Genomic DNA, 226957 nt, shown 5'->3' with positions numbered 1-226957 from the left:
GCTTTGTACCTGGCCTCGAAGGAGTCGTCGCGTTCGAGACGGAGATCGCCGAACCGGACAAGGAAGGCGGCGCCCTCCGCTACCGGGGCGTCGACATCGAGGACCTGGTCGGCCACGTCTCCTTCGGCAACGTCTGGGGCCTCCTCGTCGACGGCGCCTTCCGCCCCGGCCTCCCGCCCGCCGAGCCGTTCCCCATCCCCGTCCACTCCGGCGACATCCGCGTCGACGTCCAGTCCGCGCTCGCCATGCTCGCCCCCGTCTGGGGCCTCAAACCCCTCCTCGACATCGACGAGGAGCAGGCCCGCGCCGACCTCGCCCGCGCCGCCGTCATGGCCCTCTCCTACGTCGCCCAGTCCGCCCGCGGCCAGGGCCTGCCCATGGTTCCGCAGCGCGAGATCGACAAGGCCCAGTCCGTCGTCGAACGCTTCATGATCCGCTGGCGCGGCGAGCCCGACCCCAAGCACGTCGCGGCCGTCGACGCCTACTGGACCAGCGCCGCCGAACACGGCATGAACGCCTCCACCTTCACGGCCCGCGTGATCGCCTCCACCGGCGCGGACGTCGCCGCCGCCCTCTCCGGCGCCGTCGGCGCCATGTCCGGCCCCCTCCACGGCGGCGCCCCCTCCCGCGTCCTCGGCATGATCGAGGAGATCGAACGCACCGGCGACGCCGACGCCTACGTCAAGCAGGCCCTCGACAAGGGCGAACGCCTCATGGGCTTCGGCCACCGCGTCTACCGCGCCGAGGACCCCCGCGCCCGCGTCCTGCGCCGCACCGCCCGCGACCTCGGCGCCCCCCGCTTCGAGGTCGCCGAAGCCCTGGAGAGGGCGGCCCTGGCCGAACTCCACGCCCGCCGTCCCGACCGGGTCCTCGCCACGAACGTCGAGTTCTGGGCGGCCATCGTCCTGGACTTCGCCGAGGTCCCGGCGCACATGTTCACATCGATGTTCACCTGCGCCCGCACCGCCGGCTGGTCGGCGCACATCCTCGAACAGAAGCGCACCGGCCGACTCGTGCGCCCCTCCGCCCGCTACGTGGGCCCGAGCGCCCGCGGCCCCCAGGAGATCGAGGGCTACGCGGACATCGCCCAGTAGTCCTCCGCGGTATCACGCGGGGCTGAGCAGCCCCGCGTGATACCGCTCGGCGACGAGCGGATGCGCCCGCAGCTTCCCCTTCAGCTCGTTGAACCCGTACTCGGCGAACAGCGGATTCCCCGGATCGTCGGTCACACCGGGCGCGGTGGAGGCGTACGGAAAGACCAGCGGCTCCACCCGGGCGTCGAGCCGGGGGTTGTAGAAGAACGGCACGGAGAACCGCTCGGTCGCTCCGGGCGGGCTCACCACCCGGTGATGGGTGGCGAGCAGATAGCCGTTCGTCGCCACCTCCACCAACTCCCCGAGGTTCACGACGAACGCGCCCGGAATCGGCGGCACGTCATGGAACAGCCCGTCCGCCCGCTCCACCTGGAGCCCACCGACCTGGTCCTGCAACAGCAGGGTCAGGAACCCGTAGTCCTTGTGGGCGCCCACCCCTGATCGGCCCCGTCCCCGAACTCCCCGGATACCGCACCAGCTTCAGCTGCGGGTGGGCCCGCTCCCCGAAGATCGGGTCGTAGAAACCGGCGGGAGCCCCGATCGAGACCAGCAACTCCCGCAGCAGCCGCTGCGCCACGGCACTGAGCCGGTCGATCCACGCGAGCGCGACGGTCCGCAGCTCCGGCAGGGAGGCGGGCCACTGATTGGGTCCCTGGAGCCACCAGTACGCCGGCTCCCCGGGCTCGGGACGCCGGACGGCCCGCTCGGCGCCGATGTCCAACTGGTCCCGCCAGTCCCGACTGCCGCCCGTACGCTCGTCCCCGGTCCGCGTATAGCCCCGGAAATGCGGCGAGTTGACGTTGTCGAGGGCGAGCCGCTCGGCCTCGGGCAACGCGAAGAACGCCCGCATGGCCACGTCGAGCCGCCGGATCTCCTCCTCCCCGATCCCGTGCCCGACGAGCTGGAAGAACCCCACGTCATGCGCGGCACTGTGCAACTGCGCGTGCAACAGCGCCCGCGCCTCGGGCCCGCGGTCGGCGGCGGAGAGATCGATGATGGGCAGCTGGAGGTACGACGACGTGGTCGCTGAGTTCGTCATGGGATGCGTCCGAGCGTGAGAAGGATGAACTGCTGGGGCCGGGCTCTGAGAACCGAGCCCTTGAGCGGAAGCTCCGGATTCAGCCGGAAGCCCGACAGCCCATGCTCGTGACGCGCACGAAGTCCACGTGCCGACGTCGAACGAGTATCGGAAGCATGGTGAAAGCATACTGCGCCCTACGAAGCGCAGGCGAAACGCAGACGACCCGCAGACTCTGGGTCCCTCCGCCAGAAGGCGAAGAAGCCGGCCGGACGTACCGGCGAGTCTGCGGGTCGGGTGACTGCTTGAGATTGGGCCGGCTGCGCGCTCAGTACGCACTGGTCCGGCACCGCACTGTGTGTGGTGCTGGGCCGCTAGCCCGCAGCCACCTCACGCGTCCGGTTGCAATACATCTGCCGAACCACCTCCTCTCTCGTGTACCGCACACCTTAAGAAGCGTCCCGGAGACGCTCAAGTGATTTTCCGAGGGGATTGCCGAGGGATTACTCGACGCCCGCTTCAGCGCCTCCAGGCCCTCGCCGTGGCGCCTACTCCGACGACCTCTCCAGTGCCTCCAGGTCCAGGGCCGCCGCGATGTGTATGGCGACGTCCTCCGCGTAGACCGCGTCCGTGCGTTCGAACGGGGTGCGGCCCGCGCCGCGGAGGAAGGTGACGACGCCGAGGGTGCGGCCGCGGCTACGGAGGACCGCGCAGAGGGCGTGCACGGTCTCCGGGGGCCACTGGCGCCCCGTGGCCCACTCGCGGGCCGTCCCCGGTGCGGCCGTACCGGCGCTGGCGCGGACCGAGCCGGCGCGCTCCACGCACTGCAGGGCGGGGTGCCCGGGGCCGTAGCGGACGGGGATGCCGGCGTGACCGGCGAGATGGCTGGGGCCGGGCCGGCCGGAGGGTGTGGCGGCGGCGCGGACGAGCCGGGCGGGCCCCTCGCCGTCGGCCATCGACCCTCCGGCCACGCGGTCGATGAGGGCGTGGTCGGCGAAGCCGGCGAGGGCGAAGTCGAGGTGGACGGTGGCGGCCTCGCCGGGGTCCTCGCACTCGGAGGCGGCGCGTGCGGCCCGGTGGAGCTGGTTGACGCGGAAGCGGAGCTGCGAGGCCTCCTGCTCGGTCTGTTTGGACTCGGTGATGTCCTGGAAGAGCCAGCCGACGCCGAGCGGTACGGGCTCCTCGGCGAGGGGGGAGGCGAGGCGGAGGAATCCGCTCCGCCAGCACCGCCGCTTCTCGCCGTCGGGGGTGCGGACGCCGACCCAGATCTCCGCGGGCGCGGGCGGGGCGCCCTCGGCGAGGACATGGGTGAGGGCGCTCTCCAGTTCCTCGGCGCCCTGGGCGAGCAGTTCGCCGAGGGGGCGTCCGAGGACGGCCGTGCGGCCGATGCCGAGGGAGCGGGCGGCGTGGGCGTTGACGACGGCGGGGCGCAGGTCGGCGTCGACGAGGACGACGCCCCAGGAGGCGTCCTCGAAGAGGGCCTCGCTGAGCGCGATGGACCGTTCGAGGTCGATCTGGGCGTGGACCTCGCTGAAGGCGCAGTAGAGGCCGGCGGGCTTGCCGTCGGGTCCGCGTACGGCGGCGGACTGGGTGCGGACCAGGACGCGCCCGCCGTCCTTGGTGACCAGGGCGAACTCGTGCACCTGCCGGCCGCTGGCGTGCATGGCGGCCATCAGCCGCCCCTCGACCTCCTCGGCGTCGGCGGTGCGGACCGCCCACCCGGCGAAGCCGCGGCGGCCCACGGCCTCCTCGGTGCTCCAGCCCAGGATGCGTTCGGCCTCGCGGTTCCAGTGGGTGACGACGCCGTCGGCGTCGAAGGCGCAGAGGGCCGCGTCCATCCCGTCCAGGAGGGCGGCGAGGAGGTCGGAGCCACCGGAGTCCGCGGAATCCGTGGAGCCCTCGGTGCCTTCGGTGTCCTCGGTGTTCACCGTGTCCTCGATGTCCTCGGTGTCCTCGGTGTCCTCGGTGTCGTCGTTCGTCGGGCCGTCTCGCTCGGGCTTGTCGGGCCCGAGTTCGTCGGTGGCCCCGGTACGCCGGGAAGCACTCACCTGAACCCCCTGCAGGCTGCGTTGCGTCCGCATGTACGGCTGGTACGGCGCGTCGGTTCGCTCACTCGTCATCATTCAACTCGAACGTGACCCAGCCCACATCTGCTTCACGCAAGATGTGGACGAAATCGTTGTACGCCGGATTTCCTCCTCACCCTTCTCAGCGTTCCCACGAATCCAGGGGCGCAGTCAGCGGAGGTAGAAGATCCGATCTCCGTACTCGCGCATCACCCGGTCGTTCCAGTCGAGCCCGCCGTCGACGTTGCCGGAGCGCAGCAGGGGCGGTTCGACGCCCCGGTCCGCGAGGGAGGCGGCGGCGGTGGCCATGACCGACTGCAGGATCGCCGAGGTGACGACGGTGGAGGCCGGGGCGAAGGGGGCGGGGATGGTGTCGAGGGTGAGTTCGGCGTCGCCGACCGCGATCTTCGAGTCGAGGACGAGGTCGCAGTGGTCCTTGAGGAAGGTGCCGGAGGAGTGGCGGGACGTCGTGCGCGTGGCGTACGCGACCGAGGTGACGCCGATGACCTTCGCGCCCAGTTCACGGGCGTGCGAGGCCATCTCGACGGGCAGCGCGTTGCGGCCGGAGAGCGAGATCACCACGAGCAGGTCGCCGGCCCGCAGCGGGCTGCTGTCGAGCACGGCGGTCGCGAGCCCGTCGACCCGTTCCAGCGCGGATCCGAGGGTGGCGGGCACCACGTCCACGCCCACGGCGCCGGGGACCGCCAGCAGGTTCATCAGCGCGAGTCCGCCGGCCCGGTAGACGAGGTCCTGGGCGGCGAGCGAGGAGTGGCCGGCGCCGAACGCGAACAGGCGTCCGCCGGTGACGACCGTGTCCGCGATCAGCTCTCCCGCCGCGGTGATCGACCCTGCCTCCTCGTCCCGTACGCGTTCGAGCAGCCCGATCGCCGCGTCGAGGAACCGCCCACCCGCCGTGCCGCCGTCCAGCCCCATGTGCCGACCCCTCCGCCTTCCGCGAGTCCTTGGTGACGCCGATCACGTTAGTGGTCTGGACCAGTGGGGTGTCAATACGAGAAGCGTGGGCCGGAGGCGCGGGGCGCGGCCCCTGCTCTCCAGAGGCGCGGGGAACTGCGCGAGCAGCCCCACCCGCCCGCACCCACGCCCCGGCCTCGGCCGCCCACCCCGGGCAAGCCGGCCCCACGGTAGGCCGGCGCCGGAAAGTGGGGCATCAGGTCGCAAATCGGCCACCTGACCGGGCTCATACCGCCGTCGTTCCCCCGGCGCCACCCGGTTGTCAGTCGGATGCGTAAGAATTGGGTCCAGGGCCAGCGCAGCAAGCCGCAGCAAGCCGGTGTGGCCGTCGCAGCCTCCGGCTGAATCTCATCGAGGGGCACGTATGTCCGGACTGATCGACACGACGGAGATGTATCTCCGCACCATCCTCGAGCTGGAGGAGGAAGGTGTGGTCCCCATGCGCGCCCGGATCGCCGAGCGGCTCGACCAGAGCGGCCCCACGGTGAGCCAGACGGTCGCGCGCATGGAGCGCGACGGCCTGGTGTCCGTCGCCGCGGACCGTCACCTGGAGCTCACCGAGGAGGGTCGTCGGCTGGCGACGCGTGTGATGCGCAAGCACCGCCTCGCGGAGTGCCTGCTCGTCGACGTGATCGGTCTGGAGTGGGAGCAGGTGCACGCGGAGGCGTGTCGCTGGGAGCACGTGATGAGCGAGGCGGTCGAGCGCCGCGTCCTGGAGCTGCTGCGCCACCCCACGGAGTCGCCGTACGGCAACCCGATCCCGGGCCTGGAGGAGCTGGGTGAGAAGGACGGCGCGGACCCCTTCCTGGACGAGGGCATGGTGTCGCTGGCCGACCTCGACCCGGGGACCGAGGGCAAGACCGTCGTCGTACGCCGGATCGGCGAGCCCATCCAGACGGACGCCCAGCTGATGTACACGCTGCGCCGCGCGGGCGTGCAGCCCGGTTCCGTGGTGAGCGTGACGGAGGCGGCCGGCGGTGTCCTCGTGGGCAGCGGCGGTGAGGCGGCGGAGCTGGAGGCGGACGTCGCCTCCCACGTGTTCGTCGCCAAGCGCTGACCCTCCCGGGCCCGGGCCCGCACCGGCACCCCGCTCGCGCCCGGGCCGCCCGCCGTGCCCACGCCCGCCCCTCACACCTGCCACACCTCTGCCCTCACCCCGCCGATCCTCGTCGGGGGCGGTCCGCGTGCCCGCCGTCGCACGCTGGTCGACGCGTGTCGGCGGATGTCCGCATCCCCCGCCAACTCCCGGTGCGGGAGGGGAAGTTGTGGTGTGTTGGGGCCCGTGTCCGGGAACCCGTCCAATCCAAGATTCAGTGCGCCGAATCGCAGCGCTCGGGCCCTTCGCATGCGAGGCTTGCGCGTGAGGCATATGACCTGAGGGGCTCTTGGCCGCCCGAGACGAGGATCCCGGGTGGTGAGGGAGGGGGCGGGGCGGATGTGCCGTGGACGTGAGGAGGGCCCCGGCGCCGTGCGGCGCCGGGGCCTGTCCTCCCCTGTGCTGACCCGGAGCCCCGAGCTCCCAGGGTCATCCCCCTCGGACCGTTTTCCCCGAGCGGTCCGCCTCCCGTTGAAGATCTCCCCTCGGCGGCGGCGGGCAATCCTTGAGGGAGGTCACTCGAATGAGGGGTGTTGTCGCCAAGAGCGGCATCTTCGAATGTGTATTCGATAACGTGGGTGGCGTGTCGCTGTGTGACCCGCGCCATGACTGATGCGAGCGCCCCACACGTAACGTGTCAACCGATATGCACGCTGTAACACAAGTGCTCGCCGTCCGAGCGGCACGCACGGCGCACGACAGCAGCTGGAGCAACGGCGAGCGACGGCGAGGGCCAGGGCGGAAGCGACAGCGGATGCACTACGGAAGCAGCACGACAGCGGTACGACAGCAGTTGGGACGAGTGGACCGGCCGGCTCGAAGCGAGAGCGAGAGGCGGGAGCGAGCGGTCCGGGCGGGAGTCTGGGGGGTGCCAATGGTGCGGCGCATCGACGTGAGGGGAGCGGGCGGCGTGAGTCTCGCCGCCTGGGAGTTCGGCGACCCGCCCAAGACCGGCGAGAACGAACCCCGGCCCGGGGTGCTGTTACTGCACGGCCTCATGGGCCGCGCCTCGCACTGGGCCCCCACCGCCCGCTGGCTCTCCGAACGCCACCGTGCCGTGGCGCTCGACCAGCGCGGACACGGCCAGAGCGCGAAGCCCGAGCAGGCCGCGTACACCCGCGAGGCCTACGTCGAGGACGCCGAGGCCGCCGTCGAACAGCTGGGTCTCGCCCCGGTCGTCCTCATCGGCCACGCCATGGGCGCGCTGACCGCCTGGCAGCTGGCCGCGCGCCGCCCCGACCTGGTGAGCGGACTGATCATCTGCGACATGCGGGCCTCGGCGCTCGGCGCCGCCTCGCAGCGCGAGTGGGAGAACTGGTTCAAGGCCTGGCCGCTGCCGTTCGCCACCCTCGCCGACGTCCGCAAGTGGTTCGGCGAGGACGACCCCTGGGTGGAGCGCCCCAGCCCGTCCCGGGGCGAGTTCTACGCCGAGGTCATGCACGAGGGGCCCGACGGCTGGCGGCCCGTGTTCGAACCCGAGCAGATGCTGACGACCCGTGAGACCTGGGTCTACGACGCGCACTGGGAGGAGCTGACCCAGGTGCGCTGCCCGGCCCTCGTCGTCCGCGGCCTCGACGGGGAGCTGGGACGCGCCGAGGCCCAGGAGATGGTCCGGGTGCTGCCCCACGGCCAGTACGCGGAGGTCGCCGACGCGGGCCACCTGGTCCACTACGACCAGCCGGACGCGTGGCGCGCGGCGATAGAGCCGTTCCTGGACGGCTTCTCGGCCTGAGCACGAGGGCCCAGCCACGCTCCGGTCCCGTCACCCGCGACGGCGTCGGTCGGCAAGGCCGTGTCCCTCGGTGTCATCGGCCCCGTCCGAGGCGCTGTACCGGTCCTGGGGTCCAGAGCCAGCCGCGGGTGCGGGACCGGCCCACGATGTCCGCGCTGTGCGCGGCCGCCACCACCGTCATGACCGGCCACGCCAGAAAGGTCGTCCCGAGCTGTGCGTAAGCCCCGTCCGTGCCCAGCGTGACCACCACGAACTCGGCCGGGAAGAGCAGCGCTCCGAGCAGCCCTCCCACGAGGGCGAGTCCCCACACGCGAGTGACGGCGCGAGAGGCGAGCGCCAGGCCTCCGCCGAGGATCAGGCCCATCAGCACTCCGACGACCAGGCTTCCTCCGGAGAGCACAGCCGCATACCGCAGGGCACGGACGGCGAGCCGGGTGCCCCCTCCTCCGAGGAGTTCCACAGGGGCCACCACCACGGCGAGAGCGGCCCAGGGCAGGCTCGGAAGGCAGGCCATCAGCAGACCGACTCTCATGCCGCGTCGCAGGGTGCCCTGCCTGTCCATACGCCCCCCCAGTACCCAGTCATCGCACGTGCCGCATGGAGGGGATCACGTGAGTGGCCCGGTCGGCCACTGGGGGGGAAGGGGACGCGGGCGGCTCCCCGGAGTGTTACCGGCGGCCGTCCCGGCCGCACGCGTAGGCGAGCGGGGAGATCAGTTCTTCCGCGTCCGGCAGCCAGCGGTTGGCCGGGGTGGGGCGGCGGGCCCACTGCACGGCGCCCCGGGATCCGTAGCGCGTCGGCGGGGCGGCCACGAACTCGCCCTCGCCCAGCGCCTTGAGATCGAGCGCGAGCGGCGACCAGCCCAACTTCCGCACCAGGTCCGGGGCCTTGACCGACGCGCCCGGGAGCACGAAGAACTGCATACGGCGGTCCGGAGTCCAGGTCACCGGACCGAGCGTCAGCTCCATGCGTTCCATACGGGCGAGCGCCAGCAGGCCGGCGGTCTCGGGAACGTCGATCGTGTCGAACGTACGGCCGGTCGGCAGCAGGATCGACGCGTTCGGCTGCTTCGACCAGAGGCGGCGTGCGACGGTCGCACTGCCTGTCGCCTGGGTCGCCCAGTCCTCGCGCGCCGGGTGCGCGCCGGGGGTGGCGCACGCTGCGTTGCCGCAGGAGCAGATCTGCACCCCGTCGACGGCTTCCAGCCAAGTGCCGGGGAACACGTCCCAATGGCGCTCTTCGGCGTATCGAACGGCGGTGTCCAGCAGCGATTCGCCACGCTGCTTCGGGATTTGGGCAGCTTCAGGGCCCGCGATGGTCTCTTCCACGATGAACACAACTCTAGCGGTCATCAGGGGTTACGGATGTCACATGCGCGGGGGAGAGCATCGTCAACGGGCCCGGGGCGCATGGGTGCATGTCCGGGGGCGCGCGAGAGAGATCACGGAGTGAGCCGGGTAGCCACGTGTGGGGTACAGCATCCGTGTTTACCCCGGCAATCCTGGTATGTCTCGCATCTTCGGTATGTCGGCGGGGCATTGATCTTCGAGGCCGGATCCTTTCGATACGTGGGTACACGTATGCGACGGGGCGCGGTCACTGAAGGCACGTCAACTCGGTGCGTGGGCAAGGCACCACAGCCACAGGGGGTACGCCATGGCCGCAAGGCCGCTCGTCGCCAGGCAGCCGAACGAACGACTGCAGGCGCTCATCCAGGAAGCGGGTTGCTCCAACGCGGGGCTGGCCCGGCGGGTCAACATGTGCGGCGCGGAGCACGGACTCGACCTCCGCTACGACAAGACGTCCGTCGCGCGCTGGCTGCGCGGACAGCAGCCGCGGGGCCGGGCGCCCGCGATCATCGCCGAGGCCCTCGGCCGCAAGCTGGGCCGTACGGTCACCATCGACGAGATCGGCATGGCCAACGGCAAGAACCTGGCGTCCGGTGTCGGCCTGCAGTTCTCGCCGACGGTGCTGGGAGCCATCGAGCAGGTCTGTGAGCTGTGGCGCAGCGACGTGGGACGGCGGGACTTCCTCTCCGGTTCCTCCGTGGCCGCCTCCGCCCTCGTAGAGCCCAGCCGTGACTGGCTGATCTCGGCGCCGGACTCGCAGGTGGCCCGGTCGGCGGGGCCCAGGGTGGGGCTCGCCGACGTGGCGGCCGTGCGCGCGATGACCCAGGCGCTCGTGGACCTCGACCACCAGTACGGCAGCGGGCACATCCGGCCGGTCGTCGTGCACTACCTCAACAGCGTCGTCTCGGGACTGCTGGCCGGCTCCTACCGGGAGGCCGTGGGACGGGAGTTGTTCGCGGCGGTCGCCCGACTCACCGAACTCGCTGGGTACATGGCCGTCGACACAGGTCAACCCGGTCTCGCCCAGCGGTACTACATCCAGGCACTCCGTCTCGCCCAGGCCGCGGGCGACCGCGCGTACGGCGGCTATGTCCTCGCCGCGTCCATGAGTCACCTCGCCGCGCAGCTCGGAAACCCGCGGGAGATCTCGCAGTTGGCGCGCGCGGCGCAGGAAGGAGCGAGGGGGCGGGCGACTCCGCGCGCGGAGTCGATGTTCCACGCGGCGGAGGCGCGCGGGCACGCGTTGCTGGGGGACGCGCGCGGTGCGCAGGCGGCCGCGGGGCGGGCCGTCGACGCGTTGGAGGCGGCGGATCCGTCGTCCGGGGACGACCCGGTGTGGATCAAGCACTTCGACGAGGCCTATCTGGCCGACGAGTTGGCGCACTGTCACCGGGATCTGGGGCAGGCGGAGGCGGCCGCCCGGCGGGCCGAGGAGTCGTTGGCCAAGCATCCGGAATCGCGGGCGCGGCGGCGGGCCATCGGGTACGTGCTGCTCGCCACGGCACAGGTGCAGCAGCGGGAGGTCGAGCAGGCCTGCCACACAGGGTTGAAGGCGGTGGAGTTGCTGGGGTCGCTGCGATCGAATCGGGGCGCCGAGTATCTGGAGGACTTCCAGCAGCGGTTGGAGCCGTTCCGGGAGGAGGCGGTGGTCCGGGAGTTCGGTGCGCGCATGGACTTGCAGGCGGCGTAGGCGCTCCGCGCCGGACAGGGGGGCTTCCGTTGTTCGCGGCCGCGGGCCCGGTGGGGGCTGGTCGCGCGGTTCCCCGCGCCCCTTGGAAGGGCTTCGCCCCTCGTCAGGGCGGCGGAGCCGTCCTGCTCGGGCGCGGGTGGTGCGTGGGGTGTCGTTCGGACCCGGTAGCGTGAGTCGACGATTCCACAAGTCCCCCATTCGTAGGAGTCTCGGTGACGCAGAGTGGACAGGGCGAGGAGCCCTCGGCGCGGACCGCGCGCGAAGGCATCGTGCTGCCCTCGGACGGTGGGGCGCCGCTCCACCCGAGAGATCTGCCGCCGGCCCCGCTGCCGCCGGCCGCGGTTCAGCCGTGGGACCAGCAGCGGCAGTGGGGCTCCGAGGAGACCCCGGCGCCCTCCGCCCAGCCGCAGGCCGACCACTGGAACAGTGCGCCCCCCGCGCCGGAGTGGGGAGCGCACGGGGCGCAGGGCGCGTACGGCACGGCGGGCGGACACGCCGGACACGCCGGGTACGGCGCGCAGGGCGCGCAGGGGGCGTACGGGCCCCAGGGTGACGCGGCCGGTCAGACGTACGGGGCCCACAGCGGCCCGGCCGCCGCTCAGGGCTACGGCACCCAGAGTGGGATGCCCCTGCCTCCCGAGGGGGCGCCAGGGGCGGCCTACGGGGGCGCGGGGTACGGCGAGGTGGGGGCGGGCGCGCCGTTGCCGCCGGTCGCGGGAGAGGTGGCCGTGCCGTCCGCCGGGGCGTCGCCCCAGGCACCGCAGCAGCAGCCGCCGCAGCCGCAGCAGAGCGCGCCGCTGCCGCCCGTGGACGAGGGGGCGACCCAGTACATACCGTTCGTGCCGGGGGCCGGGGCCATGCCGGGGGACGAGGCGGCGACGCAGTTCATACCGCCGGTGGTCACGCAGGCGCCCGCCGCCGAGGCCGCCACGCAGTTCCTGCCGCCGGTCGGGCCGGGCGCGCTGCCGCCGGAGGCGTCCGGGGACGCCACGACGTATCTCGGGCAGGTACCGGACGACGGCGCCGGGCATCCGGACGAGGCGGCGACGCAGTACATACCGCCGGTGGCCGCGCAGCCGCAGCCGCGCCCCCGGTCGTACGGTGCGCCGGGAGCGCAGCAGGGTCAGCAGCAGCCGGACGTGTTCGACAGCCTCTTCCGGAACGAGCCGGGGGCCGGTGGTGCTCCCGGGTCCACTCAGCAGTTGCCGAAGATCGACCCCGGTCATGCCGCCCCGCAGCCGCCGCGGGGTCCGGGCGGCCACGGTGGACCCGGTGGTCACGGTGGCCACGGTGGTCATACCGGGCGGGCCTCCCAGAGACGCGAGAGCGGGGGCGGTGGGGGCGGTCGTACGAGATCGCGAGTGCCGTTGATCGCGCTCGTCGGTGTGGGGATCGCGGTGCTCGGGATCGGGGCGGGCGCGTTGATGGCCGGGTCGGGGGACGAGTCGCAGCCGAGCGACAACAAGCCGGTGTCGGCGTCCGGGACGCCCGAGCAGTCGGCGTCCGCGTCGGCGGATCCGGCGCGGGAGCAGGCGGTCGCGCTCGACAAGCTGCTGGCGGACAGCGGCGACAGCCGGAGCAGCGTGATCAAGGCGGTCGCGAACATCAAGACCTGCTCCAACCTGGGCCAGGCCGCCACGGACCTGCGGGACGCGGCGAAGCAGCGCACCGACCTGGTCACCCGGCTCGGCGAGCTCTCCGTCGACCGGCTGCCGGACCACGAGGCCCTGACCACCTCGCTGACCAACGCCTGGAAGGCGTCCGCCTCCGCGGACAACCACTACGCCGCGTGGGCGGACCAGACCGCCAAGAAGAAGGGCTGCAGGAAGGGGCAGGCCCGCACCACCGGCCAGACCCAGGCCGGCAACCAGGCCAGCGCCACGGCCAGCGCCGAGAAGACCAAGGCCGCCGAACTCTGGAACAAGATCGCCAATACCTACACCCTGACCGAACGCCAAGCGGTCCAGCTGTAGGAACCCGGCCCCGGGGCCTCTCGCCGGTCACACCCGGGGCCCTGCCCGTCACACCCCCGGAGCCCCTCGTCTGTCGTGCCTCGGGCCCGGGGCTCCGGCGGGGCCGTCAGTTTTCTGCTTCCACCAAGGTCTTCTCCACGTTCACGAAGTCCCTTCGGGCCGCGATCAGTTGGCCCTTGCGGACCATCTGGAAGGTGACCTCGGGGTTGATGAGGCGGGGGAAGCCGGCGGAGGCGATGAGGTCCTCGAAGCGCCAGCTGAGCGGTGGGGTCAGGCCGCCGGTGCTGACTTTCAGACCGTCGTCGAGGACACGACGGATCGCATACGCGGTCACCTCTCCGTCACCGATCTTCCGGAGGGCGGCCGTCAGCACGGTGTAGGCGATCCACGTGGTCTGCACCCCCGGGTCCGCGGGGTCGATCCGGTTGTCGCCGAACGCGTGCTCCCGGATCACCTCCTTCATCCGGTCCCACCGCTTGTCGCTCTCCACCGGGTACCAGCCGGTGACGTACGCCCCCTCGTACGGCCCCGACTTCCCCCCGGTCGCGTCGATCACCGTCTGGTCGACGCTGCCCAGGACCGTCCCCGTACGGACGTCCGGGAAGTCCGCGCGGTCGCGGCGGAAGGAGTCCATGAAGGTGAAGGTGCGGTCACCCAGGGCGGGGACCACGCACCCCTCCCGGCCCGGCTCGGTACTGGCCCGCCGCAGCGCCTCCCGGGCGTGCCCCCCGTACTCGGTCGCGTCCTCCGCGGCCAGCTGGTCCTCCGACCCGCCGTGGCCCCCGGACCGCAGCCCCGAGTCCAGCAGCAGCGGCAGCTGGTCGCCGGCTATCGAGTCGGGGCGGACGAGGGCGACCGGGCCGCAGTCCTCGGCGAGCTGCTCGCCGAGACCGGCCATCAGGGCGGCCTGTCCGCCGTTGACCGGGTACGACAGGGCGCTGGCGAACTCGGCGTCGGTGACGCCGTAGCCGCCGATGTACGGGATGCCCGCCGACTCCAGCGGAGCGAGGAAGGAACGGCCGTGCTGACTGTACGATCCGACGACCGCGACGACGTCCTCGTCGGCGGCACGGCGGGCGCACTTCGCGGCCGTCACCGTCTCGTTCCGGTCGTTGCAGGTCAGGATCCGCAGCTCGCGGCCGTTGATGCCGCCCTTGGCGTTGACCCAGCGGGCGTACGCTTTGGCCATCGCGGGCATGCCGGGCTTGTTGGTGGCGGCGGTCTTCTCCGGGGCCCAGGTCATGACGGTGACGGGGCCGTCCCCGGTACCCCCCGTGGTACCGGGGATGACCCCGCATCCGGCGACGAGTGAGGCACACGCCGCCAGCGTGGTGGCTCTGACCAGGCGTTTGGCGCGGCTTGGGGGAGGGCCTGGGGTCTGCGGTGTCCGTCGTGCCTGGAAGCCAGTCATGGCTCCGCACGATTCCGCCACACCACCAACCCGGGCGTGACGGATGGTCAACGCGGGGTGACCGGGAGGTGAATTGCGAGGAGCTACGATCGTATTTTCGAGTGGTTGCAGAGAGGAATGCGTGACCGATGACCGTCCAAGGCCCGGAGACCCCTTCCCGTCGTGGGCGTCGCTCGTTCACCATGGGCGGCATGCCACTGAATGACATGCCGTGGTGGCGCTGGCGCAGCAATGTGCGCTCCGCGCTGCACATGCTCTCCGACCCCGCGTTCCAGCAGAACGTCTGGCTGGCCGGTGCCGACGGGTATGGGGACGTCACCGACGCCGTGTACCGCCTGGTCGAGGACACCTGGCTGGACAACTGGTCCGCCGAGAAGTACGTCGGCACGATCTTCCGTGACGCCCAGGAGGCGGCCCTCGTCGACACCGCCGTGCTGCGCGTGCTGCGGATCATGCACCAGGTGGGTCCGGACGCGCCCGTCTCCGCGTACCTCGACCACGAGGCCTGGCCCGAGGCCGTCCGCGCCGCCCGCGAGGCCCACGTACGGCTCTCGATGAGCGACGGCGAGGACCCGGACACACCGCCGCGCACGCTCGAAGTGCTGCGGATCATGACCAGGGCGGCGTAGGGGAGCCGTCCGGCCGGTCGGGTCATCCGTCCGGCCTTCGGGCCCGCGGTCCGGCCCTCGGGACGGTTGCCGACAGGGGTACGCCATATGGGACCCTGTCGGGCATGAACGAGCAGTCCACCCGAGCCGCGGCGCCCGCCGACCAGTACGTCCTCACCATCGCCTGCCCCGACAAGCCGGGCATCGTGCACGCCGTGTCGAGCTACCTCTTCATGACCGGCGGGAACATCGAGGACAGTCAGCAGTTCGGCGACCACGACACGGGTCTGTTCTTCATGCGCGTGCACTTCTCGGCGGACGCCCCGGTGAACGTGGACAAGCTGCGGGCCAGCTTCGCCGCGATCGGTGACTCCTTCCAGATGGACTGGCAGATCAACCTGGCCGACGAGAAGATGCGGATCGTCCTGATGGTCAGCAGGTTCGGGCACTGCCTGAACGACCTGCTCTTCCGGGCGAGCACGGGCGCCCTGCCGGTGGAGGTGGCGGCCGTCGTCTCCAACCACACCGACTTCGCCGAGCTGGTGGGGTCGTACGACATCCCCTTCCACCACATCCCGGTGACCAAGGAGACCAAGGCGGACGCGGAGGCGCGGCTGCTGGAGATCGTGCGCGAGGAGAACGTCGAGCTGGTCGTGCTGGCCCGCTACATGCAGGTCCTCTCCGACGACCTCTGCAAGCAGCTCAGCGGACGCATCATCAACATCCACCACTCCTTCCTGCCGAGTTTCAAGGGCGCGAAGCCGTACCACCAGGCGCACACGCGCGGGGTGAAGCTGATCGGCGCGACGGCGCACTATGTCACCGCCGACCTCGACGAAGGGCCGATCATCGAGCAGGAGGTCGAGCGGGTGGGCCACGGCGTGACGCCCGAGGGGCTCGTCGCGGTCGGGCGTGACGTGGAGTGCCAGGCGCTCGCGCGGGCGGTCAAGTGGCACGCCGAGCGGCGCATCCTGATGAACGGGCGCCGTACGGTCGTCTTCGCCTAAAGGCCGGGCACATGGGTTCCATCGGGGAGTACCTCCGCCTGACGGCCGAGGAGTTGGAGCGGGTCCAGCAGGATTTCGACTGGGCGTGGAACCTCATGGAGGACGTCCGGGAGGGCGAGGAGCACTTCGAGCCCGGGCCCGCCGACGCGCTCTACTACGCCAGCGACATGGCCTGGCCCCTGCTCCGTGTGCTGCTGGGACGTGCCGGGTTCCCCGTGGACGTCAGCCACGGTGAGCAGCGGATTCGTTACGCGGACCCCGTGTACGGGGACTACGGCTATCTGACCGCCGAGCAGGTGGGCGTGGCGGCCCGTGGGCTGGCCGACCTGCCGATCGACCGGCTCCTGGCGTACGTCGAGCCGGGTGATGTCGTCGAGGCGGGGCTGTGCCCGCCCGTCTGGGACGAGGCCCAGGCCCTGAAGATGACGCGGTTCGTGTACGGACAGCTGGTGGAGTACTTCGGCGCGGCGGCCCGCGAGGGTCACGCGCTGCTGGTCTGGCAGCTCTGACACCACCGGTCTGAGCACCACCGGCTGTTCACCGGCCGCGGGTCTACATACGGCTCAGGGCCGCCGCCGCGAAGAGCACGTCCCTGATCGCCTCCCGGTCGCCGCCCTGTCCGGCGGCCGCCTCCTCCGGAGGTACGTGCCCGGCGGCGAGCCGGCAGAACTCGACGCCGTCCAGGGCCACGTGGGCCACTTCGTGGTCGGCGGAGCCGAGGGCCGCGGGGGAGTCGAGGGGGATCAGCCACTCACCGCCGCCGGAGCCCTCGATCTCCAGGCGGAGGCTGCGGCCAGGGGTGCCGGCCGGTACGAGGTGACGGCCGGGCGGGGGCGGGGACGCGAGCCCGGTCCTGCGGCGCTCGGCCAGCGACACCGGCAGCATGCGGGCCGCAAGGTCGATCATGCCGTGCAGATGACGGCCGGAGGGCGGCTCGTACGGGTAGTCCACGGCCTCCGCGATGTCCTCCGCGTGAATCCAGCACTCGAACGCCCGATCGATCATCGCGTCCTGGAGGGGAAGCTCGAAGCCGCCGTACGGGACGGTCAGGCGGCCTGGGCTGCCGGGGGTGCCGGAGCCGTCGGGGTCGTCGCTGTTCGTGAACGAGGTGGTGCGGACGATGTCGTGGCTCTGTTGCCGCCAGGCGCGCAGGGCGCGGGTGGGCGGGAAGTGGGACGCCTTCCAGTACGCCTCGGTGCGAGCGGCCGGGGAGAGAGCGACAGCGGGCTTGTCGGGGCCCGGTTCGAGCCCGTCGGGCGGGGTGAGCGGGGCGAGGGGGTCCTCCAGGCCGAGGGCCGTGGCGACGAGCCCGTCGACGGTGAGCAGATGGGCGATGACCCCGGCGACGGTCGTACGACGGTCCACCGGGCCTTCGCCCTCGAACCAGCGCAGCCGGACAGGGCGTGCCAGTCGGCGGCGCCGATGTCCTGGAGCAGGGCGTCCAGCCGGGCCGTCTCCGCGTCGAAAGGGGCGGCCCAGCGGGGACGGGGATACGGGGTGGGCGGCGGCCCAGGCAGGCGTCCAGTACCTGGGTGCGCAGGGCCGGGTCGAGGTCGAGGCTCTCCGGCGGGTGCAGCAGCCCCACGGCCTCCCGCAGCCGCCGGGCCTCGTCCGCGCACCCTCCGCACACCCCGAGATGCTCCTCCACCGCCAGCGCCTCCTCCGCGGAGCACACCGCGAGGGCCCAGGCCCCGAGCAACGCCTTCAGCACCCGGTGTTCCAGCACGAGGGAGGGCGGGAGCCGGGGAACCCGGAAGAGCCGGGCGGCAAGGGAGCACCGGGGAAGGGGAAGTCGGCGTGGGCGTCTCCGTGGTGGGGCTCGGCGTGGCGTCGGGCAGAGGCATTCCGGTGTCCTCCACGGAGGTGCGCGGCAGCGGTATGCGGGGCGGCCGCACCGGCTCACCACCGCCACCCTGAGGCCCACGCGGCTCGCCCGGCTCCCCGGGCCCGCCCGGTCCGCTCGTACCGCCAGGTCGGCTCGGCCGGCCCGGTTCGCCCGGCCGACTCGGTCCGGCCGCTCCCCCCGGCCTGCCGGAGCCGTCTGTCCTGTCCGGCCCGTCCGGCTCGCCTGAGCCGCGCGCCTCGTCCGACTCGCCCGGCTCCCCAGGTCCGCTCGGTTCGCTCGGTCCGCCCGTGCCGCTCGCCACGGTCGGCTCGTCAGCGCCGGCCCCGGGACCCTTGCCAAGCCCGTTTCCGGGCCCCTCCCCGAATCCGTCCTCGTCCCGCTCGTCGGGGCCGGTGCGCCCGGTGGTGTGGACGGGGACCGCTTCGTGGGCGGAGGGGTGTCGTGCGGTCGGGGCGGTGGGCGCGATCGGGCGGGCCGGGGTGGGGTTTCCCCGTTCTCCGGCTCGGGCGGTCCGTGTGGGCTCGGCGTGGTGGTCATGTGAGGGCCCGGGTTCGGGTGGGGTGCCGGAGGGCGGGTGTCGTGGGCGGTGGAGAGGAGCTGGAGGCCGAGGCGGAGGCGGCGTCGGGCCTCGTCCTCGGTGACGCCCAGGTCGGTGGCGGTCTGGCGGTAGTCACGGCGCTGGAAATAGGCCAGCTCCAGCGCGGCCCGCAGCGGGGCGGGCATGGCCTGCACGATGTAGTCCGCGCGGGCCGCCACCGACGCCTGGTGGACCTTGCGTTCCAGGTCCTCCGCCGTGCCCTCGCCGCCCCGGGCGAGCGCGGCGGTCTCGTCGGCCCGCAGCCGCTGCACCGCCAGACGGTGGGTCAGTGCCGCCACCCAGGACCGCAGCGGCCCCTGCTTGGGGTCGTACGCCTCGGGGTTCTCCCAGAGGCGCAGGAACACCTCGCGGGTGATGCCGTCGGCGCCCCGCTCGTCGCCGAGGACACGGTGGGCCAGCCCGTGCACGAGGGACGCGAACCGGTCGTACAGCTCACCGAGCGCCGCCGCCTCGCCCCGCGCCAGCCGCTGCTGCATCCTGCGGTCCCAGCGGGGCGGTGCGTCCGTCGTCGCCATACAGCCCCTCACCCTGCTCTCACCTGCGCCGTTCCTGCATGACCGCCTGGTCGGCCGCCGCTCGGCCGTCGGCGGATCCCCGAACCGACCTCCGGTCCGCGGCAGTCCGCTTCCGGCTCGATTCCAGCCTGTGCGCACCGCCGTCCCGAATGTAGTCGGCACCGCTGACCGCGCACGCCCCTTTATGGCAATGCGCGCCCCTCGCGAGGCCGGAGGTGGTATGCGCCTCACGGGTAAGCCGTTTCCACACCGCCCACGTGGGCGTTCGCCCGCCTTTCGTATGCCTGTACGACCATATGAGGTGCCTGATCTGCACGAATCCAACCGGGTCAGGCTCGTCCTGGCCCGGATCGGATCGGTTCCGAAGCCATTCGTGATCAAACTTCGATCACATGTGACCGTACTCGATGGAAAACGCACCGAAAAGGGCCTGGAATTGGCTCGCTTACCCCGCGCTTTCGCCGGGCCCCCGGTGTTTCATGGAACGACGGCGGGGCAGCCGCGCAGCAGGAAGCGGTGCAGTGGCTTCCGGTTCGGCGACTGAGAGGCATCGCGGTGGCGTTCGAAGTGACCGACGGCGAGCAGGACGGGCAGGGGGACTGGGCCGTGCTGCGTGTGTCCGGGGAGATGGACCTCGTCACCTCGCCCGTGCTCCGTCAGCGGGTGCACGAGGCGGTGGCCGACGGCCGCCGAAGTCTCGTCCTCGACCTTTCCGCCGTCGTCTTCTGCGACTCCAGCGGCGTGGGCGTACTGGTCGCCACCCGCCGTCTGATGCGCTCCTGCCGGGGACGGCTCCGGCTGATCCTCCCCGCCGACGGCCACGCGGGCGGCGGCCCGGCGGAGGGAGCGCACGTCAACCGCGTCCTCGCCGCCCTCGGGGTACGCCGTCTCTTCGACGTCCATCCGGACGTCCCCTCGGCGGTCGCGCCGGACGCGGACGACCGGGCCGACCCCCTGTCGGCCTGACGCCGCACCCCTCCCATGAGCAGTACGTACGTGTGATATGTCCCACTTGGGGTGTCCCGGCGGCCACACAGTTGTCCCGGAATTCCCGCAGTCTTGGTACAAGCGCCGCTTTCCCGCTCCGCCCGGGCCGCTGACGTCGTACGCTCCGTCCGAGAAGCACCCCACTTGACGTAAGGCGGGCCCGAGGAGACATGGTCAGCAGCGAGTACGAGCGCAGGATCGCCGCCCGGTTCGCCACCTTCGACCAGGACGGCAACGGCTGGATCGACCGCGAGGACTTCAGCGCGGCGAGCAAGGCGGTTCTCAACGAGTTCGGCACCACCGCCCGTTCGGACAAGGGCCAGGCCCTGTACGGCGGCGCCGAGGCCTTCTGGCAGGGCATGGCCGGCATAGCGGACCGGGACGGCGACCAGCGCATCACCCGGGACGAGTTCGTGAACGGCGCGGTCAAGCGGCTGCGTGACAACCCCGACCGTTTCGCCGAGATCGCCCGCCCCTTCCTGCACGCGGCCCTCGCCGTCGCGGACGCCGACGGGGACGGCAAGGCCACGGTCGAGGAGACCGCCCGGGTCCTCAAGGCCCTCGGCGCCCCCGCGGAGGTCGCCGCCGCGGCCGCGGCCACCCTCGACGCCGACGCCGACGGGAAGGTGGACGAGGTGGAGGTCGTCGACGCGTTCGCCCGCTTCTTCACCGTGCCGGAGTAACCGGAGCAGACGGGCGGCCGGGAGCGGCGAGCCTCGCCGGCCCGCCCGGTCATGAATAGCGTTCGCGCAGCTTGTACTTGAGCACCTTCCGCAGGGTCTCGTTGCGCGGAAGGGCGTCCACCGCCTCCAGTTGCTCCGGCAGTTTGTGGACGGACAGCCCTTCCGCGCGCAGCCAGTCGGTGACGTCCGGCAGCGTCAGCGCGTCGGCTCCCGGCGGCTGTTCGACGACCGCGCACACCCGTTCCCCGCGCTCCGGGTCCGGCAGCCCGATCACCGCCACGTCCTGGACGGCCGGATGCCGGTGCAGCAGGTCCTCGATCTCCTTCGCCGAGATGTTCTCGCCCTTGCGGATGATGACGTCCTTGAGGCGGCCGGTCAGCACCAGATGGCCGCTGTCGGTGAGATGCCCGAGGTCACCGGTGACGAAGAACCCGTCCGCGTCGAAGGCCGCCGCCGACTGCGCCGGGTCCACATACCCCTGGCAGACGGCCTCCCCGCGCAGCCGCACCTCCCCGTCCGGCGCGATCCGGATCTCCATCCCCTCCGGCGGCCGCCCCTCCGTCGTCGCCAGGTTCTCCGCCGAGTCGTCCGGCGCCCCCATCGTGATCATCGGCACCTCGGTCATGCCGTAGCCGTGGGTGAGCTGTACGCCCATCTCCCGTACGACGCAGTGGTAGACCTCCGGTGGCTTCGGGGCGCCGCCGCCCGCGAGCAGTCGCAGGGAGGGGATCAGCGGTTCGCCCGGCTGCTTGCGCTGCTCGGTCAGGAACATCGAGTAGAACGCCGTCGACCCGCCCGCCACCGTCACCCCGTGCTTGCGGTACGCCTCCAGCGCGGCCGGCAGCGCGAAGTGCTCGAACAGCACGGCCGGGAAGCCGTACAGCAGGAGCATCACCATGTAGTCGGGGCCGCCTATGTGCGCGTACGGGAAGGCGATCGAGCCCACGTCGTCCGCGCCGAGCCGCAGGGCGTGGGCGAGGCAGGAGCCGCCCGCGATCAGTGAACGGTCGGTGTGCAGGACGCCCTTGGGGTCGGAGGTGGTGCCCGAGGTCCAGTAGATCCAGCGGACGGAGGTGCCGTCGGCCGGTGGAGCGGGCAGTGTCGCGGGGTCGCCGTCCGGGAGGCGGTCGTACGCCTCGAAGATTCCGCGCGCCTCCAGCCGTCGGGCCATCTCCGCGTGGTCGAAGCCCCGCCACTCGCCCGGGACCGCGAAGAACTCCGCCCGGGACTCCCGGAGCGCGAAGCCGACCTCGCGGTCGCGGTAGAAGGGGATGACCGGTGACTGGACGGCGCCGACGCGGGCCAGGGCGAAGGAGAGCAGGACGGTCTCGATGCGGGTGGGCAGCTGCCAGGCGACGACCGTGCCGGGGCGTACGCCCCGGTCGTACAGCCCGGCCGCCACCCGCTCGGCGCCGGACCGCAGTTCGCCGAAGGTCAGGATGCGGTCGTCCTGGAGGAGGACGGGCCGGTCGGGGGTGAGGCCGGCGCGGCGGTCGAGGAGCTCCCAGAGGGTGCCGGACCCGCTGAGCACGGGGGCGGTCTCGGCCGCGCCGGTCGCATCGGTCGCATCGGTCGCATCGGTCACGGAGGGCCCCCTGCCGCATTCAACTGACGATGTGTCAGATCGTGGGCAGAGCGTAGGGCCGGGCGCCTTGTCGGTCCAGAGGTGCGCCACTAGCCTGCTGGAGAGGACCTAGCTGACGGTCCGTCAGAAATGGCTCGCTGGAGGGGACCCATGACCGAACTGCCCCGCATCATCAGCGTCGACGACCATGTGATCGAGCCCGCGCACCTCTTCGAGACCTGGCTGCCGGAGAAGTACCGCGACCGGGGCCCGAAGCCCCTCACTGCCGGGATCGGCGAGCTCGCGTACATCGGGGGCAAGTACCAGATCACGATGGACCCGGACGGACCGCCGACCGACTGGTGGATCTACGAGGACCTCAAGTTCCCGTACAAACGGAACATCGCGGCCGTCGGGTTCGACCGGGACGAGATGACGCTGGAGGGGATCACCCGCGCGGAGATGCGGCGCGGCTGCTGGGACCCGAAGGCGCGGCTGGCGGACATGGACCTCAACCACGTCGAGGGCTCGCTCTGCTTCCCGACCTTCCCCCGCTTCTGCGGCCAGACCTTCGCCGAGGCGCACGACAAGGAGGTCGCCCTGGCCTGCGTCCGCGCCTACAACGACTGGATGGTCGAGGAGTGGTGCGGCGACAGCGGCGGCCGGCTGATCCCGCTCTGCCTCATCCCCCTGTGGGACATCGACCTCGCGGTCGAGGAGATCGAGCGGAACGCCGCCCGGGGCGTCCGGGCCGTCACCTTCTCCGAGATCCCCACCTACCTCGGCCTGCCCTCCATCCACTCCGGCTACTGGGACCCCTTCTTCGCGGCCTGCCAGGAGACCGGCACGGTCGTCAACATGCACATCGGCTCCAGCTCCCAGATGCCGGCCGCCTCCCCCGACGCGCCCCCCGCCGTGCAGGCCTCGCTCTCCTTCAACAACGCGATGGCCTCGATGATGGACTTCCTCTTCAGCGGCGTCCTGGTGAAGTTCCCGACCCTCAAACTCGCCTACAGCGAGGGGCAGATGGGCTGGATCCCGTACGCCCTGGAACGCGCCGACGACGTCTGGGAGGAGCACCGCGCCTGGGGCGGGGTGCGCGACCTGATCCCCGAACCGCCGTCGACGTACTACTACCGGCAGATGTTCTGCTGCTTCTTCCGCGACAAGCACGGGGTCGCCTCGCTGGACGTCGTGGGCCGGGACAACGCGACCTTCGAGACCGACTACCCGCACGTCGACTCGACCTTCCCGCACACCAAGGAGGTCGCCCTCGACCATGTGAAGGGCCTCGACGACGAGACGGTCTACAAGCTGATGCGGGGGAACGCGATCCGCATGCTCGGTCTGGACTTCGACCGCGACCGCGACCGCAGCCTCGGCCTCGGCCTCGGCAAGTAGGGCTTCGGGCGATGGATCTCGCGTACAGCCCGGAGGAGGAGGCGTTCCGGGCGCGGCTGCGGGAGTGGCTGGCGAAAACGCTCCCCTCGCTGCCGCCGAAGCCGTCGCCCGACGACTGGCCGGGGCGGCGCGCCTACGACCTCGGCTGGCAGCGGACGCTGTACGACGCCGGGTACGCCGACGTCCACTGGGACGCCTCGCCGACCACCCGGCTGATCTTCCTGGAGGAGACCGAGAAGGCGGGGGCCCCGTACGTGGGCGCGGGGTTCGTCGGGCTGCTGCACGCCGGCCCCACCATCGCCGCCGAGGGCACCGCCGAACAGCGGGCGCGCTGGCTGCAGCCGATCCTGCGGGGCGAGGAGGTGTGGTGCCAGGGGTTCAGCGAACCGGACGCCGGGTCCGACCTCGCGGCGCTCCGGACGCGTGCGCGCAGGGAGGGGGACGAGTACGTCGTCAGCGGGTCCAAGATCTGGACCTCGCACGCCGAGGTCGCCGACTGGTGCGAGCTGCTGGTGCGGACGGACGGGCGGGCGCCGAAGCACCGGGGCATCTCCTGGCTGGCGATGCCGATGGACGCGCCCGGCGTGACCGTGCGGCCGCTGCGCACGCTCGCCGGGTCCACGGAGTTCGCCGAGGTGTTCCTCGACGAGGTGCGGGTGCCGGTCGCCAACCGGGTGGGAGACGAGAACGACGGGTGGCGGGTGACCATGGTGACGCTGTCGTTCGAGCGGGGCACGGCATTCGTGGGTGAAGTGGTGGCCTGCCGACGGGTGTTGGGGGAGGTCGCGAGACAGGCGCGGGCGAACGGGGTCTGGGACGACGCCGGGGTGCGGCGGCGGCTCGGGCGGTTGCACGCGGAGTTCCGGGCGCTGTGGCGGCTCACACAGTGGAACGTCAGCGGGGAGGCGGGTGCCGGGGTGGGGGCCTCGGTGTTCAAGCTGCGGTATTCGCGGGCTCGGCAGGAGCTGTACGAGGTGGCTGCGGAGGTGTTGGGGGCGGGTGCGCTCGATCTGGGGTGCGGGTGGGTTGTCGACCGCCTGAGTTCGCTGTCGTACACGATCGCGGCGGGGACGTCGGAGATTCAGCGGAACATCGTGGGGAGCGGATCTTGGGGTTGCCGAAGGGGTGGGGGACGGGGGCGCCTAGTGGGTCGGGGTGCTGAGGTGGGTTGGCGGGTGCCGGTTCGGTGGGGCCTCGCGCGGTTCCCCGCGCCCCTGAGAAGTGGTCGGTGGTGAAGAGGGGCTGTGGCTTGTGCGGTTTCGACTGACCGAGGATCAGAGGGTGTTGAAGAGCGGCTTCCGGGAGGTGCTGGCTCGGCGCTTCGGGGCGGAGGTTGCGGGCCGCCGTCGACGGGGGCGGCGGGCTGGATCGGGGGCTGTGGCGGAGTGGGGGAGGTGGGGTTGTTCTCCTTGCGGCTGGCCGAGGACGGGGGGGTCGGCCTCGGGGTGCCGGAGGCCGTGTTGGTGTTCGAGGAGGCGGGGCGCGCACTGTTGCCCGGGCCGCTCGTGGCCACCCATCTCGCGGCGGGCGCGGTGCCGGGCGCGGCGACGGGGGAGACCGTGGTGACCGCTGTCGGGGGTGGCGGTCTGGTGGAGTGGCTGGACGAGGCCGATGTGGTGACCGGGGACGCGGCCGGGGCCGTACCGCTGCGATCGGTGGATCCGCTGACGCCGTTGCACCGGGTGCCGGGGAGCCGTTCCGCCGTCCGTCCTGATGATCTGTTCGTACTGCTCACCGCCGCGGAGCAGTTGGGCACGGCCGTGCGGGCCTGCGAGGCCGCCGTGCAACACGCCCGGACCCGGGAGCAGTTCGGGCGACCGGTCGGCGCCTTCCAGGCGGTCAAGCACCTCTGCGCCGAACTGCTGGTCCGGGTGGAGGTCGCGCGGGTGGCGGTGTACGCGGCGGCCGTGACCCTGGACCCCGTCGACATCGCGGCGGCCAGGCTGCTGGCCGACGAGGCGGCGGTGCGCGGGGCCCGCGACTCCCATCAGGTCCACGGCGGTTCGGGGTTCACCTGGGAGGCCGACGTACACCTGTGTCTGAAGCGTGCGTGGGTGCGGGCGGAACGTGGCGGATCGACCACCGAGAGTGAGGAGATGTTGGCTGGAGAACTGCTGATCGACGCGAGTTGAGGGTGCTGACCAGGGCGGGAAGGGGAATGCGTGGCAGCCGCCCGGTCGAATGTCGCGGATCGTGGCATACCGGAATTACCGAGCGTTGATATCGTGTTGTGTCCTAGGCGTGACTTGTCACGGCCTGGAGTCGGAGTCCCGCTCCGGTACCTTCTGGTGGATGCGAGTGGTTCCGAGGTCGAGCCGAGTCGGTGTTGCCCCTGTGGCGGCCCCGGATCCAGCGGTGCCCGGCGCTCGTGAAGTGGGCCGGAGTCTCGACGCCCCGGTCTGTTCGACTCCCCGCGATGAGCGTCGCACAGTATGTCGTATGCGTACTCCTTCGCGCTGGAATATGCCCGAAGCGCTTGTTGGGGTGACTGTACGTCAACCATGCTGTCCTGTAAGGGGATCACGTTCCGTGATCCCGGTGTCGATGGTGTCGACGGCGGTGGCGTCGGCCAGGCAGCAGATGACCACGATCGTGGCCCCAGAGGGGCGTGCGGCGATGTGTCCGCCGGTTCGGATGGTGTGAGCGGTGCAGGTGCTTCAAGTGCAGCTGGAGATCCGGCCCGACCCCGCAGAGGTGGGTCGTGCACGGAGATGGGCCCGTGCACGGCTCTCCGGGTCCGGTATAGGGGACGACGAGCCGCTCGCCGAGACGCTGATCCTCCTCGTCTCCGAGCTGGTCACCAACGCGGTCGTGCACACCGGGCGTCCGGCGCTGCTGCGGCTGCTGCTGTCCGGCCTCCGTGACGGCGTGATCGGCAAGGTCCGCCTGGAGGTCGTCGACGGCAGCGCGTGTCCGCCGGCCCCGCGGTGCGCCGACGGGGACGAGACGGGCGGGCGCGGCCTCGCCCTCGTCGACGTCCTCGCGGACCGCTGGGGCTGGAGCCACGAGGGCGTCGGCAAACGGATCTGGTGCGAACTGGACCGGGTGGTGCCGGGGACTTCGGGGGCGGCGAGCGGTGTGGGCGCGTCGGGCTTCGGGGGCGGTGGCGGCGTGGTGACTCCCGCGGTCCATCCGGCGTGCGGTGCGGTCACGGGGGTGGCGGCGGTGGCCCGGGAGAGCCTGGCGGTGCGCGAGGGGTTGGCGTACGAGGAGTTGGCGTACGAGGTGGTGTAGCCCGGGGTGAGGGGCAGGGGCGAAGCCCCTGCTCAAGGGGCGCGGGGAACTGCGCGATCAGCCACATACCGCCTGCGGTCGCGCGGTGAGGCGCACTCCCGAGTCGGCAGGCGCACTCGGTCACCTACATGCGCGCCGCACGCGCCTGCGCGTGAGCGCACGGCGTTGTTCGGTCCCCGGCGGCAGCCGATCCGTGCGCCGGGACGTGCTTCCGTACGCACCGCCGCGACGCCGGTTCCACACGGCTGAGCCCCCGACGGTGTTGACGCGCCATGTCCGTTTGATCACGCTTGTGTTCAGCGATTCGCCGCGAGGGGACGACGAGGGTCACGGTGACGGAGGCCCTCGACGAGTGTGGGTCGTGATTCGGCACCGGCTCCCCGCAGGGCCCGGGGAAACAAGGGCGGGTACGCCGAAGCCGGATGGCGGCGCGCGGTGCCGTGCGGGACGTTCGAGACACCCGCTCCGGGCGGGCGGCGCGCCGCCAGTCGGCCTGCGCGTGCCCGCGGGAGGCGGGCCTACAGGATGGCGATCGGTGCCACCGGTGTGCCCGTCGCCCCGACGAACGGCTCCGGCATCGCCGAGAGCAGGAAGTCGTACCGCCCCAGTTGTCCACAGGCTGTGGACAACTCCTCCAGGTTCCAGTTCTGGCCCTGCGGCATGCCCATCTCGACCAGGTCGAGCGCGTGCACCGGCAGCCACAGGTCCTCGACCTCCGGAGGGAAGATCTCGAACGTCAGGGTGTCATTGGCGACGGCCGCGACATCACGCGCGTGGAACCACTCGGGGGTACGCAGCGACAGCCCCGGCGACGGGAACGCGTACGCGTGCTTGTCCCCGGCGAGGTAGGACCGGATCTGCCCGGTGCGGACCAGTACGATGTCGCCCGCGCGGACCCGGGTGCCCGCCAACTCCTCGGCGGCGTCCAGGTCTTCCGGGGTGACGGCGTGGCCGCCGGGCAGCCGGTCGTCGGCCAGCCCCAGGGCGCTCGGAACGTCCAGCAGGACGCCGCGCGAGACGATGTGCCGCGCCTTGTCGATACCGGCGAAGGCCGCGCCGCCGTGCGGGGTGATCGTGTCCGCGGGGCGGCCGTTGTAGATCCGGCCCGAGTGCGAAACATGGGTGAGCGCGTCCCAGTGGGTGGCCGACTGGAGCCCCATGGTCACCGCGTCGTCGCTGCACGCGACCGTGCCGGGGCCGAAGATCTCCTGGTTGATCTGCACCATCGCGTGCAGCGGATTGACCCGGCCCGGCATCATCCCCGTCTGCACGCCGTCCTGCTGCAGGGGCAGCGCGAGCGGCACGCGGCGACCGGAACGCACCGAGGCGGCGGCCTGCCGGACGACCTCGTCGGTGATCAGGTTGAGTGTGCCGATCTCGTCGTCCGCCCCCCAACGCCCCCAGTTGTTCACGCGCTTGGCGATGTCCGTGAACGCGGCGAACTCCGTGGGTGATGACATCGGGCCTCCCCGGGGGCTTGTGGTGGCGTATCCGGCGGGTCGTAGAATCGCCGTACGAGCAAATCTAACGACCCGTCAGATAACAGTGCATCAGATGTACGGCATCGGGTAGCGGTCCGGCGGACAGCGGTTCGCCGGGTGACGTGATGAGGGGAAGGGCTCGGGGTGGGACATTTCCTGGCAGGCAAGGTCGTCGCCGTCACCGGAGCGGGGCGGGGGATCGGCCGGGCGGTCGCCCTCGGCGCCGCCGCCGAGGGAGCGCGGGTCGTCGTCAACGACTACGGCGTCTCCGTCGACGGCTCCGAACCCACCAGCTCCGTCGCAGAGGCCGTCGTCAAGGAGATCGAGGCCGCCGGGGGCGGGGCGGTCGCCGTCGCCGACGACATCTCCACGATGGCCGGCGGGCAGCGGGTCGTGGACACGGCGGTCGAGACGTACGGACGGATCGACGGCGTCGTGTGCGTCGCCGGGATCCTGCGGGAGCGGATGCTGTTCAACATGGCCGAGGAGGAGTGGGATCCGGTGATCGCCACGCATCTCAAGGGCACCTTCACCGTGTTCCGGGCCGCGTCCGCCGTCATGCGCAAGCAGCGGGCCGGGACCCTGATCGGGTTCACCAGCGGCAACCACCAGGGGTCCGTCTCGCAGGCCAACTACAGCGCGGCCAAGGGCGGGATCATCTCGCTGGTGCGCAGCGCCGCGCTCGGCCTGCACCGGTACGGGGTGACCGCGAACGCGGTGGCGCCGGTCGCGCGTACGCGGATGTCGGCGGGGGTGCCGATGGAACTGACCGAGATCGGCGAGCCGGAGGAGGTGGCCGCGTTCGTGGTGTACCTGCTGTCCGAGCGGGCCCGGGAGGCCGGGATCACCGGGCAGGTGTACACGGTCGCCGGGCCGAAGATCGCGGTGTGGGCACAGCCGCGGGAGTTGCGTGCCGCGTACGCCGAAGGGGGCTGGACGCCGGAGCGGATCGCGGAGTTCCTGCCGGGGGCGGTGGGGGTGGATCCGATGCCGATGCTGGAGCGGGTGGAGGGATGGCTCGTGCGGCGGCGGCTGGGGAGCGGCCGAACGCGTGAGGGGGTGGGGGTCGGGGTGCGTCGGCGGGTGCGGGTGCGTGGGGGCTGGTCGCGCAGTTCCCCGCGCCCTGAAAGCAGGGGCTGCGCCCCGTGCTTTTCGGGTCCGTCGCCGGTCGCCTTTCAGGGCCACGGGGGCCGAGTCGTTCAGGGCCGCGGGGAACTGCGCGAGAAGCCCCCACGCACCCGCACCCGACAACGCACCCGACAACGCACCCGGACTCACCCACCACGCACCACCATCAGCTCGGCGGTCATCTTGGAGGCGGCATGGACTTCGGGTTCGATGATGAGGACGAGGCCTTCCGGGCGGACGCGCGGGCCTGGCTGGGGGCGCACGCCGGGGTGCACGCGGAGCGGCGCGCCTGGGAGCGGACGCTCGGCGCCGCCGGGTGGATCGGGCTCGGCTGGAGCGAGGGCGGGTACGGGAACCGGACGGCCACGCTCGTCCAACAGGTGGTGTGGGCCGAGGAGTACGCGCGGGCGGACGTACCCGCCCGCTCCGGGCACATCGGGGAGAAGCTGCTCGCGCCGACGCTGATCGCGTTCGGCAGCGAGGAACAGAGGCGGCGGTTCCTGCCGGCGATCGCGCGCGGCGACGAACTCTGGTGCCAGGGGTACAGCGAGCCCGGCGCCGGGTCCGACCTGGCCGGTGTGCGGACGAAGGCGGAGCGGGCGGGGGACGGGTCGTACCGGATCACCGGGCAGAAGATCTGGACCTCGCTCGCCCACGAGGCCGACTGGTGCTTCGTGCTGGCCCGGACCGAGGTGGGCTCCGAGCGGCACCACGGGCTGTCGCTGCTGCTCGTGCCGATGGACCAGCCGGGGCGGATCGAGGTGCGGCCCATCCGGCAGATGACTGGGACGAGCGAGTTCAACGAGGTGTTCTTCGACGGGGCGCACGCCCGCGCGGAGCATGTCGTCGGGGGCGACGGGAACGGCTGGCGGGTCGCCATGGGCCTGCTCGGCTTCGAACGCGGGGTCTCGACGCTCGCTCAACAGATCGGGTTCGAGCAGGAGTTGGGCAGCGTCGTGCGGGCCGCCGTGGACAGCGGGGCGGTGGACGACGCCGTCGTACGCGATCGACTCGTGCGGCAGTGGGCCGAGTTGAAGACCATGCGGTGGAACGCCCTGCGGACGCTCGGCGGGGCGGAGGGCGGAGCGGAGCCGGGCGCGCCGAGTGTGGCCAAGTTGCTGTGGGGGCGGTGGCACCGGCGACTCGGGGAGCTGGCGATGGAGGTGCGGGGCGCGGAGGCGGCCGTCGGCCCACGGGAGTGGTCGGCGGCGGAGCCGTACGCACTGGACCCGTCGCAGCAGTTGTTCCTGTTCAGCCGGGCCGACACCATCTACGGCGGTTCGGACGAGGTGCAGCGCACGATCATCGCCGAGCGGGTGCTCGGTCTGCCGAGGGAGCCGAGAGGCTGAGAACACCGAAGGGTGGAGGCCATGCGCGGAGTGGTGTTCGACGGGAAGCGGGCCGAGGTCGTCGACGATCTGGCCGTGCGGGAGCCGGGGCCCGGTGAGGTGCGGGTCGCGATCGCGGCCGCCGGCCTCTGCCACAGCGATCTGTCGGTGGTGGACGGGACCATCCCGTTCCCCGTTCCGGTGGTGCTCGGGCATGAGGGGCCGGGGTGGTCGTGGAGGTGGGGGCGGGGTCCGGCACGTCCGGCCCGGGGACCACGTCGCCCTGTCCACCCTCGCCAACTGCGGGGCCTGCGCCGACTGCGACCGGGGGCGTCCGACCATGTGCCGGCGGGCGATCGGGCGGCCCACACGGCCGTTCTCGCGGGGCGGCCGGGAGGTGTTCCAGTTCGCCGCCAACTCCGCCTTCGCGGAGCAGACGGTGGTCAAGGCCGTGCAGGCCGTACGGATACCGGAGGACATCCCCTTGACCTCCGCCGCGCTGATCGGGTGCGGGGTGCTGACCGGCGTGGGGGCCGTGCTCAACCGGGCCCGCGTCGACCGGGGGGAGAGTGTCGTCGTCATCGGGGCCGGCGGGATCGGGCTCAACGTGGTGCAGGGCGCGCGGCTCGCGGGCGCTACGCGGATCGTCGCCGTGGACGCGAATCCGGAGAAGGAGGGGGTGGCGCGGCGGTTCGGCGCCACGCACTTCCTGACGTCCGTGGACGGGGTGCGGGACATCCTCCCGACCGGCGCCGACCACGCGTTCGAGTGCGTCGGGCGGGTCGACCTCATCCGCCAGGCCGTCGACCTGCTGGACCGGCACGGGCAGGCGATCCTGCTCGGGGTGCCGGCCGCGACCGCCGAGGCGTCCTTCCTCGTCTCCTCCCTCTACCTGGACAAGGCGATCCTGGGCTGCCGCTACGGGTCGTCGCGGCCGCAGCGTGACATCGCCCTCTACGCCGACCTGTACCGGGAGGGGCGACTGCTCCTGGACGAGCTGGTCACGGCCACCTATCCGGTGGAGGACTTCGCGAAGGCGGCGGAGGACGCGGGGAGGGCGGGTGGCCCGGGCGGTGCTCACGTTCTGAGGGGCTTGGGGTTTGCGACAGGGGTGGTGGCTGCGACAGCGGCGGTGGCGGGCGCGTTCGACGCGCTGCTGGGTGAGCCACTGGCCCGGGCTGATGTCGACCTCCTCGCGGAAGCGGCGGGTGAACGTGCGCACGGACATGGACTCCCGCGCGGCGGTCGTGGTCGCGGTCTGAGGCTCGGGCAGCGGGCGCTGGATGTGCCGTTATGAGCAGCGTATGAGCCAGGGTCCTGGTTCGCGCGGCATGCACTCGAAGGAGTGGTGCCCGCCTCCGGCCTCAGGCCCTGAGCTCCCCGAAGCGGCCCCGGTGGAACAGCAGCGGTGGTGTCGCTTCGGTGTCGGCGCCCAGGGACTCCACGCGACCCACCACGATCAGGTGGTCGCCGCCGGGGTGCACGGCCTGGATCGTGCAGTCGATCCAGGCGGGGGCGCCGGTGAGGCGGGGAGAGCCCGTCGCGGGGGCCGGGGTGTGGTCGACGCCGGCGAACTTGTCCGCGCCGCTCACCGCGAAGCGCCGGCACAACTCGCCCTGGTCCGCGCCGAGTACGTTCACACAGAACACACCCGCGCGGGCGATCAGGGGCCAGGTCGTCGACGTACGGCCGACCATGAAGACGACGAGGGGCGGGTCGAGGGAGAGCGCGGAGAAGGACTGGCAGGCGAAGCCGGCGGGGCGGTCGGAGAGTTGCCCGGGGAGGTCGCCGCCCGCGTGCGCGCCGGTGCGCTCACTGGGACGCGTGCCGGTGCGCTCCCCTGGCCGCGTGCCGGTGCGTTCACCGGGGTGCGCCTCGGAGGCGTCTGCCGGTGGGGTCCCCGGGGCCGTGATCACCGTGACGCCCGTCGCGAAGTGGCCCAGGACGCGGCGGAACTCGGCCTGGTCGACCGGTGCCCGCTCGTGCTCGCCGACGCAGCGCAGGTCCGGGCGGGGCAGGGCATCGACGACCGGGGGCGCGTGCGCCGCCCCACGGCCCCTGTCCGCCGGGGCCGCTCTCAGATAGCGGACGGCGGCGGCCGCCATTCCCGCGTGTCCCATCACGTGAGCCATTAGAGCTGACGGACCGTCAGAAGTGAAGGCTCGTGCCGAGGCTCCTCGGCGACCCGTACCCGTGCTCGCCTCGGCCGTCAGCGGCCCTCGAAGCGCGGTGTCCGTCGTTCCACGAAGCTCGCCACGCCCTCCTGGGCGTCGGCCGTCGTCATGTTGATCTCCTGCGCGGCGGCCTCGGCGGCGAAGGCGGTGGCGCGGTCGGTGTCGAGGGAGGTGTTGACCAGGTGCTTGGTCGAAGCAAGGGCCCGGGTCGGGCCGGCGGCCAGGCGTTCCGCCCACTCGCGGGCCGTCTTCTCCAGGTCCTGGGCGGGGACGACCCGGTTGACGAGGCCGAGGCGCTCCGCCTCGGCGGCGGACAGGGCGTCGCCGAAGAACATCAGCTCCTTCGCCCGCTGCGGGCCGATGAGGCGGGGCAGCAGATACGCGCCGCCTCCGTCGGGGACCAGCCCGCGCCGGACGAACACCTCGATGAAACGGGCCTCTTCGGCCGCCAGGACCAGGTCGCAGGCGAGGGCGAGGTGCGCGCCGATACCGGCCGCGGTGCCGTTCACCGCCGCGATCACCGGCTTCTCGCAGTCGAGTACGGCCGCGATCAGGCGCTGGGCGCCGAGCCGGATGACGCGCGCGACGTCGCCGGGCACCCGCTCCCCGCCGTCCGTCGCCGAGCCCCGCAGATCCGCGCCCGCGCAGAAGCCGCGGCCCGTGGCCGTGATCACCACCGCGCGCACGGCGTGGTCGGCGGAGGCCTCCGAAAGGAGTCGGATGAGGTGTTCTCGCTGGTCGGAGGTGAGGGCGTTCATCGCCTCGGGGCGGTTGAGCGTGATCCACGAGACGGCGTTGTCAGTGGCGTGCCGTATCAATGAGTCACGGGATTTTTCGGGATGTTCAAGGGGGGAAGCGGACATGTGGGTGCTCCGATTCTTGCGGAGGGTGATGGTTGTCCTGGGTGTGTGGGGCGCCTTCCTCGCGCGTCGGCGCTCAGCGGCACACCGCCAGTGCGTCCAGGGCCACCGCCCCCTGCCCCCTCGGCAGCACCATCAGGGGGTTGATGTCCAGCTCCGCTATCCGGTCCCCGAGTTCGAGCGCCATGCGCTGCACGCGGAGCACGACCTCCACGAGGGCGTCCACATCGGACGGGGGAGCCCCGCGGACCCCGTCCAGCAGGGCCCGCCCGCGCAGTTCGGCGAGCATGGCGTGGGCCTGGTCCTCGCCGAAGGGCGGCACCCGTACGGCGGAGTCGCGGAGCACCTCCACGAGGACACCACCGAGGCCGACGGTGACCGTGGGCCCGAAGAGGTCGTCGTGGGTCACGCCCACGACCATCTCCACGCCCCGCTCCACCATCTGGCAGACCAGCACCCCGTCGAGGGAGACGTCCTCGTAGCGGGCGATGTCGGTGAGTTCGCGATAGGCGTCGCGGATCTGGCTCGCGGAGGTCAGGCCGATCTTCACCAGGCCGAGCTCCGTCTTGTGGGCGATGCTCGCGCCGGACGCCTTCATCACCACCGGGTAGCCGACGAGGCTCGCCGCGCGTACGGCCGCCGCCGCACTGGTCACCAACTGCTCGCGCGGCACCCGGATGCCGTACGCCCGCAGCAACTGCTTGGCCGCGTGCTCGCTCAGTTGCTGCCCCGGACGCATCAGCGCCTGCGCCTTGCGGAAGGAGGGCGAGGGGGAGCGGGGTGCCTCGTCGAAGGGCGAGCGGTAGGCGGCCGTGAAGCGGGAGTGGTCGAGGTGGGCGCGGACGGCCGTGATGCAGTTGGCGAAGGTGCGGAAGGTCGCCACCCGGGACGACCCGAGCAGCGTCTCGCGGTACGCGGCCTCGGTGCCCACCGGCGACCCCCACACCACGCAGACCAGCTTGTCCGTCCGCTCCGCCGCGTCCACCAGGTCCTGGGCGAGCTTGTCGCTCATGGGCGGGAAGGGGCCGGTGATGGGGCAGATCAGCACCCCCACCTCCGGGTCGTCGAGGATCGCGTCGAGGATGCGGGGGCCGCGCCAGTCGCCCACCGGGTGGCCGCCGTTGTCGACGGGGTTGGCCACGCTCAGATAGTCGGGGATCCACTGGTGCAGCTCGGCCTGCTTGGCCTCGGAGAGCGTGGGGAGGGGCAGTCCGGCCTCGGTGGCCAGGTCGGCGAAGTGCGCGCCCGTGCCGCCCGAGATCGAATAGACGACGACGCCTTCGGGTCGCGGTACGGCCGACCCCGGGACGCGCGGTCGCCGGGCCCTGGCCAAGAGGGTCGCCGTGTCCTGGAGTTCGTCGAGCCCGTCGACGCGGATCACTCCGAACTGGCGCATCGCCGCGTCGACGACCGTGTCCGCGCCGGTGAGCTTGCCGGTGTGGGAGGCGGCGGTGCGGGCGCCGGTCTCGGTGCGGCCGACCTTGACGGCGACGACGGGGACACCGCGCCGGGCGGCACGGTCGGCGGCGAGGAGGAAGGCGCGGCCGTCCTTGAGGCCCTCGACGTACGCGGCGATGGCGCCCACCTCGGGGCGTTCGGCGAAGTAGGAGATGAAGTCGGCGGTCTCCAGGTCGGCCTCGTTGCCGGTGGGGGCCCAGTGGGAGAGGCGGATGCCGAGTTCCTGGAGGGAGAAGACGGGGCGGCCCTGGTGGCCGGACTGGGTGATCAGCGCGATCGCCGGGCCGTCGAGGTCGTCGCGGAAGCGCTCGAAGGCGTTGAGGTTGGTGTTGGGGCCGAGCAGCCGCAGGCCGTCGGCCCGGGCCACGGCGGCGGCCAGCCGCTCCTGGGCGGCGGCACCCTCCGCGCCGGTCTCGGCGAAACCGGAGGCGAAGGCGACGGCGAACTTCACCTTGGCCTCGGCCAGTTCGCCGATCACGGGGAGGGGGTCGGAGACGAGGAGGACGGCGAGGTCGACCTGTTCGGGCAGCGCGGCGACGCAAGGGGCACAAGGGATGCCGAAGACCGACTCCCGGGTGGGGTGCACGGGGTGGAGCCGGGCGCCCACGCGTTCGGACCAGGCGAGCAGTTGGCGGGTGATCCCGGTGTTGGGCCGGCCTTCCGCGTCCGACGCGCCGACGACGGCCACGGACTCCGGGCGGAAGAAACGGTCCAGATCGGGTACGTCGGCGTACAACGGGCGTCCGCTGACATCGAGGTCGCCGGCCTCGGCGGGTCTGCCGTGCACGACCTGTGCGGGGTGCTCGCCGCACGCGATGGCCCGGGCCCGGCGGGAGTCGGTGGTGAGGGTGCCGTGGGTTGATCCAAGCATCGGTCCGCCCGCTCCTGTGTGACAGCCAATTCAGTGACGTGGCGACGACGTTCACGTATCTGACGACACGTCAGATTCAAGACTACTGAACTGACGCTGTGTCAGGAATGGGTGTGCGAGCAAAGTTACGCGGCAGTAAGGAGGTTGTACCCACGCGGGGCGGTGGTCAGACCTGTGACCGGGGTCGTCCGCGAACAGTAATCCGGTGATCGGGGTCGTCCGCGAACGACGACTCGGTGATCGGGGGAGCGAGCTCGCCCGGCGGTGGTGTGCGTCCGATGTGGAGGGGGCCGTCAGCGGGCGGTGCGGATTCGTACGGTGATCGCGTCGAGGGTGGCGACCCCGCCGGTCCTGGTGACCGCCTTGGCGATCTTCTCGGCGTCGAGGGCGAGTTCGCGGAGCATGCCGCTGATGGGGTTGGTGAAGCCGGTGAAGTACAGGCCCGGGGCGTTCGCGGGAGTGCGGGCGCCGTGTACGACGGGCTTCCCGCGCTCGTCGAGCACGTCGAGGTGCCCGACGAGTCCCTCCAGGGCCCGCCGGTAGCCGGTGGCGGCGATCACGGCGTCGGTCTCCACGCGGGTGCCGTCGCCGAGGACGACCTTGCCGTCCTCGAACCCCTCGACCGGGCCGACGATCTCGACCTTCCCTTTGCGTACGGCGTCGATGAGGCCGACGTCCTGCACGGGGACGGCACCCTCGTGCACGCGGGAGTAGAGGCCGGTGTCGGGCCGGGCCAGGCCGTGCGCCGACAGGTCCGGCACGCTGAGTCTCGCCATCGGCTTGGCGAGCCGGTCCACGAGGGCGACCGGCAGCCGCCGTACGAGGACACCCGTGTACTGGGCCGCCCACCCGGCGGTCGACCGGCGCACGATGTGCGGGGCCGTCCGCACCGCGAGCCGGACGCGCGCCGCCCCGCCCTCGGCCAGGTCGACGGCGATCTCGGCGCCGGTGTTGCCGATGCCGACGACGAGGACGTCCCGGCCGGCGTAGGGCTGCGGATTGCGGTACTCGGCGGCGTGCACCAGCTCACCCTGGTAGGAGTCCCGGCCGGGCCAGTCGGGGATGAGGGGCGTGTGGTTGTAGCCGGTGGCGACGACGACCGCGCCGCCGGTCAGCTCGCGGCCGCCGGTGGCGTGCAGCAGCCAGCCGGTGCCGTCCGCGCCGCGCTCGACACGGGAGACCTCGACGCCCGTGACGATCTCCAGCTGGTGCACCTCGGCGTACTTCTCCAGGTACCGCACGACGTCGTCCCGGGAGGTCCACCGGCCGAAGCGGCGCGGCATGGGCAGGCCGGGCAGCGCCGACAGGCGCCGGGTCGTGTGCAGATGCAGCCGGTCGTAGTGCCGCCGCCAGGACGCCCCGACCTTGTCCGACTTCTCCAGCACGACCGCCCGCACGCCCCGGGCCCGCAGCGCGTACGCGACGGCCAGTCCACCGGGTCCGCCGCCGATCACATAGACGGGGCGGTCGGCGAGGGCGGGGGTCGCGGACCCCGCGGGCGCGGTGGAGTCGGCGGATGCAGTGGAGTCGGCCATGTGCCTGAGCGTATTCACGCCTTCACTTGTTGGGTCTCGGTCAAGACCGGAATTGGTTGCGGATTGATCACGGGTGTAGGAGGGTGGGTGGGGTCTGTGGCGTAGTCCGGTCGGAATGTGGGGAGAGTGCCCTCCAGCGGGTCGCGGGTGTGAGGAGTGCGTCCCTCTCCGAGGGGTGCAGCAGATACGAGGAGCGGCCCCCTTGCGCGCCGGCCCCCCATCCGCTGAACTGACGTACCGTCAGATTCCCGCGTGGGTGCGGAAGGGCGATGTCCATGGAGACGATCTGGCTCAGCGGTGCCGAATGGGTGGCCGTGCTTCGTATCGGGCTCGGGCTGTGGTGGCTGGAGAGCTGGCGGCACAAGGACAAGAGGGCCTGGTTCCAGGAGGGGCCGGGATCGCCTGGGCGGCGGGGTCGCGGAGAAGCACCGGTGGGGAGCGGTGCGCGGGGGGTTCGACATGGTGGTCAGGCCTCGACAGAAAGTCATGGCGTACGTCGTCGTCTACGCCGAACTCGCCCTCGGTCTCGGGCTGATCCTCGGATTCCTCACGCCGATCGCGCTCGTCGGCGGGCTGGTGCTCAATCTCCTCTATCTCGTGCTGATGATCCACGACTGGGCCGAGCAGGGGCAGAACTCGATGATGGCGCTCATCTCGGTGGTGGCGCTGTTCGGGATGTCGTGGCAGACGTGGTCGGTGGACAGCGCGTTGGGGCTGTTCTGACGGGTCAGGGAGCCCGGTGGTGAGGGGAGCCTGGTGGTGAGGGGTGGCGAGGGCGTGCGGTTCGATCAGCCGGAGGCCGACGGCCTCAGTCGTACGTACTGGGACGCCGCCGCCGACGGGCGCTTGCTGCTGCGGCGGTGCGGAGCGGCGGGCTGTGGACGCGCCCACCACTACCCGCGCGAGTTCTGCCCCTACTGCTGGAGCGAGGACGTGCGGTGGGAGGAGGCCTCCGGGCGCGCCGTGCTCTACACCTGGTCCGTCGTCCACCGCAACGACCTGCCGCCCTTCGGGGAGCGGACTCCGTACGTCCCCGCCGTCGTCGACCTCGTCGAGGGGCCCCGGATGATGACCGAGGTCGTGGAGGCGCCCGGGGAGAAGGCAAGAGAGAAGGCCGAGGAGGAGGCCGGTGGGCTCCGGATGGGGATGGAGTTGGAGGTGGTGTTCCGGGAAGCGGGGGAGTTCGTGGTGCCCGTATTTCGCGCGCGTCGGTGAAGGGGTACGCGTTTCAATGGGCGGGTGAGCCGTACTGATGAGTGTGTGCCGGATCCCTGGCCGTGCGGGCACGGGCTGCGCCTGTGTGCCTGGGACGCCGAGTCCGACGCCGATGTCGAGGCGTGGCTGCGGGGGCGTACCGACCCCGACTTCCGGCGGTGGAACACCCCTCTGGTGTGGGACGCGAGCTTCGAGGGCGCCCGGGAGTCGCTGCGGCGGCGCGCCGAGTCCGACGCGGAGGGCACGACCGTGGCCTTCCGGATCATGGACGCGGAGAGCGGCGCGATCCTCGGGCAGGTCGGGCTGAGCGGGATCGACGCGCACATGCGCCGGGCCGTCGTCGGCTACTGGGTGCTGCCCGAGGCCCGTGGCCGCCGGGTCGCCACCCGGGCTCTCGACCTCGCCGCCCGCTGGACGTTCACCGAACTCGGCATCCACCGGCTCGAACTCGACCACGTCGTCGGCCATGCCGCGTCCTGTCGTATCGCCGAGCTGTGCGGGTTCTCGTACGAGGGGCTCATGCGCGGGGCGGCGTTCGCCGAGGGGAGCCAGGACGAGTTCCGGGACGCCCACCTGCACGCCCGACTGGCCACGGACCCGACCCCGGAGGGGATTCGATGAGTTCGGACGACGGAAGCGGAAACGGGAGCGAGAGCAAGAGCGGGAGCGGGAGCGGGAGCGGGAGCGAGAGCAAGAGCGGGAACGGGGACGGGGACGGGGACGGGGACGGGAGTGGCTTCGTGGACGAGTACGAGACTGTCGACGACCCCGACGGGTACTTCGGGGAAGCCGTCGCCGCGCACTACGACGGCCCCTCGGACGACCCCTCCGACGAGGTGTTCGGCGCGGACGCCGTCAACCCTGTCGTGGACCTGATCGCCGGCCTCGCGGGCGCGCCGGGAGGGGACGCGCGGGCCTTGGAGTTCGGGATCGGCACCGGGCGCATCGCGGTGCCGCTCGCCCGGCGGGGTGTGCCGGTGCACGGGATCGACCTGTCGCGGGCCATGGTGCGGCGGCTGCGGGCCAAGCCGGGCGGCGACGGCATCGGCGTCACCGTCGGGGACTTCGCCACGGCTCGGGTCGGCGGCCCCGGGTTCACCGTCGCGTACCTGGTCTTCAACACGATCGGCAATCTGACCACGCAGGACGCGCAGGTGGAGTGCTTCCGCAACGCCGCCGCCCATCTCGTGCGGGGCGGTCACTTCGTCATCGAGGTCGGGGTGCCCGACCTGCGCAGACTGCCGCCGGGGCAGAACGCGGTGCCGTTCCGGGTCGGTCCGCGGCGGCTGGGGTTCGACACGTACGACGTGGCGACGCAGGGGATGCGGTCGCACCACGTGACGGTCGTCGACGGGCGGACTCAGTACCGGTCGATCCCGTTCCGGTACGTCTGGCCGGCCGAGCTGGACCTCATGGCGCGGCTGGCCGGGATGCGGCTGCGGGACCGGTGGGCGGGGTGGAAGGGTGAGCCCTTCACGAACGACAGCACCAAGCACGTGTCGGTGTGGGAGAAGGCCTGAGGGCGAGCGTGCGGTCGCGCGTGCCCCTCGGCGATCTCAGGGCCACAGCAGCTCAGTGCTCCAACCACCGCTTGCCCGACGGTAGTTGAGCCGTACGTGGCGGCGCCGCGCGTCGCCCTGGAAGAACTCCACCTCGTCCGGTTCCACGACGTACGCCGTCCAGGAGGGCACGGGCACGTCAGGTTCCCGTTCGGCCCGTGCCCAGGCGGCCTCCGACGCGCGCTCCAACTCCTCGTACGAGGACAGGACCTCGCTCTGGTGCCCCACGAGGGCGGCGGCCAGCGCACCCGTCGACCGGGCGTGCAGGTCGGCGTGGGCGACCTCGGCGGGCTCGACCGTGACACGGCCCCGCACCCGTACCTGGCGGCCGAGGAGGGGCCAGTAGAAGCCGAGGGACGCGTACGGCCGGTGCGCGAGCTGCCGGCCCTTGCGGCTTCCGGCGTGGGAGGCGAAGTGCCAGCCGCGCGCGTCCACGTCGTGCAGCATCACCGTACGGACGTCCGGCCGGCCCTCCTCGTCGGCTGTGGCCAGCGACATCGTGTGCGGCTCCACCTCCCCGGCCGCCACGACCTCCCCGAACCAGGCGGCGAAGAGCGGCACCGGCTCGGCGGGGGCCGTGGCCGGGTCGAACAGGGGCAGGGCGCTGACCTGCGGATCCCAGACGCGCAGTCCGCGCAGCGCCTGGACGAACGCGGACGGCTGGGACGGGGCGGATGCGGCCTGGGCTTGAGGCTCGGGCTGCCGGGGTCGGGGCTCCGGCTGGGGCCGGGCAGAGGGCTCGATCATGGGTGGGACGGTCTCACACCGTGCCCAGGTCGGACGAGACCCACCGTTCGGGGCGCATGTGGATGACGACCTGTTCGCCGTGGTTGGCGGAGGAGAAGTCCACGTAGCCGTCGACCTTCTCGGGCGGGAGGTAGCGGGCGGAGATCTCCCGGAGGGCGTCGAGGGTGGCGGGGGTCGTGCCGGTGACGGGGCCCTCGACGGAGACGTAGCGGATGGTGGGCTCCAGCCGGTCGATCATCAGGGTGAAGCGTCCGGCGGCCTGGATCAGCCGGTTCTTGCGGGAGTCCCGGCCGGTCATGACCCAGATGTCGCCGCCGGGCTCGTACTGGTACCAGATCGGCACCGTGAGCGGGGCCCGTCCGTCCCCCGCGTCCACCGCCAACGCGGCCACATGGGCCTCGGCCAGAAACTCCTCGCGCTCCTTGCGGGACAGTGCCATGTCACTTCCTCCGGAATGCCTGGGGGCGTTCTCACACCTGCCGAGTCACTTACAGCAACCCGGCTCCGCCGCCTGTTCCCGGCCGCTCACCCCCGTCCCAGCACCACCGTCCCTGACGAACAGAACCAGCCACCCGTGCCCGAGGCGACGGCCAGGCCTGGCAGGGCGCCGGTGGGGGTGCGGATCTGGTGGGATCCCGCCTCGCCGCGTAGTTGGCGTACGGCCTCCACCAGGAGGAAGAGGCCGCGCATGCCGGGGTGTTGGGCGGAGAGGCCGCCGCCGTCGGTGTTGACGGGGAGGTCGCCGGTCAGCGTCAGGCGGTCCTTCTCCACGAACGCCCCGCCCTCTCCTTTGGCGCAGAACCCGAGGTCCTCCAGGGTCACGAGGGTCATGTACGTGAAGGCGTCGTAGATCTCGGCGAAGTCGATCTCGGCGGGGCGCACTCCGGCGCGTTCGAAGGCCAGGCGCCCGCTGACCGCCGCCGGGGAGACGGTGAAGTCGGGCCACTCGGACATCGTCGTGTGGGAGGTGTACTCGCCGGTGCCGAGGATCCAGACGGGTGTCGTCGGCCGGCAGTCCCGTACGTACTCCTCGGCCGCCAGCACGACCGCCGCGCCCCCGTCGGAGCGGATGCAGCAGTGCAGCTTGGTGAAGGGGTCGGCGATCGGGGCGGACGACAGCACGTCGTCGACCGTGATCGGGGTGCGGAACATCGCCTCGGGGTTCGCCGCCGCGTTCGCCCGGGCCTGTACGGCCACCGAGGCCAGCTGTTCCAGGGTCGTGCCGTACTCGTGCATGTGGCGGCGCGCGGCCATGGCGTACTTGGCGATCAGGGTGTGCCCGTAGGGGACCTCGTACTGGAGGGGGCCGCGCGTCCCGAAGGAGAGGGTGCCGGTCCGGCGCCCCGCCTTGATGTCCGCGCGGGCCGTGGAGCCGTAGACGAGGAGGACGACGTTCGCGTGCCCGGCGGCGATCGCGTCCGCCGCGTGCGCCGCCATCACCTCCCAGGTCGAGCCCCCGACGGACGTGGAGTCCACCCAGGTGGGCCGCAGGCCCAGGTACTCCGCCACCTCCACCGGGGCCAGCGTCCCGAGGCCGGCCGAGGCCAGGCCGTCGATCGCGGTGCGGTCCAGCCCCGCGTCGGCGAGGGCCCTGCGGGCCGCCTGCGCGTGGAGCGCGTACGGGGTCGCGTCGTCCACCCGGCCGCAGTCGGACAGCGCGACGCCGGCGATCGCGACGTTTCGTCGGCTCATGAATCTGACGGTACATCAGATCTGGGGTCAGTGAACCTGCGGAACCTGTGCGGTGACTTCGGGTGGTGACTGCGTCCGATGACTGCGTCCGATGACGCCGTGCGGTGACCCTGTGCTTCGGTGGGGATCCGGCCTAATATGACGGACCGTCAGATACGGAGAGCGTAGCTGGGGGAACGGAAAGGGGGCCGTCCATGGATGCCCGCTTCACCGCCGAGCAGGAGGAGATCCGGCGCACCGTGAGGGAGTTGCTGCTCAAGCGCTGTGGTCCGGAGGAGGTCCGGGCCGCCGTGCGGACGGAGGCGGGGCACGACGGCGCGCTGTGGGCCGCCCTCTCCGACCAGCTCGGGCTGCCAGGGCTCGCACTTCCCGAGCCGTACGGCGGTATCGGGTGCTCGATGACCGAACTCGCCCTGGTGGGTGAGGAGGTGGGGAGATCGCTGGCCCCCTCCCCCTTGCTGTCCACCTCGGTTCTCGTCGCCCCTCTGGTCCTGGCCCTCGGCAGCGAGCGGCAGCGTGCCGAGCTGCTCCCCCTGCTCGCCTCCGGCCGGCTCACCGCCGCCCTCGTGGTAGCGGGCGGCGCCCTCTCCACCGCACTGGCGCTGACCGGGGACAACAGGGGCGCGTGGTCCGGCGGCGGTCGGGCCGGCGGCGTCCAGGCGCGCCGGGACGGGGACGGGTGGCGGCTCTACGGGGAGGCCGGGCAGGTCCTCGACGGGCACAGCGCCGGACTGCTGGTCGTCGCCGCGCACGCCGGGGGGTACGCCCGCTCGCGGACGCTGCTGTTCGCGGTACGGGTGGGGAGAGGGGAGGGCGGGGACGGTGTGGGGGCGACGCCGGGGTCGTGCGCGTGCGGCAGACCTGCGTCGACGAGACGCGACCGGTGGCTAGGCTCCAACTACGCGATGTGCGGGGCGAGTTGCTGGGTGACGGCGATGAGGTTGACGTGCCGGGCGCCCTGGCTCGGATCGGGGACGCGGCGGCCGCCGTGCTCGCGGCGGAGGCCGTGGGCGCCGCCGACCGGGTGTTGGAGCGGACGGTCGCCCATGTGATGCAGCGGGAGCAGTTCGGGCGGCCGATCGGGTCGTTCCAGGCGGTGAAGCACCGGCTCGCGGAGGTGTACGTACGGGTGCGGGCGGCCCGGTCTGCGGCGTACTACGCGGCCTGGGCTGCCGCGGCCTCCTCGGAGTGGGGGTCGGGGCGGTGAAGGGGTGGCGAGCGGGTCGGTGGGCTGGCGCTCGCCCAGGCCCTGGAGGCCTTGCGGGTGGCCGCCGGGGAGGGATCCAGCTGCACGGCGGGATCGGGTTCACCTGGGAGCACGAGGCACAGCTGTACTTCAAGCGGGCGGCCGGGGACGAACTGCTCTTCGGGCCGGTGCACCGGCTGCGGGGTGGGCGGCCGACGTGGCGGGCGTTTTCGCGGGCGAGGGGCGGGGGCACGAGGAGCGGCACCGGGACGGCCGTGGCCGCAGCGGCTCCGACGGTGACGGCCGGGACCGTGAGGGCAGGGAACGTGGAGGCAGGGAACGTGACGGCCAGGGTGCCGGTGGACGGGCCCCGGCGGGCGGGAGCTCGACGGGCGGGGCGTACGCGAGGAGGTGCGGGGCTGATGGCTTCGAGAGGTGCGGCGGGGATGACCGCGGGGATCAAGGACATGGGCGTACGGCTGGTGCAGAAGGTGTCCTCGGCACCCGCGTTCGCCCGGCTCGCGCCGCACGTCATACCCGCCCTGGACCGGGCGGTGCACCGGGTCACCCGGGGGCGGGTGCTGCTCAGTGCTCAGTTGCTGCCCGGGGTCGTGCTGACCGCGACCGGTGCGCGCAGCGGGGTGCCGCGTCGTACGCCGCTGGCCTGTATGCCCGAGGACGGGGGCGGCAGTTGGGTCCTCGTGGGGTCGAACTTCGGTCGCCCCGGCCACCCCGCCTGGAGCGCCAACCTGCTGGCCCACCCCGACGCCGAGATCAACTGGAAGGGGCAGGACATACCCGTCACCGCGCATCTGCTGGCGGGTGAGGAACGGGCCGCGGTGTGGAAGGAGTTGCTGCGGTTCTGGCCGCCGTACTCGACGTATCAGGCCCGGGTGGACCGGGAGATACGGGTGTTCCGGATCGTGCGCCGCTGAGGGCGGCCGAGTGCTGAGGGCGGTCGAGCGCTGAGGGCGGTCGAGCGCTGAGGGGTCGGTCCCGTGAACGCGGCAGGCGGCACTCCTCGGGTGAGGGTGCCGTCTGCGTGACAGGAATCGCGTCCGGGGGCGTGCCCGGGGGCTCCTGGCTACTTGGTGGGCTTCTTGCCGGTGATGCCCAGGTGGACCAACAGGGCCAGGTTGGGCTTCAGTTCGGCCTGCTTCACGCCCCAGGTCTGGAAGCCCTTCTGGTGGCCGGAGACCGAGGCGAGCATGGCGACGAGGGAACCGGCGAGGGCCGCCGGGTTCACGTCCTTGTCGACGCGGCCCTTGGCCTGGAGCTCGGCGACCGTGCCCGAGAGGGAGTTGGTGACCGAGTTCAGGATCTTCATGCGGATCTTGTAGAAGCGTTTGTCGCCCTCGGCGGCGCCCAGGTCGACGACGCGGAGGATGGCGTCGTTCTTGCGCCAGAACTCCAGAAATCCGTCGACGAGTTCCTGGGCGGTCTGCCAGCCGGCCTTGCCGACCCAGGAGCGGCCTTCGAGGAGGCGGGTCAACGTGGCGCCCTCGGTGGCCATTTGCTCGGCGATCTCCAGGACGGCGCCCTCGACGTCCGGGAAGTACTGGTAGAAGGTCGCGGGTGAAGTGCCCGCCTTCCGGGCGACATCAATGACTTTGACGTCCCGGTAGGGCGACGAGCTGAGCATCTCGCTGAGGCAGTCGAGCAGCTTCTGCCGGGTCGCCTGCCCTCGTCGGCCGGCCACGCGGCCGTCGACGGTACGCACTTGTCCTGTCATGCCGTCAGCTTACCGAGGGGTGATCGGAGCGCGATTCGGCCGAGTGCAAATGGGGAGTGTGGGCCTCACCAAGGGGTTCGGGGTGGGGAGGGTGGCTTGGCCATTTTCTTCGCCCCGCCGCCCCTACCCGTCCCCCCACCTCGGCTTCGCTCGAGCGGGAGGTGCCCCCACCAAGGGGCTGCGCCCCTTCGACCCCAAGCGTCCGGCCGGTGGGGGCTGGTCGCGCAGTTCCCCGCGCCCCTGAAAAGCGGGGCTGCGCCCCTGCTTTTCCCCTGAAAGGGCCGCAGGCCCCTTTCCAGGGGCGCGGGGAACTGCGCGAGCAACCCCCACTCACCCGCGGCCGCCAGCGCATCCGTACCCCCGAGTTCTCAGGCGCCCCAGCCGGAGGCCACCGCACGCGAGCGGACGCGCCCGGCGCGCGCGCTGTCACGTGCGCCTTTAGCTTGGCCCTATGGCCGATGAGACCCCGTATCCCGAGGGCGTCCCCTGCTGGGTGGACGCCCAGTTGCCCGATGTGGAAGCGGGCAAGCGGTTCTACGGCGAACTCTTCGGGTGGACCTTCGCGGTGGCCCCCGGGGACGGCGCGCACGAGGTGTGGGCGCACGTCGAGGGCGCCCCCGTCGCCGCCCTCGCGCCCAAACCCGACGGCCGCCTCCCCACCGTGTGGACAGTCCACTTCGCGACCCAGGACGCGCTCGCGCTCACCGCCCGGATCGTCGCGGCCGGCGGTCAGGTGATCACCCCGCCCACCCCGGTCGGCGGCCTCGGTACCGCCGCGCTCGCCACGGACCCGGAGAGCGCGGTCTTCGGCCTCTGGCAGGCCGCCGCGCACCCCGGCTTCGGCCGGCGCCACGAGCCCGGCACGTTCGCGTGGGCCGAGCTCTACACCCGCGACACCAAGGCGGCCAACTCCTTCTACGCCCATCTGTTCCACGAGGCCCTCTTCGGCCCGGACGCCACCCCCGACTTCGGCCGGGCCACGCTCACGGACGTCTTCCCGGCGGAGATGCCGCCGCATTTCCTGGTCCATTTCGGCACGGAGGACTGCGAGGCCGCGCTCGGGACCGTCAGCAGGCTCGGGGGCCGGGTGCAGGTGCCGCCGTTCGACACCTCGTACGGAAATGTGGCGGTCGTCACGGACAATCAAGGGGCGTCGTTCGCGCTGCTCCAGCGGAAGGACGGCAACGGCCGGCGGGAGGCCCCGCAGGCGGCGGATCAGGCCGAACAGCGCCCGGACGAACTGCGGCAGCGGGGGGACGACCAGCGCGAGGACGAGACGCGGTCGGCGCGGGATCGCGCGGCGAACGGCCCGGAGGTCGAGGGCTGACCAGCGGGAAGACCACTGAGTTGCGCGTTGCGGAAAATGTTGCGGCCGGTTTGCGCCCCTGCGGCCGTGGGGGGAGTGAAGAAACCCGTGGGCGGGAAGACGTACGGGGTTGTGCGCCGGTGGTACGTCGCCCGCCGAGCAGTCCCACCATCCGGGCTCCCACTTCCCGAGGGGCGGACGACGTGGTTTTGTCCTGAGACACCCCGATCCGCACCCGGGTTAGCAACCTGCCCCCGGTAGCAGGAAGAATCGGGGTGCGTGCCGCCATGGCGGTGCGGTGGTGAGACGCTGCACGGGGTCGCGCGCACAACGTGGGTGACGCGGTCCGTACGGGGAGGTGGCAGGGCAAGTGGTGGATCAGCTGACGCAGCACGATCCGCGGCGGATCGGGCCGTTCGAAGTGCTGGGACGGCTGGGGGCCGGCGGCATGGGGCTGGTCTATCTGGCGCGCTCGGCGTCGGGTCGGCGCGTGGCGATCAAGACCGTGCGGACCGAGCTCGCGGAGGACCAGCTCTTCCGGGTCCGATTCACGCGTGAGGTCGAGGCGGCCCGCGCGGTGTCCGGTTTCTACACGGCCGCCGTGGTCGACGCCGACCCGCGTGCCGCCGTGCCGTGGCTGGCGACCGCGTACGTCCCCGCGCCCTCGCTCGAGGAGATAGTGAACGACTGCGGGCCCATGCCGGTCCAGGCCGTCCGCTGGTTCGCCGCGGGGGTGGCCGAAGCCCTCCAGTCCATCCACGGCGCCGGACTCGTCCACCGTGACCTGAAGCCCTCGAACGTGCTCGTCGTCGAGGACGGGCCGCGCGTGATCGACTTCGGTATCGCCTCCGGGGTGTCGAACACGCGTCTGACGATGACGAACGTCGCCGTCGGTACGCCGGCGTACATGTCGCCCGAGCAGGCGAAGGACTCGCGGAGCGTGACCGGCGCGAGCGACGTCTTCTCGCTCGGCTCGATGCTCGTCTTCGCCGCCACCGGGCACGCGCCGTTCCACGGCGCCAACCCCGTCGAGACCGTGTTCATGCTGCTGCGGGAGGGGCCGGACCTCTCCGGGCTCCCGGACGATCTGCGCCCCCTCATCGAGTCCTGTATGCAGATGGACCCGACCGCGCGCCCCAACCCCGCGGACCTCCAGGCGCAGCTCGCGCCCCACCTGTTCGGCTCCGGCTCGGACGACAGCGGCACGGCGTCGGCGTGGCTGCCCGAGAAGGCGGTCAGCCTGATCGAGACCCGCCGGGGCGGACGGCCCGCCGCCAAGCCCCAGCAGGCCTCCGGCGGCCGCAGCGGCGGCGGGCCCGCCCGCGCCCGCAGCGCCGCCCCGCCCTCGTACGACCCCGCGCCCGTCGGGCTCGGCGCCCCGACACCGGGCCGGTGCGGCTCGCGGCGGTCAGGTGCCCATCGGGCCCGGTCCGCGTGTCGCCGACGCCCGCGCCGCCGCCGTGAAGGCGCCCCCGCCCGAGGCCGGTCTCGCCGCGTCCTGGTCCCGGCCGCGCGCCGGAGTGAACGGCGCCGACCCGCGCCCGCCGTGGCCCCGCCCGCCCGGAACCGGCCGCCTCCGGCTGGCGCCCCTGGCGTTTCCGCATGTCGAACGACGTGTGGGGCACCCCGTCCGTCGCCGACGACCTCGTCTACGTCACCTCCTTCGAGGTGCACGCCCTGGACGTGGGCACCGGGCGCCGCCGCTTCAAGACCCGGGACGTCGCCTGGTCGATGGCGGTCGCGGACGGACGTATCCACGCCTCCGACGGCCCGACCCTCTTCGCGCTCGACGCCCGCGAGGGCGCCGACCTGTGGCGGCTGTCCACGGAAGCCTGGGTGTACTCGCTGAAGGCCGACCGGGGCACGGTGGTCACCGCCACCCGGGGCGGCGGCGTCCAGGGCTGGGAGGCGTCCAACGGCCAGAAGCTGTGGGAGCTCACCGGCGCGCAGACCGACTTCGAGACCCCGGAGGCCGGGCCGGTCGTCCAGGACGGCACGGTGTACGTCTGGAAGGACGCCCGGCTGCGCGCGCTGGAGGCCCGCACGGGCGAGGAGCGCTGGTCGTACCCGATCGGCGACGCGGCCTCCTGCGGCGGCGTCCCGGTGCGGCTGACCCCGGCCTCCGACGGCTACGTCTACATCGCCGCCGGCAGCCGCGTCCTCGCCGTCGACATCGCCGGCGGCCATGTCCGCTGGCACTTCGAGGCCCCGGCGGTGTTCCTGTCCGCCCCCACGTTCGCGCCGGGTCCCGCCGTCACGGGCGGCGGTGTCTACCTCGCCGACTACCTCGGCACGGTCTACGCCCTCGACGCGACCGACGGCCGTGACCGCTGGCGCATCGCGACGGAGTCCCGCTCCTCGCTGGAGCCCGTGCTGGTGGCCGCCGGGCACGTCCACGTCGGCAGCGGCAAGGGCCTCTACACCCTGGACGCGGTCACGGGAACGCCCAAGTGGCGCTTCCAGGCGGGGGGCGAGATCGTCGGCGCCCCGTCGGTGGCGGAGGGCCGCATCCACTTCGGCTCCACCGACCACCTCCTCTACACCCTGAAGGCCGACGACGGCCGGCTGCGGTGGAAGCTCGCCACGGGCGGGGAGATCACCGGATCGCCGGTCGTCAAGGACGGCGTCGTCTACGCCTGCAGCAAGGACCGGTGCGTGTACGCCCTGGACGCGGAGAAGGGGACGGGGACGGCGCGCACGAGCTGAGTGCCGTAGGCAGAGGGAGCCGGGGTCGCGCCCCGACTCCCTCGCTCACGCCCCTCGCGGCCGCCACTCCCTCAAGTGCGCCCAGGCGTAAGCCCGTACGGGGATCCGCCGCGCTTCCAGGCGTTCGCGGGGAGGGGCCGGGCTCCCGTGCGCTGCCCGCAACCGCTTGCTCCCGGCCTGTGGCCGAATCGCTGCTAGGGTGTCGTGCACCTGCCAGCAATGTGCTGGCTTTTCGCCATTTCAGCGCTCATTTCGCAACGTTTCAACGGGGGTTGAACACGTGAAGTCCCGCCACGTCCGTGCCGTCGCCGTCTTCGGAATCACCGTCCTCGCCCTCACCGGAGCCCGCGGCTCCGGCGGTGGAAGCTGCTCGGGCGGCTCGTCCTCCTCGTCCAGCTCCAGCGGTGGCTCCAGCAGCAGCGGCGGATCCGACAGCGGCTCCACGTCCACCTCGGGTGGCAGCACCACCGTGGGGACGGGCGGCTCGTCCAGCTCCCAGCGCGGCGCCGCGAGGGACCTGAAGATCGAGACCTGCACCTACGACAACGGCCTCGTCGCCCGCGTCCGCGCCACCAACAGCAGCTCCAGCACCGAGTACTCCTACGAGTTCGACCTCGAGTTCACGGACGCGAGCGGCGCCGTGCTGTACACCGCCGAGGACAACCGCATCTCCTCGGTGCCGGCGGGCGAGTCCGCCACCGTCGACGTGAAGGCGCCGGCCGGCACGGTCGACGACGGCGGCGCGAGCGGCGGCAGCTGCAAGCTCACCGACCTGGAGCGCTCCTCCTTCTGAGCCCTCGCCGGGGCTCACCGCACCTGGAACCCGTCCGGTCGGCGTCCGGCGAACAGCTCGGTCTGCCGGTCGGCCGGGAGATTGCCCAGCGAGATCAGGTGCGGGGCGTACGCCAGAGCGTGCGCCCGCGTCGCCTCCCGTGCCGCCCAGCAGGCGCGGACCGTGCCCTCGACGGCCGCCGGCGGATACCCGGCGACGATCTCCGCGCACCGCAGGGCCGCCGCGACCGCGCCGCCGGGCTCCGTCACCTCCGACACCAGCCCCACCTCGTGCGCGCGCCGGGCCGACATCCGCTCGGCGGTGCCCAGCAGGGCCATGCGCGCGGCCTCCCCGTACGGCATGCGCTGGGCCGTCAGGATCGACTCGAAGGCGCTGACCATGCCGTAGGTGGTGTGGGGGTCGAAGAAGGTGGCGGAGGGGTCGGCGACGAGGAACTCCGACTCGCCCAGCAGGTAGAAGGCACCGCCGCAGGCCATGCCGTTGACGGCGGCGATCAGGGGTTTCCAGCAGTCGTTGGACTTCGGGCCGATCCTGAGGAGGGGATCCTCGACCGCGTAGGGGGAGTCCGGCTGCGGGACGGCGCTCGCCGCGTCCCGGTCGAGGCCCGTGCAGAAGGCGCGCTCGCCCGCGCCGGTCACGACGACCGCCCGTACCGTGTCGTCGAACCTCAACTCCCGCCAGAAGAGGGCCAGTTGTTCCGCCATCGGCAGGTCGATCGCGTTCAGGCGGTCCGGGCGGTCCAGGGTCAGGAGGGCCACGCCCGTGGCCTTGTCCGTCGTCGTGCGCAGGGTCACGGCCGCTCCAGTACCCATTGGGGGAGGCCGGTGGAGGTGAACACCACCTGCACCCTGGCCCCGATCCGGATCCGTTCGGTCGGCACGGAGTCCAGGCGGGCGCCCGGCCCGCTCACCAGGTTGCCGACGAGACGGATGCGCGGGGCGTCGGCCAGTTCGACCAGGACGACGTGGTACGGGGCCTGCTCCGCGTAGTCGGGGAGCAGCGGCGGGTGCGGGCGGACGTACGACCAGATGCGGCCCCGGCCCGAGACCCGGCGCCACTCGGTCGCGAAGGAGCGGCAGTGCGGGCAGCAGGGGCGGGGCGGGAAGCGGAACTCGCCGCAGTCGGCGCAGGCCTGGACGCGTAGTTCGCCCCGCGCGGCGTACTCCCAGAAAGGGGCGCCGTCGTCGTCCACCACTGGTGTGAGCATCACAACTCCCGTCGGCCGATGGCTTGTTCAGTTACGGAGCAGAAGCGCCGAGGTCGGTACCCCCTCGCCCGCCGTCACCAGACAGGCCGCCGCGTCCGGGACCTGGGCGGTGCTCGTGCCGCGCAGCTGCCGTACGCCCTCGGTGATCAGGTTGAAGCCGTGCACATAGGCCTCGCTGAGACCGCCCCCGGAGGTGTTGACAGGGAGCCGGCCGCCCGTCTCCAGGGCGCCGCCCTCGGTGAACGCGCCGCCCTCGCCGCGCGCGCAGAAGCCGTACCCCTCCAGCGACAGGGGGATCAGGGCGGTGAACGCGTCGTAGATCTGGGCGACGTCGATGTCGTCCGGGGTGAGGTCCGCGTGCTTCCAGAGGTGCCGGGCGGCGGTCCAGGCGGGGCCGGTCAGCGGGTCGTCGTTCCAGTAGTTGACCATGCCGTGGTGCTGGGCGGGCAGGCCCTGGGCGGCGGAGTGGACGTAGACGGGGGTACGACGGCAGTCGCGGGCGCGCTCGGCGGAGACCACCACGCAGGCCAGCGCGCCGTCCGTCTCCAGGCAGTTGTCGAAGAGGCACAGGGGTTCGCTGATCCAGCGGGAGTTCATGTACATCTCGCGCGTCAGCGGGCGCTCGTACATGATCGCGGCAGGGTTCTGGTTGGCGCGGTTGCGGCAGGCGAGGGCGACGTTGAAGAGGTGGTCGCGCGTGGTGCCGTACTCGTGCATGTGGCGGCGGGCCAGCATGGCTATCTCGTCGGCGGGGCGCAGCAGGCCGTAGGGACGGGTCCACTGGGCCGGGGTGGGCAGTTGGACCGTGGTGTTCTTCCACGGGCGGGGGCCGGAGCCGCGTTTGCGGGAGCGCCAGGCGACGCCGACCGTGGCCTGGCCGGTGGCGATCGCGGCGGCGAGGTGCGCGACCGTGGCGCACGAACCGCCGCCGCCGTAGCCGACCTTGCTGAAGAAGGTGAGGTCGCCGAGGCCCAGCGCCTTCGCCACCTCGACCTCGTCCGTCTCCTCCATGGTGTACGAGGCGAGCGCGTCGACCTCGTCCGGGGCGATCCCCGCGTCGTCGAGCGCGGCGAGGATCGCCCGGCACGCCAACGCCCTCTCTGTTTCCGGGAGTTGTTTGGCGAAGGGGGTCTGGCCGATGCCGACGATCGCCGTCGCGTCCTTGAGCACGGCCATGGGCGCACACCTCCGCACAGGCTCTGGCGCTGGGGATTCGGGCTGCTGACAGTCCGTCAGGGTACAGCTAATCTGACGGGTAGTCAGCTACCGGTTCGCGGTACGGAGGCCTGCGGTGAGCGGTGACATGGAGGCACGGCGCGGTGAGGCGTGGCGCGGTGATCTGGAATGGGGGACCGTTCCGGGGCTGGTCCGCGCGGCGGCCCGGCGGTTCGCCGGGGTCGAGGCCGTCGTCGACGGGCGTACGCGGGTGTCGTACGCGGAGCTGGGCGCCCGGGTGGAGCGCGCGGCGGCCGCGTGCGTCGCGAACGGCGTGCGCGCCGGCGACCGGGTCGCCCTCTGGGCGCCGAACTCCCTGGACTGGATCGTCTCCGCGCTCGGCGCGGTCTCGGCGGGCGCGGTCCTCGTCCCACTGAACACCCGCTTCAAGGGCGGCGAGGCAGCGGACGTGCTGGCGCGCAGCCGGGCGAAACTGCTGTTCGTCACCGGCACGTTCCTCGGCACCTCGTACGTGGCCTCGCTCCGGCGCGCGGCGGGCGCGGGCGGGGGCGGCTGCGGGCGTCGGGCGCCGGGAGCGTGTGCGAGCGGCCGGGGCCCCTGCCCGGACTCCCGCACCTGGAACAGGTGGTGGTGCTCTCGGACGACGCCCCCGCCGACTTCCGCACCTGGAAGGACTTCCTCGCGAGCGGCGACGGGGTGGGCGCGGCGGAGGTACGGGCGCGGTCGGACGGCCTGACGGGGGAGTCCCCCTCCGACATCATCTTCACGTCCGGGACGACCGGCCGCCCCAAGGGCGCGGTGATCACCCACGCGCAGACCCTGCGGGCGTACGAGGTGTGGAGTGAGCTGGCCGGGCTCCGGCAGGGCGACCGCTATCTCATCGTGAACCCGTTCTTCCACACCTTCGGCTACAAGGCCGGGGTGATCGCCTGCCTCATGCGGGGCGCCACGATGATCCCCCAGCCGGTCTTCAACGTGGAGACGGCGATGGCCAACGTGGCGGCCGAGCGCGTCTCGGTCCTGCCCGGTCCGCCGACCCTCCACCAGTCCCTGCTGGACCACCCCGCCCGCGACGACTACGACCTGAGCGCCCTGCGTCTGGTGGTGACGGGCGCGGCGGTGGTGCCCCTCCGGCTCGTCGAACGGCTGCGGACCGAACTGCGCGTGGACACCGTGCTGACGGCGTACGGCCTGTCCGAGGCGTCCGGCATCGTCACGATGTGCCGGCACGGCGACGAGCCGTCGGTGATCGCGTCGACGTCCGGGCGGGCGGTCCCGGGGGCGGAGGTGCGCGTCGTCGATCCGCTGGGCTCCCCGCTGCCGCCCGGTTCCCCCGGAGAGGTCCTCGTGCGCGGCTTCAACGTCATGCGCGGCTACTTCGAGGATCCCGCCGAGACCGCACGCGCGGTCACCGCCGACGGCTGGCTGCGCACCGGTGACATCGGCGTCCTGGACGAGGACGGCAACCTCCGGATCACCGACCGGGTCAAGGACATGTTCATCGTCGGCGGCTTCAACGCGTATCCCGCCGAGATCGAGCAACTCCTCGGCCTCCACCCGGACGTCGCGGACGTGGCGGTCGTCGGCGTCCCCGACGCCCGCCTCGGCGAGGTCGGCAAGGCGTTCGTCGTCCGCCGCCCGGGCTCCCTGGTGACCGCCGACGACCTCATCGCCTGGTCCCGCCGGGAGATGGCCAACTACAAGGTGCCGAGAACGGTGGACTTCGTGGGGGAGCTGCCGCGGAACGCGAGCGGGAAGGTGGTGAAGGGGAGTTGCGGGGAAGGCGGGCTGACGGCGCTCCCAGAGCAGCCCTGACCTGCCCGGACACAACCTTCTGCAACACGCTTCAGAGCCGGCCCCGGACACACCTCGGCCGCGGTGGCTCCCCTCCGCGCCACCGCGGCCGATCCCCGTGGATACGGAAGTCCGGTGTACCTACTTGCCGCCGTCGAGGTCGAGGGCGGGCGGGCGGGCATCGCGTTGTCCAGCGTGCGGATGTCCCCGGCCTTGGCGGGACCGCCGGGCATCGCGTTGTCGAGCGTCGTGATGCCCTCGTTCTCCGCCGGCGGCGTGGGCATGGCGTTGTCCTGGGGCGTGGTGCCGGTCTTGCCCTTGGCCGGCGGCGTGGGCATCGCGTTGTCCTGGGGCGTGGCCTCCGGGGCCGTCTTCTTGTCGCTCATGTCGTGGTTCCTCCGCTGTGATGGCGAGTCAGCAAGGCCCGTCCGGTAGCTCCCCCGAGGGCTGCCGGACGGGCCGTTCGGAGCCGCACCTTAGCGGTTGAGCCCCAGGTCAGACCGCCTGCCCCCCGACGCGACGGTGTGACGGGTACGACAGTGCCGGACCGCGATAAACGAATGCTGAACGCCCACGTCGGCCCGCGCCGCTCACGCCGCCCGGGGGGTCGCGAGGAGCGTGCGGACCTCGTCCGCCTCGATCGCGCCGCCGGTCTGTTCGTACAGCTCCAGTGCGTCGTGCCAGCAGGCCTTGGCACGGTCGGCCTGACCCAGGGTGAAGAGCGCGCGGCCCAGGAGGGTCAGCACGTTGCCGCGCATGCGGTCACCGCCGATGACTCCCAGGGCGAGGGCCTGTTCGGCGTACCGGGCCGCCTGTGCGGGGCGCAGCGCGGCCAGATGGGCCTCGGCGATGCGGAAGTTGGTCACGCCCTCCCAGAGCCGCTGCCGGTGGTCGATGAAGATGCCGAGGGCGTCGGAGAACTGGTTGAGCGCCTCGGCGTGCCGCCCCGCCCGGGTCAGCGCGATCCCCAGGGTGAAGTGGCCGTTGGCCAGGCGCATCGTCCGGCCGATCTCCAGCTGGGCCGCGAGACCCTGCTCGGCGATCTCGACCGCCTTGGTGATGTTGCCCATGCCCAGGTGGGCGCGGGAGAGGTTGCACAGGCTGAGCGCGACACCGGGGCGGTTGCCCGCCGTGCGGTAGCCCTCGATGGCCTGCTCCAGAAACGTCTTCCCGTCCGCGTACCGGCCCTGGTGCAGGGAGATGATCCCCCGGTCGTTCGACACCCAGCTGATCGCCCGGTCGTCCCGGGCCGAGGCAGCCAGTCCCATGGCGAGCCCGGCCTGCTCCTCGGCCTGCTGGATGCGCCCCGACACCAGCAGCACGTTGGTCAGCATCATTCGCGCCCGCCCCTCCGCCCGCGCGTCCCCCGCCGTCCGCGCGGCGTCGCACATCGCGCGCGCCGTCGTCTCGTACTGGTGGGAGTTGGCGCCCGACTCGGTGAGGTCCTTGGCGGCCCACAGCAGGTCGACCGCGCGGCGCAGCCGGTCCGTGCCGGCGGACTGGCGTACGCAGGCCAGGAGGCAGGACGCCTCGGTGTACAGCCAGTCCAGCGCGGCGGACCCCTCGGTGAAGCGCAGGCCCGGGTAGACGGTGGGCTCCAGGTGGTCCACGAGGCGGTCGCCGGGGCGTTCGATCGCGTAGACCTGGGAGGCCGTGGCGAGATAGAAGTCCAGCAGCCGCGACATCGCCGACTCCCTCCCCCACTGCCCGAAAGGCGTGGGAGGTGCCCCCACTCCCGGCGGCTGTTCGTCCCGTTCCGCGCATGCACGCGCGTAGAGCCGCACGAGATCGTGGAAGCGGTAGCGGCCGGGCGCTGCGGATTCCAGGAGGGAGGTGTCGACGAGGACCTCCAGGAGGTCCTCGGTCTCCTCCGGCGGCAGGTCCAGTACGGCGGCCGCGGCCGCCAGCGAGATGTCCGGGCCGTCGGCGAGGCCGAGGAGCCGGAACGCGCGGGCCTGGGCGGGCTCCAGCTGGCCGTAGCCCAGCTCGAAGGTGGCCTTCACCGCGAGGTCCCCGGCCTGGAGTTCGTCCAGGCGGCGGCGCTCGTCGGCGAGTTTCGCGGCGAGCACGGAGACGGTCCAGGTCCTGCGCGCCGCCAGCCGGGACGCGGCGATGCGGATGGCGAGCGGGAGGAAGCCGCAGGCCGCGACGACGTCGAGGGCGGCCGTGCGCTCCGCCGCGACGCGCTCCTCGCCGACGATCTTCGTGAAGAGCCGCAGCGCCTCGTCGGGGGACATCACGTCCAGGTCGACGAGATGGGCGCCGGCCAGGTCCACCATGCGCACCCGCGCGGTCACGAGGGCCGCGCAGCCGGCCGTCCCCGGCAGCAGGGGCCGTACCTGCGCGGCGTCGCGCGCGTTGTCGAGCAGGACCAGCACCCGGCGGCCGTCGAGGACCGACCGGTACAGCGCGGCCCGCTCCGCCAGGGAGTCGGGGATCGCCGAGTCGGCCGTGCCGAGGGCGCGCAGGAAGGAGCCGAGGACCGTCTCCGGCTCGGCGGGGCGGGCGCCTGCGCCCTGGAGGTCGACGTACAACTGGCCGTCCGGAAAGGCCGATCTGGCCTGGTGGGCCACGTGCACCGCGAGGGTCGTCTTGCCGACGCCGCCGATGCCGGCCAGCGCGGACACGGCCATCACCTGGCCCTGGGCGCCGGAGGCCGCCGCCAGGACCGCGCTCAGGTCGTCGACGAGACCGGCCCGGCCGGTGAAGTCCGGGACCGTGGCCGGGAGTTGGGCGGGCGGACCGGGGTCGCGGCGGGCTCGGGGACCGGTGTCGCGGAGGGGGCCGCGAGGCCGGGGTCCGCTCGCAGGATGCGCTGCTGCAACTCCCGCAGGCCGGGGCGCGGGTCCACGCCGAGTTCGTCCGCGAGCAGACGGCGGGTGTCCGCGTACACGGCGAGGGCCTCCGCCTGGCGTCCGCTGCGGTACAGCGCCAGCATCAGCAGTTCGCGCAGTCGCTCCCGCAACGGGTGCGCGGCGGTGAGGGCGGTCAGCTCGGAGACCGCCTCCGCGTGGCAGCCCTGCTCCAGGTCCATGTCCAGTCGGGACTCGACCAGTTGGAGCCGCCATTCGTCGAGCCGGGCCCGCTGGGTCTCCGCGTACGGGCCCGGAACGTTCGCCAGGACCTCGCCGTCCCACAGCCCGAGCGCCTCGTTCAGCAGACGGCGGGCGTGGCACAGGTCCCCGGAGTTCTTGGCCTTCTCCGCGTCGGTCGCCAGTTCCTGGGCGACGGCGAGGTCCAGGGCGCCGGTGGGCAGCGCGCGGACCGCGTAGCCACCGGACTCGCTGACCAGGACGCCGGGGGAGAGCACCTTGCGCAGCCGGGAGGCGTACGTCCGTACGGCGGCCAGCGCCTGGGACGGCGGCTCGTCGCCCCACAGTGCGTCGATCAGCTCGCTCGCGGTGGCGGTACGGCCCTCGCGGAGCAACAGGGCGGCGAGCAGGGCGCGTTGCTGGGGCGAACCGGTGGCGAGGGGTTCGGCGCCGCGCCAGGCCCGCACGGGCCCGAGCACGCTGAAGCGCAGCTCGGCCGGGTCCTCGGTGGCCGGCTTCGCGGTCTCGGCGCCCTCAGCGGTCCTTTGCTCCGGCACTCGCGGCCCGCCGACCTCCGGCACTCTCGGTCCACCGACCTCCGGCACTCTCGGTCCACCGCCCATCGACAGCCCCCTCAGGCCTACCTGACAACCAGGCCAGTTTGCCTTGTTCATGGCGGATCCGTCAGCCGTGCGAGAGGTCGATCACAGGCAGCCGCGCGGGATGTCACCAGGTCTGCACAGTCTCTCCTCCTCTCGGACCCGAGCGTCCCGATTCCCGCACCCGGTCCCGCCGGAACCGCGTGACCGACGGTATTACTGACGGACCGTCAGATCGGCGCTACCGTGACGGACATGGACACCTTGGAGACGAGCGCCATGGATGCCGACAGCCCCACTCCCGCCCCCTTCCCGAAGATCATCTCCGTCGACGACCACACGGTGGAGCCCCCGAACGTCTGGCAGGACCGGCTCCCCAAGAAGTACCTGGACACGGGCCCCCGGGTGGTCCGCGCGCCGCTGAAGGAGATGACGTTCCTCGGCGGCCGGTTCAAGCCCGTGATGGGCGCCCCCGGCGACGACGGCCCCATCGGCGACTGGTGGGTCTACGAGGACCTGCACCGCCCGCTGACCCGCCTGGACACGGCGGTGGGCTACAGCCGGGACGAGATCAAACTGGAGGTCATCACCTACGAGCAGATGCGCCCCGGCTCGTACGACGTCTCACAGCGCCTCGCCGACATGGACGTCAACCACGTCCAGTCGGCCCTCTGCTTCCCGACCTTCCCGCGCTTCTGCGGCCAGACCTTCACCGAGGCCGCGGACCGCGAACTCGGGCTGCTCGGCGTCCGCGCGTACAACGACTGGATGGTGGAGGAGTGGTGCGGCCCGGAGGCGCGGGGCCGGCTCATCCCGCTCACCCTCATCCCGCTCTGGGACGCGGAACTGGCGGCGGCGGAGGTCCGCAGGAACGCGGCGCGCGGGGTCCGGGCGGTGGCCTTCTCCGAGATACCCCCGCACCTGGGCCTCCCCTCCGTCCACACCGACGACTGGGACCCCTTCCTCGCGGCCTGCGACGAGACCGGCACGGTCGTGGCGATGCACATAGGCTCGTCCAGCCGGATGCCGTCCACCTCGGCGGACGCGCCACCGGCCGTCGGCTCGACGATCACCTTCGCCAACTGCTGCTTCTCGATGGTCGACTGGCTGATGAGCGGCAAGTTCGAGCGCTTCCCCAACCTCAAGGTCATGTACGCCGAGGGGCAGATCGGCTGGATCCCGTACATCCTGGAGCGCGCGGACGTCGTCTGGGAGGAGAACCGGGGCTGGGGCGGCGTCGCGGACAAGGTCCACCGCCCACCGTCGGAACTGTTCGCCGACCACGTCTACGGCTGCTTCTTCGACGACGCGTTCGGGCTGCGCAACCTGGACGCGATCGGCGTCGGCAACGTCCTCTACGAGACCGACTACCCCCACTCCGACTCCACCTGGCCCGAGTCCCGCCAGGTGGGCGAGGCGCAGATGGGCCACCTGGCCCCGGACGTGGTGGACCGGATCGTGCGCCGGAACGCGATCGAGCTGCTGGGGCTGACGGATGACGGGTTGTGGGCGGGGCCCTGAGTGGTAAGCCGCTGTCCGAAGTCAGAGATGGGCGAGATGAACCGGCCGCGGGGATCCAATCGCGCTCGGTCTGCGGAGCGGGAGTGGCCAGGGCTGCGAGCAGGTAGCCGGCCGCGTCGGCCGCCACGGCCCTCGGGCTGCTCCTCGGGTTCGCGCCCCAGCTCGTCCTGTTCAACGCCGGTGGCCCGTGGTCAGCCGCGCACGTGCAGTCCAAAACCGGTGCGGCCTGCCGGCTCCAGTCCCTTCTTCAGGTGCAGCGAGGGGATCTCGTAGTCGCCGAAGTTCTGGGGCCGGAACTCGATCGGCTCGGTCGACTCCAGGGTGAGCAGGCGCTGCTTCCAGGCATGGGCGACGTCCGGGTAGTCCTCGGCGGTCATCCGGTCGGTGCCGTAGAGCACGAACGGGGGCAGCACCTCGATGCCCGGGTAGTAGAGGATGCCGTGGTGGATCGGGAACAGCAGGTCGTCGATGGGGCCATTGATCCCGCGAGGGGCGTAGTGCGACTCCGGGCCGCCGGCGGTCACCGACAGCAGGGCCTTCCTGCCCGCGAGGGTGCCTTCGCCGAAGCGCTCGCCGTACTGGGTGTCGCTGTGCTCACCGACGCCGTACGCGAAGTGGTAGGTGAACACCCGGTCCACCCAGCCCTTGAGGATCGCGGGCATGGTGTACCACCACATCGGGAACTGGAAGATGATCGTGTCGGCCCACAGCAGCTTCTCCTGCTCGGCGCGCACGTCCGGGGTGAGCGTCCCGGCGTCGAAGGCCCGGCCCGAGTCCAGGGCGACCTTCAGGGGGCTTGAGGCGTCGGGGCCGTAGTCCGCGGCGTCCACGACCGCCTTCCAGTTCATCGCGTACAGATCGCTCACCCGCACCTCATGCCCGGCGGTCTCCAGGGTGGACACTGCGAGGTCCTTCAGCGAGCTGTTGAGCGACTTCGGCTCCGGGTGTGCGTAGACGATCAGCGTCTTCATGGGAACTCCTGCTCCTTCGGATCGGACGCCTTCGATCCTGGGCGCCGCGGCTCCCAGCGTTCAGGGGCTCCTCTTCCGTCGGACGGGACTTCCTGGTACCGGCAGGGCCACCCTCACGGGCGCCGGCGCGGCCATACTTCGGTGCATGGACGACCTCGCCAGCTTCCTGCGGACCCGGCGTTCCCGGGTCGACCCGGCAGCCGTCGGCATCCCCACCGACAGCCGCCGCCGGGTCGAAGGGCTGCGCCGCGAAGAGGTCGCGCACCTGTCCGGAGTCAGCGTGGACTACTACGTACGCCTGGAGCAGGGCCGCGCGACCCAGCCGTCCGAGCAGGTCCTCGACGCGCTCGCCCGCGTCCTCGGCCTCGACGAGACCGAACGCGGGCACCTCGACCGGCTCGCGCGGCAGCGTCGCCGCCGCGCGAAGGCGCCGGTCGGGCGGGTCCGGCCGGAGCTGGTACGCGTCCTCGACCTGGTCGCCGACGCACCCGCGCTGATCATGAACCACCGCCTGGACGTGCTCGCCGGGAACCGCCTCGCCGTGCTCCTCTTCGGCCGGCCGATGCCGGGCCTGAACATCGCCCGGCACATCTTCCTCGAGGAGGCCGAACGCGGCCTCTACGCGGACTGGGAGGCATGCACCCTCGACGTGGTCGGGCACCTGCGCCTGGCCGCAGGCAAATACCCCGAGGACCCCCGACTGGCTCTGCTCATCGGCGAGCTGTCGCTGGGCAGCGAGCGCTTTCGCCGCCTCTGGGCCCGCGCGGACGTACGCGCCCGCACACACGGACGCAAGGCGTACCGGCACCCGCTGGTCGGACTGCTGGAACTGCACCAGGAGAACTTCGCACTACCGGACGAATCAAGCACGGAGCTGCTCGTATTCTCCGCGGCCCCCGGTACTCCCGCCGAGGACGGCCTGCGCCTGCTCGCGGGCCTGGGCACGGACAGCGGTGACACGCATCCCACAGTGAACGCTCAGATCCGCGAGTAACCCAACAAAGCCCACCCACCCACGGGAATGCCTCGGGGCTGACCGGGATCAGGCCCCCGTCGGGAGGGTTCTCGACTCCCGGCGGAAGGCCGAGACGCGGTCCATGCACACGGCCCTGGTCACGGCGCTGGCGCCGAACGGCGACCTCCAGAGGCCCTGGACCTCCTGGAGATGCCGAGTCGCAGTCGCCCCACTCGATCCGTGCGGACCTTGTCCGACCACCCTCCGGCCCTCTGGCGACGCCTCCCCACCCCTTGTCTGACTAGCCGTCAGATAAGACGATGAGGGCTCCGATCCGCGATCCATCAGACGGAGGAGCGGCCGTGCGATCACCGGACGAAGTCCGACTGGCCTACGGGATGCAACTCCCCGTCCAGTCGCAAAGCACCCTCTACGCCGAGCCCTGGGAGGCGGACGCCGGGCCGGAGGACCTGGCCGAGCTCGCACGGGTCGCCGACCAGGCCGGATTCGCGTACGTCGCCGTCTGCGACCACGTGGCCATCCCGCGTCGCCTCGCGCCCGCGATGAGCACGGTCTGGTACGACCCGGTCGCCACGCTCGCCTACCTGGCCGGCGTCACCGAACGGGTCCGGCTGCTCAGTCATGTCGCGGTCGTCGGGCTGCGCCACCCGCTGGTCACGGCGAAGCAGTACGCCACCCTCGACCACCTCTCCGGCGGCCGGCTGGTCCTCGGCGTGGGCGCGGGGCACGTACGGGAGGAGTTCGAGGCGCTGGGGGTGGACTTCGACCGGCGGGGAGCGGTGCTGGACGAGTGCGTGGACGCGCTGAGAGCCGCCCTCGGGCCGGACGAGTTCCCCTCCCACCACGGCAAGCTGTACGACTTCGAGGATCTGGGCCAGCGGCCCCGGCCCGCTCAGGCCCGGGTGCCCCTCTGGGTGGGCGGCTCGTCCCCCGCCGCCGTCCGCCGTGCCGCCGTCCGCGGCGACGGCTGGCTCCCGCAGGGCGACCCGCGCGACCGCCTCCCGGCCCAGATCGCCCGCCTGCGACGACTCCGCGAGGAGGCGGGGGCCACCGGGCCGTTCGTGGTCGGCGCGATCACGGAACCGCTGTACGTCGGCCAACCGAGCTGGGACGTGGGGCGCCGTACGCTCACCGGGAGCCCGGAGGCACTGGCCGAGTCGCTGCGGGCGTACCCGGCGATGGGCGTGGACCAGATACAGGTGCGGTTCCGGAGCCGTGACGTGGGTGAACTCGCGGATCAGATGGGAGCGTTCGGGGCCGAGGTGGGGCCGTTGCTCCCAAGGGGACCCGGCGAGGTCTGAGTGATGACTTCGTGAGCCGCCTGTGGACCACCTCCGAAGAGCTGACCGGCGTCACCTTCCCGGAGCCGACCACGGCAGTTCAAAACTGAAGCCGTGGCCGGACCGTCGAGTCGGCGATCCCGCGACGGAACGGGTGACCGCACTCGGTCGCACGGAGGCCCGGCCAACCGGTGCAGTGAGCCTATGGCCGGGCCGTAGGCCCACCGCAGCCTCCGGGTGCTCGGTTGATTCGCCAGGTGGCTCTCGAACTCGCTGATCACGTGGCTCCCGGATCGGGATTGCTGCTCAATGCAAGAGGGTGCTGAGGGTGGAGGACTGGGCGGAGATACGTCGGCTGCATCGAGCAGAGGACGCGCCCATCAAGGAGATCTCACGGCGGCTGGGGGTGGCCCGCGACACGGTGCGGGCCGCGTTGAACTCGGAGCGGCCGCCGAAGTACGAACGGGCCCGGCGTGGACGGGTGGCGGACGCCTTCGAGCCGTAGATCCGGGGCCTGTTGAACGAGTGACCGAGGATGCCGGCGCCGGTGATCGCCGAGCGGGTCAAGAGGCCGTACTCGATGTCGCCGATGGTGCAGAAGCCGGCCGAGATCCGGCCGGGACCATGGACAGACTTCGTGAGATCGTCCCCGACTTCGCGACCGACAACGCCCCGCTGTCCCGGAAAGAAGTCGAGACGGCTCGCGCTGTGCTGGGCCACGACCGCCTTACCCACCCGTGAGGGCTCTGCGGGCCGCTTGTTGAGGTCGTCAAGGTCTGATCGTGGAAACCGACGGCGCCGCCTGCCCCATGTCGCCGACGCGGCAGAGGGCAGGCGGCCGACCGTGTCGGGGGCTCACGGCAGCTTCGGAAGTTGCCCGGATCGGCAGCCGGCGCAGCTGCAAGGTGGCCAGTCGAGCGACTCCCGAACACGTTCGGGGTCGTGGGCCCTCAGGACCGTGAGCCGCCGCACGGAGTCGACGCGCTCACTGTCGGAGTCGACGCGGTAGACGCGGATGGTCAACCGGGAGGCCCCGTTCTCGGGGTACCGCCCGGCTTTCACCGCGCCGCCTCGCCCGTCACCGGCCGCCTCAACACGCCACCACCTGCTCGGCGCCGACGACATGACGGTCGAGATCGATGCCGAAGTCGGCGGCGAGGACCAGCGCGAGCCGCCGCCGCGACTGCCGCGCCTGCTCCCGCTCGTCGGCGACGAGGTAGGGACGGACGAGGGGGGGAGGCGGCGCCGTCGAGAGGGGTGTGCGTGTCCAGGCTGTATGGAGAACGCGGGGTCGAGAGCCGCGACGCGGATGGAACGGGAGCCTCGGGCACAGGCGTTGGGTGAACGGCGCGTCGGGCATCTCTCCGTCGCCTGCCGGTGCCGGGCACGAAGATGCCCAGCATCCAACGCAAGAACGCGTGGATAATGCTCATTGTCGTCAGCTCCTCTTCAGCTGGGGGCCATGCCCCGGGGCCGTGCCAGGCCGCCGGGGTTCTGACTGTGCTGAGCATACGCGTATTCGCGCATTCGCGGTCGCTCGATTACGCGAAGACGCATACGTTCGAAACATGGATCTTGACCGTGGCAAGCCAGTGTGGCCCCAGCTCGCGGATGAACTGCGCCGCCGGATCGACGTCGGTACGTACGCGCCCGGTAGCCGCTTCCCCGCTGTGGTGGACCTGGCCACGGAGTTCGACGTCGCCGCCTCGACAGTGCAGAAGGCGGTGGCATCCCTCCGAACGGAAGGCAGGCTCCGTACCGTGCTGGGGCAGGGGTCGTTCGTCGTTGATCAGGGGGCCTGACCGGCGTGTGATGAGGCTGCCGCTACCGCCGCGGTCGCATCAGGCGCAGGTCCTCGCCCCGCCCGTCCAGCACCGGCCCGTGCCCTCTGCGGTGGCACTCGGCCACCGCCCGGCGGATCAACGCACACCGGGACCCTACCGCCCCGCCCGGTCACCTCATGAGTCCCGTCCCGCACTCGTCCTTGCCTGCGCGCACCTGAAATCCCGTGCTTCTTGCGGGAGTTCAAGACAGACAGTTTCCGGCCGCCGCCGTGGCCCGTGCGGTGAACCTGTCAGACAGCTTGCCGGTTCGTTCTTGAAACTTCGAACAACTGACGTCGGAGGCACGTATGTAGGGGAGTCATGGCTTCGGCGGAAGGACACGCGAGGTGCGATCCCCCCGGCACGTCAGAACGTCCCAGCACGCAGGCACCCCCGTTTCGGCTGTTCCCGCACAACCCTCCCGGGTCACGGAACGCCCACCTCGCTCGACGGCACCCTCACCCCCCGGCCTGTCGGTCGCCCTGGCCTGCGAACCGGGCCGATGGCCGCACGAGGGCTGGCCGGGCCCCGACGACCGGTACGTGAGCAGCGCCCTGCTCGTCCCGCCGCCCTACGGTGAACTCCGTGAGACCGAGGCCGATGTCGTGGTCCTGCGCTGCGAGGACCCGTCGGTGTCCTTCCCGGTGCTGCTGGACGCCATGGGATCCATGAGCGCCCCGGTGATCGTCGTCAGTCCCCACCGGGACGCCCAGACGGTCGTGGAGGTGTTCCGGGGCGGCGCCGGCTACCTGGTCGACGGCGACTACTGCACCTGCATGCTCTCCTCCGCCGTCGTGGCCGCCACGGTCGGCCACACCTACTTCTCGCCCGTCGCCTGCGCCGCCATCCGGGACGCGGCACGGCAGCTGCCGCCGGAGCACGGGCGGGCGACGGAGCGGCTGCGTTCCCTGCTCTCGCCCCGCGAGCGCCAGATCATGGAGCTCCTCTCCACCGGCCTCGGTGCCCAGGAGATCGGGCTGCGGCTGACCCTGAGCGAGAAGACCGTCCGCAACAACCTCAGCAACATCTACGCCAAGCTGGATGCCCGGGGGAGGACGGAGGCGGTGCTGAGGTGGCTGGGAGCGGCACCCGGGGTTCGCGTATGAGAAGACCTGATTGAGTGTCCGAGGGAACGCCCGAGGGAACGCATGGGAACACTTCGGCGCCTTTCGTGGACCGCATGAAAAATCCCCCGCGCAGGGCACGGGGGATTACTCGACTTTCTCCGGGTGCTATTGAATGGTGACGTCGGAGAGCGGAACCTCGACGTCGGTCACATTCTCGCCACCCTGCTCGAATCCGGGTTCGGCGCGCGCACTGTTCCCACTGTTGAGGATTCCATCGGCCTGGGGCGTGCCGCACTTCACATTGCGCAACCAGAGCCGGCCGTCTGGTGTTCCGCTGGGCAGGAGTTGCGGGTAGAAGACATGATGGGTGGCCCCGCCCTCGCTGGGGGAGAAGAAGACCTTCTGGCCGTCCTGCTCCTCCTTGTACGTGGCCTTCATGAATCCGCTCACGTCGGTGCGCTTGTGGGACCACATGAAGAAGCCGATGTGGTCGGGCTGCACCGTGTCGCTCCGGCTGAAGGAGAACGAGGTCGCCGTGTCGTCACGCTTGATGTTGAACTCCTGCGTGGCGAACTTGTTGCCGACCGCGAGGATCGAGCCCGCCAGCGTCGTGCTGGCGTCGGCGGTGAAGCCGTCCTCGGTCTGAAAGATGCGGGTCACGGAGGTCGTTCCGCTGAAGGACGTGATCGCCGCGGTGGTGCTTCCGCAGTTGTCGCTCACGCTGGTGACCCGCTCGTTGGGGCCGAGGCTGTTCCTCTTGACCTGGACATCGACGAACTCGCAGCTCTCCAGTTTGTCCGAGTCCGTGCGGCAGTCCGCGGTCACTTCGTTGGGCGTGGCCGCACCCGCGCTGTACATCAGCGGGACGGCCATGCCGAGGGCGGCGATCGGGGCCAGCACGAGGGTGATGCGCTTCTTCTTGCTGCGGTGGCTGCTGCGCCGGGTGCTCGTCATGTGTGTCTCCTGCGAGGGTTATTGGGGGAAGGAGCTGGTGGGAGGGTGTTCTCGGGGAAGGAGAGTGCCATCCGGCGGGGAGAGGAAGGATCCCGTGGGGGTCTTCGCGGTGGGGGAGGCCGACGTTCGCCGGTCAGCAGTCCTCCAGCACGACGTTGCTTGTGCCGTCCGCGAGCCCAGGCTGGCCCGCGGCGCTCTGCAGGACGACCGGACCCTCGATGACTTCCGGCGCCACGAAGTTCTGCTCGGGCGTGGGGTTGGTCGCGAAGCCGCCGGGAGTGGCGTCGATACGCACGCGCCATTCGCCGGTCATGCGCTGCATCTTCGGCGTGAACGTCACGTGCATGACCTTGCCGACGGGAACTTCCCGCTGCTCCGACTTGCTGGCGGTGGTCGATGTGACGGTCATGTCCAGGGTGCCCTTGTGTTTCGACCAGGAAAGGTTCAGGACGCCGAACAGGCCGCCGAGAGCGCCCTGCTGGGTGGCGGAGTACTGGCCCTGGCCCTGGGCCAACGTCTTCGAGAACTCGGTCGTCACCTTCGACGGCTCGGTGGCGTTCGGCTCGCAGTTCGGGAAGTCGACGGTGACCTTTTCCGTGGGCCCGTCGAATGTCTCGAAGTTGGTCTCCACGAAATCACAGTTGCTGGACCCGAAATTGGGTCCGGCGATCGTATTGTCGCCGAAGTCCTCAATGCGCTGAGTCTTTCCGTTGAGTACCCGGGCCCGCTTGCACATATCTATGATCTGATCCGGCGTCTTCGCCTCGTCGGCGGCGTTGGCCGACGGCAGCAGGACGGTGGCGACAGCCGCGACCGTCACAACCGAGGACCCGATCGCGATGTACCGGACCTTCTTGTTCTTGAAGCGCCTCTTGGCTGCCATGACTGTCTCTCCTTGGGGGGTGCTTTACCTTCCGATGGAGGATTATTGGGGTTCCGTACAGTCGGTGGACAGAGTCAAATGTCCCTACTCTCCGGTCGCTTCTGATCGCATATGCAAGCTGTCGGCGCCTCTCTGACGCATCGTCAGATCTGGCGGTACCCTGACCTCGACCAACACACCGCGATGGGAGTCCCCATGGGCAAGCTCGACGGACGTGTCGTCCTCGTCACAGGTGCCGCGCGCGGCCAGGGCGAGCAGGAAGCGCGGCTCTTCCGGTCGGAGGGGGCCGAGGTGGTCGTCGCCGACGTCCTCGATGACCAGGGGGAGGCCCTCGCCAAGGAGATCGGCGCCCTCTACGTCCATCTGGACGTGAGCCGCGAGGGCGACTGGACGGCCGCCGTGGCAGCCGCCAAGGGGGCGTACGGACGCGTCGACGGTCTGGTCAACAACGCCGGCGTGCTGCGCTTCAACTCCCTCGTCGACACCCCGCTCGACGAGTTCATGCAGGTGGTGCGGGTCAACCAGGTCGGCGTCTTCCTCGGCGTCAAGACCCTGGCCCCGGAGATCGAGGCGGCCGGCGGCGGCACGATCGTCAACACCGCCTCGTACACGGGGATAACGGGGATGGCGTACGTCGGCGCGTACGCGGCGACCAAGCACGCCATCGTCGGACTCACCCGCGTCGCCGCGCTGGAGCTGGCCCGCAAGGGCATCCGGGTCAACGCCGTCTGTCCCGGTGCCGTCGACACCGCGATGACCGACCCGGGCGACGAGGTGTCCGCCGAGGCCGTCGACAAGCTCTACCGCAAGCGCATCCCGCTCGGCCGGATCGGCCGCCCCGAGGAGATCGCCCGCCTCGCCCTCTTCCTCTCCTGCGCGGACTCCTCCTACATCACCGGGCAGCCGTTCGTGATCGACGGGGGCTGGCTGGCCGGAGTGAGTCTCTGACCGCCCGCCCGAAGCACGCATCTGACGGTACATCAGCTATTGACGCTCCACGGGGCCGGTGGAACAGTCGGCCGTGTCAATATCTGACGGACAGTCAGAAGCAGCAGAGGATCTGACCGTGGGACGGTGAACCTCCTTGGAATTCGGGCTCTTTGTACAGGGATACGTGGGCAAGCGGGCCGAGACCGACCCCCTCGCGGAGCACAAGGCGCTGATGGAGGAGACCGAGTACGTCATCCAGGCGGACAAGTCCGGCTTCAAGTACGCCTGGGCCTCCGAGCACCACTTCCTGGAGGAGTACTCGCACCTCTCGGCCAACGACGTCTTCCTCGGCTACCTCGCACACGCGACGGACCGCATCCACCTCGGCTCCGGCATCTTCAACCCGCTCGCCCAGGTCAACCACCCCGTGAAGGTCGCCGAGAAGGTCACCATGCTCGACCATCTCACCGAGGGCCGCTTCGAGTTCGGCAGCGGGCGCGGGGCCGGCTCCCACGAGATCCTCGGGTTCATCCCCGGGGTGACCGACATGAACTACACCAAGGAGATCTGGGAAGAGACCATCGCCGAGTTCCCCAAGATGTGGCTCCAGGACGAGTACGTCGGCTTCCAGGGCAAGCACTGGTCGCTGCCGCCGCGCAAGATCCTGCCCAAGCCGTACGGGAAGTCCCACCCCGCGATGTGGTACGCCGCCGGGTCGCCGCCGTCGTACTCCATGGCCGCGCGCAAGGGGCTCGGCGTGCTCGGCTTCAGTGTGCAGAAGGTCTCCGACATGGAGTGGGTGCTGGAGAAGTACAAGACCGCCATCGTCGACGCCGAGCCCGTCGGGGACTTCGTCAACGACAACGTGATGGTGACGACCACCGCGATCTGCGCGCCCACGCACGACGAGGCGGTGCGCATCGCGGTCGACGGCGGGCTGCACTACCTGCCGTCGCTGGTCTTCCGGTACCACGACACGTTCCCCCGGCCGGACGGCTTCCCCGTGTGGCCCGAGACACTGCCCGAGTACAACGAGGAGCTCATCGAACTGCTCATCGAGGAAGAGCTGTTGATCTGCGGGGACCCGGACGAGGTGTTCCGGCAGTGCAAGCGGTGGGAGCAGGCCGGGGCGGACCAGCTGAGCTTCGGGTTGCCGGTGGGGGTGCCGAAGGAGGCGACGCTGCAGACGATCCGGTTGGTGGGGGAGCACGTGATTCCGAAGATCGACACGGATCCTGTGCATCGGACTTCGCGGTTCCGAGGAGCCGTCTGAGGTCCGAGTGGCGGCTGCGGGTCGTGGGGGCTGGCCGCGAAGTTCCCCGCGCCCCTTGAAGGCACAGGTGGCACCCATCCTTACCAGGCACCTCGGAAGGAGTGAGTCGTGCTCGACCATGTCATCAAAGGTGTGACCGTCGTCGACGGGACCGGTGCGCCCGCGTACGCCGCTGATGTCGGCCTGCGGGACGGCCGTATCGCCGTCATCGGGGAGGTGACGGAGGAGGCACGGTCCTCGGAGGACGCCGCCGGGCTCGTGCTCGCGCCCGGGTTCGTCGACCCCCACACCCACTACGACGCGCAGCTGTTCTGGGATCCGTACGCGACGCCGTCGCTCAACCACGGGGTGACCACCGTCGCGGGCGGGAACTGCGGGTTCACGCTCGCGCCGCTCAACCCCGCCCGGCCCGAGGACGCCGACTACACGCGGCGGATGATGTCCAAGGTCGAGGGGATGTCGCTGGTCGCGTTGGAGGAGGGCGCCCCCTGGACCTGGCACGGCTTCGGGGAGTACCTGGACGCGCTCGAAGGGCGGATCGCCGTCAACGCCGGTTTCATGGTGGGCCATTGCGCGCTGCGGCGGTACGTGATGGGGCCGGACGCCATCGGCGGGCAGCCGAGCCCCGAGCAACTGGACGCCATGCTGCGGCTGTTCCACGAGGCGATGGACGCGGGCGCCTGGGGCCTGTCGACCACGCAGTCCTCGACGCACAGCGACGGCGACGGGCAGCCGGTCGCGTCGCGGCACGCGAAACCCGCCGAACTCATCGCGTTGTCGCGGGCGGTGGGCGAGCACGAGGGCACCCAGATCGAGGCGATCGTCGCCGGATGCCTGGACCAGTTCAGCGACGACGAGATCGACCTCTTCGTCGAGATGAGCGCCGTGGCCGGGCGCCCCCTCAACTGGAACGTGCTGACCATCGACTCCGCCGTCCCCGAACGCGTGCCCAGGCAGCTGGAGGCGAGCGAACGGGCGCGCAAGGCGGGCGGCCGGGTCGTCGCCCTCACCATGCCGATCCTCACGCCGATGAACATGTCGCTGGGCACGTTCTGCGCGCTGAACCTGATCCCCGGCTGGGGCCCGATCCTGGGCCGGCCGGTGCCCGAGCGGATCGAGCGGCTGCGTGACCCGGAGGTACGGGCGGAGATGCTGCGGCGCGCGGACTCCAAGGAGGCCGGGGTCTTCCGGCGGCTCGCCAACTTCGGCCGGTACGTCATCGGCGACACCTACAGCGAGGCGAACGAGGGCCTCACCGGGCGGGTCGTGCGCGACATCGCCGCCGAGCGCGGGCAGGAACCGTTCGAGTGCCTGGTGGAGATCTGCGCCGCCGACGACCTCCGCACGGTCCTGTGGCCCATGCCGACCGACAACGACCCCGACTCCTGGACCCTGCGCGCCGAGACCTGGCGGCACGAGGACGTCCTCCTCGGCGGCTCCGACGCCGGCGCCCACCTGGACCGCATGTGCGGCGCGCCGTACACGACCCGGTTCATCGGCGACTGTCTGCGCGGCCGGAAGCTGGTCGGGCTGGAGCAGGCGGTGAAGATGCTCACGGACGACCCGGCGCGCCTCTTCGGCCTCCGGGAACGGGGTCAGGTGCGGGAGGGGTGGCATGCGGACCTCGTCCTCTTCGACCCGGAGCGCGTCGACGCCGGCAAGGCCACCCTGGTGCACGACCTGCCGGGTGACAGCCCGCGCCTCGACTCCAGGGCCATCGGCGTACGGGCGGTCTGGGTCAACGGTGTCGAGGCGATCCGCGACGACGTGGTGACCGGCGCCGTCCCCGGGAAGGTGCTGCGCAGCGGGCGGGACACCCGGACGGTGAGTACGCGGTGAGCGGGCCGGGGTCTTCGGCGGGGGCCGCGGAGGAGTCCGCGCGGCGCCGGTTGTTCATCGGCGGCTCCTGGGTGGAGCCGGACGGCGGGCACTACGAGGTGGTCGACCCGGCGACGGAGGAGGTCGTCGGGTGGGCGCCGGAGGCCTCGCGGGCCCAGACGCACGCGGCGGCGGCCGCCGCCCGGGAGGCCTTCGGCGCCTGGTCGAGGACGCCCGCCGCCGAGCGGGCCGCGATCCTCGCCCGTACGGCGGACCACATACGACGCCATCTCGTCCCGTACGCCGAACTCGCGCAGGCCGAGAGCGGCGCGACGACGGGGACGGCGCGGGCCATGCAGGTGGGGGTGGGCGCCGCCCGGTTCCAGCGGTACGCGCGCGTGGAGCCGGTGGAGGAGCCGATCGCGCCCCAGATCAACGAGGCCGGGCCGTTCGGGAGGGCGGCCGTGATGGGCGCCCTCGCCGTACGGCAGCCCGTGGGCGTGGTCACCTGTATCACCTCGTACAACAACCCCTGGGCCAACCCGGCCGGGAAGATCGCCCCCGCCCTCGCCATGGGCAACACGGTGGTCGTCAAGCCTGCCCCGCAGGACCCGCTCTCCGTCTACCGCATGGCGGAGGCCCTGGAGGCCGCCGGTGTTCCGCCGGGTGTGGTGAACGTGGTGAGCGGGTCGGGGCCGGAGGTCGGTGAGGCCGCCGTGGACTCACCGGACGTCGACATGGTCAGCTTCACCGGCTCGACGGCGGTCGGGCGGCGGATCGCGGAGGTGTGCGGGCGCGGGATGAAGCGCCAGCTGATGGAGCTGGGCGGGAAGGGCGCGGCGGTCGTCTTCGACGACGCGGACCTGGGCGCGGCCGTGGCCGGCATCGCCACCACCTTCACCTTCTACAGCGGGCAGATCTGCACGGCGCCGACCCGGGTGATCGCGCAGCGCGGCGTCTACGACCGGCTGGTGACCCAACTGGCGGCTTACGCGGCCCGGTTGCCGGTCGGTGACCCGCGCGAGCCGGGCACGGTGGTCGGGCCGGTGATCTCGGCGGCCCACCGCGACCGCGTCGAGGCGTATGTCGAACTGGGCCGCAAGGAGGGGGCGCGGGTGGTCACGGGAGGTGAACGTCCGCCGCACGAACGGGGTTTCTGGGTGGCGCCGACGCTGCTGGCCGACTGCGCCCCCGACATGCGGGTCGTCCGCGAGGAGATCTTCGGCCCGGTCGTGGTCGTCCTCCCCTTCGACGACGAGGACCAGGCCGTCGCGCTCGCCAACGACAGCGACTACGGCCTCATCGACTACGTCTGGTCCGGCGACGTCGCCCGGGCGTTCCGGGTGGCGCGGCGCCTCCGGGCGGGCGGCGTGGGCGTGAACACGGTCGGCCGCAACATGGAGGCACCGTTCGGAGGGTTCAAGCAGAGCGGGGTGGGGCGCGACGTGGGTTCGTACGCGCTGCACGCGTACAGCGAGACGCAGGCGATCGTGTGGCCGGGGTGAGTCGTCATCTCTGTCGCCTCGGCTTGCCGGTGACGCGATGATGTTCGAATGCGTGGGTTGGGTGGGGAGAGCGGGTCGAGCTGGTCGAGCGGGTCGAGTACGTCCGGTGGGGTCGGTGGGGTCGGTGGGCGTCCTCTGCTCTACCTGGACGTGGACGGGCCCCTGAACCCGTACGCCGCGAAGCCGGAGCGGCGGCCCGCAGGGTACTCGACCCACCGGATGAAGCCGCAGGGCTGGCTCGACCGGCATCCGGGCGAGCCGGCGGCGTACGTCAAGCCGTTGCGGGTCTGGCTGAACGAGGAGCACGGGCGGCGGCTGCTGGACCTGGGGCGCCTGTACGACCTGGTGTGGGCGACGACGTGGGGCGCCGAGGCGAACACGTACATCGGACCGGTGCTCGGGCTGCCGGAACTGCCGGTGGTGGAGTGGCCGGTGGTGGAGCGGCCGGGGGCGGCCCGGGATCGGCCGGCGCCCGGCGCGACGTCCTGGCCGACCGGCCTGTTCTGGAAGACACCGCGTCTCGTCGAGCACGCGGCGGGCCGCAGTTTCGCGTGGGTGGACGACGAACTGACCGCCGTGGACAGGGACTTCGTCACCGGACGCCACGGCCCAGCCGCCCTGCTGCACCACGTCGACCCCCGACTGGGCTTGCGGGAAGCGGATTTCACAGCCCTGGCCGAGTTCGCACGAGCCACCGGTCGACCGGAGGCGTGACGAGGCGTGACACGGACGAGACAGGCAGACCAGGACTGGTAAACGTGGCCGCGCTTCACCGGCCCGCTACTCGCGCCCAGCGTGCCCTCCTCGCTCTCAGTGTGCTCTGCCGAGAGCGCCGTGATTCCGGCCGCGGCCCGCACTTGAGCGGACCTCTCGAACTCCTTGGCGAGCATCTGTCGACGCAGTATCCGGGCCGTGTACGTGGAGGCGTTCCTCTTCGCCTTCACGAAAGCGGGCTAGTCATCGGGCAAGCTCTTCGCCATATCGACCGCCATGCCAAGGATCATCCTCCCGCCGCACTTCTCCCATCCTTCCACCAAAGTCACACCGTGATCGAGCTGCTGGCCGAACAGGCCGACGTTGATCGACTACCCTCCCCATTCCTGCCCATTAGGCCGGAGACGCGGGTGCAAGGGGGAGAACTACGTGATCGTCTGGGTGAACGGGGCCTTCGGGAGCGGTAAGAGCACCCTCGTGGAGGAGTTGCGGGGGCGGTGGCCCGACGCTCTCGTCTTCGATCCCGAGGTGATCGGGTACGTGCTGCGGGAGATCGTGGAGGTGCCGACCGGGGACTTCCAGGATCTGCGGCTGTGGCGGCGGCAGGTGGCCGGGTTTCTGGTCGGGCTGGTGGAGGAGTACGGGCAGGAGGACGGGCGGCGGCCGGTGCTGGTGCCGATGACCCTGGTGAAGCCCGACTACGTGGCCGAGGTGTTCGGTGCGATCGAGGCCGCCGGTGTCCCCCTCCACCACTTCTTCCTCCAGGTCCCCGAGGACGTACTGCGCGCCCGCATCGACGGCCGCAGCTTCACCCCGGACGATCCCGAGCAGGACGCGCGGGTCCGCCGGTGGTGCAAGGACCGCATCCCGGAGTGCGTGGCAGCGGCCGGTGTCCTCCCCTCCGGCACGGTGTTCCTGGACGGCGAGTCGAGCCCGGGTGAGCTGGCGGAGCTGGTGCTGAAGCGGGTGGGTGAGTGAGGCTGTGACGATGACCGCGACACCGACCGTCCCGTCGACCACGCACTCGTCCGGGCCGCGGCCGACGTCGCCCGCACGCGGTGCCGGGGCGACAACCACACCATGGCCGCCGCGGGACGCGCCCGGGACGGGCGGATCGTCACCGCCGTGAACGCCTATCACTTCACCGGGGGCCCCTGCGCCGAGCTGGTCCTGATCGGCACGGCGGCCGCCCAGGGCGCCTACGAACTGGACGTGATCGTCGCCGTCGGCGACCGTGACCGGGGCGTGGTTCCCCCGTGCGGCCGGTGTCGGCAGGTCCTCCTCGACTACTTCCCCACGCTCAGGGTCATCGTCGGCGAGGGCGACCGTCTCCGGTCCGTCCCCATCACCGACCTGCTGCCCGAGAGCTACGTCTGGGCCGACCACCAGCTCGACGCCGGGAACGAGTCGGATGAGTCCTAGGTTCTCGTGGGGGAAAGCCCACGGTCCGGGCGCTGTCGGCGGTGGTGGTGCAGCGAGTGCGGACCGGGCAGGGGTGGCACTGGCTCTTGGTGAACCGGGCCACGATCAGCGGGGCGGCGGTGGGCGGGGACGTCGGTTCGATGCTTGCCGCCATGCCGTCCGTTGATAATGGGGGCGCCAACGCCTGCGGTACTCGCCGTTTCCTGGCCGGAGCCGGCTCGCGCGTTGGCTGTCGGGGGCGTCGCGGCTGAGTGAGTGGGGTGGCAGAGTGATTCGGGTGCTCCTGGCCGATGACGAGGCATTGATTCGTGCCGGGATCCGGTTCGTGCTCGAGGTCGCCGATGACATCGAGATCGTGGCCGAGGCGGACAACGGTGCCGAGGCCGCCACAGATGACGACGGCGATTCCAGCGAGGGCGAGGAAGGCCGTCTTGGACTTCCTTCGTGATGCCTCGTGGAAAGGCCCGTCTTCGGCCTGGGCACGGGAGGGAAGCAAAGCATCTACGGGTCGGCTGGAGCGGATTGACAGGGTTTGGCTCATTGTGCCGGGGTTTTGTGGCGCAGGGGAAGCTCGGCGGTGAGGGCGTGGTCGCCGGTGATCGGGTCTGTTCCGGCGGTGAAGTCGCCGCCGGCCAGGTGGGCGCGTTCGCGCAGGCTGGCCAGTCCCAGGCCGCTGCTGGGCGGCGGGACGGCGGGCGGGCGTGCGGCGTTGTGTACATGGATGGTGAGTTTGTCGGCGTCCACGGTGACGGTCAGCCGTGTGGGCGCGCCCGGGGCGTGCTTGTGGACGTTGGTAAGGGCCTCGCGCACGATGCGGTTCACCGCTCGGCGGATGCCGATGTCGGCGTCGGTGAGGTCGTCGCCGCGCCAGGACAGGGTGAGGGGCAGGCCGGCGTGCCCGGCCTCGGCGACCAGGTTGCCGACGTCCTCGCGCGTGCCGACCACCTGTTCGGTGCCGTCGAGGCGTTCGGCGCCGTCGAGGCGCAGGATGCCCAGCACCGTGCGAAGCTCCTCGAGTGCGGTCCGGGAGGTGGTCCGTAGCAGGTCGGCCTGCTCGTTGACCTCGGGGGCCATGGTGCGGGTGCGTATCTCCAGGGCCCCGGCGTACAGGACGATCAGGCTGAGCCGGTGCCCGAGCAGATCGTGCATCTCGCCGGCGATGCGCGCCCTTTCCTGCATCCTGGCCTGTGACTCGCCGAGCAGGTTGGCGCGTTCCAGCAGTGCGTTGCGTTCGTGCAGGGCTTCCATGGCCCGGGCTCGCTCCCCCTGCCGCATGCCGATGGCGCCCGGCAGCATCACCAGGGGCACGGTGAAGACGACGACGAGGCCGGCATCCGCGAGGTCGAACTGCAGCCCCGCGAACTGGTCGAACAGGCTGGCCGCTGACTGCACGCCGGTGGCGAGCGCCAACGCGGCCACGGCGCGGCGGGTGTCCGGCACCTGGCGGCCCACCGCGTAGGCGAGCATCACGCTCACCGGCCAGAGAAAGACCGACAGGATCGTGCTCGGCCAGATCAACGCCACCATCGCGACGCCGGTCCCGGCCAGCAGCGAGGTGACCGGCCGGGTGAACCGGCAGAGCAGGGCGACCGCGGCTGCCAGCAGACCGATCGCCGTGGCGGGCTGCCCAGGCACGCTGATGACGCCGGTGACGATCGCCGCGGCGGGCAGGAACAACCACCACGCCAACAGCAACCTGCCCTGTCGTGCCAGGTACTGCCAGGTCGTCACGGCCTCGGCGGTGACGACCTCGGCGAGTTTCGCCCAACCGGCCACGGCTCCTCCACGACGACGACGGCGGTGGGCGGCGAGCCGGGCGGTCATCGGACCGGTGACCGCAGCCGCGTCCAGGCCGCACAGGCCGGGGTCACCAGCCACAGCAGAGCAGCGAGATCGGCAGCCCGTGTTCGGCGCCGAGCGTACCCGAGGACGGGGGCCGTGGTCACCGTATCCGGTCTCGGCCAGGAGTTGGCCTCGGTCGAGCGAAGGGTCAGTGCGCCATGCCACGCCGCGTCTCACCGGACGAACTTCGCCAGTTTGGTGGTGCTGTTGAGCAGGTGCTCCAGCGGTCCGCGGCTAAAGAAGCGCGACCAGAGTGTGGCGAACAGGATCGACCCGGCGATGAACCCGAGCAGCGGCACGAAGGTGCTGGTGGCACCTTCGGGCAGCATGGCATAGCCCGCTACGTGGGCGACGTAGAGCGTCAGGGACATCGTGCCCACGGCGATGAGCGGGCTCGCCAGTCGGCGCAGCCACGCCAGCCGGGCCATGGCCACGGTCGCGCAGAGGAGCACGGTGATCGCCACGCCGAGGCTGCCGACGATCTCGAAGGTCGTACCGCTGTGCGGCTCGGATCCCAGCAGCGACAGGGCCATACTGCCCACATCCGTCTTGTCCTGGAGGGCGTCAAGGGCCGCCGACCTCGGCTCCAGGGCTTCGATGGACTTCGTATCCAGGTCCGCGAAGATGTCCTTCAGAGGGGCCTCGTCTGCCTGAATTGACGGGGTCAGTCTGACTGCCAGCCAGGAGCTGCCGTATCCGAGCGCCATCAGCGCGGGGCCGAGCGCGGCCAGCCGGCGTTGCACCGCGCCGGCGGCCAGGTCGAGCCGGGCCAGCGCCATGCCCGCGATCACGAACGGCATCCAGGTGATCGCCGGATAGGTGCCGTAGAGGAGCAGGCTCAGCAGTCCTTCGCCGCCCAGCCGGGCGATCGGGTCGTACGTGATGAGGGTCTCCGCCACCGACTCGCTCAGCAGCCACTGCAGGCCGAACGCCGCCTGCGGCGCGACGACCGCGAGCACGGCCGCAGTGATCGCGAGGGTCCTGGCCCGCAGCCGGACCAGGGGCAGGGCCAGCAGGAAGTACACCCCGTAGAAGGCGAGAATCACCGCGATCCCGGTCTTGAGCATCGTCAGCGCGGTGCCCAGTGCCAGCAGGACCAGGGCACGGATCACGATCCGGAACCTCGCCTGCCGGCCGGCCAGGCCGGTCTTCGGCTCCCGGCGGCCCGCGATCAGCATCAGCGAGAACCCGGCCAGGGTGGCGAACAGGACCGACGACCGGCCCTGGGTCAGTTCCAGCAGCCAGCCGCCGAAGCCACCCACGACCTCGGCGGACGGCGCGACGTGTACCGCGAACATGCCGAACACCGCCAGCGCGCGGGCCAGGTCCACCCCGACCAACCGCCCCACCGACGGCCCCCGCTCGACCACGCCCGCGGGTTCAGCCGGTGCCATGTGCCGCGGAGGTGACATGTCGTGTGAGATCTCTGTCTGCGTCATGCGACCAAGGTCGCCGGTCCGGACACCCTGACGCCTCTGCCGAGCTTCCAGACCGCATCCGCCGAACGGCAGAGGACGCCGAGCCGATCGACCATCACCGCAAGCGACTCCGGTCCGCAGGGTCTCGAGCTCGCGGTCGGGCGCTGTCACGTTGGTTAGCCACGGGTGGGATGATCTTCTGGCTGATCGTGCTGGAGGGGGCTGTCCGTGGGGGCCGTGTCGCCGTCGTACAAGGGGCATCGGTACCCGGTCGAGGTGATCTCCTATTGTGTGTGGCTGTACTTCCGCTTTCTGCTCAGCTTCCGTGAGGTCGAGGAGCTGATGTTCGAGCGCGGGATCGTCGTCTGTACGAGACAGTGCGCCGCTGGTGCGCCAAGTTCGGGCAGCGGTACGCTGATTCGCTGCGCCGGCGGCATCCCCGGCCGGGTGACACATGGCACCTGGACGAGGTCTTCATCAAGATCAATGGAGAACAGAAGTACCTGTGGCGGGCCGTCGACCAGGACGGCGACGTCCTGGACATCCTCGTGCAGAACCGCCGGGACAAGGCCGCGGCCAGGCGCTTCTTCCGCCGTTTGATGAAGAAGACGCACGTGGTGCCGCGGGTGATCGTCACCGACAGGCTCCGCTCCTACGGCGCCGCCCACCGCGAGGTCATGCCATCCGTCGAGCACCGTCAGTCGAAGTACCTCAACAACCGGGCCGAGAACAGCCACCAGCCCACCAGACAGCGCGAACGGGCGATGAAGGGCTTCCGCTCAGTGGGCGGGGCCCAGCGGTTCCTGTCAGCGTTCAGCGGCATCTCACCCCACTTCCGGGCAGCCGACCCCCGATGACCGCTGCCGCCCACCGAACCGAGATGAGCATCCGCTTCGCCATCTGGGAGCAGATCACCGGCGTCGCTGGCCTCGCCACCGCTGCCTGAGCACAGCCCGGAACCGAGCTGCACCACGCCGCGACGCCATCAGACACGTACCCTCCCAATCAACGTGACAGCGCCCCGAGGATTGGTCGTCGTTCCGGCTACCGCTGAACCAGAGAATTCGAACCATGTCGGCCGCCGTGCGGCGCCGTGCCGGCTTCTTCGCGTACACCGCGGTAAGCGACAACAGGATGATCAGCAGCAGGTAGAGCAGCACGACCGCAAGCAAGGCCCACACCAGCAGTGGAACCCGGGCGATGAACGGCAGAAACGCCGTCACGGCAACCCCCGTCAAAGTGTCAGAGCAATCTCCGCACTGACGGGGCGGCTTACCGCAACGGCCAGCGCCCGATCCGACGATCTTGGATCGTCGGCCGGGTCCACCCTCCCCTGAATTGGCTTGGGGGGAAGTGCCGTTGCGTACTCTCCGGTGGTCGTGAGCCACCTGCCGAGCGGTCCCGGTCGAGAGCTGCCTCAAGAAGTGCCATACCGTCCGGCGCGGCGACCACGGTGGCGCGCGAGTGCTCGGCGAGCAGCGCGGGCGCCAACCGCCGGCCCCGGGTCTCCTTGGTCTTCTCCATCTTCTTCACCTTGGCCTTGAGCACCCGGCGGGCGCGGGCGGCCACGGTCTTGTCGAGGACCAGGGCCGTGGTCGGTGACGACCATGCCGGACAGACGGCGGTCGATGGTCGAGGGCGCCGTGAAGGTGCCCGTGCGCCAACCGGGCTGGACCCACAGCCACTCGACGAACCCGGGCAGCGACCCGGGCATGAGCTCCTACAGCTTGGCGAGCGCGTCGGGGGTGAACGCCGCGGCGTTCGTCGCCGCGGTGGTGCCCGCCGGTCCGGCCGACGCCGGCAGCACCAGCGAGGGGGTCACGACGTGCCGAACATCCGTACTCGTCTCGGTCTGCTCCATGACGTCCCGTCACGCACCTTTGTTCGTAGTGCTGTTTGTCGCATCTGGGTCACGCATATGTGAGCGGTCAGGTGCCGGTGCTCGACGCAGTACCCCCCGCACGTGTGCCAGGTCCGGGACGATTCGCGTGACGACGGTGAGCACCCTGGCCGAACTCCTTGCCAAGGACCCAGGCGACCGGCCCGCCAGTGCCGCCGATGTCCGTGACCGCCTCAGCCCCCCAGCCGCGTCCTCGCCTCCCGGACCACCGCCGGCCCTGCTGGCAGAGCCCAGCCACCGGCTTGTCGGCGCCGCCACCGGCGGCCTCCGGCCCCCACCCGCCCGGCCTGCCATGGCGAAGCCCTTCCACCAGCTTTGGACGTACACCACCAGCGACAAGGTCTATTCGTCGCCGGCGGTCGTGGACGGCACCGTCTACATCGGCAGCCTCGACAAGAAGGTGTACGCGCTGGACGCGGCCACCGGCACACCCCGCTGGACTCACACCACCGGCGGCGTGGTCCTTTCGTCGCCGGCGGTCGTGGACGGCACCGTCTACATCGGCAGCCTCGACAAGAAGGTGTACGCGCTGGACGCGGCCACCGGCACACCCCGCTGGACTCACACCACCGGCGGCGTGGTCCTTTCGTCGCCGGCGGTCGTGGACGGCATCGTCTGCATCGGCAGCCTCGACAAGAAGGTGTACGCGCTGGACGCGGCCACCGGTCCCGACTGTCTGGGAGGACCCGTTCGCCGCGACAGCCTCGTCTACAGCACGCCGAGCAGGGCGTTGTCCTCCCACTGGTCGACGACTTCGAGGTAGCCGGCCAGCACCTTGGAGTGCGGGGCCCACCCGCCCTGTCTGGCGATGACGATCTGGTCATGGCGCTTCAGTCGAGAAGACGTCGCGAGCCCGCGGCGGGGGCTGTGGCCGGTGAAGCGGACCTCGATCCCGGCGCGTTCGCCGGCGCGGGTGACGATGTCGCCGATCGATTCGGGCTGCAGCCCGCTGTCCATGGCGGTGTGCCAGCGGTTGTGCAGGCGGCGCCAGGCGTACCCGTCCGGGTCGGTGAGGTCGGCCGCCTCCTTCCACGCCTGCCAGGCCCGGACCGGGCAGATCGACGGCCGGGAGCCGTAGGGGACCGGGACGACACGGGGCCGGACCTTGGACACGCGCAGGTCGGCCCGGATGCCGCCGGGGGTCTCGGCGTAGTCGCGCACTCGGTTGAAGGCGAGTTCGTGTTCGCGGCCGGCGACGGCGAAGTGCATGAGGACGAGGGCGCGGTCGCGGATGCCCATGAGGTTGTCCGGGCAGGCGGCGCTGATCTTTACCAGGTGCTCGACGAGCAGCGGCGGGGCCTGGCCCCGGCCGCGGGTCTCCCCGTTCTCCTCCATCTCCTTGACCAGCTGCTTGAGCCGGTTGCGGGCGAGGCGGGCGACGCCGTCCTCCAGCCGCACGCCGTGCTCGGCGCGGGCGGAGACGACGGTGCCGGAGATGCGCCGGTCGATGGTGGACGGCGCGGTGCACGTCCCCCGGTCCACAGCCACTCCACGAACATCACCAGCGTGCCGGGGGTGACGGCGAGCACCGGCACCTCGCAGGCGGCGCAGAACTTGCTCCAGCTCGCCCAGTCCTGGGCGTAGGCGTCGCGGGTGGCTACCGGGCGTCCGTCGGCCACGGTGCGTACGGCCTGGCGGTCGATGTGTTCCAGCGCGGCCCGGGTGGCGGGGTCGTAGGCCTCCGGCCGGGCCGGCGCCGCAGGGATGATGACCGCTTCAAGCGTCTTCTGGCTTTCTGTCATGCTCCGCCCTGTTCATCAGATTTGTGCGCTTCTCCGGAGCCCGGATATGGGGTACATATGCGTGATTCAGATGCTACAAACGGCACTACAGATAAAGGTGCGTGAAGGGACATCATGGAGCCAGCCGACAGCGACAGCCCCGATTTCGGCAGCCTGCCGCACCGGCCGGCAACTCCGCGGGCACAGATGCCGTGGCCGCAGGCGACAGCCCACTTCCCGCCGCCCCGAGGCGGGTTCACCGGCCACATCGGGGAGGTGGCCGAGCGGATCGAGATCGTCTGTACGACGGCGACGCGCTCCCCACGGACGATCCCCCTCCACCATGATCAACCCGGCGATCATCCCACCCGCCCAGCCAACTTGACAGCGCCTCTGGAACGGATCGATTCTCCGATCACCCGACGGCGGCAGGTAGCAGGGCGAGCCCACGCCAAGCCAAGGCTTCAGTCCACCGGTCCGGGACGTCGTTCCCTGCGCAGGCGGTTGGCCTTGGCGGAGTCGGGGGACTGCAAGTCGGGGTCTTCAAGCAGTACGTGGGGGAGTTCGACGAACGCTTCGTGTACGTAGTTGTGGAAGGAGACCGGGGCGGGGGCGGTGTGGGGAAGAGGGAGTACTCCGAACTGGATGTAGTGGAGCATTTTGCGGTGTAGCTGTCCGGGAGCAAGAACGGTGAGGAGGGTGCCGAAGTCGCCGTTCTTGAAGTGGGAGGCGGTGACGAAGCATTCGTCGGCGCTGTTGTAGACGCCGTCGTCACCTTTGTAGCGGTGGTTGAGGTCTTCGCCGTGGATGCAGGCGGCGGGGATGCCGCGGGCGGTGAGGTAGTCGCTGCCTGCTTGGCTGAGGCTGATCTTGTCGGCAGTGCCCTGGAACATGTGACGGCTGCCGGGTACGTACAGCTCGACGTTGAGGCCGTCCGTGGTCAGCTGGTTGTAGAGCTCGTGTGCGCGGTTGAGGCGTGCTTCGAATTCTTCGTTCGGGCGTATGCCGTCCACGAGGGGGTGCTGGGCTGCGACTTCGATGAGTGCCGAGGGGCGGCCGCGGCGTGCCGCCATCAGCGCGTGGGCCTGTTGCAGCTTCTTCTCCCACGCTGCCCGCGCGTCGGTCGCGTGTCCGGGGATATCCGTCATGCGGCCATGCCTACCCGGGTCACGGGCCGAGTAGTTCTGTGCTCCCTCGTGATGTGACGACTTCCCAGGTCCGTTCGAAGTGGCGTACGCAGACGTTCAGGAGGGAGCGGTCTCCGCCATTGAGAGCGAGGGAGGCGGTCTCCGGCGCCCGGGCGGGCGGGAGCGTAAGGGTGAGCCACCCCCAGTGGTCGTCGCAGAGGACGAGGGTGGACCGCAGATGGGTAGTGAAGTAGCCGATCTCCACAGTGCCGAAGGAGCTTAGGGGTCGGCCACTGCCCGAGTTGGGTACTTCACGGACGATTTCCAGCAGTCGTTGGCGGACGACGGCGACTTCTTCGGAAATCTTCACGCCCCGAGGGCCATGGGCGGATTCCGACTCTTCGACGTCCGCGAGGAAGGTGCCCTCAGGATCGGGGAGCAGTATCTGAATGCGCCCGCCGTCTCTGACGGAGTCGATGAAGGACTGCTTATAGATCTCGAGGAGACGGACGGCGCTGGTCGACATGATGCGGGTGGTGCGGGCGCGTGCCAGGTTTTCCCGCATCTCGGATCCTGCGACGCCGTCAATGCTCACTTGTCCGATGCCCAGACGGGTACACGGATCAAGCAGGTCGGCGTGGAGTGCTCCGAACTGCTCGGGAATGGAGTCGGCCCGTACCCAGCCCACTGCCGAACTCTCCCGGGTTGCTCGGTTGAGTGCTGAGGTCACCGCTGTTGCAAGGTTACTGGGGTCACTCCAGGTGGCCCGGACCAGATCGGCCTCGACCCGCGCGATGAACGCGTCACGTTGGCGTCGTCGCTTGGCGGTCGGTTCCACCATCCCCGACCGCAACGAACTGATGTCTTTGTGAACGAAGGCGTACAGGGGCTTCTTCGCCTGGGCGGCGTAGAGGTATTCGCTCTCGGTGTAACTGAGATCGTTTTCAGGGTTGATTGACCCGTACATGCCCGCGATGACCAGAACGTAGAAGTCGCATTCGTCGATGAAGCGCCTGATGATCGGCCAGGCCTTGTCTGAGCTCGCGGGGAAGTGCTCCATACCCACCGGGATGAACTGGTTCAACAGAAGCGCGTCCGTCAGGATGCGGCGCTCCTCTTCAAGGTCCTTGCGTGTGGAGCTGATGAATACCTGGTAGCGCTTTTCCACCTGTCCCCCCGAGTCCCCCGGCCCGCCGCGCAGCGGTGACGTCCGCAGGCGCGGACGCGCTGTCCGTTGTACCCAGCGCGAGACACCCGCCAACGCACCATTACGGAAAATGCGCTTATCTGCGCAGAAGGAGCGTCATTGTCCGTGCCGACATCAGACAAGGACAGCAGGGGTCGGCCGCGTGAACCATCCGCCGGAGCGACACGGCCGTGGCTGATAGCGGGCTTCTGTGAGAGTGCCCTGGAGATCGCGGTGGGCGCGGTGTCGCCGAAGTCGGTGTGGGAGGGCGTGCAGCGGCGCGGCACGTCATCCACAGAGAGGCACCGCCTTCTTGTTCTTTATCTACCAAGATCTTCCGGGCTTGCCGATGGCCTTGAGGGTCTCGGGGCGTTTGACGGTCTTGCCGACGTCGTAGCGGGGTGCCGGTGTTTGTTCTTGGCGCCGGGTGGCCGTCCGGGGCCTGCGCCTCTGGGTTTGGGAACACGGGTCGGGCAGGCGAGGTGGGCGCGGATGTTCCTGAACCCCCGTCGGACCCGGGCCGGGGTGAGCCGGTAGAGGGTGGCGGGTTTCTCCCAGGGCCGGCGGAGGTCTTCGGCGAGTGGCCGGGCGAGCCGGAGCTGGGTGTGGGCGACGATCAGGAGCCAGGTCCAGCGGTCCGCAGCCTCGGGAGTACGGAGTTTCGGGGTGGTCCAGCCGAGGGTCTGTTTCGCGAAGCGGAAGGTGTGCTCCAGGTCGAAGCGGCGGAGAAATGCCTGCCAGAAGCGGTCCACGTCGTCCGGGGTCGCACCGGTCTTCGAGGACCATAACAAGTGCTGGTCACAGCCACTCGTTGATGGCTGCGACCAGCACTGTCGCCTCGTAGCGGACGGCGAGCTTGTCGTATCTCGTGGCGACCGCACGGTGGCGCTTGAGGCGGTTGATTCCGCACTCCACCGCGTGACGCTCTTTGTAGTCGTCCTTGTCGAACTTCGGCGGCCGGCCACCGCGGGAACCGCGCTTCTTGCGGTTGGCGATCTGGTCGCGCTTCTCCGGGATCGTGCGGCGGATACCGCGCTTGCGCAGTTAGGCGCGGTTCGCGCGGGAGCCGTACGCCTTGTCGGCACGAACCTTGTCCGGCCGGGTGCGCGGGCGCCCCGGCCCGAGCCGGGGCACCCGGATACGGCCCAGGACCACCTGGAACTGCGGTGAGTCACCGGGCTGCCCGGCCGTGACCACCAGAGACATCGGCTTCTGGGCCTGCTCGACCGCCAGGTGGAGCTTGGTCGTCAGCCCGCCCCGGGACCGTCCGAGTCCGTGGTCGTCGGGCTCGGCGAAGAGACCACCTGGCGGCTCGACCTGCAGATCCCCCTTTTGCGAGCACCCGCCGCGTGCTGGTGGGCGCGGGCGATGGTCGAGTCCACCGAGACATCCCAGGTGATCAGCCCCTCGGCGTCGGCCCGGGCCTGCAGCTGCTCGAAGATGCGGTGCCAGGTGCCGTCCCGTTGCCAGCGCCGGAACAGACCGTAGACCGTCTCCCGCGGGCCGTACCGCTCGGGCACGTCCCGCCAGGGAGCACCAGCGCGAGTGCGCCAGCGTATGCCGTCTATCAACTGCCGCTTGGTATGCACCGGCGGCCGTCCGGGCTTCTTGCCGACCGGGAGCAGCGGCTCCAGCTTTGCCCACTGCCCATTCGTCAGATCATGCCTCCCCATGAAGTGGATCTTGACATATCAAGATCCACTTCTGAAACGCACCCTAGTCGCTGAGGTCCTGCTCCGCCGGCTCGCCCCGGCCCACCGAGAGGGACCAGTGCACTCCCGGGGCGGCGGTGACGGAGACCGTGCCGGCGCGGTCCGAGTCCTCGGAATCGAACTCGTTGAGGATGTTCGTCACTTCGCCGTCGAGGCACTCCATGGGGAACGAGGCGTTCATGGGGCGGAGCACGACCTCGATCTTGCCCTTACCCTCGCAGCTCACGGCGACGGACAGGGCCGTGCCCTCACCCTTCCTTGCCGCCTCGAACTCCAGGTGCGCGCTGTCGCGCGTCTTGTTCTGACGCAGGACCACGCGATCGGCGATGGGGTCCAGGGCCTCCTCCGCCACCTCGCGGGCCGTGTCGCCCTCACCCTCCCCCTCGTTCGCGTCCGAGGCCGGGGTCGCCTTCGCCTGGGGCTGCTCGACCGACCCTCCGGGCCGTCGTTCCGGTGATCCGGTGTCACCGTCGGACCCGGACGAGCAAGCGGCGGTGGAGAGGAGAGCGGCCGCCGAGAGAAGTGTCAGGACGGCGGTGCGCGCGCGGACGTGCCTGCGTGCTGTTGATGACATGAACGACCCCCGTATGTCTGCCCGTTGGTCACGAGCGAGGTCGTGATCATGGCACCGGGGCGAGAGTGACAACAAGGAGACGGGGCGGGTTCAGAGCAGAATCTGAGGTTGCCCGCCCCTCCTTGCGGAAGCGCTCGCCTCAGTCGCGCGAGGAAGGGCGGTCGGGTGCGGGCGCCGACGTGGTGCGGATGTGCTCCGTATGGTCGTCGGTAGGCCACGCCCCCTACCTTGGGCCGCATGGCTGACGAGATCTTCCGTGACCGGCGGCTGGCCGAGCTCTACGACCCCCTCGACCCCGATCGCGGCGACCTGGACGCCTACCTGCGCATCGCGGAGGAGTTCGGCGCCCGGAAGGTGCTGGACATCGGCTGTGGGACGGGGGTGTTCGCGCTGCTGCTGGCGGACCGTGGGGTGGAGGTCGTCGGGATCGACCCGGCCGGCGCCTCTCTCGATGTCGCGCGGGCCAAACCGGGGGCGGACCGGGTCCGCTGGATCCACGGGGACGCGACGGCCCTTCCCCCGCTCCGGGTCGACCTCGTGACGATGACGGCCAACGTGGCGCAGGCGATCACGGACCCGGAGGGATGGCGGCGAACACTCGCGGGCGCGTACGAGGCCCTGCGACCAGGCGGCCACCTGGTCTTCGAGACCCGCGACCCGGCCAGGAGGGCCTGGGAGGCGTGGAATCGTGAGGACTCGTACGGGGTGACCGACGTGCCGGGCTTCGGCACGGTCGAGAGCTGGGTGGAGCTGACCGAGGTCACCGGCCAACTGGTCACCTTCCGCTGGCACTACACCTACAACGGCGGCAAGAAACGGCGCACCTCCGTCTCCACCCTCAGATTCCGCGAGCGCCACGAGATCGAGACGGAGCTGGCCGATCACGGATATGTGCTTGAGGACGTACGGGACGCTCCCGACCGTCCCGGCAGGGAGTTCGTGTTCGTGGCGCGCCGGCCGCCGACGGTGTGACGGCCGCCGACGGGCGTCGCACCGCGTCACCCGGAACCGACTCACCGAGCCTGCCTTCGCGAAGCGGCTGCGGCCCCGGGATTTCAGGTGTGCATCAGTGCCAGCGCCTGCTTGAGGTTGTGCTCGGCGATGCCCGCCATGAACGCCCGGTCGGGGAAGTCCCCGTCGAGCGTCCGCCGCCCAGCGCGGCCCGCGCCGCACCCGCCAACTGCTCCCGTGCCACCGACCTGCAGGCCACGCTCCGAACCGCCTCTCCGTCACGATCATCCGTTCGGCGATCAGTTGAACACGGGAGCCTGGCGGTACGCGGAGGATGTCAGGCGCGACGCCGGCGTTCCTTCAGCGAGCGCAGCAGGGCGCCGAAGGCGGTGGGGGCGGCGTCGAGTGTGGTTCGGGTGGGGTCGGCGGATTCGATGAGGCGGATGGTGGCGCTGGGTGGTGGAGGTCGGCGGGCGATTGCGCGTGGGGGTGTGGGACCGGGACTGGCGGGTGCCAGCCGGGTTCGAGGCGGAGGGCGCGGCCGTCCATGACGAGGGGGTGAAGCGGAGCGGGGTCGGGGGCTGGGCATCGTACGGGCATGCTCCGAGGCGCGGGGCGTGTCCGCGTTGCGGGGCCCAGGGGCCTGGCCGGGCGGGAAGCTGCTGTGGGTCGACTGCGGGGCGGTCATGGCCTGAGCTCACGCATGAGGCCTCACGCCGAGGGGCCTCGTGTCGCTCGGCGGGCTACACTCGGTTCTGGGCTTAGTCCAGCGCTTAGTCCACTTTGGTGGCCGGATCGTGAGGCAGTCATGGAAGCAGCCCGTCAGTACAACGTCCACGAAGCCAAGACGCACTTCTCGCGGATCCTGGAGCAGGTCGCGACCGGTGAGGAGATCGTGATCAGCAAGGCGGGGGAGCCGGTGGCCAAGCTGGTGCCGCTGCGCCCCAAGGTGAAGCGGACCGGCCGCGGCTCGCTCCGGGGACGGATCCACATCCCCGACGACTTCGACGAGCTGCCCGACGACATCGCCGACGCCTTCGGGATGCGCTGATGCGACTGCTGCTCGACACTCATGTCGTCCTCTGGTGGCTGGACGACTCCCCCGAGCTGTCCGGTGAGATCAAGGATCTCCTCGACACCGAACCGGCGGTGTACGTCAGCGCGGTGTCGCCCTGGGAGATCGCCATCAAGCAGACGCTCGGAAGGCTGGAGGGTCCCGAAGACCTGGCCGAGCGCGTACGCGACAGCCAGTTCGGCGGCCTGCCCGTGACCGCCGGGCACGGCGTGCGTGCGGGCAGGCTGCCGGCGCACCACCGGGACCCCTTCGACCGGATACTGGTCGCTCAGGCACAGATCGAAGGGATGACCCTCGTGACGCGGGACAAGTGGATCCCGCAGTACGACGTGCGGGTCATGCCCGTGTGAGTGCGGAGGAGTTACGCGCCGCTCCGCTCCGCCAGGTCCACCCGCACCGTCAGCAGTCGTGAGCCCAGTACCCGTACCGCCGTGCTGTTCATGCGCGGCAGCGTGCGCAGGCGGGCGATCGGGTCGTCGTCGGGGAGGAGGTGGGCCGTGCCCTCGTGCCAGCGGCCCCGGATGCGGACGCGGACCGAGGGGTCGGCCTTGATGTTGCGGATGTAGTGGGAGGCGTCGCCGTACTCGGAGACCAGCCAGAAGGAGTCGCCGACGCGGCGGCCGCCGATGGGCGTGCGGCGGGGGAGGCCGGACGTGCGGCCGGTGGTCTCCAGGACCGTCTGGAGCGGTACGCGGCGGAGCACCGGGTTGGCGACGTGCCGCTGGAAGGCCGTCACGACACGTTGCTTGAGGTCCATGGGGGCGGTGGGGTCCTCGTTCCGGGACATCGGCTCGGTTCTCCTCGGGCGGTGGGAGGTACGGAGTACAGGATCGGCCCACCGGGCCCCGGCGGCTCGGTCGCGTACAGGCCGTGACGAGAGCGGGCACCGGCCCCGTCGACGGCGTATGGTCCGCCGACCACATGGCGGTGGTGGCGGACCTGGCGGACGGGGTGGGGCCGCCGCGGGGGCCGACAGGCAGCCCGTGGCCGGGGCACGCTGAAGCCCCCGGCCACGTACACGCACCGCCGAGGCCGCCCGCCGCCTTCCCTACGGCTTCCGGCCCACCCCGCCGTGCTGCCCGATCGGCTTCGGCTCGCCCGCCGTCGTGTCGTCCGGGTGCCACAGGGGGACGGAGACGACGCCCGGCGGGAGCAGGTCGAGGCCGTCGAAGTAGCCGGTGATCTGGTCGATCGGGCGCAGGAAGTACGGGACGGCGCCCGTCTCGTTGTAGGCGTCCTGGGCGCGCTCGTAGTCGGGATCGGTGCCCCGGGAGCCCTCGTTGATGTTGAGGTAGCTGCCGGACGGGAGACCGGCGAGCAGGCGGCGGACGATGTCACGGGCCTCGTCGTACGAGCTGACGTGCCCCAGGATGCCGCTGAGGATCAGCACGGTCGGCCGGGAGAGATCCAGTGTCGCCGTCGCGGCCTCCAGGATGCGCTCCGGCTCGTACAGGCTGGCGTCGACGTACGCGGTGGCGCCCTCCGGGGAGGAGTACAGCAGCGCGCGGGCGTGCGCGAGGACCATCGGGTCGTTGTCGACGTAGACGATCCGCGCGTCCGGGGCGCTGCGCTGGGCGACCTGGTGGGTGTTGTCGGCCGTGGGCAGCCCGGTGCCGACGTCCAGGAACTGCCGGACGCCCTCCACCTCCACCAGGTGCCGGATGCTGCGCCGCAGGTACGCGCGGCTGCTGCGGGCGATGGTCACGATGCCGGGGAAGGCGCCGGCGTACGCGTCGCCTGCCGCCTCGTCCACCGGGTAGTTGTCCTTGCCGCCCAGCCAGTAGTTCCAGATGCGGGCGGAGGCGGGCACCGAGGTGTCGACCTTCTCCTTCGCCGCCGGAGCCGCCGCCGGGTCGGGCGTCGTCGCGTGATCGGTCATGGGCGCCGTCTCCTCCGCCGTGCAGGTGCGCCGTCGCACGGACGGACGCACGTTTGTGTCGAGCCAAACATAAGGCTCAACACAGTTGTTTCGTACGCGGGTTCCCCCTGTCGGTCCCGCATCTTGGGGGTGGCTGCTATCGCCGCCCCAGGAAGATCGGGTTGGTGAAGGCCGCCAGTGGGCCCGGGAACCCCGGCACGATCGGCGGCCGGCGGACCTCGGCGCGTACGTACGCCGCGTACGAGGCCGTCGTACGCCACTGGGCCGCGCCCGTGCCGGACTCCGGGATCGCGGGCGAGGTGAACAGGACGCCCTGGTCGGTGACGAAGCGGACGGTGCAGCCGGCGGAGCCCGTCGCCTCCAGACGGACGGTGACCGGGGTGTCGCCGTCCACCTTCAACCGCTCGCCGATGCCCGCGTGTTCGCCGCGCGGCCCGGACGCCGTGAACGACACGGACACGTCCTTGGACTCGGCGACGTACGAGCGGCCCGCCCGCAGCCCCTCCTGGATCGCCTCCCGGCTCAACTCCTCGGCCAGGACGACCGTCTGGGGGCGGCCGACGGGGTCGGGATCGCGGTGGGCGTCGCTGTTGCCCATCGCCGGGATCCAGTCCTGACGGCCCTCGCGCACCGCCGCGACGAGCATGCCGTCCCAGTCGGCGAGCGCCACCTCGTCCTCCGGCGAGTACGCCCCGTTCCACACCTCCACCGCGTCCGCCTCGCCGAAGCCGAACTTCCAGTTGCAGCCGATGCAGGTGGCGTGCGGGTGGGCGGGGACGACCAGACCCCCGGCGCGGCGGATCTGCCGCGCGTATTTGCCGAACCGGTTGTCCCGCGCCCGGTAGCGCCAGTCGACGAACGTGCCCGGGTCGACGCCGAGCGCCACCACGTGCCCGTTGCGCGTGGTGACCTCCTCGCCCAGCATGATCAGCAGGTCGTCACCCGCGTGCTCGGCCCAATGGGCGTGCGCGGACTGGGTGTTGTGCTCCGAGCTGTTGATGAAGTCCAGTCCCGCGGCCCGCGCGAGCGCCGCCAGCTCGGCGGGCGTACGGCGGCCGTCGGAGTACCAGGAGTGCAGATGGCAGTCGCCCCGGTACCAGGCCCGGCCCCGCCCCTTGGCCCGTGCCGGCGGGTAGACCGGCTTCACCGCCGCGGCCGGCCTGCCGTACGTCAGGGTGATCGTGATCTCGTACGGCAGCCCGTCCGGGGCCACCGTGTACGGGCCCAGCGCGATGTGCCAGGTCCCGGGGCGTACGGGGCCCGGGAGGTAGCCCGGGGTCGCCTCGTCGGTCCGGATGAAGAACTCGGTGCGGGCGCCGCCCGACCAGCCGCGGAAGCCCTTGCCGCCCAGTTCGGTGCCGCGCTCGTCGAAGACGCCGATGTCGAGGGCGTTGCCCATCGTGCCGGCCGGGACGGTCGTTCTCTCGTAGCTGTAGGAGACCCTGAACTCCCTGACACCGGAGGGTACTTCGACCGGCAGATACACGAAGTCGGGGGAGCCGGTGGGGAGGGTTCCCCTGATCGTCCTGGTCTCCTGCTCGCCGTCCGCGGCCTCGGCGCCGCTCGTCCCAAAGGTCACGCTTCCCAACGTAAGCGCGGCCGCCGCCGACGTCACGAACAGCGCGCGCCTTCCCAGTCCGTTCCCGTCACCGTGGTGGTCGTCGCACATGCTGCTGCTCCCCAGGTCGGTCGTGAGTGACATGGCGTGGGTGGTGCGTGGAGTGGTGCGGGGGTGGTGCGTGGTGCCCGCCACCTTCGTATGCGGTGGTGAACTGCGGGGCAAGGGAAAGGAATCGCCAGTTTTCGATACGCGGCAGAGCGAGACAGTGGGCGGGGGAGCGTGCGTGTGGACACCGATCTGTGTGCTGGGCGGAGCCGGTGTCACAGACCGGGTCGCGCACGGCCATGTCGCGGACCGGTTCGTGGAGATCGGCTCCCTGACCAAGGTGCTCACGGGCACCCTCCTGGCCCGGCTGGCGGCGGAGGGGGAGCTGGACCTCGACACCCCGCTGGAGGAGTGCCTCGACGAGGTGCCGAGGGGGACCGGCATCACCCTGCGCCATCTCGCCGAACACACCTCGGGCCTGCCCCGGCTGCCCGCCGGACTCACCGGCCTGCCCACGGGCCCGCCCGACGACCCCTACGCCGATTTCACGGAGGCGGCGCTGCGGGACTCGCTGCGCGACCTGGACCGGCCGACGGCGGGACGGCCGGGCCGGGAGGAGTACTCCAACCTCGGCTACGCCGTGCTCGGGCTCGCGCTCACCACCGTCACCGGCCGCTCGTACCAACAACTGGTGGACACGCACGTCCTGTCGCCGCTCGGGCTGGGCGCGGGAGCGATGACGGCGAGCCCGCCGGAAGGGCGACGGCTCGTGCCGCGCGATCTGTTCGGCCGGCCCCGCCCCCTGTGGACCCTGACCGGGGCGATCCTGCCGGCCGGCGGCCTGTGGGCCGGCTGCCGGACGCTGGCGGACCTCCTCGTGGCCCTGCTCGTGGAACGCCCGTTCGGCGACCCGGCACCCTCCTGGCGACGGGCCCCCTCGCTCCGCTGGCACGACGGCTCCACCCGCGGTTCGTCCGTCGTGGCCGCCGCGCACGACGACGGCCGATGGGCCCTCGTCCACCGCCTCGGCCCCATGCCCGGCACGAGCAAAGCCGCGAAGCGCGCCCTGCGCGGGGCCACGCCACCGCCGACGCCCCGCGGCACCGGCACCACCCGCAGGCAAGGGTGAGTGCTCCTCAGCTCCCAGCCCTCCCTGAGCGCCGATCGGCCGCCCCCGCCGAGACCGTCCGGCCGCTCCTGCGCACGCCCGCCGCCCCCGGCGCCGATGAACACTGGTGAGCACCGACGCGTGCCGACCGGCCGACTCCCCTAAGTGCCGACCGGTCGGTATGGACATCCCTGTCCATAGCCGCTAGAGATGACACATGCGCATCTCCGTGACGATCTTCCTCACCGACGAGACGATCACTCCGACCCGGCTCGCCCGTGAGCTGGAGCAACGCGGTTTCGCGGGGCTCTACCTCCCCGAGCACACGCACATCCCCGTCGAGCGGACGACCCCGTACCCGGCCGGCGGCGACCTGCCGCGCGAGTACGGCCGCACCCTCGACCCCTTCGTCGCGCTCGGCCAGGCCGCCGCCGTCACCGAGCGGCTCGGGCTCGGCACCGGGATCACGCTGGTCGCCCAGCACGACCCGATCGACCTCGCGAAGCAGATCGCGACCGTCGACCACCTCTCCGGCGGCCGTCTCACCCTCGGCCTCGGCTACGGCTGGAACGTCGAGGAGGCCGCCGACCACGGGGTCGAGTGGCGCACCCGCCGGGAGCTGGTGCGGGACCGGATGGCGCTGATGCGGGCGCTGTGGGCGGAGGAGCCGACGGCGTACGAGGGGGAGTTCGGGAGCGTGCGGGCGAGCTCCGCGTACCCGAAGCCGGTGCAGAAGGCGCGCGGGCCGGTGGTGGGGCCGCGCACGCTGATCGGCGGGGCCGCGGGGCCGAAGCTGTTCGCGCACATCGCCGAGTACGCGGACGGCTGGCTGCCCATCGGGGGCGGGGCTCGGGAGGCGCTGCCGGTGCTGCGGGCGGCGTGGGCGGACGCCGGGCGCGATCCCGCCGGGTTGCAGGTCGTGCCGTACGCGGTGCAGCCGAGCGCGGGGAAGCTGGCGTACTACGCGGAGCTGGGGATCGAGGAGGCCGTGGTGCAGCTGCCTCCGGCGGGGGAGGCGGAGGTCCTGGGGCTGCTGGACGAGTACGCGGGGTTCCTGGGCGGCGGCGCCTGAGAGCCGAAGCGGCCGCGTCCTCGCGGGAGGACGCGGCCGAGGTGACTGCTGACTACTTCGCCGGACCCACCCGGATCGTGACCGTGGAGCCGTCCTTGGCCTCCTTGACGATCTGGATCCTGGTGTTGGTGTCGGTGATCTTGACTCCGCCCGTGGGGTTCTCCTCGTCGTAGTAGGTGTGGGTGCGGTCGTCGAAGACCGATACGCCCTTCTTCGACGTGACCTTCAGCGTGACCTTCTTGTCCTGGTGCAGCGTGAAGGCGTCCGTGCGGCCCAGGGTGAAGGTCGAGTCGTGCGTCTGGTGGTCGTTACCGGCCACCTCGCCGTCGGACCACTTCAGGGGCTTCGGATGGGCGTCGACCGGCAGCAGCAGGCCGACACCGGGGTGCTGGCTGGTGTTGTTGTCCTGCTGCGAGGTGTCCCACTTCCAGATCAGCAGGCCGTTCTGGTAGGGGTAGCGCTCCACCCAGTCCTGGCGCGTGAAGTTGTACGCGAGCTTGAGGCCCTTGTCGTACGACACGTACTGGCGGTTCTCGGCGACGTAGTACTGCTCGTGCTCCGTGGTGTACGAGCCGCCGAAGCGGGAGAAGCCGGCTGCCGTCCAGGCGGGGTCGGCGGTCTCGGCGTTGTCCGAGAAGAGGGGCGAGCCGTCGGCCGTGAAGGTGATCAGGTCGGCCACGAAACCCTTCTGGGCCACGTACTGGTCGGTCTGGTAGCGGAAGCGCAGATCGATCTTCCGGCCCGCGTAGCCGTCCAGGGAGTACGACAGCTTCCTGAAGCCGTCCGTCGTGCCGTCCAGGGCCGGCCTGCCGCCACCGTCACGGCCGATCGGCAGGTCGTCGGCGGTGCCGTCGATCGCGGTCCAGGTGGCGCCGCCGTCCGTGGAGACCTCGGTGTAGAGGTAGTCGTATCCCTTCTCGATGTCCCACCAGCCGTCGAGCGTCAGCGCCGCGGAGGTCTTTCCGGTGAGGTCCACGGAACGGGTCAGCGTGTTCGACAGGCTGTTGGCGCTGCCGCTCCACCACTGCAGCGAACCCTCCGAGGGCTGCACGACCTCGACCTTCACCTGTTTCTTGGGCAGCTCGACCACGAGGGCCTGCTTGTCCTTCGTGTTGTACTCGGCGATGCCCAGCTTGTGCGTGGACTTCGTTCCGGCCTTGGCCGTGTCGTAGTTCAGCCAGCCGAGCTGCAGCTTGTCCCACGCGGTCATGTCGCCGGGCACGTCACCGATCTCGGTCTTGCTCTGCCCGAGCCAGGAGCCGCCCGACATCAGGGTCCAGAAACCGGTGGAGTTGCTGCCCTTGCCGCTGGTGTCGTAGTGGTCCGGCAGACCGAGGTCGTGGCCGAACTCGTGGGCGAAGACACCGAGGCCGCCGTTCTCCGGCATGATCGTGTAGTCGCCGACCCAGATGCCGGTGTCGCCGATCGGGGCGCCACCGCGTTTGTTGCCCTCGGGACCGGTCTTGTCCCAGTCGTCGCCGAACGCGTACCAGCGGTGGGCCCAGATGGCGTCCTCGCCCTGCGTTCCCCCGCCGGCCTCCTCGCCCTCACCGGCGTGCACGATCTGGAAGTGGTCGATGTAGCCGTCGGGCTCGTTGAAGTCGCCGTCGCCGTCGAAGTCGCCGCGGTCCCAGGTGTCGAAGCCCGCCAGGTCCGTCTTGATCTCGGCGTCCGTGCGTCCGGCCGCCTTCTGCTGCTCGACCCAGGCGGTGACGCCGTCCGCGACGACCTGCCAGGCGCAGGTGTCGGGCTGGCACTTGTTCGAGCCGTAACGGGCCTCGTTGTAGGGGACCTTGACCCAGTCCGAGACCTCGCCTTCGATCGAGTAGCGGCCCGAGGACTGCTTCTCGTAGTACTTCTTCATCGACTCGGTCTTCTTGCCCGTGCCGAAAAGCAGTTGCTCGTAGTGCTTCCGGTTGTAGTCGGCCCGCCAGGCCGTCCAGTTGTCCTCCTTGCGGTCCGGCTCGGCTATACGGTTGTGCAGGGGGCCGGGCGTGCCGCCGTAGCGGTCGTCCGTCCCGTCGCCGAACTCGACGAGGGTTGTGAAGATCCTGTCGGTCTTCTCGCGCCCCAGCTCGACGTACTTGGGGTCGCCGTTCTTGCTCTTCAGCTGCACGACCTGGGAGCCGTCGCGGTCCTTGACCGTGGCGTCGCCGGATATGACCTGCTTCAGTGCCTCCTCGCGGTGGGCGGCCTGTGTCCTGCTGAGTGGGTTTCCGAGGTCGTGCTGGTGCTGGTGCTGGTGCTCGTGCGCGGCGTGGGTGGGCGCGTGGGCTTCGGCGGCCTGCGTGCCGGTGACGGTGGAGAGCGTGAACGTCGCCGCGGCGGTGGCGAGGGCCACACCGGTCGCTGCGGCCCTGAACGTCCAGCGGTTGCTGGTCACTTGGTGGGGGGCCTTCCCTGTACGCGGTCGGCCGTGCGAGCGGGTGGACGGTCCTGTCCCGTGACGCCCGGGGCCTGTGACACGCGGGATGGTTCAAGTGAACGTATTTGACCGGAGGTTGCGAGAAAAAGAGAGTTCGCAATCGCCCCTGGCACGAGTAACTCCGTTATCGGACAGCTGTATTCGGCCTCACGCACAAACTGTTCACTGGTCCCGCAAATAAGACGCAAAATTACCCGCTGGTATTACTGGAAGTTCATGGGTGGCGGTCATGGGTGGCGGTAATTCATGGCGGGTATGCGGCGCCGACGCGGATTCGTCGGCGGCTGAATAGCGCGGGTGGCGGGCCGTCCGTAGGTCGCCCGCCCGCCACCGGCGATTACACCGTGTAACGAATCCCGGTCCATCCGGCCCGCCGTGCCTGTCTGGGCCGATCCGGTCGCTCGTATGCTCGACGGATGACGACTTCCGCGACCTCTGGAAACGGACCCACCGACTCCACCGGCTCCACCACTCCCACCGGGAACTCGATGCGGCGCGCGCTCAAACGCGCCCGCGACGGCGTGGCGCTCGACGTGAGCGAGGCGGCGGTGCTGCTCCAGGCGCGCGGCGCCGACCTGGAGGACCTCGCCGCGACGGCGGCGCGGGTGCGGGACGCGGGGCTGGCCGAGGCCGGGCGGCCCGGTGTCATCACGTACTCGAAGAGCGTCTTCGTCCCGCTCACCCGGCTCTGCCGGGACAAGTGCCACTACTGCACCTTCGTCACCGTCCCGGGCAAGCTCCGCCGGGCCGGACACGGCATGTTCATGTCGCCGGACGAGGTGCTGGACGTGGCCCGCAAGGGGGCCGCGCTCGGCTGCAAGGAAGCGCTGATCACGCTCGGCGACAAGCCGGAGGACCGCTGGCCGGAGGCGCGCGAGTGGCTCGACGCGCACGGCTACGACGACACGATCGCCTACGTCCGCGCCATCTCCATCCGCATCCTGGAGGAGACGGGGCTGCTCCCGCACCTCAACCCCGGCGTGATGAGCTGGACGGACTTCCAGCGCCTCAAGCCCGTCGCGCCCTCGATGGGCATGATGCTGGAGACGACCGCGACCCGGCTGTGGTCCGAGCCGGGCGGTCCGCACCACGGCTCCCCGGACAAGGAACCGGCCGTCCGGCTGCGGGTGCTGGAGGACGCGGGCCGCTCCTCGGTCCCCTTCACCTCCGGCGTCCTCATCGGCATCGGTGAGACGTACGAGGAGAGGGCTGAGTCCCTCTTCGCCCTCCGGAAGGTCTCCCGCGCCTACCACGGCATCCAGGAGCTGATCATCCAGAACTTCCGCGCCAAGCCGGACACCGCGATGCGCGGCATGCCGGACGCGGAGCTGGACGAGCTGGTCGCCGCGGTGGCCGTCGCCCGGCTCATCATGGGCCCGTCCGGCTGCATCCAGGCGCCGCCGAACCTGGTCGACAGCGAGTACGAGCGGCTGATCGGCGCCGGGATCGACGACTGGGGCGGGGTGTCGCCGCTCACCATCGACCATGTGAACCCCGAGCGCCCCTGGCCGCAGATCGAGGAACTCACCGAACGCTCCCGGGCGGCCGGCTTCGAGCTGCGCGAACGTCTCTGTGTCTACCCGGAGTTCGTGACGCGCGGCGAACCGTGGCTCGACCCGCGCCTGCTGCCGCACGTCCGGGCACTGGCCGACCCCGAGACCGGGCTCGCGCTGCCGGACGCCGTCGTCGAGGGCCACCCGTGGCAGGAGCCCGACGAGGTCTTCGTCGCCGCCGGACGCACGGATCTGCACACCGCCATCGACACCGAGGGCCGCACCGGCGACCGCCGCGAGGACTTCGACTCCGTCTACGGCGACTGGGGCGCCCTGCGCGAGGCGGCGGCGCCCGGGATGGTCCCCGAGCGCATCGACACGGACGTACGAGCGGCGCTGGCGACGGCGGCCGACGACCCGACGAAGCTGACGGACGCCGAGGCGCTCGCCCTGCTGCACGCGGACGGCCCCGCGCTCGACGCGCTCACCCGGATCGCGGACGACGTCCGCAGGTCGGCCGTCGGCGACGACGTCACGTACATCGTCACCCGCAACATCAACTTCACCAACGTCTGCTACACCGGCTGCCGCTTCTGCGCCTTCGCGCAGCGCCGCACGGACGCCGACGCGTACACGCTCTCCCTGGACCAGGTCGCCGACCGCGCCCAGCAGGCCTGGGACCTCGGCGCGGTCGAGGTGTGCATGCAGGGCGGCATCCACCCCGACCTGCCGGGCACGGCCTACTTCGACATCGCGAAGGCCGTGAAGTCCCGCGTCCCCGGCATGCACGTCCACGCCTTCTCCCCGATGGAGGTGGTGAACGGCGCGACCCGCACCGGGATGTCGATCCGCGAATGGCTGACGGCCGCGAAGGAGGCGGGCCTCGACTCCATCCCCGGCACGGCGGCGGAGATCCTGGACGACGAGGTCCGCTGGGTCCTCACCAAGGGCAAACTGCCGACGGCGACCTGGATCGAGGTGGTGACGACCGCCCACGAACTGGGCATCCGCTCCTCCTCGACGATGATGTACGGCCACGTCGACCAGCCCCGGCACTGGCTGGGCCACCTCCGCACCCTGGCACGGATCCAGCAACAGACGGGCGGTTTCACGGAGTTCGTGACCCTCCCCTTCATCCACACCAACGCGCCCGTGTACCTGGCGGGCATCTCCCGCCCCGGCCCGACGACCCGCGACAACCGCGCCGTCACCGCCATGGCGCGCCTCCTGCTCCACCCCCACATCCCCAACATCCAGACCAGCTGGGTGAAGCTGGGCACGGAGGGCGCGGCGGAGATGCTCCGGTCGGGCGCCAACGACCTGGGCGGCACCCTGATGGAGGAGACCATCTCCCGCATGGCGGGCTCCTCCTACGGCTCCTACAAGTCGGTCAAGGACCTGATCGCGGTCGCGGACACGGCGGGCCGCCCCGCCCGCCCGCGCACCACGCTGTACGGGGCCGTCCCGGAGGAGCGGCAACGGGCGGCCGAGGCCTCCGACGGTCATCTGCCGGAGTTGTTGCCGGTGTTGGACTGACGCGCGATCGGTTCTCGCCCCCTGCCGACGGGGAAGGTGAGCGCGACCGCCCACCCGGGTACCTTCGGGGAGACCGGGCACGGGGGTGGGTACCGATGAGGCCGACGCGGCCGACGATGCAGGAGCTGATCGCGCGCCGAAAGCGCGCCGGGTTCGTGGGGCGCCGTAGGGAACTCGACCTGTTCCGAGGGAACTTCGACATCCCGCCCGAGGACGAACGGCACACGTTCGTCTTCCACGTCCACGGCACGGCCGGGGTCGGCAAGTCCTCACTCGTCCGCGAGCTGGAGGCCGTGGCGACCCGGCACAAGGCGCTCACCGCCCGCACCGACGAGACGGTCAACAGCGTGCCGGAGGCGATGGCGGCCATCAGCGCGCAGCTCGCCCGGCAGGGCGCCGAGCTGAAGGCGCTGGACAGGCTCCTCGGCACCTACCGCCAGCGCCGGCACGAGGCGGAGACGGCGTCGGCCGCGCTGGACGCGGGGCCCGACGCCGGCGCACCCGCCGCGCCCTCGGCGGGCAGCCTGGCGGCCACCCAGGCCGGGCTCATCGGGCTGGGCATGGTCCCGGTCGTGGGCGCCTTCGCCGGCGCCGTCGACCCGGCCCAGGTCGCCCACCGGACGGACCGGCTGCGGGCCGCGCTGAGCGCACGGTTCCGCAACCACGACGACGTACAGCTCGTGCTGGAGCCCCTGAAGGCCCTCACCCCGGTCTTCGTCGCGGAACTGGACCGGGTTGCCGCCGACGTCCCCTGGATCGCCCTCTTCTTCGACACCTACGAACGGACCTCGCCCTTCCTCGACGCCTGGCTCCTGGACCTCGTCACGACGGACCGCCACGGCGCCCTCCCCGCGAACGTGATCCTCACCCTCGCGGGCCAGCACGGCCCCGATCCCGCCCGCTGGGGCGACTACGCGGGCCTCGTCACCGAGCTGGCCCTGCGCCCCTTCACGGAGTCCGAGTCCCGCCAACTGCTCGCGGCACGGCAGGTCGTGGACGAGAGCGTCGTACGGGAGGTGCTGCGGCTGTCCGGCGGGCTGCCGGTGCTCGTGTCGACGCTGGCCCAGAACCCGGGCGGCGGTCCGGGCACGGTCGACGACCCCTCCGCCACGGCCGTGGAGCGCTTCCTGAAATGGGAGCGGGACCCGGCACGGCGAGCGACGGCGCTCGCGTGCGCGCTGCCACGCCGGCTGGACGAGGACCTGCTCGGGGCAGTGGCGGACGGCGAGGAGACCCGGGAACTCTACGAATGGCTGTGCGGGCTGCCGTTCGTGAGTGAGCGCGCAGGTCGGGCGGAGTTCCACGGCGTCGTGCGGACCGCCATGCTCCGGCTCCAGCGCGCCCGGACGCCGAAGCGCTGGACCGAGCGGCACGTGCGACTGGCCGAGGCGTTCGGCGAGCGCCGGGCCATGGCCGGGGAGGGGCTGGATCCGGCCGGCCTGTGGCTCGACGAGTCCTGGCGCGAGCTGAGGATCGAAGAGCTGTACCACCTGCTGTGCGCCCGCCCGCAGACCGCCCTGGCGCAGGCGCTGCGGGACGTCGTCGACGCGTGCGACGCCGACGAGGGGGCGGCCCGGGGCTGCGCCCAGGCCCTGGCGGACGCCGGGGAACAGACGGAGACGGAAGCGGTGGGCGCGTGGGGACGCGACCTCCTCGCGGCCCTCGCCGAGGAGCCGGACGGGGTGCTGCCCGCCCTGGCGCTGCTCCTGACCCGGGCCGACCTCGACCCGCCGGTACGGGCCAGGGCACACGGCGTACGGGGGCGCGAACTGCGCTGGGCGGGGGAGTACGAGCGTGCCCTCGCCGAGTACGACCGGGCCGTCGCGCTGGACCCGGAGTCGGCGGACGCGTACCAGGGGCGGGGCATCACGCACCGCAGACGAGGCGAGTACGCGGCCGCCCTGGCCGATGTCGACCGTGCCGACGCGCTGCGCCCCGGAACCGCCCAGACCCTCGGCGTACGCGGGGACATCCTGCATGCCCTGGCCCGCTACGAGGAGGCGGTGGCCACCTTCGACAGCGTGCTCGAACTGGATCCCGCGCACGGACTGGCCCTGGCGAGCCGGGGGCAGAGCAGACACCGCCTCGGCGACGACGAAGGGGCACTCGCCGACTTCGACCGGGCGCTGGAGAACGATCCGGAGTATCTGTGGGCCCTGGTCCACCGGGCGGAGCTGCATCTGGACCGGGACCGGCACGACGAATGCTTCGCCGACCTCGACCGGGCCGTGCGGATCGCTCCGGACAGCGCGTGGATCGCCTCCGAGCGGGGGGACGCCTACCGGCTGGCGGGCAGGAACGAGGAGGCCGCCGAGGAACTCGGGCGGGCCTGCCGGCTCGATCCCGCCCATGCCTCCGCCCACGCGAGCCTCGGCTACGCGCTGGCACGCCTGGGCCGCCACGAGGAGGCCCGCACGGCCTTCGACCGCGCGATCGAACTGAACCCGAGGTACGCCTGGGCCATGGTCCAGCGGGCCTTCCTCCTGGGCGAACTGGGCGACCAGGACGGGATGTCCGCGGATCTGGACCGCGCGGTGGCGGCCGACGGGTCGGGCACCTGGGCGCTGGGGCAGCGGGCCAGGGCCCACCAGGACGCCGGCCGCTACCAGGAGGCGCTGAAGGACTACGACCTCGCACGGGAACGCGAACCCGACCGCTGGGCCTCGGAGAAGGCGGCGGCGCTGCGTGCCCTGAGCGCGGACGCCGACGCGGTCGCCGAGCTCGACCGGGCACTGGACGGCGATCCGGACGACGTGGCCGTGCTGGCGAACAGAGGCGTGGTGCGCCTGCGGCGAGGCCAGTACGTGGCGGCGCTACGGGACCTGGACCGGGCGATCGCGCTCCGCCCGGACACGCCGGGTCTGCACGCCGCCCGGGCGAGGACGTGCATCGCCTGCGGGCGCCTTCCGCAGGCGCTCGCCGACCTCGGACAGTGCGTGGAGCGCGGGGAGGAGACCGCGTGGGCGACCCGCAGGAGCGCCGAGGTGCTGCTGTGGTGCGGACGCCACGACGAGGCCCGGCAGCTGCTGGACGGCCTCGGGGACACCGCGGAGCGGTCGGAGGACGCGGAGACGGTGACGACGCGCTGGTACGTCGCCGGCGTGAGCGACCGATGGGAACGCGCGCGGCACGTCGGTGATCCGGCGGCGGCCTTGGGACACACCCTCCGGCTCATCAGGGCGCAGTCGTCCCTCCCGCTGGGCCGGTCGCGGGAGCTGCGCGTGGCCGAGGAACTGGCCTGTCTCCTTCAGCCGATCACCACGCGGGTGGAGGAGAGCACCGACGCCACCGTCTCGTTCGAGGAGGTGCTGGTCGCCTGCGCACTGGGCGACGCGCCGCGAGCCGAGTCGATGCTCTCCGAGGGGCTGGCACGCGATCACGACTGGGAGGACCTGGCCGACCTCACCCTCCGGCTGACCCTCCTGTCCCGCGCCCCCGACACCGACCCGGCACCCTTCGGCCCGCTGATCGCCAGGGCCACCGAGGCCCGGGACGCCTTCCGGGACGGCGTCCGGGGGTGACCGCCCCCGGACGCCGTGACGCGGCCCGGCTGTCGGTCAGCCGGCCGCGCGGTCGTTCGCCGGCAGGTACGTCACCAGCAGGACCACTCCGCTCAGCAGGAACACGCGCAGGGCCGCGTCGAGCCCGTTCCAGTCGCTGGACTGCCACATGACGAACCATTCGCCGCCGATGGCGATGAATCCGGCGCCGAAGAGCAGAAGGACCATGAGAAGACCGGCGGTGCTGTAGCGGCGGGCCGTGTGGAAGGTGCGGTGGCCGAGGGCGCGGGCCCAGAAGCAGGTGGCGGCGATGAGCAGCAGCGCCGCCACCGTCTCCCAGACGATGATCAGGACGTACGCCGCGTCCTGGACGCCCTTCGACTCGATGGCCCGCCACATCAGGTCCTCGTCCTTGAACGTGGTGTCCATGGCGAAGACATGGCGGACGAACTGCTGATTCGTGCCGAAGTCGGTGATGTTGCTGAACGCGACGAGCGCCATGTAGAGGGCGACCGTGCCGACTAGCAGGGTGGAGGCCAGGGGGAGAAGTGAGCCGCGGGGGGTCCGGGTTTCAGCCATGGTCCAACTATGTGCGTGATCATGGGGCAACCCCAGCCGTTTTTCGGTGCGTTGGACCTCCGCCGTAGCCGCTGCTGGCCGAAAGACGAGACCCCTCGTTGGCCGGGCGACCTCGCCTGGCGACTCCGCCCCACCTCGCCGCACTGTTCCTGAGTCTGCCGACAAGCGCGCCCCGCATGCCGCCGCGCACGACGGCTGGAGTCGATCAATGGGTGTGGCGTAAGAAACGTTTAACGCTCAACCGGACCCCTGAATGGACCGTTCCCGTTCCATTACAGTGCTGGACTGTCGAGCCGTACGGGCGTACGGATGTACGGACGTACTGACGTACGGGTCGGGCAGGGGCCGTGAGGAGGCCGGGGTGGGTGCGACAGCCGGTGCCGTCTGGGGGCGGGTCGAGCAGCAGGATTTCCGCAGCCGGGTGCGCGGGACGCTGCTGGGCGCGGCCGTCGGCGACGCGCTGGGCGCGCCGGTCGACCAGCTCACCCTGGCGCAGCTCGGTGAGGCGTACGGCCCCGAGGGGCTGACCGATCTGGCCTCCGCGTACGGCAGGCGCGGCGCGATCACCGACCTCACTCAGCTCACCCTCTTCACCGTCGACGGCCTGATCCGCGCGCAGGTCCGCCGGGACACCGGCGTCTGGCACCCGCCGACCGATCTGCACCGGGCGTATCTGCGCTGGGCGGCGACCCAGCGGGACTGGGGGCCCGACGAACGCCGCAAGGACGACGGCTGGCTCGCCCGCGAGGAGTGGCTCTACGCGCGCCGCGACCCCTCCCTGATCTGCCTCCTCGGCTTCGCCGACGGCACCATGGGCACCCTCGACGCCCCCAAGAACCCCGGCGCGTCCGGCGGTGAGGCCGCCGGCCGCTCCGCCCCCTTCGGCCTCCTCGTCGGCTGGGAACCCCAGCTCGTCTTCCAGCTGGCCGTCGAGTGCGCGGCCCAGACCCACGGCCATCCGGTCGCGTATCTCACCGCCGGCTCGTACGCCGTCATCGTGCACGCCCTCGCGCGCGGGGAGAGCCTCGACGCCGCCGTCCAGAAGACCCTGGTGCTGCTGGCCGCCCGCCCCGGCCACCAGCCGGTCGCCGAGGCCCTCCAGCAAGCCGTCGCCGCCGTCCGCCAAGGCCCGCCGTCGCCCGCGGTCGTCGAGCAGCTGGCCGGTGACGGTGCGGCCGCCGGGGTCCTGGCCGTCGCCGTGTACTGCAGCCTGGTCGGCGAGGACATCCGCCAGGGCCTGTGCCTCGCCGTCAACCACGGGGGCCCCTCGGGCGCCGCGGGTGCCCTGACGGGCGGCCTCCTCGGCGCCCTCCACGGCGAGACGGCCCTGCCACCGGCCTGGCTCGCCGAACTGGAGGGCCGCCCCACGATCCTCGTCCTCGCCGACGACTTCGCCCTGGAAATGACCCAGGGCCCGGCCCTCCACGCCCCCACCGGAGCAGTCCCAGGCTGGCTGACCCGCTACCCCCGAGCCTGACCCGGGGCGCGGGGAACTGCGCGCCCAGCCACGACGCACCCGCACCCGACACACAACAAGAGCCAAGCCCTCCGGAGGTCACACGCTCGGACGGCGCAAGCCCTCGCTTCAACGCCACCGGCTCACCCCAAAGGGGCGCGGGGAACTGCGCGCCCAGCCACGACGCACCCGCACCCGACACACAACAGAAGCCCCCAAACCGGCCCCGGCGCGAGCCCAACCCGCTGCGACCACGACGGCCTACCCGTCCGCCTCAACGTCCTCCAGGGCAGCCCCGCCAGACGCCTCTACGAACGCCACGGCTTCCTCCTGGAGACCGAGGACCCGGTGGACGTCTTCCTGATCCGCCCACCGACGAAACCGCCGCCGAAATAGGTTTCGCGACGCGGCCGAGCCGCCCTACCGTGACCCGATGACCACCCAGATGATCATCCTCAACGGCGGCTCCAGCTCCGGCAAATCCGGTCTCGCCCGGTGCCTGCAAGCCGAACTGCCCGACCAGTGGCTCACGTTCGGGGTCGACTCCCTCACCGACGCCATGCCCGCGAGGATGCGGACGGCGGACGGCGGCATCGGGATCTCCCCCGACGGGGCGGTCGCCATCGGCGCGGACTTCCGCGCCCTGGAACAGGCCTGGGCCCGGGGCATCGTGGCCATGGCCCGCGCGGGTGCCCACGTCATCGTCGACGACGTCTTCCTCGGCGGAGCCGCCTCCCAACAGCGCTGGCAGAAGGTCCTCGACGAGGGCGACAGCCCCCTGGACGTCCTCTGGGTCGGCGTCCGCTGCGACCCCGCCGTCGCCGCCGCCCGCGAGATCGCCCGCGGAGACCGGGTCCTCGGCATGGCCGCAGCCCAGGCGGACCTCGTCCACCAGGGCGTCCACTACGACCTGGAGGTCGACACCACCCACACCGAGTCCCTGACCTGCGCCCGCACGATCGCGGACCACCTCGCCCGCCACCGCACCCAGCTGGCCCGGCCGACACAGCCGCCCCAGTCGGCTCAGCCGTGAGGGCCGTTCCCCGGCCTCCCGGGGAACGGCCCTCCCACGCATCGGGCTCGCCCTCAGACCCCGCTGGGGCTGGACGCGTCCTTGCCCTGCGCGGGCACCGGCGCCACGGCCCCGGCCCCGGCTCCGCCCTTGCCGTCACCGTCGCCGTCCGAGTTGATCGTCTCGATGATCGCGAGCCGCTCGGGCGTGTCCTCCGGCTTGATGAAGCCGATGACGATGTACAGGACCAGCGAGACGGCCAGCGGGACGGACACCTGGTACTGCAGGGGCACACCGCCGTCGATGTTCCAGTGGATCGGGTAGTTCACCAGCCAGAAGGCGAACAGCCCGCACGCCCAGCTGGTGAGCGCCGCCGTCGGCCCGGAGCGACGGAACGGCCGCAGCAGCCCGAGCATCATCGGGATGGCCATCGGTCCCATCAGCCCCGCCACCCACTTGATGACGACGGTGATGATGTCCTTGAAGGCGGGCGAGTTGACCTGGGTCGCCGCCGCCATGGACAGACCGAGGAAGACGACCGTCGCGATCCGGGCGACCCGCAGCCCCTGCCCCTCGCTCCAGGTGCGGGCCCGGCGCCAGATCACCGGCGCGCAGTCCCGGGTGAAGACGGCGGCGATGGCGTTCGCGTCGGACGAGCACATGGCCATCGTGTGGGAGAAGAAACCGACGATGACGAGGCCCAACAGGCCGTGCGGCAGCAGCTGTTCGGTCATCAGGGCGTAGGAGTCGGAGCCGTCGCCCTTCTCCGAGGTCACCAGCAGCGGTGACATCCACATCGGGAAGAACAGCACCAGCGGCCAGATCAGCCACAGGGCCGCCGACAGCCGGGCGGAGCGCTCGGCCTCGTACGGGGTGGCCGTGGCCATGTAGCGCTGGGCCTGGTTGAGCATGCCGCCGTTGTACTCGAAGAGCTTGATGAACAGGAAGGCGAGCAGGAAGACCGTGCCGTAGGGGCCCACCAGCGGCTCGGCGTGGCCCTCCAGCTTCGGGTGGTCCCAGACACCGAAGAAGCCGCCGTAGTCGCCCAGTTTCGCGACCACCGCGATGAACATGGCGATTCCGGCGAGGAGTTGGATGGCGAACTGCCCCAACTCGGTCAGCGCGTCGGCCCAGAGGCCGCCGATCGTGCAGTAGACGGCGGTGATCGTGCCGGTGATCAGGATGCCCTGGTTCAGGGACACGCCGGTGAAGACCGAGAGCAGGGTCGCGATCGCGGCCCACTTGGCACCGACGTCCACGATCTTCAGCAGCATGCCGGACCAGGCCAACGCCTGCTGGGTGCCCAGGTTGTAACGGTTCTTCAGGTACTCCAGCGGGGAGGAGACATGCAGCCGTGAGCGGAGCCGGTTGATGCGCGGCGCGAACAGCTTGGAGCCGATGGCGATACCGAGGGCGATCGGGAACGACCAGGTCACGAAGGAGGTGACGCCGTAGGTGTAGGCGATGCCGGCGTAGCCGGTGAACATCACCGCGCTGTAGCCCGACATGTGGTGCGAGATGCCGGAGAGCCACCAGGGCATTTTGCCGCCGGCGGTGAAGAAGTCGCTGACGTTGTCCACGCGCTTGTGCGACCAGACGCCGATCGCGACCATCACACCGAAGTAACCGATGAGCACGGCCCAGTCGAGACTATTCATGGGCCCCCTTCCAGGGTCCGCCGCCAGGTTCAGACTTGGGTCAGGCATGTGAACTCTGGGTTCGGTGGCATGCCCACGGCAAGGAAGTGGAAGGTCAAGAGCAGGCAAAGAAGTTCCGGAAGATGACTTGAGTTTATGTATGTGAACTCCAGGTGGCCCAAAAGGATCACTCGCGGACCCGCCGAAACCCCGCCGAAGCCACACCGCCGGGGCCGGCCGACGCGACGCTCGGGGCGGCGAACGCGAGGTCGACCCGCCCCCGCGGGGCTCATCCCGCCGATGTACGCCCCCAAGGCACCCGACGTCGCGCCCCTCAGCGCATCAGTTCGCCCGCGTTGACGAGTAGGGACTGGCCGGTGATCGCTCGGGCGCGGTCGGAGGCCAGGAAGACCGCCGCGTCCGCCACGTCCCCGTCCGTGGCCAGCTCCGGCAGGGCCATCCGCTCGGTCAGCCGCCCCAGCACCTCTGCCTCGGACACGCCCTCACCGTGCGCCGTGAACCGAACGTACGCCTCCACGGGCGGCCCCCACATCCAGCCCGGCAGCACGGTGTTGACCCGGATCCGATGCGGCCCCAACTCCCGCGCCAGCGAGTACATCGCACTCGTCAGCGCGCCCTTGGACGCCGCGTACGCCGCCTGTCGCACCTGCGAGGGCGCGGCCACCGACGACTGCGTGCCGATGATGACGACCGAGCCCCCGCCCGCCGCCTTCAGGCCGGGCAGACAGGCCCGGGTCATCCGCAGGGTGCCCAGCAGGTTCACGTCGAGCACCGCCTGCCAGGTGGCGAAGTCGGCGTCCTCCAGGCCCCCGAAGTAGCTGTCCCAGGCCGCCACGTGCACCACCGCGTGCACACCCCCGAACCGCTCCCGCGCCAGCGCCGCGAGCGCCGCGCACTGCGCCTCGTCGGTGATGTCGGTCGCCCGGTACGCCGTGTGCGCCCCGTCCAGGTCCACATCCGCCGCGGCCTTGGCGAGATTCGCCTCCGTGCGCGCCCCCAGCACGGCGTTCCCGCCGTCCCGGACGACCGCCGCGGCGACCCGCTGGCCCAGTCCGGGACCGACTCCCGAGACGACGACGGTCCTTCCCGTGAGCAGTGACATCGGAGACCTCCCGGCTCTGGCGCATTATCTGACGGAGCGTCAGAGTATGGGCGACCGCAGGTGGACGGAAGGGAAAGCGCATGAGCGAGGACACCCGCAGCTCCACGTACGCCGAACTGGCCGCCGTAGGCCCCTACGGCGTCCGCCCCGGCCACGCCCTGATCACGATGGTCGAGCCGCACCCGGGCCACGAGTACGCGTACAACCGCTGGTACGAGGACGACCACTACTACGCGGGCGCGATGGCCATGCCCTGGATGTTCGCCGGCCGCCGCTGGGTGGCCACCCGCGACCTCCAGCTCCTGCGCGTCCCCGAGAAGTCGGCGATCGCCCAGCCGGTCACCGCCGGCTGCTACCTCTCCACGTACTGGATCACCGACGGCCGCTACGACGACCACATGCGCTGGACGGTCGCCATCAACAAACGGCTGAATCGCGACGCACGCGTCTACCAGGACCGTACGCACGTCTTCACCGCGTTCCAGGACCACGAGGTCACCGTCTACCGCGACGGGGCCGCCGGGCCGCGTGACATCCACGCCCTGGACCACCCGTACGCCGGCCTCGTACTCCAGGTGATCGACGCCGAAGGGCCCGAGGAGCGGGCGGAGTTGCTGGAGTGGCTGCGGTCCCGCCATCTCCCGAAGCGGCTCGCCGGATCGCCGGCCGCGATGGTCACGGTCTTCCGACCCACCCCGCTGCCCCTCGACCGGATGTCGTACGTCAAGCAGGTCGAGGGCGTCGACACCCGCCTCACCCTGCTCTGGTTCCTGGAGGCCGACCCACGGGACCGCTGGGAGGCGTCCTTCGGCGGGCTGGGGGACGCGGTCGCCGAAGGCGGGCTGGGAAGGCTGGAGTTGCTGGCCCCGTTCGTCCCCACGGTGCCGGGGACGGACAGGTACGTGGACCGGCTGCGGTAGAGGGCCGGGCGGCCCGCTGGAGGGCCGGGCGGCCAGGGGCGCGGGGACAGCGCGTGGGGACAAGGCCGAGCCCCCTCGGCCAGGACGGCGGGCCGGTCGAGAGGGCTCTGTCGGTGGTGCTTGTGGAGTTGTCGTTCAGGCGCTCGAACGAGGGCCGGAACCGTATCTCAGGCCTTGACCGAGGAGACGAAGGTGTTCCACGCGTCGGCGGGGAACGCCAGGGTGGGGCCGTCGGTGACCTTGGAGTCCCGGACCGCCATGGCGGACAGGACGGGGGACTTGATCTCGACGCACGCGCCGTTCCCCTGGGAGTAGGAGGACTTGACCCACCTGTCCGTGGCGCCTTGCTGAATTGCCATTTCTGCTCCGGTGCTGGTTCGTCGCTGAGTTGCTGTCGCCGCGCCGCGAGTTCCCTGCCGGAACCCGCGGTTCGGTTTGCGCCAAGACTGCTGAGCTCTTGGCGTGATCGACGCTACTCGTCAGCATCGGCAGACGAAGCGACTATTCACTCGTGCGGGTGGCATATTCCACTATGGTCTTCCATTGGGGCATGTGGAGGGTGTATCTTTCGGCGCTTCCTCGTTCAGGAGTTTCCAGGAGTTGCCCAGAGCGTCTGGAATCGCTCTGAGGATCGCTCCGGTGGTGGAGAGGCGCGCCGGTGTCCGGGAGTTCAGCGCGCGTATTCCTTCGCGACGTTCTCGATGAACTGCCGTGACTGCTCCACGTTCAGCGCCTGCGCCCGGAGGTGCTCGTACATCACGGTGTACTTCTGCACGTCGTGCGGCTTCTCCAGGTAGAGGTCGCTGGTCACCCCTTCGATGTACACCACGCTCGAGTCGGCCGCGTCGACGAACTCCAGGATGGCGTACTGGCCGTTGATGCCCGGATGGGCCCCGACCTCGAACGGCAGCACCTGCACCGTGACATGGGGCACCTGGGACAACTCGATGAGGTGCTCCAGCTGTTCACGCATCACCGACCGGGATCCCACCACCCGGCGCAGGGCCGCCTCGTCCAGCACCGTCCACAGCCGCAGCGGGTTGGTGTCGGTGGTGACACGGTCCTGGCGCCGTATGCGCACCTCGACGCGCTTCTCGATCTCGGTCGCCGACGTCTCGGGCAGCGCGCCCCTGATGATGGCCTCGGCGTACGGGCGGCTCTGCAGCAGCCCGGGGACGACCTGGGGGTCGTACACCCGCAGCGACTCCGCGTCGGTCTCCAGGCCGATGTAGACGCTGTACGGTACGTCCCCGAAGGCGTGCCACCAGCCCTGCTGGCGGGAGTCCTTGGCCATCTGCATCAGGGAGTCGACCACTCTCTGGTCCTCGACCTCGTAGACCCCGCAGAGGTCGCGTACGTCGCGCTGGCTGATGGAGCGGCGCCCGTTCTCCAGGCGGCTGATCTTCGACTGGGAGACCAGCAGTCGCTCGGCGACCTCTTCGGCGGTCATACCCTTGAGCTCGCGGAGCCGACGCAGCTCCTGGCCCAACCGGCGTCGCCTGACGGTGGGATTGACATTGGACGCCACGGGACGTGCACCTCCGGCTGCGTGCCTCTACTTTGCGTATCTGCTGCTGAGCAGATTGCCACCAAGGTGCTGAGTACCGCTGGAAAACAGCGGATATGCGCTGTGCACGGGCCGTTTGCGCCGCTGTTTTCCCGCCGTGGAGGGATCTCCGCCGGACGTTTGTCGGATCTCCCGAGGGCGGCACGCGAGTCGGGCGCGAGGACGCGACGCGAGACTGGGCGCGGACATGCGGTCGCGCGGGGCGTGTGCGGCCGCGCGAACGGCCGCACACGCCCCGCGCGAACCGGCGGCTCCCGAACGGGTTCTGGGTCCCTGTGAGCGGTCCGGTGCCGGCGATGCAAGTGATGCGGGTGGTGCTGGTGCTGCGTAGTACGTGGTGCATGCGTGCGTGGTGTCGTGCGAGCGTGGTGCGTGCGTGGGGCACGTGGTGCGGTGGGAAGTCGGGACCCGCGGCTCTGGGGTCCTGCTCCCACCCGCACCTCGGTACCTCAGCACGTGGTTCGGTTGGATCTCAGTGCGCCACCACGCGGGCCATCGAGCCTCGGCGCGGCTGCATCGGAAGACCGCGCGCGGGCTCCGGTGCGGGCGGCCTGGCGCCGGGGGCGGCCTGACGGCCGGTCGGTGCCGGGCTGCGACGTGGCTGTGCGGCCACGCCGTTCTGCACGTCCATGACGGCGTGGGCCACCAGGCCACCCATGGGGTCGTGCCGGATCAGGTCCCGCAGCCGGGAGCGGGACGAGCGTCCCTCGTTCCCCGGATACAGGTGCTTGCCGAGGCCGACCGCGTGCGCCAGGGCGGCGAGCGCCGCGGTCCGCGGGTCCGGCGGTACGCCGGTGCGGATCGCGGAGTCCAGCCGGGCACGGATCTCCCGGCTGATCTCGGTCTGACTCGCCTGGTAGCGAGTCGTCGGCAGCACTCCGCACATCTGGCCCGCCACGGCATGCACCATGCCGCACCGCTCCAGATGCGAGAGGTAGATCTGACGGAGCCCGAGACGGGGCCCGCCTATCCAATGGACCGCCCGTACGGGAGCGCCACGCCTTCGCAGCAACTCCAACGCGCAGTCCAGCGTCGGATCTCCAGTCGGCCGTGGGGACACCACGGCGATACGATCCCCGTCTGGGGCTATCCGTCCGGCCAGCGCCAGCTCCACTAGCTGCGCTCCGGCCAGACCAAGGTCGAGCGACTGCGGCTGTGCGGTGGTACCCGTGGCCGGGTCCAACGCCAGCAGCAGAAGCTCCTCCGGAAGTGTTCTGCGGCTCCTGCCCATCCATGCCTCCCCGCGTGGATGAAAGACAGGGTGACCCCTCTCACATTGGTCTGTCGAGGGTGCGTGACCGAAATGTAGTGGAACCGGTAGGTATGTCGTTCTCGTCTACCGCAGGGGTTAAGCCCGCACACAGGACACTGGTACATGGTTCGGACAGCGGCGCGGCGCGGTCGTGCGGCGGTGACTAGTGTCCGGGCGGCGGGTTTTTTCACGGATCCGCGGATTCACGGGTTCACGGTTCACGGTTCGGTTGGGCGCGCGCTCCTAGTACGGGCGGCGCGCGGGAGGAGGCATCGGTGGCGGGCACGTCCCCCGACAGGTCGAAGCGGTACGAGTCGTCGACGGAGTCGACGCCGGGGAACGAGCCAGCGGTTCCGGGCCCCGGAGGCTCGGCCCCGGACCGGTCCTCCGGCTCCGCCGCCCCCTCCCCGGACCCACGCCTCGCGATGTCCCGGCCCTCCACGCCGAAGCCGGACCAGGCGACAGCGGTCTTCTCCCGCCGAGCGCTCCTGGAGACGGCGGAGGGGCGCCGGGTGCCGCCGGGGCCGAGGCCGCCGGGGCGGATCGGGACGAGCCGAAGCCCGGCCGCCCCGACGCGACGGACACCGAGGACCGCCCCGGCGAGGCCCGGACACCTGCGGAGGCCCCGGACGTCGACCCGGGCGCCGATTCGGACGCCGCCTCGGGCGACGCGGACATCCCGGCGCAGGGCGGCCCCACGGAACCGGCCACGCCCGTCTCAGGCTCCGCCTCGAAGGACGAGGCGGACGAGGCGGACGAGGACGAGGGTGGTGACGCTCACCCGCGCGAGCGAGGCGCCGCCGCGCCCACCCGTGCCGCCACACCGGCAGAGCCCGACGCGGCGGCCGCTGCCGACGCGGGGGACCCCGAGGGCACCGCGAAGGCTGCCGATGCCGCTCGGGAGACCGATGCGGCGGAGGCTGCGAGCGCCGAGGCCGGTGCCGTGGCTGGCGGCGACGGACGACATGTCGGCGCCGACGACGACGTACGGGAGGCCACTGGCGACGAGGAGGACGCGACCGCAGGCGACGCGGCGGAGACCGCCGACGGCGTTCGTGGACCGTCCGACGGTCAGCCGGAAGCCGCCGACGCCGTTGCCGATGACGAGCCGGAAGCCGCCGACGACGTGCATGAGCTCTCCGGTGACGAGTCCGGAGCCGCTCTCGGTGGACGCCGGCCTGCCGGTGACCGGGCGGAAGCCGCCGACGACGCGGTAGCCCCACAGGGGCCACCCGCGGGTGACGACGAAAGTCGCACGGGTGGTGCGGGTGGGGGAGTGGGCGGCGATGGCGGAGCCGAGGCGTGGCCGGCGGTGGATCAGCCGACCGCCATCTTCCGGGCCCCGAGGCCACCCGCCGTGGACCACCCCACCACCATGCTCAAGCTGGGCGACGCCGTCCCCAAGGACGCCGGGCCCGGCAAGACCGCCAAGGACGCCGACGCCGACAAGGGCCCCGACAGCGACAAGGGCGCCCGCGCCGACGGCGGCGTCGACGAGCCCGCGACGCCCCCGCCGAGCGCACCAGCAAGTTCGTCGCGCTGAAGTCGCCGGACGAGACCACCACGCCGAGGCCGGCCACGCCACCCCCGCCCCCGCGGAGGCGACGCGGGCCCTCCCCAGGTGGGCCCGGAGCGCACGACGCAGCAGCCGCTGCCCCCGAAGCCCCGCTGGACCTCCTGGCGGAGCTGACCAACACGCCCCCGCCGCGCCAGACCCCGGTGCGGACGATCATCCGTAGGGTCAAGATCTGGACCCCGCTGGTGATCCTGCTGGTGATTGTCTTTGCGGTCGTACAGGCTTTTCGCCCGCTCCCCACCCCCACCCTCGCCCTCACCACGGACGCGTCGTACGCCTTCGAGGGAGACAAGGTCTCCCTGCCGTGGCCCGGCGAGGGCCAGGGCTGGATGGACGTCGAGGGCATCGGCAAGATGGACAGCTTCGGAGAGCAGAAGCCCGTCGCCATCGGCTCCGTCGCCAAGGCGATGACCGCGTACGTCATCCTCAAGGAACACCCGATGAAGCCGGGTTCCCAGGGCAAGACCATCCCCGTCGACGCCAAGGCGGAGACCGAGGGCGGTTACGACAAGGACGGCGAGTCCACCCTCAACACCGTCAAGGAGGGCGACCAGCTCTCCCAGTACGACGCGATCGCGGCCATCATGATTCCGTCCGCGAACAACATCGCCCGGCTCCTCGCCCGTTGGGACAGCCAGGGTTCCGAGGAGGAGTTCGTCAAGAAGATGAACGCCGCCGCCAAGGACCTCGGCATGAAGAACACGACGTACACCGACCCGTCCGGCCTGAAGGAGACGACCGTCTCCACCGCCGAGGACCAGGTCAAGCTCGGCAACGAGCTGGTGAGGATGAAGGCCCTGACGGACATCACCAGGCTCCCCGAGTGGACGGACCCCTCCGGTCTGAAGTACCGGAACTACAACACCCTCGTCCCCTACAACAACGCCATCGGCATCAAGACCGGCTCCACCACGGCCGCCGGCGGCAACCTGCTCTTCGCGGGCACGCAGGAGGTCGGCGGTGAGTCGGCGATCGTCGTCGGCGCGATCCTCGGCCAGCACACCGCGCCGATCATCGACACCGTCAACGCGGTCAGCAAGACGGCCATGATCGCCGCCCAGGACGCGCTGACCTCCGACACGATCCTGAAGAAGGGCGACGTCGTCGGGTACGTGGACGACGGGCTCGGCGGACACACCCCGGTCGTGGCCACGAAGAACGTCTCGGCGGTCGGCTGGGCGGGCAAGACCGTCAAGCTGGAACTCGACGCGAGCGGGACCATCCCGCACGCGGCGAAGTCGGGCACCGAGGTCGGCACCCTGATCGTCGGCGACGGCGCCGGAGAGGGCGTGGAGGTCCCCGTGGCCCTCCAGAAGCCCCTGACCGAGCCCGACTTCCTCACAAAGCTGACCCGCGTGAGCTGACGCTGACGACCCCGAAGCGAGCGCCTTGTTCGGGTGCGGGCCGGTGGGGCTTCTCGCACAGTTCCCCGCGCCCCTGAAAGACCAGGCCCTGCGGGCATGAAAGACCAGGCCCTGCGGGCATGAAAGACCAGGCCCTGCGGGCATGAAAAGCACGGGGCGCAGCCCCGGCTTTTCAGGGGCGCGGGGAACTGCGCGAGCAACCACGAACCACCCGCACCCGGCACAGGCGCCGGGACCGAAGGCGCCCGGAGCGAGACACCGGGCAACGGGGCACCGAAGCGGGGCTCACCGCTCCCCGTCCCCACCCCGCCTTCTCGTCCGCTTCCTTCTCGCACTCCAGCGTCGTGGCCCGGGACGGCCCCCCGTACTGGGAGCTGATGCGTACGTCGCCCGCCTCGTGGACCGTGAGGCGGGTGAACTCGGTGAGGTCGCCGTCGGACCCGCGGTCGGCGGTGAGGCAGCCGTTGTCGGCCCACAGCCACGGCGAGTAGGCGACACGGACGGTGACCTCGCCCGCCCGCGGCATGTGCACCACGAGGTTGGCCCCGTCGGCGCTGACCACGGTGGCCGGCCTGTCGACGAGCGGCGTCGCGTTCTTCACCCGGTAGATCTTCCAGTTGGCGTCCTGCCAGACCGGCTCCAGATAGTCCGGCCCGCTGCTCACCAGCGCGTGTTCGAGCTCGGCGGGCCCGTCCGGCTCACCGTTGACGAGGACGACGAAACCGACGGCCCACTCGGCGAGCCAGGCCTTGTAGGCAGTCGAGGTGAAGGCTCCGTCCGGTACCTCGGTCCCGCCGTGGCCGTCGTAGAAGAGACGTCCGCGCTTGACGTCGGCCTGCCGGTTCCAGCCGCGCGCCATGTTGATGTACGGCGCGAGGATGGCGGCCTCGCGGTGGTCGCGGGCCGGTACCACCTCGACGCGGGTCTTCCACGCGCCCAGCCGCTTCAGCTCCTTCACCACACCGTCGGTCTTCACGGCCCACTCGGGCACCTTGGTGTTGGTGACGATGTCGGCGGTCGTCTTGCCGGTCAGCCAGGTCACGGAGAGCACCAGGGCCACCGCGCCGGCCACGACGCGCCGCCGGGGCGTGAACCAGGACAGGGGGAGGCGGCCGTCCTCGGCCGTACGGGCCTCACCCCGGTAGAGGCAGATCGCGAGAGCCACCGCCGGGCCCGCCAGTTCCAGCAGGCGTTCGACGTTGGTGCCGATGGGGGTGGGGATCAGGTAGCAGAGGACCACGCCGAGCGCGTAGATCGCGGCGCTCAGGCGGAGCACCCGCCAGGCGCTCGGCGCGACCAGCACCACCGCCGCGCACAGCACGACCGGCGGCCATATCCGGCTGAAGGCCATGGGCTGCTCGCCCTCGAAGGGGAACAGCAGCGTGGTCACGGCGACGACGGCCACCGGCGGCACGAGCAACGCCGCCGCCCTGCCCCACTCACGGCACAGCAGGTACGCGGCGCCGACCACGAGGAGGAACAGCCCGGAGACCGGGCTCCCCAGCGTGGACAGCGTCGCGCACACCGCCGCCAGGGCGATGTGCCGCCCGGTACGCCCGCTCACCACCGCCAGCAGGGCGCCCATCGCGAAGGCCGTGCCCAGGATGAACGTGGAGCGCCCCGACACCACCTGGCACCACAGCGAGAACGTCGCCGCCAGCGCGACCGGGACCGGCGCCCGTACGCCCGTCCGGGTGACGACCTCGCCGGCCAGCCAGGACGCGGAGAGCCCCGACAGCAGCGTGACCGGGACGACGCCGAGCGCCGCCATCAGATACGGCGAGAGCACGCTGTAGTTGGCCGCGTGCAGCCCCCCGTACCAGAACAGGTTGACCGCGGAGTCCGGGTACGTCTTCGCGAACTCCGCCCACGCCACCTGGGCCGCCAGATCGCCGCCGCCGGTCGCGAAGACCGCCCACCACACGAAGTACAGCGGCAGGGCGCACAGAGCGGCCGTGAGGGGCACGCGATGGCGTTGCCGCCACGGCTCGCGTGACGGTGACGGCCCGTCGGCACGCGAGACGGGTCGTCGTGGGGTCAGCTCGGCAAAGGCCACTGCGGCTCGTCCGTTCCGTTTCGACTCGTGCGGTCGGGTGTCGTCCATGTGTCGCTGTATCCGTGTGTCGCTGTACGCGTGGTGTGTTGCCGTACGTGTGGGTTGCTGCATCCGTGTGCTGCTGCGTCCCTGCGTCGGGGTAGACGCTAATCACCCGCTGACAGTTGGCCGACAGGACCCGGGCGATCCGGTACGGCCGTAGGGGTTTCCCTCGGCCGTACCGGTACCACACGGCTACTGCACGGCTCAGAATGCGACCGGGAACGCCACGTCGCACACCGGGTCCTCGGGGCCCGCCGCGTCCCAGTCCGCGAAGTAGATCTCGCGGCACGGGCCGGTGACCCGCAGCCCCCGCGCGGCGATCCACCGCTCGACCGCCTCGAACGCCGCGAGGATCTGCGGATGGGCCACCTGGGCCTTGCTGATCCGGGTGTACGCGAGCCGCGCCGCCGGCTCCACGCGCACGCCGGTCTCCCAGGCCCGCCCGTGTTCGGCGGCCCAGGCCCGTGCGGCACCCTCGTCGGCCACCGGCACACACGACTCCGCGGGCCCGTCGCTCTCCATCGACACCTCGGAGTGATACACGACGAACGGCGCCCCGGTGACTCCGCCGCAGGCCGCCGCGCCCTCCTCCAGCCGTCCGAGCGACGCCCCGATCCACGCGGGCAGTTCGTCCGCGAGGGTGTGCCGTGACTGCGTCAGCAGCACCTGAGGGGCGATGTCAACCGTTTCGACCGCGAACGTCCCGTACGTCTCTTCCATGCCTGACTCCGTTCCCGACAACCGTCCACGGAGGTAGGCGACAAGGGTCCGCTGGGACGCGAACCGCTCCTCGGCCCCGGCCCAGTACGCGGCCAGCCGGTCGGCCGCCCGCGTCCCGTCCCGCTCGACGAGCCCCACGATCTCGGCGATCCGCGCGAGCGGCATGTCGAGCTGCCGTAGCAGGGCCACGAGCCGGGCACGTTCGGCCTGGTCGGCCCGGTAGTACCGGTAGCCGTTCACCTCGTCGACGTACGCCGGCGGGAGCAGCCCCAGCCGGTCGTACAGCCGCAGTGCCTTCGCCGACAGCCGTGCGCGGGCGGCGAAGGCACCGATGGTGAGCAGGTCGTCCATGTCCAAGCGGGTCACAGGGGGCATCCTCCGCCACCGGGCGCCCTCCGCCCGGCGAGAGCGACGGTGCCCCTTGCCCCAGGGACAAGGTCAACGCCGGCCCCGTGCGCGTCGGAGGTCGACGGCGGCCCCGTGGCCGTCAGCCGATGGCCTTCTCCACGGCGGCGACCAGTTCCGCCGACTCGGGCTCGGTCTGCGGCGAGAAGCGTGCGACGACCGAGCCGTCGCGGCCGATCAGGAACTTCTCGAAGTTCCAGCGGATGTCGCCGGAGTGACCCTCGGCGTCCGCGTGGTCCACGAGCCGCTCGTACAGGGCGTGCCGGCCCTCTCCGTTGACCTCGACCTTCTCGGTCATCGGGAACGTGACGCCGTACGTCGCCGAACAGAACTCCGCGATCTCCGCGGCCGAGCCGGGCTCCTGCCCGAGGAACTGGTTGCACGGCACGCCGAGCACGGTGAAGCCCTGCGCGGCGTAGCGGGCCTGGAGCGCTTCGAGGCCCGTGTACTGGGGGGTGAGACCGCACTTGGAGGCCACGTTCACGACGAGGACGGCCTGACCGGCGTACTGCGCGAGGTCCGCGGGGCCGCCCTTGAGGGCGTCGATCTCCACGTCCAGGACGGAGGGGGTGGCGTTGTCAGTAGTCATAAACGGATGCTATCTCCGGTACCGCGCGCCCCTTCCGATCGGGTTCACGCCCCCGGCCCGCCCGGAGAAGCACCTCTCCCTCCGCCGTCCGCGCGTACAGCACCGAACGGCCCGCCCGCCCGCGCCGTACGAGCCCGGCGTCCAGCAGCACCCTCAGATGACGGCCGACGGAGCCGAGACCCTGACCGGTGAGGGCGCAGAGCTGGGTGGTGCTCATGGGGGAGTCGAGGAGGACGAGGACCCGGGCGCGGCGCTCGCCGAGCAGGGCGCCGAGGGTGCCGAGGGCGGCGGGCACGGCAGCGGTCCCGCCGTCGTCGGCGAGGACGCCCGAGCACGGGTAGACGACGGCGTACCGCTCGTGCTCCTCCCATGCCACCCACCCCGTGCGCTGGGGCGTGACCGGCACGAAGACCAGCCGCGCCCCGGAGATCTCGCGCGGCGGGTACTCGTGCAGATTGACCTGGAGACGGTTCTCGCCGAGCCACCGCATCCCCGGTCGCAGCGCGTCCAGCACGGCCGCCCAGCCGCCCTGCCCCAACCGCGCGGTCCGGGCGAGCACATCGGCCTCCAGCACGCGCCGCCGCCGCTCCCAGTACGGCCGTACGGTCTCCTCCCACACGTGAGTGAGGAGGTCGGCCGCGCGGCCGGGCAGGTCGTCCCGGTGCAGGGCGGCGGGCAGGGGGCCGCGCAGGGAGAGGGTGAGGTGGGCGCGGGCGGCGGCCGGGTCGGCGCCCCGGACCCGGGCGACCTCGGTGGCGAAGGTCTCGCCCTCGCGCGGAGCGGGCGTGAGGAAGTCGGCGATCCACTCCTGGCCGAGCCCGGCGCGGACGAGCAGGGCGGTGAGCGGGTCCCCGGCCAACGAGGCTCGGTACGCCGGGAGATGGGCCCGCAGCCAGGCCCGCTCCCCGGGGTGCGTGCCCGTCCCGGCGTGCAGCATCTTCAGGCTCGCGAACGTCTCCGCGAGCGGCGAGACGACGAACCGGCTGCCGGCGAGGGTGTCGGCGTTGACCTGCCACCAGCCCATGCGGACACCTCCGTTCTGTCCTGCCCCGTCATGTCCTGCCCTGTTTCATTCCGTTGCGTTCCCGGCTCCGGCTCCGGCTCCGGCGGAGCTTTCGCGTGTGCGCGAAACATTACGGCGGACCGTGGGCCGGGCCGAGGGTCCTGTCCATGCGCAGCTACCAAGCCCTGTTCCGCACAAGGGAGTTCACCCCTCTCTTCGTCTCCTCCGCCCTCCAGGTCGCCGCTTCCACGATCGGCGGTCTGGCCCTCGGCACCTCCGTCTACGCGGCGACCGGATCCCCCCTCCTGTCCGCCCTCAGCATGTTCGGCCCGTCCCTCGTCCAGGTGATCGGCGCGACGACCCTGCTCTCGGCGGCGGACCGTCTGCCGCCGAGAGCGACGCTGGCGGGGCTGGCCGTACTCTTCGCGGCGAGCACAGCGGCACTGGCCCTCCCCGCCCTGCCCCTGTGGACGGTCTTCGCGGTGATCGCGGCGCAGGGCCTGGTCGCCTCCCTGGGCGGCGGGGTCCGCTGGGGCCTGCTGAACGAGATCCTCCCGAAGGACGGTTATCTGCTCGGTCGTTCGGTGTTCAACATGCTGCACGGGCTCACCCAGATCGCCGGGTACGCGACCGGCGCCGCCCTGGTGGTGTGGCTGTCCCCGGAGGTCACGCTGCTGGTGGCGGCGGCCCTGTACGCGGCGGCGGCTCTCTGTACGGCCCTGGGCCTGACACACCACACCCCGCGCGCCGCCGGCCGCCCGTCCGTGACCGATACCTGGCGCACGAACGCCCTCCTGTGGTCGTCGGCCCCACGCCGCCGCCTCTACCTCGGCCTGTGGATCCCCAACGGCCTGGTCGTCGGCTGCGAGTCCCTGTTCGTGGCGTACGCCCCCGACCGAGCGGGCCTCCTCTTCGCCTGCGCGGCGCTGGGCATGCTGATCGGCGACGTGACGGTCGGCCGCCTGCTCCCGCCCCGGGTGCGCGACCGTTTGGTCATCCCCCTCCTCCTGCTCCTGGCGACCCCGTACCTCCTCTTCGCCCTCCACCCCCGACCCCGGTCGCGGCGGCCTGCGCCACCGTCGCCTCCGTCGGCTTCGGCGCGAGCCTGGTCCAGCAACACCACCTCCTGACCCTGACCCCACCCGAACTCACCGGCCACGCCCTGGGCTTGCACTCCTCCGGCATGCTCACCCTGCAGGGCCTGAGCGCGGCCCTGGCAGGCGCAGTGGCCCAACTGACGTCACCGGGCACGGCGATGACAGCGATGGCGTCGGCGTCGGTGGCGGTGACACTGGGGTTGTGGGCAGCGGGACGGAACGAGCAAGCGGGGCTGGAGTCAAGGGCACACGCGTCCTGATCCCGCGCCCCGGGCGCTCCCCGCAGTCCCAGGCGATCCCGCGACCCCGGCAGCCGCCCCTCACGGCCAGGTGCGCTCAAGGCGGTCGCACCGCACCGCGTACGCCGCCGGACCACCTTTCTCGACGGCCCGGTGGATCGCGTCACGGCGGGCGGTGAGCCGCTCGACCATCTCGGCGCTGCGAAGCTGTTGGTTGTCCAGGTAGAAGAGCACCGCCTCCCGGTCCAGGACAGGCCGGATCTCAAGGTCCCGGGTCTTGATCCGCCCGTCCTTCGACAGCGGAACCCAGGACCGGTCGAGACCGTGAGTGATCCACTCCTCGTCGGGGACGTCCTGCCCGTCGTCAGGGAAGACGTCTCCGATCCGGTGAACCGTCCACCCGCAGGCCCTCAGCCCCTCGGCCACACGGCGCCCGAGGTTCCGGTCCAGGAAGAACTCAGGCGACAAGGTGCACCACTGCCCGGCAGAGCGCGTCCACCTGCTCAGGCGTCATGTCGTAGTCGTACGCGATGTCTTCGACGCTCTCTCCGGCCTCCCACAGATCGGTGATGGCCTGGACCGCGACACGGTTGGCCGCCACCACGGGGCGGCCGTGGCCGAACCTGGGGTCGATCACGACGGGGACGGAGGCCGGGTACTGCCGCAGCCGCAGGCTGGAGGGGAAGTCGTCGCCCGGCTCCCAGGTGAGGTAGCGGAGATAGTCGGAGACGACTTCGTGGATGGGGACCTGGCCGTCGCGGGCTCTGCGGAGATCGCCCCAACCGTGCTCGACGAAGATGTCCACGCCGTCCGTCGCGATCCGCTGGGACACGAGTCCGTACGGGGTGTCGAAGGCGTCCCGGACAGCGGCGGCCGCCTCCCTGATCTCGCTCATACGGAGCCCCAGGGAGCGCAGGGAACGCAGGACGTGCGCCTCGGCCACCGCGATGAACGGCACACAGGGCTGCCCCTTCCGCACCGGCTCCACCTGGTGGACCAGCGGAGCCCCGGCGGCTCGGCCCTTCAGCCACGAAGTGAGAGTCGACTGCGGAATCTCAAGGTAGGAGGCTGTTTCCGTGGGCGTCAGAAGTCCGTCCTGGAACCTGTCGACCATGTCCCACCTCCTCCTGATGCCGGGTCTCGCATCGTCGCACACCAAGATTCCCACCCGAGGGTGGACCGCACACCCGGCCACTGGTCAACCGACCGCGGGAAGACGGTCCTCGGACCTGCAGTCGCGGCACCGCGTCTGTCCCGCCGAGCGGAAGCCTCGGTCGCAGCCGTCGCAGTTCCGCATTTCCAGGATCACTGGGTGTTCTGGGCTCTGGGGGGTTTTGGTCGCCGGTGCGGTCAGGGGTGTCTCCTTGAGGCGGTAGGCGAGGATGCCGACCGGGCGGACGAGGAGGTCTGCCGGGAGTCGTGCGGTGAGGTGGTCGGTGATCTGGATGGGCAGCAGGCCTGTCGTGAGCCAGCGGGTGACGGCCGGGGCGAGGCGGGCGGCTTCCCGTTCGGACAGAATGAGGCGGGGGTCGACCCGGCGGAGGCCGGCGAGCAGAGCGATGGCTCGGGGGTCGGCGTCGGTGAGTGAGGCCGGTGCCTCTGGCTTGGACTCGGTCTCGGTCTGTGTTGCCGGCTCCGCTGCCTGGTCCGTCTTCTCCTCCGCCTGTACGGGCGTCTCCACTGTGTCCCGCACGGCCCCGGCCGCGGGTGCGGGCGTGGCCGCGGCGGGCTGCTTGCGGGGGCGATGAGGCTTGGGGGGAGTGGGAGGCCCGCTCGGGTCCGGGTCCGGGTCTGGTTCGCCGCCGGGTACGTCGTAGAAGTACGTCCGGGTGCGGACCTGCCCGGTGGGCGTTCGCTCGCGGCGGCGTTCCAGGTATCCGGCCTCTTCCAGTTCCCTGAGTGCTCGCGAGATGAGGATCTCGCCCTCGTCGAAGTGGGCGCACAGGGCGGTGATGCTCACGGGGGTGCCGGTGGGGAGCGAGGAGATGTAGGTCGCGACGCCGATCGTGACCGCGCTGCCGCGCCGCTGTGCGAGGGCGTTGGAGATCACCGTGAAGTCGGCCGTCAGCCGGGTGCGTACGTGGATCACACCGGAGGTGGGTACTCCGGCGTCGGCGCGCAGGCGCGCGTTAGACTGCGAATCAGCCATCGGGAAGGCGGTACTTCCTGGTTGGTCAGGCCCTCGTTCGGGATTGCAGTCCCGGCCGGGGGCCGATGTCTTTGTGTGGTTGTCGCGGCGAACGTAACCGTCCGCATCCCGCGCCTGCAAGCCGGTCACCCGGACGGGTGACGTGGCCCTCGCGGCCAGGGAGGGTGGGTGGGCGGGTAGTTCTTTCCCCGGTTCTTTGGGAGGTCAGTGGCCCGCCGGACCCCCGCGAACAAGGCCCCGGCGCCCCGGCACGAGGCCTACCACCGGGGCCCGGCACGGACCGGTCCGGCTGTGACATCGCCGTGGTCAGCGAAGGTGGGTGGCGAAGAAGGACACGGTGCGGTGCATGGACGTGGGCCACTGCGGGCCGAACGTGTGTCCCTCGCCGGGGTACTTGATCAGGCGTACGTCCTTGCCGGCCGCCTCGAACTCCGTCGTGGTCCGCTCCGACCAGGCGAGCGGGCAGGTGTCGTCGGCCGTGCCGTGGTGGATGAGGAGCGGCTCGGTGACGCGGTCGACGTACGTGAGGGGCGAGACCTCTCGCCAGAAGACGGGGTTCGACGCCGGGGTGCCGTGCGCGGCCTCGATCTCCGCGACGATCGGGTCGCCGCCGGGGCGCTGGAAATGGTCGATGTTCTCGGCGGGCCGGGAGCTCACCGGGGCGAAGACCACGGCCGCGTCGAACAGACCCGGGGCGACCACCAGCGTGTTGTAGACGACTCCGCCTCCCATCGACCGCCCCAGCAGACCGATCCGGTCACCGTCGATCTCCGGACGTCCGGAGTCGCGCAGTGCCAGGGCCGCGCCGATCACGTCCTCGGTGTAGCCGAGGCGGAGGTTCACGTCGTTGTCGGGGTCGTCGTCGGAGCCCGCGTGGTTGCGGTAGTCGGTGTGCAGGACGACGTAGCCCTCGCGGGCCAGCAGATCCTGTTCCCGGGCCAGCCCGCGCCCGGTGGTGTATACGGCGGGGTCGATGTACCCGTGCGCCAGCACCAGCGCCGGGAAGGGGCCCTCGCCCTCGGGGATGTTCATGATCCCCGAGATGGTCAGACCGTCGGCCTCGTACGTCACCGCGTGACTGGTGTACGCGGCGGTACGGGCCAGTACGGCGCCCAGACGCAGGTCGGAGCCGGTGTGCGGGCGGGCGATCAGACCAGGGATCGAGACCGGGTTCACGGGGGCGGGGTGGGGATGCCTCCGCTGCCTCCGACGACTCTGATGGCTGCGACGCCTCTGACGTCTGCGATGGCTGCGACGGTGCCGTGGGAGGCGGGCCGCCCTCGCGGTCCCCACCCGCGCAGCCGGGCAGAGCCACCAGTACCGACACCAGCCCGGCGACGACACAGCCCCGGCCTCGCAACCGCATGGGGCCAGTATCCCGCGCCGAGGGCGGGAAGGGCGGGCCACCGGAAGGCACGGCGCTGCCGTACACGCCGGGTTCCTACGGGTTCCTACGGGTCGATGCCCTCCCGCCCGTTCTCAGGACTGGTACGGCTGCTGCTGCGGCTGGCCGTACGACTGGCCGCCGTGTGCGCCGGCGCTCTGCTCCTGGAGCCGCTCTGCCTGCTCGGCGCTGACCTTCTGCTCGGCGCCGCAGAACGTGCACTGCGTCTGGTACTTCGTCGAGATCGGGATGAGCGGCACGAAGAACAGCGTGAACTTCGTGACCCGCTTCCTGAGCGTGTGCGCGGCGGGGTTGCCGCACTGTCCGCACACCAGCGTCAGTATCGCGAGCTGGTACAGGTATCCCTTGGTGCCGAAGATGATGAACATCTGATCCTTCCCGGGGGTGCCCAACGACGCACCGCGCGTGCTGCACGCACTGTACGCACTGCCTTCCAGTGTGCCCGTCCCCCACTTTTGGAAAGGGGGTGGCTGGATTATGACTGCGGGGTGCAGGCCGGGTCGCCCCAGCCGCCAGAGGTCCACCTCCGGCCGCGTCGCATGCAACCAGAGAGGCATGCCGAGGCCCGCCGAGGTCCCTCTCGCGGTCGATGCGGCCGGCACCCCCGCTCGGCGAGGCTGGCCCCATGACCAGAGAGAAGAGGGACGGCGGGATGGAAGCGACCGGCGGCACGGGAGCGGCCGGAGACACGGAAGCGACCGGCGGCACGGCGGCGGCGATGAGGGAGCCCGACTGGAACACCGTGGGCATCCTGGGGGCGGCCCGAGGTGCCCAGGCGGGCGCCAGGGACCCTCTCGGCACCGAGCACCTGCTCGCCGGCATCACCACGTCCAAGGGAGCCGCGCGCGAGGCACTCGCGAGCGAGGGGGCGACGAAGACGGCCCTGCTGGCGGTGTTACGGCAGCGAATGGATCGGGATGCCGTGCGGACGGACCGGAACGCCGGGTGGCTGACCTCCGACGACGCGGAGGCGACCGTCGGCGCGCGGGAGGTGCTGGGCGAGAGCAGCAACCGGAGCGATCGGCTCACGGGCGCCGCGGCCAGGGCCCTGACGGCGGCGATGGCCCACGCCGAGCGGGAGGGCGCGGCGAAGTTCGGCGCGTCGCATCTGCTGCGGGCCCTGCTGGCCGAGGAGAATCGCGCGGTGGAGCTGCTGGGCGCCTGCGGTATCACTTCACAGGCCGTACGGGCCCGCCTCGACGGCACGGCCGTCGAGGCGACGGACACCCTGACCCCCCTCCTGCACGCCACCCGCGACCGGCTCCTCGGCCGTGACCACTACCGCCGTCTGCCCTTCTGGAAGCGGTGGCTGGTCAAGCGCTCCGGGATCAACTGGGCGTCGTGCCCCGCCCGTTGGGTCGGCCTGGAGACCTACGAGCAAGCACACCGGCTGGGCGCCGACACGGTCGGCACGGAACACGTCCTCCTGGCGATCCTGGCCACACACGAGGTCGCCCTCCGCCACCCGCACCTCGCGGGCGAGCACGCCCCCACGCCCGACCTTCGCTACACGGGCGGCGACCGCCTGACCCGGCTGGGCCTGGACTACACGACGGTCCACAGGGCTCTCACCGACAACAGCGTCCCCTGCTCCCGGACCCCCACCCCCTCGGCCACTACCTGACGCCGACCACGCCCCCACCGCGACCGCACCGGCCCCGACCACCTCCAGGGACGGCTCCGCACCGGCCCCGGACCCGGGCACCGGCCCCTGACCGAGTCCCTCCTGCTCGAAGGAACCCGAGCCCACCAACTGATCACCGCCTTGACCGGCCCTCCCCTCACCTGACCGGCCTGGTGCTTCGTTCCCGCCCCAGTGGCCGACTGGATCCCCGTCTGATCGGTTCGCCCGGCGGTCGTTGCGGTGAACTCGCGCCCGTCACCTCCAGATGGACCTCAGCCGCCACGCCCGCACCTGGTCGAGGGTGGCGGCGCCGCCCTCGGCGAAGAACTCGACGCCCGTGCTGGACGGGTCGGGGAGGATCTGGTCGGTGATCACGGCCTCGCCGCTGCCGCCGAAGACCTCGACGGAGGACCGGTCGACCAGGACGCGCAGCTTGACCTTGCCGTTCTTGGGCTTCAGGGGCGCGGTCCGCACGCCCGTGGAGAACAGGTCGTGGAAGTCGACGGCGCCGGATCGGGAGCGGTCGACGTACAGCTCCTGGGTCGTGGCGTCGTACCCGATGACGGTTTCCTCGCCGCTCGCGCCCGTGCGGACCTTCAGACCGAAGCGGTCGGCGTCCTTGAGGGAGAAGGTCGCCTCGATGTCGAGTGCCTGGCCGTCGGCCGTGCGACCGAGCAGGGGCCTGGAGGTGTTCTTGACGGTGACACCGGACGCCGCCACCAGGCGCCTGTCCCGCAGGGACTCCAGGGTGCCCACCGGCTTGCTGGTCAGTCGGATCCTGCCGTCGATCGTGCGCAGGGCCATCTCCCGGGGGATGCTCTGTGCGCCGCGCCAGGGGGTGGTGGGGACGGAGCCGGCGTAGTCCCAGTTGTCCATCCAGCCGATCATGTAGCGCTTGCCGCCCGGCGCGTCCTCCCAGGACACGGCCGCGTAGTAGTCCTGGCCGTGGTCGGTCCAGTCGGCCCGCTGCAGAATCGACTTGGCCGGCTGGTCCGCGGCGGTGAACCGGTCGGCCAGGATGTGGCCCCAGCCGCCGGTGTTCATGTCGACGACCTGGATGCGTGCCTGCTTGCCGGCATAGGGACGCAGGTCGAAGGAGGCCCAGTCGAGGGTCTCGCTGTCGGCGCCGGAGGCGCTGCGGACGACCTCGCCGTCGACGATCAGGTTGACGGACGTCTCGGCGGAGACGCGCGGCGCCACGGAGTCGGAGAGCACGATGTGGTCGACGTTGAGGTGGCCCCAGCCGCCGGTGTTGTCGTCGACGATCCTGATCCGCGCCTTCTTGCCTGCGAGGTCGCCGACGTCCCAGGAGGCCCAGTTGAGTGCTTCGGCGTCCTTTCCGGTGGCGCTGCGGACGACCTGGCCGTCCACGAGGAGCTCGACGGCGGTGGGGTTGGCCGAGCCGGCCGGGTGGTTGCCGCCGCCGATGAGGAAGTTGACGTACATCTTGTCGAGGGTGAACTCGGGCGAGGTGAGGGTGCCGGTGGTGGAGTCCCCGTTCAGGAACGTGTTGACCAGCCCGCCGCCCAGGAAGCCGGAGACCTGGTGCTGCCCGGGGAGGGTGCCGACGGCCGGTGCGGTGCCGAAGGCGTCCCCGGTCGCCGTCCAGTCGCCGTAGGTGCCGCCCTCGAAGTCGGCGAGGACCGTGCCGTCGGGCGGTGTCTGCTCCAGGACCGTTCCGTCCTTGTGCGGATGCCGGCCTCCACCGATCTTGAAGTTCAGGTAGGGGCTGTCGACGGTGAAGGAGGGCGAGGTGAGGGTGCCGGTGGCGCCGTCTCCGCCGTGGAAACTGTTGGCGAGGCCCGTGCCGTCGAAGCCGGTGACCGGCTGCTGCCCGTTCACCGCCCCGGCTGCCGGCGCCTGGCCGAACGCGTTGCCGGTGGTGGTCCACGCACCGAAGTCGGTGCCCTCGAAGTCCTGCACCACCGTGCCCGTGGGCGGGGTGTAGGTGCCCTTGTCCTCGGCGGTGAACTTCTCGCCGTCGAAGTCGCCGATGAAGTACTGCGAGCCCGAACCGCCCGCGATGCCGCCGGGGTTGAGGTTCACGACCAGGACCCACTTGATGTTGTTCGGGTCGCCGTCCACCGCGAGGGGGAACAGGTCGGGGCACTCCCACACGCCGCCCGCCGCGCCGGTCGGCCCGAACTCGCTGAGCAGGCTCCAGTCCTTGAGGTTCTTCGACGAGTAGAACTGCACCTTGTGCTCTTCGGACAGCGAGACCGTCATGAGCCAGCTCTTGGTCGGCGCGTACCACTGGACCTTCGGGTCGCGGAAGTTCCTGGAACCGATGTCGATGACGGGATTGCCCTGGTACTTGGTCCAGGTGCGGCCGCGGTCGGTGCTGTAGGCGAGGGACTGGGCCTGCTTGCCGCCGTTCTTGTAGGCGCTGGTGTAGATCGCGACCATGGGCGGGTTCTTCTTGGTGCCGAAGCCGGTGGTGTTGTCCCGGTCGACGACCGCGCTGCCGGAGAAGACCATCTCCTCGTCGTCGTGCGACAGGGCGAGCGGCAGCTCCTTCCAGTGCACGAGGTCCCGGCTCACCGCGTGCCCCCAGGACATGTCGCCCCAGGAGTTGCCGTTCGGGTTGTACTGGTAGAAGAGGTGGTACTCGCCCTTGTAGTAGACCAACCCGTTGGGGTCGTTCATCCAGTTCTTCTCCGGGGTGAAGTGGAACTGGGGTCTGTGGGGCTCGGTGTACGGCGGCGGGTCGGCGGCGACGGCCTGGGGAGCGAGTGGGGCCGCCGACAGGGCGCAGACGGTCGCCAACGCCGCCATCAGGCGCATGCGGGCGTGCCGGGATACGCGTGCAGAGCTCATGGTGACTCCTTGTCCCGCGGCCGTCCGCGCGCCGGTGTGCACGGCCCTGGCGCGGGCGGATCGAAAGTGACAACTGGCCGGCGGCGACGTCCACGCAGCCGACAAGATGTCATCGTTGACTTATGTCAGCGATGACATCGAGGTGCCCGATTATGAGGCGCGATCCGGTCGGCGCGTCAACGGTTCGGACGCGATTGCTCCGAGATCGGCCTACGGTCCGTGAAGGGACGGTGGCTGTCGGGTGGCCGTGTCGACGGGCCGGTCGTGGCGCGGTTCAGGAGGAATCCGCGCAGGTCGGAGCGGTCAATCGGGGGCCGGATGCAGAATCCAGGCCGGTGGCGCCCTGCGTGTGGAGGGCCTGGACGAGCACTTCGGGGATGCCACTGAGGCCGAACCCGCCGACGGCGAGTGACGCGCCGTCGGGGAGGTCGGCGACCGCCTCCGCGGCGCTCGAACAGACCTTGTCCATGAGAGAGGGCCTTTCTACTCCTGCTGGATGCGTACGGCTTCCGAGATGGATTTGACGCCGCCGTGCGCGGTGAGTCCGCCGTCGACCGGGATCTCGGCGCCGGTGATGAACGAGGACTCGTCGGACAGGAGGAAGACCACGAGCGGGGCGATCTCGTCCACCGTGCCGGTGCGGCCGAGAGGGGTTTCACGGATGTTCGCCTCGCGGAAGGCGGGCGCGGCGGAGGCGGTCATCTCGGTCTCGATGAAGCCGGGGTGGATCGTGTTGACCCGGATGCCGCGCGGGCCGAGCTCCGTGGCCGCGGTCTTCGACAGGCCGCGCAGCGCCCATTTGCTGGTCGCGTAGGCGACCGGGTAGTGGCCGGTGAGCGCGGCCGTGGAGCCGACGTTGACGATGGACGAGCCGGGCGGCATCAGCGGCGTCAGGTGCTGGATGGCGAGGAGCGGGCCGGTGACGTTGACGGCGTGGACCCGGGCGAAGTCGTCGGGGGTCACATCGCCGAGGCGGGCGCGCCAGGTGATGCCCGCGTTGTTGACCAGGCCGTGCACCTGGCCGTACGACTCCCGCAGTTCGGCGGCCAGCTCCGCCCAGTGCTCCTGGTCGGTGACGTCGAGGCGGCGGCAGCCGGGGGCCTCGGTCACGTCGGTGGCGATGACGCGGGCGCCCTCGCGGGTCAGGGCCTCGGCCTCGGCGGCGCCCTGGCCGCGGGCGGCGCCGGTGACGACGACGACCTTGCCGAGGAGTCTCCTGGGGTGCGAGTCGTTCACGGCCGCTCCCGGGTGCGGCGGCGGGCGGTCGGCAGCGGCACCGGACTCCCGCCCGCGACCACGGTGTTGGAGACGCTGCCGATGCCCTCCACGGTGAGGGTGACGGTGTCTCCCGGCTTCAGCGGGGGCGGGGACTGCTCGCCCCGGACGCCCCACAGCTCGGCGAGGCAGCCGCCGTTGCCGCAGGTGCCGGAGCCGAGCACGTCGCCGGGGCGGACGACGGTGCCCCGCGAGGCGTAGGCGACCATCTCCTCGAAGGTCCAGCTCATGTTGGACAGCAGGTCCTTGCCGACGACCTCGCCGTTCACCGAGGCGGTCAGCGCCAGGCGCAGAAAGCCGTCGGCGTCGCGGTAGGGCTCCAGCTCGTCGGCGGTGACCAGGTACGGGCCGAGGGTGGCGGCCGTGTCCTTGCCCTTGCACGGGCCGAGGCTGACCCGCATCTCGCGGGACTGCAGATCGCGGGCCGACCAGTCGTTGAAGACCGTGTAGCCGATGATGTGGTCCCGTGCCCGGTCGGGAGTCAGGTCACGCCCCTCCCTGCCGATGACCGCGGCGACCTCCAGCTCGAAGTCGAGGGCTTCGCTGCCCGGCGGCACCGGGACGTCGTCGTGGGCGCCGATGACGGCGTACGGGTTGGTGAAGTAGAACGTCGGGGCGTCGTACCAGGCTTCGGGCACCCCGCCGACGCCGTCCCCGTCGATGGATCGCCGTACCCCTTCGACGTGTTCCTCGAAGGTGACGAAGTCCCGCACGGTGGGCGGCTGAAGCGGCGGCAGCAGTCGTACCTCGGACACGTGGGGGCCCGGCGGGACGTCGAGCGTGGCGGCGCCGGCGCGCAGGAGCGCGTCGAGTCCGTCGCCGCGGCTGATCAGCTCCGTGAGCGAGCGTGCCCCGGGAACGGGGTGGAGGGTGCCGTCCTCCTCGACGACGGCGACGCGGCGCTGGTGTCGGTGTTCATAGGTGGCGAAACGCATGCACGGCTCCAGGCTCCGGCGGTCTTCGACAGCGGTGTGAACCGGGGACGCGGCAAGGGGGTCAGGGCGGTGACAGGGCCACCGCGTCCCCGGGGGTTCGAGGGGGGATCAGACCGGCGGGGCGACGAACACGCCGCGGTCGACGTCGTTGAACGACTCCTTGGCGATCAGCTCGTTCATCGGGTTCGCCGTGCCCCACTGGTCGGTGACCTCGGGCTGCGAGAAGTCGTAGACGTGGGGGTGCCAGGTGTCCTCGTCCAGCAGCTCCAGTTCCGTCGTGTACTCGACGGTGTTGCCGTGCGGGTCGAGGAAGTACGTGAACGTGTTGTCGCCCGCCAGGTGCCGGCCCGGCCCCCAGACCTTCTTGAAGCCGGCGCGGATCACGCGGCCGGAGCCGCGCATGTACTCGTCCAGGCCGCGCATCTCGAAGGAGACGTGGTGCAGGGAGGTGTGCGGGCCCTTGGCGATGGCCATGGAGTGGTGCTGGTTGGAGATCCGCATGAAGTGCATGACGTCACCGACGTGCGGCGAGCTGAGCGTGTCGGAGTGGCGGAAGCCGAGGTGGGTCTCGTACCACTCACGGGTCCTGTCCAGGTCCGGCGAGTTCAGCACGACATGCGACAGCTTGACCGGGATCGACTCCTTCTCCTCGATCTTGCGGTGCTGCCGTACGTCCACCTCGGCGGACACCTCGATGGTGCGGCCGTCGACGTCGAAGAAGCGGAAGCCGTAGCCGCCTCCGGGTGTGTCGATCTCGCCCGGCTGGGAGATCAACTGCACTCCTCCCGCGAGGAGTTGCTCGGCGAGGGTGTCCACGTCCGCCGCGCTCGCGGCGCCGTAGGAGACGAGGTCGAGGCGCTTCTCCTCGGCCTTGCGCAGCCGCACCACGTACTGTTCGGGGCTGCCCTCGGCGGCGAGGAAGGAGATACCGGAGTCCTCGGCGACCTTGGTCAGGCCCCAGACGCCGGCGTAGAAGTCGAGCTGCTTGTCGTAGTCGGGCACGGCGAGGTCGACGTGGCGGAGGTGGGTGAGCAGGCGGTTGTTCATGGGGGGAGCTCCTCACACGAGGTTGAGCAGAGCGGCGGCGTTGCCGCCGCGCACGGCGTGGAAGTCGTCGTCGGGCAGGCGTGCGGCGCGCAGTGCGCCGACGGGGTCCTCGGTGCCCATGTCGAAGGGGAAGTCGGAGCCGAGCAGCACCCGGTCCGAACCGGCGGCCCGGATCAACTCCCGCAGCACGTACGGGTCATGGACGAGGGAGTCGAAGTACAGGCGCTTGAGGTAGCTGCTGGGCAGGTGGGCGCAGCCCGCGCCCGCGTCGGAGCGGGCCGACCAGGCGTGGTCGGAGCGACCGATGTGGGTGGGCAGATAGCCGCCTCCGTGCGCGGCGACGACCTTCAGCTCCGGGTGCCGGTCCAGCACCCCGGAGAAGACCAGGTGCGAGAGGGCGACGGCGTTCTCGGTGGGCTGGCCGACCGTGTTGGACAGGTACCACTGGTCCAGGCGCTCGTCGAGCGTGCAGCCGAAGGGGTGCAGGAAGAGGATCGCGCCCGTCTCCTCGGCGCGGGTCCAGAAGGGTTCGTACGCGGGGTCGGACAGCTCCCGGCCCGGCGCGTGCGAGGAGATCTCGACGCCCGACAGGCCCATCCCCATGGCGAGTTCGAGCGCGCGCACCGCCGATTCCGGGTGTTGCAGGGGGACGAGGCCCAGACCGTGCAGCCGGCCGGGCGCCTGCGCGCAGTGGGCGGCCGTCGCCTCGGCGGCGAGGCGGTACACCTTCTCCGCCGTCTCCTCGTCCGCCCAGTAGTGGTAGTGCGAGGGCGACGGGCTGACCAGCTGGACGTCCACACCCTGCGCGTCCATCGCGGCCAGTCGTACGGCGACGTCCGTCAGCCTCGGGATGCGCTCGGCGACCATGGGGCCGCTGACGGTCAGGGCCGCGGGCCCGTTGCGGCGGGCGTCGAGGGCCCTGGCCTCCGCCAGGCCCGGCAGGCCGGCCACCAGGGCCTCGACCTCGGGGATCAGGACGTGCGCGTGGACGTCGACGGTCGGAGGAGTGCGCGCGTCCTTGCTCGACGAGGGCGGGGGGCCGCGCCGGGCTCCCGGCGGTGGCTGGGGAGGGTGGGCCGTCACGGCAGTTCCTTGAGGGCGGTCATGGTGCGGCCGATCAGTCCGGGCACATCCGCGTCGTGCACCTGGTCCAGCTGCCACTGGCAGAGCTGGACGGACGCCTCGACGACGGTCCGGACGCGCGGGACGCGTCGGTCGTAGTACGCCTGGAAGAGGGCGTCGTCCCATGCGCGCCCGCTCGTGAGCAGTTCCGTCAGGACGGAGGCGTCCTCCAAGGACATCGCCGCGCCCTGGGCGAAGGTGGGCGGGCAGCAGTGAGCGGCGTCACCGACAAGGACGACCCGGCCGCGGTGCCAGGAGCCCTCGACCAGATGCCGGTCGAACCACGTGTAGTTGACCTTCGCCGGGTCCGTGATGTGCTTGGTGATCTCGGGCCAGGCACCGCCGTACTGCTCGGCCAGTCGGCGCATCTCGTCCGCGTAGGTGGCCGGGTCGATGGAGTTGCGGTCCCGGTTGGCCTCCACGACGTAGGCGTAGAGGGTGTTCTCGCCGGTGGGGGTGTAGCCCGCGATGTAGGCGGGGCCACCGAAGGTGAGGTCCGAGCGGGTGACGCTCTCGGGGCGCGGGGCGGGGGCGCGCCAGATGGCCATGCCGACGGGCTCGGGACGGTCGCTGATGCCGATCGCGGCGCGGGTCGCGGAGTTCACGCCGTCGGCGGCGATCACCAGGTCGTAGCGGCCCTCGGTGCCGTCGCTGAACCGGACGGAGACACCGTCGGCGTCCTGCTCCAGGGTCTCGGCGGTGGTGCCCAGGCGTACGGTGGCACCTGTCGCGCGGACGGCGTCGATGAGAATCTGCTGAAGTTGCGGCCGCCGCATGCCTAGGGTGGCGGGCAGGTCGTCACCGCCGCACTTGATGTCCTCCTTGACGAAGAGCAGGGTGCCGTCAGGGGCGGTCACCCCCAGCGAGCCGTAGGCGAACCCCGATGCTTCCACCTGCTCCCACACGCCCAGCTCGCGCAGGACACGCAGGGCGTTGCCCTGGAGGGTGATGCCGGAGCCGGTGGTGGCGTTCCAGTCGGGTCTGGCCTCGATCAGGTCGACGTCGACGTCGATGCCGGCCCGGCGCAGCAGGATGGTGATGGCGTTGCCGGAGGCGCCACCGCCTATGACGAGGACCGTGCGGGGTGTGGTCATGGGGAACTCCCTTGTTCCGGCGCTTACTTGACGGCAATCGGATTGACGGGGGAGCCGACGGCTCCGGTGATGGGCAGGGGCGCGGCGGTGAGCCAGAACTCGTACACGCCGTCGCGGGCGCAGTCGTCCGCGAGAGCGTCGGGGTCCCACATCTCGCCGATCAGCAGGCCCACGTTGGGGATGACGACCTGGTGCAGGGGCTGGAAGGCGCCGTCGAACTCGTTCGGCCGGACCTCGAAGCCCCATGTGTCGGTGGCGATCGCGGCGATCTCGCTCGTGTGCAGCCAGCCGGCGGTGGTGAAGGACAGACCGGGAGAGTCTCCGCCCGCGTAGTCGCCCCAGCCCTCCCGGCGGGCGCGCGTCAGCCGCCCGGTCCGGACGACGACGATGTCCCCGCGGCCGACGGCCACGCCGTGCGCCTCGGCCGTCGCGGTCAGGTGTTCCTCGGTGATCGCGAAACCGTCCGGCAGTTCTCCGCGTTCGTCGCCGATCACCCGGCCGACGTCGAGGAGGACCGCGCGCCCGGCGACGTACGGGGCCATGTGCTCGATGCCGGTGACCAGATCGCCGTCGGAGGTGACGACCTTCTCGGCCGCCCGCCCGTTCCACGCCTTGCCGTGGTCGAAGATGTGCCCGAGCCCGTCCCACTGGGTCGAGCACTGCAACGGCATCGCGATCACGTCGTCCGCGCCGCCGATGCCGTGCGGGAAGCCCTGGTTGCCGAGGGCCGCGTCCGTGCCCGTGTCCAGCATGGTGTGGACGGGGTTGGTGCGGCGGCGCCAGCCCTTCTGCGGCCCGTTCATGTCGAACCGCTGCGACAGCGAGAAACTCACGCCCCGGCGGACCAGTGCCGCACCCTCGCGGCGCTTGGCCTCGTCGAGGAAGTTCAGCGTGCCGAGGACGTCGTCCTCGCCCCAACGCCCCCAGTTGGAACACCGCTTGGCGGCCTCGGCGATCGCGCCCTCGGCGTCCGTGGGGTCGAGCGGGGCCGTCACGACGCGGTCCCCTCGGCGACGCAGCGGGTGCGCTGCGCGCCCAGACCCGTGATGGAGCCCTCCATGACGTCGCCGCCCTGCAGCAGCCGTCCCCAGTGCATGCCGTTGCCGGCCGGGCTGCCGGTGAGCACCAGGTCGCCGGGCAGAAGCCGGGAGGTCCGGGAGATGTACGACACCAGCCGGGCGATGCCGAAGAGCATGTCCTTGGTGGACTCGTCCTGCATGGTCTCGCCGTTGAGCTTCAGCGTGACGCGCAGGTCACCCGGGTCGGCGATCGACCCGGCGGGTACGATCCACGGGCCGAGCGGGGTGAAACCGGGGGCGTTCTTGCAGCGCAGCCAGTCGGTGCCGATGGCCTTCATGTCCCGGCGGAAGACGGTCGCCCGGTCGGTGAGGTCGTTGGCGATGGTGTAGCCGGCCACGTACTCCAGGGCCTCCTCGACAGACACCCGGTAGGCGGGCCTGGCCATGACGGCCACCAACTCCAGCTCCCAGTCCGGCTGTTCGGCCCAGTCCGGGAGTACGACGTCGTCGAAGGGGCCGGTGATCGCGCTCGGCAGGCCGATGAACACGTACGGCAGGTCCTCGGCCGCCCGCCGGTCCATGACCGCGGCGATCTCGGCGCGCGCCTCCTCCACGGTGCGGGGGTCGTCGGGGGAGCGGTGGGCGACCTCCAGGTCGATCACGTGCTGCCGGTAGTTGGCGCCGGACTGGAAGACCTGGCGGGGTTCGACCGGGGCGTGCGCCCGCAGATGCTCCAACGGTTGCCAGTCGGCCGTCTCGTGGGCTGTTTCGTCGGCCGTCGCGTCGGCCGCGAGTTCGTGCAGGCGAGGGAACATCTCGTCCCAGCGCTCGAAGATCCCCCGGGTCGTCAGGGCCGGTTCTCCGAGGGCCGCGCGAAGATCCAGCACGCGCCCACCGGGGACCACGAGACCAGGGAAAGGTGCCTGGTCAGGGGCGGAGAGGACGCCAAGGGCGAAGGGTCCGGAGAAGGACGCGGAAGCGGCTGCGGGTTTCACGGGAATGTCCTCCAGATTGCGGTAGGACCAATGTGACCCCCACCGCGTAATCTGGGAAATAGATTCTTTAGATGTTGATCATCCGCGGTGTAAATGGCGCCGCCGCAAGCAGCCCGCGCTCTGGAGGCGTCGTGTCCCTCTCCGGCCTCGATCTCAATCTCGTCCTGTCCTTGCGGGCCCTGCTGGAGGAGCGCAACGTCACCCGTGCCGGGCAGCGCGTCGGGCTCAGTCAGCCGGCGATGAGCGCGGCCCTGGCCCGCCTGCGCCGCCACTTCGACGACGACCTGCTCGCGCGCGTCGGCAAGCAGTACGAACTGACCGCCCTCGGCCGCGCTCTGCTGGACCGCACCTCTACCGCCTGCGACCTGCTGGAACGGGTCTTCAGCAGCAGGGCCGACTTCGCCCCGGGCAGCGAGGAGCACGAGTTCACCCTGCTCACCTCCGACTACGCCCTCGCCGTCTTCGGCGCCGAGCTCGCCCGGACCGTGCACGCCGAGGCCCCGGGGGTGCGGCTGCGCTTCCAGCGGACGCCCATCGACGTCACGGAGGACACCGCACCGCTGCTCAGCACGGCCGACGGGCTGCTGATGCCGCGCGGCATCATCGGCGGTTTCCCCGCCGTCGACCTGTTCACCGACCGCTGGGCCTTCCTGGTGGCCGAGACGAACGACGAGGTCGGCGACCAGCTGACCATGGACGACCTGGCCCGGCTGCCCTGGGTCATCTACCAGCGCGCCTACGACGCCCCGGCCGCCCGGCAGCTCAGCATGCTCGGCGTCGACCCCCGCGTGGAGATCTCCGTCGACAGCTTCCAGGCGCTGCCCTTCCTGGTCGCCGGCACCCGCCGGATCGCCCTGGTCCAGCAGCGCCTGGCCGAACTGCTGCGCGGCGTGGCCGCCGTACGCCTCATGGAACCGCCCTACGGGGCGGTCCCTCTCCAGGAGGCACTGTGGTGGCACCCGGTGCACACCCACGACGCGGCCCACATCTGGCTGCGCGAGACCGCGGCCCGCGTGGGAGCGGAGCTGGCCGCTTCCGAGCCCGGCCGTATCGCCACGGTCGCACCGAGACAGCGGGCCCGTGCCTGGCATCCAAAGCCCGGATGATCCACATCTTCGATATCGATCGGACGAGGGCTAGGCAGGACCTGCCCGCTGGCCCATAGTCGTCTCAACCCGGCGCCGGAGCCGCACCATCACCCGCCGACCGGGACCGCGCGGGCGCCCGGCGCGCCTGCCCGCCGCGACGCCCGCCGGCCATCGGCACCCCGCTCCGAACCTGCCGCGGGTGTACCGGACGGCCCGACCATGACGGCCGCACCGCCCCGTCCCCCTCCCGACCCGCCACGTGGAGTTCCCGCATGCCTGCACCCGTGCCTTCGCTCCCTTCTCCGCCGTCCGAAGCCGTCGCAGAGGACCGACCCGAGCAGACCGTCTCCGGCCCCGGCCACCGGCTTCGCCTCACGCTGCTGATGGCCGGCGCCTGTCTGCCCATCCTGGGCGCCGTGCTCATCGCCCCCGTCCTGCCACAGATGCAGGACCACTTCGCCCACGTGCCGGGCGTCGACGCGCTCGTCCCCATGGCCCTGACCATCCCCGCCCTCTCCCTGGCGCTGCTGGCCCCCTTCGCCGGCGTCGTCGTCGACCGGCTCGGCCGCAAACGCCTCCTCGTCACCGCCACCGTGCTGTACGCGATCCTCGGCACCGCACCCCTGTGGCTGGACTCCCTCGGCGCCATCGTCGCCAGCCGCGCCCTCGTCGGCGTCGCCGAAGCCGCCATCATGACCTGCTGCACCACGCTGATCGGCGACTACTACTCCGGCCGGCAACGCGACCGCTATCTCGCGATGCAGACCATGTGCGCCTCGATCTCCGCGACAGCCTTCTTCGTCCTGGGCGGCGCGGCCGGATCGGCCGGCTGGCGCGCACCGTTCTGGGCCTACGCCGTGAGCCTGCTGCTCGCCCCCGCCATGGCCGCCTTCCTGCCCCGGCCCCGACCGGCCGACCACGCGGACGAGCCCTCCCCACCGCCTCGGAACCGATGGCCAAGCGGCCCTTCCCTGGCGCCCGCTGGCGGGCACCTGCGCGCTGACCGTCTTCGGCGCCGTCCTCTTCTACGCCGTCCAGGTCGAGATGGCGTTCCTCCTGGACGACATGGGCGTGACCAACCCCGCTGTGATCGGACTGGCCACAGCCGCCTCCAGTGCCGCGGTCGTGATCGGCGCCGTCGTCTTCGCCAAGGCCGACCGCAGCCCGCAGGCCTGGCTGCCCACCGCCTTCGGCCTGAGCGCCCTCGGCTTCGCGGTGATCTGGCTCGCCCCCAACCCCGTCGTGCTGACCATCGGCGCGGTGATCAACTGCCTCGGCAGCGGCATCATGCTGCCGAGCCTGCTCACCCTCGCCATGTCCAAGCTCCATTACGCCGACCGCGGCCGCGGCACCGGCCTGTGGACGGGCTCCTTCTTCCTCGGCCAGTTCATATCCCCGCTCGTGGTCCTCGCGCTCACCCCCGCCGTCGGCACCCTGGCGAACGCCGTGGGCGTACTCGCCCTCGCCGGAGCCGTCGCCACCGCCACACTCGGCCTCGCCGCCCGACGCCGCCGGACGGCCACCCCGGCACCGATCCGGTCGACGTAGGTCGGCGCGGTACCCGATCATGCGGTCATGCCCCTGAGAGAGACCCTTGCCCAAGTCGATGCGGACCTGGCCGCCGGCCGGGTCCCCGTCGCACGCCAGCGTCTGCGCGGTCTCGTCTCGTCCTTCCCGTACGACCTGACGCTCCGCCGGCGTCTGGCCGAGGTGTACCGGCTCTACGGCGACGCCGCCGAGGCCGGACGCTGGACGTACCTTGAGGAAGACCGCGACGCCGACGAGACCGCTGCCTTCGAGGCCCGGTACCGGTCTCCCGGTCGGCGGATGAAGGCCCTCGCCTGGCGCGGCCCGGAGGCGATGGCGGCCACCGCCTTTGCGGAGGGTCAGCTGGTCGCGGTGCGGACCGCCTGCGCCGAGAAGCTGGGGCACCCCGTCGACTGGGACGACCCCGCCTCCTACCGGGACGGCGTGGAGGAGGAGTACGAGGCGCCCTCCGAGCCGTGGTCGGTCAGCGGTGTCCTGGCGGGCGTCGGCTGCCTGGTGGGGGCCCTGGCGTTCCTCGCGATCTGGGTGAACGGAGTCGTCGCTCTCTTCGACTGACTCACGTCACCGGGCCGGTGAGGGGCGCCGGGCAAGGTTCGGCGGACCGTCCGGAACTGCCGTGAACGGGTTGATCACCGCGGTGCGGCACGAGGGTGCTGATGCGCCTCGCAGCGTGGTCGCGACTCCGGACCACATGCTCGGTCAGTCCTGGATCAGGGCCAGTTGCTTGTTGATCTCTTTCGGGTTGGTGTCGCCGGCGACCATCTGCAGGAAGGGGGTGTGGTTGAACACGAGGTCGCGAAGTGGCCGTAGCAGGGCCGGGGTGTGGTGGAAGACCTTGCCGAGCATCCAGGCCTGCTGGACCTGGCGGGCGGTGTGCACCTTGCGCGGGTTCTCGTACGCCTGCAGTGCGGCGCGGACGGCGGTCAGGTCGGTGAGGTCGACTCCGCGCAATACCTTGCCGAGGAAGTAGCCGTCCTCGATCGACATGCCCGCGCCATAGGCGGCGTAGGGCGAGGTCGGGTGGGCGGCGTCTCCGACCAGGGTGGCCCGCCCCTTGCTCCACTGCTTCAGCCCCGGGCGGTCGCGCAGTATCCAGCGCTGCACATGCGCGGGGTCGGTCGCCTCGATCAGCCCGGGAAGCGGGATGGGGAATTCGGTGGCGAGCATTGCGGCGACGGCTCTGAGGTCGGCCGGCGCGGGGGCGTCCGGGTCGGTGGCGGCGAGCATCCACCACTGGTGGCCGCCGCGACCCTGGTGCCTGATCGAAGTCCAACTGCCTTGGACCGCTCTGACGGCGCGGCCGCCCTGACGAGCAAGGAGCGCGAGGTCGCCGCCTGTGTGGCCCGGGGCATGACCACCCGCGAGATCTCCACGGCCCTGGGCCGCTCCTCCCGGACGGTCGAGGGCCATCTGAAGAGCATCCTGGCCAAGCTCGGCTTCTCCTGCCCCACCCGGATCGCGGCCTGGTGGACGGCGAACGAACCGACCGGTCGCGTGGGGACGTGAGGAGCGGCCATGACCGAGGTGGCGCCCGATACGGGCAACCTGCCCGCCGCCCTGGCCAGCTTCGTCGGACGGCGTCGCGAGATCGCGAACATCCGCCGCCTGCTGAGCGCCGGACGGGTGGTGACGCTCACCGGCGTCGGAGGCGTGGGCAAGACACGACTGGCGCTGGCGGTCGCCGAGGCGTCCAGGAAGGCGTTCCCGGGCGGAGTGTGGCTGGTCGACCTGGCCGCCGTACGGGACCCGGCGGCGGTAACCGCCACCGCTGCCGGAGTGCTCCGGGTCCCCGACCGCGGCCCCGGCCCGGCCCTCGCCCGGCTCACCGACCACCTGGCACGGCGCCGAGCGCTGATCGTGCTGGACAACTGCGAGCACCTGATCGAGGCGTCCGCCGAGCTGGCCAAGGCGTTGGCGACGGCCTGTCCGGACCTCCGCCTGCTGGCGACCAGCCGCGAGACGCTCGACATCGCCGGCGAGCACGTCTTCACGGTCCCCCCGCTGTCGGTTGCGGACGATGCCGTGCACCTGCTGACGGACCGTGCGACCGCGCTGCGGCCGGACTTCTGCCTCACCGCCGCGAGCCGGACCGAGGCCGTCCGGCTGTGCTCCGTCCTCGACGGGCTGCCGCTGGCCGTCGAACTGGCCGCCTCCCGGCTGCGGACGCTGTCCGTGGAGCAACTCCTCGGCCGCCTGGAGGACCGGTTCGCGCTGCTCACCGGCGGCTGCCGGACCACGCTTCCGCGCCAGCGCACGCTCCGCGGGATGATCGAGTGGAGCTACGAACTGTGCGCCCCCTCGGAACGCCTGCTGTGGGAACGCCTGTCGATCTTCTCCGGTTCCTTCACCCTGGACGCCGCCGAAGAGGTGTGCGCGGGCGACGGACTGCCGGCCCACGAGGTGGTGATGCTGCTGGACCGGCTGGTGGCCCAGTCGGTCGTACTGATGACGAAGGACGACGGACCGAGCCGCTACCGCTTGCTGGAGACGATCCGTGAGTACGGGCGCATGCGACTCGCCGCATCCGGTGAGCATCCGCGGCTGTCGCGCCGACACCGGGACTTCTATCTGGACCGCGCCGAGCGATCGGCCGACCGGTGGCTCGGCCCCGACCAGCAGGACATCCTGGCCTGGCAGCGCGCCGAACACGCGAATCTGGTGGCGGCACTGGAATGCCCGAGCACCGATGCCACTGACGTCTCCGATGCCTCCGATGCCGCTGACGCCTCCGACGGTCAGGCCGGCCTGCGTCTGGCCGTGGCGCTGCGTTTCCACTGGTGCGCGGACGGCTTCCTGGCTGAGGGGCGCCGGCAGCTCGACCGGCTGCTCGCCGCCGACTCCCGCCCCACCCCGGTCCGGGCCAGGGCGCTGTGGTGTTCCGCATGGGTGGCACTGTTGCAGGGCGACTTCACGGGAGCTGAGGAACGGCTCGACCTCGCCCAGGACCTGTGCGGACGGCTTGCCGCCCCGTCCGTCGAGGCTGATGGCCAGGGCCTGCGCGGCACGCTGGCCTCTTTCCGGCGGGAGGCGGGGGCCCTGGATCTGTTCGACGCGGCCCTGGCCACGCACCGGTTGACGGGGGACGGACCGGAACAGCTCTTCTGGCTGTTCCAGAAGGCCATCGTCCAGGTCCGGCTGGGCCATCCCGATGCCTTGGACACCAGCGCGCGAGCGGTGGAGATCGCGGAGCGGCACGGGGAGCAGCTCTACCGTTCATACGCCCTGTCCGCACTGGGCTTCGCGCTCTGGGCCCACGGCGACGAGGAGGGGGCTCTGGCGCGTACGCGGAGCGCGTTGGAGATCCTTCAGGGTTTCAACGACTACGCCGGAACCGTCATGGCGCTGGGGGTGCCTGTCCAGAGCGCGGTGATCCGCGGTGAGCACGAGCGCGCGGCGGTGCTGCTGGGTGCGGTACGGGCGCTGTATCGAGCGACCGGCATGTGCACCAGTACCCTCGGTCCGCGCCACAAACAGTGCGAGGAAACCGTCGCGGGCGCCCTGGGAACCGCGAAGTACGAGAAGGCCCTCGCGCGAGGCGGCGACTACGACAGTCCCGCGCGTGTCATCGCCTTCGCCCTGGGCACCACGGCCACGACGGCGGCCATGATGGTCATGTTGAGCGGGCCGAACTTCGACGGGTCGGAGCCCTCCAGCATCACCGTGCCGAAACCGAAGGCCGTCTTGCTGATCGCTCCACCGAGGTCGCAGCAGGACAGCAGGCCGAGGAGCAGACCGAGCACGACGAGGTTGTCGAACTGCAGTTGGGCCAGTTTCACGTGCAGCCACTCCGTCAGGTGGCGCAGCCCTGTGCCTACGGCCGCGTACATGAGGAAAGCGGTGACCAAGGAGGCCAGAAGGGGGACGAGTACGGTCGCCGTGGTCTCACGCAGTGCCGCGTGGGAGGGAATCCGCCGGAGGGCGAGGGTGGCCGCGCCCGCGATGAATCCGGCGGCCAGACCTCCCAGGGCGCCCGCCTCGCCACCCACGACGGCCACGCCGCCGACAAGACCGGGCAGCAGGCCGGGCCGGTCGGCGAGGCCGTAGGCGATGTAGGCGGCTATGAGCACCGGGTAGAAGTAGAGGGCGGTGAGGCCGGTCTTGAGCATGAGACTCGCCCAGGTCGCTCCCTGGGTCCAGTCGCCCGTGGCGAGGCTCTGGGAGGTTGTTTCGGCGGTGTGCGGGCCGTTCAGGGCGAGGGCCATGACGACGAGCCCGGCGGCGATGGCCACGAGAGGGCCGAGGTGGGCGGTGCCTGGAGGGGAGCGCGCCGTCGGGGGCGGCGGGCTGGTCGGCCGATGGCCCGGACGTCGGCGCCGAGAGTGCGTCGTCGCCAGTGAGCGTGGCTGTCGGCCGGAACCGTCACGGTCACCGGCCCGACCACGGAAACCGGAAGCCCGTGGGCTCCGGTCCGGCATACCGGCGCGTGATCCGTCTTCAAGGACCGGGCGCCCCCCGAGGGAGCCGTGTTGCGCGGCTCGGGCTGTGCGGTTCATGTGAGGAGCATCGGCACGGGGGAGGGTCCCGCTCTCAATGCGTAGTTCTACCGAGTACTACCTACTGGCCGGATCCCGGTCTCGCCGGACCGATGGCTCGGCGCAGAGGGCGGAGTGCCAACGGAGGCCCAGGTCCTCCGCCGAGTTCTCCTTCACCGCCTTCACCGCCTTCACCGCCTGAATCACGAGACCGGTCGCCGCTGACACGTGCGGCGGCAGGGTTCCACGCCGGGTGCCCTGCTTATTCGGCGCTGGTGCCGACTGCGACGGCACCAGCGCCTGCGCGCGGAACAGCGGGCGTGCGCCGACGCAGGCATGGGCAGAGGAGTGCCGGACCACCTGGCCGTACCGCCGCGACCTGCACGTCCATCGCACAGCGCCTTCTCGTTCCGGACGTTCAGGATGTTCCGGGTGTTCCGGCATCAAGCCCGGCGCCATACCGACGGCCCGCCACTCTCACGGGCGTTGGCCGTCACAGGCACTTGTGGAGCCGCTCCGGCTGGCGAGCTCGTCAGAGTTTCGGCGACTGCCGCGCAGCTTTCTCGTGTTCGCAGTGCTTCCGGTGCCCGTGTGCGTCCGTCACGAGACGGTCGGCCTGCGGAAGCGCGCGCGGACGTCCGGGATATCCGGACATCCGGGATCTTCGAGTCAGGGCCGGCTGTCCACGACGAAGCGGCGGCTGAGTGTGATCTCGCGCGAGAGCAGGCCGGGGTCGGCGGTCACCGTCAGCTCGTACTCCCCGGCCCGCAACGTCCCCACCTCAAGCACTCTGTGGTGTCCGACCCACAGGGTGGGGACGATCTCGCCGTTCAGCCTTGCCTCGATACTGCGCAGGGCCTCACTGAGCAGAGCCTCGTCGTTGTTGTTGTCGATCACGTCCACCGTGAGTGTGGTCTTGGGGGACTCGGCGGTGTTCAGCACGCCGCTGTCGGGGATGCCGCGTACCCGAAGCTCCGGCTCGTTCACCGCGTTCGCCACCGCGATGCCGCCGATCACCAGGGCGGAGGCGACAGCGGCGACCAGGAGTGTGATGCGCACCCTCCGCACGAACCGGGCCCGCAGGGGGTCCGACGTCTTCAGAGCCAGCCGCATGGGCACGTCCTTCGAGGAGCTGCAGTTGTGGGCCGTCGCTCACGGACTCCGACTTGCGGGTCCCGCGACCCTGATGGTGCCACCTCAGCCGTCACGGAATCCAGTTCACCGTCACATCCGATGAATGAGTCCGCTGTTCTCGGCGAGCGCTCGGCGTAGGGGAAATGCTCGGGATCCCGGATCCCGAAAGGACTTTGTCCCGACACGCGTCGTACCAGGAAGATCGTTCTTGCGTCCCTCGGCGAATCGGAGAGCCCAGCGAGTCCCATGTCCTGCGAATCCCATGTCCTGTGAATCCGATGAACCTGACGAACCGGGCGATCCCGGACGGCGGTTGCGGGCCGCTTCGCCAGGCCGCCGCCGTTGCCGGATATCCGCCTTGCTTGCGCCGCGAGCGACCGCTCTGCTCTGCCCTGCGTCCGACCGGTGTACGCACCACAGGCCGCCGAAGGGTGATTCCGGCCGGACGGCGCGTCCGTGACGGTGAGTCCGATCCGGAAGGCGTTCGCCGCGGAACCCTGGAGGTCACGCCCTGGGCGCCTACCGCGTGCAGGGTGTCCGGCGCCGCACCTTCCACCCGGGATTCAGCACCGGGGGACGGGTCATCATCCCCGTGCCCTGGATGGCGGCCGTCGACTTCAGTGCGCCGGACTGGGCGACTCCGACGTCATCACCCCCGGAAGGGGACGATGCCACGGCCGGCCGCAACCTCGACCTCGGCCGTGGTCTCACCGTCGACGGCACACGCAGCGGTGCGAAGGTCGGCTTCCGCGGCGCCGGACCGACCCATGCCGACGGCACCGCCGGATCGCCGCGCGATCCAGGCCAGGGACCCGACCTGAGCACCCAGTGGGCACTGTGCATCGTGGGGACCCTGCTGAGCACGCGACGAGGCTCGTCAGTTCACGACGTTGCGCCGGGCACCTCGACCGTCCGCCGGTCCGGCAGCGGCACGGGTGTGCATGAGGAGAGCCTCGGTGCCGTGCAGGAAGACCTCGATGCTCAAGTCGAGTTGGCGCCTGTCGTAGGTATCGACTCCACGCTCGGCGATCCGGGCAAGGTTCTCGAACACATGCCGGTCGATGCTGACAGGATTCCGCGAACCGGCGGTGCGAACCAGCAGTGGCGGGTGAACTCCGACGGCACGATCGTCGGCGTGCACTCCGGGCTGTGCCTGGACGTCAGCGGCGGCGCCACGGCCAACGGCACGGCAGTGCAGCTCTGGAACTGCACCGGCGGGAACAACCAGAAGTGGACCGGCCTGTCCGGGGCGGCGAACATGTGTGCTCTTCCGTCGACATACCGGTGGACCTCGACCGGTCCGCTGGCGGAGCCGGCGAACGGGTCGGCCTCGTTGAAGGACTTCACCGCCGTGAAGTACAACGGCCAGAACCTGGTCTACGCGACCACCGCGAGCGAATCCGGGTGGCGCGCGACGGGGTTCCGTCCCTTCACCAACTGGTCGGACATGGCGACGGCCCCCCAGACCGCAGTGAGCGGGGCCCCCATTGCGCCCACGCTGTTCTACTTGGCGACCAAGAACATCTGGGTGATGGCCGCGAACGGGTGGGACACCGGCTGGAAATTCACCTACCGCACGTCCACCGACCCGACCAACCCCGCCAGCTGGTCCGCGCCGCAGCAGCTGTTCACCGGCGACCTCCCCGTAGGCGGCCCGATCGACCCGACCCTGATCGCCGACGACCAGAACATGTACCTGTTCTTCGCCAATGACAAGGGCAGCATCTTCAAGTCGACCATGCCGCTCGGGAACTTCCCGAGCAGCTTCGGCTCGTCGTACACGACGGTCATGAGCGACACCGAGGACCGCCTGTTCGAGGCCCCGGAGGTCTACAAGGTCCAGGGCCAGAACCAGTACCTCATGATCGTTGAAGCGAAGGGCGCGAACGGGCGCTACTTCCGCTCGTTCACCGCCACCAGCCTGAACGGTACGTGGACCGAGCAGGCCGGCACCGAGAGCAACCCCTTCGCGGGCAAGGCGCAATCCCCTGGGTCACAAGGTCACCAGCTTCCTGGACCCCCGGCACGGCCAGGCCCTGCGCGTGTACGACGCGAACCTGAAGAAGACCGAGTCGACCTACGACGCCCTGGGCCGGCTGACCGCGGTCTGGCTGCCCAACCGCAACAAGGCGGCCGGCTGCAGCGCCAACACCACCTTCGCCTACCGGATCAGCAGCACCGAACCGTCCTGGGTGTCCACCTCGACCCTGAAGAAGGACGGCGAGACGTACAACACCAGCTACGAGCTGTACGACTCGATGATGCGCCCACTGCAGACCCAGACCCCGACCCCACTCGGCGGCCGGGTACTCACCGACACCCGCTACGACACCCGCGGCCTGCCCTACGAGACGTACGAGGACATCTTCGACAGCACGGCGACTCCGAACGGCACCTACACGCGGGAGGAGTACGGCGAGGCACCCACCCAGACCGAGACGGTGTACGACGGCGCGGAGCGGATCACGACCAGCACCCTCTACTCGTACGGGGTGAAGAAGTGGTCGACCACCACGACCCACACCGGTGACTCCACCGCCACCACCGCCGTCCAGGGCGGCTCGGCCACCCGTACCATCACCGACGCCCGCGGCCGGACCGTCGAGACCCGGCAGTACGCGGGCACCAGCCCGGCCGACCCGCAGTTCGGCGGCGGCACGGTACGGCCTCGTACACCTCCACCAAGCTCCAGCTCACCCTGGACGACAAGCAGTCCCAGGTCACCGGCCCCGACGGTGCCAAGTGGACGTACGTCTACGACTTGTTCGGCCGCAAGACAAGCGCCGACGACCCGGACAAGGGCCTGACCGAGCTGGGGTACGACAGCCTCGACCGGCTCACGAAGACCACCGACTCCTTCGGCCGTACCGTCCTCTCGGGCTATGACACGATCGGCCGCGTCACCGGCACCTGGACCGGCTCGAAGACCGACGCGAACCAACTGACCGCCCTCACCTACGACTCCCTGCTCAAGGGCCTGCCGGACGCGAGCACCCGCTACGTCGGCGGCAAGACCGGCAAGGCGTACACGAGGACCGTCACCGCCTACGACAGCCTGTCCCGGCCCACCGCCACGGAGCTGTCCCTGCCGGCCTCCGACCCGCTCGTCGAGGCGGGCGCACCGGCCACCCTCGCGTTCGAGAACCGCTACAACATCGACGGCACGCTGCAGAGCTCCAAGGAGCCGGCCGTCGGTGGCCTGCCCTCGGAGATCGTCGACTACGGCTACACCGGCCTCGGACAGGTCACGTCCATCGGCGGCAGCACGGGCTACCTCCTCGACGTCGACTACTCGGCCCTCGGCCAGGCCCAGCAGCTCGTTCTCGGCACCGCGAACACCGAGGAGCACAAGAAGGCGTACGTCACCAACACCTGGGAGGAGGGCACCGGACGCCTCCTGGGCAGCCACGTCACGGACCAGACCCACCCCTACAAGCTCCAGGCACTCGGCTACACCTACGACCAGGCCGGCAACATCACCTCCATCGCCGACACCAGCACCCTCGGCGGCACCGCGTCGGCCGAGACCCAGTGCTTCGCCTACGACGGCCACCGCCGCCTGACCGAAGCATGGACACCCGCCTCACAGAAGTGCTCCGAACCGCGCAGCGCGACCGCTCTGGGCGGTCGGTCCGCCTACTGGACCAGCTACAGCTACAACGATGCCGGTCAGCGCACCACGGAGACCAAGCACACCAGCACCTCGAACACCACCACGACCTACTGCTACGAGAAGACGGACCAGCCCCACACCCTGACCGGAACCAGCACCGAGGCCGACTGCGCCGATCCCGACCGCTCCTACGAGTTCGACAGCACCGGCAACACCACCAGCCGGCCCGACGGTGCCGCCCCCCAGGACCTCGACTGGTCCGACGAGGGCAGGCTTGCCACCCTCACCGAGGGCGGCAAGACCACCGACTACCTCTACGGCCCCGACGGCACCCTCCTGATCCGCGCCACCGAGAGCGGAGAGCGCGTCCTGTACCTGGGATCCACCGAACTGCACCTGCGGGCCAACGGCAGCACCTGGGCCCAACGCCACTACAGCGCAGGCAGCCTGACCGTCGCCGTCCGCTCCAACGAGAGCGGCAGCAACGAGCTGAGCTACCTCGTCACCGACCACCACGGCACCGCGACCCTCGCCATCGACGCCACGAACCAGGAGTATTCCCGGCGCTACACGACCCCGTTCGGCGCGCCGAGAGGCACCACCACCGGAGCTGCCTGGCCCGACGACAAGGGCTTCCTCGGCAAGACCACCGACACCGGCACAGGGCTCACGCACGTGGATGCTCGTCAGTACGATCCGGACATCGGCCAGTTCATCAGCATCGACCCCTTGCTCAGTCTCGACCAGATCCACTCCCTGAACGGGTACAGCTACGCCAACCAGAACCCGGCCACGGAAAGCGACCCGACAGGACTCGAGAGCTGCTACGGCGTCGCGTACTGCTCCGGCAGCAACGGGACCTACGGCACGTACAAGCCCAAGAAGAAGACCACCACCAGCAGTGGCGACGGCCCGACCCGAGCCTGCCGCTGCGGAACACGCCCCCCGCTCGTGAAGGGCATGAAGCCCACGGGCCTGGGAGGTATCCCAGGCCGCCGCAACATCACGCTGCCGTCGGCACCGGCGCCCAAGGGCTGGCTGAAGACCACCCCGCCCCCGCCCAACCCGGGTCCCAAGCCTAAGAAGGAAGGGTTTCTGGCCGCCCTCAAGACGGGCTGGAATTCTGTCACCGGGAATACATCAAAAATATGGGACGCATATTTCGCTGGTGATACCACCGGGATCTGTATCAGTGGCTCTGCTGGGATCGGTGCGGGAGTAACAGCCTCAGTTTGCCTGGTGAACACAACGCGCCCGGATGGGAAGACGGACTACGGTGTAAGATTCCGCAAGGGTAGTGAAACGCCATCGGTCGGAGCGAATGTCGGTATCGGGCTGATGGGCAGTAACGCCACAGATTTTGAGCAGCTTCGAGGTGATGGGTGGGGCGGAACCGTAACGGGTGCGTTCGGTGTTGCCGTATCGGGCAGCCATGAGCGAGCCATTGGGGCGGAGAACAGTCGAGGTGAAGCTGTGGGGTCGACAACGATAGGTCTGGGGGCGGGTCTCGGTGTAGAAGGCGGGTTCACCACCTCCCACAATACGCGCGTCGGTAAACTGTTCACAGTGGACTGGCGATAGAAAGCTCTAATATCATCGGCGGGGGTGTGATCTGCGCCCCCGCCGATATCGCAGCGAAAAGAGCGAGAAGTGGAAGTTAGTGCGGTGGTTTTCATGCAAGCCGGACGTGCCTCGTCGGAGGCCGACCTCGCCTCCGTGATCATCTGTTCAGTCCTTCTCGTGGTCGGCCTGTTGCTGGCATTTAATTTTCGCGGGGCTGCTGAGCGGTTCTACGACTTGACGTCATCAGTTACCTTTGGATTCGTCGGAAGTGCAACACCTGGACTGCTCCGATTTGTTGGAGCAGTTATCGCCGCCCTTGGGGCGATCGGAATCATTGTTGAGATGGTAGTCGGGTGGTCATGAGCAAGTGTTGACGCACATGGGGATGTTCGCTGCGGCGCGAGGCACGGCACGGCGTCCCCGACTCCTGCGAAGGTGAAATCCTGGTTGCATTGTGTGATCCCGTCCAGTCGAACGTCTTCCACAGGCAGAGCCCGGACACGCATACCTGGGCAGTCGGAGTCTTTTCGCCTTAGGCTCGTGAAATGAACGCGCGTGGGGCCTTGTGGCGTCATCGGTAGAGTCAGGCCCCCTCGTGATCGGGACTGAACGGTTACAAGGTGGGAATTCCTGAGGTTCTGGCAGAAGCCCCCTGTCGTACCGTTAATGCAGACTGCGGCGCGACAGCTATCTGTACTCTTACTCACCTCGCGCGGATGGATAGGCGATGCCAGGAAGTGTGGTAATTGTAGCTGCCTCTGAGAGGGGCGTCGGCTTTCTTTATTTGGCATGGGAAGGGGTCCTCGGATTTCTCGGATTCTCCCTCGCCTTCAACATGTGCGACTCTGCTTATCGAGTTTACGAAGCCTTCACGAGTCGCGGGCCGTTCAGTCCTGGTCCCGGGTTCAGCCCGGCCGTCATCAGGATCGTCGGGGCCCTCATCGGTTTCGTCTCAACGTGGGCATGCGTGAGTGGTCTGGTGACATGACGCGAGTTGGCAGGGAAGTCGAACCTGCTCTGGATGAAGCGTGATCGATCGGCGTCGCGGAGGAGCTCCGGGTAGGGGGTGCTGTCGCGGCTGCTCAGCGGGTGCCGCGGATCATGACGGTGAGGACCGGCGACGCCGGTGATGGCTGGCTCTGGCCGATGTCCTCGCCCATTACGACTTGTAGAGCGCGTGGACCTTTCCGTCCCCGGCGGCCGGGTTGACCATGAGCGTGACGTACGGCTCGTCGCGGGTGGCGAAGAGGGCATCGTGGATGCGGCAAGCGGTGCTGGTGCCGCTGCTCGGCTCCAAGCGGCTCGAATCCCCCGCCGTCGCCGACGTGCGGCGCTTTCTCGTCCGTCTGGAGAAGGAGACCACTGCGGCAACAGCCAAGGAATCGCACCGCGTTCTGCGTTCCGCCCTGTCCTCCGCCTGTCGCGAGGAGCTGATCACACGCAACGTCGCCAAGCTCGTCGAGCCGCCCCGTACGGACAACCGGGAGCTGAAGCCCTGGAGCCTGGACGAGACGCTCGCCTTCCTCGCCGCGTCCCGCAAAGACCCGCTCTACGCGGCCTTCGTGATTGCCATCGCCATGGGCCTGCGCCGGGGAGAGATCATCGGTCTCCGCTGGTCCGACCTCGACCTTGAAAACCGCGTGCTCTACGTCCGCCAGCAGACCCAGCGGCGCCGTGGTGTCTCTCGGCGACGCCTGAATTCTGGTTCTGGATCACTTTCCGTGCCGGAGCCCACGGAGGGTCACCACGACCGCGATCATGAACGGCCTCACGCTGCGAGGAGGACTCGCTTGCGGAGCAGGTCGAAGTTGGCGCGGCCGAACATCTGCCGCTTGAGCATCTTGATCTTGTTGTTGTGGCCTTCGACGGCGCCAGAGCTGTAGGGCAGGCTGAGCCCGGCGACGACGGCGTCGAGGTCCTGGCCGAGACCGGTGACGAAAGCGTGCAGGGCGGGCAGGTCATCGGCCTGGACGCGCTCGATCCATTCGTCCAGTTGCTGTCCTTGGCGGTTGCTCATCAACTCGGCGAAGGAACGCATGTGTTCGGCGGTGCGGTCGAGTTCGAGGCAGCGGGCGAGGATCGTCTTGGGTCGCCGGGCCTGGTCGTCGTCGAGGCGGTCGGGGCGGCGGGTGATCCAGCTGGTCACGTCTCGCACGGAAGGGTGCTTGCGAGGTGGATCGTCGTGCGGGAACGCTTCACGGAGCTGCTGCACGTACCTCTTCACGACGCTCTCGCCGCCGGGGTAGCCGCGCTCACGCAGTTCCTCGAACAGGCGGCGGGCGACGGTGCAGCCCTCGGCCCACCGGTGATGTAGATAGGGCTTGTAGGGATCGAGGATGCTGCTGCGGCCGGTCCACTGTCCCACCAGCAGTTCGTCTGCGGTGGCCGCGCGGGCCAGGCGGCGCACGGTGTTGCGGGTGAGGCCGAGTCGGCGGCCGATCGTCCGCATGCCGAGCCCGTCGTCGAGCAGGGCGTGGACGGCTGCGTGCTGTTCGCGCACCCGGTCCGACAGGCGGCCGGAGTGTCGCGGTTCGCCTGAGGGACGCGGCGCGAGCTCCGGGGTCTTCACGGGCGCGGCGGTGCGGATCAGGCTGGTCTCCTCTGGCTCGCGCAGCAGGGCGCGGTGCTGGATGACCGTCTTCTCGACGGCCTCGACGAGGTTTTTCCAGATGTGCCACCGGACCGCGTCTGGGGCGCCGAGCCGTCCGGCCTCGGCGTATGCGGTCGAGCGGTCACGGCAGATCACCTCGACGCCGGGGTGGTCGGCGAGCCAAGCGGACACCGTGGCCGTGGTGCGGTCGGGCAGCAGATCAACCGGACGACGTGTGTCGATGTCCACCAGGATCGTGCCGTAGTTGTGTCCCTTGCGCAGGGCGAACTCATCCACTCCCAGCACCCGCGGCGTGTGCACTTCGGGCTCCGGCAGGCGGCGTAAACCGGCGCCTGCACCGCACCTTGCAGGCCCGTCCGGCCGAACGTTGGGAGGCCGACCGGGCCGGGATGCTCACCCTGCCGCCCGTCGACCCGCCCGCCTGGTGGCGGATGCAGACCCGCATCGGGCGTGACCACTATGTTCGCGTCGATACCAACGACTACTCCGTGCACCCCGAGGCGATCGGACGCACCGTTACCGTGCTGACCGACAACGACGAGGTCATCGCGCTGGCACCCGGCGGCGTGATCGTCGCCCGTCACCCCCGCTGCTGGGCCCGCCACCAGACCCTCACCGATCCCGATCACGCCTCCGCGGGCCAGACGATGCGCGGGCGGGCCACCAGCAGGCCGCCCAGGCCGATGCAGGACCGCTCGCCGAGGTCGAGCAACGCGAACTGGGCTTCTACGACCGGCTGTTCACCGTCATTGAAGGCGGCGGCGATGAACCGGCGCGGTGGACTCGTGCTTCGCCGGACAGCGGGGGAGTTGACCGGCGGGCGCAGCAAGCCCCGGGAGGGCTGGAGCGGCTCCGGGCGCCAGTGGGCCGGTGTGGACCTGGGCATGCTGCCGGATTCCTCATGCGGGCATGTCCAGTCGGGGAGACGGCAGGTAGTGGCCTGTGGTCGGATGGAGCTGCCCGATGATCAAAGTCATTGTTGCGGCCCCCGTGGCAAGCATGCTGGTGATCGCGTGCATTGCCCGTCGATCCTTCTTCAGCAAGTCGTCGTACTCGCGCTTCGACACTTCAACGCGCTCGCGCGTCGGGCTGTCGACCTGGATCGCGTAGTACCGACCACCCTTGGCTTCCCCTGCCTGCTGTGACGTCCCGGCGAGCATGCTGCTGGCGGTGAGTGCGACCCCCGTGGAGAAGATCACTACGAGGACGCACCGCACGGCGATGGGCAGGCAGCGCAGGGCACGCCACGGCAGCTCGTTCCGTAGCCGCACGCCGCCGGCTTCCAGGGCTATTCCGCGTACGAGTGTGGCGAGAAAGAGCGGAAAAAGCAGGGCGAACTCGATCGCCAGCAGCAGTCCACCACCCTTGAGTACCGACTCCCCGGGCAGAAGCGTGACAGCGGAGGCCAGCAGTGATAAGGCACCCAAAGCCAGGGCCAGACCGGCATGGACCTTAAAACTCGCTTTCATCATGTAGGCACCCTTTTGCGCGTCTTGAGGGCGGAACCGGGGGGGCGACCGTGCGACCGTGCGCATACCCGCCAGGCGTTCGGGATGATCGCACGCGTGATCGCGAGCTGTCGTTGCCTCGATGCGGCAGCCTTCCACGTTCGGACAGTGCCGACCCCGGACAGCCCGCTCCGCAGGGGGAGAGATCGACTTTGTGGACTTGTCGGCCACTCGAGTCGGCGTCTGTTCGGCCCTGTGGATGTGGGATCACAAGACTTTGTTGACGGTATGCCAAGTGTGACTCTTCGAGGGGAGAGCCTGGGTGAGAGCGGACGTGTCTTCGCCAAGGAGAATGGCGAGATGCTTCACCCCGCCGACGTCACACGGCGGTGCGTCGAGCGGTACGAGGAGATCGGTCTCACGCCGGTCCGCCTCCACGACCTGCGCCACGGCGCCGCGACGCTGGTTCACACGGCGGGGGCTGGTGCTCGGCCACTCCTCGATCACGATCGCGGCCGACACGCACACGAGCCCGTTGCCATGGCGGAGTATCGGAGCCTGGCGGCCCTTCCGCTCACGCAAACGGCCCCGGACGAGGAGTCCGAGGCCGAGTAGAACCCCTCCCTGGGGGAGAAACCCCAGGTCAGAGCGATAACGCGTTGTGCCCCCGGCAGGATTCGAACCTGCGACACCCGCTTTAGGAGTTTTCCCTGGGCGGGGCTGTGACCTGCGGAACCGTCCGCTCCTAGGTTCCTGGCCTGGGAAAACTCCTCTCTGCAGTTCTCGCGTGTTCCCGAGGCTTCCCGGCCTCATGTGTGCCGAATCCGTTCCGGGCCGGCTGGAGGAGACGACCTTCGGGGCGGGCCGAGGAAGCGGCGTGGCCTGGGGGAGCGCAGATCGCAAGGTCCGTGGCGGCTTGCGCTATGCAATTGGAGGTATATACCGTTGATTGCATGGCGGAGCGGTGGGAGATTGAGATCGAACCCGAGGTTCGGGATTGGCTGGAGCTGCTTCCGTTCCGCCTGTACCGGCGGGTCGAGGACAAGACGGACCGTCTGCTGGACGAGCCGACGACCCTCGGTGAGCCGTATTCGCGTCACCTGGGCGGCAAGCTGCGCGAGCTCCGCTTCGAGCTGGACGGCGAGGCCGTGCGCATCCCGTACTGGCTCGCTCCCGGACAGAGAATCGTTCTGCTGACGGTCTTCCGTAAGACGAGGATGCGTGAGGCGGCGGAAGTCGAGCGTGCGCACCAGGCCCAGAAGGTCTGCGAGGCCGAGCATGGCCATGCCCAGCACACATACGATCGGCGCAAGGAGGGCTGATGAATCACAGCACGTGGAGGACGCGCCGGGCCCGGCAGCTTGCGGGTGAGGCGGTGGAGTACGACCAGGAGTACGTCGACGCACGGCTGGCCGGCGATCTCGGGCAGGCGGTCTACGACCGTCGGGTCGAGCTCGGCCTGTCCCAGACCGAACTGGCCGAACGGGCCGGGATGACGCAGCCCCAGGTCTCCCGGATGGAGGGCGGCGACACTGTGCCGACCCTCCCGCTGCTGCGGCGCCTGGCCAAGGCCCTGGACGGCACGCTGAACCTGGCCATCGACGAGGGCGACTCCCGCGTCACCTTCACCCCGCACGCCGCCTGAGCCTCTGGCACCGAGCCGTCGGCCACGGACACCGAAGGGCGCCTACCGAAATCCGTAGGTGCCCTTCCCGCTGTGCCCCGGCAGGATTCGAACCTGCGACACCCGCTTTAGGAGCGAGGTTGGGGGAGTGCGGGCGTGAACTGCGGGTTCCTGGCTTGGGTCAGTAGGACCGTACGGCCTGCTCCGCGCCCCAGGTTCCCCGTGAGTCCCCGTCCGTTCTGGCACGGCAGTGGCACGGGCCTACGCGCTCCGGCTGTCCATCTTCTTACCCCGGTGGAAGTGGAGGGCTCCAGCGATCCAGCTTATGAGCAACATGACAAAAGCGACCTCAAGCATCGGGGTCCAGTGGTCCCCGTCCGTGATCAACTCTGCGAGATAAATCCCTGCATCAATGCTTGCGATCACGAAGAAAAGGGCTGCGACGGTGCCAAGTATTCCGCGCGCCTTGCCGCTTCTTGCTCCCACCTGGGTACTTTTCATGCCGATCATGATGAGTGAGGCCAGGCTGCATGGCTAGTACTCGCCCACGCGGTCGGTGGAGCGATTTTGGCCGGGAGCTGCTTTGGCGCGAGTGATCATGGCCCCGTAAGCTTCCGGCGCGTCGGGCAGTCTGTGGACCTGCCCGGTAAAGCACGACGTTGGGGCCATGATCTTCGAGGCTCGCGCCAAAGTGGCTGGCTAAAGTCTGCCTAAAGCCGTGGAGCCGACCGCCCCAGCCACGACGCGTTCTGACCTCATGCCCGCTCCCGCCCGGAGGAGCGAAGCGACGACGGGTGCATGATCACGACGGGGCAGGTTCGGGCCTGGCGTACGGCGTGCCTCACACGGACCGGCGAGCCGACCGTGGTCAAGGCGTATCAGATCTTGCGCGCGATCCTGAACACGGCCGTTGACGATGAGCTGATCCGTCGCAACCCGTGCCGGGTCAAGGGCGCCGACCGCTACGACGTGCCTGAACGGCCCGTTCTCGCTGTGTCCGAGGTCTACGCCGTGGCCGACGCGATCGCCCCCCGCTACCGGCTGCTCGTCCTCCTGGCTGCCTTCACCGGACTGCGCTTCGGCGAGTTGGCGTCGCTCCGCCGGCGGGACGTTGACACCGAGAACGCCGCGCTCATGGTTCGCCGCTCACAGGCGGAGATGCAGACGGGAGCGCTCTTCGACAAGGCGCCCAAGTCCGATGCCGGGGTCCGGCCGGTGGCCTTTCCGACCGAACTCCTGGCGGATGTGAATCAGCATCTCGCCGGGTTCGCCGGGCCTGGCAGGGACGGTCATGTCTTCCTCGGCCCCCAGGGCGGTCGGCTGCGGCGGAGCAACTTCCGGGACGACTGGATCAAGGCCAGGAAGGCGGCGGGGATCATGGCAGACGTGCACTTCCACGATCTTCGGCACACGGGCAACACGCTCGCCGCGTCCGGCGCGAGCCTGCGGGAGCTGATGACCCGGATGGGCCACAGCACGCTCCGTGCAGCGCTGATCTATCAACACGTGGTCAGTGGGCGTGACCGAGAGATCGCCGATCGGCTCGGCTCGATGATCCGCAAAGCGCAGGGTGATGTGGATTCCTAGTGGACTTTGTGGCACGGGCGTGGCACGGCCGTGATCATGGCAAAGGGCCAGTTCGAGATGATCAAGCCTCTGAACTGGCCCTTAGTTGTGTGCCCCCGGCAGGATTCGAACCTGCGACACCCGCTTTAGGAGAGCGGTGCTCTATCCCCTGAGCTACGAAGGCGGGGGCTTGTGGAGAACCTTGGAGAAGATCCAGGGAGTGGATCTTCAACGAGTAGCACAAGCCCACTGGTCAGACATGGTGCGACCTGCTCCGCAGCCTCACTTGAGCAGACAGCGCGGCGTACCAACGACCGACCAGGGACAGCGTAGCGGATGCCCGCCAGGGAGGGGCGTCGGCATAAGGAGCAGACGGGCAGGGTGGCCAGCAAGAGCGCCTCTGACGCGTAAATAGGTGCAGTTCAGGGTGGGTGTCTGGTGGCCATGGTGGTCGCCGGGTGTCTGGTGTGCCGGTCAGACTGTGTTCTCCCTCGGGTTGAGGGTGACGGTGTAGCCGAGCTGGTTGAGCTGGTTGACCGCGCGGCGGGTGGTGCGTTCGGGGTCGCGTTGGGTGAAGTAGGTCCCGCCGAATTCCTGGTAGGGGACGTTGTCGGTGAGCATGTGCCAGATCGCGGTGGTGATCGAGTTGCTCGACGGCGACCAGGTCCCTGAGCGGGCCGCGGCGGGCGGTCGGCTGTTTGTAGCGGGCCTGCAGAACAGGTGTCTTTGGTTCTCACCGCGCCGAACGCCGCCAGTCCGAGGGCGCCCTTGAGGCAGGGGTTGCCGGGCCGGACCTTGGTGTTCTTGGTGCGGCCGGCGGACTCGTGGTGGCCGGGGCAGACCCCGGTCCAGGACGCGAGGTGTTTGGCGGTGGCGAAGCGGTTCATGTCGCCGCCGATCTCGGCGACGATCACTTCAGCGGTGGCGTGATGCGTTGACCGACGGTCGCGGAGCGTAGGAGAGGTTGCTCTCGACTTTCCGGTGAACGCTTGGCGCTCTGTGCCGGGCGCGGGCCCAGTCGCGAGGTCACGGAGTGGAGCCGTGCGCCTCGCCGAGGCCGAGGAGTGCGGTGAAGCGGGCTTCGGCCCGGTCGATCTCACCGAGCTGACTGAGGATCGAGCCGGGGGTGGAGTCACCGACCACCTTCTGCATCAGTGGGGTGCGGTCCAGGATCGCGTCCCGGATCGGTTGCAGAGCGCGCGGCGCGTGATGGAAGACCTGCCCGAGGACATAGGCCTGCTGGGACTGCCGGACGGTGTGCGGCTTGCGGCGGGCTTCGAAGGCGTCGAGTGCCTGGCGGACAGCGGCGTAGTCGCTCAGGTCCACCCCGGCCAGGTGGCGGCCGATGAAGTAGCCGTCCTCGGTGGCCATACCGGCGCCGTACCCCGCATACGGGGACGTGGGATGGGCGGCGCCGCCGACGAGAGTGGCGCGGCCCTTGGACCACTGCTTCAGTGGCTTGCGGTCGCGGATCATCCAGTGCTGAACGTGCGCGGAGTCGGTCGCGGCGATCAGCTGGGGGAGCGGACGGGCGAAGGCCTGGCCGAGGCTGGTCGCGGTCGAGTGCAGGTCCCCGGTGAATTCCCGGCTTGCGTCGAACGCGTCGAGCATCCACCACTCAAGCCATGCCATCCTGAATTTCGCAGGTCACGGGGGCTGGTGTGACTGTGTGGTGGCCGGCTCGTGCTGGCCGGAGGCGAGATCGTTAACAGGTGATCGTCCGTCTCAGGCTCGTTCTGCGGGAATCGGTTTTCGGGCGGTGGTCTCTTCGTACGCTCCGAGAGGGAAGGCCGGAGCGGAGAGGGGCTGTTCATGGCGGATGTGCTGACGTGGACGATCGAGCGGCGGGTGATGTTGGCTGAGCGGGCCGAGTTGCTGCGCAAGGAGCTGGCGGAGATCGACGTCGAGGTGGCCCGGCTGGAGGCTGCCGAGGTGGTGTACGGGCAGTGGGCCGAGGCAACGGATGGCGGGCGGAGTCCATCAGGCATCGTGGAGCCGGAGCCGGAGCCGGAGCCGGAGCCGGAGCCGGAGCCGGAGCCGGAGCCGGAGCCGGAGCCGGAGCCGCTGGTCTTGACGCCGGGTGCGGCCGGGATGCGGCTGGTCCCGGACCGCGTTGACGGGATGGGTCTGGAGGTCCTGACCTCGGACTATCGGCGGATTATGGAGATCGTCACCGATGCGGGCGGTCCGGTGATGGCGAAGGACGTGGCCCGCGCGCTGGGCCGGGAACTCACTCCCGGCAAGGTCGAGCCGGTCCGCGGCCAGCTGCGCAAACTCGCCGACCGGGGCTGGCTGTCGAGGACCGGTGCGGGCCGCTACCTGCCACGCTGACCGGCCGGAACGCGAGTGGACCGGCTGATTCCTGCCGTAACAAGAGGGCCCCCGGCGGAAGTTGGGGTGTGTGTGAAGACAACCAGCCCCGCTGAGGGCGCTCAGCATGCTGTCTACCAGGTCCGGCTCCCGGTGTCGAAGCGGACCCTGGACCTCATCGGGGATCTGATACGCCGTGAACGCAACCGGTTGGGCACCCGCTGGCGCAAGGTCCCCGCGGGCACTCAGGCGTTGATCGTGCTCGCCGTTCTCCGCCATGACCAGCGCCTCGCCGACATGGCCGGCGGCAGCGTTGTCTCCGCTTCCACCGTGCGCCGCTGGGTGCGGGAGGTCCTGCGTCTGCTGGCCACCCGCGCCCCACGTCTGGACCGAGCCCTGAAGAAGATCGCGCAGCGGGGCGGCGTGGTCGTCCTGCTGGGCGGCACCCTGATCCGCACCCGGCGCCGCACCGGAGCGGACAACCGCAGGAACTACAGCGGGAAACACAAGGCCCATGGCCTGCTGTTTCTCGCGCTGACCGACGAGAAGGGCAATCTGATCTGGATCTCCTCGGCCCGGCCCGGCCGGTCCAGTGAGATCACCATCGCCCGCCACGACAAGATCACCGCGCACCTTCGCGAAGCCGGCCTCGGCGCCCTGGCCGACCTCGGCTTCGTCGGACTCGATGACCAGCCCGACGACGACCCGGTGATCATCACCGGCCGCAAGGCCACCCGCAACCACCAGCTCACCGACGCGGAGAAGGAGGCGAACCGCCTGCTCAGCCGCGAACGCGCGGCCGTCGAGCACGGCTTCGCCAACCTCAAGACCTGGCGCATCCTCACCAAGGTCCGCATGAACACCCACCACGCTACGACGCTCCTGCGAGCCCTCCTCGTCCTGGCGAACACCGAAGTGCAGAGGTGACCGACGATCTCCCCAGGACGATCACGATGCTGACCGGCACGAGTCCGTCACCCCCGACCCACACCAGCCCCGTGACCTGCGAAATCAGGAAGAAAATCTCTCAGTGACTCCTACCTCGTGGGCTCGTTCGGCGCAGTGCCTGGGGTCTCCAAGGGGCAGGCGGGCCGCCGGATGCTGTCGGCGGAGCAACGGAGCAGCAGGGCGAGACGCAGGGGTGGGATTCGTTGGACCGCGAGGAACGGACGCGGAGGGGCGGAGACTCCCAGATCTGCTTGGGGCCAACCGAATCCCGCGGGCAGTGGTGATGGCCAAGCAACTGCTCCGCGGCAGGGTGTAGCCCGCCGGACCCACTGCCAACCACTTGCCTGCCGGGAAAGCAATTGATAACTTTCCCGACAGGCAAGTGGTTGGTTGGAAGGCTGGCCGCGCTGATCAGACGGGGAGTTGAGCGTGCCATGGTGGATCCGCACAGTGCCGCGGAGGACTTGCGCCGGATTGAACGGGTGCAGGACCGGATCGCCGAGCAGGGCAGGATCGAGCAGGGCGGCCCGCGCAGCATCCGGGCAGTGTGGGCCTCGGCCGCGACGCTCTGGGTGTTCCTGGCGATACAGGGTCTGCCGATGCCCAAGTGGCTGGAGTGGACAGTGCTTGCCGTGTTTATGACCGGCATGATCTCGCTCGGAATCCGCAGTGGTCGGCGGACACCGTTTACGCCGCACCGGTCGGACATCTCGGCGGGGTGGCTGGCTGGCTGGGTGAGCTCGCTGGTCGTGGTGACGATCGCTTCCGCGGTGGTGCTGAACGTCTGGGAGCCGCCGTTTAGTTCACTGATCTGGGCAACGGTGACGGCGGGGGCGTTCGTGCTGCTCGGCTACGCGATGCAGGGCCGCTGGCTGCGGCCGGGCCGCGGTCGCAGCGGGGCCGCGCAGTGACCACTCCGTTCGGCTTCGACGAGCTGATCCACCCCTCCACCCGGCTGGCTGTGGTCTCCCTGCTGGCCGCCACCGAGTGGGCTGAGTTCGCCTTTGTCCGCGACCAGCTGGAGCTGAGCGACTCCGCGCTTTCCAAGCAGCTCCACACCCTGGAGAGGGCTGGCTATGTCAGGCTGAAAAAGGAGGGCACGGGGCGTCACAAGCGCACCCGCATCCTCCTCACCAAGCACGGCCGCGCCGCCTTTGAGGGGCACGTCGCAGCACTCCGCCGGATCGTCGGCGGCGCCGCCGCGGCAACTGGGGAGGCTGGGGCGGCTGAGGAAGCGATCAACCCAGGGCAGAGTCCCCGGTGAAGAAGGTGAGGCCGGCCAGAGTAGCCAGGGCGCCCCTGCGCGGGCACTGACGGCGATCACAGAGGGCCGTCATTCCGGGTTATGAGAGCAGGGTCATCTTCCTGATGAAATCGAACTCTGCCTAGCCGAATAGATGCCTCTTGATTTTCTTGATGCGATTCACGACGCCCTCAGTGCCGCCCGAGTTCCAGCGCAACGTGAGCCCGGCGGTCACGGCATCGAGATCGCCGGTCAGACTGCGGGCGAAGCCGGTCAGACCAGGTAGGTTCACTGCGAGAGCCTCGTTGATCCAGGCGGGCGGGAGGATGCCGGTCTGCTGGGTGAGCATCTCACCGAAGTCACGGACCAGGCGGTGGGCAGCAGCCAGCTCGGGGCAGGCGTCCAGGACCGCCTTGAGCTGCTGGTGTTCATCGTCGGTCAGTGAGCCGGAGTAGCGGGTGAGCCAGCCGGTGGCCTTGCGGGTGCTCGGGGGCAGGGGCGGGGTGGGACGTGTCCCACCCCGGCAAGCCGCGGCTGGACCGGGCGCTGAAGAAGATCGCCCACAGCGGCGGGGTGGTAGTGCTGCAAAGCCCGGTCGGTCCAGCGAGATCACCACGGCCCGCCACAACAAGATCACCGGCCATCTACGCGAGGCCGGACTCGGGGCCCTGGCCGACCTCGGCTTCGTCGGCCTGGACGACGACCCCGACGACCCGATGATCATCACTGGCCGCAAGGCCACCGCAAACCACCGCCTCACCGACGCGGAGAAGGAAGCGAACCGCCTGCTCAATCGCGAACGCGCCGCTGTCGAGCACAGCTTCGCGAACCTGAAGTCCTGGCGCTTCCTGGCCAAGATCCGCATGAACGCCCGGCACGCCACCACCCTCCTGCGCGCCCTGCTCGTCCTCGCAAACACCGAAGTCCACAGGTGACAGACGATCTCCCGAAGAAGATCAGGCCCCAGACCGGCGCGAGTACATCACCGCAACCTCACACCAGCCCCGTGACCTGCGGAATCAGGATGAAAACTTCTCACTGGTGGCCGTCACGTCCCTTGTCTCGGATGGCGGTCCAGCTGCCCTGCACCGTGCGGGTGTGGGAGAGGACGCACATCCCGGGCTCGGTCTCGACGTTCTCGTCGAAGGTGTAGCCGCCGAAGATGTGCAGGTTGTGCTCGCGCTTGGGGCTGTCGCCCCACAGCGTGCGGCGGACCAGGGAATCGATGCCGTCCGCGCCGATCGCGAGGTCCGCCTCGTGGACTAGTCCGTCCGCGAGGTGCAGTCGAACACCGCTCTCATCCTGCTCGACGCGCTCCATCGTGTGGTTGACCTGCAGGACTCCCTTGGGCAGCGCGTCGAGCAGCCGCTCGTACAGCTCGGGGCGTAGCAGGCCGATGAAGCCGCCGCCGTAGTCGCGGACAACCTGCTACGGAAGGGCCGCGCGGACCCGGCGGCGGCCGCGGGCGTTGCGGAACTCGGCAGTACAGGGCGCACCCAGGTCGTCGGTGTTCACGCTCCAGCTCATGTTGGACAGCAGGTCCTTGCCGACGACCTCGCCGTTGATCTCGGCGGTCAGCGCCAGGCGCAGGAATCCGTCGCTGTCGCGGTAGGGCTCCAGCTCGTCCGTGGTGACGAGGTGGGGGCCGAGGGTGGTGGCGGTGTCCTTGCCCTTGCAGGGGCAGAGGCCGACCTGCATCTCGCGGGACTGGAGGTCGCGTGCGGACCAGTCGTTGTAGATGGTGTAGCCGATGATGTGGTCGCGGGCCTGCTCGGGGGTGAGGTCGCGGCCCTCGCGGCCGATGACGGCGGCGACTTCGAGTTCGAAGTCCAGTGCCTGGCTGCCGGGCGGCACAGGGACGTCGTCGTGAGCGCCGATGACCGCGTAGGGGTTGGTGAAGTAGAAGGTGGGCGCGTCGTACCAGGCGTCCGGGGCGCCCGGGACTCCGTCGATGCTTCGCCGTACACCCTCGACGTGCTCTTCGAACGTGACGAAGTCGCGTACGGACGGCGGTTGGAGCGGCGGCAGCAGCCGCACCTGGGGGATGTGCGGGCCGCGCGGCACGTCCAGGCTTGCGTTGCCCGCCTCGCGCAGTGCCTCGGGACCGGCCTGGATCAGGTCCAGAAGCGTCCCCGTGCCGGGGCAGGGGTAGAGGGTGCCGTCGTCCTCGACGGTGGCGAGACGGCTGCGGCCGTGCTGTTCGTACGTGGCGAAACGCATGGCATTCCTAGGGAGCTGGGAGGGTTGACACAGGCCGGGGGCGCGGCGGCATGGCAGGGCGGGGGAGTGCGCCGAGCCCCCGGGGTCAAGAGGTCAGACCGGCGGAGCGACGAAGACGCCGCGGTCGACGTCGTTGAGCATCTCCTTGGCGACCATCTCGTTCATCGGGTTGGACGTGCCCCACTGGTCGGCGTTCTCGGGCTTCGTCAGGTCGTAGATGTGCGGGTGCCAGGTGTCCTCGTCCAGCATTTCGAGCTCGGTGGTGTACTCCACGGTGTTGCCGTGCGGGTCGAGGAAGTACGTGAAGGTGTTGTCGCCCGCCATGTGCCGCCCGGGGCCCCAGATCTTGCGGGCGCCGGAGCGCATCACGCGGCCGGAGCCGCGCATGTACTCGTCGATGCCGCGCAGCTCGAAGGAGAGATGCTGCAGTGAGGTGTGCGGACCGCTGGCGATGGCCATGGAGTGGTGCTGGTCGCTGATCCGCATGAAGTGCATGACCTCGCCCATGTGCGGCAAGGCCATCGTGTCGGACAGCCGGAAGTCGAGGTGCTGCTCGTACCAGGCGCGGGTGGCGTTGATGTCGGGGGAGTTCAGGACGACGTGCGAGAGACGGACCGGGATGGACTCCTTCTCCTCGATACGACGGTGCCGGCGCGCCTCGACGTCGGCCGAGACCTCGATGGTGCGGCCGTCGATGTCAAAGAAGCGGAAGCCGTAGCCGCCGCCGGGGGTGTCGACCTTGCCCGGCTGGGAAATCAACCGCACTCCACCCGCCAGGAGTTGCTCGGCGAGTGTGTCCACGTCGGCGGGGTTCGCCGCGCCGTAGGAGATGAGGTCGAGGCGCTTCTCCTCGGCCTTGCGGAGCCGGACGATGTACTGCTCGGGGGAGCCCTCGGCGGCCAGGAAGGAGATGCCGGAGTCCTCGGCGACCTTGGTCAGGCCCCAGACGCCGGCGTAGAAGTCGAGCTGCTTGTCGTAGTCCGGCACGGCCAGGTCGACGTGCCGCAGGTGGGTGAGCAGACGTGCGCTCATGGTGGGGGTTCTCCTCTGTGCGGTTGAGATGGTTCAGACAAGGCGGAGCAGCGCTGCCGCGTTGCCGCCGCGTACGGCGTGGAAGTGGGGGGCGGGCAGGTCCGTGACGTCGCGCAGCGCTCCGAGCGGGTCGTCGGTGCCCATGTCGAAGGGGAAGTCGGAGCCGAGCAGCACCCGGTCGGGGCCGGCCACCCGGATCAGCTCGCGCAGGACGTCCGGGTCGTGGACGAGGGAGTCGAAGTACAGCTGCTTGAGGTAGCTGCCGGGCGGGTGCGTGCAGCCGCGGGTGTCGGTGCGGGCGAGCCAGGCGTGGTCGGAGCGGCCGATGTGGGTGGGCAGATAGCCGCCGCCGTGGGCGGCGACGATGCGGTCGGTGGCCGTTCTCATATCCGGGCCCTCACTCCGACGCCAGGTCAAACACCCGGATCAGGTGGGAACCCGTACACCACTTCCCAGGACGCAACCCGCAGCAGCAGGACCTCCCGGCTTGACGCGCCTTCGCGATGGCGGGTGACGTGCATCACAGGCAACTGAAAACCCGCGCCCTCGCACCCGCCGTCTAGAGGGTGTGAGAGCGGTGAGGAAGACGAGGAAGACACCCGATGACCGGGCGGCGTTCGAGGAGCTGTATCGGCGCACCGCACCGTGGCCGGCGGTGCGTCTGAGGCGTCGCTGCGCCGACGAGCAGATCGTCGCCGGGGTCATGCAGGAGGCGTATCCGGCGGTGTGGCGCGTGGCGGGCGCGTTCGTCGGGACCGCGACCGGGGGAACCGCCGTCGGTCGGCTGTGGACGATTGAGGCGCGCCGCGTCGTCGACGCCTTCCGGCGCCGGGCCCGCCACGCGGAACCGCCGCCCGCGGCCGCTCTGCGGCGCCTCGCGCCGGAGCTGAGACACGTCCTGCAGACCGTGGTGCTCGACGGACCCGGCGCCCACAGGGCCAGGGTCCGGCCCCAGCCAGGTGTTGCTGGTGTTGCTGCTCGCCCCGGTCCTGCCCGTGCGTGGCGTCGTGGCGTCGTGGCCGCGCGGCCCGGACCCGGTGTACGAGCTGACGGCCTCGGTGCCCATCGCGGGACTTCCTCTGGTGCTGAGGCGGACCGCCGCCGTGCTCGTCCTCATCGTGCCCGCCCCGTCCCCCATCCGCCCACGAACAGGACACCTCGGCGACGCCGGCGCTCGGCGGTGTCGTCGGCGTGAGCCCCACCGCCGTCGTGCTGACCGCCGTATGGGATGCCGTGATCGTGGCACCGGCCCTGGCCCCCAGCCGTACGGCCTTCGCCCTGCAGGCGGACGGTCTGCCCGTGTGTGTGGGGCTGATCGTCGGGCTCAGCGTCAGTGTCCTCGTCGCCCGCAAGGGCCTACTCCGTGCTGGGACCACCAGTGACCATGGGAAAGGAAGCATTGATGCCTGCTGTGAACCCGGCCGATATCGCACCGACGGCCTACGCCTGGGAGATCCGGGCCGCGGGGCTGAAGGTGCGGGTCGGCCGCAAGCGGATGGCCGTCGACGGGCTCGACCTGTCGCTGGGCACCGGCGTGCACGGCCTGCTCGGCCCCAACGGGGCCGGCAAGACCACCCTCATCCGGGCGCTGGCCACCGTGCTGCGCCCCGCCGGGGGCACCCTGGAACTGCTCGGCGACTCCGTCGGCGGCCTGAGCGAGCACCGCGCGCTGCGCCGCCGGATCGGCTACCTGCCGCAGGAGTTCGGCTACTACAAGCGCTTCACGGTGCGCGAGTTCGTCGAGTACATGGCCTGGCTGAAGGAGCTGCCCAAGGCGGACATTCCCGCGGCCGTGCAGCGCGCCGTGGAACGGGTGGGCCTGGCCGACCGTGCCGACGAGAGGATGAAGGCTCTGTCGGGAGGCATGGTGCGGAGGGCCGGGATCGCCCAGGCCATCGTCAACGATCCGGCCGTCCTGCTGCTTGACGAACCGACGGTCGGTCTGGACCCCGCGCAGCGGCTGCGCTTCCGTGAGCTGTTGCAGGAGCTGGGCACGGACACCTGCGTGGTCGTCTCGACCCACCTGGTGGAGGACGTCGCCGCCGCCTGCACCGACGTGGTGCTGCTCGCCGAAGGGCGACTGGTCTTCCAGGGGTTCCCGGACGAGCTGGCCGCGGCGGGCGGCCCCGAGCACGTGGGCGACAGCCCGCTGGAGCGCGGTTACTCGGCTCTGCTGCAGAGCCCCGGCAAGCACGGAGGATCCTGGTGAACACGCGCATCCTGCGTATCGAGCTGAAGCGCTCCGTCGCCCCGTGGGCCGGAGTCGCCGTCCTGACGATGACACTGGCCCTCTTGTACCTGGTGTTCGACGAGGATGTCCCGACCATCACTGGATGGACGGATCAGTGGACCTCCATGGCCCTGGAGACCCGCCGCTTGCTCAACTTCGTGTGGCCGTTGGCTGCGGGACTCGGGGCACTGCAGGGCTTGCGTGACCACCGCTCCAGGGCATCGGAACTGTTCGCCAGCACACCGCGCCCCACCTCGCACCGCGCGGCCGTGCTGTCGGCCGCGATGGCGATATCACTGGCCGCAGCTTTCGCGGCCGTCGTTCTCGTCGGAGGGGTGCAGGTCCTCGCCAACACCAGCTATACGCACCTCGGCTGGCTGCCGATCTCACTGGTGGGGGCGCTGACCGCTGTCTCCGGGGCCGTCCTGGGCATGGGGGTGGGGCGCGCCCTGCCCTTCCTGCTCACCCCTCCGGCGGTGGCCGTGGGCATGCTGGTATTCACGGTGCTCGCGGACATGTCCTTGACGAAGGTGGACGCGGCGACGGGAATTCCGGGATCGGAGCCGAACCTGTTCTCGCTGCTGTCGCCGGCGGCACAGGAAGCGCGCGACGTACTCCTCACACTCTCCGTACCCGTGCACGTCGGACAGACGGTCTGGCTGTGCGGCATGGCCGCGACCGGCTTCGCACTGCTCACCGCCGCAAGCCTCCGTAACCGGCTCGTCGCGCTGGCGCCGATCCTGGCGGGCGCGGTCATCGCCCTCCTCGTTCTCCCCTCCGACCCCCGTCAGGTGTACGTCGTCGACAAGGCCGCAGCGCGGCTGGTGTGCGACGGCCCGGTATGCGTGACCAACACCCACCAGGCACGGCTGGACGACTTCGCGAGCCCTGCCAAGGACGCACTCCGCATGATGGGCAACGCCCTGGGGGACCAGGCACCGGTCTCGATCCGGGAGAACACCGAAGTTTGGCCGGACAGCTCTGGACCGCACTGGTCCCGCCGGACCGCTCATTTCGACTTCGAGGACGATGGACTCGCAGCCACCGAGGGGAAGGAACTCACCAGGGCTCTCATTGCCAACAGCCTGGTACCGAGGTGTTCCGCATACGCGGGCTCAGTCAGTAGCAGTGACCTCTCGGCGCAGAGCGTCGCTGCGAGCTGGGTTCTCAGCGAACCCGAGCCTCAGAGCAGCGACATGGCCTACCTTTCGAGGGATCAGCAGGAGGAGATCCGTGAGGTGTACAGGGAACTCACCGGACTCCCACGCGCCGAACAGCGTTCACGGGTCACCACGATGTACCTCGGCGCGGTCGCGTGCAAGGGCGATCCGTTCGCCGCGCTGGGCGGCGGTGCGTCACGATGAGATGGCTGACTCTGTACGCACGCTCACGTCAGGTGCCCGCGTCGTTCGCAGCCGTCGTGATCAGCACAGCGCTCGGCTGGGCATTCACCGGGGACGGGAGTGACGGATCCGGCGATCCGCGGCTGCCTCTGCTCATTCTCGGTGCGGGGGTGATGGCAGCCTCCATCGGGTTGAGCGGGCAGGACCTTGCGCTGGACCGCACGGCCGCGATCCGGTGGCTGCCCCGCAGAGGGGCGCATGTCCTGCTCGCCGGCGTGGTTGTCGGTGCGGTGCTGATGACAGCACAGGCGACCAGCGGGTGGACTGTCTCTGTCGAACTCGTGGTCCGGGACTGCGGGGGCTTGATGGGGCTGGCCGCGCTGGGCGCCGTTGTCCTCGGTGGCCCGTACGCGTGGTCCCTGCCCTTCGGCTGGCTCACGCTCGCGCTGTTCGCCCCGCCCGCCACCGGTGTGCCGATGCAAGTGGCTACCTGGATGCTCCTTCCACCGGACACGGCTGCCGGAACCTGGACGGCACTGGCCCTCTCGCTCCTCGGCACGGCTGCTTACGCCGTCGCCGGACCGAAGCGGTAGAGGAAGCCGCCGTCACGGCGCAGCCGGGCAGCGCCCTGACCCGGCACTCCTTCGCCCGGAACGTCCGGTGCGAGAAAAAGTGCGGGCGCGGTGTCAACCGGGTCCGCGTTCCGGGGCGTATGGCTCATGCAACGTGACCACCATCGGGGAGCCCATGACCGTCGAGGAGTTCTACATGCACTCCCGGCAGTCCCTGGTGGGGCGGCTGTACCTGATGACCGGTGACCTCCACGAGGCACAGGACGTCGTGCAGGAGGCATTCGTGCGCGCCTGGGTCAGGCGGGGGCGACTCGACCGGGACGCCGGGCCCGAGGCGTGGATCCGGACCGTCGCCTGGCGGCTCGCTGTCAGTAGGTGGCGCAGGCGGGGCAGGTCCCTGGATGCCTGGCGGCGCCACGCGGGCGGGGAGACGGGCAGTGCCGCAGGCCCCGATCCCGGCACGGTCTCTTTGGTGGCCGCACTACGGCAGTTATCCGAACGGCAGCGCCGGATCGCCGTCCTGTACTACGTCTGCGACCTCACCGTCGCGCAGGTCGCCGCCGAGGCCGGCATCGCGACCGGCACGGTCAAGGCCTATCTCTCTCGGGCACGCGCCGCCCTTGCTTTCCCTCTGTCCGATGCCGAGTTCAAGGAGGATCACGGTGTCTGAGCCCAGCGAGCCCCACGACCCGGTCCAGGACCTCGCCTTGGCTCCGGCCCTCAAACGGGGCGCCGACGTCCGCGGCCGACTGGTGCCCGTGCCGGTTGCCCGCATCAAGGCCCTCGGCATCCGTCGTCGACGCCGGGTCCTGGCCACCGCTGCCGCCTGCGTGGTGTGCGTGCTGGGCGGGGGCGGCGCCCTCGCCACCGCCCAGCTCGATCCGGACCCACGCCCCGGCGCTCCGGTGGTCGAGCCCACACCGGTATCCAGCTGTCTCACGGCCTCTCCGCCCGATTCACCCATGCCGGGTTCGTTCGATTCGCCGGCTTCCTCTGTGGTGGAACCCGCCGCCGGCTCCGGTCCCATGGCCGGCGCGGATTCCACACGACCAGCGTCGAGCAACACGACATCCACCTCGGTCACCATCAGACAGATCTCAGGGTCGGCGACGGACGTGCCGTCCGCGGACAACTGTGACGGCGCCGCCACCGCCCCGGACGTTTCCTCTTCGCCGACGGGCGCCCCGGAAGAGTCCACGGCAGCGGTCGTACCGTCTCCGGGCTTGTAAGGACACCCCCCCTGTGCCCAAGACTCCGCAGGACGCGCCGCCTTCGCCTTGGCCCGAGCACCCCATACCGGCGCCGGTCACGTCACCCCCGCGTGACCGGCGCCCCCCGACCGGCCGACGCGACCCCTGCCTCCTGGCAGCCGCCCCTTCGCCGCGTACACGGCCCTGTCCGCCGCCCGGCACCGACATCTCCGGACCCCCGCTGCACCACTGCCGACGCCGCCTACGGCTGCGTCGTCCTCGACGAATGCCTTCTTGCCGACGGCGGCCGGTCCGAGGGGGGGAAGGCCACGTCTTCGAAGACGTGGCAGGAGGCGGGGACTCCCACCTTCTCGAGCTGGATCTGACGAGCACCGCGAAGGCGGGCAGGAAGCTCACCGTCCCGCTCTCCCTTCAGGGCCCGGCAGCGAAGAACTTCAAGTCCCTGATCGTGGAGGTCTCCTACGACGGTGGCAAGAAGTGGGCCGAGACCGAGGTCAGCACGGAGAACGGTAGGCGCACCATCTCGCTGCACCACCCGAAGGAGGCCAAGTCGGTCTCCTTCAAGGCGAAGCTCACGGACAGGAGCGGCAACACGTACGACGTCACCATCGAGAAGGCGTACCTGCTCAAGTGACGCCTGCTCCGCGGAACACCTCCGCAGAGCGGAATGCCTGCTCCGCTCAGCCAGCCGGTGAGCCGGTCGGCCGGCCACGCGCCCGGGGACCCCCAACTCGACCACCCCCTCAGCGACCAGGAAGCCGGCCGGCTTGGCCAGGCTCCCGGTCGAGAACGGCAGGCCGTGCTCGGTCGGCCTGGACTTGGCGATCTTCTTGGTGAACGTCACCTCGGCGATCTTCGCCACCGGCATACCCTGCGCGGATAGCGGCACCATCTGGGCCCGCCGCCAAGTCGCCACCGAACCGGTGCCTCGGCGGACGATCCGCAGCAGTCGCTGCCCCTCGTCGTCATCGACTTCTCGGACTCGTACCCGTTCTGCCACTTGCACTGCTTGGCGCAGACGCGCCACCCGGACGGCGTGTCAGATCACATGAGGGCGAACGTCGCCGGGCCTCCCCGGGGTCCGGGCGCGAGCTGTCTGACACGACGCTGCCGACCTCAGGCCTGCGCGTGGCCGTATCGCGCCCTGGCTGAGGTCAGGTCGGGTTCGCCGAACCGGGTGCGCAGAAGATCGAATGCGTGGACCTTGTCCGCGCCGAACTTCTCCACGTGCGCGGCATAGGAGTCGGCGGTGAGGAACGTAGGGGGTGTCGTCTTGCTGTGGAACTTATCCGCGTACATGACCAGTTGCTCTTCGATGGTCTCGGCCAGATAGTCGGCCTCGGGTAGGGCGAGCTTCTGTTCGCGGATGTCGTGCCGGGTAAGACCGACTCCCGTGTGGCAGGAGCAGAAGCGGTGCAGGCGCTCCGGGAAGCCCTCCTCCTGGAGGATCTCGTGGCCGAGGACGCCATGGCGGATGTAGTGGCGGTGATCGAGCCGACCGGCCTGGTCGTACAGCCGGTAGACGCCGATGTCGTGGAGCAGGGCGCCGACACGGACGAGGTCGGCAGCGATCGGCCGCCCACACAGCCGGCCGGGCGCCACGCAGAGGGTCCCCCGGCGGTGACCCGATGGCGGAGGGCTGACGGATGAGGAACGCGTTCGGCGTGAGCGGGTCCCGTTGGCAGCCGCTGATCTGATCGAGACCGGGGCCAGTGACCGGGAGGTCGCCCGGCAGTTCGGAGTGACCCGGATGTCGGCGAACCGCTGGCGACGGGCGTTGGCTGCGGGTGGCCGGCAGGCCCTGGTTTCCACAGGGGGATGGCGTCCCGCGGAGTGCGACACCGTTGCTTTGGGACTGCGCGCGCCCTGCCAAGGGGGCGGGACCGGACCCCTGGTGGTCCCTTTGGTGTCGAAGCCGAGGGACGAGCGATCTCGCTGAAGTCCACGATCTTGGACGGGCGTGTGCTGCGCTCGCGCACCGTCCCCGGCCTTGAGCAGGAGATCTACGCGCTGCTGGTCTCCTGACAGGCGCTGATCAGGGTGGCTGATGACCTCACGACCGCCTGTCGGGGCCCTTCGGCACAGCGGATCGGCTTCACCGTCCTGCTCCAGGCCGCCGCCGACCAGATCGTTGCCGCCCGAGGTGCTGCCCCGAACGTCCCCGGCTGTTGTTAGGCTGCGCCCCCGGTTGTTGTTAAATGCGCAACCAACGCGCACACATGGCTAGGAGAGGGCGACCGAGGGATGGTCCTCGATGACGCGTCCGCGGAGTTCCACGAATTCTTCGAACGCCACTATGCCGAGCTCGCCCGTCTGGCACACCTCCTGACCGGCGAGACCGACGCGGCGGACGACCTCGCGGCGGATGCCCTGGTCGCCCTGTGGCAGCGCTGGGACCGGTTGCGGCAGGCCGACCACCCGCTCGCCTACGCCCGCGGTGTGGTGGCCAACCTGGCGCGCGGACGGATCCGCAGCGCGGTGCGGGAGCGACGCCGGATCGCGCTGTTCTGGTCCCGCGGCCCCGAGAAGGTGGAGGGGCCGGACACGGCGGCCGTCCTGGACGTCCGCGCGGCGCTCGCCCGGCTGCCGTTCCGCAAGCGCGCCTGCGTGGTGCTGCGGCACGCCTGCGACCTGTCGGAGAAGGACACGGCGGCGGCGCTGGGCATATCGGTCGGAACGGTGAAGAGCCAGACCTCGAAGGGAATGGCCGAGCTGGAAAGGATACTGGGCGCACGAGCGGCCGGGGATCTGGTGCCAGGAAGGAGGAACCGGTGAACGAGGAGATCGACCGTCGGCTGCGCGAGGCCGCCGAGGCCCACCGGCCCGACCGCGCGCGGATGCTGGCCCGTGTGGAACGCGGCATGGCCGGCCCCGCCGTCCGTCACCGCGCACGGCCGTTCGCGAGGTCCGGGACCAGGGTCGCCCTCGCCGGGCTCGCCGCCACCGGCATCCTGGCGACCGGCGGCCTCGCCGTCGCCGCCATCGTCGCCACCTCGTCGCCCTCGCCCTCGCCCTCGCCCTCGCCCACCGTGACCACGCCCGCCACCCCGTCCCCGACCGTCAGCTCCCCGCGCCCGACATCGGCCCGCCCCACCCCTGTCGCGCCGCCCCGGCCACCACCCCGGGCAGCGCGCGCCCGACTCCGTCGGCCACCAGCCCGTCCCCGGCCGCCGGCGAGAGCCAGGACGGGCCGCTGTGGTCGGCCGGCTCGGTGGATCCGCAGAGCACCGTCTACTGGACGCAGAGCAACCTCGCCCTCAAGACGACCCGGCCGCTCACCTCGCTCACGGTCGAGATCCGGATCGTGCAGACCGGCGGGGCGAAGAACACCGGCACCTGGCAGACCCTGCCGAGCGGTGACTTCACCGTCACCGTCCAGGAGGCCGACGGCACGCTGGTCTACCGCTGGGTCCTCAAGCCGGGCCTGACCGTGCCGGCCGGGAGCCATGAGTTCGCCGCGCAGTTCAACAACGGCACCGGCGACCGCAGTGCCGCGGGCGACGGCTACCGCGTCGACGCGCAGGGTGCGGGCGGCTCCGCGTCGGTCCGGGGAGGGTTCGTCCCCACCCGGTGACGGGAGGTGAGCATGACCGGCGCGCCGCCCTGGGGGCTGTCGAGGAAGGCAGAGGTCAGGGCCGTGACGCCGGCGGTGCAGTCGGGGGAGAACGCGTACCCGAACTGCTGGTACGTGGTCCAAGGGGCCGGACGGCGTCGCTCCCCTCGGCGTAGGCGGCGTCCATGGCGGTCGGCAGGTCCCAACGCGGCCTCCGGACGCGTTCTCGACGAGCCCGCGGGACAGCACGACAACGGCACCCCGCTCCAGGTGTGGGACGCCAGCGGTGCCGCCAACCAGCAGTGGCGGGCGGGCCGGAACAGCGACGGCTCCTACACCCTGACCAACATCGCCAGCGGCCGGGTACTGGACGAGCCGGCAGGCCGGACGGCCAACGGCACGAGGATGATGGTCTGGGACGCCAACGGCGGCGCCCACCAGCACTGGAAGGCCCGCCAGAACAGCGACGGCTCCTACACGCTCACCAACGTCGCCAGCGGCCGGGCGCTGGAGACCCCCGGAGGGCGGACCGCCAACGGCACTCCCGTTCAGATCTGGGACACCAACGGCGGCAAGGCCAACCAACGCTGGAACTTCCAGCCGACCACGACGCCCAAGAGCGACACGACCGCGACGCCGAAGAGCGACTCGTGTGCTCTTCCGTCGACGTACCGGTGGACCTCGACGGGCGCGCTGGCGCAGCCGGCGAACGGGTGGGCCTCGCTGAAGGACTTCACCACCACGACGTACAACGGCAAGCACCTGGTCTACGGGTCGAACTTCTCGGGGTCGGCCTACGGCTCGGTGGCGTTCAGCCCCTTCACGAACTGGTCGGACATGGCGTCCGCCCGCCAGACCGGCATGAGCCAGAAGACGGTGGCGCCCACGCTGTTCTACTTCGCGCCCAAGAAGATCTGGGTGCTGGCGCACCAGTGGGGTCCCTCGCCCTTCAGCTACCGCACCTCCAGCGACCCCACCGACCCGGGCGGCTGGTCCGCGCCGCAGCCGCTGTTCACCGGCAGCATCCCCCGCACCGACTCCCCGACCGGGCCGATCGACCAGACCCTGATCGCCGACGACAAGAACATCCACCTGTTCTTCGCCGGTGACAACGGCAAGATCTACAAGTCGACCATGCCGATCGGGAACTTCCCCGGCAGCTTCGGCTCCTCGTACACGACGGTCATGAGCGACACGGTGAAGAACCTGTTCGAGGCGCCGCAGGTCTACAAGGTCCAGGGCCAGAACCAGTACCTCATGATCGTCGAGGCCCGCGGTGCGAGCGAGCAGCGCTACTTCCGCTCCTTCACCGCCACCAGCCTGAACGGTCCGTGGACGCCGCAGGCCGCCACCGAGTCCAACCCCTTCGCCGGCAAGGCCAACGGCGGAGCCACCTGGACCAACGACATCAGCCACGGTGACCTGGTCCGCACCAACCCCGACCAGACCATGACCATCGACCCCTGCAACCTGCAGTTCCTCTACCAGGGCCTGTCCCCCAACACGCCGCCGAACACCTCCTACGACAACCTGCCGTACCGGCCGGGCGTCCTCACCCTGAAGCGCTGAAGTGTCCTGTACTACGTCATGATGCTGGTCGACCTGCTCTGCTTCTGGACCCTGCGCAACGAAGCGGCCCTGCTGATCCTCGTCTTCGCGCAGAACCTGCTCGCCGGCGTGTACGCCCCGCTCTGGTACTTCCCGGACTGGTTCATCACGCTCAGCTCGTTCCTGCCGTTCCAGGCGACGCTCAGCGTGCCGCTCTCCATCTACGTCGGCCGGATCGAAGTCGGTGACGCCTTCGGGCAGATGGCGGTCCAGGCCGGCTGGGTCGTCCTGCTCGCGCTGCTCACCCCCCGGCTCTGGGACCTGGCCGGCCGGCGCGTCGTGTCCCAGGGAGGATGACCGATGACCATGGAGACCACACCCGGCAACGCACTCCATGCGGCGCCTTCCCATGGAGGGCCCCAGGACGGGCCCCATGACGGGCCCCACGCGGCTCCCCGGGAGATTCCCCACGGGCCCGCGCACGCCTGGCGCGTCGTCTGGCGGATCACCAAGCTCAACTTCAAGGCCCGGCTGGAGTACCGGGGCGAATTCCTGATGGGGGTCGCCGTCGGGGCGATCTGGCAGGTCTCCATCGTCGTCTTCGCCTCCGTCCTGCTCACCCGGTTCCCCGGCCTCGGCGGCTGGTCCAGCTCCGACGTGCTGCTCATCGCCAGCATGCGCATGCTGGCCCACGGCCTGTACGTGCTCTTCCTCGGCCGGATCCAGTACATGAACATGCTCGTCCAGGAGGGGGTCGTCGACCCCTGTCTGATCCGGCCGATGCCGGTCTACCGACAGGTCCAGCTGACGTTCTTCCCGGTCAACGCCATCGGCGACCTGGTCGTCGCGGTCGGCCTGTTCGTCGCCGCGCTCCACCGCAGTTCCCTGGACTGGACGGCGGGCCGGATCACGTACGTGGTGGCCGGTGTCCTCGGCGGCATGCTGGTGGAGGCCGCGCTTTTCACGGCCCTGGCCGCCGCCGCGTTCCACTTCCCGGCCACCTCGTACTGGAGCCAGTGGCTGGAGGAGTTGATGGGCACGTTCGGCAGCTACCCGCTGAGCATCCTCCCGAAGGCCGCGTCCGCCGCGTTCACCTTCGTCGTACCGCTCGCGTTCATCGCCTACTTCCCGGCCGGAGTCCTGACCGGCCACGGGGACGCGATGGGCGTACCGGAGGCGCTCGCGGTCGCCTCACCCTTCATCGGCCTCACCGCGTTCGTCCTGTCCCGGCTGCTGTGGAACTGGAGCCTCAGCAAGTACACGGGCGTCAACGGGTAGACAGGCAAGGGGCATTGAGGGAGAGAAGGGAGCATGGGGAGGGAGAGGGGAGTGGCACCGGAGGGACGGGCGGGTGGTGGTGCCGGGTCACTTCAGCCGCGTCGCCAATCCGTCCAGCACCCGGTCCAGTCCGTACTGGAACCCCTCCTCCCGGGCCGCCCGGGGGTCCGTGCCGCGCTGTTCGGCGTAGCCCTCGCGCAGCAGCGGGTAGTCCTGGGCTGCCCTCTCGGCTGCGGGCCACAGCTGTTCGGCCATGCTCTGCTCGTCCTGGCCGCTGCGGGCGAGGACGTTGAGCCAGGCGGCCTCGGCGGTCGCCGTGCCGGTGACGTACGCGACGACCGTGGTGAGCGCCCGGTCGGCCTCGTCGGCCGGGAACCCGGCGGTGGTCAGCAGCCTCAGCATGGCCTCCGAGACCCGCATCCAGTTCGGGCCGAGATAGGACATGCCCAGTTCGCCGAGCACGGAGGCGAGCCACGGGTGGCGCAGGATCGTGGTGCGCAGACTGTGGGCACAACTGGTCGTGTCCGTACGCCAGTTCGCCGGCTCGGGGGTGGCGGGGACCTCGATCTCGCCGTAGATCTCGTCGACGGCCAGCTCCAGCAGCTCGTCCTTGTTGGCGACGTGGCGGTAGAGGGAGGTCGCGCCGGCTCCCAGGCGGGCGCCGAGCTTGCGCATGCTCAGCGCGTCGATGCCCTCCTCGTCGAGCAGCCGCAGCGCCTCGGCCACGATCTGCTCCCGGCTCAACGCGGGCTGCTCCCGCCCGGTCCGGGGCCGGGTCCAGACCGACTGGAACCCCTCCCGCTTCTTGACCGGCTTCTCGGGTGCCATGGGGCGCGTTCTCCTCTGCCTGTGCCTGATCCGCGTCTGCGTGTCTGCGTGCCTGCGTACGGTTGACGCGACCAGCGTACGGTGTGCGCAGGGCTGGTGGGGTGCGAGGTGTGCCGTCCGCCCGGCCGACGTCAGACGCCCGGTACCCGCCGGAACATCCCCGCCACCGCCAGTTCCCCCTCGATCCGGCCCGCCGCGTCCCGCAGCTCGGGCAGTACGTCCGCCACGCACTCCTCGACCGACCGCCGGCTGCTGTGCATCGCGACGTTCACCGCGGCGACGATCCGCCCGCCCCGCTCCCGCACGGGTACGGCGATGGAGCGCAGACCCTCCTCCAACTCCCCGTCGACGAGGGCGTATCCGGCGTCCCGTACCTGTTCCAGGGTCGTCAGCAGTTCCCGGTGGTCGGTGACCGTGTGCGGGGTCAGCGGGGCGGGACGTTCCGGCAGGGGGGCCTCGGGCAGCAGGTCGGCGAGCATCACCCGGCCCAGGGACGTCGCGTACGCGGGCAGCCGCGTCCCGAGGGTGATGTTGACGCTCATGATGCGGCTGGTGGCGACCCGCGCCGTGTACTGCACCTCCTGCCCGCCCTCGGTGAGGACCGCGAGGGACGCCGAGTCGTGGACGCGCGCGGAGAGTCCGGCCAGGTGCGGCGCGGCGATCCCGGAGAGGGGCAGCATCGACAGGGGCGGGAAGCCCAGGCCCAGCACCCGGGGCGTCAGACGGAAGACCCGCTCGTACGACTCGACGTACCCGAGGTGTTCGAGGGTGATCAGCGCCCGTCGGGCCGTCGCCCGGGCGAGCCCGGTGGCCTGCGCGACCTCGGTGAGGGTGAGCGCGGCCCGGCCCTCGCCGAACGAGGTGATCACGGTCAGCCCCCGGGCGAGCGACTCGACGAACTCCCGGCCCAGTTCCTGCTTGGAGGCGCCCGTCCAGTCGGCGAGCCCGGTGGACCCCGGCCCACCGCCCCCACCGCTGAGGCGGCTGCCCGTGGCTTCGCCGACTCCCGCAGCTCTCGTTCCATCCGCGTCACCGTCGCCCGCAGCCGGGGCAGCAGCGTCTCGCGCAGCGAGTCCGCGGTGTGCCGGCTCGTGTGGCTGACGACGCTCGCCACGCACGCGACCCGTCCCGTACGGGGATCACGTACGGGTACGGACACGGCCACCAGCCCCGGTTCGATCAACTGGTCGTCCAGCGCCCATCCCTGGGCGCCCGCCCGTGCCGTGCGGTCCTCGAAGTCGTCGTAGGCGCCGCCGCGCGGAGGCACCGCCGGAAAGCCCCGGCCCTCCGGGTCGGCCGTGCGGCGGGCGCGCCACCGGGACCAGTCGGCCGGGTCCCACTCGGTGGCGAACAGCGGGCCGGGCGCGGTGCGTTCGGCGGGGAGGAGGTCGCCGATGCGGAAGCTGAGGGACATCGCGCGGCGGCGGGTGGCCTGGTGGATGAAGCGGACGCCGTCCTGGTCGCGGACCGCCAGGGACACCGACTCGTCGAGCTCGTCGGCGAGGGCGTCCGCGTGGGCGTCCAGGAGGCGGGGGAGGCGGATGGCGGCCAGATAGGCGTTGCCCAGCTCCATCAGGCGGGGAGCGAGGACCGCGTCGCGGCCGTCCAGCCGTACGTAGCCCATGCGGGTCAGGGTCGCCGTGATGCGGTCCACGGTGGAACGCGCGAGGCCGGTCCCCTTCTCCAGCGCGCTCGGGCTCAGCGTGCCGTCCGCTTCGGTGAGCCGGCGCAGCACGGTGATTCCCGCATCAGGGGGCGACGGCTTCGGCGGGCGCGGGAGGGTGGCGGCCGCGTCGGGGGCGTTCGGGAGCATGGGTTCACGGTAATGCGGGTGGGCTGCGCCGCTGTGCCGGGCGCCTTGTGGCTCGGGGTGCGGGTTCGTTGGCGGCCGTGGGCCCGGTGGGGCTTCTCGCGCAGTTCTCCGCGCCCCTGCTTTCAGGGGCGCGGAGAACTGCGCGAGAGGGCCCCACCGAACCCGCACCCGACAACGCACCCAACCACCCCAACCCCCACGAACCCTCCCCTTGATCGCACCCCGGCCCCAAGCCCCCTCACCGCCGGCTCACCACCACCCGATGGTTCCCCCGACATCCACCCCCGCCACAGCGATCTCCACCCCCGCCCGCGCGTCCTTGAACGTCTCGCCAGGCACGAGTGGCGCGTCCGACAGTTCCGCGTGGACGTTGGGGCTGCGCGTGCACCCCCCGCTGTCGCGCCGCGCGTCGTGGACCTTGATCGGCCCGTTCCCGGTGTCGACGGCCGCGTCGACCCGGTACACCAGCACCCCCGGCCGGCACACCACCGCATCGTTGCCCGCCCGAGTCCGCAACTCCGCCACGTACGCCGTACGGGAACTCAGCGGCACGACGACCAGCTTCGCCCCACCCCCGGCGGCGAGCGGCGTCAGCACGTACTCCGCGGAACCGACGGCCGCCACACACGCCACCTGCGTCTCGTCGAGCCACCCCAGCTTCCACTTGTGCCAGCCCAGCAGATCGTTCTCGACGCCCCAGTCCTCGCTCATGATGTCCCAGTGCCCGACCGCGCCCCCGCCCTCATGGGTGTAGAGGTCGGGAAGGCCGAAGACATGCCCGTTCTCGTGCGGCAGCACCCGGTACCCGGTCTCCCCGTACGACCCCGAGCCGTCGTCCTGGCGGCTGTAGACGAAGGACGCGTTGGCGACCGGCACCCCGTCCGCGACCGGCGCCTCCCGGTTGCCCGCGAACGTCACCGACAGGACCGTGTCCAGGGCGGAGGGGCCCGCGTTCGGGGTGACGAGGACGTTGACGAGGTCGTACGAGCGGAAGTCCACCAGTGGATCGGCGGCCCGCACCATGTCCTGGACCAGCCGGCGGTAGCCCGGCTCGAACGGGGCGCCGCGCTCTATGTCGTAGGAGCGGAAGGATCTCGGCATCCGCAGCCACTCGGTGAGCGGGGCCTCGGGACGGTAGTCGATACGGCCGTACGAACTCGTCCTGAACCACTTCTGCGTCTGGGGCGCGAACTCCGCGAAGCGGTCCATCGCGCTGCCCTCACCGGGGGCGTCCGAGAAGTCGATCATCAGATTGAGGGCACGGACCGTGCCGGTGGAGCGGGAGTAGCCGGGCGGGGTCGGGATGCCCTCGGACATCTGGGTGCCGAGCGGGCCGCGGATCAGGCAGGGGCCGAGCGCCGAACCGCGGACCACGGCGGTGGCCCCCGCGGCCGTCGTCGTGCTGTCCTTGGCTATCAGGCGCCCGGTGCCGGCGGAGGTGCTGACCGCGAGCGTGAGGGCGGTGACGGACGCGAGCGCGACGGCCCGGCGCGGACGTATCCGGCGCGGAGGTATCCCGTTTCTGCGGAACAGCTGCTGCATGCCCGCGCCCTTCGCTCCACGGCAGCCGTCCGGTGACGAGGCTGCGCCCTTTGATCACCCTGGTTCGACGGGTGCGCGGTCGCGCGCTGGAAGGGCCGAACGTGGGTCCCGCCCGAGGTGTGACCCAGGTCACGCAAAAAGCCTTCAGGGAGGGGAAATAACCGGGGATCGTTTCCCCGTTTACTCCTTCGTCGAGCGAAACGGGGACTCCATCCCCGGATCGTGACCGGCGCCCCCCACACCACTGGATCAGGCAGAGGAGTACGTCGTGGAGAGCAGCACCGCCACCGCCGTGCGTCGCAAGGTGCCTCGCCCTCGGGCGGACGCCCTGCGCAACCGGGAGCGGATCGTCACCGCCGCCCGGGAGATGTTCGTCGAGTTCGGCCCCGAGGTGCCGCTCGACGAGGTCGCCCGCCGGGCCGGTGTCGGCAACGCCACGCTGTACCGCAACTTCCCGGACCGCGACGCACTGGTCCGTGAGGTCGTCTGCTCGGTCATGGACCGTACGACCCTCGCGGCCGAGGCCGCGCTCACCGAGACCGGTGACGCGTTCGAGGCGCTCTCGCGCTTCGTGCACACCTCGGCCGACGAACGGGTCAGCGCCCTCTGCCCGATGGTCCAGAGCACGTTCGACAAGCACCACCCCGACCTGGAGGCGGCACGCGAGCGCCTGGAGGAGCAGGTCGAAAAGATCATGCGGCGCGCCCGGGAGGCCGGGCAGCTGCGCTCCGACGTGGGTGTCGGCGACCTGATGATCGCCGTCAGCCAGCTCAGCAGGCCACCGGCCGGCACCCAGTGCGCGGGCGTCGACCGCTTCCTCCACCGCCATCTGCAACTGTTCCTGGACGGGCTGCGCGCCCCGGCCCCCTCCGAACTGCCCGGCACCCCGGTGACCGTGGAGGACCTACGGAGGCCCTGCCGGTCCTGAGCCCCCTTACCGAACCGCCCGCCTGACCAGCTGAGTTCAACGCCCGTCGCCGTCGCCGTCGCCGACGACGGTCCGTTCACCGATCCTTTTTTCCGTCACGAAGTCCCGAAGTGGGTACCCCCATGTCCGAAACAGTCGGCACATCCAAGTCGTCCAAGGCATCACAGACAAAGCCATCACAGACGAAGACATCGCCGACAGAGGCATCACGGGCGAACGACGCGCACGCCAACCGCTGGAAAGCGCTCGTCTTCATCGCCCTCGCCCAGCTGATGGTCGTGCTCGACGCGACCATCGTGAACATCGCCCTCCCCTCCGCCCAGCAGGACCTCGGGATATCCGACGGCAACCGGCAGTGGGTCATCACCGCGTACGCCCTGGCCTTCGGCGGTCTGCTCCTCTTCGGCGGCCGTATCTCCGACCTCTGGGGCCGCAAGCGCACCTTCGTCACCGGACTGATCGGCTTCGCCGGCGCCTCCGCGTTGGGCGGCGCGGCCACCGGTGAGGCGATGATGCTGGGCGCCCGCGCGCTCCAGGGCGCCTTCGGCGCGCTGCTCGCGCCCGCCGCGCTCTCCCTCCTCGCGGTGATGTTCACCGACGCCAAGGAGCGCGCCAAGGCGTTCGGCATCTACGGCGCGATCGCCGGTGGCGGCGGCGCCGTGGGCCTGATCCTCGGCGGCTTCCTCACCGAGTACCTGGACTGGCGCTGGACGTTCTTCGTCAACATCCCGTTCGCGGTGATCGCCGCGGTCGGCGCGTACTTCGTCATCCGTGAGCCCGCGGGCGGCCGCAACCGCTCCCCGCTCGACATCCCCGGCGTCGTCCTGTCCACCCTGGGCCTGGTCTCCCTGGTCTACGGCTTCACGCGGGCCGAGTCCGACGGGTGGGGCGACTCGATGACGATCACCCTGTTCGTCGCCTCGGCGGTGCTCCTCGCGGCCTTCGTGTTCGTCGAGTCCAAGGTCAAGGCCCCGCTGCTGCCCCTGCGCGTGATCACCGAGCGCAACCGTGGCGGTGTCTACCTCTCCCTCGGCCTCGCGATCATCGCGATGTTCGGCCTGTTCCTCTTCCTGACCTACTACCTGCAGATCGTGAAGGGGTACTCCCCGGTCAAGACCGGCTTCGCCTTCCTGCCCATGATCGCGGGCATGATCATCGGCTCGACGCAGATCGGCACCCGTCTGATGACCCGGGTCCCGCCGCGCCTGCTGATGGCCCCGGGCTTCCTGGTCGCCGGTCTCGGCATGCTCCTGCTGACCCAGATGGAGGTCGGTTCCTCGTACACCACCCTGCTGCTGCCGGCCCAGCTGCTGCTCGGCCTCGGTATGGGTACGGCGTTCATGCCGGCGATGTCCCTGGCGACCTACGGGGTCGAGGCGCGTGACGCGGGCGTGGCCTCCGCCATGGTCAACACCTCCCAGCAGGTCGGTGGCGCCATCGGTACGGCCCTGTTGAACACCATCGCGGCCTCCGCCACCACGTCCTACGTCGCGGACCACATCGGCTCGGCCACCTCGAAGCCGGCGGCCCAGCTGGTCCAGCTCCAGGGCATGGTCCACGGGTACACCAACGCCATCTGGTTCGCCGTGGGCATCCTCGTGACCTCCGCCGCCATCGCCTTCACCTTCGTCACGACGGGCAAGCCCGACATGACGGCGACCACGGCCGAGGGCGTGGACGCGACGGACGAGGTCAAGGTCCCGGTGATCGCCCACTGACCACGGCACCGGCCCCCGACCCGGCCCCCGACGGACACCGATGACGGAACGGGTGGAGCAGGAGCGCCAAAGCCCCTGCTCCACCCCCGCGTCCCGTCAGGCGACGCGTCCCGTCAGGGCGCGGGGAACTGCGCGACCAGCCCCCTCACCCGCACATCTCCACGACGGAATCCGCGACAAGATCCACACGGGAAGACCCCCTACCGCAGCCAAGGCAGATCCGCCCCCGCCTCCGACGGCTGAAGCCCCTCCGCGACGATCTCCATGATCTCGCCGAGGGCGTTCCGCTGTTCCGGCGACAACCGGTCGAACATCGCCTGCCGCACGGCCGCCACATGTCCGGGCGCGCTCTTGCGGAGCGTCTCGTACCCGCCGTCCGTGAGAACCGCGAACTGCCCCCGCTTGTCCACGGGGCAGTCCTCGCGCCGCACCCACCCGTTCTTCTCCAGCCGGGCCACGGCATGCGACAGGCGCGAACGCGTGATCTTCATATGCATCGCCAGTTCCGTCATCCGCAGCCGCCGCTGCGGCGCGTCGGACAGCACCACGAGCATGTGGTAGTAGAGGTGCGGCATGCCCGCGTCACGCTGCAACTGGCGGTCGAGATGGTCTTCGAGCAGGGTTTTGGCGTGCACATAAGCGAGCCAGGTGCGCTGCTCCTCGTCGGTGAGCCAGCGGGGTTCTTCGTCGGCGGATGCGGTCTTCATGCCCCCACTGTACGAGGGCCCTCCTTGAAATTTGAACTATGAGGATGTAACGTGAAACAAGAACTATTGAGACTTCAACTACTGGGGAGTCGGGAGAGGTCTCAAGCGCCTGGAATGCCGGGCGTGCCCAAGGAGACAGAAGCGGCTGCCGGGCCCACCGAGGCGTGTGTGTCGTGTGCGTCGCGCATGTATTGAGGGAGTCACCCCTATGTCCGCCGCCACCGTCGAGCGCATGCCCGCCCTGTACCTGAGTCACGGGGCCCCGCCGCTCGCCGACGACCCGATCTGGCCCGGCGAACTCGCCGCCTGGGCCGCGAAACTGCCCCGCCCCAAGGCCGTCCTCATGGTCTCCGCCCACTGGGAGGAGGCCCCCCTCGCCCTCGGCGCGGTCCACACCGTCCCCCTGGTCTACGACTTCTGGGGCTTCCCCGAGCACTACTACCAGGTCCAGTACGGCGCTCCGGGCGCCCCGGAGCTCGCGGCCTCGGTCCGCAAGCTGCTCCAGGCCCCCGGTACCCCCGTCCAGGACATCCCGGACCGGGGCCTCGACCACGGCGCGTACGTCCCCCTCGTCGAGATGTACCCCGACGCCGACATACCGGTCCTGCAGATCTCCATGCCGACCCTGGACCCGCTGAAGCTGATGGACGTCGGCCGCAAGCTCGCGCCCCTGCGCGACGAGGGCGTGCTGATCATCGGCTCCGGCTTCTTCACCCACAACCTCGCCGCCCTGCGGCAGGCCGGGGTGCCGACCTGGTCCACCGAGTTCGACGACTGGGGCCGCCGGGCCCTGGAGTCCCGTGACTGGGACGCCCTCCTGGACTTCCTCCACAAGTCCCCGGCCGGACGGCTGGCCCACCCCCGCACGGAGCACTTCGCCCCCCTCTTCGTCACCATGGGCGCGGCCGAGGCGGCCGGCGAACTCGACGCCCAGAAGTCGGTGATCGAGGGCTTCTGGATGGGCCTGGCGAAGCGCTCGGTCCAGTTCGGCTGACACTGTGGGCGTGGGCGTGGGCGTGGGCGTGGGCGTGGGCGCGGGCGCGGGCGCGGGCGCGGGCGCGGGCGCGGGCGCGGGTACGGGTACGCGGGTACGGGACGCGCGTACGGCGGATACGGGGAACGGGCACGACGCGGGCCGGGGGCGATTACCTGACAGGTCATCGACCCGGGCCCGTACGCCTGCCAGGCTCGACGACGTACACAGCCCGACCGCCCCGACCGACGGGGGCCGCCCTCGACGGGGTCGCCCCTGTCGGCGGACGGACCGACCGGAGGGACGCGCATGCCCGCCTACGCCATTGCCCACCTCAAGGACGCCGCCCCGCACCCGGAGATCGCCGAGTACATCGAGCGCATCCCCGCCACATTCGAGCCGTACGGCGGACGCTTCCTCGTGCACGTCACCCCGCACGAGGTGAAGGAGGGGAGCTGGCCCGGAGCCGTCGTGGTGATCGGCTTCCCCGGCATCGCCGAGGCGCGCGCCTGGTGGGACTCGCCCGCGTACCAGGAGATCGCCCCGCTGCGCTCACGCCACATCCAGGGCGACATCATCCTGGTCGAAGGGGTGCCCGACGGCTATGACCCCCGCACCACCGCGAAGACCATGAGGGACTCCCTGGCCGCCGCCGAGCAGTGAGCCGAGGAAGTCACAGCTCCTTCTCGTACCACGCCACGTCCCAGTACCGGCCGAACTTCCGCCCGACCTCGCGATAGGTGCCGACGTACCGGAACCCGAAGCGCTCGTGCAGCCGGGTCGACGGCGGATTCGGCTGGGCGATGCCCGCGTAGGCGCGATGGACGTCCTCGTCGACGAGCGCCTCGAACAGCGCCTTGTACAGCAGCGTGCCCACGCCCCGGCCGCCCGCGTCCGGGGCGAGGTACACCGACACCTCCACCGAGGTGCCGTACGCCGGCCTCGTGCGAAACGCGCTGCTCGTGGCGTATCCCAGAATCCGCTGTGAACCCGTCTCGACGGCAACCATCAGGCGATGCCGTCCGTCTTCAAGGTGGGAGAGCAGCCAAGGGCGGCGCTCTTCCGGAGTGAAGACAGCGGTATCGAATGTGATGGGCGTCTCACGGACGTAGTGGTTGTAGATGTCGGTGAGAACGGCGAGGTCGGTCTCGACTCCTGGTCTGACCTGCACCTCTACGGGCTCCGCTGACATCACGCCCCCTCCTGTGGCGGCACAGGGTACTGCAAGATCAGAAAAATAGTGGGACGGGTTGGGAATTCTGTCCTGATTCCAGTCGTTGTTTCCTTCGGAAGCAGGGCACTCGGGAGAGTGTCCGAGCGGCCGCATCAAGACACACGTAGGAACAGACACGACCCTGCCAGCCCACCATCGCAAGGGAGCACGCATGGCAACCCGTGCCGTCGCCGCTCGTCGTTCGTCCGCCTCCGGCCGGACCGACGCGGCTCGCAGCGTTCGCGCCTCTGGCGGCGAGATCGCCGACCGCGACCTGGTCGGCATGTACCTCGACGAGATCGCGCGTACACCGCTGCTCGACGCCGCCAAGGAAGTCGAGCTGTCCCAGGTCATCGAGGCGGGCGTGTTCGCCCAGCAGATCCTCGACGGCGAGGAGGAGGCCAAGGCGGACGCGACCCGCGAAGAGCTCGAAGCCCTCGTCGCCGACAGCGAGCGGGCCAAGGACATCTTCATACGGTCGAACCTGCGCCTCGTCGTGGCCGTCGCCCGGCGCTATCCGCGCAGTGGTCTGCCCCTGCTCGACCTCATCCAGGAGGGCAACGCGGGCCTGGTCCGCGCGGTGGAGAAGTTCGACTACCGCAAGGGCTTCAAGTTCTCGACGTACGCCACCTGGTGGATCCGTCAGGCCATCACCCGGTCGATCGCGGACCAGTCGCGCACCATCCGGCTGCCCGTGCACCTGGTCGAGGAGCTGGGCCGGATCCGCCGTGTGCAGCGCGAGTTCAACCGTGAGCACGGGCGCGACCCCGAGCCCGCCGAGATCGCCGCCGAGCTGGGCTCCAACGCGGACCGTGTCACCGACGTCCTCGACTGGGCCCGCGACCCGGTCTCGCTGAACATGTCGGTGGACGACGACGGCGACACCCAGTTCGGCGACCTGCTGGAGGACACCTCCGCGGTCTCGCCCGAGCAGTCCGTGCTCACGCTGCTGCGCAGCGAGGAGCTGGACAGTCTCATCGGGCGCCTCGACCAGCGCACCGCGTCCATCATCAAGATGCGGTACGGCATCGAGGACGGCCGCGAGCGCACCCTCACCGAGGTCGGCAAGGAGCACGGTCTCACCCGCGAGCGGATCCGCCAGATCGAGAAGCACGCCCTGCTCGAACTGAAGAAGCTCGCCCGCGACACCGGCTTCGACGCCGCCGCCTGATCCGGCCGCACACCGACCAGGGCCCCGTCACGGCCCGCCCCCCTGGGGCCGCCACGGGGCCCGGCCCGGCCTCTCCGCCCACACCTCGGCAGTGCGTCGGCCATGACTGGCGGATGATCGACATGACGGGCCGAATGTCCGCCCGCTGTCCACGCCTGACCGCACGCCGGCCACGTTTGGCTGTACCTTGCCGCCGATTGGCCGTACTACGCCGCTACTTGGCCGTACTACGTCGCTTCAACTCCCCGTTCCCGGGGCACAAGACTTCCGGGCCCGGACTTCACCGGCCCGGAGCCTCAGGCCCGGGACCCGGAGTTCGACCACCGCGACCACAGTCATCCGAAGCCGAGTCCCGACGCTCTCCCCCCAGCGCCGGGACTCTCCCAGAGCCGGGCTTCGGCGCCTCCCCCCCCCTGGCGCCGAAGCCCGGCTCGATTTCCGCCCGCCGAGGCCGCCGCCACCACTGTTCCCGTCGCCGTCGCCGCTTTTCCTGCCTTGTACGCCGACGGGCCACCCCGGACCTGAACCCCGGGGTGACCCGAGCGGCAGATTCTGCCACAGAGCCCCACTCCGCCGGAGCCCGGTGAGGGCCGTCTCCGCACGTCAGAGGCATTGTCACCCGCGCCTCACCCTTCGACGTCCCCCGCCGCCCGCGTCAGCCGCGCCCCCAACTCCCTTACGTAAGAGACCAGTTCCGGCGGCTGATGCACCGTGAACTCGCAGTCGAGCATCGCGAGCCGGAACGCCAGCCACTCCACGGAGTCACCCACGGAGGCCCGCAACCGGCAGCTGTGCTCGTCGACGGGCTCGGGCGTACCGACCCAGCGGGGCACCCGGGCCGCGACGACCTCGGCCGGCGCGGCGAAGGTGACGTCGCACTCGTACGTCTCCTGCCGCTGGTAGATCGACTGCTTCAGATACTCCTCCGCGCTCCCCGCCGGCAGCTCGCGCGGCGCGAACCGGGCGCCCGTGGCGAAGGGTTCCTCGACCCGGTCCACCCGGAAGGTCCGCCAGTCGGCGCGGTCGAGGTCGTACGCGACGAGATACCAGCGGCGCCCGGTCGACACGAGCCGGTACGGCTCGCAGTGGCGACGCGAGTCCGTCCCGTCGCCGGAGCGGTAGGCGAACCGCAACCGCTCGTGCCCCGCCACCGCCGAGGCCATCACGGTCAGCGTCTCGGGCGTCACGGTCGCCCCGTCACCACTGGTCAGGGGAGTGGTGGCGGCCTGCAAGGTGGAGACCCGGTGGCGCAGCCGCGACGGCAGCACCTGTTCCAGCTTGGCGAGCGCCCGTACGGAGGCCTCGTCCACCCCCTCCACGGCGTGCCCGGCCCCGGCCCGCAGCCCCACCGCGATCGCGACCGCCTCCTCGTCGTCCAGCACGAGCGGGGGCATGGCCTTCCCCGCGGCCAGCCGGTAGCCGCCGTCGGCCCCCATCGTCGCCTGCACGGGATACCCCAGTTCCCGCAGTCGGTCGATGTCCCGCCGGACGGTGCGCCGCGAGACCCCGAGCCGCTCCGAGAGCTCACCACCGGGCCACTCGCGTGGCGTCTGCAGGAGGGAGAGGAGCTGGAGGAGCCGCGCAGGAGTGTCGGTAGTCATGCCCCCGAGCATGCCGGATCACTAGGACACAATCTGACCTACTCGGCCTTTACTTTCAAGCCATGACCTCGACAACGAGCGCCCTGAAGGGGCGCGAGGCTGATACATCTGCGACTCCGTCGCGTGGGTGCGATCAGCCACGAACGACCCGCACGGAACCCCCGGCAGAAGCTCCGACGGCGCTCGACGCACCCCCTGACGCATCCTCCGGCGGAGCCGACCGTCGCCGATGGATCGCCCTCGCCATCGTCATGACGGCCGCCTTCATGGACCTCGTCGACGTCACCATCGTCAACATCGCCGTCCCCTCCATCCAACGGAGCGAAGCCGCCAGCTTCAGCCAGATCCAGTGGATCACCGCCGGGTACGCCCTCGCGTTCGCCGCCGGCCTCGTCACCGGCGGTCGGCTCGGCGACATCCACGGCCGCCGCCGGATCTTCCTCCTCAGCATCGGCGGCTTCACGCTCGCCTCCGCGCTGTGCGGGCTCGCCGCGACCCCGGAGATGCTGGTGGCGGCCCGGATCGCGCAGGGCGCGACCGCCGCGCTGATGGTGCCGCAGGTCCTGTCGATCGTGCACGCGACCTTCCCGGCGCACGAACGCGGCAAGGTCTTCGGGTTGTTCGGCGCGATCGTGGGCCTCGGCGCGGTCTCCGGCCCCCTGCTCGGCGCCCTGCTCATCGATTGGAACCCGCTCGGCCTCGAATGGCGGGCGATCTTCCTGATCAACCTCCCGGTCGGTGTCGCGGGGCTGATCCTGGGCCGCCGTTTCATCGCCGAGTCGAAGGCCCCGCACGCCCTGAAGCTGGACCTCGTCGGCGTCGCGCTCGTCACCGGCGGGCTGCTGATGCTCCTCTACCCGCTCACCCGGGGCCACGAGACGGGCTGGCCGCTGTGGGGCCACGTCTCGATGGCGGGCTCGCTCGGCGTGTTCGCGGCGCTGGTGGCGTACGAGCGGCGCAAGGCGGCGCGCGACGGCTCTCCGCTGATCGAACTGTCCCTGTTCCGGGTGAAGAGCTTCGCGGCCGGTATCGCCGTCCAGACCGTGTTCGGGATCGCCCTCGGCGTCTTCTTCCTCGTCTGGACCCTCTACCTCCAGACCGGCCTCGGCTGGAGCGTCCTGAAGGCCGGCCTCATCGGCATCCCGTTCTCCCTCGCGGTGTCGGTCGCGGCCGGGATGTCCGTCCAGAAACTCGTCCCGCGCTTCGGCCGCAAGGTCCTCCAGGCGGGCGCGCTGCTGATGGCGGCCGGTGTGATCCTCTACCTGGCGGAGTCCGAACGGTACGGCCTCGCCATCACCCCCTGGCAGATGGCACTCCCGCTGATCGTGATGGGCGCGGGCATGGGGCTCATCGTCGCCCCGCTGACCGACGCGATCCTCTCCGGGGTGCCGCGTGAGCACGCCGGTTCCGCGTCCGGGCTGATCAGCACGGTCCAGCAGATGGGCAACGCCCTCGGGCTGGGTCTGGTCGCCGTGGTCTTCTTCGGCGTCATGGACGACCGTCTCGCGCCGGCCGACATCGGCCCCGCCTTCGTCGACGCCTTCGAGTACGCGCTCGGCTGGGTGGCGGCGGTCCTGGTCGCGATCTTCCTGCTGATGTTCGCCCTGCCGGGACGCTCCGCCGCGAGCACCGGGGAGTTCGCCGACGCCGGGGATCCGGCCGCCTCGGCCGAATAGACACGTGCCCGCGAGGAGCACGCGAGGGGCCCCGCACCCGATGTGGTGCGGGGCCCCTCGCCGTCCGTGTCACGCCCGATCATGTCCGAGTCGTCCGAGTGTTGCCCGAACCTGTTTACTTTCTGGAAATCCAGGCGTAGCCTCCGAGCGAAACCACAGAGTCGGGCATCAGTCGGAGGCGAACGGGCATGTATGCACCGGAGCGGCAGCAGGAGATCCTCCGGCTCGCCCGTGACGGCGGCCGGGTGGACGTGGTGTCGCTGGCGGAGGAGTTCCAGGTCACGGCCGAGACGATCCGCCGCGACCTGAAGGCCCTCGACCGCGCCGGCCTCGTCCAGCGGGTGCACGGTGGCGCGATCCCCGCCGGCCGCCTGGACTTCGAGCCCGACCTCGCCGAACGCGAGAGCACCGCGGCCGACCAGAAGGACCGCATCGCCCAGGCCGCCCTCGTCGAACTCCCGAACGACGGCACCGTCGTCCTCGACGCCGGTACGACGATCGCGCGCCTCGCCGCCGCCATCCCCCTGGAGGCCACGCTCACCGCGGTCACGCACAGCCTGCCGATCGCCGCCCGCCTCGCCGACCACCCCGGCATCCAGCTCCACCTCGTCGGCGGCCGCGTCCGCCACCGCACACGTGCCGCCGTCGACGCCTGGGCGCTCCGCGCCTACGGCGAGATCCGCGCCGACGTCCTCTTCGTGGCCGCCAACGGCTTCTCCGCCGACCACGGCCTGACCACCCCCGACCTCGCCGAGGCCGCCGTGAAACGGGCGGCCGTGAGCGCCGCCCGCCGCGTGGTGCTGCTCGCCGACTCCTCCAAGCACGGCCAGGAACACTTCGCCCGCTTCGGTGACCTGAGCGACGTGGACCTGCTGATCACCGACTCCGGCCTGAGCCCCGAGGACGCCCTCACCATCGAACGCAAGGGCACCGAAGTGCTGCGCGTCCCGGGCACCGAACCCACCGGCGGCCCGGGCGGCTCGGGCAACTCCGCCGGCTCGGGCGGCCCCGACGGCTCCGGCGCCAACGGCCGGAAGGACCACCGCTCATGATCCTCACCGTCACCCCCAACCCCTCCCTCGACCGCACCTACGAGGTCCCCTCCCTCGACCGCGGCGAGGTCATCCGGGCCACCGGCGAACGCATGGACCCGGGCGGCAAGGGCGTCAACGTCTCCCGAGCCGTCGCCGCCGCCGGGCGCCGGACCGTGGCCGTACTGCCCCTCGGCGGCGCGCCCGGCGCACTCGTCGCGGACCTGCTCGACGCACAGGGCATCGAGGTCGCCCGCGTGGCGGTCGCCGGGGCGACCCGCTCCAACATCGCCCTCGCCGAGGCCGACGGCGTCCTGACGAAGATCAACGCCCCCGGGCCGGAACTCTCCGCCGCCGAACAGGAACTCCTCCTGGAGACCGTCCGCGCCCAGTCCGCCGACGCCTCCTGGATCGCCTGCTGCGGCAGCCTCCCGCGCGGCCTCGCCCCCTCCTGGTACGCCGAACTCGTCGCCCGCGCCCACGCCGCCGGCGCCCGCATCGCTCTGGACACCTCCGGCCCGGCCCTCCTCGCCGCGCTCCGCGAACGCCCCGACGTCGTCAAGCCCAACGCCGAGGAACTCGCCGAAGCCGTGGGCCGCCCTCTCACCACCGTCGGCGACGCCGTCAAGGCCGCCGAGGAACTCCGCGGGATGGGCGCCGCCGCGGTACTGGCCAGCCTCGGCGCCGACGGCCAACTCCTCGTCGACGCCGACGGCTCCTGGTACGGCACCGCCCGCGTCGACACCGTCCGCAGCAACGTCGGCGCCGGCGACTCCTCCCTCGCCGGCTTCCTCATCGCCGGCGGCCAGGGCCCGACGGCCCTCGCCTCGGCCGTGGCCCACGGCGCCGCGGCCGTGCAACTCCCGGGCAGTGTCATGCCCACCCCCGCCGACCTGGACCCGGCGGCGGTGACGGTGACCCGGGAGGTGCCCACGGACCGGGTGCTGAGGGAGCCGGCGTCATGAGGGGCGCCGGGAGTGGGTGTCCGCGAACGAACCTTCGTTTTGGGGGAGTTGGCCCGGGTGAGGTGCGGTCGGGCCGGGTGGGCGGCGGTCCGCGAACGAACCTTCGTTTTCGGCGGCCCTCGGCGTGCGCCCGAGCGGGCGGCCTGAGACGGCGTCGGCGCCAGGCTTGCGGCGTCGGCGGCGGCACGCGAACGAACCTTCGTTTTGCCTTACCCGCCGCCCCGCTCCTCCCCTCCCTCCGTCGGCCCTCGTGGCCCCGCCCCCACACTTCCGTTCCCACCCCGCCCACCCCAGCCCCGGGCGATACGCGTGCGAAGGAGCCCGCGATGAGCGAGATGATCACCGCGGACCTGGTCGACCTCGACCTGTCCGCCGATACGAAGGAAGCGGCGGCGCGTGCCCTCGCCGAGCGCATGGTGACGCAGGGCCGGGTCACCGACCTGGACGGCTTCCTGGCCGACGTGGCGGCCCGTGAGGCGCAGATGCCGACCGGCCTCGACGGCGGCATCGGCATCCCGCACTGCCGCAGCGAGCACGTCACCGAGCCGACCCTCGCCTTCGGCCGCAGCGCGGCCGGCGTCGACTTCGGCGCACCCGACGGCCCTGCCGACCTGATCTTCCTGATCGCCGCCCCGGCGGGCGCGGACGACGCGCACCTGACGATCCTCTCCTCCCTCGCCCGCCAGCTCATGAACACCGAGTTCACGGACGTGCTGCGCGCCGTGGACGACGCCGCCCGCGCCGCCGCCCTGATCCGGGGCGACGCCCCGGCCGAGAGCGCCGCAGGCGCCGAGGGCAGCAAGAGCACCGCGGGCACCGAAGACTCCGCGGCGGTGTCGGGCGGAACGGCCTCCCCGATGCCGCCGCGGTCAGCACGACCCCGGCCCCGGCGACCCCCGAAGCGGCTACCCCGGCCACCCCGGCCGCGACAGTCCCGGCGGCGCCCGAAGCGGCGGCCCCCGCCGAGGAGGTCCGCCCCTTCCGAATCGTCGCCGTCACCTCCTGCCCCACCGGCATCGCCCACACCTACATGGCCGCCGAGTCGCTGGAGAACGCGGGCCGCGACGCCGGTGACGTCGAGATCGTCGTAGAGCCCCAGGGCTCGGCCGGCTTCACCCGTCTCGACCCGGCCGTCATCGCCGCCGCCGACGGCGTGATCTTCGCCCACGACGTCCCCGTACGGGAGAAGGACCGGTTCGCCGGGAAGCCCACCGTCGACGTCGGGGTGAAGGCGGGCATCAACCGCCCCGCCGAACTGATCTCCGAGGTCCGCGGCAAGGCCGAACGCGGCGAGGTCACCGCCGCCCGCCCCGGCGGCACCCCCGTCGACCGCGCGGGCGAATCCGGCGACGGCTACGGCACCAAGCTGCGCAAGTGGCTGATGTCCGGCGTCAGCTACATGGTCCCGTTCGTCGCCGCGGGCGGTCTGCTCATCGCCCTCGGCTTCGCGATCGGCGGCTGGGAGATCAACAGCGCCAAGCCGGTCACCGAGCACTTCGACTGGCTGCAGGTCACCAGCTGGGCGGCCCTGCTGTTCCAGATCGGCGCCGTCGCCTTCGGCTTCCTGATCCCCGTCCTCGCCGGATACATCGCCTACGGCATGGCGGACCGGCCCGGACTCGTCCCCGGCTTCGTCGGCGGCATGATCGCCGCCAACATCAACGCCGGTTTCCTCGGCGGCCTGGTCGCCGGTCTGATCGCCGGCGGGGTCGTCCTCGCCATCCAGCGGATCAAGATCCCGCCGGTGCTGCGCGGCATCATGCCGGTGGTCGTCATCCCGCTCGTCTCCTCGATGATCGTCGGCTTCCTGATGCTGGTGGTGATCGGCAAGCCCATCGCCGAGGCCCAGAAGGGCATGACGGACTGGCTCAGCGGCCTCTCCGGCAGCAACGCGATCCTGCTCGGCGTCCTCCTCGGCCTGATGATGTGCTTCGACCTCGGCGGCCCGGTCAACAAGGTCGCCTACGCCTTCGCCACCGCCGGTATCGCCGTGCAGGACCCCAGCGACTCCGCGATGAAGATCATGGCGGCGGTCATGGCGGCCGGTATGGTCCCGCCGCTGGGCATGGCCCTCGCCACCACCGTCCGCAAGAAGCTGTTCACCACCGCCGAGCGCGAGAACGGCAAGGCGGCCTGGGTGCTGGGCGCCTCGTTCATCTCCGAGGGCGCGATCCCGTTCGCCGCCGCCGACCCGCTGCGCGTGATCCCCGCCTCCATGGCGGGCGGCGCGGTCACCGGCGCGCTGGCCATGGCCTTCGGCTCGACCCTGCGCGCCCCGCACGGCGGCATCTGGGTCACCCCGCTGATCGGCAAGCCGTTCCTCTACCTGCTCGCCATCGCGATCGGCACGGCCCTCACGGCCGGCCTGGTCATCGTCCTGAAGGGCATGCGCAAGACCCAGCCGGGCGCGGCCCCGCAGTCCGCCCCCGCCGCCACCGCGGAGACGAAGGAACCGGTCGCGGCCTGAACCCGGGACCGTACGACGGCCGCGGCCCCCTCCCACGCGAGGGGGCCGCGGCCGTTCGTGTTTCTGCCCCGTGCGCCCCTTTGAGATCCTTTACAACCTGTGTGACGTGTAAGCCGTACCTGCGAGATACGTCACGGTCCGGGCTCAAAGTCCCATCCGGTGGTGTCTACTGGACGGCATGCCTGAGCACGTGTCGATACTTCAGCTGATGGGCGGGACCGCCCTCGCCCTCGCCGCGGTCATCTGGGTCGCCGTGCTCGTCCGCGTACTGCGCCGCGACCGCGACATCCACCGAGGCCGCTTCGCCGAACTGGCCCGCCGACGCGGACAGCGCCTGCGCGGACTGCCCCACCAGCTCCGCAAGGGCCCCCACGTGGAACACGTGGAGCTGACCCCGGCGGAACAGGACGCGTTCGCGTTCCTGGCCCGTCAGTTCAGCGACGACCGCCTGGCCTGAGCACACCGCTCCCGCGAGGCCGACCCGGTCGGCTAGCCGAGCGTCCCCGCGCGGCGCTCCATCGCGTCCCGGGCCGCGTCCTCCGAGACGTACACCTCGCACATGTGACGGCCGTCCGGAGTGGCCGTGTGCTCGACCTCCCAGAGGGAGATCTCCTGCCCGTCGGTGAGCAGGAAGGCGTGCTCGTAGAGCGAGAAACTGAGACCAGGCCGACCTCGGCGCGCGGGACGGTGCGGGCGGCCGAACGCCTGGGTGATCTCGTGCGCGAACGCGGTCCGCAGCAGCAGAGTGGCCAGCTCGTCCCCGGGAGGATCCGGGTTCTCCGCGCGCCGCAGCAGCCGGCGGGCGTGATCCGCCGAATCATCCGGCACGTACGCGTGGCGCGGCTCGGGGAACGCCGCCAGCTCCACCGTGACGGGCAGCTCGAAGTCGGGGGCGTCCGGCGGCAGCGGCAGCCGCGCGGTGGCGGCCCGCAGCTCCTCGTCGTCCGTGTACACCTCGTGCTGGGTGTCACTGCCCGGCACCGTGTTGTGCACCAGCTCCCACAGGGTGACGGCCGAACCGTCGGCGAGCAGCCAGGTGTGCCGGTACGTCGCCCGATGCAGCCCCGAACTGTAGTGCGCGGAGTGCAGCGAGCTGTCGTGCGCGAGGGCGCAGTCGAGCTGCCGTATGGTCTCGTCGGGCAGCTCGAAGGAGTTCAGGGCGCGGCCGAGGAGTCGCGCGAGGTGCTCCTCAGGAGACTCGGGCGACTCGGGTGGCTCGTACGCTGCCGTCTCGTACGGAACGCTCAAGGCTTCTCCCGGCGTTGCTGCATGTCACCTTGTGGGTGCATACCGTAGCCCCTCGGTCGGACATCATGTCCGGGAACCGAGAAAACGTACGCCCGTAAAACGCCGGAGCCGCGCGGTTGGTTCCCGCGCGGCCCGACGAACTACCGGAAAGACGTGGTCAGATGGCGGCCCCCGCCGTCCACTCGCTCCACGGCATGTTCCAGCCGTTGAGGCCGTTGTCCGGCGCGACCGTCTTGTCGGGGGAGTTCTTCACCGTCACCACGTCCCCGATGAGCGAGCTGTCGAAGAACCACTTGCCGAGCGTGTCACTGCTCGCGCCCCGGGCGTCCGCGAGACCGATGCAGCCGTGGCTGGTGCCCTGCCGCCCGAACGGCGGGTTGCCCTGGTTGTACCAGTAGTTGCCGTGGACGAAGGTGCCCGACGTCGTCAGCCGCATCGCGTTCGGCACGTCCGAGATGTCGTACTCACCGCCGAAGCCCACCGTCGACCCGTTCATCCGCGTCTGCCGGAACTTCTCCGAGATCACCATCTGACCGTTGTACGTCGGGGTCGCCGCGGCGCCGGCCGAGATCGGCACGGTCTTGATCGTCTTTCCGTCCCGCACCACCGTCATGGTCTGGGTGTTCACGTCGACCGTGGACACCTGCGACCGGCCGACCGTGAACGTGACGGTCTTGTCCTGCACCCCGTAGAGCCCGTTCGCGCCCTCCACGCCGTCCAGGTCGATCTTCATCGTGACCTTGGAACCGGCCTTCCAGTACTCCTCGGGCCGGAAGTCGAGCCGCTGCGCCCCGAACCAGTGCCCCACCACCTCCTGCCCGCTGCTCGACTTCACCGTGATGTGCGACTGCACGGCCTTGCGGTCCGTGATCGCCTTGTCGAAGGTGAACGACACCGGCATCCCCACCCCGACCGTGGTGCCGTTGTCCGGCGTGTACGTCCCGATGAAGCTGTTGGCCGTCGACACGGTCGTGAAGATCGAGTTGGCCGCCGACGTCTTCCCGTCGGCGTTCTTCGCCGCCGCCGAGATCCGGTACTTCGTGCCGCGCTCCAACTGCTCCTTCGGCTTCCAGGACCGCCCGTCCGCCGATATCTCGCCCGGCACGGCCGCGCCGCCCTCCGCGACGGTCATCTTCACGTCGGTCAGCTTGCCGCCGCTGACCTTCACGCCGGTCGCATTGATGGACGCGCCCGTCGAACCGTCCTTCGCGGAGATCGTGATCCGCGCCGACGTGTCCTCGGCCGAAGTCCCCTTGCCACCACTCTTGTTGTCCGCCTGGGCGTCCCCGCCACAACCGGTGAGGGTCAGCGCACCGACCACCAGCACGGCACAGGTCCCCAGTGCCCGCCGTACAGCAATCTTCGGCCTTGTCACGATCTGCTCCAGCTTCTTCGCTTCTAGGCGATCCACGTCATCCGCTCCGGTACGTGGACATAGAGCGAGCGGCGGCCGAGCGGGTTCCCCCCGTTGCCTTCTCGGGGCACCACGTGACAGAACCGGGACAATCGCCTACGGCCAGACGGCAACCACCGGCCTCCGCAATCCCCGGGGCCCTCCCCCCCCCACCCCGCTTCTCGACTCCTCCCGCCCTCGCCCCTCAACCCCTCCCGTACAACTCCCCGTACGACGGCCACACTCCGCCCGGGCCCGTCACCGACTCGGCCGCACGTGCCGCTCGTACGATCGCTCGGGTCACCAAGTCGGCTCCTGTCGACAGGAGTTCGTTCAGGGCGAGGGGGCCGGCCTCGGGTGGCAACGGGCGCACGCCTGTCGCCAGGGTGAACACGGTGTCCCCGTCGTTGAGCAGGTGCACGGGGCGTACGGCGCGGGCGATGCCGTCGTGTGCCGTGCCGGCCAGCTTCTGGGCCTGGGCGCGGCTCAGGTCGGCGTCGGTGGCGACCACGGCCAGCGTGGTGTTCATCGGGGGAGGGGGACTCTTCGCGGCGGCCTCGACCAGGCGGCGACGCGCTCTCCCGTGCGCCTCCGGCGCCGGATACCTCGCACGCCCTTGGAACAGCTCCCCGTACAGCACCCCCGTCTCCGGGTCCGTCACCGATCCCGCCGCGTTGGCCACCACCAGCGCGGCCACCGTGATCCCCGAGTCCAGCACGGTGCTCGCCGTGCCGATGCCGCCCTTGAGCAGCCCGACCGTCGCCCCCGTCCCGGCCCCACACATCCCTCCGCCACCGGGGCGCCGGGCCCGCTCGCGTCCGCCGCCTCGACCGCGGCCCGGCCGAGGGCGGCATCAGGTCTCGCCTTGAAGTCGCCGCCCCGGCCCAGGTCGAAGACACAGGCGGCCGGCACGACCGGCACCACGTGCGCCGGTTCACGGCCCACCCGCACGCCCCGTCCGCGCTCCTCCAACCAGGCCATCACCCCCGACGCGGAGTCCAGCCCGTACGCGCTGCCGCCGGTCAGCACCACCGCCTCGACCTTCTGCACCAGGTTGCGCGGATCGAGCGCGTCCGTCTCCTTCGTGCCGGGCCCGCCGCCGCGCACATCCACGGCCGCGACCACGCCGCCCTCCGGAGCCAGCACGACCGTGGTACCGGTCAGCCAGCCCCCGCCGACCCGGGTCGCGTGCCCGACCCGCAGGCCGAACACATCGGTCAACGCGTCAACTGCCATGAGCGTCTCGGTTGTCGTGGGCCCGCGCGGGCCTTGGCTCGTGGCCCCGGGCGGTGAGCGTCACCCCGACCGCGACCGTCACCGCCGACACGGCACCCGCCGCCGGCACCGCCCAGTGCCCCAGGAAGGTGCACATCACCACGGCCAGCGCGGCGAGCGGCAGCACCGTCTGCTGTGCCGTGCCCACCTTGAAGTGGCGGGCGTGCAGCGCCCACACCGAGATCAGGTACAGCGCCGTCGGCAGCGTCACCGCCGCGGACGCGGCCAGGGTGGAGATGTGTGCCTTGTGCACCGTCTCCTCCACCGCGACCTCCAGACCCGCGCCGATCGCGGCGGCCGACGCGAAGATCAGGTAGTGGCCGTACCCCCACAGGAAGCTCTCCCTGCTGGAGCGCAGATGACCGTGGATGGGAACGGTGAAGTAGATCCACCACGCCGAGAAGACGATCAGCAGCCCGCCCACCGCGATCGGCAGCAGTTCCCCCAGCGCGTCGTTCTCGTCGGCCGCCGACTTCACCGCGACCGTGGCCGCCAGGATCGTCTCGCCCAGCACGATGATGGTGAACAGGCCGTACCGCTCCGCGATGTGGTGCGGATGCCAGGACGTCTGGAAGCCTCTCTCCGCGTACACCGGGACGGACAGCTCGGCGATCGCCATCACCAGGAACAGCCACGGTCTGGTCGGCTCCGGCAGGAACAGCAGCCCCAGCCAGCCGATCTGGCACAGCGCCACTCCACCCGCGTACCGCAGGGCCGTGGCCCGTTCCGCGTCCGTCGCGGTCCGCGCGGCTCTCAGCCACTGCGCGGTCATCGCCAGCCGCATGATCACGTAGCCGAGCACGACCAGGGACCAGTCGTGGTCCTCGAAGGCCCGGCCCACCCCGGCGGCGAGGACCAGGACACCCGAGATCTGGACGAGGGTCACCAGTCGGTAGGGCACGTCGTCGTTGTCGTACGCCGACGCGAACCAGGTGAAGTTCATCCAGGCCCACCAGATGGCGAAGAAGACCATCGCGTAGTTCAGGATGCCCTCGGCGGCGTGTGCCTCCGCGACGGAGTGGACCAGTTGCACGCCCGCCTGGGCGACGGCCACGACGAAGCACAGGTCGAAGAAGAGCTCCAGCGGCGAGGCGACCCGGTGCTCCTCGCGACTCCGGGCGACCAGCCTGCGCACCGGCGCGCTTCCGGGGCCGGAGGAGGGGACGGGAGCCGAGGGAGGCGGGGATGTGGAACTGGGCGTCATGGGGCCAAGCACACCAGAAAACCCGCTGGAATTCTCGCTCAGGTGTTCACCCGTTCCGGGGCGGACCGAGGGTGTGGGCGGACGGGCCCGAGGCGGGTGCGAAGAGGCCGGGGAGGGGCCGTGCGAGGGGCCGACGGCGGTCCGGGCGCGGGGCCGTACCCTGGACGCATGAGTACCGCTCCCGCCCCCGGCCCCGAACCGCGTGACCCCAAGGCCGCGCTGGTCTTCGACGACCCGCTCAGTCGGCCGTCGTCCGACGACTCGGACCACGGCTGGGGCGAGCGGTCCGGCGAGGGTGGCGACAGCGCGGCCGACCTGAAGCGCTTCCTCGACGAGAAGCCGCCCCACCACATCTGACTCCGCCCGCCGCAGGTCTCCGCCTCCGCTAAGTGCGGTCGTGGCCCGAACCGCGCTGGGCCACCAGGGCGTCGCGGATCTCCTTCAGGACCTCCAGCTCGGTCACCTCGATGACCTCGTGCGTGCCCTCCTTCGCCTTCCGGCGGGCTTCCTGGCGGGCCAGGTACTTGGCCATGGGGAGCACCATCAGGAAGTAGACGACGGCCGCGGTGATGAGGAACGTGAGCGTCGCGTTCAGCACCGTGCCCCAGAGGATCGCGACGCCTTCGGTGACCGTTCCGTCCGCCGAGCCCTCGCAAGGGTCCTTCATGCAGTAGCGGTACTGGTCCAGGTTCTTCGTGCCGAACGCCCCCACCAGCGGGCTGATGACCCCCTTCACCACGGAGTTGACGATGTTGGTGAAGGCCGCGCCGATGACCACGGCGACGGCCAGGTCGACGACGTTCCCCCGCATCAGGAAGGCCTTGAAGCCCTCCCAGACGCTCGGCTCCTTCTTCACGCTCACCACGAGGCCTCTCTGCGCTGGTTGTGGAACAAACGACTCCGCAACCTACGTCAGGGCAGGGCCCGGATGTCCAACAGGGTCCCTCCATCGTGCGACTTGACGGCTGAGGTCCGGCGGCGGGGAACGCGGTCACCACAGGGTCACCGCCAGACGGGACGTGGCGCCGGCGCCGGCCAGCTCGGCCGCCGTGCGCCGGGGCACGGTCAGGACGACCAGGGCTCCGCTCTCGGCCGCGTCGGCGGTGGGTACCTCGGAGACACGGGCGCCCCGGGCCACGACCTTCGCGGCACCGCCCGTCGTGGACTCCTCGGCCGCGATCACGTCGACCCGGTCGCCCGGCCGCAGCAGCCGTACCGTCGCGGCGTCGGCGATGCGCACCGGAGCGGTCACCGTCCCCATGCGGGCGGGCCGTTCGGGGACCGGGTCGGCCACAGGGTGGCCCCTGACCCGTTCCCCCTCCCTCGGGCCCGCCCCTGTCACCAACAGGGCGGCGGCGGTCACCGCAAGGCCGGCGGCCATGGCTCGCCGCCGGCAGCGGGCGAGACGACGGAGGCGGTGCGCTCCGCCGCGCACCCGCAGCGGGGCGAACTGCGGGACCTCGCAGGTGGGAGGGGCGTCGGTGCCGGGTGGGCCGGCGGCCCAGGACGGAACGCGTACGGACGAGGACGACGAGGACGACGAGGAGCGCGAGGAGGACGACGGCAAGGGCGAGTGCGAGGAGGGATGCGGCGAGGAAGAGGGCGAGAAGCCGCTCGGGGACACCGGCACGGACGGAGACGGAGTACGGGACATGAGGCCACCACCTGCTGTGTGAGATCGGCTTGCGGTCCCACGATGAGGCTTCGCGGCGAGACCCGCCGAGGCCTGTGGACCACCCACCGGTTGTGGAAAACCTCGCCACTCGAACGAGGAGTTCCGCCCCGGCACCGCTCCGGCATCGCCCCGGCCCTCGCCCCGTCACGGCAGCGTGAACCCCGGATCCATCCCGCCCAGCGCCTTCGTGCACAGGCAGTCGCGGCCGTCGTTCGGCGGCAGGGCGGCGACCGCCTCGAAGAGGACGCCCCGGAGGCGGTCGATGTTGGCGGCGAAGACCTGGAGAACCTCCTCGTGGGAGACGCCTTCGCCGGTCTCGGCTCCGGCGTCGAGGTCGGTCACGAGGGTCAGGGAGGTGTAGCAGAGCTCCAGTTCGCGGGCCAGGATGGCCTCGGGGTGGCCGGTCATGCCGACCACGGACCAGCCCTGGGCCTGGTGCCACAGCGACTCGGCGCGGGTGGAGAAGCGGGGGCCCTCGACCACGACGAGGGTGCCGCCGTCCACCGGTTCCCAGTCCCGTCGGCGCGCCGCTTCGAGAGCGGCCTTGCGGCCGACGGGGCAGTAGGGGTCGGCGAGCGAGACGTGCACGACGTTCGGGACGGCGCCACCGGGCAGGGGGAGGCCGTCGAAGTAGGTCTGGGAGCGGGACTTCGTACGGTCCACGAGCTGGTCCGGGACGAGGAGCGTGCCCGGTCCGTACTCGGATCGCAGACCGCCCACCGCGCACGGGCCGAGCACCTGGCGCGCGCCGACGGAGCGCAGGGCCCAGAGGTTGGCGCGGTAGTTGATGCGGTGCGGCGGCAGATGGTGGGCGCGGCCGTGGCGCGGGAGGAAGGCGACGCGGCGTCCGGCGATCTCGCCGAGGAAGAGGTTGTCGCTGGGCGGTCCGTAGGGGGTGTCGACCTGTATCTCGGTCACGTCGTCGAGGAAGGAGTAGAACCCCGATCCGCCGATGACACCGATCTCGGCCAGACCGGCGAGATCGGCCTGCCCCGTGTCCGCCGCTGCCGTGTCATGCGCCGTGTCCGCCGCTGCTGTGCCGTCCGCCGTGCCCGTACCGCCCGCCGGCCCGACCCCGCTGTCCACGTGCTCCGTGTTCGCCATGCCCGCACCTTAACCGGGCCCGGAAACGCCCAGGACCCCGCCGGTCGTCGTACGACGGCAGGGTCCGGGCGGAAGCGGTGGCGCTACGCGGCCGACGTGCTGCTGGTGGAGGAAGAGCCCGAGGACGACGACTTCGCGTCGGAGGACGACGAGGACGAGGTCGAGGACTTCGTGTCCGAGGAGGACGACGAGGACTTCGCCGTCGCCGGGCTGCTGCTCGACGACGAGCCACGGCTGTCGTTCCGGTAGAAACCGGAGCCCTTGAAGACGATGCCGACCGCCGAGAACACCTTCTTGAGGCGGCCGTTGCAGCTGGGGCACTCGGTCAGGGCGTCGTCGGTGAACTTCTGCACCGCTTCGAGGCCCTCACCGCATTCGGTGCACTGGTACTGGTACGTCGGCACTGGTCTTCCTCCTGGCACTCTCACTCGATGAGTGCTAACGACGGTCCATAGTGACCTATTCCCCTGGGGTCAGTCCACTGTCACCGGCACTCGGTGACCGACGACACGCGCGACGGTACGGCCGCGAGGGCTGCCCGCCAGCCGCGTACGCAGGGACAACAGGGTGACCAGGGCCAGTGCCGTACCGGCCGCCGGCACCAGGAATCCGGCGCCCGTCCACAGCCGGTCCTCCAGCTGACCGGCGGCCGTGACGGCCGCCGCCTGGCCGAGCGCGACCGCGCCGGTCAGCCAGGTGAAGGCCTCCGTACGGGCGCCCGAGGGGACCAGGGAGTCGACCAGCGTGTAGCCGGTGATCAGGGCGGGGGCGATGCACATGCCGACGAACAGGCCGAGCGCGGCGAGGACGAGCACGGAGTCGGCGGTCCACAGCGCGGAGGCGACGAGCGCCAGAGCGGTGTAGCCGACGACCAGGCGCCGCTGCGGGGCCGTCTTCCAGGCGATGGCGCCGCAGACGATGCCGGAGAGCATGTTGCCGGCGGCGAACACGCCGTACAGGACGCCGTTCAGGCCGGGCTCGCCGATCGACTCGGAGAAGGCGGCGAGGGAGACCTGCATGCCGCCGAAGACGGAGCCGATGCCCAGGAAGGTGACGATCAGGACGCGCACGCCGGGGACGGACAGGGCGGAAACGCGCTCCACGCGCGCGTGGGACGCGGGTACGACCCGCGGCTGGGTGCCGCGTTGCGCGGCGAACAGCAGACCGCCGATCAGGGTCAGCGCGGCTTCGGTGAGCAGGCCGGCGGCCGGGTGCACGGCGGTGCACAGCGCGGTCGCGAGCAGCGGGCCGAGGACGAAGGTCAGCTCGTCGGTGACGGACTCGAAGGCGGCGGCGGTGCCCATCAGGGGCGAGTCCCGGAGCTTGACGCCCCAGCGGGCCCGCACCATGGGGCCGATCTGCGGCACCGAGGCCCCGGTGGGCACGGCGGCGGCGAAGAGCGCCCACAGGGGGGCGTCCATCAGGGCCAGCGCCGTCAGGGACAGGCCTGCCGCCCCGTGGACGAGGACGCCGGGGATCAGGACGGCCCGCTGGCCGTGCCGGTCGGCGAGACGGCCGCTCCAGGGCGCGAACAGGGCCATGGAGACGCCGGTGACGGCGGCCACGGCACCGGCCGCGCCGTAGGAGCCGGTGGTGTGCTGGACGAGCAGCACGATGGAGAGCGTCAGCATCGCGAACGGCTGGCGGGCCGCGAAGCCGGGCAGGAGGAACGTCCACGCGCCACGGGTGCGCAGCAGCTGTCCGTAGCCCGGCCGGGACGCCGTGGGGGTGTTCGAGGTGTTCGAGGTGACCGTGGACGCCACGGCCGTGCCTTTCCGCCGCCTGGTAGCGCGCCCGTGCGGGGGGCGCCGAGAGCTGTCCTCTTGCGCCACTGCGGTAGATGCCGGGCCCGCGGAAGGGGGGCGTGACGGCCGCCATACGGTCGCGCCAGCTCTGCGTCAGACAGAGTTGGTCCGATCAAGTGCGCCTTCATCGTACAGGGGGATGGAGGGAATCACCTGTGAAAGTGAGCACTACGGGCGGCCGCGCCCCTGCTTCCGGAGGGTGTGAACAGTGCGAAATCTGCCCTTAATGACGGGGGCCCCTGGTGCCGTCGCCACCGCCGTCGCCCGTCCCCAGCCAGTCGGCCAGCTTGCCGCCCTGGCCGACGGCCCTGAGCCGGCGCTCCGCCTGGTCCCGGACGGGGTCGGTGGCGACGACGAGGAGCTCGTCGCCGCGTCGCAGGACCGTGGTCGGCAGGGGCACGAAGGACGTGCCGTCGCGGACGACGAGGGTGACGGCGGCACCCGCGGGGAGCCGCAGCTCGTTGACCTCGACGCCGTGCATGCGGGACTTCTCGGGGATGGCGACGGACAGCAGGTGGCCGCGCAGCCGCTCCAGGGGCGCCGATTCGATGCCTAGGTCGGCCGCCTCGTCGCCGGAGCCGCCGAGGCGCAGCTTGCGGGCAAGCCAGGGCAGCGTCGGTCCCTGGACGAGGGTGTAGACGACGACGAGCACGAAGACGATGTTGAAGATCCGGCGGCTGCCCTCGACGCCGCTCACCATGGGGATCGTCGCCAGGATGATGGGCACCGCGCCGCGCAGTCCGGCCCAGGAGAGCAGGGCCTGCTCGCGCCAGGGCACCCGGAACGGCAGCAGTGCGGCGACGACGCTCAGGGGCCGCGCCACCATGGTCAGCACCAGGCCGATGACGAGGGCGGGCCAGATGTCGTCGCCCATCTCGTGCGGGGTGACCAGCAGTCCGAGCAGGACGAACATGCCGATCTGGGCGATCCAGCCGACCCCCTCGGCGAAGCCCCGGGTGGCGGGCCAGTGGGGCAGCTTGGCGTTGCCGAGGACCATGGAGGCCAGATAGACGGCGAGGAAGCCGCTGCCGTGGGCCAGGGCGCCGGCCGCGTAGGCGGTGACGGCGATGGCCATGACGGCGATCGGGTAGAGGCCGGAGGCGGGCAGCGCCACGTGCCTCAGGCCCCAGGAGCCCAGCCAGCCCACGGCGAGGCCGATGGCGGCGCCGATCACCAGTTCCAGCGCTATCTCACCGATCAGGACGTACCAGTGCTCGACCGGTCCGGCCATGGAGAGCGAGGCGACGAGGATGACGACCGGGGCGTCGTTGAAGCCGGACTCGGCCTCCAGGGTGCCCGTCAGACGCGCGGGGAGCGGGATCCTGCGCAGCACGGAGAAGACGGCCGCCGCGTCCGTGGAGGACACGACCGCGCCGATGATGAGCGACTGCCGCCACTCCAGTCCGATCAGATAGTGCGCGCCCGCGGCGGTGACGCCGACGCTCACCGCGACGCCGACCAGCGCCAGTGAGCTGGCGGCCGGCAGGGCCGGTCCGATCTCCTTCCACTTCGTGCCGAGGCCGCCCTCCGCCAGGATCACGACGAGGGCCGCGTAGCCGATGACCCGGGTCAGGGCGGCGTCGTCGAAGTGGATGCCGCCGATGCCGTCCTGGCCCATGGCGATGCCTATGCCCAGGTACACGAGCAGGCTGGGGAGCCCGCTGCGCGACGAGATCCGGACCGCGGCGACCGCGACGAGAAGGACGAGCGAGCAGACGAGCAGGAGCTGGTTGAGATCGTGGACAGTCAGCGGGCCGTACCTTTCTTGCCGAACCGCACGTGGTTCCGAGTGTGGGACGTCGAGCACTGGATGCGGGCACGCGCGCGTGCGGGCAGGCGAAGCCGATCACGGAAACCGTGCGATTGCGGTTACATCAGTGCGAGTACTTCGTTACCTTACCTAACTCTTGACGATTTCTTGACGCTCGCGAGGGCAAGATCGAACGGCCGTTCGCGCCAGTTCCCGACTCCGCGTCAAGTCGCGTCGGGCCCTGCGCCTATGGTTGCTCCAGCGTTCAGTACAAAGCACAGCCCGACCTGCCGCTCGTGTTAGGACAGCAAGGACAGCGATGCCCACCGACACCACCCCCTCCGGCCAGCAGCCGGGCAAGTCCGGCAGGAAGAAGGGGCGAAAAGTCCGTCTTCTCCTGATCGTCCTGGTCCTGGCCATCATCGGTGGCGTCGGCTACGGGGCGTTCTGGTCCGTCTCCACCGTGCGCGCCTCCTTCCCGCAGACCAAGGGGTCGATAACCCTGGACGGTCTGGCGGGACCGGTCGACGTCAAGCGCGACGGCTACGGGATCCCGCAGATCTACGCCTCCTCCGACGAGGACCTGTTCATGGCACAGGGCTACGTCCAGGCGCAGGACCGGTTCTACGAGATGGACGTGCGCCGCCACATGACGGCCGGCCGCCTCTCGGAGATGTTCGGCGAGAGCCAGGTCGACAACGACGAGTTCCTGCGCACCCTCGGCTGGCACCGGATCGCCGAGGAGGAGTACAAGAAGACGCTCTCGGCCGAGACGAAGAAGTACCTCGACGCGTACGCCAAGGGGGTCAACGCCTACCTCGCCGGCAAGGACGGCGACGAGATCTCCGTCGAGTACGCGGCCCTCGGCTTCTCCAACGACTACCAGCCCGAGGAGTGGACCCCGGTCGACTCGATCGCCTGGCTGAAGGCGATGGCGTGGGACCTGCGCGGCAACATGCAGGACGAGATCGACCGCGCCCTGATGACCAGCCGCCTCGGCCCCAAGCAGATCGCCGACCTGTACCCGCAGTACCCGTACAGGCGCAACGGGACGATCGTGCGCGAGGGCCAGTACGACGAGCTGACCAAGACCTGGTCCGACGGGTCCGGCTCGTCGCAGAACACGGACGGCTCCACGCAGGGCACCGGGGGCACGGGAACGGGCACCGGGACGGGCACAGGCACCGCCGGCACCTCCACGGACTCCGGAGCCCTCCAGACCCAGCTGGACGGCCTCTACGACGTCCTGGAGGACCTGCCCGAGGCCGTCGGTGTGAACGGCAACGGCATCGGCTCCAACTCCTGGGTCGTCTCCGGCGACCACACCATCACCGGCAAGCCGCTGCTCGCCAACGACCCGCACCTGACGGCGTCGCTGCCGTCGGTCTGGTACCAGATGGGCCTGCACTGCAAGGCCGTCTCCGCGAAGTGCCAGTACGACGTCTCCGGCTACACCTTCTCCGGCATGCCCGGCGTGATAATCGGCCACAACGCCGACGTCTCCTGGGGCATGACCAACTCGGGCGTCGACGTCACCGACCTCTACCTGGAGAAGCTCACCGGCGACGGCTACCAGTACGGCTCCAAGGTCCTGCCGTTCGACACCCGCGAGGAGACCATCGAGGTCGCCGGCGGCTCGTCCAAGAAGATCGTCGTCCGCACCACCAACAACGGCCCCCTGCTCTCCGACCGCAACGACGAACTCGTCCAGGTCGGCAAGAAGGCCACGGTCGACCAGGACGCCCCCGACCGCGGCGACGGCTACGGCATCGCCCTGCGCTGGACCGCGCTCGACCCGGGCACCTCCATGGACGCCGTCTTCGCCATGAACAAGGCCAAGGACTGGGACGACTTCCGCGAGGCCGCCGCCCTGTTCGACGTCCCCTCGCAGAACCTGATCTACGCCGACACCGAGGGCCACATCGGCTACCAGCTGCCCGGCAAGATCCCCACGCGCGGCAAGGGCGACGGCTCGCTGCCCGCGCCGGGCTGGGACCCCGCGTACCGCTGGAACGGCTACATCGACCAGGACGAACTGCCCTACGAGTACGACCCGGAGCGCGGCTACATCGTCACCGCCAACCAGGCCGTCGTCGACAAGAAGTACCCGTACACCCTCACCACGGACTGGGGCTACGGCACGCGCGCGCAGCGGATCACCAGCCTGATCGAGTCCAAGATCAAGGGTGGCGGCAAGATCTCCACCGACGACATGCGGCAGATGCAGATGGACAACAGCAGCGAGATCGCCAAGCTGCTGGTGCCGCTGCTGCTCAAGATCGACGTCGGCGACAAGCACATCCGCGAGGCGCAGAAGCTCCTGGAGGGCTGGGACTACACCCAGGACGCCGACTCGGCGGCCGCCGCGTACTTCAACTCGGTCTGGCGCAACATCCTCAAGCTCGCCTTCGGTGACAAGCTGCCCAAGGAACTGCGCGTCGAGGGTCAGTGCCTGTCGGTCGAACCGGTCGACAGCACCGGGCCCGCCGACGAGGACCAGCGGGTGCGCGAGTGCGGCAGGCGCGACGCGGACCAGGCGCAGCCGGACGGCGGCGACCGCTGGTTCGAGGTGGTCCGCCGGCTCGTCGACGACCAGGACAACGCCTGGTGGTCCACGCCGAAGACGCGCAACCTGGACGCCGCCGATACCCGTGACGAGCTGTTCCAGCGGGCCATGCGGGACGCCCGTTGGGAGCTGACCGCCAAGCTCGGCAAGGACATCGACAGCTGGAGCTGGGGCCGGCTGCACCGGCTGTTCCTGAAGAACCAGACCCTCGGCACCGCGGGCCCCGGTTTCCTCCAGCACATGCTCAACCGCGGCCCCTGGAAGCTCGGCGGCGGCGAGGCCACGGTCAACGCCACCGGCTGGAACGCGGCGGGCGGCTACGAGGTCGTCTGGGTGCCCTCGATGCGGATGGTGGTGAACCTCGGGGACCTCGACAAGTCCAAGTGGATCAACCTCACCGGCGCCTCCGGGCACGCGTACAACGCGCACTACACCGACCAGACCGACAAATGGGTCAAGGGCGAGCTGCTCACCTGGTCGTTCTCGGACAAGGCGGTCGAGGCGAACACGAGCGACACGCTGCTGCTGAAGCCGTAGCGCTCCGCTTGGGGGCCGTTCTTCGGCTGCGGCGCCGTTGTGGCTGGTCGCGCAGTTCCCCGCGCCCCTTCTGGCCTTCGGCCATCGGGGCGCGGGGAACACTTATGTGAAGCGGCGTACGCCCGACGGCGTCACCACCGCGTGCACCGGGCGGTCGTGCTCCTCCTCGGGCACCCGGTCGACCACCTCCGTGTCGTACAGCAGGACCACCAGCGCCGGGTCGGCGCCCGCGCGGTCCAGACGGGCCAGGACGCGGTCGTAGGAGCCGCCGCCCCGGCCCAGGCGCATGCCGCGCCCGTCGACCGCCAGGCCCGGGAGCAGGACGGCGTCGGCGTCGGTCACGGCGTCCGGGCCGAGCCGCTCGCCGGCGGGTTCGCGGAGCTCCATGCGGCCGCCGTGCCGCACGCGCGCGAGCGAGGCCTCTCCCTCGTAGACGCCCCAGTCCAGGTCGTTGTCGGGCAGCAGTACCGGAAGCAGGACGCGCACGCCCCGCGCGCGGAGCGCGTCGAGGAGCGCGAGGGTGCCCGGTTCACTCCCTACGGACACATACGCCGCGACCGTGCGCGCGTGCGCCAGTTCAGGCAGATCGAGGGCCCGGTCGGCAAGGGCGCCCGTCGTTTTCCGGACGTCATCCGCCGTCAACCCAGTCCTCACCAGGAGGAGCTCTCGGCGCAACATTCGCTTGGAAAGCTCCGGTTCAGGTCCCATCCGGCTCACAGGTGACTCCAGTACTATTCGTAATCTGCTCATATGAGAACGAATTCATCGGAGCCACAGATTCCGCACAAAGGCACCGGATAGGGTTCCGCCCATGAGTGAGGCGAACCCCAGGATCAGCAAGGCTGTCATTCCCGCGGCGGGTCTGGGAACCCGGTTCCTGCCGGCCACCAAAGCGACTCCCAAGGAGATGCTGCCGGTGGTGGACAAGCCGGCGATCCAGTACGTGGTGGAGGAGGCCGCGGCGGCGGGGCTCGACGACGTGCTGATGATCACCGGCCGCAACAAGCGCCCCCTCGAGGACCACTTCGACCGCAATCACGAGCTGGAGTCCGCGCTCCAGAAGAAGAACGACGCCCACCGGCTCGCAAAGGTCCAGGAGTCCAGCGACCTCGCGACCATCCACTACGTCCGCCAGGGCGACCCCAAGGGCCTCGGCCACGCCGTGCTGTGCGCCGCCCCGCACGTCGGCGACGAACCCTTCGCGGTCCTCCTCGGCGACGACCTGATCGACCCCCGCGACCCGCTCCTGCAGCGCATGGTCGAGGTCCAGGAACAGAACGGCGGCAGCGTGATCGCCCTCATGGAGGTCGCGCCGGAGCAGATCCACCTCTACGGCTGCGCGGCCGTAGAGGCCACCGAGGACGGCGACGTCGTCAAGGTCACGGGCATGATCGAGAAGCCCGACCCGGCCGACGCCCCCTCGAACTACGCGATCATCGGCCGCTACGTCCTCGCCCCGCAGATCTTCGACGTCCTGCGCCGGACCGAACCGGGCCGCGGCGGCGAGATCCAGCTCACCGACGCCCTCCAGCAGCTCGCCGCGGACGAGAAGGTCGGCGGCCCCGTGCACGGCGTCGTCTTCAACGGCCGCCGCTATGACACCGGAGACCGTGGCGACTACCTGCGTGCCATTGTCAGACTCGCGTGCGAACGTGAAGACCTGGGCCCGGACTTCCGGACCTGGCTTCGCAGTTACGTAGCCGAGGAGATGTAGCCACATTGAGCACCGCCGCGACCCGCACCACCGGCCGGGACCACCTCTGGTCGGTGACCGAGCACCTGGAGGACATCCTCGCCACCGTCCGCCCCCTGGACCCCATCGAACTGCAACTCCTCGACGCCCAGGGCTGCGTCCTGGTCGAGGACGTCACGGTGCCGGTGTCACTGCCGCCGTTCGACAACAGCTCCATGGACGGGTACGCGGTGCGGGTCGCGGACGTCGCGGGCGCGAGCGAGGAGTTCCCCGCCGTGCTCACGGTGATCGGCGACGTCGCGGCGGGCCAGGCCGAACAGCCCCGGGTGGGCCCGGGGGAGGCCGCCCGCATCATGACCGGTGCTCCTCTGCCGCCCGGCGCCGAGGCGGTCGTCCCCGTCGAGTGGACCGACGGCGGCCTCGGCGAGGGCCCCGTCTCCGGGATGCGCGCCCGCAGCGCGAACCCCGAGGGTGCCACCGGCCAGGTCGCCGTGCACCGCGCAGCCGAGGCACGCGCGCACGTGCGCGCGGAGGGCAGCGACGTCAAGGCCGGCGAACCCGCCCTGGCGGCCGGCACCGTCCTCGGCCCGCCCCAGCTCGGCCTGCTCGCCGCCATCGGCCGCGCCTCCGTACGCGTACACCCGCGCCCGCGCGTGGTGGTGCTCTCCACCGGCAGTGAACTGATCCCGCCCGGCGACACCCTGGCCACCGGCCAGATCTACGACTCCAACAGCTTCGCCCTCACCGCCGCCGCCCGGGACGCGGGCGCCATCGCCTACCGCGTCGGCGCCGTCGCCGACGACGCCGAGACCCTCCGCTCCACCATCGAGGACCAACTCGTCCGCGCCGACCTGGTGGTCACCACCGGCGGGGTCAGCGTCGGTGCGTACGACGTCGTCAAGGAAGCCCTGGAGTCCGTCGGCGACGAGGACGAGGAGGGTGCCGGCATCGACTTCCGCAAGCTCGCCATGCAGCCCGGCAAGCCCCAGGGCTTCGGCACCATCGGCCCCGACCACACCCCGCTGCTCGCCCTCCCCGGCAACCCGGTGTCGTCGTACGTCTCCTTCGAACTCTTCGTCCGGCCCGCCATCCGCACCCTGATGGGCCTCGACGACGTCCACCGGCCGACGACCACGGCGACCCTGCGCGCCCCCAAGGCCCTGACCTCGCCCGCGGGCCGCCGCCAGTACCTGCGCGGGACGTACACCGACGGCGAGGTCACCCCCGTGGGAGGCGCGGGATCGCACCTCGTCGCCGCCCTCGCGCACGCCGACGCGCTGATCGTGATCCCCGAGGACACCGAGTCCGTCGAGCCCGGTACGGAGGTCGAGGTCGTCCTGCTCGGCTGAACCGTCGAGGGTGGCGTACCGTGTCGCGCACAACAGGCCGCGCGCCGCACCGCGACGGGCCCCGACCGGGAGCGCCACACCACCATGAGTACGCCGCAGGACCGACTGACCCACATCGACGAGGCGGGCGCCGCCCGCATGGTCGACGTCTCCGGGAAGGACGTGACCGCGCGCACCGCCCGCGCCAGCGGCCGGGTCCTGGTCTCGCCGGCGGTGGTGGAACTGCTGCGCGGCGAGGGGGTGCCCAAGGGCGACGCCCTCGCCACCGCGCGCATCGCCGGGATCATGGGCGCCAAACGCACCCCCGACCTGATCCCGCTCTGCCACCCCCTGGCGGTCTCGGGCGTCAAGGTCGACCTGGCGGTCGCGGACGACGCCGTCGAGATCCTCGCCACCGTGAAGACCACCGACCGCACGGGCGTCGAGATGGAGGCCCTCACCGCGGTCTCCGTCGCCGCCCTCACCGTGATCGACATGGTGAAGGCGGTCGACAAGGGCGCGGTCATCACGGACGTCCGCGTCGAGGAGAAGACGGGCGGCAAGTCGGGCGACTGGAGCCGGACATGACGGCCCCCACCGGTCACTCCGGCAGCACGTCGTACCGCGCCCTGGTCGTGACCGCCTCCAACCGCGCCGCCGCCGGTGTCTACGAGGACCGGGGCGGGCCTCTGATCGCCGAGGGGCTCCGGGAGTTCGGCTTCGCCGTCGACGGCCCCCAGGTCGTCCCCGACGGTGCCCCCGTCGAGGCCGCGCTGCGGGCGGGCGTCGACGCCGGCTACGACGTGATCGTGACGACCGGCGGGACCGGCGTCTCGCCCACCGACCGCACCCCGGAGGCCACCCGCGCGGTCCTCGACCACGAGGTCCCCGGCATCCCCGAGGCGATCCGGGCGTACGGCCGGGACAAGGTGCCGACGGCCGCGCTCTCCCGGGGTCTCGCCGGAGTCGCGCGCGGCACGCTGATCGTCAATCTGCCGGGCTCGACCGGCGGCGTACGGGACGGCCTGGCGGTTCTGGAGCCCCTGCTGACCCACGCCGTCGACCAGCTCCGCGGCGGCGACCACAAGAGGCCGGCCACCGGCGGCTCACCGGCCGAGGAGGGCCCCTCCAGACCTCGTGGGGGTGCGAGCTGAACAGCCCATCCTGGCCCGTGGCGCTGGTGGACGGCGAGGTCGTCCTCCGGCCCATAAGGATGCGCGACCAGCGGGTCTGGCGCGAGGTCAACCGCCGCAACCGGGACTGGCTGCGGCCCTGGGAGGCCACCATCCCGCCCCCCACGCCCAGCGGGCCCATCGCGCATCGGCCGACGTACCGTCAGATGGTCCGCCATCTGCGGTCGGAGGCGAACGCGGGCCGGATGCTGCCGTTCGTGATCGAGTACCAGGGGCGGCTGGTGGGGCAGTTGACGGTCGCCGGGATCACCTGGGGCTCCATGTGCTCCGGCCATGTCGGCTACTGGGTCGACGAGTCGGTCGCCGGGCGGGGTGTGATGCCGACGGCGGTCGCGCTCGTCGTCGACCACTGCTTCCGGACCGTCGGTCTGCACCGCATCGAGGTCTGTATTCGTCCCGAGAATCGGCCCAGCCGACGGGTCGTGGAGAAACTCGGATTCCGTGAGGAAGGCCTTCGTCCACGATATCTTCACATCGACGGTGCCTGGCGTGATCATCTCGTCTTCGCGCTGACCGCCGAAGAGGTGCCCGAGGGTCTGCTCGGCCGCTGGCAGCGGGAACGCGCACGGAACGCGCGGAACGCGGGTTCCGACGTCGGGAAGCCCGGCCAGCCGCAATAAATGAAATGCGTGTTCGAAAAATGACAGGGGTGGCGACCGGGCGACGATCAGGTTGAACGACTCGGTACGTTCTCGGCACGTTAATTTCGTGCTCTCGATGGCCCACTGATCGGATCGGTCACAAAAAAAGCTCGAAATATCAGCCAGATCGTGCGACACACCGGCTCAATTGGCGGATGGCCTCACGCAAACCCCTCTACCGTGTGAGGCGTGAGCAGCAGCGGCCTCATCTACGCAGTCATCGTCGGGGCCTGGGCCGCCTACTTGGTGCCGATGTGGCTCCGTAGGCAGGACGAGCTGAACGAAGCCCGTCCGACGGAACGCTTCAGCACCGCCATCCGGCTGCTTTCCGGCCGGGCGGGGATGGAGCGCCGATACGCCAGGGACCGGGCGCGCTCCACCGAAGAGGGGGAGCCCAGCGCCGAACCGGACGGCGTCACCGACTCGGTGGACGTCCGGGCCTTCGCCATGCCCCCGCTCCGGGAGCACACGAAGGCACAACTGCCGGTGGAGCGGGGTGAGTCACCGCAGGCCGGCCAGCAGCCGCAGCAACCGGGGAAACCGGCGACGCAGGCGCCCGAGCAGGTGCAGGCGAAGCCGGTGCCCCAGCAGGGCGGTGCGCCGGCGGCCAAGCAAGGGGCGGCCGCCAAGCAAGGGGCGGTCAAGCAGGGGCCGGGCAAGCAGGGGCCGGGCAAGCAGGGGGCGGCCCAAGTGCCCGCTCCCGCGCGGTCGAAGCGGACGGCGGGCGCACGCCGGGGCGACACGGCGGAGGCCAAGGCGCGGGCCCAGCGCTTGAAGGTGCTCGCGCGCCGACGGCGTACGACCGTGATGCTCTTCCTCGCCTTCACGCTCGGCGCGGTCGTCGCGGCGGTCGGCGGACTGGCCTTCCTGTGGGCGCCGGGGGTGCCCGCGGTGCTGCTGAGCACCTATATCGCGCATCTGCGGCACCAGGAGCGGAAGCGGTTCGCGTACACCATGGACCGACAGCAGGCCGAGGCGGCGGCGCAGCGACTGCGGGAGCGGCAGCCCCAGCGGCGGCGCCCCGCGCCGGACCCGGTCGACACCGACGAGCCGGAGGACGGACCCGAGAGCGAGGGGACCCGGACCGACCTGAGCGCGCTCGCGGCCGACCGGCGGGCCCTCGTCGAGCAGACCGACCACGCCGAGTGGGTGGACCAGCAGCGCGAGCGCCAGCGGCGCCCCGGTCAGGGCGACAGCTGGGACCCGGTCCCGGTGCCGCTCCCGACCTACGTCACCGCGCCGGTCGCGCCCCGGGCCACCTCCGGGGTCGACCTCGGCGCCCCGGACGCGTGGAGCTCCGCGCGCTCCAGCGCGGCCGACCCGCACGGCTCGTCGGGCGCCCCCGCGAACTCCCCGAGCGCCTCCGGGCGCGCGCCGGAGGGGGACGACAGCGGCGAGGGGAACGCGGAGGCCGCCGGCCCGGGTGAGGCGGCCGACGCACCCGACGGCGGCCGCTCCGACGCCCGCCGGGCCGCGTCCGCACGCCGCTCCCGGGAGCGGGGGCGCACACCGCTCTTCGACCAGTACGAGGACGGCGACCGGCCGCGCGCGGCCAACGAGTGATCTTCGCGCCCTCGGATCCCATGCTCCGCTGACCAGCCACGAGGCCGGTCGGAAGCCGGCCGGGGGCGGCCCGGGAACGGATTTCCAAGCACCGCGATCGGGATGCTAGAGTTTCACTCGTTGCAAGGGCCTGTGGCGCAGTCCGGTAGCGCACCTCGTTCGCATCGAGGGGGTCTGGGGTTCAAATCCCCACAGGTCCACCATGGACGAACTATTGGAACATACGGCCAACCGTATGCCACCCAGTAGCACGTCCAAGGTTCCCATGGCGGCGCCCTTCCCCTGATGGGGGAGGGCGCTTTCGCCGTTCTGGGGCACTGCTTCGACACAGTCCACCGAGATGGCCGCCTCGTCGTTTCGAGGCCGTTGTCGGGCGAACTGGGCGCCGTCGGAGCCCTCAGCGCTCGGGCTGGCCGCGTCAGCCGGCCGCCTGGTTCGCTCCTGCTGCACGGCGTGCAGCCGCGCGAACGGCTGCTTCAGCTCGTGTTCCAGAGACAGCCGCCCCGAGACTCCGTCTTCGTCTTCCTCGACGTACAGCCCCTCGAAGATGGCTTGGTTGAGCATCCGACGCTGTTCGTCGTTGCACCGCAGGTACAGCGCCTGCGGGTCCGCGAGGAGCTGCAAGCTCACCTCAATGAGCCGAGCTGCTTCGCCGAGGTCGTCATCGGTAACGCTGAGCCGTTGCTTCAGCCGCTGCCGCTGCCGCTCGATGTCGTGCAGGCGACTGCGGATCTTGGCTTGTGGCAGGGTTCCGTCGGCCGCCAGGTCGAGCAGGTTGTTCTCGCGTGTGTCCAGCTCGCGCAGTTCCGGTGAGAGCTGCTGGTGCAGAAGCTTGGTCGACGCCTTCTCCTCACCGATGGCCTCCGCCAGGTGTGCCCGTACGTCGGCGACGAACTGCGGGCTGAAGCGCACGCTGGCGTAGTGATCCTCGACAGCTTCCTCCAGGCGGCCGACGTTGACGTACGGCAGCTCGCAGGTGTGGCTGTAGCGCCCGGTGCAGAAGAAGTAGGTGTAGACGTTGCCGTGACGGTTCTTGGCGTGCGAGAGGATCATGCGGCTCTTGGTGCCGCTGAGGTGCTTGCAACGCCCGCAGAACAACGAGCCCTTGAGGTAGTGGTGGTGCACCCGACGCCGTTCGTCGGCCACGCTGCGCGACTCAAGGATGTCCTGTACCCGCTCGAACAGCTCGTCGTCGATGAGGTGCTCGTGCCGTCCCTTGTACTCCTGGCCTTTGAACCGTACGAACCCGATGTAGTACCGGTCCCGCAGCATGTCGGAGAGCTTGCTGATCGAGATCTGCGTCTGCGTGTACCGGCCGTTGGTCCTCATTCTGAGGCCCCGGTCGTACAGCTCGTCGGAGAGATCGGCCAGGGTGTAGTCGCCAGTGGCGTACAGCTCGAAGGCTAGCCTGATGAGCGGGCCCCGCTCTGGATCGACGATCACGGTTCGGATCTCGCGGCCGTCACCACGCTCGATGACGTTCAGGTAGCCGACCGGCGCTCGCCCCAGCGTGCCGCCGTTCTTGGCCTTCTGCTCCATCTTGTAAGCGATGTCGGCGCCGCTCTGGCTGGAGGCGTACTCGTTGATGACCGCCAGCATGCCGTGCAGCATGCGCCCGGTAGGAGTGTCGTCGATGTTCTTCTCGACGGCCGAGACCAGCTTGACGCCCAGCTTCTCCAGCGTGGCCACCATGATTGCGTCGTCCAGCCGGTTCCGTGCAAAGCGACTGAGCATGTAGACGATGACGTAGCGGACATTCGGGTGCTCCCGGATGTAGGCGATCATCTGCTGAAACTCAAGGCGCTGGTCAATACTCTTGGCGCTGCGCCCCGGATCGATGAATTCACTCGCCTTCCGAGAGTTCAGTTCCTGACCGCGCTCTTCCACCTTCTCCCGCTGCGCGGGGATAGAGATCCCTTCGGGGTTGTAGTCGGTGTTCACCTGATCCTTGGTAGACACCCGCAGGTACGCGACGTAGTCATTCCCGGTGACACGGTCGGCTGGATTCTTTACTCTTGCCATGTATTACCTCCTTCTGTTTCGGTGACCCATTCCGATTCACTGGTCACCATTTTCTTCATTTGCCTTACCACTTCCATTTTACCTCCGTTATTACTAATTACGTACAGTGACTTTACGGTTACTGGCTTGGGTGGGGCCGTTTAGGCGCCACCCTTGGCGACGAACCTAGAAAAGCCTTCCTTCGTGACCACCCGGAACATGCCCGCAGCGAACGACTCCCGAGTGGTGGACTCCGTTTTCAAAGCCGCCTCAATAGTTCCTTTGCGTCGCTCATCCGGCACCACGAAGGCCACGACAGGGAAGACCTCGTGCTCACTCTGGTGAGTGCCAGTGGCCGCATACTGCTGGTAAGTCGTGGCCTTGCGGACAATGACCGGCGTGTGCTCAGTGCCGAGGTCCGCCTCAAGGAACCAGTGGTCCTCAAACTCGCCGCCGGCCGTAATGGCGAACAAGTCCGGCTTGAGCCACTGCTTGGCACCATGCGGAGCCAAGAACGTCCTCCAGCAGTCCGGCTCACTCTCAAGGTCGACCAGCTCAATAGCACCGTTGCCCGCCAGTTCGTGAAGCTCCACCGCGAGCTCAGCCGTAGCTAGCGTATGGAACGTGAAGGCTGCCGAGGGTTCCAGATAACGACGCCGCTTTCCTTCGTCGTTGCCTTGCCGAGTGAGCCGCTCGCCAGCACTGGTCAATTGCCAGATAAGGGAATTCGAACCAGCCCGTACACCGCCGATACGCCGAAACAACCTGGCAACCAATCCATGTGACTCCAACCGCGAGAGTACGCGCATGGTGGCGACCGAGGCAGCCGCTTCGGTAGCGTGCCGCTTGGGCAGCGATCCTTCCTCTGAAGTGCCCTGCGGTGTGTGTTGACCGCCACTTGGAAAGTGCAGTCGCCGAATTAGAGCCGTGGTCAGCAGCCGATGATCGCGCAGCGATCCCAGGATGTCGAGGTCACGCTCCGAGAGCGTTGACCGTACACAAGTTATGTCCTTTTTCTTTTCCATTATCTTCCTCCCTTCCAAAAATCTTGCTGAGATCTTGGGCTTTGTTGACATGCATGTGGACGAGGTAGCGAGGGGCCAGCCGGGATGGTGAAGATGAGCAGCCAAGGCGCGTGAGTCCCTTCCCGCCTCGCGCCCCAACAGCCGCCCGAACTGGGCAAACTCCGCAGCTACCTCCGTTGCGAACCCAGTAGCGAAGACAGCACCGGTGACACGGCCTGGCCAACACTTCTCGCGCGTTGGTCGAGCGCTCATTGACTACCTCGCCGCCGCCTTCGCCCAATCGCGGTCGGCGCCTCTGGTGTCGGTGGTGGTGCAGCGGAGGATTTCTCCGAGCTAGCCGTTTCCGAGTTCTCAGGTTTTGGCTTTGCTGGGCTGGCGTAATTGGCTCGGCTTACTGCCCGCACTGCCTCAACATTCGCCGTAACCGGCGGTGGCGGCAGAGTCTTGACCAATGCCCAGCCAGAAGGAGCTCCGTCTGCAACGAGATTGGCGTAGGCGTGGAATCTCGGCAAGGCCATGAAGTCCTCGGCTTCCAGACCTGGCGCCAGCTTTGCCATATCCCGAGCGTCGTCATACTCGCTGGCAAAGACAATCTTGCTGCGAGCATTGACGTCGACAGCGGTTCTTAAGGCGGGCGGGAATTGGTCGCGGAACTGCGCGGCCAAGAACCAGCCCACCCACAACGACCGCGAAACAGCCAAAGCGTCAGCCAGTGACATGGGCAGGTGCAGAAAACGAGGGGCCTCGTCGACATAGACTGTGCCCGGTCGTTCACTGGCGTACGGCTCATTGGCTCGTTCCTGGGTGGCTTGCCAAATCTCAGCAATGACCAGGCTGCCGAGCAGAGAAGCTGTCCCCGGTCCGATTAGACCCTCGTTGAGTGGCACCAGCAAGACCTTGTTATCCCTAAAGATATTGCGTAGCCGGAAGCGTCCCTCTCGCTGATCCAACATCTTGACCATGGCTGGTCGCAGCAGGAATTGTCGTAGTTTGTTCATGGGAGCCGCAACAATGTTTGCTTGAGCCGCTGGCGACTGGCTCTCGTACCAGGCCCAGAACTGAGCCAAACCGACGTCGTTCTGTACCCGACCGACAAGCTGACGTCGGAAACTAGCGTCAGCCAGCAGGCGCGGCAAATCCACCAATGTAGCTGGATGCTTCGGGTTGCTACCCCGTGCCAAAGTGCGCAGGGAGGCCGAGAAAATGTCAGCCGTTCTCGGTCCCCAGCCATCCGCAAAGACGTTCTCGAAGACCGAAAAAATGCCGTCAACCACCACGTCGGGGTCGCGGCCGGTGACGTCCAGCGGGTTGAAGCCAACCGGTGCTTCGTCGGCAGCATTGAGCTCGACCACGTCGTTTACACGGTGCTCTGGCATTCGCGCCAGGATGTCGTCAATGAGCTGCTGCTTTGGGTCAAGAACAACCACCGGACGACCCGCCTCGATATCCGCCAAGATTAGGTGGAGAAAGGCCGTGGTCTTTCCTGAACCGCTCGGCCCGTAAGCGATGCCGTGGAAAGTCTGATCCGCGGGAGCAATGCCGAGGAGGCGGTCATCTCCTGGCGCCGCGCTCCGGGCGAAGACCCGAGGCCCGCGGTGGACGTGAGTCGCCGCACGCAGCACTCGCGGGTGCAGCGGGTTGCCGGGTAGATCTCCCTCACCGACGGGCCAGCCGAGCAGGCCGACCAGCTCGGAGACACCAAGCGTCAAGGGCCACAGCCAGGGCAAGCGCACGTCGTTGAGACGGTCAGCCGACTCGCGGACGAGGTCGACCATCACGCCTGCACCTTGGGCCACCGTGATAGCGCTGAGCAGGCTCAGGATTCGGTTTCGGCGCCGGCGCGAGTCTGGTCCGGCTACACCGAGTCGGACGGTGGCCGCGAACCCGGCTTGCGTCTGGCGTTCCTTGAGCCGAGCCCGGGTGTCGGTACTGGCCGGGAGTTCGCCCATGACCAGCTTCTGCACCATGGAAGCTCCGGGGTCCGGAACATCCCTGGCCATGGTCCTCGGCCTGCGCCGCGGACCCAAGATGATCTGCACCGCCAGGGCCTCGTCGGCCTGGAGCGGTGCCGTCAAGGCGGACAGCAACGCCCGCGAGGTAGCCTCGGCGACGTCGCTTCGTAGCGGCATCCCTGCCGGGCGAAGCCGTAGGCGTCCGGCCACGTCGACCCGAGGCCGAGCCGGAGGGCGTCCGTTGTCGGACTGCACGAGCTGAGAGCCTGGTAGGAAGTCGACGAACGTTCGCCGTAGTTGGGGCAGGTCTGCCGAGCGACAGCCCAGCAGGTAGCGGACAGAGCCGCGTTCACTTCGGGCCTCCAACACCAGCCGGGATGCTGTGCGCTCGGCGGCCAGACGGCCCAGCAACACCAGCACAGATGCCTCGCTGAGCGGCCTGGGTAGATGAAGCTCCGCGAACCTCAGCGCGCTACCCCTGGGGTTGGCCATGCTGAACCTTTCCCTCGGCCTCCTTGTCGCTCTGGTGGGCTTCGGTGGCTTGCTTCTCGACCTCGGCCTGAGCCAGTGCGATGAGAGCCCGACCGAGTTTGCGTAGGTCAACCTCTGTGCGCTGGATGCCCCGCACCACGAACCGGCGCTCGGGCTTGGGACTTCGTTTGCTTCGTTTTGCCATATATCTCCCTTCTGTTACTTCTCTTGGCGCCTGTGGTGCCGTAGCTTCGGCACCGGGTAGCCGGGAACGACGATGTCCGAGTCGATCTCGTTGCCCCAGACGAACCAGTCCCGGTTGCTCGGCGGACGACGCCGTGCGAACAGCTCCAGGTACGGGCCGGCTGAGATGCGCTCGATCACGGCATACTGCTCGTCGGGCTTGCGCGAGTGCTCCTGTACCGGCGCATTGATCCATGTCGGTTGGCTCCGGAACCTGACCGGTGCGTTGCCCCTGGTGGCGAACAGCAGCGTCTCCGTGCTGTTGCGAAGGTACGTACCAAGCCCCAGCCGGAACTTGACCCAGTGGAGCGGGGACCTCACCGTGAAGCCCCACGCCTCGGCGACGTCGAAGCCGTCGCGCAGTGTGGCGTTTGTGGTCCAGAGCCACAAATGGGCGTTTTGTTCCGCCAGTTCGTAGACTGGCATCTCCTTGATGCGCTCCAGGCTCATGAGCCGGTAGTGCATCCCGGCACCCTTGGCGCCCTGCTGGTGTGTCTCCCAAGGGGGATCCGCCAGGATGGTCCGGAACCGGCGAGGTACGTCCGGCGACCGACCCTCCTCCTTTACTTGATGGTTTGTCACGTTCTTGCTTTCCCTCCTTTCTTTGGTGTCCCGATGCACTTTTTGCATCTGGGCACACTCTTAGCTATACAGAAATAGCCTTAGTTGAAAAGATGTTGGTTCGGGCGAAAGATCGCACGAAGGCACAGGCGAAGAAACGCCTGTGCCTCTCTGATGAACCCGCGTTTCTGGTACGCCGAGCTGCAACGAGATTTCTCGTTGTGGAATGGTCAACGAGGGACCACGACTCGCCCGGATAGCGAGCCATGGTCCTACCAACGCCGGCCGCGCCAGTGGAGCACCGCTCCACCGATCCCGCTCAGCAGGACCAGCGAGACCATGATCGGAATTAGGGGTACGAGGAGCTCCCACAGGAGCCTCGCCCCGAAAGCCAGAGCAAGGAGTAGGGCCAGAGAGCGAAGTGCCCTCTGGACAATTTCCTCAAGACCGTTGTTCACGGCCGGTAGTCCTCGTGGGACTTCGGTGCGGCGAACTCGTCCATGGCCCGAAGGGTGGCCGCGAGTTCACGCTTGGCCTTTGCCTCGTGCTCCTTGATGGCGTCGTTGACGGTGATGAAGCCGTCCAGCAGTCGCCAACGGGACTCGTTGAGCCAACTCCGCACGGCGCGGAGTTCACTGGTGTGCATCACTTGTCGTTACCTTCCTTGTGGTTGCGTATGGCCTCGGTGATGTGCTTAATCCCCTCCGCCGTCTTGATGGCGTCGCGGTTCTTCTGCCACTGCCGGATGCGGCCAATGACGTAGGCGACCGCGATGACCGCCACGATTTCCAGACCGCTCACGTGCTCCTCCGGAACGCCGCTCGGCGCATCCGCCGTTCGGCTTCGCGTACTTGGGCGTTGATCTCTTGCTTGGCTTCCGCCTCGATGAGCTGGATGTAGGTCTGGCGGTCGAGCTCTCGGATGTAGAGCCAGACACGATCCAGACCGACACCCAGCAGCACCAGGCACAGCCCGATGAAGGTGGACATCTGTCAGGCCAGGTCGTTACCGAAGCGGTGAACCTGCTTCGCGATGGCACCGGCCGCCGTGTTGGCGATGAGAGCCAGGGCCTCGGCGGCGTCGGGGCAGGCCTTCTCAAGGTCCATTTGCGTGCGCTTGAGGAGAGCGACCTCTCCCATCGCGTGCTCGGCCACGGTTGAGATGGCCCGTGTGCGCATCTGCTCGACGTGGAGCTCTCCGGCCACCTGCCGGAGCTCGTTCCGTACTTGTCGGGAGACCGGCATGCCCGCCGGCCTGCGCATGAGTTCACCCAAGGTAGGGCTCCTTCCAAAAATTTCGGTTTGATGTTGGTTTCGGAGAGCGGCCACACCCACATGAGCGTGGCCGCCCCTCTTTCACGTGTCCTTGCGGAGCCTCCTCTCGACTGCCTTCAGCCACTGCCGCAGCAATTCCTGCAGCGCCACTAACAGCGCTGCCGTAAGCTGGCTCATAAGGGCTCGCCACCACGGACGGTTCCGTACGGCCAACCACGCTGCGACGACAACAGACGCGGTGAGGAACTCCACCTGTCGCCTTTCGAGAGTCGCATGCTCCTTTGGAGACGGGCGACAAATCACTCCGACTGTTTGGGAGTGCGCCCTTCTTGGTTTGCTGGCGTAGGGCGCACTTCCCCCCGAGCTCCTTCCACTGCTGGGGCGTCAACTGGAGGCCAGTTTCTGGCCCTTGAGACATCGCTCTGTGGCGATGAGATGACATTGGCAGAGGCCACTAGAGGCGGTCAAAGAAAAGGGCCGTTTTGACCACTGGATGACTACTCAAACGGCTACTCATACGGAAACCCGCTGGTCAGCGGGCCAGCGGGTGAGTAGTCAAAACTCGGATTTGGGTGACTCAGAGTCCAGTGAACCCTTGTCTCTCGCATCAGGAGACTTCGATCCTGTCTCGGGCTGATGCTTGTCATCGGACTGAGAACTCCCGATGTAATTGGGATCATCAAGTGGAATGCCTGCGTAGTGAAGAGCAGAGGCAGGAGGACCAGGGTCTTCTCGAGACGCCGGTAACGCCTCATGTGGGTATGGACGGCGCTGCCTAGTAGAGCGACGTGGCTCCTCGCTGGCTTCTAAAGACGCGTCCTCTGGTTCCGCCTCTGGCGAGACTTCACCTTGGCCAGCTGAACTCCCGATGTAATTGGGATCATCAAGTGGAATGCCTGCGTAGTGAAGAGCAGAGGCAGGAGGACCAGGGTCTTCTCGAGACGCCTCTTCCGGGACACCCTCACCAGAAAGCGAACGTCTTCCGCTCTCAGTTAGATCGTAATGGTGAGGATTTTCCTGGTTGATCATTTATGCCCTAATTATAACAAATGGTGCATAAATGATCAACGGCGACATTGACAAAATCGCCCCCTACAGACCAGCAAAGCGCTACTCTCGGTCTATTCATGAGGAGGGGCATGACTAGCGAAGAGTACAGCGAGAGAACTGAAGCCGGGAGGTCGCCGCTTAATACGAAACTGCAGGGACTCAGTCAGAATGCTGGCGTATGGCAGCCGGATCTATACGAGCGTCCTGGGCCTGCACTATGTGAGCTTTGGAAAATTAATAAGAATGATACTGTTACCGCAGTCCGGGGGAAGGTCACAGAACAGCTAAAAGAATTGACCTCTGGACTCGCAGAAACGGATCGAGTAAAGGAGAGCGCCCGCTGGTCATTCAATCTACTGGATCCGAATAAGTGGCGGTATACCAATCTCGAGGACAGGCAGCGAGGTCTTTCCGAGGAGCGTGAGCGTCACTTCCCCGGTCGACGGGGAAATTCCGTCTCCACAGTTAAGCGAGACTTCAACGCCGCGCTGGCCGCAATCGAGTCAATCCTGCGCAAGCAACTGCAGGCCATCGGCATTGACCCAGATAGCATTCAGTCCGGGGATGAGGAGAAAGGTCCTCCAAGTTCGACTTCATCTGCGTCGGTAGACGATCGCCCTGACAGCGGCTCGTCCGAGTTCGCATTGGCCCGCGATCGCACGCAACCCCCTGGAGGCTCCAACGATCGTAAGCGGCCGCAACCAGTCAACCCCCGCACTGTGTTTCTCTCAATTCTTAGCGCCATGGCACTGACCGTCGCCGCGACAGTCGGCGGGTACAAGTGGATCAGTAGCGATGGCGATAAGCCTCCCA

The 226957-nt window shown here is 70.4% G+C and carries 183 protein-coding genes, 2 tRNA genes and 41 pseudogenes (2 of these 226 cut by a window edge); 113 read left to right on the top strand and 113 right to left on the bottom strand.

All coding sequences use genetic code 11. From position 1 onward, the window contains the following. On the top strand, positions 1-1094 hold the 3' portion of the coding sequence (locus tag E4N62_RS37205; RefSeq protein ID WP_230221635.1) for a citrate synthase 2. Its footprint begins 19 nt before the window's first position; the window shows 1094 of its 1113 coding nt (coding positions 20-1113); its start codon lies beyond the left edge, outside the window; it ends in the stop codon at positions 1092-1094. Between the two features lie 12 nt (positions 1095-1106). Here the strand turns inward: E4N62_RS37205 and E4N62_RS37200 are convergent. The 3 genes and pseudogenes from E4N62_RS37200 to E4N62_RS37190 form a co-directional block, all read right to left on the bottom strand. Next, positions 1107-2133 (bottom strand): annotated as a pseudogene (locus E4N62_RS37200) (isopenicillin N synthase family dioxygenase). 527 nt (positions 2134-2660) lie between these two features. Further along, on the bottom strand, positions 2661-4160 hold the full coding sequence (locus tag E4N62_RS37195) for a PAS domain-containing protein (RefSeq protein ID WP_230221633.1): 1500 nt from the start codon (positions 4158-4160) through the stop codon (positions 2661-2663). 189 nt (positions 4161-4349) lie between these two features. Then, on the bottom strand, positions 4350-5111 hold the full coding sequence (locus tag E4N62_RS37190; RefSeq protein WP_184892667.1) for an SIS domain-containing protein: 762 nt from the start codon (positions 5109-5111) through the stop codon (positions 4350-4352). Positions 5112-5514: 403 nt separating this feature from the next. On the opposite strand from E4N62_RS37190, the gene E4N62_RS37185 reads away from it, so the two are divergent. Further along, positions 5515-6207, top strand: a complete 693-nt coding sequence (locus E4N62_RS37185; protein WP_033525889.1) for a metal-dependent transcriptional regulator — start codon at positions 5515-5517, stop codon at positions 6205-6207. A gap of 913 nt (positions 6208-7120) precedes the next feature. Then, a complete protein-coding gene (locus tag E4N62_RS37180) occupies positions 7121-7978 on the top strand; it encodes an alpha/beta fold hydrolase (protein ID WP_184892669.1) in 858 nt (285 codons plus the stop codon). A gap of 73 nt (positions 7979-8051) precedes the next feature. Here E4N62_RS37180 and E4N62_RS37175 read toward each other — a convergent pair whose 3' ends face one another. Further along, complete coding sequence (locus E4N62_RS37175; protein ID WP_230221631.1) at positions 8052-8510, bottom strand: hypothetical protein; 459 nt, start codon at positions 8508-8510, stop codon at positions 8052-8054. A 136-nt stretch (positions 8511-8646) separates the two neighbouring features. Beyond that, positions 8647-9330 carry a bifunctional DNA primase/polymerase gene (locus tag E4N62_RS37170; RefSeq protein ID WP_268270206.1) on the bottom strand — a complete coding sequence of 228 codons (684 nt, stop codon included), beginning with the start codon at positions 9328-9330 and terminating at the stop codon, positions 8647-8649. Positions 9331-9634: 304 nt separating this feature from the next. On the opposite strand from E4N62_RS37170, the gene E4N62_RS37165 reads away from it, so the two are divergent. After that, the gene (locus E4N62_RS37165) at positions 9635-11017 is read left to right on the top strand and encodes a transcriptional regulator (protein WP_230221626.1); all 1383 of its coding nucleotides are present in this window, start codon (positions 9635-9637) and stop codon (positions 11015-11017) included. Positions 11018-11229: 212 nt separating this feature from the next. Then, complete coding sequence (locus E4N62_RS37160) at positions 11230-12990, top strand: hypothetical protein (RefSeq protein WP_230221624.1); 1761 nt, start codon at positions 11230-11232, stop codon at positions 12988-12990. 106 nt (positions 12991-13096) lie between these two features. On the opposite strand, the gene E4N62_RS37155 is transcribed toward E4N62_RS37160, so the two are convergent. Further along, positions 13097-14401, bottom strand: coding sequence for an ABC transporter substrate-binding protein (locus tag E4N62_RS37155; protein WP_230221622.1), 1305 nt, complete (start codon positions 14399-14401; stop codon positions 13097-13099). Positions 14402-14529: 128 nt separating this feature from the next. Between E4N62_RS37155 and E4N62_RS37150 the strand changes: the two genes are divergently transcribed. From E4N62_RS37150 to E4N62_RS37140, 3 genes are all read left to right on the top strand, one after another. Then, positions 14530-15030 carry a hypothetical protein gene (locus E4N62_RS37150; RefSeq protein WP_215456258.1) on the top strand — a complete coding sequence of 167 codons (501 nt, stop codon included), beginning with the start codon at positions 14530-14532 and terminating at the stop codon, positions 15028-15030. A 104-nt stretch (positions 15031-15134) separates the two neighbouring features. Next, the gene (gene purU, locus E4N62_RS37145) at positions 15135-16016 is read left to right on the top strand and encodes a formyltetrahydrofolate deformylase (RefSeq protein ID WP_230221620.1); all 882 of its coding nucleotides are present in this window, start codon (positions 15135-15137) and stop codon (positions 16014-16016) included. Between the two features lie 11 nt (positions 16017-16027). Beyond that, positions 16028-16525 (top strand): DUF1877 family protein, encoded by a 498-nt coding sequence (locus E4N62_RS37140; protein WP_230221617.1) that lies wholly within the window; start codon positions 16028-16030, stop codon positions 16523-16525. Between the two features lie 43 nt (positions 16526-16568). Here E4N62_RS37140 and E4N62_RS49830 read toward each other — a convergent pair whose 3' ends face one another. Further along, positions 16569-17381 (bottom strand): hypothetical protein, encoded by an 813-nt coding sequence (locus tag E4N62_RS49830; RefSeq protein ID WP_374117155.1) that lies wholly within the window; start codon positions 17379-17381, stop codon positions 16569-16571. Positions 17382-18405: 1024 nt separating this feature from the next. Next, positions 18406-18975 (bottom strand): annotated as a pseudogene (locus E4N62_RS37130) (sigma-70 family RNA polymerase sigma factor); the annotation flags it as partial. A 549-nt stretch (positions 18976-19524) separates the two neighbouring features. On the opposite strand from E4N62_RS37130, the gene E4N62_RS37125 reads away from it, so the two are divergent. Further along, a complete protein-coding gene (locus E4N62_RS37125; protein ID WP_230221736.1) occupies positions 19525-19941 on the top strand; it encodes an STAS domain-containing protein in 417 nt (138 codons plus the stop codon). A 191-nt stretch (positions 19942-20132) separates the two neighbouring features. Further along, positions 20133-20645, top strand: a complete 513-nt coding sequence (locus E4N62_RS37120) for an EF-hand domain-containing protein (RefSeq protein ID WP_230221615.1) — start codon at positions 20133-20135, stop codon at positions 20643-20645. Positions 20646-20694: 49 nt separating this feature from the next. On the opposite strand, the gene E4N62_RS37115 is transcribed toward E4N62_RS37120, so the two are convergent. Further along, on the bottom strand, positions 20695-22176 hold the full coding sequence (locus E4N62_RS37115) for a class I adenylate-forming enzyme family protein (RefSeq protein ID WP_230221733.1): 1482 nt from the start codon (positions 22174-22176) through the stop codon (positions 20695-20697). A gap of 204 nt (positions 22177-22380) precedes the next feature. Between E4N62_RS37115 and E4N62_RS37110 the strand changes: the two genes are divergently transcribed. From E4N62_RS37110 to E4N62_RS37095, 4 genes and pseudogenes are all read left to right on the top strand, one after another. Further along, positions 22381-23610 (top strand): amidohydrolase family protein, encoded by a 1230-nt coding sequence (locus E4N62_RS37110; protein WP_230221613.1) that lies wholly within the window; start codon positions 22381-22383, stop codon positions 23608-23610. 11 nt (positions 23611-23621) lie between these two features. Continuing rightward, positions 23622-24772 (top strand): annotated as a pseudogene (locus E4N62_RS37105) (acyl-CoA dehydrogenase family protein). Positions 24773-24861: 89 nt separating this feature from the next. After that, a pseudogene (locus E4N62_RS37100) lies at positions 24862-25742 on the top strand (acyl-CoA dehydrogenase family protein). Between the two features lie 529 nt (positions 25743-26271). After that, positions 26272-26844: an ATP-binding protein gene (locus E4N62_RS37095; RefSeq protein ID WP_230221731.1), complete on the top strand. Its 573-nt coding sequence runs from the start codon at positions 26272-26274 to the stop codon at positions 26842-26844. Between the two features lie 518 nt (positions 26845-27362). On the opposite strand, the gene E4N62_RS37090 is transcribed toward E4N62_RS37095, so the two are convergent. Further along, positions 27363-28304, bottom strand: coding sequence for a cyclase family protein (locus tag E4N62_RS37090; protein ID WP_230221611.1), 942 nt, complete (start codon positions 28302-28304; stop codon positions 27363-27365). A 165-nt stretch (positions 28305-28469) separates the two neighbouring features. On the opposite strand from E4N62_RS37090, the pseudogene E4N62_RS37085 reads away from it, so the two are divergent. The 3 genes and pseudogenes from E4N62_RS37085 (at position 28470) to E4N62_RS37075 (ending at position 31869) form a co-directional block, all read left to right on the top strand. After that, positions 28470-29380 (top strand): annotated as a pseudogene (locus E4N62_RS37085) (SDR family NAD(P)-dependent oxidoreductase). Positions 29381-29647: 267 nt separating this feature from the next. Continuing rightward, positions 29648-30802, top strand: a complete 1155-nt coding sequence (locus E4N62_RS37080; RefSeq protein WP_230221609.1) for an acyl-CoA dehydrogenase family protein — start codon at positions 29648-29650, stop codon at positions 30800-30802. Positions 30803-30823: 21 nt separating this feature from the next. Next, a pseudogene (locus E4N62_RS37075) lies at positions 30824-31869 on the top strand (alcohol dehydrogenase catalytic domain-containing protein). Positions 31870-31913: 44 nt separating this feature from the next. Here E4N62_RS37075 and E4N62_RS37070 read toward each other — a convergent pair. The 5 genes and pseudogenes from E4N62_RS37070 to E4N62_RS37050 all read right to left on the bottom strand — a co-directional run. Continuing rightward, positions 31914-32072, bottom strand: a pseudogene (locus tag E4N62_RS37070) (helix-turn-helix domain-containing protein); the annotation flags it as partial. Positions 32073-32145: 73 nt separating this feature from the next. Beyond that, positions 32146-32901, bottom strand: a complete 756-nt coding sequence (locus E4N62_RS37065) for a flavin reductase family protein (protein ID WP_308186118.1) — start codon at positions 32899-32901, stop codon at positions 32146-32148. Between the two features lie 89 nt (positions 32902-32990). Beyond that, on the bottom strand, positions 32991-33818 hold the full coding sequence (locus E4N62_RS37060) for an enoyl-CoA hydratase/isomerase family protein (RefSeq protein ID WP_230221604.1): 828 nt from the start codon (positions 33816-33818) through the stop codon (positions 32991-32993). A gap of 73 nt (positions 33819-33891) precedes the next feature. Continuing rightward, positions 33892-36144 carry an acetate--CoA ligase family protein gene (locus E4N62_RS37055; RefSeq protein WP_230221601.1) on the bottom strand — a complete coding sequence of 751 codons (2253 nt, stop codon included), beginning with the start codon at positions 36142-36144 and terminating at the stop codon, positions 33892-33894. A gap of 293 nt (positions 36145-36437) precedes the next feature. Further along, on the bottom strand, positions 36438-37679 hold the full coding sequence (locus tag E4N62_RS37050) for an NAD(P)/FAD-dependent oxidoreductase (protein ID WP_230221599.1): 1242 nt from the start codon (positions 37677-37679) through the stop codon (positions 36438-36440). A gap of 275 nt (positions 37680-37954) precedes the next feature. On the opposite strand from E4N62_RS37050, the pseudogene E4N62_RS37045 reads away from it, so the two are divergent. The 4 genes and pseudogenes from E4N62_RS37045 to E4N62_RS37030 all read left to right on the top strand — a co-directional run bounded on the left by E4N62_RS37045 (position 37955) and on the right by E4N62_RS37030 (position 40414). After that, positions 37955-38402, top strand: a pseudogene (locus tag E4N62_RS37045) (DoxX family protein). A gap of 54 nt (positions 38403-38456) precedes the next feature. Next, entirely contained in the window at positions 38457-38894 is a 438-nt protein-coding gene (locus E4N62_RS37040; RefSeq protein WP_230221597.1) for a Zn-ribbon domain-containing OB-fold protein, read from the top strand. Positions 38895-38918: 24 nt separating this feature from the next. Continuing rightward, complete coding sequence (locus tag E4N62_RS37035; protein WP_230221595.1) at positions 38919-39515, top strand: GNAT family N-acetyltransferase; 597 nt, start codon at positions 38919-38921, stop codon at positions 39513-39515. Between the two features lie 119 nt (positions 39516-39634). Further along, positions 39635-40414: a class I SAM-dependent methyltransferase gene (locus E4N62_RS37030; protein WP_230221593.1), complete on the top strand. Its 780-nt coding sequence runs from the start codon at positions 39635-39637 to the stop codon at positions 40412-40414. Positions 40415-40450: 36 nt separating this feature from the next. Here E4N62_RS37030 and E4N62_RS37025 read toward each other — a convergent pair whose 3' ends face one another. The 3 genes from E4N62_RS37025 to E4N62_RS37015 form a co-directional block, all read right to left on the bottom strand. Then, positions 40451-41200, bottom strand: coding sequence for a pyridoxal 5'-phosphate synthase (locus tag E4N62_RS37025; protein ID WP_230221591.1), 750 nt, complete (start codon positions 41198-41200; stop codon positions 40451-40453). A 13-nt stretch (positions 41201-41213) separates the two neighbouring features. Then, the gene (locus E4N62_RS37020) at positions 41214-41639 is read right to left on the bottom strand and encodes a pyridoxamine 5'-phosphate oxidase family protein (RefSeq protein WP_230221589.1); all 426 of its coding nucleotides are present in this window, start codon (positions 41637-41639) and stop codon (positions 41214-41216) included. 86 nt (positions 41640-41725) lie between these two features. Continuing rightward, positions 41726-42892, bottom strand: coding sequence for an acetyl-CoA acetyltransferase (locus tag E4N62_RS37015; protein ID WP_230221587.1), 1167 nt, complete (start codon positions 42890-42892; stop codon positions 41726-41728). Between the two features lie 194 nt (positions 42893-43086). On the opposite strand from E4N62_RS37015, the pseudogene E4N62_RS37010 reads away from it, so the two are divergent. Together E4N62_RS37010 and E4N62_RS37005 are read left to right on the top strand one after the other, a co-directional pair. Next, positions 43087-44322 (top strand): annotated as a pseudogene (locus E4N62_RS37010) (acyl-CoA dehydrogenase family protein); the annotation flags it as partial. Positions 44323-44524: 202 nt separating this feature from the next. After that, positions 44525-45013 (top strand): nitroreductase/quinone reductase family protein, encoded by a 489-nt coding sequence (locus E4N62_RS37005; RefSeq protein ID WP_230221729.1) that lies wholly within the window; start codon positions 44525-44527, stop codon positions 45011-45013. Between the two features lie 149 nt (positions 45014-45162). On the opposite strand, the gene E4N62_RS37000 is transcribed toward E4N62_RS37005, so the two are convergent. Further along, positions 45163-45810, bottom strand: coding sequence for a TetR family transcriptional regulator (locus tag E4N62_RS37000; protein WP_230221585.1), 648 nt, complete (start codon positions 45808-45810; stop codon positions 45163-45165). Positions 45811-46261: 451 nt separating this feature from the next. Between E4N62_RS37000 and E4N62_RS36995 the strand changes: the two genes are divergently transcribed. From E4N62_RS36995 to E4N62_RS36985, 3 genes and pseudogenes are all read left to right on the top strand, one after another. Continuing rightward, complete coding sequence (locus E4N62_RS36995; RefSeq protein WP_230221583.1) at positions 46262-47137, top strand: VOC family protein; 876 nt, start codon at positions 46262-46264, stop codon at positions 47135-47137. A gap of 349 nt (positions 47138-47486) precedes the next feature. Next, positions 47487-49822, top strand: a pseudogene (locus E4N62_RS36990) (PQQ-binding-like beta-propeller repeat protein). Between the two features lie 280 nt (positions 49823-50102). Continuing rightward, on the top strand, positions 50103-50615 hold the full coding sequence (locus E4N62_RS36985) for a hypothetical protein (protein WP_230221581.1): 513 nt from the start codon (positions 50103-50105) through the stop codon (positions 50613-50615). 14 nt (positions 50616-50629) lie between these two features. Here the strand turns inward: E4N62_RS36985 and E4N62_RS36980 are convergent, their stop codons facing one another. From E4N62_RS36980 to E4N62_RS36970, 3 genes are read right to left on the bottom strand one after another with little or no spacing between them, the layout of a single operon-like run. After that, entirely contained in the window at positions 50630-51409 is a 780-nt protein-coding gene (locus tag E4N62_RS36980; protein WP_230221579.1) for an enoyl-CoA hydratase/isomerase family protein, read from the bottom strand. Then, on the bottom strand, positions 51406-51822 hold the full coding sequence (locus tag E4N62_RS36975) for a Zn-ribbon domain-containing OB-fold protein (RefSeq protein WP_230221577.1): 417 nt from the start codon (positions 51820-51822) through the stop codon (positions 51406-51408). Before E4N62_RS36975 ends, E4N62_RS36980 begins: the two co-directional genes overlap by 4 nt. Positions 51823-51849: 27 nt before the next feature. Further along, positions 51850-52998, bottom strand: coding sequence for a lipid-transfer protein (locus E4N62_RS36970; protein WP_230221575.1), 1149 nt, complete (start codon positions 52996-52998; stop codon positions 51850-51852). A gap of 127 nt (positions 52999-53125) precedes the next feature. Here E4N62_RS36970 and E4N62_RS36965 point away from each other — a divergent pair. Both E4N62_RS36965 and E4N62_RS36960 read left to right on the top strand, forming a co-directional pair. Then, positions 53126-54813, top strand: a pseudogene (locus E4N62_RS36965) (fatty acid--CoA ligase family protein). 114 nt (positions 54814-54927) lie between these two features. After that, the gene (locus E4N62_RS36960; RefSeq protein ID WP_230221572.1) at positions 54928-55227 is read left to right on the top strand and encodes a hypothetical protein; all 300 of its coding nucleotides are present in this window, start codon (positions 54928-54930) and stop codon (positions 55225-55227) included. A 155-nt stretch (positions 55228-55382) separates the two neighbouring features. Here E4N62_RS36960 and E4N62_RS36955 read toward each other — a convergent pair. Then, a pseudogene (locus tag E4N62_RS36955) lies at positions 55383-58447 on the bottom strand (BTAD domain-containing putative transcriptional regulator). Between the two features lie 231 nt (positions 58448-58678). Here E4N62_RS36955 and E4N62_RS36950 point away from each other — a divergent pair. Next, positions 58679-59944: an amidohydrolase family protein gene (locus tag E4N62_RS36950; RefSeq protein ID WP_230221570.1), complete on the top strand. Its 1266-nt coding sequence runs from the start codon at positions 58679-58681 to the stop codon at positions 59942-59944. 191 nt (positions 59945-60135) lie between these two features. On the opposite strand, the gene E4N62_RS36945 is transcribed toward E4N62_RS36950, so the two are convergent. Beyond that, on the bottom strand, positions 60136-60915 hold the full coding sequence (locus E4N62_RS36945) for an NAD(P)H-dependent oxidoreductase (RefSeq protein WP_230221568.1): 780 nt from the start codon (positions 60913-60915) through the stop codon (positions 60136-60138). A gap of 145 nt (positions 60916-61060) precedes the next feature. On the opposite strand from E4N62_RS36945, the gene E4N62_RS36940 reads away from it, so the two are divergent. The 3 genes and pseudogenes from E4N62_RS36940 to E4N62_RS36930 form a co-directional block, all read left to right on the top strand. Beyond that, entirely contained in the window at positions 61061-61909 is an 849-nt protein-coding gene (locus tag E4N62_RS36940) for a helix-turn-helix transcriptional regulator (RefSeq protein WP_230221566.1), read from the top strand. Positions 61910-62268: 359 nt separating this feature from the next. Further along, a complete protein-coding gene (locus E4N62_RS36935) occupies positions 62269-63192 on the top strand; it encodes an LLM class F420-dependent oxidoreductase (protein WP_230221727.1) in 924 nt (307 codons plus the stop codon). A 298-nt stretch (positions 63193-63490) separates the two neighbouring features. Then, a pseudogene (locus E4N62_RS36930) lies at positions 63491-63832 on the top strand (IS21 family transposase); the annotation flags it as partial. Positions 63833-64261: 429 nt separating this feature from the next. On the opposite strand, the gene E4N62_RS36925 reads toward E4N62_RS36930, so the two are convergent. Next, positions 64262-64531: a hypothetical protein gene (locus tag E4N62_RS36925; protein WP_308186115.1), complete on the bottom strand. Its 270-nt coding sequence runs from the start codon at positions 64529-64531 to the stop codon at positions 64262-64264. 208 nt (positions 64532-64739) lie between these two features. On the opposite strand from E4N62_RS36925, the gene E4N62_RS36920 reads away from it, so the two are divergent. Beyond that, entirely contained in the window at positions 64740-64973 is a 234-nt protein-coding gene (locus tag E4N62_RS36920; protein ID WP_230221564.1) for a GntR family transcriptional regulator, read from the top strand. A gap of 563 nt (positions 64974-65536) precedes the next feature. After that, complete coding sequence (locus E4N62_RS36915; RefSeq protein WP_374117152.1) at positions 65537-66100, top strand: LuxR C-terminal-related transcriptional regulator; 564 nt, start codon at positions 65537-65539, stop codon at positions 66098-66100. Positions 66101-66226: 126 nt separating this feature from the next. Here the strand turns inward: E4N62_RS36915 and E4N62_RS36910 are convergent, their stop codons facing one another. Together E4N62_RS36910 and E4N62_RS36905 are read right to left on the bottom strand one after the other, a co-directional pair. Continuing rightward, positions 66227-67015, bottom strand: a complete 789-nt coding sequence (locus E4N62_RS36910; RefSeq protein WP_230221561.1) for a hypothetical protein — start codon at positions 67013-67015, stop codon at positions 66227-66229. Positions 67016-67148: 133 nt separating this feature from the next. Continuing rightward, positions 67149-67898, bottom strand: a complete 750-nt coding sequence (locus tag E4N62_RS36905) for a hypothetical protein (RefSeq protein ID WP_230221559.1) — start codon at positions 67896-67898, stop codon at positions 67149-67151. 195 nt (positions 67899-68093) lie between these two features. Here E4N62_RS36905 and E4N62_RS36900 point away from each other — a divergent pair, with 195 nt between their 5' ends. From E4N62_RS36900 to E4N62_RS49825, 8 genes and pseudogenes are all read left to right on the top strand, one after another. After that, on the top strand, positions 68094-68846 hold the full coding sequence (locus tag E4N62_RS36900; RefSeq protein WP_230221556.1) for an SDR family NAD(P)-dependent oxidoreductase: 753 nt from the start codon (positions 68094-68096) through the stop codon (positions 68844-68846). A 136-nt stretch (positions 68847-68982) separates the two neighbouring features. Next, the gene (locus E4N62_RS36895; protein WP_268270204.1) at positions 68983-70101 is read left to right on the top strand and encodes an LLM class flavin-dependent oxidoreductase; all 1119 of its coding nucleotides are present in this window, start codon (positions 68983-68985) and stop codon (positions 70099-70101) included. Positions 70102-70209: 108 nt separating this feature from the next. Next, the gene (locus E4N62_RS36890; protein WP_230221554.1) at positions 70210-71940 is read left to right on the top strand and encodes an amidohydrolase family protein; all 1731 of its coding nucleotides are present in this window, start codon (positions 70210-70212) and stop codon (positions 71938-71940) included. Next, positions 71937-73424: an aldehyde dehydrogenase family protein gene (locus E4N62_RS36885; protein ID WP_230221552.1), complete on the top strand. Its 1488-nt coding sequence runs from the start codon at positions 71937-71939 to the stop codon at positions 73422-73424. Before E4N62_RS36890 ends, E4N62_RS36885 begins: the two co-directional genes overlap by 4 nt. Before the next feature lie 48 nt (positions 73425-73472). Beyond that, a complete protein-coding gene (locus E4N62_RS36880) occupies positions 73473-74138 on the top strand; it encodes a hypothetical protein (protein ID WP_230221550.1) in 666 nt (221 codons plus the stop codon). Positions 74139-74567: 429 nt separating this feature from the next. After that, positions 74568-75116: an AAA family ATPase gene (locus tag E4N62_RS36875; RefSeq protein WP_230221547.1), complete on the top strand. Its 549-nt coding sequence runs from the start codon at positions 74568-74570 to the stop codon at positions 75114-75116. A 30-nt stretch (positions 75117-75146) separates the two neighbouring features. After that, positions 75147-75560: pseudogene (locus tag E4N62_RS36870) on the top strand (cytidine deaminase); the annotation flags it as partial. Between the two features lie 277 nt (positions 75561-75837). Further along, entirely contained in the window at positions 75838-76008 is a 171-nt protein-coding gene (locus E4N62_RS49825) for a hypothetical protein (protein WP_374117151.1), read from the top strand. 89 nt (positions 76009-76097) lie between these two features. Here the strand turns inward: E4N62_RS49825 and E4N62_RS48925 are convergent, their stop codons facing one another. Together E4N62_RS48925 and E4N62_RS36855 are read right to left on the bottom strand one after the other, a co-directional pair. Then, entirely contained in the window at positions 76098-77438 is a 1341-nt protein-coding gene (locus E4N62_RS48925; protein WP_230221546.1) for a sensor histidine kinase, read from the bottom strand. Positions 77439-77575: 137 nt separating this feature from the next. Then, complete coding sequence (locus E4N62_RS36855; RefSeq protein ID WP_230221543.1) at positions 77576-78841, bottom strand: DUF418 domain-containing protein; 1266 nt, start codon at positions 78839-78841, stop codon at positions 77576-77578. 216 nt (positions 78842-79057) lie between these two features. On the opposite strand from E4N62_RS36855, the pseudogene E4N62_RS36850 reads away from it, so the two are divergent. Beyond that, positions 79058-79766 (top strand): annotated as a pseudogene (locus tag E4N62_RS36850) (IS6 family transposase). On the opposite strand, the gene E4N62_RS36845 reads toward E4N62_RS36850, so the two are convergent. Together E4N62_RS36845 and E4N62_RS36840 are read right to left on the bottom strand one after the other, a co-directional pair. Then, positions 79732-80043: a hypothetical protein gene (locus E4N62_RS36845; RefSeq protein WP_230221541.1), complete on the bottom strand. Its 312-nt coding sequence runs from the start codon at positions 80041-80043 to the stop codon at positions 79732-79734. The pseudogene E4N62_RS36850 and the gene E4N62_RS36845 overlap by 35 nt on opposite strands. A 497-nt stretch (positions 80044-80540) precedes the next feature. Beyond that, the gene (locus E4N62_RS36840; RefSeq protein WP_230221539.1) at positions 80541-80681 is read right to left on the bottom strand and encodes a hypothetical protein; all 141 of its coding nucleotides are present in this window, start codon (positions 80679-80681) and stop codon (positions 80541-80543) included. Between the two features lie 127 nt (positions 80682-80808). On the opposite strand from E4N62_RS36840, the gene E4N62_RS36835 reads away from it, so the two are divergent. Next, a complete protein-coding gene (locus E4N62_RS36835; RefSeq protein WP_230221537.1) occupies positions 80809-81483 on the top strand; it encodes a PQQ-binding-like beta-propeller repeat protein in 675 nt (224 codons plus the stop codon). On the opposite strand, the gene E4N62_RS36830 is transcribed toward E4N62_RS36835, so the two are convergent. The 6 genes and pseudogenes from E4N62_RS36830 to E4N62_RS36805 all read right to left on the bottom strand — a co-directional run bounded on the left by E4N62_RS36830 (position 81429) and on the right by E4N62_RS36805 (position 87040). After that, positions 81429-82202: an integrase gene (locus tag E4N62_RS36830; RefSeq protein WP_230221534.1), complete on the bottom strand. Its 774-nt coding sequence runs from the start codon at positions 82200-82202 to the stop codon at positions 81429-81431. The two genes, E4N62_RS36835 and E4N62_RS36830, sit on opposite strands and share 55 nt — an antisense overlap. 703 nt (positions 82203-82905) lie before the next feature. After that, complete coding sequence (locus tag E4N62_RS36825) at positions 82906-83589, bottom strand: hypothetical protein (RefSeq protein WP_230221532.1); 684 nt, start codon at positions 83587-83589, stop codon at positions 82906-82908. Between the two features lie 19 nt (positions 83590-83608). Further along, a complete protein-coding gene (locus E4N62_RS36820; RefSeq protein ID WP_230221530.1) occupies positions 83609-84736 on the bottom strand; it encodes a DUF4062 domain-containing protein in 1128 nt (375 codons plus the stop codon). A 342-nt stretch (positions 84737-85078) separates the two neighbouring features. Then, positions 85079-85542: pseudogene (locus E4N62_RS36815) on the bottom strand (transposase); the annotation flags it as partial. A gap of 10 nt (positions 85543-85552) precedes the next feature. After that, positions 85553-86427 (bottom strand): annotated as a pseudogene (locus tag E4N62_RS36810) (IS5 family transposase). Positions 86428-86470: 43 nt separating this feature from the next. After that, complete coding sequence (locus E4N62_RS36805) at positions 86471-87040, bottom strand: hypothetical protein (protein ID WP_230221528.1); 570 nt, start codon at positions 87038-87040, stop codon at positions 86471-86473. A 237-nt stretch (positions 87041-87277) separates the two neighbouring features. Between E4N62_RS36805 and E4N62_RS36800 the strand changes: the two genes are divergently transcribed. Continuing rightward, positions 87278-88012, top strand: a complete 735-nt coding sequence (locus E4N62_RS36800) for a bifunctional 2-polyprenyl-6-hydroxyphenol methylase/3-demethylubiquinol 3-O-methyltransferase UbiG (RefSeq protein WP_230221526.1) — start codon at positions 87278-87280, stop codon at positions 88010-88012. Between the two features lie 83 nt (positions 88013-88095). Here E4N62_RS36800 and E4N62_RS36795 read toward each other — a convergent pair. Next, positions 88096-88188, bottom strand: a pseudogene (locus E4N62_RS36795) (aminoglycoside phosphotransferase family protein); the annotation flags it as partial. Between the two features lie 611 nt (positions 88189-88799). Between E4N62_RS36795 and E4N62_RS36790 the strand changes: the two are divergent. Together E4N62_RS36790 and E4N62_RS36785 are read left to right on the top strand one after the other, a co-directional pair. After that, a complete protein-coding gene (locus E4N62_RS36790) occupies positions 88800-89042 on the top strand; it encodes a type II toxin-antitoxin system Phd/YefM family antitoxin (RefSeq protein WP_230221524.1) in 243 nt (80 codons plus the stop codon). Then, entirely contained in the window at positions 89042-89416 is a 375-nt protein-coding gene (locus tag E4N62_RS36785; protein ID WP_230221522.1) for a type II toxin-antitoxin system VapC family toxin, read from the top strand. Before E4N62_RS36790 ends, E4N62_RS36785 begins: the two co-directional genes overlap by 1 nt. Positions 89417-89427: 11 nt before the next feature. On the opposite strand, the gene E4N62_RS36780 is transcribed toward E4N62_RS36785, so the two are convergent. From E4N62_RS36780 to E4N62_RS36765, 3 genes are all read right to left on the bottom strand, one after another. After that, positions 89428-89853 (bottom strand): nitroreductase/quinone reductase family protein, encoded by a 426-nt coding sequence (locus E4N62_RS36780; protein ID WP_230221520.1) that lies wholly within the window; start codon positions 89851-89853, stop codon positions 89428-89430. Positions 89854-90114: 261 nt separating this feature from the next. Next, the gene (locus E4N62_RS36770; RefSeq protein WP_230221518.1) at positions 90115-90945 is read right to left on the bottom strand and encodes an SAM-dependent methyltransferase; all 831 of its coding nucleotides are present in this window, start codon (positions 90943-90945) and stop codon (positions 90115-90117) included. A gap of 136 nt (positions 90946-91081) precedes the next feature. Further along, the gene (locus E4N62_RS36765) at positions 91082-92614 is read right to left on the bottom strand and encodes a CehA/McbA family metallohydrolase (RefSeq protein ID WP_230221721.1); all 1533 of its coding nucleotides are present in this window, start codon (positions 92612-92614) and stop codon (positions 91082-91084) included. A gap of 175 nt (positions 92615-92789) precedes the next feature. On the opposite strand from E4N62_RS36765, the gene E4N62_RS36760 reads away from it, so the two are divergent. Together E4N62_RS36760 and E4N62_RS36755 are read left to right on the top strand one after the other, a co-directional pair. Beyond that, on the top strand, positions 92790-93680 hold the full coding sequence (locus E4N62_RS36760; protein ID WP_230221516.1) for a serine hydrolase: 891 nt from the start codon (positions 92790-92792) through the stop codon (positions 93678-93680). Between the two features lie 196 nt (positions 93681-93876). Beyond that, a complete protein-coding gene (locus E4N62_RS36755; RefSeq protein ID WP_230221514.1) occupies positions 93877-94731 on the top strand; it encodes an LLM class F420-dependent oxidoreductase in 855 nt (284 codons plus the stop codon). Between the two features lie 52 nt (positions 94732-94783). Here the strand turns inward: E4N62_RS36755 and E4N62_RS36750 are convergent, their stop codons facing one another. Continuing rightward, positions 94784-97114 carry an immune inhibitor A domain-containing protein gene (locus E4N62_RS36750; RefSeq protein WP_230221511.1) on the bottom strand — a complete coding sequence of 777 codons (2331 nt, stop codon included), beginning with the start codon at positions 97112-97114 and terminating at the stop codon, positions 94784-94786. Between the two features lie 458 nt (positions 97115-97572). On the opposite strand from E4N62_RS36750, the gene E4N62_RS36745 reads away from it, so the two are divergent. Then, complete coding sequence (locus E4N62_RS36745) at positions 97573-100185, top strand: bifunctional FO biosynthesis protein CofGH (RefSeq protein WP_230221509.1); 2613 nt, start codon at positions 97573-97575, stop codon at positions 100183-100185. A gap of 95 nt (positions 100186-100280) precedes the next feature. Beyond that, positions 100281-103706, top strand: coding sequence for an ATP-binding protein (locus E4N62_RS36740; protein ID WP_230221507.1), 3426 nt, complete (start codon positions 100281-100283; stop codon positions 103704-103706). Positions 103707-103742: 36 nt separating this feature from the next. On the opposite strand, the gene E4N62_RS36735 is transcribed toward E4N62_RS36740, so the two are convergent. After that, positions 103743-104264, bottom strand: coding sequence for a DUF2165 domain-containing protein (locus E4N62_RS36735; protein WP_230221505.1), 522 nt, complete (start codon positions 104262-104264; stop codon positions 103743-103745). A gap of 361 nt (positions 104265-104625) precedes the next feature. Here E4N62_RS36735 and E4N62_RS36730 point away from each other — a divergent pair, with 361 nt between their 5' ends. From E4N62_RS36730 to cpt, 3 genes and pseudogenes are all read left to right on the top strand, one after another. Continuing rightward, a complete protein-coding gene (locus E4N62_RS36730) occupies positions 104626-105741 on the top strand; it encodes an ADP-ribosylglycohydrolase family protein (RefSeq protein WP_230221503.1) in 1116 nt (371 codons plus the stop codon). Between the two features lie 222 nt (positions 105742-105963). After that, positions 105964-106116 (top strand): annotated as a pseudogene (locus E4N62_RS36725) (GNAT family N-acetyltransferase); the annotation flags it as partial. A 37-nt stretch (positions 106117-106153) separates the two neighbouring features. Further along, positions 106154-106753, top strand: a complete 600-nt coding sequence (cpt, locus tag E4N62_RS36720) for a chloramphenicol phosphotransferase CPT (RefSeq protein ID WP_230221501.1) — start codon at positions 106154-106156, stop codon at positions 106751-106753. Positions 106754-106806: 53 nt separating this feature from the next. Here the strand turns inward: cpt and E4N62_RS36715 are convergent, their stop codons facing one another. Further along, entirely contained in the window at positions 106807-108390 is a 1584-nt protein-coding gene (locus E4N62_RS36715; RefSeq protein ID WP_230221499.1) for a sodium:solute symporter family protein, read from the bottom strand. Positions 108391-108703: 313 nt separating this feature from the next. Further along, positions 108704-109492: an SDR family oxidoreductase gene (locus E4N62_RS36710; protein ID WP_230221497.1), complete on the bottom strand. Its 789-nt coding sequence runs from the start codon at positions 109490-109492 to the stop codon at positions 108704-108706. 80 nt (positions 109493-109572) lie between these two features. Between E4N62_RS36710 and E4N62_RS36705 the strand changes: the two genes are divergently transcribed. After that, positions 109573-110412 carry a hypothetical protein gene (locus E4N62_RS36705; protein ID WP_230221495.1) on the top strand — a complete coding sequence of 280 codons (840 nt, stop codon included), beginning with the start codon at positions 109573-109575 and terminating at the stop codon, positions 110410-110412. Positions 110413-110579: 167 nt separating this feature from the next. On the opposite strand, the gene E4N62_RS36700 is transcribed toward E4N62_RS36705, so the two are convergent. The 4 genes from E4N62_RS36700 to E4N62_RS36685 form a co-directional block, all read right to left on the bottom strand. Next, entirely contained in the window at positions 110580-110771 is a 192-nt protein-coding gene (locus E4N62_RS36700) for a DUF397 domain-containing protein (RefSeq protein WP_045556149.1), read from the bottom strand. A 311-nt stretch (positions 110772-111082) separates the two neighbouring features. Next, positions 111083-111940, bottom strand: a complete 858-nt coding sequence (locus E4N62_RS36695) for a helix-turn-helix transcriptional regulator (protein ID WP_184892816.1) — start codon at positions 111938-111940, stop codon at positions 111083-111085. A 511-nt stretch (positions 111941-112451) separates the two neighbouring features. Continuing rightward, positions 112452-113210 (bottom strand): GPP34 family phosphoprotein, encoded by a 759-nt coding sequence (locus tag E4N62_RS36690; protein WP_230221493.1) that lies wholly within the window; start codon positions 113208-113210, stop codon positions 112452-112454. 739 nt (positions 113211-113949) lie between these two features. Continuing rightward, positions 113950-114597, bottom strand: a complete 648-nt coding sequence (locus E4N62_RS36685; protein WP_230221491.1) for a hypothetical protein — start codon at positions 114595-114597, stop codon at positions 113950-113952. On the opposite strand from E4N62_RS36685, the gene E4N62_RS36680 reads away from it, so the two are divergent. Beyond that, positions 114589-114774 (top strand): hypothetical protein, encoded by a 186-nt coding sequence (locus E4N62_RS36680; RefSeq protein WP_230221489.1) that lies wholly within the window; start codon positions 114589-114591, stop codon positions 114772-114774. The genes E4N62_RS36685 and E4N62_RS36680 overlap by 9 nt on opposite strands. A 176-nt stretch (positions 114775-114950) precedes the next feature. Then, positions 114951-116171, top strand: coding sequence for a hypothetical protein (locus tag E4N62_RS36675; protein WP_230221487.1), 1221 nt, complete (start codon positions 114951-114953; stop codon positions 116169-116171). 172 nt (positions 116172-116343) lie between these two features. On the opposite strand, the gene E4N62_RS36670 is transcribed toward E4N62_RS36675, so the two are convergent. The 4 genes from E4N62_RS36670 to E4N62_RS36655 all read right to left on the bottom strand — a co-directional run bounded on the left by E4N62_RS36670 (position 116344) and on the right by E4N62_RS36655 (position 121007). Then, on the bottom strand, positions 116344-118137 hold the full coding sequence (locus E4N62_RS36670; protein WP_230221485.1) for a hypothetical protein: 1794 nt from the start codon (positions 118135-118137) through the stop codon (positions 116344-116346). Positions 118138-118473: 336 nt separating this feature from the next. Continuing rightward, the gene (locus E4N62_RS36665; protein WP_230221719.1) at positions 118474-119340 is read right to left on the bottom strand and encodes a MerR family transcriptional regulator; all 867 of its coding nucleotides are present in this window, start codon (positions 119338-119340) and stop codon (positions 118474-118476) included. Positions 119341-119476: 136 nt separating this feature from the next. Then, positions 119477-119983, bottom strand: a complete 507-nt coding sequence (locus E4N62_RS36660) for a glutathione peroxidase (protein ID WP_230221483.1) — start codon at positions 119981-119983, stop codon at positions 119477-119479. Then, the gene (locus tag E4N62_RS36655; RefSeq protein WP_230221481.1) at positions 119973-121007 is read right to left on the bottom strand and encodes an ArsR family transcriptional regulator; all 1035 of its coding nucleotides are present in this window, start codon (positions 121005-121007) and stop codon (positions 119973-119975) included. The genes E4N62_RS36660 and E4N62_RS36655 overlap by 11 nt, the downstream gene beginning before the upstream one ends. A gap of 146 nt (positions 121008-121153) precedes the next feature. On the opposite strand from E4N62_RS36655, the pseudogene E4N62_RS36650 reads away from it, so the two are divergent. Further along, positions 121154-122343: pseudogene (locus tag E4N62_RS36650) on the top strand (MFS transporter). A 60-nt stretch (positions 122344-122403) separates the two neighbouring features. Here E4N62_RS36650 and E4N62_RS36645 read toward each other — a convergent pair. The 5 genes from E4N62_RS36645 to E4N62_RS36625 form a co-directional block, all read right to left on the bottom strand. Then, positions 122404-122790: a toxin-antitoxin system, toxin component, PIN family protein gene (locus tag E4N62_RS36645; protein WP_230221479.1), complete on the bottom strand. Its 387-nt coding sequence runs from the start codon at positions 122788-122790 to the stop codon at positions 122404-122406. Next, positions 122780-123436, bottom strand: coding sequence for a DUF433 domain-containing protein (locus E4N62_RS36640; RefSeq protein ID WP_230221477.1), 657 nt, complete (start codon positions 123434-123436; stop codon positions 122780-122782). The genes E4N62_RS36645 and E4N62_RS36640 overlap by 11 nt, the downstream gene beginning before the upstream one ends. 84 nt (positions 123437-123520) lie before the next feature. Next, positions 123521-124471: a hypothetical protein gene (locus E4N62_RS36635; protein WP_230221475.1), complete on the bottom strand. Its 951-nt coding sequence runs from the start codon at positions 124469-124471 to the stop codon at positions 123521-123523. 306 nt (positions 124472-124777) lie between these two features. Continuing rightward, positions 124778-125647, bottom strand: coding sequence for a S9 family peptidase (locus E4N62_RS36630; RefSeq protein ID WP_230221473.1), 870 nt, complete (start codon positions 125645-125647; stop codon positions 124778-124780). 303 nt (positions 125648-125950) lie between these two features. Then, complete coding sequence (locus E4N62_RS36625; RefSeq protein WP_220648171.1) at positions 125951-126244, bottom strand: zinc-ribbon domain-containing protein; 294 nt, start codon at positions 126242-126244, stop codon at positions 125951-125953. A gap of 257 nt (positions 126245-126501) precedes the next feature. On the opposite strand from E4N62_RS36625, the gene E4N62_RS36620 reads away from it, so the two are divergent. Continuing rightward, positions 126502-127500: a Clp protease N-terminal domain-containing protein gene (locus tag E4N62_RS36620; RefSeq protein ID WP_230221471.1), complete on the top strand. Its 999-nt coding sequence runs from the start codon at positions 126502-126504 to the stop codon at positions 127498-127500. 255 nt (positions 127501-127755) lie between these two features. On the opposite strand, the gene E4N62_RS36615 is transcribed toward E4N62_RS36620, so the two are convergent. From E4N62_RS36615 to E4N62_RS36575, 9 genes and pseudogenes are all read right to left on the bottom strand, one after another. Further along, positions 127756-130317, bottom strand: a complete 2562-nt coding sequence (locus E4N62_RS36615; protein ID WP_308186114.1) for a GH32 C-terminal domain-containing protein — start codon at positions 130315-130317, stop codon at positions 127756-127758. Between the two features lie 316 nt (positions 130318-130633). Continuing rightward, positions 130634-130786 (bottom strand): annotated as a pseudogene (locus E4N62_RS36610) (CoA-transferase); the annotation flags it as partial. 14 nt (positions 130787-130800) lie between these two features. Continuing rightward, positions 130801-131553, bottom strand: a complete 753-nt coding sequence (locus E4N62_RS36605; protein WP_230221469.1) for an SDR family NAD(P)-dependent oxidoreductase — start codon at positions 131551-131553, stop codon at positions 130801-130803. After that, positions 131550-132527: a fumarylacetoacetate hydrolase family protein gene (locus tag E4N62_RS36600; protein WP_230221467.1), complete on the bottom strand. Its 978-nt coding sequence runs from the start codon at positions 132525-132527 to the stop codon at positions 131550-131552. The genes E4N62_RS36605 and E4N62_RS36600 overlap by 4 nt, the downstream gene beginning before the upstream one ends. A 108-nt stretch (positions 132528-132635) precedes the next feature. Beyond that, a complete protein-coding gene (locus E4N62_RS36595) occupies positions 132636-133574 on the bottom strand; it encodes a VOC family protein (RefSeq protein ID WP_230221465.1) in 939 nt (312 codons plus the stop codon). A 12-nt stretch (positions 133575-133586) separates the two neighbouring features. After that, the gene (locus tag E4N62_RS36590; RefSeq protein ID WP_308186113.1) at positions 133587-134657 is read right to left on the bottom strand and encodes an amidohydrolase family protein; all 1071 of its coding nucleotides are present in this window, start codon (positions 134655-134657) and stop codon (positions 133587-133589) included. Further along, the gene (locus tag E4N62_RS36585) at positions 134654-135790 is read right to left on the bottom strand and encodes an FAD-dependent oxidoreductase (protein WP_230221463.1); all 1137 of its coding nucleotides are present in this window, start codon (positions 135788-135790) and stop codon (positions 134654-134656) included. Before E4N62_RS36585 ends, E4N62_RS36590 begins: the two co-directional genes overlap by 4 nt. Before the next feature lie 23 nt (positions 135791-135813). Continuing rightward, a complete protein-coding gene (locus E4N62_RS36580; RefSeq protein WP_230221460.1) occupies positions 135814-136785 on the bottom strand; it encodes a cyclase family protein in 972 nt (323 codons plus the stop codon). Next, a complete protein-coding gene (locus E4N62_RS36575; RefSeq protein ID WP_230221458.1) occupies positions 136782-137804 on the bottom strand; it encodes a fumarylacetoacetate hydrolase family protein in 1023 nt (340 codons plus the stop codon). Before E4N62_RS36575 ends, E4N62_RS36580 begins: the two co-directional genes overlap by 4 nt. 131 nt (positions 137805-137935) lie before the next feature. On the opposite strand from E4N62_RS36575, the gene E4N62_RS36570 reads away from it, so the two are divergent. From E4N62_RS36570 to E4N62_RS36555, 4 genes and pseudogenes are all read left to right on the top strand, one after another. Further along, positions 137936-138910: a LysR family transcriptional regulator gene (locus tag E4N62_RS36570; RefSeq protein ID WP_230221456.1), complete on the top strand. Its 975-nt coding sequence runs from the start codon at positions 137936-137938 to the stop codon at positions 138908-138910. Positions 138911-139164: 254 nt separating this feature from the next. Beyond that, a pseudogene (locus E4N62_RS36565) lies at positions 139165-139830 on the top strand (MFS transporter); the annotation flags it as partial. Between the two features lie 106 nt (positions 139831-139936). Then, positions 139937-140440, top strand: coding sequence for an MFS transporter (locus tag E4N62_RS36560; protein WP_230221453.1), 504 nt, complete (start codon positions 139937-139939; stop codon positions 140438-140440). A gap of 27 nt (positions 140441-140467) precedes the next feature. Next, entirely contained in the window at positions 140468-140995 is a 528-nt protein-coding gene (locus tag E4N62_RS36555; protein WP_230221451.1) for a DUF6584 family protein, read from the top strand. Positions 140996-141139: 144 nt separating this feature from the next. On the opposite strand, the gene E4N62_RS36550 is transcribed toward E4N62_RS36555, so the two are convergent. Beyond that, on the bottom strand, positions 141140-141667 hold the full coding sequence (locus tag E4N62_RS36550; RefSeq protein WP_230221449.1) for an NAD(P)/FAD-dependent oxidoreductase: 528 nt from the start codon (positions 141665-141667) through the stop codon (positions 141140-141142). 51 nt (positions 141668-141718) lie between these two features. Between E4N62_RS36550 and E4N62_RS36545 the strand changes: the two genes are divergently transcribed. Next, complete coding sequence (locus E4N62_RS36545) at positions 141719-141946, top strand: helix-turn-helix transcriptional regulator (RefSeq protein WP_230221447.1); 228 nt, start codon at positions 141719-141721, stop codon at positions 141944-141946. 9 nt (positions 141947-141955) lie between these two features. Further along, positions 141956-144484 (top strand): LuxR family transcriptional regulator, encoded by a 2529-nt coding sequence (locus tag E4N62_RS36540; protein ID WP_230221444.1) that lies wholly within the window; start codon positions 141956-141958, stop codon positions 144482-144484. A gap of 1097 nt (positions 144485-145581) precedes the next feature. On the opposite strand, the gene E4N62_RS36535 is transcribed toward E4N62_RS36540, so the two are convergent. Both E4N62_RS36535 and E4N62_RS36530 read right to left on the bottom strand, forming a co-directional pair. Further along, positions 145582-146025, bottom strand: a complete 444-nt coding sequence (locus tag E4N62_RS36535; RefSeq protein ID WP_230221442.1) for a hypothetical protein — start codon at positions 146023-146025, stop codon at positions 145582-145584. Between the two features lie 898 nt (positions 146026-146923). Then, the gene (locus E4N62_RS36530; protein WP_230221753.1) at positions 146924-147097 is read right to left on the bottom strand and encodes a hypothetical protein; all 174 of its coding nucleotides are present in this window, start codon (positions 147095-147097) and stop codon (positions 146924-146926) included. A gap of 33 nt (positions 147098-147130) precedes the next feature. On the opposite strand from E4N62_RS36530, the pseudogene E4N62_RS36525 reads away from it, so the two are divergent. Beyond that, positions 147131-148033 (top strand): annotated as a pseudogene (locus E4N62_RS36525) (non-reducing end alpha-L-arabinofuranosidase family hydrolase); the annotation flags it as partial. Beyond that, positions 148029-150544, top strand: a pseudogene (locus E4N62_RS36520) (RHS repeat domain-containing protein); the annotation flags it as partial. The pseudogenes E4N62_RS36525 and E4N62_RS36520, both read left to right, overlap by 5 nt. Before the next feature lie 1760 nt (positions 150545-152304). On the opposite strand, the pseudogene E4N62_RS36515 reads toward E4N62_RS36520, so the two are convergent. After that, a pseudogene (locus E4N62_RS36515) lies at positions 152305-152501 on the bottom strand (GNAT family N-acetyltransferase); the annotation flags it as partial. Here E4N62_RS36515 and E4N62_RS36510 point away from each other — a divergent pair. Continuing rightward, positions 152497-152916 (top strand): annotated as a pseudogene (locus E4N62_RS36510) (tyrosine-type recombinase/integrase); the annotation flags it as partial. The pseudogenes E4N62_RS36515 and E4N62_RS36510 overlap by 5 nt on opposite strands. A 74-nt stretch (positions 152917-152990) precedes the next feature. On the opposite strand, the gene E4N62_RS36505 reads toward E4N62_RS36510, so the two are convergent. Further along, positions 152991-154109 carry an ISL3 family transposase gene (locus E4N62_RS36505; RefSeq protein ID WP_230221439.1) on the bottom strand — a complete coding sequence of 373 codons (1119 nt, stop codon included), beginning with the start codon at positions 154107-154109 and terminating at the stop codon, positions 152991-152993. Positions 154110-154222: 113 nt separating this feature from the next. Between E4N62_RS36505 and E4N62_RS49820 the strand changes: the two are divergent. Further along, positions 154223-154393: pseudogene (locus E4N62_RS49820) on the top strand (IS21 family transposase); the annotation flags it as partial. Positions 154394-154458: 65 nt separating this feature from the next. On the opposite strand, the gene E4N62_RS36500 reads toward E4N62_RS49820, so the two are convergent. The 3 genes from E4N62_RS36500 to E4N62_RS36490 form a co-directional block, all read right to left on the bottom strand. After that, the gene (locus E4N62_RS36500; RefSeq protein ID WP_230221438.1) at positions 154459-154719 is read right to left on the bottom strand and encodes a hypothetical protein; all 261 of its coding nucleotides are present in this window, start codon (positions 154717-154719) and stop codon (positions 154459-154461) included. A gap of 13 nt (positions 154720-154732) precedes the next feature. Continuing rightward, a complete protein-coding gene (locus E4N62_RS36495; RefSeq protein WP_230221437.1) occupies positions 154733-155305 on the bottom strand; it encodes a hypothetical protein in 573 nt (190 codons plus the stop codon). 243 nt (positions 155306-155548) lie between these two features. Further along, the gene (locus E4N62_RS36490) at positions 155549-155803 is read right to left on the bottom strand and encodes a hypothetical protein (protein WP_230221436.1); all 255 of its coding nucleotides are present in this window, start codon (positions 155801-155803) and stop codon (positions 155549-155551) included. Between the two features lie 431 nt (positions 155804-156234). Between E4N62_RS36490 and E4N62_RS36485 the strand changes: the two genes are divergently transcribed. Together E4N62_RS36485 and E4N62_RS36480 are read left to right on the top strand one after the other, a co-directional pair. Then, positions 156235-156603 carry a type II toxin-antitoxin system RelE/ParE family toxin gene (locus E4N62_RS36485; protein WP_230221435.1) on the top strand — a complete coding sequence of 123 codons (369 nt, stop codon included), beginning with the start codon at positions 156235-156237 and terminating at the stop codon, positions 156601-156603. Beyond that, a complete protein-coding gene (locus E4N62_RS36480; RefSeq protein WP_230221434.1) occupies positions 156603-156926 on the top strand; it encodes a helix-turn-helix domain-containing protein in 324 nt (107 codons plus the stop codon). The genes E4N62_RS36485 and E4N62_RS36480 overlap by 1 nt, the downstream gene beginning before the upstream one ends. A 240-nt stretch (positions 156927-157166) precedes the next feature. Here the strand turns inward: E4N62_RS36480 and E4N62_RS36475 are convergent, their stop codons facing one another. Then, entirely contained in the window at positions 157167-157406 is a 240-nt protein-coding gene (locus E4N62_RS36475) for a hypothetical protein (protein WP_230221433.1), read from the bottom strand. Positions 157407-157706: 300 nt separating this feature from the next. On the opposite strand from E4N62_RS36475, the pseudogene E4N62_RS36470 reads away from it, so the two are divergent. Beyond that, positions 157707-158492 (top strand): annotated as a pseudogene (locus tag E4N62_RS36470) (tyrosine-type recombinase/integrase); the annotation flags it as partial. Between the two features lie 90 nt (positions 158493-158582). Here the strand turns inward: E4N62_RS36470 and E4N62_RS36465 are convergent. The 4 genes and pseudogenes from E4N62_RS36465 to E4N62_RS36450 form a co-directional block, all read right to left on the bottom strand. Beyond that, positions 158583-158655, bottom strand: a tRNA-Arg gene (locus E4N62_RS36465). A gap of 290 nt (positions 158656-158945) precedes the next feature. Continuing rightward, complete coding sequence (locus tag E4N62_RS36460) at positions 158946-159092, bottom strand: hypothetical protein (protein WP_230221751.1); 147 nt, start codon at positions 159090-159092, stop codon at positions 158946-158948. Positions 159093-159253: 161 nt separating this feature from the next. Next, positions 159254-159358: pseudogene (locus E4N62_RS36455) on the bottom strand (transposase); the annotation flags it as partial. Positions 159359-159497: 139 nt separating this feature from the next. Beyond that, positions 159498-160103 carry an NAD(P)/FAD-dependent oxidoreductase gene (locus E4N62_RS36450; RefSeq protein ID WP_230221432.1) on the bottom strand — a complete coding sequence of 202 codons (606 nt, stop codon included), beginning with the start codon at positions 160101-160103 and terminating at the stop codon, positions 159498-159500. A 180-nt stretch (positions 160104-160283) separates the two neighbouring features. Here E4N62_RS36450 and E4N62_RS36445 point away from each other — a divergent pair, with 180 nt between their 5' ends. The 4 genes from E4N62_RS36445 to E4N62_RS36430 all read left to right on the top strand — a co-directional run bounded on the left by E4N62_RS36445 (position 160284) and on the right by E4N62_RS36430 (position 162993). Beyond that, positions 160284-160802: a hypothetical protein gene (locus E4N62_RS36445; protein WP_230221431.1), complete on the top strand. Its 519-nt coding sequence runs from the start codon at positions 160284-160286 to the stop codon at positions 160800-160802. A 132-nt stretch (positions 160803-160934) separates the two neighbouring features. After that, entirely contained in the window at positions 160935-161708 is a 774-nt protein-coding gene (locus E4N62_RS36440; RefSeq protein ID WP_230221428.1) for a transposase family protein, read from the top strand. A gap of 455 nt (positions 161709-162163) precedes the next feature. Then, the gene (locus E4N62_RS36435) at positions 162164-162640 is read left to right on the top strand and encodes a hypothetical protein (protein WP_230221426.1); all 477 of its coding nucleotides are present in this window, start codon (positions 162164-162166) and stop codon (positions 162638-162640) included. Further along, on the top strand, positions 162637-162993 hold the full coding sequence (locus tag E4N62_RS36430) for a transcriptional regulator (RefSeq protein WP_230221424.1): 357 nt from the start codon (positions 162637-162639) through the stop codon (positions 162991-162993). The genes E4N62_RS36435 and E4N62_RS36430 overlap by 4 nt, the downstream gene beginning before the upstream one ends. Positions 162994-163114: 121 nt before the next feature. Here the strand turns inward: E4N62_RS36430 and E4N62_RS36425 are convergent, their stop codons facing one another. Beyond that, positions 163115-163378 (bottom strand): transposase, encoded by a 264-nt coding sequence (locus E4N62_RS36425; protein WP_230221713.1) that lies wholly within the window; start codon positions 163376-163378, stop codon positions 163115-163117. Between the two features lie 52 nt (positions 163379-163430). Here E4N62_RS36425 and E4N62_RS36420 point away from each other — a divergent pair, with 52 nt between their 5' ends. Then, positions 163431-163907 carry a transposase family protein gene (locus E4N62_RS36420; protein ID WP_230221422.1) on the top strand — a complete coding sequence of 159 codons (477 nt, stop codon included), beginning with the start codon at positions 163431-163433 and terminating at the stop codon, positions 163905-163907. Between the two features lie 100 nt (positions 163908-164007). On the opposite strand, the gene E4N62_RS36415 is transcribed toward E4N62_RS36420, so the two are convergent. The 4 genes and pseudogenes from E4N62_RS36415 to E4N62_RS36400 all read right to left on the bottom strand — a co-directional run. Continuing rightward, a complete protein-coding gene (locus E4N62_RS36415) occupies positions 164008-164292 on the bottom strand; it encodes a hypothetical protein (RefSeq protein WP_230221420.1) in 285 nt (94 codons plus the stop codon). A gap of 195 nt (positions 164293-164487) precedes the next feature. After that, positions 164488-165192 (bottom strand): annotated as a pseudogene (locus E4N62_RS36410) (fumarylacetoacetate hydrolase family protein); the annotation flags it as partial. Between the two features lie 93 nt (positions 165193-165285). Next, complete coding sequence (locus tag E4N62_RS36405) at positions 165286-166224, bottom strand: VOC family protein (protein WP_230221418.1); 939 nt, start codon at positions 166222-166224, stop codon at positions 165286-165288. A 33-nt stretch (positions 166225-166257) separates the two neighbouring features. Next, positions 166258-166593: pseudogene (locus E4N62_RS36400) on the bottom strand (amidohydrolase family protein); the annotation flags it as partial. A 199-nt stretch (positions 166594-166792) separates the two neighbouring features. On the opposite strand from E4N62_RS36400, the pseudogene E4N62_RS36395 reads away from it, so the two are divergent. The 8 genes and pseudogenes from E4N62_RS36395 to E4N62_RS36365 all read left to right on the top strand — a co-directional run. Beyond that, positions 166793-167146, top strand: a pseudogene (locus E4N62_RS36395) (RNA polymerase subunit sigma-24); the annotation flags it as partial. Between the two features lie 19 nt (positions 167147-167165). Continuing rightward, positions 167166-167596, top strand: a pseudogene (locus tag E4N62_RS49815) (zf-HC2 domain-containing protein); the annotation flags it as partial. Between the two features lie 30 nt (positions 167597-167626). Continuing rightward, the gene (locus E4N62_RS36390) at positions 167627-168433 is read left to right on the top strand and encodes an ABC transporter ATP-binding protein (RefSeq protein ID WP_230221416.1); all 807 of its coding nucleotides are present in this window, start codon (positions 167627-167629) and stop codon (positions 168431-168433) included. Further along, positions 168430-169818, top strand: coding sequence for a hypothetical protein (locus E4N62_RS36385; protein ID WP_230221414.1), 1389 nt, complete (start codon positions 168430-168432; stop codon positions 169816-169818). Before E4N62_RS36390 ends, E4N62_RS36385 begins: the two co-directional genes overlap by 4 nt. Further along, the gene (locus E4N62_RS36380) at positions 169815-170390 is read left to right on the top strand and encodes a hypothetical protein (RefSeq protein WP_230221412.1); all 576 of its coding nucleotides are present in this window, start codon (positions 169815-169817) and stop codon (positions 170388-170390) included. The genes E4N62_RS36385 and E4N62_RS36380 overlap by 4 nt, the downstream gene beginning before the upstream one ends. A gap of 154 nt (positions 170391-170544) precedes the next feature. After that, complete coding sequence (locus E4N62_RS36375; RefSeq protein WP_230221710.1) at positions 170545-171039, top strand: SigE family RNA polymerase sigma factor; 495 nt, start codon at positions 170545-170547, stop codon at positions 171037-171039. Next, positions 171032-171598 carry a hypothetical protein gene (locus E4N62_RS36370; RefSeq protein WP_230221410.1) on the top strand — a complete coding sequence of 189 codons (567 nt, stop codon included), beginning with the start codon at positions 171032-171034 and terminating at the stop codon, positions 171596-171598. The genes E4N62_RS36375 and E4N62_RS36370 overlap by 8 nt, the downstream gene beginning before the upstream one ends. 304 nt (positions 171599-171902) lie before the next feature. Beyond that, the gene (locus E4N62_RS36365) at positions 171903-172214 is read left to right on the top strand and encodes a hypothetical protein (protein ID WP_230221408.1); all 312 of its coding nucleotides are present in this window, start codon (positions 171903-171905) and stop codon (positions 172212-172214) included. A gap of 96 nt (positions 172215-172310) precedes the next feature. Here the strand turns inward: E4N62_RS36365 and E4N62_RS48920 are convergent. Further along, a pseudogene (locus E4N62_RS48920) lies at positions 172311-172580 on the bottom strand (IS630 family transposase); the annotation flags it as partial. A 116-nt stretch (positions 172581-172696) separates the two neighbouring features. After that, complete coding sequence (locus E4N62_RS36360) at positions 172697-173182, bottom strand: HD domain-containing protein (protein WP_230221406.1); 486 nt, start codon at positions 173180-173182, stop codon at positions 172697-172699. A 76-nt stretch (positions 173183-173258) separates the two neighbouring features. On the opposite strand from E4N62_RS36360, the gene E4N62_RS48275 reads away from it, so the two are divergent. The 3 genes and pseudogenes from E4N62_RS48275 to E4N62_RS49810 all read left to right on the top strand — a co-directional run bounded on the left by E4N62_RS48275 (position 173259) and on the right by E4N62_RS49810 (position 175154). After that, entirely contained in the window at positions 173259-173519 is a 261-nt protein-coding gene (locus E4N62_RS48275) for a helix-turn-helix domain-containing protein (protein WP_268270199.1), read from the top strand. Between the two features lie 305 nt (positions 173520-173824). Further along, complete coding sequence (locus tag E4N62_RS36355; RefSeq protein WP_230221404.1) at positions 173825-174355, top strand: SigE family RNA polymerase sigma factor; 531 nt, start codon at positions 173825-173827, stop codon at positions 174353-174355. Further along, a pseudogene (locus E4N62_RS49810) lies at positions 174352-175154 on the top strand (hypothetical protein). The gene E4N62_RS36355 and the pseudogene E4N62_RS49810 overlap by 4 nt, the downstream one beginning before the upstream one ends. On the opposite strand, the gene E4N62_RS49805 reads toward E4N62_RS49810, so the two are convergent. Then, the gene (locus tag E4N62_RS49805) at positions 175085-175339 is read right to left on the bottom strand and encodes a hypothetical protein (RefSeq protein ID WP_374117150.1); all 255 of its coding nucleotides are present in this window, start codon (positions 175337-175339) and stop codon (positions 175085-175087) included. The pseudogene E4N62_RS49810 and the gene E4N62_RS49805 sit on opposite strands and share 70 nt — an antisense overlap. Here E4N62_RS49805 and E4N62_RS36340 point away from each other — a divergent pair. The 3 genes and pseudogenes from E4N62_RS36340 (at position 175230) to E4N62_RS36330 (ending at position 177959) form a co-directional block, all read left to right on the top strand. Further along, positions 175230-176702, top strand: coding sequence for a non-reducing end alpha-L-arabinofuranosidase family hydrolase (locus tag E4N62_RS36340; RefSeq protein ID WP_374117149.1), 1473 nt, complete (start codon positions 175230-175232; stop codon positions 176700-176702). The genes E4N62_RS49805 and E4N62_RS36340 overlap by 110 nt on opposite strands. Positions 176703-176705: 3 nt before the next feature. After that, positions 176706-177038 (top strand): annotated as a pseudogene (locus tag E4N62_RS36335) (ABC-2 family transporter protein); the annotation flags it as partial. A 3-nt stretch (positions 177039-177041) separates the two neighbouring features. Next, entirely contained in the window at positions 177042-177959 is a 918-nt protein-coding gene (locus tag E4N62_RS36330) for an ABC transporter permease (protein WP_230221398.1), read from the top strand. Between the two features lie 87 nt (positions 177960-178046). Here E4N62_RS36330 and E4N62_RS36325 read toward each other — a convergent pair whose 3' ends face one another. The 3 genes and pseudogenes from E4N62_RS36325 to E4N62_RS36315 all read right to left on the bottom strand — a co-directional run bounded on the left by E4N62_RS36325 (position 178047) and on the right by E4N62_RS36315 (position 182142). Beyond that, positions 178047-178787: a TetR/AcrR family transcriptional regulator gene (locus tag E4N62_RS36325; protein ID WP_230221396.1), complete on the bottom strand. Its 741-nt coding sequence runs from the start codon at positions 178785-178787 to the stop codon at positions 178047-178049. Positions 178788-178918: 131 nt separating this feature from the next. Then, positions 178919-180559 (bottom strand): annotated as a pseudogene (locus tag E4N62_RS36320) (IclR family transcriptional regulator C-terminal domain-containing protein); the annotation flags it as partial. Positions 180560-180838: 279 nt separating this feature from the next. Continuing rightward, positions 180839-182142 (bottom strand): annotated as a pseudogene (locus E4N62_RS36315) (M6 family metalloprotease domain-containing protein). Between the two features lie 268 nt (positions 182143-182410). Here E4N62_RS36315 and E4N62_RS36310 point away from each other — a divergent pair. Together E4N62_RS36310 and E4N62_RS36305 are read left to right on the top strand one after the other, a co-directional pair. Next, positions 182411-183070 carry a TetR/AcrR family transcriptional regulator gene (locus tag E4N62_RS36310; protein WP_230221394.1) on the top strand — a complete coding sequence of 220 codons (660 nt, stop codon included), beginning with the start codon at positions 182411-182413 and terminating at the stop codon, positions 183068-183070. 122 nt (positions 183071-183192) lie between these two features. Then, on the top strand, positions 183193-184788 hold the full coding sequence (locus E4N62_RS36305; RefSeq protein WP_230221392.1) for an MFS transporter: 1596 nt from the start codon (positions 183193-183195) through the stop codon (positions 184786-184788). A gap of 200 nt (positions 184789-184988) precedes the next feature. Here E4N62_RS36305 and E4N62_RS36300 read toward each other — a convergent pair whose 3' ends face one another. Continuing rightward, a complete protein-coding gene (locus E4N62_RS36300) occupies positions 184989-185495 on the bottom strand; it encodes a MarR family winged helix-turn-helix transcriptional regulator (RefSeq protein WP_230221390.1) in 507 nt (168 codons plus the stop codon). Positions 185496-185703: 208 nt separating this feature from the next. Here E4N62_RS36300 and E4N62_RS36295 point away from each other — a divergent pair, with 208 nt between their 5' ends. After that, positions 185704-186489 (top strand): dioxygenase, encoded by a 786-nt coding sequence (locus E4N62_RS36295; RefSeq protein WP_230221388.1) that lies wholly within the window; start codon positions 185704-185706, stop codon positions 186487-186489. A 288-nt stretch (positions 186490-186777) separates the two neighbouring features. Further along, entirely contained in the window at positions 186778-187131 is a 354-nt protein-coding gene (locus E4N62_RS36290) for a DUF1330 domain-containing protein (protein ID WP_230221386.1), read from the top strand. Between the two features lie 10 nt (positions 187132-187141). Here E4N62_RS36290 and E4N62_RS36285 read toward each other — a convergent pair whose 3' ends face one another. Continuing rightward, the gene (locus tag E4N62_RS36285; RefSeq protein WP_230221384.1) at positions 187142-187660 is read right to left on the bottom strand and encodes a GNAT family N-acetyltransferase; all 519 of its coding nucleotides are present in this window, start codon (positions 187658-187660) and stop codon (positions 187142-187144) included. Positions 187661-187853: 193 nt separating this feature from the next. Between E4N62_RS36285 and E4N62_RS36280 the strand changes: the two genes are divergently transcribed. Then, the gene (locus E4N62_RS36280; protein WP_230221382.1) at positions 187854-188852 is read left to right on the top strand and encodes an RNA polymerase sigma factor RpoD/SigA; all 999 of its coding nucleotides are present in this window, start codon (positions 187854-187856) and stop codon (positions 188850-188852) included. 626 nt (positions 188853-189478) lie between these two features. Here the strand turns inward: E4N62_RS36280 and E4N62_RS36275 are convergent. Beyond that, complete coding sequence (locus E4N62_RS36275; protein WP_230221380.1) at positions 189479-190453, bottom strand: YafY family protein; 975 nt, start codon at positions 190451-190453, stop codon at positions 189479-189481. 62 nt (positions 190454-190515) lie between these two features. Here E4N62_RS36275 and E4N62_RS36270 point away from each other — a divergent pair, with 62 nt between their 5' ends. The 5 genes and pseudogenes from E4N62_RS36270 (at position 190516) to E4N62_RS36250 (ending at position 197049) form a co-directional block, all read left to right on the top strand. Continuing rightward, positions 190516-192129: an MFS transporter gene (locus E4N62_RS36270; protein ID WP_374117148.1), complete on the top strand. Its 1614-nt coding sequence runs from the start codon at positions 190516-190518 to the stop codon at positions 192127-192129. A 188-nt stretch (positions 192130-192317) separates the two neighbouring features. Continuing rightward, positions 192318-193181: a DeoR/GlpR family DNA-binding transcription regulator gene (locus tag E4N62_RS36265; RefSeq protein WP_230221376.1), complete on the top strand. Its 864-nt coding sequence runs from the start codon at positions 192318-192320 to the stop codon at positions 193179-193181. Continuing rightward, positions 193178-194125 (top strand): 1-phosphofructokinase, encoded by a 948-nt coding sequence (pfkB, locus tag E4N62_RS36260; protein WP_230221374.1) that lies wholly within the window; start codon positions 193178-193180, stop codon positions 194123-194125. Before E4N62_RS36265 ends, pfkB begins: the two co-directional genes overlap by 4 nt. Before the next feature lie 326 nt (positions 194126-194451). Beyond that, positions 194452-196592: pseudogene (locus E4N62_RS36255) on the top strand (fructose-specific PTS transporter subunit EIIC). A gap of 178 nt (positions 196593-196770) precedes the next feature. Then, the gene (locus tag E4N62_RS36250; RefSeq protein WP_184892973.1) at positions 196771-197049 is read left to right on the top strand and encodes a hypothetical protein; all 279 of its coding nucleotides are present in this window, start codon (positions 196771-196773) and stop codon (positions 197047-197049) included. Positions 197050-197081: 32 nt separating this feature from the next. Here the strand turns inward: E4N62_RS36250 and E4N62_RS36245 are convergent, their stop codons facing one another. The 4 genes and pseudogenes from E4N62_RS36245 to E4N62_RS36230 all read right to left on the bottom strand — a co-directional run bounded on the left by E4N62_RS36245 (position 197082) and on the right by E4N62_RS36230 (position 201712). After that, a complete protein-coding gene (locus E4N62_RS36245; protein ID WP_215456034.1) occupies positions 197082-197840 on the bottom strand; it encodes a DUF6227 family protein in 759 nt (252 codons plus the stop codon). 157 nt (positions 197841-197997) lie between these two features. Then, complete coding sequence (locus E4N62_RS36240) at positions 197998-199215, bottom strand: Ig-like domain-containing protein (RefSeq protein ID WP_230221708.1); 1218 nt, start codon at positions 199213-199215, stop codon at positions 197998-198000. Between the two features lie 223 nt (positions 199216-199438). Next, positions 199439-200469, bottom strand: a pseudogene (locus E4N62_RS36235) (P1 family peptidase). Continuing rightward, entirely contained in the window at positions 200459-201712 is a 1254-nt protein-coding gene (locus E4N62_RS36230) for a low temperature requirement protein A (RefSeq protein WP_230221372.1), read from the bottom strand. Before E4N62_RS36230 ends, E4N62_RS36235 begins: the two are co-directional and overlap by 11 nt. 168 nt (positions 201713-201880) lie before the next feature. Between E4N62_RS36230 and E4N62_RS36225 the strand changes: the two genes are divergently transcribed. After that, positions 201881-202069 carry a hypothetical protein gene (locus E4N62_RS36225; RefSeq protein WP_184892979.1) on the top strand — a complete coding sequence of 63 codons (189 nt, stop codon included), beginning with the start codon at positions 201881-201883 and terminating at the stop codon, positions 202067-202069. Between the two features lie 28 nt (positions 202070-202097). Here the strand turns inward: E4N62_RS36225 and mscL are convergent, their stop codons facing one another. Continuing rightward, positions 202098-202574, bottom strand: a complete 477-nt coding sequence (gene mscL / locus E4N62_RS36220; RefSeq protein ID WP_230221370.1) for a large conductance mechanosensitive channel protein MscL — start codon at positions 202572-202574, stop codon at positions 202098-202100. Between the two features lie 129 nt (positions 202575-202703). Then, positions 202704-203279 carry a hypothetical protein gene (locus tag E4N62_RS36215; RefSeq protein WP_374117161.1) on the bottom strand — a complete coding sequence of 192 codons (576 nt, stop codon included), beginning with the start codon at positions 203277-203279 and terminating at the stop codon, positions 202704-202706. Here E4N62_RS36215 and E4N62_RS36210 point away from each other — a divergent pair. Beyond that, entirely contained in the window at positions 203194-203388 is a 195-nt protein-coding gene (locus E4N62_RS36210; RefSeq protein ID WP_230221749.1) for a hypothetical protein, read from the top strand. The genes E4N62_RS36215 and E4N62_RS36210 overlap by 86 nt on opposite strands. A 143-nt stretch (positions 203389-203531) precedes the next feature. On the opposite strand, the gene E4N62_RS36205 is transcribed toward E4N62_RS36210, so the two are convergent. The 4 genes from E4N62_RS36205 to E4N62_RS36190 form a co-directional block, all read right to left on the bottom strand. Continuing rightward, positions 203532-204491, bottom strand: a complete 960-nt coding sequence (locus E4N62_RS36205; RefSeq protein ID WP_230221368.1) for an S-methyl-5'-thioadenosine phosphorylase — start codon at positions 204489-204491, stop codon at positions 203532-203534. An 83-nt stretch (positions 204492-204574) separates the two neighbouring features. After that, the gene (locus E4N62_RS36200; protein ID WP_230221366.1) at positions 204575-204895 is read right to left on the bottom strand and encodes an FmdB family zinc ribbon protein; all 321 of its coding nucleotides are present in this window, start codon (positions 204893-204895) and stop codon (positions 204575-204577) included. A gap of 69 nt (positions 204896-204964) precedes the next feature. Beyond that, positions 204965-206254, bottom strand: a complete 1290-nt coding sequence (locus E4N62_RS36195) for an MFS transporter (protein WP_230221363.1) — start codon at positions 206252-206254, stop codon at positions 204965-204967. 265 nt (positions 206255-206519) lie between these two features. Beyond that, entirely contained in the window at positions 206520-208103 is a 1584-nt protein-coding gene (locus tag E4N62_RS36190; protein ID WP_230221361.1) for a potassium/proton antiporter, read from the bottom strand. Positions 208104-208365: 262 nt separating this feature from the next. On the opposite strand from E4N62_RS36190, the gene E4N62_RS36185 reads away from it, so the two are divergent. Beyond that, entirely contained in the window at positions 208366-211149 is a 2784-nt protein-coding gene (locus tag E4N62_RS36185; RefSeq protein ID WP_230221358.1) for a penicillin acylase family protein, read from the top strand. A 102-nt stretch (positions 211150-211251) separates the two neighbouring features. On the opposite strand, the gene E4N62_RS36180 is transcribed toward E4N62_RS36185, so the two are convergent. Beyond that, the gene (locus tag E4N62_RS36180) at positions 211252-211827 is read right to left on the bottom strand and encodes a 5-formyltetrahydrofolate cyclo-ligase (RefSeq protein WP_230221356.1); all 576 of its coding nucleotides are present in this window, start codon (positions 211825-211827) and stop codon (positions 211252-211254) included. A gap of 133 nt (positions 211828-211960) precedes the next feature. Here E4N62_RS36180 and galU point away from each other — a divergent pair, with 133 nt between their 5' ends. The 8 genes from galU (at position 211961) to E4N62_RS36140 (ending at position 218380) form a co-directional block, all read left to right on the top strand. Further along, positions 211961-212863 (top strand): UTP--glucose-1-phosphate uridylyltransferase GalU, encoded by a 903-nt coding sequence (gene galU, locus E4N62_RS36175; RefSeq protein ID WP_230221353.1) that lies wholly within the window; start codon positions 211961-211963, stop codon positions 212861-212863. A gap of 5 nt (positions 212864-212868) precedes the next feature. Continuing rightward, positions 212869-214191 (top strand): gephyrin-like molybdotransferase Glp, encoded by a 1323-nt coding sequence (glp, locus tag E4N62_RS36170; protein WP_230221351.1) that lies wholly within the window; start codon positions 212869-212871, stop codon positions 214189-214191. A gap of 84 nt (positions 214192-214275) precedes the next feature. Next, complete coding sequence (moaC, locus tag E4N62_RS36165; RefSeq protein ID WP_215456021.1) at positions 214276-214758, top strand: cyclic pyranopterin monophosphate synthase MoaC; 483 nt, start codon at positions 214276-214278, stop codon at positions 214756-214758. Further along, a complete protein-coding gene (locus E4N62_RS36160; RefSeq protein ID WP_230221349.1) occupies positions 214755-215324 on the top strand; it encodes a molybdenum cofactor biosynthesis protein B in 570 nt (189 codons plus the stop codon). The genes moaC and E4N62_RS36160 overlap by 4 nt, the downstream gene beginning before the upstream one ends. A 26-nt stretch (positions 215325-215350) precedes the next feature. Beyond that, positions 215351-215983: a GNAT family protein gene (locus tag E4N62_RS36155; RefSeq protein ID WP_308186117.1), complete on the top strand. Its 633-nt coding sequence runs from the start codon at positions 215351-215353 to the stop codon at positions 215981-215983. A 210-nt stretch (positions 215984-216193) separates the two neighbouring features. After that, positions 216194-217567 (top strand): gephyrin-like molybdotransferase receptor GlpR, encoded by a 1374-nt coding sequence (gene glpR, locus E4N62_RS36150; RefSeq protein ID WP_230221347.1) that lies wholly within the window; start codon positions 216194-216196, stop codon positions 217565-217567. Positions 217568-217693: 126 nt separating this feature from the next. Beyond that, positions 217694-217770, top strand: a tRNA-Ala gene (locus tag E4N62_RS36145). 250 nt (positions 217771-218020) lie between these two features. Beyond that, entirely contained in the window at positions 218021-218380 is a 360-nt protein-coding gene (locus E4N62_RS36140) for a hypothetical protein (RefSeq protein WP_230221345.1), read from the top strand. A gap of 396 nt (positions 218381-218776) precedes the next feature. Here E4N62_RS36140 and E4N62_RS49800 read toward each other — a convergent pair. The 8 genes and pseudogenes from E4N62_RS49800 to E4N62_RS36100 form a co-directional block, all read right to left on the bottom strand. Then, a pseudogene (locus tag E4N62_RS49800) lies at positions 218777-219589 on the bottom strand (recombinase family protein); the annotation flags it as partial. A gap of 140 nt (positions 219590-219729) precedes the next feature. Then, positions 219730-220593, bottom strand: coding sequence for a replication-relaxation family protein (locus tag E4N62_RS36130; RefSeq protein WP_230221340.1), 864 nt, complete (start codon positions 220591-220593; stop codon positions 219730-219732). 248 nt (positions 220594-220841) lie between these two features. Next, on the bottom strand, positions 220842-222560 hold the full coding sequence (locus tag E4N62_RS36125; protein WP_230221338.1) for a type IV secretory system conjugative DNA transfer family protein: 1719 nt from the start codon (positions 222558-222560) through the stop codon (positions 220842-220844). Between the two features lie 675 nt (positions 222561-223235). Beyond that, positions 223236-223841, bottom strand: a complete 606-nt coding sequence (locus E4N62_RS36120; protein ID WP_374117160.1) for an MT-A70 family methyltransferase — start codon at positions 223839-223841, stop codon at positions 223236-223238. A gap of 433 nt (positions 223842-224274) precedes the next feature. After that, on the bottom strand, positions 224275-224469 hold the full coding sequence (locus E4N62_RS36115) for a hypothetical protein (protein ID WP_230221334.1): 195 nt from the start codon (positions 224467-224469) through the stop codon (positions 224275-224277). Continuing rightward, positions 224466-224621, bottom strand: coding sequence for a hypothetical protein (locus E4N62_RS36110; protein ID WP_230221333.1), 156 nt, complete (start codon positions 224619-224621; stop codon positions 224466-224468). Before E4N62_RS36110 ends, E4N62_RS36115 begins: the two co-directional genes overlap by 4 nt. Beyond that, positions 224618-224809: a hypothetical protein gene (locus E4N62_RS36105; RefSeq protein ID WP_230221331.1), complete on the bottom strand. Its 192-nt coding sequence runs from the start codon at positions 224807-224809 to the stop codon at positions 224618-224620. The genes E4N62_RS36110 and E4N62_RS36105 overlap by 4 nt, the downstream gene beginning before the upstream one ends. 3 nt (positions 224810-224812) lie before the next feature. Continuing rightward, on the bottom strand, positions 224813-225094 hold the full coding sequence (locus tag E4N62_RS36100; RefSeq protein WP_230221329.1) for a hypothetical protein: 282 nt from the start codon (positions 225092-225094) through the stop codon (positions 224813-224815). Between the two features lie 1139 nt (positions 225095-226233). Between E4N62_RS36100 and E4N62_RS36095 the strand changes: the two genes are divergently transcribed. Next, positions 226234-226957, top strand: the 5' portion of a protein-coding gene (locus E4N62_RS36095; protein WP_230221327.1) for a hypothetical protein. It continues 791 nt past the right edge of the window; the window shows 724 of its 1515 coding nt (coding positions 1-724); its start codon is at positions 226234-226236; the stop codon falls past the right edge of the window.

The sequence above is a fragment of the Streptomyces sp. MNU76 genome, from assembly GCF_020982545.1.
Lineage (GTDB): Bacteria > Actinomycetota > Actinomycetes > Streptomycetales > Streptomycetaceae > Streptomyces.
The sequence above is the reverse complement of the archived record's forward strand: the minus strand, read 5'-3'. Positions and strand labels throughout refer to the sequence as shown.

What these genes read in the sequence shown, in the direction of transcription:
- E4N62_RS37005 (WP_230221729.1), top strand. Translation starts at nt 44,525, where the DNA reads ATGACCGCGGGGATCAAGGACATGGGCGTACGGCTGGTGCAGAAGGTG.
- E4N62_RS37090 (WP_230221611.1), bottom strand. Translation starts at nt 28,304, where the DNA reads ATGTCATCACCCACGGAGTTCGCCGCGTTCACGGACATCGCCAAGCGC.
- E4N62_RS37060 (WP_230221604.1), bottom strand. Translation starts at nt 33,818, where the DNA reads ATGTCCGCTTCCCCCCTTGAACATCCCGAAAAATCCCGTGACTCATTG.
- E4N62_RS36945 (WP_230221568.1), bottom strand. Translation starts at nt 60,915, where the DNA reads ATGAAGACGCTGATCGTCTACGCACACCCGGAGCCGAAGTCGCTCAAC.
- E4N62_RS36770 (WP_230221518.1), bottom strand. Translation starts at nt 90,945, where the DNA reads ATGACCGATCACGCGACGACGCCCGACCCGGCGGCGGCTCCGGCGGCG.
- galU (WP_230221353.1), top strand. Translation starts at nt 211,961, where the DNA reads ATGAGTGAGGCGAACCCCAGGATCAGCAAGGCTGTCATTCCCGCGGCG.
- E4N62_RS36745 (WP_230221509.1), top strand. Translation starts at nt 97,573, where the DNA reads ATGACGACTTCCGCGACCTCTGGAAACGGACCCACCGACTCCACCGGC.
- E4N62_RS36840 (WP_230221539.1), bottom strand. Translation starts at nt 80,681, where the DNA reads ATGGAGCAGACCGAGACGAGTACGGATGTTCGGCACGTCGTGACCCCC.
- E4N62_RS37170 (WP_268270206.1), bottom strand. Translation starts at nt 9,330, where the DNA reads ATGACCGCTAGAGTTGTGTTCATCGTGGAAGAGACCATCGCGGGCCCT.
- purU (WP_230221620.1), top strand. Translation starts at nt 15,135, where the DNA reads ATGAACGAGCAGTCCACCCGAGCCGCGGCGCCCGCCGACCAGTACGTC.
- E4N62_RS36625 (WP_220648171.1), bottom strand. Translation starts at nt 126,244, where the DNA reads ATGTTCATCATCTTCGGCACCAAGGGATACCTGTACCAGCTCGCGATA.
- E4N62_RS36355 (WP_230221404.1), top strand. Translation starts at nt 173,825, where the DNA reads ATGGTCCTCGATGACGCGTCCGCGGAGTTCCACGAATTCTTCGAACGC.
- E4N62_RS36700 (WP_045556149.1), bottom strand. Translation starts at nt 110,771, where the DNA reads ATGGCAATTCAGCAAGGCGCCACGGACAGGTGGGTCAAGTCCTCCTAC.
- E4N62_RS36665 (WP_230221719.1), bottom strand. Translation starts at nt 119,340, where the DNA reads ATGGACGACCTGCTCACCATCGGTGCCTTCGCCGCCCGCGCACGGCTG.
- pfkB (WP_230221374.1), top strand. Translation starts at nt 193,178, where the DNA reads ATGATCCTCACCGTCACCCCCAACCCCTCCCTCGACCGCACCTACGAG.
- E4N62_RS37165 (WP_230221626.1), top strand. Translation starts at nt 9,635, where the DNA reads ATGGCCGCAAGGCCGCTCGTCGCCAGGCAGCCGAACGAACGACTGCAG.
- E4N62_RS36690 (WP_230221493.1), bottom strand. Translation starts at nt 113,210, where the DNA reads ATGGGCAGGAGCCGCAGAACACTTCCGGAGGAGCTTCTGCTGCTGGCG.
- E4N62_RS36790 (WP_230221524.1), top strand. Translation starts at nt 88,800, where the DNA reads ATGGAAGCAGCCCGTCAGTACAACGTCCACGAAGCCAAGACGCACTTC.
- E4N62_RS36735 (WP_230221505.1), bottom strand. Translation starts at nt 104,264, where the DNA reads ATGGCTGAAACCCGGACCCCCCGCGGCTCACTTCTCCCCCTGGCCTCC.
- E4N62_RS36285 (WP_230221384.1), bottom strand. Translation starts at nt 187,660, where the DNA reads ATGTCAGCGGAGCCCGTAGAGGTGCAGGTCAGACCAGGAGTCGAGACC.
- E4N62_RS36620 (WP_230221471.1), top strand. Translation starts at nt 126,502, where the DNA reads ATGACCAGAGAGAAGAGGGACGGCGGGATGGAAGCGACCGGCGGCACG.
- E4N62_RS36230 (WP_230221372.1), bottom strand. Translation starts at nt 201,712, where the DNA reads ATGACGCCCAGTTCCACATCCCCGCCTCCCTCGGCTCCCGTCCCCTCC.
- E4N62_RS36250 (WP_184892973.1), top strand. Translation starts at nt 196,771, where the DNA reads ATGCCTGAGCACGTGTCGATACTTCAGCTGATGGGCGGGACCGCCCTC.
- E4N62_RS36710 (WP_230221497.1), bottom strand. Translation starts at nt 109,492, where the DNA reads ATGTCACTGCTCACGGGAAGGACCGTCGTCGTCTCGGGAGTCGGTCCC.
- E4N62_RS36715 (WP_230221499.1), bottom strand. Translation starts at nt 108,390, where the DNA reads ATGAATAGTCTCGACTGGGCCGTGCTCATCGGTTACTTCGGTGTGATG.
- E4N62_RS36785 (WP_230221522.1), top strand. Translation starts at nt 89,042, where the DNA reads ATGCGACTGCTGCTCGACACTCATGTCGTCCTCTGGTGGCTGGACGAC.
- E4N62_RS36910 (WP_230221561.1), bottom strand. Translation starts at nt 67,015, where the DNA reads ATGACGAGCACCCGGCGCAGCAGCCACCGCAGCAAGAAGAAGCGCATC.
- E4N62_RS37050 (WP_230221599.1), bottom strand. Translation starts at nt 37,679, where the DNA reads ATGGCCGACTCCACTGCATCCGCCGACTCCACCGCGCCCGCGGGGTCC.
- E4N62_RS37015 (WP_230221587.1), bottom strand. Translation starts at nt 42,892, where the DNA reads ATGAGCCGACGAAACGTCGCGATCGCCGGCGTCGCGCTGTCCGACTGC.
- E4N62_RS37055 (WP_230221601.1), bottom strand. Translation starts at nt 36,144, where the DNA reads ATGCTTGGATCAACCCACGGCACCCTCACCACCGACTCCCGCCGGGCC.
- E4N62_RS36800 (WP_230221526.1), top strand. Translation starts at nt 87,278, where the DNA reads ATGGCTGACGAGATCTTCCGTGACCGGCGGCTGGCCGAGCTCTACGAC.
- E4N62_RS36940 (WP_230221566.1), top strand. Translation starts at nt 61,061, where the DNA reads ATGGACGACCTCGCCAGCTTCCTGCGGACCCGGCGTTCCCGGGTCGAC.
- E4N62_RS37080 (WP_230221609.1), top strand. Translation starts at nt 29,648, where the DNA reads ATGGACTTCGGGTTCGATGATGAGGACGAGGCCTTCCGGGCGGACGCG.
- E4N62_RS36275 (WP_230221380.1), bottom strand. Translation starts at nt 190,453, where the DNA reads ATGACTACCGACACTCCTGCGCGGCTCCTCCAGCTCCTCTCCCTCCTG.
- E4N62_RS36825 (WP_230221532.1), bottom strand. Translation starts at nt 83,589, where the DNA reads ATGACGGATATCCCCGGACACGCGACCGACGCGCGGGCAGCGTGGGAG.
- E4N62_RS36635 (WP_230221475.1), bottom strand. Translation starts at nt 124,471, where the DNA reads ATGGCTGATTCGCAGTCTAACGCGCGCCTGCGCGCCGACGCCGGAGTA.
- E4N62_RS36560 (WP_230221453.1), top strand. Translation starts at nt 139,937, where the DNA reads ATGGCGTTCCTCCTGGACGACATGGGCGTGACCAACCCCGCTGTGATC.
- E4N62_RS37020 (WP_230221589.1), bottom strand. Translation starts at nt 41,639, where the DNA reads ATGGCACTGTCCCGCAAGGAGCGCGAGGAGTTTCTGGCCGAGGCCCAT.
- E4N62_RS36380 (WP_230221412.1), top strand. Translation starts at nt 169,815, where the DNA reads ATGAGATGGCTGACTCTGTACGCACGCTCACGTCAGGTGCCCGCGTCG.
- E4N62_RS37150 (WP_215456258.1), top strand. Translation starts at nt 14,530, where the DNA reads ATGACCGTCCAAGGCCCGGAGACCCCTTCCCGTCGTGGGCGTCGCTCG.
- E4N62_RS36435 (WP_230221426.1), top strand. Translation starts at nt 162,164, where the DNA reads ATGGTGGATCCGCACAGTGCCGCGGAGGACTTGCGCCGGATTGAACGG.
- E4N62_RS36995 (WP_230221583.1), top strand. Translation starts at nt 46,262, where the DNA reads ATGGCCGATGAGACCCCGTATCCCGAGGGCGTCCCCTGCTGGGTGGAC.
- E4N62_RS37110 (WP_230221613.1), top strand. Translation starts at nt 22,381, where the DNA reads ATGACCGAACTGCCCCGCATCATCAGCGTCGACGACCATGTGATCGAG.
- E4N62_RS36485 (WP_230221435.1), top strand. Translation starts at nt 156,235, where the DNA reads ATGGCGGAGCGGTGGGAGATTGAGATCGAACCCGAGGTTCGGGATTGG.
- E4N62_RS36805 (WP_230221528.1), bottom strand. Translation starts at nt 87,040, where the DNA reads ATGTCATCAACAGCACGCAGGCACGTCCGCGCGCGCACCGCCGTCCTG.
- E4N62_RS37175 (WP_230221631.1), bottom strand. Translation starts at nt 8,510, where the DNA reads ATGAGAGTCGGTCTGCTGATGGCCTGCCTTCCGAGCCTGCCCTGGGCC.
- E4N62_RS36225 (WP_184892979.1), top strand. Translation starts at nt 201,881, where the DNA reads ATGAGTACCGCTCCCGCCCCCGGCCCCGAACCGCGTGACCCCAAGGCC.
- moaC (WP_215456021.1), top strand. Translation starts at nt 214,276, where the DNA reads ATGAGTACGCCGCAGGACCGACTGACCCACATCGACGAGGCGGGCGCC.
- E4N62_RS37140 (WP_230221617.1), top strand. Translation starts at nt 16,028, where the DNA reads ATGGGTTCCATCGGGGAGTACCTCCGCCTGACGGCCGAGGAGTTGGAG.
- E4N62_RS36325 (WP_230221396.1), bottom strand. Translation starts at nt 178,787, where the DNA reads ATGGCACCCGAGAAGCCGGTCAAGAAGCGGGAGGGGTTCCAGTCGGTC.
- E4N62_RS36405 (WP_230221418.1), bottom strand. Translation starts at nt 166,224, where the DNA reads ATGAGCGCACGTCTGCTCACCCACCTGCGGCACGTCGACCTGGCCGTG.
- E4N62_RS37190 (WP_184892667.1), bottom strand. Translation starts at nt 5,111, where the DNA reads ATGGGGCTGGACGGCGGCACGGCGGGTGGGCGGTTCCTCGACGCGGCG.
- E4N62_RS36105 (WP_230221331.1), bottom strand. Translation starts at nt 224,809, where the DNA reads ATGTCCACCTTCATCGGGCTGTGCCTGGTGCTGCTGGGTGTCGGTCTG.
- E4N62_RS36415 (WP_230221420.1), bottom strand. Translation starts at nt 164,292, where the DNA reads ATGGAGCGCGTCGAGCAGGATGAGAGCGGTGTTCGACTGCACCTCGCG.
- E4N62_RS36585 (WP_230221463.1), bottom strand. Translation starts at nt 135,790, where the DNA reads ATGACCACACCCCGCACGGTCCTCGTCATAGGCGGTGGCGCCTCCGGC.
- E4N62_RS36280 (WP_230221382.1), top strand. Translation starts at nt 187,854, where the DNA reads ATGGCAACCCGTGCCGTCGCCGCTCGTCGTTCGTCCGCCTCCGGCCGG.
- E4N62_RS36500 (WP_230221438.1), bottom strand. Translation starts at nt 154,719, where the DNA reads ATGCCCAGGTCCACACCGGCCCACTGGCGCCCGGAGCCGCTCCAGCCC.
- E4N62_RS36660 (WP_230221483.1), bottom strand. Translation starts at nt 119,983, where the DNA reads ATGACTACTGACAACGCCACCCCCTCCGTCCTGGACGTGGAGATCGAC.
- E4N62_RS36125 (WP_230221338.1), bottom strand. Translation starts at nt 222,560, where the DNA reads ATGGTGCAGAAGCTGGTCATGGGCGAACTCCCGGCCAGTACCGACACC.
- E4N62_RS36475 (WP_230221433.1), bottom strand. Translation starts at nt 157,406, where the DNA reads ATGAAAAGTACCCAGGTGGGAGCAAGAAGCGGCAAGGCGCGCGGAATA.
- E4N62_RS36390 (WP_230221416.1), top strand. Translation starts at nt 167,627, where the DNA reads ATGCCTGCTGTGAACCCGGCCGATATCGCACCGACGGCCTACGCCTGG.
- E4N62_RS36600 (WP_230221467.1), bottom strand. Translation starts at nt 132,527, where the DNA reads ATGCGTTTCGCCACCTATGAACACCGACACCAGCGCCGCGTCGCCGTC.
- E4N62_RS36555 (WP_230221451.1), top strand. Translation starts at nt 140,468, where the DNA reads ATGCCCCTGAGAGAGACCCTTGCCCAAGTCGATGCGGACCTGGCCGCC.
- E4N62_RS37155 (WP_230221622.1), bottom strand. Translation starts at nt 14,401, where the DNA reads ATGACTGGCTTCCAGGCACGACGGACACCGCAGACCCCAGGCCCTCCC.
- E4N62_RS36185 (WP_230221358.1), top strand. Translation starts at nt 208,366, where the DNA reads ATGCCCACCGACACCACCCCCTCCGGCCAGCAGCCGGGCAAGTCCGGC.
- E4N62_RS36450 (WP_230221432.1), bottom strand. Translation starts at nt 160,103, where the DNA reads ATGGCATGGCTTGAGTGGTGGATGCTCGACGCGTTCGACGCAAGCCGG.
- E4N62_RS36300 (WP_230221390.1), bottom strand. Translation starts at nt 185,495, where the DNA reads ATGAAGACCGCATCCGCCGACGAAGAACCCCGCTGGCTCACCGACGAG.
- E4N62_RS36535 (WP_230221442.1), bottom strand. Translation starts at nt 146,025, where the DNA reads ATGCGGCTGGCTCTGAAGACGTCGGACCCCCTGCGGGCCCGGTTCGTG.
- E4N62_RS36375 (WP_230221710.1), top strand. Translation starts at nt 170,545, where the DNA reads ATGACCGTCGAGGAGTTCTACATGCACTCCCGGCAGTCCCTGGTGGGG.
- E4N62_RS36925 (WP_308186115.1), bottom strand. Translation starts at nt 64,531, where the DNA reads ATGCCCGACGCGCCGTTCACCCAACGCCTGTGCCCGAGGCTCCCGTTC.
- E4N62_RS36900 (WP_230221556.1), top strand. Translation starts at nt 68,094, where the DNA reads ATGGGCAAGCTCGACGGACGTGTCGTCCTCGTCACAGGTGCCGCGCGC.
- E4N62_RS36595 (WP_230221465.1), bottom strand. Translation starts at nt 133,574, where the DNA reads ATGAACAACCGCCTGCTCACCCACCTCCGCCACGTCGACCTCGCCGTG.
- E4N62_RS37065 (WP_308186118.1), bottom strand. Translation starts at nt 32,901, where the DNA reads ATGGGACACGCGGGAATGGCGGCCGCCGCCGTCCGCTATCTGAGAGCG.
- E4N62_RS36905 (WP_230221559.1), bottom strand. Translation starts at nt 67,898, where the DNA reads ATGGCAGCCAAGAGGCGCTTCAAGAACAAGAAGGTCCGGTACATCGCG.
- E4N62_RS36880 (WP_230221550.1), top strand. Translation starts at nt 73,473, where the DNA reads ATGCGTGGGTTGGGTGGGGAGAGCGGGTCGAGCTGGTCGAGCGGGTCG.
- E4N62_RS37180 (WP_184892669.1), top strand. Translation starts at nt 7,121, where the DNA reads ATGGTGCGGCGCATCGACGTGAGGGGAGCGGGCGGCGTGAGTCTCGCC.
- E4N62_RS36295 (WP_230221388.1), top strand. Translation starts at nt 185,704, where the DNA reads ATGTCCGCCGCCACCGTCGAGCGCATGCCCGCCCTGTACCTGAGTCAC.
- E4N62_RS36290 (WP_230221386.1), top strand. Translation starts at nt 186,778, where the DNA reads ATGCCCGCCTACGCCATTGCCCACCTCAAGGACGCCGCCCCGCACCCG.
- E4N62_RS36445 (WP_230221431.1), top strand. Translation starts at nt 160,284, where the DNA reads ATGGCGGATGTGCTGACGTGGACGATCGAGCGGCGGGTGATGTTGGCT.
- E4N62_RS36655 (WP_230221481.1), bottom strand. Translation starts at nt 121,007, where the DNA reads ATGGGCTGGTGGCAGGTCAACGCCGACACCCTCGCCGGCAGCCGGTTC.
- E4N62_RS36460 (WP_230221751.1), bottom strand. Translation starts at nt 159,092, where the DNA reads ATGCTCACCGACAACGTCCCCTACCAGGAATTCGGCGGGACCTACTTC.
- E4N62_RS36920 (WP_230221564.1), top strand. Translation starts at nt 64,740, where the DNA reads ATGGATCTTGACCGTGGCAAGCCAGTGTGGCCCCAGCTCGCGGATGAA.
- E4N62_RS36970 (WP_230221575.1), bottom strand. Translation starts at nt 52,998, where the DNA reads ATGGCCGTGCTCAAGGACGCGACGGCGATCGTCGGCATCGGCCAGACC.
- E4N62_RS36550 (WP_230221449.1), bottom strand. Translation starts at nt 141,667, where the DNA reads ATGCTCGCCGCCACCGACCCGGACGCCCCCGCGCCGGCCGACCTCAGA.
- E4N62_RS36780 (WP_230221520.1), bottom strand. Translation starts at nt 89,853, where the DNA reads ATGTCCCGGAACGAGGACCCCACCGCCCCCATGGACCTCAAGCAACGT.
- E4N62_RS36160 (WP_230221349.1), top strand. Translation starts at nt 214,755, where the DNA reads ATGACGGCCCCCACCGGTCACTCCGGCAGCACGTCGTACCGCGCCCTG.
- E4N62_RS36765 (WP_230221721.1), bottom strand. Translation starts at nt 92,614, where the DNA reads ATGTGCGACGACCACCACGGTGACGGGAACGGACTGGGAAGGCGCGCG.
- E4N62_RS36330 (WP_230221398.1), top strand. Translation starts at nt 177,042, where the DNA reads ATGACCATGGAGACCACACCCGGCAACGCACTCCATGCGGCGCCTTCC.
- E4N62_RS36305 (WP_230221392.1), top strand. Translation starts at nt 183,193, where the DNA reads ATGTCCGAAACAGTCGGCACATCCAAGTCGTCCAAGGCATCACAGACA.
- E4N62_RS36705 (WP_230221495.1), top strand. Translation starts at nt 109,573, where the DNA reads ATGAGCGAGGACACCCGCAGCTCCACGTACGCCGAACTGGCCGCCGTA.
- E4N62_RS36755 (WP_230221514.1), top strand. Translation starts at nt 93,877, where the DNA reads ATGCGCATCTCCGTGACGATCTTCCTCACCGACGAGACGATCACTCCG.
- E4N62_RS36975 (WP_230221577.1), bottom strand. Translation starts at nt 51,822, where the DNA reads ATGCTCACACCAGTGGTGGACGACGACGGCGCCCCTTTCTGGGAGTAC.
- E4N62_RS36640 (WP_230221477.1), bottom strand. Translation starts at nt 123,436, where the DNA reads ATGGTCGACAGGTTCCAGGACGGACTTCTGACGCCCACGGAAACAGCC.
- E4N62_RS36935 (WP_230221727.1), top strand. Translation starts at nt 62,269, where the DNA reads ATGCAACTCCCCGTCCAGTCGCAAAGCACCCTCTACGCCGAGCCCTGG.
- E4N62_RS36265 (WP_230221376.1), top strand. Translation starts at nt 192,318, where the DNA reads ATGTATGCACCGGAGCGGCAGCAGGAGATCCTCCGGCTCGCCCGTGAC.
- E4N62_RS36480 (WP_230221434.1), top strand. Translation starts at nt 156,603, where the DNA reads ATGAATCACAGCACGTGGAGGACGCGCCGGGCCCGGCAGCTTGCGGGT.
- cpt (WP_230221501.1), top strand. Translation starts at nt 106,154, where the DNA reads ATGACCACCCAGATGATCATCCTCAACGGCGGCTCCAGCTCCGGCAAA.
- E4N62_RS37120 (WP_230221615.1), top strand. Translation starts at nt 20,133, where the DNA reads ATGGTCAGCAGCGAGTACGAGCGCAGGATCGCCGCCCGGTTCGCCACC.
- E4N62_RS36540 (WP_230221444.1), top strand. Translation starts at nt 141,956, where the DNA reads ATGACCGAGGTGGCGCCCGATACGGGCAACCTGCCCGCCGCCCTGGCC.
- E4N62_RS36205 (WP_230221368.1), bottom strand. Translation starts at nt 204,491, where the DNA reads ATGGCGAACACGGAGCACGTGGACAGCGGGGTCGGGCCGGCGGGCGGT.
- E4N62_RS37185 (WP_033525889.1), top strand. Translation starts at nt 5,515, where the DNA reads ATGTCCGGACTGATCGACACGACGGAGATGTATCTCCGCACCATCCTC.
- E4N62_RS37000 (WP_230221585.1), bottom strand. Translation starts at nt 45,810, where the DNA reads ATGACAGGACAAGTGCGTACCGTCGACGGCCGCGTGGCCGGCCGACGA.
- E4N62_RS36180 (WP_230221356.1), bottom strand. Translation starts at nt 211,827, where the DNA reads ATGTTGCGCCGAGAGCTCCTCCTGGTGAGGACTGGGTTGACGGCGGAT.
- E4N62_RS36615 (WP_308186114.1), bottom strand. Translation starts at nt 130,317, where the DNA reads ATGAGCTCTGCACGCGTATCCCGGCACGCCCGCATGCGCCTGATGGCG.
- E4N62_RS36270 (WP_374117148.1), top strand. Translation starts at nt 190,516, where the DNA reads ATGACCTCGACAACGAGCGCCCTGAAGGGGCGCGAGGCTGATACATCT.
- E4N62_RS36740 (WP_230221507.1), top strand. Translation starts at nt 100,281, where the DNA reads ATGAGGCCGACGCGGCCGACGATGCAGGAGCTGATCGCGCGCCGAAAG.
- E4N62_RS36855 (WP_230221543.1), bottom strand. Translation starts at nt 78,841, where the DNA reads ATGACGCAGACAGAGATCTCACACGACATGTCACCTCCGCGGCACATG.
- E4N62_RS36950 (WP_230221570.1), top strand. Translation starts at nt 58,679, where the DNA reads ATGGACACCTTGGAGACGAGCGCCATGGATGCCGACAGCCCCACTCCC.
- E4N62_RS36495 (WP_230221437.1), bottom strand. Translation starts at nt 155,305, where the DNA reads ATGATGAAAGCGAGTTTTAAGGTCCATGCCGGTCTGGCCCTGGCTTTG.
- E4N62_RS37025 (WP_230221591.1), bottom strand. Translation starts at nt 41,200, where the DNA reads ATGATCGAGCCCTCTGCCCGGCCCCAGCCGGAGCCCCGACCCCGGCAG.
- E4N62_RS36130 (WP_230221340.1), bottom strand. Translation starts at nt 220,593, where the DNA reads ATGGAAAAGAAAAAGGACATAACTTGTGTACGGTCAACGCTCTCGGAG.